204 protein-coding genes, 3 tRNA genes and 1 riboswitch (2 of these 208 running past the window's edge) are annotated in these 230,686 nt (G+C 73.7%); of the genes, 104 read left to right on the plus strand and 103 right to left on the minus strand.

Annotated features, from left to right (window positions below; all coding sequences use genetic code 11):
• Nucleotides 1–244: the 3' portion of a hypothetical protein gene (locus tag O2W15_RS05350; protein WP_269178664.1), read on the plus strand. The gene continues 92 nt to the left of window position 1, outside the view; only the last 244 of its 336 coding nucleotides appear in the window; its start codon lies off the left edge, out of view; the stop codon is at nucleotides 242–244.
• A 9-nt stretch (nucleotides 245–253) separates the two neighbouring features.
• Here O2W15_RS05350 and O2W15_RS05355 read toward each other — a convergent pair whose 3' ends face one another.
• The 3 genes from O2W15_RS05355 to O2W15_RS05365 all read right to left on the minus strand — a co-directional run bounded on the left by O2W15_RS05355 (nucleotide 254) and on the right by O2W15_RS05365 (nucleotide 5,164).
• The gene (locus O2W15_RS05355; protein ID WP_269178665.1) at nucleotides 254–2,080 is read right to left on the minus strand and encodes a SpoIIE family protein phosphatase; all 1,827 of its coding nucleotides are present in this window, start codon (nucleotides 2,078–2,080) and stop codon (nucleotides 254–256) included.
• Between the two features lie 98 nt (nucleotides 2,081–2,178).
• Entirely contained in the window at nucleotides 2,179–3,912 is a 1,734-nt protein-coding gene (locus O2W15_RS05360) for a protein kinase domain-containing protein (RefSeq protein ID WP_269178666.1), read from the minus strand.
• 148 nt (nucleotides 3,913–4,060) lie between these two features.
• The gene (locus O2W15_RS05365; RefSeq protein WP_269164063.1) at nucleotides 4,061–5,164 is read right to left on the minus strand and encodes a glycerate kinase family protein; all 1,104 of its coding nucleotides are present in this window, start codon (nucleotides 5,162–5,164) and stop codon (nucleotides 4,061–4,063) included.
• A 189-nt stretch (nucleotides 5,165–5,353) separates the two neighbouring features.
• Between O2W15_RS05365 and O2W15_RS05370 the strand changes: the two genes are divergently transcribed.
• The 3 genes from O2W15_RS05370 to O2W15_RS05380 all read left to right on the plus strand — a co-directional run bounded on the left by O2W15_RS05370 (nucleotide 5,354) and on the right by O2W15_RS05380 (nucleotide 7,847).
• Nucleotides 5,354–5,749: a hypothetical protein gene (locus tag O2W15_RS05370; protein ID WP_269164064.1), complete on the plus strand. Its 396-nt coding sequence runs from the start codon at nucleotides 5,354–5,356 to the stop codon at nucleotides 5,747–5,749.
• 357 nt (nucleotides 5,750–6,106) lie between these two features.
• Nucleotides 6,107–7,036, plus strand: a complete 930-nt coding sequence (locus O2W15_RS05375) for a 3-hydroxyacyl-CoA dehydrogenase family protein (RefSeq protein WP_269164065.1) — start codon at nucleotides 6,107–6,109, stop codon at nucleotides 7,034–7,036.
• Between the two features lie 10 nt (nucleotides 7,037–7,046).
• On the plus strand, nucleotides 7,047–7,847 hold the full coding sequence (locus O2W15_RS05380) for an enoyl-CoA hydratase-related protein (protein WP_269178667.1): 801 nt from the start codon (nucleotides 7,047–7,049) through the stop codon (nucleotides 7,845–7,847).
• 49 nt (nucleotides 7,848–7,896) lie between these two features.
• On the opposite strand, the gene O2W15_RS05385 is transcribed toward O2W15_RS05380, so the two are convergent.
• Entirely contained in the window at nucleotides 7,897–8,169 is a 273-nt protein-coding gene (locus O2W15_RS05385) for a hypothetical protein (protein WP_269178668.1), read from the minus strand.
• Between the two features lie 88 nt (nucleotides 8,170–8,257).
• On the opposite strand from O2W15_RS05385, the gene O2W15_RS05390 reads away from it, so the two are divergent.
• On the plus strand, nucleotides 8,258–8,896 hold the full coding sequence (locus O2W15_RS05390; protein WP_269164068.1) for an MBL fold metallo-hydrolase: 639 nt from the start codon (nucleotides 8,258–8,260) through the stop codon (nucleotides 8,894–8,896).
• Here O2W15_RS05390 and O2W15_RS05395 read toward each other — a convergent pair.
• Nucleotides 8,857–10,737 carry an EAL domain-containing protein gene (locus O2W15_RS05395; RefSeq protein WP_269178669.1) on the minus strand — a complete coding sequence of 627 codons (1,881 nt, stop codon included), beginning with the start codon at nucleotides 10,735–10,737 and terminating at the stop codon, nucleotides 8,857–8,859. The two genes, O2W15_RS05390 and O2W15_RS05395, sit on opposite strands and share 40 nt — an antisense overlap.
• A 92-nt stretch (nucleotides 10,738–10,829) precedes the next feature.
• Here O2W15_RS05395 and O2W15_RS05400 point away from each other — a divergent pair, with 92 nt between their 5' ends.
• Nucleotides 10,830–11,945, plus strand: a complete 1,116-nt coding sequence (locus O2W15_RS05400; RefSeq protein ID WP_269164070.1) for a GAF domain-containing protein — start codon at nucleotides 10,830–10,832, stop codon at nucleotides 11,943–11,945.
• A gap of 11 nt (nucleotides 11,946–11,956) precedes the next feature.
• On the opposite strand, the gene O2W15_RS05405 is transcribed toward O2W15_RS05400, so the two are convergent.
• Entirely contained in the window at nucleotides 11,957–12,697 is a 741-nt protein-coding gene (locus O2W15_RS05405) for a GntR family transcriptional regulator (RefSeq protein ID WP_269164071.1), read from the minus strand.
• 85 nt (nucleotides 12,698–12,782) lie between these two features.
• On the opposite strand from O2W15_RS05405, the gene O2W15_RS05410 reads away from it, so the two are divergent.
• Nucleotides 12,783–13,811 carry an ATP-dependent 6-phosphofructokinase gene (locus tag O2W15_RS05410; protein WP_269157651.1) on the plus strand — a complete coding sequence of 343 codons (1,029 nt, stop codon included), beginning with the start codon at nucleotides 12,783–12,785 and terminating at the stop codon, nucleotides 13,809–13,811.
• A gap of 5 nt (nucleotides 13,812–13,816) precedes the next feature.
• Here O2W15_RS05410 and O2W15_RS05415 read toward each other — a convergent pair whose 3' ends face one another.
• The 3 genes from O2W15_RS05415 to O2W15_RS05425 form a co-directional block, all read right to left on the minus strand.
• Nucleotides 13,817–14,725: a hypothetical protein gene (locus O2W15_RS05415; RefSeq protein WP_269178670.1), complete on the minus strand. Its 909-nt coding sequence runs from the start codon at nucleotides 14,723–14,725 to the stop codon at nucleotides 13,817–13,819.
• Between the two features lie 203 nt (nucleotides 14,726–14,928).
• On the minus strand, nucleotides 14,929–16,257 hold the full coding sequence (locus tag O2W15_RS05420) for a metallophosphoesterase (protein ID WP_269178671.1): 1,329 nt from the start codon (nucleotides 16,255–16,257) through the stop codon (nucleotides 14,929–14,931).
• A 37-nt stretch (nucleotides 16,258–16,294) separates the two neighbouring features.
• On the minus strand, nucleotides 16,295–17,869 hold the full coding sequence (locus O2W15_RS05425) for a CYTH and CHAD domain-containing protein (protein WP_269178672.1): 1,575 nt from the start codon (nucleotides 17,867–17,869) through the stop codon (nucleotides 16,295–16,297).
• A gap of 128 nt (nucleotides 17,870–17,997) precedes the next feature.
• On the opposite strand from O2W15_RS05425, the gene O2W15_RS05430 reads away from it, so the two are divergent.
• Entirely contained in the window at nucleotides 17,998–18,972 is a 975-nt protein-coding gene (locus tag O2W15_RS05430; RefSeq protein WP_269178673.1) for an endonuclease/exonuclease/phosphatase family protein, read from the plus strand.
• A 172-nt stretch (nucleotides 18,973–19,144) separates the two neighbouring features.
• Here the strand turns inward: O2W15_RS05430 and O2W15_RS05435 are convergent, their stop codons facing one another.
• Entirely contained in the window at nucleotides 19,145–19,360 is a 216-nt protein-coding gene (locus tag O2W15_RS05435; RefSeq protein ID WP_269178674.1) for an RNA-binding S4 domain-containing protein, read from the minus strand.
• 60 nt (nucleotides 19,361–19,420) lie between these two features.
• A complete protein-coding gene (locus O2W15_RS05440) occupies nucleotides 19,421–20,356 on the minus strand; it encodes an aldose epimerase family protein (protein WP_269178675.1) in 936 nt (311 codons plus the stop codon).
• Nucleotides 20,357–20,528: 172 nt separating this feature from the next.
• Here O2W15_RS05440 and O2W15_RS05445 point away from each other — a divergent pair, with 172 nt between their 5' ends.
• From O2W15_RS05445 to O2W15_RS05460, 4 genes are all read left to right on the plus strand, one after another.
• Nucleotides 20,529–21,050: a DUF1707 SHOCT-like domain-containing protein gene (locus tag O2W15_RS05445; RefSeq protein ID WP_269178676.1), complete on the plus strand. Its 522-nt coding sequence runs from the start codon at nucleotides 20,529–20,531 to the stop codon at nucleotides 21,048–21,050.
• A gap of 86 nt (nucleotides 21,051–21,136) precedes the next feature.
• On the plus strand, nucleotides 21,137–21,514 hold the full coding sequence (locus O2W15_RS05450; RefSeq protein WP_269164210.1) for a nuclear transport factor 2 family protein: 378 nt from the start codon (nucleotides 21,137–21,139) through the stop codon (nucleotides 21,512–21,514).
• A 145-nt stretch (nucleotides 21,515–21,659) separates the two neighbouring features.
• Nucleotides 21,660–22,310: an RNA polymerase sigma factor gene (locus O2W15_RS05455; protein ID WP_269178677.1), complete on the plus strand. Its 651-nt coding sequence runs from the start codon at nucleotides 21,660–21,662 to the stop codon at nucleotides 22,308–22,310.
• A complete protein-coding gene (locus tag O2W15_RS05460) occupies nucleotides 22,307–23,335 on the plus strand; it encodes a hypothetical protein (protein WP_269178678.1) in 1,029 nt (342 codons plus the stop codon). Before O2W15_RS05455 ends, O2W15_RS05460 begins: the two co-directional genes overlap by 4 nt.
• A gap of 47 nt (nucleotides 23,336–23,382) precedes the next feature.
• Here the strand turns inward: O2W15_RS05460 and O2W15_RS05465 are convergent.
• A tRNA-Leu gene (locus tag O2W15_RS05465) sits at nucleotides 23,383–23,465 on the minus strand.
• Between the two features lie 223 nt (nucleotides 23,466–23,688).
• Here O2W15_RS05465 and O2W15_RS05470 point away from each other — a divergent pair.
• From O2W15_RS05470 to pknB, 7 genes are all read left to right on the plus strand, one after another.
• Nucleotides 23,689–24,486 carry an FhaA domain-containing protein gene (locus O2W15_RS05470; protein ID WP_269178679.1) on the plus strand — a complete coding sequence of 266 codons (798 nt, stop codon included), beginning with the start codon at nucleotides 23,689–23,691 and terminating at the stop codon, nucleotides 24,484–24,486.
• A gap of 21 nt (nucleotides 24,487–24,507) precedes the next feature.
• Complete coding sequence (locus O2W15_RS05475; RefSeq protein WP_036332510.1) at nucleotides 24,508–24,969, plus strand: FHA domain-containing protein FhaB/FipA; 462 nt, start codon at nucleotides 24,508–24,510, stop codon at nucleotides 24,967–24,969.
• Nucleotides 24,966–26,387, plus strand: coding sequence for a PP2C family protein-serine/threonine phosphatase (locus tag O2W15_RS05480; protein ID WP_269178680.1), 1,422 nt, complete (start codon nucleotides 24,966–24,968; stop codon nucleotides 26,385–26,387). Before O2W15_RS05475 ends, O2W15_RS05480 begins: the two co-directional genes overlap by 4 nt.
• Nucleotides 26,387–27,814, plus strand: coding sequence for an FtsW/RodA/SpoVE family cell cycle protein (locus O2W15_RS05485; protein ID WP_269178681.1), 1,428 nt, complete (start codon nucleotides 26,387–26,389; stop codon nucleotides 27,812–27,814). The genes O2W15_RS05480 and O2W15_RS05485 overlap by 1 nt, the downstream gene beginning before the upstream one ends.
• A complete protein-coding gene (locus O2W15_RS05490) occupies nucleotides 27,811–29,250 on the plus strand; it encodes a peptidoglycan D,D-transpeptidase FtsI family protein (RefSeq protein ID WP_269178682.1) in 1,440 nt (479 codons plus the stop codon). The genes O2W15_RS05485 and O2W15_RS05490 overlap by 4 nt, the downstream gene beginning before the upstream one ends.
• Nucleotides 29,250–30,962 (plus strand): serine/threonine-protein kinase, encoded by a 1,713-nt coding sequence (locus tag O2W15_RS05495; RefSeq protein WP_269178683.1) that lies wholly within the window; start codon nucleotides 29,250–29,252, stop codon nucleotides 30,960–30,962. The genes O2W15_RS05490 and O2W15_RS05495 overlap by 1 nt, the downstream gene beginning before the upstream one ends.
• A 136-nt stretch (nucleotides 30,963–31,098) precedes the next feature.
• On the plus strand, nucleotides 31,099–32,886 hold the full coding sequence (gene pknB, locus O2W15_RS05500) for a Stk1 family PASTA domain-containing Ser/Thr kinase (protein ID WP_269178684.1): 1,788 nt from the start codon (nucleotides 31,099–31,101) through the stop codon (nucleotides 32,884–32,886).
• Between the two features lie 27 nt (nucleotides 32,887–32,913).
• Here pknB and O2W15_RS05505 read toward each other — a convergent pair whose 3' ends face one another.
• Together O2W15_RS05505 and O2W15_RS05510 are read right to left on the minus strand one after the other, a co-directional pair.
• Entirely contained in the window at nucleotides 32,914–33,576 is a 663-nt protein-coding gene (locus O2W15_RS05505) for an aminodeoxychorismate/anthranilate synthase component II (RefSeq protein WP_269164088.1), read from the minus strand.
• Between the two features lie 145 nt (nucleotides 33,577–33,721).
• Nucleotides 33,722–34,468: a DUF881 domain-containing protein gene (locus O2W15_RS05510; RefSeq protein WP_269178685.1), complete on the minus strand. Its 747-nt coding sequence runs from the start codon at nucleotides 34,466–34,468 to the stop codon at nucleotides 33,722–33,724.
• Nucleotides 34,469–34,619: 151 nt separating this feature from the next.
• Between O2W15_RS05510 and crgA the strand changes: the two genes are divergently transcribed.
• Complete coding sequence (crgA, locus tag O2W15_RS05515; protein WP_036332496.1) at nucleotides 34,620–34,892, plus strand: cell division protein CrgA; 273 nt, start codon at nucleotides 34,620–34,622, stop codon at nucleotides 34,890–34,892.
• Nucleotides 34,893–35,484: 592 nt separating this feature from the next.
• On the opposite strand, the gene O2W15_RS05520 is transcribed toward crgA, so the two are convergent.
• Nucleotides 35,485–36,645 carry a thiolase family protein gene (locus O2W15_RS05520; protein ID WP_269178686.1) on the minus strand — a complete coding sequence of 387 codons (1,161 nt, stop codon included), beginning with the start codon at nucleotides 36,643–36,645 and terminating at the stop codon, nucleotides 35,485–35,487.
• A gap of 99 nt (nucleotides 36,646–36,744) precedes the next feature.
• Here O2W15_RS05520 and O2W15_RS05525 point away from each other — a divergent pair, with 99 nt between their 5' ends.
• A complete protein-coding gene (locus O2W15_RS05525) occupies nucleotides 36,745–37,146 on the plus strand; it encodes a PH domain-containing protein (RefSeq protein ID WP_269178687.1) in 402 nt (133 codons plus the stop codon).
• Here the strand turns inward: O2W15_RS05525 and O2W15_RS05530 are convergent.
• The 15 genes from O2W15_RS05530 to dnaA form a co-directional block, all read right to left on the minus strand.
• Nucleotides 37,143–37,886, minus strand: coding sequence for a rhomboid family intramembrane serine protease (locus tag O2W15_RS05530; protein WP_269164093.1), 744 nt, complete (start codon nucleotides 37,884–37,886; stop codon nucleotides 37,143–37,145). The two genes, O2W15_RS05525 and O2W15_RS05530, sit on opposite strands and share 4 nt — an antisense overlap.
• Nucleotides 37,887–38,017: 131 nt before the next feature.
• Nucleotides 38,018–38,554 (minus strand): peptidylprolyl isomerase, encoded by a 537-nt coding sequence (locus tag O2W15_RS05535; RefSeq protein ID WP_269178688.1) that lies wholly within the window; start codon nucleotides 38,552–38,554, stop codon nucleotides 38,018–38,020.
• 96 nt (nucleotides 38,555–38,650) lie between these two features.
• A tRNA-Ala gene (locus O2W15_RS05540) sits at nucleotides 38,651–38,723 on the minus strand.
• Between the two features lie 85 nt (nucleotides 38,724–38,808).
• Nucleotides 38,809–38,949, minus strand: a complete 141-nt coding sequence (locus O2W15_RS05545; protein WP_166754335.1) for a DLW-39 family protein — start codon at nucleotides 38,947–38,949, stop codon at nucleotides 38,809–38,811.
• Between the two features lie 116 nt (nucleotides 38,950–39,065).
• Nucleotides 39,066–39,139: transfer RNA gene (locus O2W15_RS05550), tRNA-Ile, on the minus strand.
• Between the two features lie 72 nt (nucleotides 39,140–39,211).
• Entirely contained in the window at nucleotides 39,212–40,219 is a 1,008-nt protein-coding gene (locus O2W15_RS05555) for a DUF3566 domain-containing protein (RefSeq protein WP_269178689.1), read from the minus strand.
• 156 nt (nucleotides 40,220–40,375) lie between these two features.
• Nucleotides 40,376–42,844 (minus strand): DNA gyrase subunit A, encoded by a 2,469-nt coding sequence (gene gyrA / locus O2W15_RS05560; RefSeq protein ID WP_269178690.1) that lies wholly within the window; start codon nucleotides 42,842–42,844, stop codon nucleotides 40,376–40,378.
• 147 nt (nucleotides 42,845–42,991) lie between these two features.
• Nucleotides 42,992–45,028 (minus strand): DNA topoisomerase (ATP-hydrolyzing) subunit B, encoded by a 2,037-nt coding sequence (gyrB, locus tag O2W15_RS05565; RefSeq protein WP_269178691.1) that lies wholly within the window; start codon nucleotides 45,026–45,028, stop codon nucleotides 42,992–42,994.
• Nucleotides 45,029–45,285: 257 nt separating this feature from the next.
• The gene (locus O2W15_RS05570; RefSeq protein ID WP_269178692.1) at nucleotides 45,286–47,076 is read right to left on the minus strand and encodes an ABC transporter ATP-binding protein; all 1,791 of its coding nucleotides are present in this window, start codon (nucleotides 47,074–47,076) and stop codon (nucleotides 45,286–45,288) included.
• Nucleotides 47,077–47,090: 14 nt separating this feature from the next.
• A complete protein-coding gene (locus O2W15_RS05575; protein WP_269178693.1) occupies nucleotides 47,091–48,116 on the minus strand; it encodes a hypothetical protein in 1,026 nt (341 codons plus the stop codon).
• Between the two features lie 22 nt (nucleotides 48,117–48,138).
• Nucleotides 48,139–48,639: a DUF721 domain-containing protein gene (locus O2W15_RS05580; RefSeq protein ID WP_269164100.1), complete on the minus strand. Its 501-nt coding sequence runs from the start codon at nucleotides 48,637–48,639 to the stop codon at nucleotides 48,139–48,141.
• Nucleotides 48,632–49,831: a DNA replication/repair protein RecF gene (gene recF, locus O2W15_RS05585; protein ID WP_269164101.1), complete on the minus strand. Its 1,200-nt coding sequence runs from the start codon at nucleotides 49,829–49,831 to the stop codon at nucleotides 48,632–48,634. The genes O2W15_RS05580 and recF overlap by 8 nt, the downstream gene beginning before the upstream one ends.
• Nucleotides 49,832–49,920: 89 nt before the next feature.
• Complete coding sequence (gnd, locus tag O2W15_RS05590; RefSeq protein ID WP_269164102.1) at nucleotides 49,921–50,862, minus strand: phosphogluconate dehydrogenase (NAD(+)-dependent, decarboxylating); 942 nt, start codon at nucleotides 50,860–50,862, stop codon at nucleotides 49,921–49,923.
• 172 nt (nucleotides 50,863–51,034) lie between these two features.
• Nucleotides 51,035–52,207, minus strand: a complete 1,173-nt coding sequence (gene dnaN / locus O2W15_RS05595) for a DNA polymerase III subunit beta (protein WP_269164103.1) — start codon at nucleotides 52,205–52,207, stop codon at nucleotides 51,035–51,037.
• A 731-nt stretch (nucleotides 52,208–52,938) separates the two neighbouring features.
• Nucleotides 52,939–54,717, minus strand: a complete 1,779-nt coding sequence (gene dnaA, locus O2W15_RS05600; protein ID WP_269178694.1) for a chromosomal replication initiator protein DnaA — start codon at nucleotides 54,715–54,717, stop codon at nucleotides 52,939–52,941.
• 718 nt (nucleotides 54,718–55,435) lie between these two features.
• On the opposite strand from dnaA, the gene rpmH reads away from it, so the two are divergent.
• From rpmH to O2W15_RS05640, 8 genes are all read left to right on the plus strand, one after another.
• Nucleotides 55,436–55,573: a 50S ribosomal protein L34 gene (rpmH, locus tag O2W15_RS05605; RefSeq protein WP_036333061.1), complete on the plus strand. Its 138-nt coding sequence runs from the start codon at nucleotides 55,436–55,438 to the stop codon at nucleotides 55,571–55,573.
• Nucleotide 55,574: 1 nt separating this feature from the next.
• Nucleotides 55,575–55,967 carry a ribonuclease P protein component gene (gene rnpA / locus O2W15_RS05610; RefSeq protein ID WP_269164105.1) on the plus strand — a complete coding sequence of 131 codons (393 nt, stop codon included), beginning with the start codon at nucleotides 55,575–55,577 and terminating at the stop codon, nucleotides 55,965–55,967.
• On the plus strand, nucleotides 55,964–56,389 hold the full coding sequence (gene yidD, locus O2W15_RS23960; RefSeq protein ID WP_269164106.1) for a membrane protein insertion efficiency factor YidD: 426 nt from the start codon (nucleotides 55,964–55,966) through the stop codon (nucleotides 56,387–56,389). The genes rnpA and yidD overlap by 4 nt, the downstream gene beginning before the upstream one ends.
• Nucleotides 56,382–57,485, plus strand: coding sequence for a membrane protein insertase YidC (gene yidC, locus O2W15_RS05620; protein WP_269164107.1), 1,104 nt, complete (start codon nucleotides 56,382–56,384; stop codon nucleotides 57,483–57,485). Before yidD ends, yidC begins: the two co-directional genes overlap by 8 nt.
• Nucleotides 57,486–57,575: 90 nt before the next feature.
• The gene (locus O2W15_RS05625) at nucleotides 57,576–58,211 is read left to right on the plus strand and encodes a Jag family protein (RefSeq protein ID WP_269178695.1); all 636 of its coding nucleotides are present in this window, start codon (nucleotides 57,576–57,578) and stop codon (nucleotides 58,209–58,211) included.
• Between the two features lie 101 nt (nucleotides 58,212–58,312).
• Nucleotides 58,313–58,924, plus strand: coding sequence for a 16S rRNA (guanine(527)-N(7))-methyltransferase RsmG (gene rsmG, locus O2W15_RS05630; protein ID WP_269178696.1), 612 nt, complete (start codon nucleotides 58,313–58,315; stop codon nucleotides 58,922–58,924).
• A gap of 76 nt (nucleotides 58,925–59,000) precedes the next feature.
• Nucleotides 59,001–60,116, plus strand: a complete 1,116-nt coding sequence (locus O2W15_RS05635) for a ParA family protein (RefSeq protein WP_331253862.1) — start codon at nucleotides 59,001–59,003, stop codon at nucleotides 60,114–60,116.
• Nucleotides 60,117–60,183: 67 nt separating this feature from the next.
• Nucleotides 60,184–61,215, plus strand: a complete 1,032-nt coding sequence (locus O2W15_RS05640) for a ParB/RepB/Spo0J family partition protein (RefSeq protein ID WP_269164110.1) — start codon at nucleotides 60,184–60,186, stop codon at nucleotides 61,213–61,215.
• Nucleotides 61,216–61,277: 62 nt separating this feature from the next.
• Here the strand turns inward: O2W15_RS05640 and O2W15_RS05645 are convergent, their stop codons facing one another.
• From O2W15_RS05645 to O2W15_RS05685, 9 genes are all read right to left on the minus strand, one after another.
• Nucleotides 61,278–62,282, minus strand: coding sequence for a D-alanine--D-alanine ligase family protein (locus O2W15_RS05645; RefSeq protein WP_269178697.1), 1,005 nt, complete (start codon nucleotides 62,280–62,282; stop codon nucleotides 61,278–61,280).
• Complete coding sequence (locus tag O2W15_RS05650; RefSeq protein WP_269178698.1) at nucleotides 62,279–63,721, minus strand: aminotransferase-like domain-containing protein; 1,443 nt, start codon at nucleotides 63,719–63,721, stop codon at nucleotides 62,279–62,281. The genes O2W15_RS05645 and O2W15_RS05650 overlap by 4 nt, the downstream gene beginning before the upstream one ends.
• Nucleotides 63,722–63,756: 35 nt before the next feature.
• Nucleotides 63,757–64,887 (minus strand): N-acetylmuramoyl-L-alanine amidase, encoded by a 1,131-nt coding sequence (locus O2W15_RS05655; RefSeq protein ID WP_269178699.1) that lies wholly within the window; start codon nucleotides 64,885–64,887, stop codon nucleotides 63,757–63,759.
• Nucleotides 64,888–65,123: 236 nt separating this feature from the next.
• The gene (gene trxA, locus O2W15_RS05660) at nucleotides 65,124–65,453 is read right to left on the minus strand and encodes a thioredoxin (protein ID WP_036333052.1); all 330 of its coding nucleotides are present in this window, start codon (nucleotides 65,451–65,453) and stop codon (nucleotides 65,124–65,126) included.
• Nucleotides 65,454–65,512: 59 nt separating this feature from the next.
• The gene (gene trxB, locus O2W15_RS05665) at nucleotides 65,513–66,529 is read right to left on the minus strand and encodes a thioredoxin-disulfide reductase (RefSeq protein WP_269178700.1); all 1,017 of its coding nucleotides are present in this window, start codon (nucleotides 66,527–66,529) and stop codon (nucleotides 65,513–65,515) included.
• A 48-nt stretch (nucleotides 66,530–66,577) separates the two neighbouring features.
• Complete coding sequence (locus O2W15_RS05670) at nucleotides 66,578–68,212, minus strand: protein kinase family protein (protein WP_269178701.1); 1,635 nt, start codon at nucleotides 68,210–68,212, stop codon at nucleotides 66,578–66,580.
• Between the two features lie 70 nt (nucleotides 68,213–68,282).
• Nucleotides 68,283–70,166: a murein biosynthesis integral membrane protein MurJ gene (gene murJ, locus O2W15_RS05675; protein ID WP_269178702.1), complete on the minus strand. Its 1,884-nt coding sequence runs from the start codon at nucleotides 70,164–70,166 to the stop codon at nucleotides 68,283–68,285.
• A gap of 146 nt (nucleotides 70,167–70,312) precedes the next feature.
• Nucleotides 70,313–72,592 (minus strand): DUF6049 family protein, encoded by a 2,280-nt coding sequence (locus O2W15_RS05680; protein ID WP_269178703.1) that lies wholly within the window; start codon nucleotides 72,590–72,592, stop codon nucleotides 70,313–70,315.
• A complete protein-coding gene (locus O2W15_RS05685) occupies nucleotides 72,589–73,065 on the minus strand; it encodes an NUDIX hydrolase (RefSeq protein ID WP_036333049.1) in 477 nt (158 codons plus the stop codon). The genes O2W15_RS05680 and O2W15_RS05685 overlap by 4 nt, the downstream gene beginning before the upstream one ends.
• Before the next feature lie 42 nt (nucleotides 73,066–73,107).
• On the opposite strand from O2W15_RS05685, the gene O2W15_RS05690 reads away from it, so the two are divergent.
• Entirely contained in the window at nucleotides 73,108–74,619 is a 1,512-nt protein-coding gene (locus tag O2W15_RS05690; RefSeq protein WP_269178704.1) for a CCA tRNA nucleotidyltransferase, read from the plus strand.
• Here O2W15_RS05690 and O2W15_RS05695 read toward each other — a convergent pair whose 3' ends face one another.
• A complete protein-coding gene (locus tag O2W15_RS05695) occupies nucleotides 74,620–75,945 on the minus strand; it encodes an MFS transporter (RefSeq protein WP_269178705.1) in 1,326 nt (441 codons plus the stop codon). It abuts the gene before it with no gap.
• 109 nt (nucleotides 75,946–76,054) lie between these two features.
• On the opposite strand from O2W15_RS05695, the gene O2W15_RS05700 reads away from it, so the two are divergent.
• Nucleotides 76,055–76,726, plus strand: a complete 672-nt coding sequence (locus tag O2W15_RS05700; RefSeq protein WP_269178706.1) for a YqgE/AlgH family protein — start codon at nucleotides 76,055–76,057, stop codon at nucleotides 76,724–76,726.
• Between the two features lie 132 nt (nucleotides 76,727–76,858).
• Here O2W15_RS05700 and O2W15_RS05705 read toward each other — a convergent pair whose 3' ends face one another.
• From O2W15_RS05705 to O2W15_RS05715, 3 genes are all read right to left on the minus strand, one after another.
• On the minus strand, nucleotides 76,859–77,623 hold the full coding sequence (locus O2W15_RS05705; RefSeq protein WP_269178707.1) for a hypothetical protein: 765 nt from the start codon (nucleotides 77,621–77,623) through the stop codon (nucleotides 76,859–76,861).
• Nucleotides 77,624–77,708: 85 nt separating this feature from the next.
• On the minus strand, nucleotides 77,709–78,788 hold the full coding sequence (locus O2W15_RS05710) for an inositol-3-phosphate synthase (RefSeq protein ID WP_269178708.1): 1,080 nt from the start codon (nucleotides 78,786–78,788) through the stop codon (nucleotides 77,709–77,711).
• A gap of 80 nt (nucleotides 78,789–78,868) precedes the next feature.
• On the minus strand, nucleotides 78,869–79,516 hold the full coding sequence (locus tag O2W15_RS05715; RefSeq protein ID WP_269178709.1) for a PadR family transcriptional regulator: 648 nt from the start codon (nucleotides 79,514–79,516) through the stop codon (nucleotides 78,869–78,871).
• Between the two features lie 374 nt (nucleotides 79,517–79,890).
• Here O2W15_RS05715 and O2W15_RS05720 point away from each other — a divergent pair, with 374 nt between their 5' ends.
• A complete protein-coding gene (locus O2W15_RS05720) occupies nucleotides 79,891–82,356 on the plus strand; it encodes a transglycosylase domain-containing protein (RefSeq protein ID WP_269178710.1) in 2,466 nt (821 codons plus the stop codon).
• A 25-nt stretch (nucleotides 82,357–82,381) separates the two neighbouring features.
• Nucleotides 82,382–83,899, plus strand: coding sequence for a glycosyltransferase family 87 protein (locus O2W15_RS05725; protein WP_269178711.1), 1,518 nt, complete (start codon nucleotides 82,382–82,384; stop codon nucleotides 83,897–83,899).
• Here the strand turns inward: O2W15_RS05725 and O2W15_RS05730 are convergent.
• Nucleotides 83,854–84,669 carry a deoxyribonuclease IV gene (locus tag O2W15_RS05730; protein WP_269178712.1) on the minus strand — a complete coding sequence of 272 codons (816 nt, stop codon included), beginning with the start codon at nucleotides 84,667–84,669 and terminating at the stop codon, nucleotides 83,854–83,856. The genes O2W15_RS05725 and O2W15_RS05730 overlap by 46 nt on opposite strands.
• Nucleotides 84,670–84,840: 171 nt before the next feature.
• Here O2W15_RS05730 and rpsF point away from each other — a divergent pair, with 171 nt between their 5' ends.
• The 8 genes from rpsF to O2W15_RS05770 all read left to right on the plus strand — a co-directional run bounded on the left by rpsF (nucleotide 84,841) and on the right by O2W15_RS05770 (nucleotide 90,597).
• On the plus strand, nucleotides 84,841–85,128 hold the full coding sequence (gene rpsF / locus O2W15_RS05735; RefSeq protein WP_036333081.1) for a 30S ribosomal protein S6: 288 nt from the start codon (nucleotides 84,841–84,843) through the stop codon (nucleotides 85,126–85,128).
• A 2-nt stretch (nucleotides 85,129–85,130) separates the two neighbouring features.
• Complete coding sequence (locus O2W15_RS05740) at nucleotides 85,131–85,637, plus strand: single-stranded DNA-binding protein (protein ID WP_269157708.1); 507 nt, start codon at nucleotides 85,131–85,133, stop codon at nucleotides 85,635–85,637.
• A gap of 99 nt (nucleotides 85,638–85,736) precedes the next feature.
• Entirely contained in the window at nucleotides 85,737–85,973 is a 237-nt protein-coding gene (gene rpsR, locus O2W15_RS05745; RefSeq protein ID WP_036333041.1) for a 30S ribosomal protein S18, read from the plus strand.
• 11 nt (nucleotides 85,974–85,984) lie between these two features.
• The gene (gene rplI, locus O2W15_RS05750; RefSeq protein WP_269164127.1) at nucleotides 85,985–86,431 is read left to right on the plus strand and encodes a 50S ribosomal protein L9; all 447 of its coding nucleotides are present in this window, start codon (nucleotides 85,985–85,987) and stop codon (nucleotides 86,429–86,431) included.
• A gap of 554 nt (nucleotides 86,432–86,985) precedes the next feature.
• A complete protein-coding gene (gene dnaB, locus O2W15_RS05755) occupies nucleotides 86,986–88,356 on the plus strand; it encodes a replicative DNA helicase (protein ID WP_269178713.1) in 1,371 nt (456 codons plus the stop codon).
• Between the two features lie 5 nt (nucleotides 88,357–88,361).
• Nucleotides 88,362–88,892, plus strand: a complete 531-nt coding sequence (locus tag O2W15_RS05760; RefSeq protein ID WP_269178714.1) for a GNAT family N-acetyltransferase — start codon at nucleotides 88,362–88,364, stop codon at nucleotides 88,890–88,892.
• Nucleotides 88,893–88,996: 104 nt separating this feature from the next.
• Entirely contained in the window at nucleotides 88,997–89,614 is a 618-nt protein-coding gene (locus O2W15_RS05765) for a hypothetical protein (protein WP_269178715.1), read from the plus strand.
• Between the two features lie 107 nt (nucleotides 89,615–89,721).
• On the plus strand, nucleotides 89,722–90,597 hold the full coding sequence (locus O2W15_RS05770; RefSeq protein WP_269178716.1) for a GmrSD restriction endonuclease domain-containing protein: 876 nt from the start codon (nucleotides 89,722–89,724) through the stop codon (nucleotides 90,595–90,597).
• Between the two features lie 27 nt (nucleotides 90,598–90,624).
• Here the strand turns inward: O2W15_RS05770 and O2W15_RS05775 are convergent, their stop codons facing one another.
• Together O2W15_RS05775 and O2W15_RS05780 are read right to left on the minus strand one after the other, a co-directional pair.
• Nucleotides 90,625–91,083, minus strand: a complete 459-nt coding sequence (locus O2W15_RS05775) for a cupin domain-containing protein (RefSeq protein ID WP_269164132.1) — start codon at nucleotides 91,081–91,083, stop codon at nucleotides 90,625–90,627.
• Nucleotides 91,080–91,670, minus strand: coding sequence for a class I SAM-dependent methyltransferase (locus O2W15_RS05780; protein WP_269178717.1), 591 nt, complete (start codon nucleotides 91,668–91,670; stop codon nucleotides 91,080–91,082). Before O2W15_RS05780 ends, O2W15_RS05775 begins: the two co-directional genes overlap by 4 nt.
• A 31-nt stretch (nucleotides 91,671–91,701) precedes the next feature.
• Here O2W15_RS05780 and O2W15_RS05785 point away from each other — a divergent pair, with 31 nt between their 5' ends.
• Together O2W15_RS05785 and O2W15_RS05790 are read left to right on the plus strand one after the other, a co-directional pair.
• Nucleotides 91,702–93,036 carry a DNA polymerase IV gene (locus tag O2W15_RS05785; protein WP_269164134.1) on the plus strand — a complete coding sequence of 445 codons (1,335 nt, stop codon included), beginning with the start codon at nucleotides 91,702–91,704 and terminating at the stop codon, nucleotides 93,034–93,036.
• A gap of 61 nt (nucleotides 93,037–93,097) precedes the next feature.
• A complete protein-coding gene (locus O2W15_RS05790) occupies nucleotides 93,098–94,036 on the plus strand; it encodes a tetratricopeptide repeat protein (RefSeq protein WP_269178718.1) in 939 nt (312 codons plus the stop codon).
• Between the two features lie 15 nt (nucleotides 94,037–94,051).
• On the opposite strand, the gene thiD is transcribed toward O2W15_RS05790, so the two are convergent.
• The 3 genes from thiD to thiM form a co-directional block, all read right to left on the minus strand.
• Nucleotides 94,052–94,870: a bifunctional hydroxymethylpyrimidine kinase/phosphomethylpyrimidine kinase gene (gene thiD, locus O2W15_RS05795; RefSeq protein WP_269178719.1), complete on the minus strand. Its 819-nt coding sequence runs from the start codon at nucleotides 94,868–94,870 to the stop codon at nucleotides 94,052–94,054.
• Nucleotides 94,867–95,532, minus strand: a complete 666-nt coding sequence (gene thiE, locus O2W15_RS05800; RefSeq protein ID WP_269178720.1) for a thiamine phosphate synthase — start codon at nucleotides 95,530–95,532, stop codon at nucleotides 94,867–94,869. The genes thiD and thiE overlap by 4 nt, the downstream gene beginning before the upstream one ends.
• Nucleotides 95,529–96,323: a hydroxyethylthiazole kinase gene (thiM, locus tag O2W15_RS05805; protein WP_269178721.1), complete on the minus strand. Its 795-nt coding sequence runs from the start codon at nucleotides 96,321–96,323 to the stop codon at nucleotides 95,529–95,531. The genes thiE and thiM overlap by 4 nt, the downstream gene beginning before the upstream one ends.
• Nucleotides 96,317–96,410: riboswitch (TPP riboswitch) on the minus strand. It overlaps the preceding gene by 7 nt.
• A 103-nt stretch (nucleotides 96,411–96,513) precedes the next feature.
• Here thiM and O2W15_RS05810 point away from each other — a divergent pair.
• The 5 genes from O2W15_RS05810 (at nucleotide 96,514) to O2W15_RS05830 (ending at nucleotide 100,370) form a co-directional block, all read left to right on the plus strand.
• Nucleotides 96,514–97,074, plus strand: a complete 561-nt coding sequence (locus O2W15_RS05810) for a hypothetical protein (RefSeq protein ID WP_269178722.1) — start codon at nucleotides 96,514–96,516, stop codon at nucleotides 97,072–97,074.
• A gap of 42 nt (nucleotides 97,075–97,116) precedes the next feature.
• The gene (locus O2W15_RS05815; protein ID WP_269178723.1) at nucleotides 97,117–97,884 is read left to right on the plus strand and encodes a hypothetical protein; all 768 of its coding nucleotides are present in this window, start codon (nucleotides 97,117–97,119) and stop codon (nucleotides 97,882–97,884) included.
• Entirely contained in the window at nucleotides 97,881–98,450 is a 570-nt protein-coding gene (locus O2W15_RS05820; RefSeq protein WP_269178724.1) for a LamG domain-containing protein, read from the plus strand. The genes O2W15_RS05815 and O2W15_RS05820 overlap by 4 nt, the downstream gene beginning before the upstream one ends.
• Before the next feature lie 88 nt (nucleotides 98,451–98,538).
• Nucleotides 98,539–99,903: an HNH endonuclease signature motif containing protein gene (locus tag O2W15_RS05825; RefSeq protein WP_269178725.1), complete on the plus strand. Its 1,365-nt coding sequence runs from the start codon at nucleotides 98,539–98,541 to the stop codon at nucleotides 99,901–99,903.
• 20 nt (nucleotides 99,904–99,923) lie between these two features.
• A complete protein-coding gene (locus O2W15_RS05830; RefSeq protein WP_269178726.1) occupies nucleotides 99,924–100,370 on the plus strand; it encodes a GNAT family N-acetyltransferase in 447 nt (148 codons plus the stop codon).
• Here O2W15_RS05830 and O2W15_RS05835 read toward each other — a convergent pair.
• Complete coding sequence (locus O2W15_RS05835) at nucleotides 100,367–102,151, minus strand: helicase (protein WP_269178727.1); 1,785 nt, start codon at nucleotides 102,149–102,151, stop codon at nucleotides 100,367–100,369. The two genes, O2W15_RS05830 and O2W15_RS05835, sit on opposite strands and share 4 nt — an antisense overlap.
• A gap of 91 nt (nucleotides 102,152–102,242) precedes the next feature.
• On the opposite strand from O2W15_RS05835, the gene O2W15_RS05840 reads away from it, so the two are divergent.
• Together O2W15_RS05840 and bluB are read left to right on the plus strand one after the other, a co-directional pair.
• Nucleotides 102,243–103,085: an alpha/beta fold hydrolase gene (locus O2W15_RS05840; RefSeq protein WP_269164144.1), complete on the plus strand. Its 843-nt coding sequence runs from the start codon at nucleotides 102,243–102,245 to the stop codon at nucleotides 103,083–103,085.
• On the plus strand, nucleotides 103,082–104,809 hold the full coding sequence (gene bluB / locus O2W15_RS05845) for a 5,6-dimethylbenzimidazole synthase (protein ID WP_269178728.1): 1,728 nt from the start codon (nucleotides 103,082–103,084) through the stop codon (nucleotides 104,807–104,809). The genes O2W15_RS05840 and bluB overlap by 4 nt, the downstream gene beginning before the upstream one ends.
• Here the strand turns inward: bluB and O2W15_RS05850 are convergent.
• The gene (locus O2W15_RS05850) at nucleotides 104,806–106,632 is read right to left on the minus strand and encodes a SpoIIE family protein phosphatase (RefSeq protein ID WP_269178729.1); all 1,827 of its coding nucleotides are present in this window, start codon (nucleotides 106,630–106,632) and stop codon (nucleotides 104,806–104,808) included. The genes bluB and O2W15_RS05850 overlap by 4 nt on opposite strands.
• Nucleotides 106,633–106,748: 116 nt before the next feature.
• Here O2W15_RS05850 and O2W15_RS05855 point away from each other — a divergent pair, with 116 nt between their 5' ends.
• The 3 genes from O2W15_RS05855 to O2W15_RS05865 all read left to right on the plus strand — a co-directional run bounded on the left by O2W15_RS05855 (nucleotide 106,749) and on the right by O2W15_RS05865 (nucleotide 108,498).
• Nucleotides 106,749–107,594, plus strand: a complete 846-nt coding sequence (locus tag O2W15_RS05855) for a helix-turn-helix domain-containing protein (protein WP_269164147.1) — start codon at nucleotides 106,749–106,751, stop codon at nucleotides 107,592–107,594.
• A 4-nt stretch (nucleotides 107,595–107,598) separates the two neighbouring features.
• Nucleotides 107,599–108,024, plus strand: a complete 426-nt coding sequence (locus O2W15_RS05860; protein WP_269178730.1) for a VOC family protein — start codon at nucleotides 107,599–107,601, stop codon at nucleotides 108,022–108,024.
• Nucleotides 108,025–108,090: 66 nt separating this feature from the next.
• On the plus strand, nucleotides 108,091–108,498 hold the full coding sequence (locus tag O2W15_RS05865; RefSeq protein ID WP_269178731.1) for a DUF4190 domain-containing protein: 408 nt from the start codon (nucleotides 108,091–108,093) through the stop codon (nucleotides 108,496–108,498).
• Nucleotides 108,499–108,516: 18 nt separating this feature from the next.
• On the opposite strand, the gene O2W15_RS05870 is transcribed toward O2W15_RS05865, so the two are convergent.
• Nucleotides 108,517–111,777 (minus strand): DEAD/DEAH box helicase, encoded by a 3,261-nt coding sequence (locus O2W15_RS05870; protein ID WP_269178732.1) that lies wholly within the window; start codon nucleotides 111,775–111,777, stop codon nucleotides 108,517–108,519.
• Between the two features lie 76 nt (nucleotides 111,778–111,853).
• Between O2W15_RS05870 and pgm the strand changes: the two genes are divergently transcribed.
• Both pgm and O2W15_RS05880 read left to right on the plus strand, forming a co-directional pair.
• Nucleotides 111,854–113,488, plus strand: coding sequence for a phosphoglucomutase (alpha-D-glucose-1,6-bisphosphate-dependent) (gene pgm, locus O2W15_RS05875; protein ID WP_269178733.1), 1,635 nt, complete (start codon nucleotides 111,854–111,856; stop codon nucleotides 113,486–113,488).
• Between the two features lie 85 nt (nucleotides 113,489–113,573).
• Nucleotides 113,574–114,437, plus strand: coding sequence for a DUF559 domain-containing protein (locus tag O2W15_RS05880; protein WP_269178734.1), 864 nt, complete (start codon nucleotides 113,574–113,576; stop codon nucleotides 114,435–114,437).
• A gap of 106 nt (nucleotides 114,438–114,543) precedes the next feature.
• Here O2W15_RS05880 and glpK (O2W15_RS05885) read toward each other — a convergent pair whose 3' ends face one another.
• From glpK (O2W15_RS05885) to O2W15_RS05900, 4 genes are all read right to left on the minus strand, one after another.
• On the minus strand, nucleotides 114,544–116,061 hold the full coding sequence (glpK, locus tag O2W15_RS05885) for a glycerol kinase GlpK (protein WP_269164153.1): 1,518 nt from the start codon (nucleotides 116,059–116,061) through the stop codon (nucleotides 114,544–114,546).
• A gap of 59 nt (nucleotides 116,062–116,120) precedes the next feature.
• A complete protein-coding gene (locus tag O2W15_RS05890; RefSeq protein ID WP_269178735.1) occupies nucleotides 116,121–116,858 on the minus strand; it encodes an MIP/aquaporin family protein in 738 nt (245 codons plus the stop codon).
• Nucleotides 116,859–117,016: 158 nt separating this feature from the next.
• The gene (glpK, locus tag O2W15_RS05895; protein ID WP_269178736.1) at nucleotides 117,017–118,519 is read right to left on the minus strand and encodes a glycerol kinase GlpK; all 1,503 of its coding nucleotides are present in this window, start codon (nucleotides 118,517–118,519) and stop codon (nucleotides 117,017–117,019) included.
• The gene (locus O2W15_RS05900; RefSeq protein ID WP_269164156.1) at nucleotides 118,512–119,207 is read right to left on the minus strand and encodes an IclR family transcriptional regulator; all 696 of its coding nucleotides are present in this window, start codon (nucleotides 119,205–119,207) and stop codon (nucleotides 118,512–118,514) included. Before O2W15_RS05900 ends, glpK (O2W15_RS05895) begins: the two co-directional genes overlap by 8 nt.
• 160 nt (nucleotides 119,208–119,367) lie before the next feature.
• On the opposite strand from O2W15_RS05900, the gene O2W15_RS05905 reads away from it, so the two are divergent.
• From O2W15_RS05905 to O2W15_RS05920, 4 genes are all read left to right on the plus strand, one after another.
• Nucleotides 119,368–121,098, plus strand: a complete 1,731-nt coding sequence (locus O2W15_RS05905) for a glycerol-3-phosphate dehydrogenase/oxidase (protein ID WP_269178737.1) — start codon at nucleotides 119,368–119,370, stop codon at nucleotides 121,096–121,098.
• A 119-nt stretch (nucleotides 121,099–121,217) separates the two neighbouring features.
• Nucleotides 121,218–121,844 carry a TetR/AcrR family transcriptional regulator gene (locus O2W15_RS05910; protein WP_269178738.1) on the plus strand — a complete coding sequence of 209 codons (627 nt, stop codon included), beginning with the start codon at nucleotides 121,218–121,220 and terminating at the stop codon, nucleotides 121,842–121,844.
• A gap of 23 nt (nucleotides 121,845–121,867) precedes the next feature.
• Nucleotides 121,868–124,108: an MMPL family transporter gene (locus O2W15_RS05915; RefSeq protein WP_269178739.1), complete on the plus strand. Its 2,241-nt coding sequence runs from the start codon at nucleotides 121,868–121,870 to the stop codon at nucleotides 124,106–124,108.
• 33 nt (nucleotides 124,109–124,141) lie between these two features.
• On the plus strand, nucleotides 124,142–125,230 hold the full coding sequence (locus O2W15_RS05920) for a M20 family metallopeptidase (RefSeq protein ID WP_269178740.1): 1,089 nt from the start codon (nucleotides 124,142–124,144) through the stop codon (nucleotides 125,228–125,230).
• Between the two features lie 20 nt (nucleotides 125,231–125,250).
• Here the strand turns inward: O2W15_RS05920 and O2W15_RS05925 are convergent, their stop codons facing one another.
• Entirely contained in the window at nucleotides 125,251–126,255 is a 1,005-nt protein-coding gene (locus O2W15_RS05925) for a LacI family DNA-binding transcriptional regulator (protein ID WP_269164161.1), read from the minus strand.
• 201 nt (nucleotides 126,256–126,456) lie between these two features.
• On the opposite strand from O2W15_RS05925, the gene O2W15_RS05930 reads away from it, so the two are divergent.
• The 10 genes from O2W15_RS05930 to O2W15_RS05975 all read left to right on the plus strand — a co-directional run bounded on the left by O2W15_RS05930 (nucleotide 126,457) and on the right by O2W15_RS05975 (nucleotide 135,082).
• Nucleotides 126,457–127,296: a BtpA/SgcQ family protein gene (locus tag O2W15_RS05930; protein ID WP_269164162.1), complete on the plus strand. Its 840-nt coding sequence runs from the start codon at nucleotides 126,457–126,459 to the stop codon at nucleotides 127,294–127,296.
• A complete protein-coding gene (locus O2W15_RS05935) occupies nucleotides 127,293–128,183 on the plus strand; it encodes a carbohydrate kinase family protein (protein ID WP_269178741.1) in 891 nt (296 codons plus the stop codon). The genes O2W15_RS05930 and O2W15_RS05935 overlap by 4 nt, the downstream gene beginning before the upstream one ends.
• An 86-nt stretch (nucleotides 128,184–128,269) precedes the next feature.
• A complete protein-coding gene (locus O2W15_RS05940; RefSeq protein ID WP_269164164.1) occupies nucleotides 128,270–129,286 on the plus strand; it encodes a substrate-binding domain-containing protein in 1,017 nt (338 codons plus the stop codon).
• Between the two features lie 3 nt (nucleotides 129,287–129,289).
• Nucleotides 129,290–130,051 carry an ATP-binding cassette domain-containing protein gene (locus O2W15_RS05945; RefSeq protein ID WP_269178742.1) on the plus strand — a complete coding sequence of 254 codons (762 nt, stop codon included), beginning with the start codon at nucleotides 129,290–129,292 and terminating at the stop codon, nucleotides 130,049–130,051.
• The gene (locus tag O2W15_RS05950) at nucleotides 130,048–131,079 is read left to right on the plus strand and encodes an ABC transporter permease (RefSeq protein ID WP_269164166.1); all 1,032 of its coding nucleotides are present in this window, start codon (nucleotides 130,048–130,050) and stop codon (nucleotides 131,077–131,079) included. Before O2W15_RS05945 ends, O2W15_RS05950 begins: the two co-directional genes overlap by 4 nt.
• Entirely contained in the window at nucleotides 131,076–132,113 is a 1,038-nt protein-coding gene (locus tag O2W15_RS05955; protein WP_269164167.1) for a phosphotriesterase family protein, read from the plus strand. Before O2W15_RS05950 ends, O2W15_RS05955 begins: the two co-directional genes overlap by 4 nt.
• A 3-nt stretch (nucleotides 132,114–132,116) precedes the next feature.
• Nucleotides 132,117–132,866 carry a glutamine amidotransferase gene (locus O2W15_RS05960; RefSeq protein WP_269164168.1) on the plus strand — a complete coding sequence of 250 codons (750 nt, stop codon included), beginning with the start codon at nucleotides 132,117–132,119 and terminating at the stop codon, nucleotides 132,864–132,866.
• Nucleotides 132,863–133,498, plus strand: coding sequence for a TenA family protein (locus O2W15_RS05965; RefSeq protein ID WP_269178743.1), 636 nt, complete (start codon nucleotides 132,863–132,865; stop codon nucleotides 133,496–133,498). Before O2W15_RS05960 ends, O2W15_RS05965 begins: the two co-directional genes overlap by 4 nt.
• 70 nt (nucleotides 133,499–133,568) lie before the next feature.
• Nucleotides 133,569–134,510 carry a hydroxymethylglutaryl-CoA lyase gene (locus O2W15_RS05970; RefSeq protein WP_269178744.1) on the plus strand — a complete coding sequence of 314 codons (942 nt, stop codon included), beginning with the start codon at nucleotides 133,569–133,571 and terminating at the stop codon, nucleotides 134,508–134,510.
• Between the two features lie 47 nt (nucleotides 134,511–134,557).
• Nucleotides 134,558–135,082: a flavin reductase family protein gene (locus tag O2W15_RS05975; RefSeq protein ID WP_269178745.1), complete on the plus strand. Its 525-nt coding sequence runs from the start codon at nucleotides 134,558–134,560 to the stop codon at nucleotides 135,080–135,082.
• Between the two features lie 62 nt (nucleotides 135,083–135,144).
• On the opposite strand, the gene O2W15_RS05980 is transcribed toward O2W15_RS05975, so the two are convergent.
• The 4 genes from O2W15_RS05980 to O2W15_RS05995 all read right to left on the minus strand — a co-directional run bounded on the left by O2W15_RS05980 (nucleotide 135,145) and on the right by O2W15_RS05995 (nucleotide 139,458).
• The gene (locus tag O2W15_RS05980; protein ID WP_269178746.1) at nucleotides 135,145–137,478 is read right to left on the minus strand and encodes a SpoIIE family protein phosphatase; all 2,334 of its coding nucleotides are present in this window, start codon (nucleotides 137,476–137,478) and stop codon (nucleotides 135,145–135,147) included.
• Nucleotides 137,479–137,555: 77 nt separating this feature from the next.
• Entirely contained in the window at nucleotides 137,556–138,053 is a 498-nt protein-coding gene (locus tag O2W15_RS05985) for a hypothetical protein (RefSeq protein WP_269178747.1), read from the minus strand.
• A complete protein-coding gene (locus O2W15_RS05990; RefSeq protein WP_269178748.1) occupies nucleotides 138,046–138,411 on the minus strand; it encodes a hypothetical protein in 366 nt (121 codons plus the stop codon). Before O2W15_RS05990 ends, O2W15_RS05985 begins: the two co-directional genes overlap by 8 nt.
• Nucleotides 138,412–138,465: 54 nt before the next feature.
• Entirely contained in the window at nucleotides 138,466–139,458 is a 993-nt protein-coding gene (locus tag O2W15_RS05995; protein ID WP_269178749.1) for an aldo/keto reductase, read from the minus strand.
• Nucleotides 139,459–139,680: 222 nt separating this feature from the next.
• Between O2W15_RS05995 and O2W15_RS06000 the strand changes: the two genes are divergently transcribed.
• From O2W15_RS06000 to O2W15_RS06105, 22 genes are all read left to right on the plus strand, one after another.
• A complete protein-coding gene (locus tag O2W15_RS06000) occupies nucleotides 139,681–140,694 on the plus strand; it encodes a siderophore ABC transporter substrate-binding protein (RefSeq protein WP_269178750.1) in 1,014 nt (337 codons plus the stop codon).
• A 37-nt stretch (nucleotides 140,695–140,731) separates the two neighbouring features.
• The gene (locus O2W15_RS06005) at nucleotides 140,732–141,751 is read left to right on the plus strand and encodes an ABC transporter permease (RefSeq protein ID WP_269178751.1); all 1,020 of its coding nucleotides are present in this window, start codon (nucleotides 140,732–140,734) and stop codon (nucleotides 141,749–141,751) included.
• Entirely contained in the window at nucleotides 141,741–142,769 is a 1,029-nt protein-coding gene (locus tag O2W15_RS06010; protein ID WP_269178752.1) for an iron chelate uptake ABC transporter family permease subunit, read from the plus strand. Before O2W15_RS06005 ends, O2W15_RS06010 begins: the two co-directional genes overlap by 11 nt.
• Entirely contained in the window at nucleotides 142,766–143,524 is a 759-nt protein-coding gene (locus O2W15_RS06015; RefSeq protein ID WP_269178753.1) for an iron ABC transporter ATP-binding protein, read from the plus strand. Before O2W15_RS06010 ends, O2W15_RS06015 begins: the two co-directional genes overlap by 4 nt.
• Nucleotides 143,525–143,610: 86 nt before the next feature.
• A complete protein-coding gene (gene ngg / locus O2W15_RS06020) occupies nucleotides 143,611–145,377 on the plus strand; it encodes an N-acetylglutaminylglutamine synthetase (RefSeq protein ID WP_269178754.1) in 1,767 nt (588 codons plus the stop codon).
• Entirely contained in the window at nucleotides 145,374–145,757 is a 384-nt protein-coding gene (gene crcB / locus O2W15_RS06025) for a fluoride efflux transporter CrcB (protein WP_269179135.1), read from the plus strand. Before ngg ends, crcB begins: the two co-directional genes overlap by 4 nt.
• Nucleotides 145,754–146,107 (plus strand): fluoride efflux transporter FluC, encoded by a 354-nt coding sequence (locus O2W15_RS06030; RefSeq protein WP_269178755.1) that lies wholly within the window; start codon nucleotides 145,754–145,756, stop codon nucleotides 146,105–146,107. The genes crcB and O2W15_RS06030 overlap by 4 nt, the downstream gene beginning before the upstream one ends.
• Before the next feature lie 80 nt (nucleotides 146,108–146,187).
• On the plus strand, nucleotides 146,188–147,579 hold the full coding sequence (locus tag O2W15_RS06035; RefSeq protein ID WP_269164182.1) for an alpha,alpha-trehalose-phosphate synthase (UDP-forming): 1,392 nt from the start codon (nucleotides 146,188–146,190) through the stop codon (nucleotides 147,577–147,579).
• On the plus strand, nucleotides 147,576–148,319 hold the full coding sequence (otsB, locus tag O2W15_RS06040) for a trehalose-phosphatase (RefSeq protein ID WP_269164183.1): 744 nt from the start codon (nucleotides 147,576–147,578) through the stop codon (nucleotides 148,317–148,319). Before O2W15_RS06035 ends, otsB begins: the two co-directional genes overlap by 4 nt.
• A 326-nt stretch (nucleotides 148,320–148,645) precedes the next feature.
• Nucleotides 148,646–151,153 (plus strand): chemotaxis protein CheA, encoded by a 2,508-nt coding sequence (locus O2W15_RS06045; RefSeq protein ID WP_269178756.1) that lies wholly within the window; start codon nucleotides 148,646–148,648, stop codon nucleotides 151,151–151,153.
• Between the two features lies 1 nt (nucleotide 151,154).
• The gene (locus tag O2W15_RS06050; RefSeq protein WP_269164185.1) at nucleotides 151,155–151,607 is read left to right on the plus strand and encodes a chemotaxis protein CheW; all 453 of its coding nucleotides are present in this window, start codon (nucleotides 151,155–151,157) and stop codon (nucleotides 151,605–151,607) included.
• An 88-nt stretch (nucleotides 151,608–151,695) separates the two neighbouring features.
• On the plus strand, nucleotides 151,696–153,303 hold the full coding sequence (locus O2W15_RS06055; RefSeq protein WP_269164186.1) for a methyl-accepting chemotaxis protein: 1,608 nt from the start codon (nucleotides 151,696–151,698) through the stop codon (nucleotides 153,301–153,303).
• A 349-nt stretch (nucleotides 153,304–153,652) separates the two neighbouring features.
• Nucleotides 153,653–155,248: a methyl-accepting chemotaxis protein gene (locus tag O2W15_RS06060; protein WP_269164187.1), complete on the plus strand. Its 1,596-nt coding sequence runs from the start codon at nucleotides 153,653–153,655 to the stop codon at nucleotides 155,246–155,248.
• A gap of 380 nt (nucleotides 155,249–155,628) precedes the next feature.
• Complete coding sequence (locus tag O2W15_RS06065) at nucleotides 155,629–157,245, plus strand: methyl-accepting chemotaxis protein (RefSeq protein WP_269178757.1); 1,617 nt, start codon at nucleotides 155,629–155,631, stop codon at nucleotides 157,243–157,245.
• 153 nt (nucleotides 157,246–157,398) lie between these two features.
• Nucleotides 157,399–158,307 (plus strand): hypothetical protein, encoded by a 909-nt coding sequence (locus O2W15_RS06070; RefSeq protein WP_269178758.1) that lies wholly within the window; start codon nucleotides 157,399–157,401, stop codon nucleotides 158,305–158,307.
• Nucleotides 158,308–158,542: 235 nt separating this feature from the next.
• Nucleotides 158,543–161,098, plus strand: coding sequence for a glycoside hydrolase family 3 N-terminal domain-containing protein (locus O2W15_RS06075; RefSeq protein WP_269178759.1), 2,556 nt, complete (start codon nucleotides 158,543–158,545; stop codon nucleotides 161,096–161,098).
• 152 nt (nucleotides 161,099–161,250) lie between these two features.
• Nucleotides 161,251–162,390, plus strand: a complete 1,140-nt coding sequence (locus O2W15_RS06080; protein WP_269164191.1) for a protein-glutamate methylesterase/protein-glutamine glutaminase — start codon at nucleotides 161,251–161,253, stop codon at nucleotides 162,388–162,390.
• Nucleotides 162,387–163,211: a CheR family methyltransferase gene (locus tag O2W15_RS06085; protein WP_269164192.1), complete on the plus strand. Its 825-nt coding sequence runs from the start codon at nucleotides 162,387–162,389 to the stop codon at nucleotides 163,209–163,211. Before O2W15_RS06080 ends, O2W15_RS06085 begins: the two co-directional genes overlap by 4 nt.
• A 1-nt stretch (nucleotide 163,212) precedes the next feature.
• On the plus strand, nucleotides 163,213–163,608 hold the full coding sequence (locus O2W15_RS06090) for a response regulator (protein WP_269178760.1): 396 nt from the start codon (nucleotides 163,213–163,215) through the stop codon (nucleotides 163,606–163,608).
• Nucleotides 163,605–164,105 carry a chemotaxis protein CheX gene (locus tag O2W15_RS06095; protein WP_269164194.1) on the plus strand — a complete coding sequence of 167 codons (501 nt, stop codon included), beginning with the start codon at nucleotides 163,605–163,607 and terminating at the stop codon, nucleotides 164,103–164,105. Before O2W15_RS06090 ends, O2W15_RS06095 begins: the two co-directional genes overlap by 4 nt.
• Nucleotides 164,102–164,464, plus strand: a complete 363-nt coding sequence (locus O2W15_RS06100) for a response regulator (RefSeq protein WP_269164195.1) — start codon at nucleotides 164,102–164,104, stop codon at nucleotides 164,462–164,464. Before O2W15_RS06095 ends, O2W15_RS06100 begins: the two co-directional genes overlap by 4 nt.
• Nucleotides 164,461–164,946 (plus strand): hypothetical protein, encoded by a 486-nt coding sequence (locus O2W15_RS06105; protein WP_269164196.1) that lies wholly within the window; start codon nucleotides 164,461–164,463, stop codon nucleotides 164,944–164,946. The genes O2W15_RS06100 and O2W15_RS06105 overlap by 4 nt, the downstream gene beginning before the upstream one ends.
• A gap of 91 nt (nucleotides 164,947–165,037) precedes the next feature.
• Here the strand turns inward: O2W15_RS06105 and O2W15_RS06110 are convergent, their stop codons facing one another.
• From O2W15_RS06110 to O2W15_RS06120, 3 genes are all read right to left on the minus strand, one after another.
• A complete protein-coding gene (locus O2W15_RS06110) occupies nucleotides 165,038–165,973 on the minus strand; it encodes an alpha/beta fold hydrolase (protein WP_269178761.1) in 936 nt (311 codons plus the stop codon).
• Nucleotides 165,974–166,037: 64 nt separating this feature from the next.
• Nucleotides 166,038–167,228 carry an ATP-binding protein gene (locus O2W15_RS06115; protein WP_269164198.1) on the minus strand — a complete coding sequence of 397 codons (1,191 nt, stop codon included), beginning with the start codon at nucleotides 167,226–167,228 and terminating at the stop codon, nucleotides 166,038–166,040.
• A 204-nt stretch (nucleotides 167,229–167,432) separates the two neighbouring features.
• Complete coding sequence (locus O2W15_RS06120; protein WP_269178762.1) at nucleotides 167,433–168,167, minus strand: TVP38/TMEM64 family protein; 735 nt, start codon at nucleotides 168,165–168,167, stop codon at nucleotides 167,433–167,435.
• Nucleotides 168,168–168,420: 253 nt separating this feature from the next.
• On the opposite strand from O2W15_RS06120, the gene O2W15_RS06125 reads away from it, so the two are divergent.
• Nucleotides 168,421–168,810 carry a phage holin family protein gene (locus O2W15_RS06125; protein WP_269178763.1) on the plus strand — a complete coding sequence of 130 codons (390 nt, stop codon included), beginning with the start codon at nucleotides 168,421–168,423 and terminating at the stop codon, nucleotides 168,808–168,810.
• A gap of 17 nt (nucleotides 168,811–168,827) precedes the next feature.
• On the opposite strand, the gene O2W15_RS06130 is transcribed toward O2W15_RS06125, so the two are convergent.
• Together O2W15_RS06130 and O2W15_RS06135 are read right to left on the minus strand one after the other, a co-directional pair.
• Nucleotides 168,828–169,970 carry a tetratricopeptide repeat protein gene (locus O2W15_RS06130; protein ID WP_269178764.1) on the minus strand — a complete coding sequence of 381 codons (1,143 nt, stop codon included), beginning with the start codon at nucleotides 169,968–169,970 and terminating at the stop codon, nucleotides 168,828–168,830.
• A 789-nt stretch (nucleotides 169,971–170,759) separates the two neighbouring features.
• Entirely contained in the window at nucleotides 170,760–171,065 is a 306-nt protein-coding gene (locus O2W15_RS06135) for a hypothetical protein (protein ID WP_269178765.1), read from the minus strand.
• Between the two features lie 393 nt (nucleotides 171,066–171,458).
• Here O2W15_RS06135 and O2W15_RS06140 point away from each other — a divergent pair, with 393 nt between their 5' ends.
• Together O2W15_RS06140 and O2W15_RS06145 are read left to right on the plus strand one after the other, a co-directional pair.
• On the plus strand, nucleotides 171,459–176,342 hold the full coding sequence (locus O2W15_RS06140) for an NAD-glutamate dehydrogenase (protein WP_269178766.1): 4,884 nt from the start codon (nucleotides 171,459–171,461) through the stop codon (nucleotides 176,340–176,342).
• A gap of 70 nt (nucleotides 176,343–176,412) precedes the next feature.
• The gene (locus tag O2W15_RS06145) at nucleotides 176,413–176,865 is read left to right on the plus strand and encodes a PGPGW domain-containing protein (protein WP_269164202.1); all 453 of its coding nucleotides are present in this window, start codon (nucleotides 176,413–176,415) and stop codon (nucleotides 176,863–176,865) included.
• Between the two features lie 9 nt (nucleotides 176,866–176,874).
• Here the strand turns inward: O2W15_RS06145 and O2W15_RS06150 are convergent, their stop codons facing one another.
• Both O2W15_RS06150 and yaaA read right to left on the minus strand, forming a co-directional pair.
• Nucleotides 176,875–178,296: an amidase gene (locus O2W15_RS06150; protein ID WP_269178767.1), complete on the minus strand. Its 1,422-nt coding sequence runs from the start codon at nucleotides 178,294–178,296 to the stop codon at nucleotides 176,875–176,877.
• Between the two features lie 42 nt (nucleotides 178,297–178,338).
• Nucleotides 178,339–179,097, minus strand: coding sequence for a peroxide stress protein YaaA (yaaA, locus tag O2W15_RS06155; protein WP_269178768.1), 759 nt, complete (start codon nucleotides 179,095–179,097; stop codon nucleotides 178,339–178,341).
• A 129-nt stretch (nucleotides 179,098–179,226) separates the two neighbouring features.
• On the opposite strand from yaaA, the gene O2W15_RS06160 reads away from it, so the two are divergent.
• A complete protein-coding gene (locus O2W15_RS06160; RefSeq protein WP_269164205.1) occupies nucleotides 179,227–180,078 on the plus strand; it encodes a PP2C family protein-serine/threonine phosphatase in 852 nt (283 codons plus the stop codon).
• A gap of 1 nt (nucleotide 180,079) precedes the next feature.
• Here O2W15_RS06160 and O2W15_RS06165 read toward each other — a convergent pair whose 3' ends face one another.
• From O2W15_RS06165 to O2W15_RS06180, 4 genes are all read right to left on the minus strand, one after another.
• Nucleotides 180,080–181,147 (minus strand): SPL family radical SAM protein, encoded by a 1,068-nt coding sequence (locus O2W15_RS06165; protein ID WP_269178769.1) that lies wholly within the window; start codon nucleotides 181,145–181,147, stop codon nucleotides 180,080–180,082.
• 104 nt (nucleotides 181,148–181,251) lie between these two features.
• Entirely contained in the window at nucleotides 181,252–182,754 is a 1,503-nt protein-coding gene (locus O2W15_RS06170) for an HNH endonuclease signature motif containing protein (RefSeq protein ID WP_269178770.1), read from the minus strand.
• 136 nt (nucleotides 182,755–182,890) lie between these two features.
• On the minus strand, nucleotides 182,891–183,694 hold the full coding sequence (locus O2W15_RS06175; RefSeq protein WP_269162387.1) for an exodeoxyribonuclease III: 804 nt from the start codon (nucleotides 183,692–183,694) through the stop codon (nucleotides 182,891–182,893).
• 32 nt (nucleotides 183,695–183,726) lie between these two features.
• The gene (locus O2W15_RS06180) at nucleotides 183,727–184,689 is read right to left on the minus strand and encodes an acyl-ACP desaturase (protein ID WP_269162388.1); all 963 of its coding nucleotides are present in this window, start codon (nucleotides 184,687–184,689) and stop codon (nucleotides 183,727–183,729) included.
• 244 nt (nucleotides 184,690–184,933) lie between these two features.
• Between O2W15_RS06180 and O2W15_RS06185 the strand changes: the two genes are divergently transcribed.
• Entirely contained in the window at nucleotides 184,934–186,523 is a 1,590-nt protein-coding gene (locus tag O2W15_RS06185; RefSeq protein ID WP_269178771.1) for an LCP family protein, read from the plus strand.
• A 5-nt stretch (nucleotides 186,524–186,528) separates the two neighbouring features.
• On the opposite strand, the gene O2W15_RS06190 is transcribed toward O2W15_RS06185, so the two are convergent.
• Genes O2W15_RS06190 through O2W15_RS06205 form a run of 4 tightly spaced genes read right to left on the minus strand, consistent with a single transcriptional unit; the run spans nucleotide 186,529 to nucleotide 190,527 of the window.
• Nucleotides 186,529–187,161: a LutC/YkgG family protein gene (locus tag O2W15_RS06190; RefSeq protein WP_269178772.1), complete on the minus strand. Its 633-nt coding sequence runs from the start codon at nucleotides 187,159–187,161 to the stop codon at nucleotides 186,529–186,531.
• A gap of 40 nt (nucleotides 187,162–187,201) precedes the next feature.
• Nucleotides 187,202–188,683: a LutB/LldF family L-lactate oxidation iron-sulfur protein gene (locus O2W15_RS06195; RefSeq protein WP_269162391.1), complete on the minus strand. Its 1,482-nt coding sequence runs from the start codon at nucleotides 188,681–188,683 to the stop codon at nucleotides 187,202–187,204.
• Nucleotides 188,680–189,477 carry a (Fe-S)-binding protein gene (locus O2W15_RS06200; protein ID WP_269178773.1) on the minus strand — a complete coding sequence of 266 codons (798 nt, stop codon included), beginning with the start codon at nucleotides 189,475–189,477 and terminating at the stop codon, nucleotides 188,680–188,682. Before O2W15_RS06200 ends, O2W15_RS06195 begins: the two co-directional genes overlap by 4 nt.
• Before the next feature lie 15 nt (nucleotides 189,478–189,492).
• Nucleotides 189,493–190,527 (minus strand): LacI family DNA-binding transcriptional regulator, encoded by a 1,035-nt coding sequence (locus O2W15_RS06205; protein ID WP_269179136.1) that lies wholly within the window; start codon nucleotides 190,525–190,527, stop codon nucleotides 189,493–189,495.
• Between the two features lie 99 nt (nucleotides 190,528–190,626).
• On the opposite strand from O2W15_RS06205, the gene O2W15_RS06210 reads away from it, so the two are divergent.
• From O2W15_RS06210 to O2W15_RS06225, 4 genes are all read left to right on the plus strand, one after another.
• The gene (locus O2W15_RS06210; RefSeq protein ID WP_269178774.1) at nucleotides 190,627–190,986 is read left to right on the plus strand and encodes an L-rhamnose mutarotase; all 360 of its coding nucleotides are present in this window, start codon (nucleotides 190,627–190,629) and stop codon (nucleotides 190,984–190,986) included.
• Nucleotides 190,983–192,155 (plus strand): L-rhamnose isomerase, encoded by a 1,173-nt coding sequence (gene rhaI / locus O2W15_RS06215; RefSeq protein ID WP_269178775.1) that lies wholly within the window; start codon nucleotides 190,983–190,985, stop codon nucleotides 192,153–192,155. The genes O2W15_RS06210 and rhaI overlap by 4 nt, the downstream gene beginning before the upstream one ends.
• A gap of 19 nt (nucleotides 192,156–192,174) precedes the next feature.
• The gene (locus O2W15_RS06220) at nucleotides 192,175–194,211 is read left to right on the plus strand and encodes a bifunctional aldolase/short-chain dehydrogenase (RefSeq protein ID WP_269178776.1); all 2,037 of its coding nucleotides are present in this window, start codon (nucleotides 192,175–192,177) and stop codon (nucleotides 194,209–194,211) included.
• Nucleotides 194,212–194,309: 98 nt separating this feature from the next.
• Entirely contained in the window at nucleotides 194,310–195,731 is a 1,422-nt protein-coding gene (locus O2W15_RS06225; protein ID WP_269178777.1) for a rhamnulokinase, read from the plus strand.
• 61 nt (nucleotides 195,732–195,792) lie between these two features.
• Here O2W15_RS06225 and O2W15_RS06230 read toward each other — a convergent pair whose 3' ends face one another.
• From O2W15_RS06230 to O2W15_RS06315, 18 genes are all read right to left on the minus strand, one after another.
• On the minus strand, nucleotides 195,793–196,680 hold the full coding sequence (locus O2W15_RS06230; RefSeq protein ID WP_269162397.1) for a sugar phosphate isomerase/epimerase family protein: 888 nt from the start codon (nucleotides 196,678–196,680) through the stop codon (nucleotides 195,793–195,795).
• A 103-nt stretch (nucleotides 196,681–196,783) separates the two neighbouring features.
• Nucleotides 196,784–198,829 (minus strand): bifunctional rhamnulose-1-phosphate aldolase/short-chain dehydrogenase, encoded by a 2,046-nt coding sequence (gene rhaD, locus O2W15_RS06235; RefSeq protein WP_269178778.1) that lies wholly within the window; start codon nucleotides 198,827–198,829, stop codon nucleotides 196,784–196,786.
• Between the two features lie 55 nt (nucleotides 198,830–198,884).
• Nucleotides 198,885–200,360 (minus strand): FGGY-family carbohydrate kinase, encoded by a 1,476-nt coding sequence (locus tag O2W15_RS06240; protein WP_269178779.1) that lies wholly within the window; start codon nucleotides 200,358–200,360, stop codon nucleotides 198,885–198,887.
• Nucleotides 200,361–200,362: 2 nt separating this feature from the next.
• Entirely contained in the window at nucleotides 200,363–201,058 is a 696-nt protein-coding gene (locus O2W15_RS06245; protein ID WP_269178780.1) for an HAD family hydrolase, read from the minus strand.
• Nucleotides 201,055–201,831, minus strand: a complete 777-nt coding sequence (locus O2W15_RS06250) for a class II aldolase/adducin family protein (RefSeq protein ID WP_269178781.1) — start codon at nucleotides 201,829–201,831, stop codon at nucleotides 201,055–201,057. Before O2W15_RS06250 ends, O2W15_RS06245 begins: the two co-directional genes overlap by 4 nt.
• A complete protein-coding gene (locus O2W15_RS06255) occupies nucleotides 201,828–202,943 on the minus strand; it encodes an ABC transporter permease (protein ID WP_269162402.1) in 1,116 nt (371 codons plus the stop codon). Before O2W15_RS06255 ends, O2W15_RS06250 begins: the two co-directional genes overlap by 4 nt.
• Nucleotides 202,940–203,983 (minus strand): ABC transporter permease, encoded by a 1,044-nt coding sequence (locus tag O2W15_RS06260; protein ID WP_269162403.1) that lies wholly within the window; start codon nucleotides 203,981–203,983, stop codon nucleotides 202,940–202,942. The genes O2W15_RS06255 and O2W15_RS06260 overlap by 4 nt, the downstream gene beginning before the upstream one ends.
• On the minus strand, nucleotides 203,980–205,530 hold the full coding sequence (locus O2W15_RS06265) for a sugar ABC transporter ATP-binding protein (RefSeq protein WP_269162404.1): 1,551 nt from the start codon (nucleotides 205,528–205,530) through the stop codon (nucleotides 203,980–203,982). Before O2W15_RS06265 ends, O2W15_RS06260 begins: the two co-directional genes overlap by 4 nt.
• Nucleotides 205,531–205,617: 87 nt before the next feature.
• The gene (locus tag O2W15_RS06270; protein ID WP_269178782.1) at nucleotides 205,618–206,655 is read right to left on the minus strand and encodes an autoinducer 2 ABC transporter substrate-binding protein; all 1,038 of its coding nucleotides are present in this window, start codon (nucleotides 206,653–206,655) and stop codon (nucleotides 205,618–205,620) included.
• A gap of 91 nt (nucleotides 206,656–206,746) precedes the next feature.
• Nucleotides 206,747–208,258 carry a rhamnulokinase gene (locus O2W15_RS06275; protein WP_269178783.1) on the minus strand — a complete coding sequence of 504 codons (1,512 nt, stop codon included), beginning with the start codon at nucleotides 208,256–208,258 and terminating at the stop codon, nucleotides 206,747–206,749.
• Nucleotides 208,255–209,040 carry a DeoR/GlpR family DNA-binding transcription regulator gene (locus O2W15_RS06280; protein WP_269178784.1) on the minus strand — a complete coding sequence of 262 codons (786 nt, stop codon included), beginning with the start codon at nucleotides 209,038–209,040 and terminating at the stop codon, nucleotides 208,255–208,257. The genes O2W15_RS06275 and O2W15_RS06280 overlap by 4 nt, the downstream gene beginning before the upstream one ends.
• Nucleotides 209,041–209,240: 200 nt before the next feature.
• Nucleotides 209,241–210,233 carry a tripartite tricarboxylate transporter substrate binding protein gene (locus O2W15_RS06285; protein WP_269162408.1) on the minus strand — a complete coding sequence of 331 codons (993 nt, stop codon included), beginning with the start codon at nucleotides 210,231–210,233 and terminating at the stop codon, nucleotides 209,241–209,243.
• A 29-nt stretch (nucleotides 210,234–210,262) separates the two neighbouring features.
• The gene (locus O2W15_RS06290) at nucleotides 210,263–210,931 is read right to left on the minus strand and encodes a 3-oxoacid CoA-transferase subunit B (RefSeq protein ID WP_269178785.1); all 669 of its coding nucleotides are present in this window, start codon (nucleotides 210,929–210,931) and stop codon (nucleotides 210,263–210,265) included.
• Nucleotides 210,928–211,596: a 3-oxoacid CoA-transferase subunit A gene (locus O2W15_RS06295; RefSeq protein WP_269162410.1), complete on the minus strand. Its 669-nt coding sequence runs from the start codon at nucleotides 211,594–211,596 to the stop codon at nucleotides 210,928–210,930. The genes O2W15_RS06290 and O2W15_RS06295 overlap by 4 nt, the downstream gene beginning before the upstream one ends.
• The gene (locus O2W15_RS06300; RefSeq protein ID WP_269178786.1) at nucleotides 211,593–213,275 is read right to left on the minus strand and encodes a thiamine pyrophosphate-binding protein; all 1,683 of its coding nucleotides are present in this window, start codon (nucleotides 213,273–213,275) and stop codon (nucleotides 211,593–211,595) included. Before O2W15_RS06300 ends, O2W15_RS06295 begins: the two co-directional genes overlap by 4 nt.
• The gene (locus tag O2W15_RS06305; protein ID WP_269162412.1) at nucleotides 213,259–214,239 is read right to left on the minus strand and encodes a tripartite tricarboxylate transporter substrate binding protein; all 981 of its coding nucleotides are present in this window, start codon (nucleotides 214,237–214,239) and stop codon (nucleotides 213,259–213,261) included. The genes O2W15_RS06300 and O2W15_RS06305 overlap by 17 nt, the downstream gene beginning before the upstream one ends.
• Nucleotides 214,236–215,891: a tripartite tricarboxylate transporter permease gene (locus O2W15_RS06310; protein WP_269178787.1), complete on the minus strand. Its 1,656-nt coding sequence runs from the start codon at nucleotides 215,889–215,891 to the stop codon at nucleotides 214,236–214,238. The genes O2W15_RS06305 and O2W15_RS06310 overlap by 4 nt, the downstream gene beginning before the upstream one ends.
• Before the next feature lies 1 nt (nucleotide 215,892).
• A complete protein-coding gene (locus O2W15_RS06315; RefSeq protein ID WP_269162414.1) occupies nucleotides 215,893–216,405 on the minus strand; it encodes a tripartite tricarboxylate transporter TctB family protein in 513 nt (170 codons plus the stop codon).
• Between the two features lie 124 nt (nucleotides 216,406–216,529).
• Between O2W15_RS06315 and O2W15_RS06320 the strand changes: the two genes are divergently transcribed.
• The gene (locus tag O2W15_RS06320; RefSeq protein ID WP_269162415.1) at nucleotides 216,530–217,438 is read left to right on the plus strand and encodes a LysR substrate-binding domain-containing protein; all 909 of its coding nucleotides are present in this window, start codon (nucleotides 216,530–216,532) and stop codon (nucleotides 217,436–217,438) included.
• A 41-nt stretch (nucleotides 217,439–217,479) separates the two neighbouring features.
• Here the strand turns inward: O2W15_RS06320 and O2W15_RS06325 are convergent, their stop codons facing one another.
• Entirely contained in the window at nucleotides 217,480–218,487 is a 1,008-nt protein-coding gene (locus tag O2W15_RS06325; RefSeq protein ID WP_269162417.1) for a tripartite tricarboxylate transporter substrate binding protein, read from the minus strand.
• A gap of 172 nt (nucleotides 218,488–218,659) precedes the next feature.
• Here O2W15_RS06325 and O2W15_RS06330 point away from each other — a divergent pair, with 172 nt between their 5' ends.
• Nucleotides 218,660–220,225, plus strand: a complete 1,566-nt coding sequence (locus O2W15_RS06330) for an aldehyde dehydrogenase family protein (protein WP_269178788.1) — start codon at nucleotides 218,660–218,662, stop codon at nucleotides 220,223–220,225.
• Between the two features lie 9 nt (nucleotides 220,226–220,234).
• On the opposite strand, the gene O2W15_RS06335 is transcribed toward O2W15_RS06330, so the two are convergent.
• The gene (locus tag O2W15_RS06335; protein WP_269178789.1) at nucleotides 220,235–221,227 is read right to left on the minus strand and encodes a LacI family DNA-binding transcriptional regulator; all 993 of its coding nucleotides are present in this window, start codon (nucleotides 221,225–221,227) and stop codon (nucleotides 220,235–220,237) included.
• A gap of 86 nt (nucleotides 221,228–221,313) precedes the next feature.
• Between O2W15_RS06335 and O2W15_RS06340 the strand changes: the two genes are divergently transcribed.
• Nucleotides 221,314–221,511 (plus strand): hypothetical protein, encoded by a 198-nt coding sequence (locus O2W15_RS06340; protein ID WP_269162420.1) that lies wholly within the window; start codon nucleotides 221,314–221,316, stop codon nucleotides 221,509–221,511.
• A gap of 65 nt (nucleotides 221,512–221,576) precedes the next feature.
• On the opposite strand, the gene O2W15_RS06345 is transcribed toward O2W15_RS06340, so the two are convergent.
• Both O2W15_RS06345 and O2W15_RS06350 read right to left on the minus strand, forming a co-directional pair.
• Nucleotides 221,577–222,923, minus strand: a complete 1,347-nt coding sequence (locus O2W15_RS06345; RefSeq protein ID WP_269178790.1) for a hypothetical protein — start codon at nucleotides 222,921–222,923, stop codon at nucleotides 221,577–221,579.
• A 1-nt stretch (nucleotide 222,924) separates the two neighbouring features.
• The gene (locus tag O2W15_RS06350) at nucleotides 222,925–223,437 is read right to left on the minus strand and encodes a SigE family RNA polymerase sigma factor (RefSeq protein WP_269162422.1); all 513 of its coding nucleotides are present in this window, start codon (nucleotides 223,435–223,437) and stop codon (nucleotides 222,925–222,927) included.
• A 140-nt stretch (nucleotides 223,438–223,577) separates the two neighbouring features.
• Here O2W15_RS06350 and O2W15_RS06355 point away from each other — a divergent pair, with 140 nt between their 5' ends.
• Nucleotides 223,578–223,778: a hypothetical protein gene (locus O2W15_RS06355; protein WP_166754461.1), complete on the plus strand. Its 201-nt coding sequence runs from the start codon at nucleotides 223,578–223,580 to the stop codon at nucleotides 223,776–223,778.
• 37 nt (nucleotides 223,779–223,815) lie between these two features.
• Here the strand turns inward: O2W15_RS06355 and O2W15_RS06360 are convergent, their stop codons facing one another.
• The 5 genes from O2W15_RS06360 to O2W15_RS06380 all read right to left on the minus strand — a co-directional run.
• Nucleotides 223,816–225,027: an acyl-CoA dehydrogenase family protein gene (locus tag O2W15_RS06360; protein WP_269178791.1), complete on the minus strand. Its 1,212-nt coding sequence runs from the start codon at nucleotides 225,025–225,027 to the stop codon at nucleotides 223,816–223,818.
• A 141-nt stretch (nucleotides 225,028–225,168) separates the two neighbouring features.
• Entirely contained in the window at nucleotides 225,169–225,630 is a 462-nt protein-coding gene (locus O2W15_RS06365; RefSeq protein ID WP_269162424.1) for a DUF4383 domain-containing protein, read from the minus strand.
• A gap of 122 nt (nucleotides 225,631–225,752) precedes the next feature.
• A complete protein-coding gene (locus O2W15_RS06370) occupies nucleotides 225,753–227,402 on the minus strand; it encodes a carbamoyltransferase family protein (protein ID WP_269162426.1) in 1,650 nt (549 codons plus the stop codon).
• Nucleotides 227,403–227,568: 166 nt separating this feature from the next.
• Nucleotides 227,569–229,287: a RecQ family ATP-dependent DNA helicase gene (locus O2W15_RS06375; protein ID WP_269178792.1), complete on the minus strand. Its 1,719-nt coding sequence runs from the start codon at nucleotides 229,285–229,287 to the stop codon at nucleotides 227,569–227,571.
• Between the two features lie 58 nt (nucleotides 229,288–229,345).
• Nucleotides 229,346–230,686, minus strand: the 3' portion of a protein-coding gene (locus O2W15_RS06380; protein ID WP_269178793.1) for a phospholipid carrier-dependent glycosyltransferase. The gene runs 9 nt beyond the window's last position; 1,341 of the gene's 1,350 nt are visible here — the last part of the coding sequence; the start codon falls outside the window, past its right edge; the stop codon is at nucleotides 229,346–229,348.

A 230,686-nucleotide genomic window follows, 5' to 3' on the forward strand; every position in this document is an offset into this window, starting at 1 on the left:
GCACCCGGCGCGGGTCGCCGTCCTCGCCGCCCTGGCCCTGGCGGTGGTGGGGCTGCGCCGCCGGCAGGACCAGTGGCTCACCGCCGCGCTCGCCGCCGCCGGCGTCGGGCTGCTGCTCGGCGGGATCGACGCGTCGTCCGGCCGGGTGGCGCTGGCCGCCGCGGCGACCTGCCTGGTCCTCGGCTGCCGGGCCGCCGGGCACCGCATCGTCCCGTCCCGGTGGGCCGGGGGCACGGCGGGCTGAGCACGGGCACTACCCGCGCACCCGCACCGCCAGCACCGCGACGTCGTCGTCCACGGACCCGTCGAGCCCGGCGAGCAGCCGGTCGCACAGCTCCTCCAGCGGGAGGTGCGCCCACCGGGCGAGCGCCCCGGCCAGCCAGGCCGTGCCGTCGTCCAGCACCGCACCCCGGCGCTCCACCAGCCCGTCGGTGTAGAGCACGACCGTCGAACCGGGCACGAGCAGCTGGGTGTGGTCGCTGCGCAGCACGGACGGGTCGACGCCCAGCAGCAGGTCCGGCTCACGCTCCAGCACGGTGACCGTGCCGTCGGGGTCGAGCAGCAGCGGCGGCGGGTGCCCCGCGTTGCTCCACCGCAGCAACCGGTCGCCGGTGCCCACCTCCTCGACCGTGGCCAGGACGCCGGTGGCGAGGGTGGCCACCTGCAGGTCCCGCAGCGCCCGGTCCAGCGCGCTGAGCACCGCCCCGGGGGTCCCACGCCGGCTGTGGGCGACCCCCCGGAGCACGTTGCGGACCTGCGCCATCGCCGCCGCCGCGTGCCGGTCGTGCCCGGTGACGTCACCGATCACCAGGGCGAGCCGGCCGTCGCCCAGCAGGAAGGCGTCGTACCAGTCCCCGCCCACCTGGGCCAGCGACGCCGCCGGCAGGTACCGGACGGCGACCTGCAGGTCGTCGGCCTCGGGCGGCTCGGTGAGCAGGCTGCGCTGCAGCGCCTCCGCCATGCCCTCGACCACGGCGTGCTGCGCTCGCTCGTCCGCCCGGGCCCGGATCCGCTCCAGCGCCAGCGCGGACTGGCCGGCCAGTGCGTGCAGCAGCTCGAGGTCGCTCTCGGCCAGTGCCGGGGAGTGCATCCAGCCCACGCTCAGCGACCCGATCCGCCGGGAGCCGCTCTCCAGCGGCACCGCGGCCCAGGCCTGGACCCCGGTCACCGCGGCCACCCTGGCCAACTGGGGCGAGAACGCCTCGGTGGCCGCGCGGTCGGGCAGGACGACGCGCTGCCCGGTGCGGGCCGCGACGCAGCCGGGGTAGGGCGCGTCCAACGGCAGCACCGTCTCCGGGCCGACGCCGACCGGGGCGATCCCGTCGGTGCGCACCAGCCGCAGCCGGTCGGCACCGTCGCACACCCCGATCACGCCGCCGTGGGCGCCCAGCACCACCAGACCGCGCTCGTTGACCACCCGGGCGAGGTCGTCGAGGGTCTCCGCGCGCCCCAGGGCCAGGGCGACGCCGGAGAGGGCGGCGAGCCGGCGTGCGGTGTCCGCCTCGGCCTGGCGGGCGACGCGGAGCTCGGCGCTGCGGGCGAAGAGGTCGCTCTCCACCTCCAGCACCCGGCGGTGCCAGCGCTGCCCCCGGCCGCTGGGGTGGTCGGACATGGCCTGCTGGCGCACGTAGTCGGTGATGTCCTCGACCCGCTGGAGCAGGTGCCGGCAACGCCCCTCGTCGTCCAGCACCGGGACGCTGATCAGGCTCCAGAACCGCTTGGTGAAGCCGCCGGAGCCGTCGGGGATGTCGAACTCCTGCACGGGCAGGGTCTGTGGGCGGCAGCTGTCCCGGGCACGCTCGAGGGAGGCCCGGATGCGGCTGCCACTGGCGTCGGGGGCGGTCGAGTCGGGGTTGCCGGGGAACGCCTCGAAGACCAGCTGCCCGACCAGCTCGGCCCGGGTCCGACCGGTGTTGGCCAGGTAGGCCGGGTTGGCGTCGACGATGACCAGCTCGGGCGTCAACACCAGGTAGGGGGTGGGCATCGCGGCGAAGAGCGCCGCGTGATCAGGGGACGACGCCGCCAGGTCCGCGACAGGACCCGCGATGCCGGTCGGGTGGTCCGACCCGTTCGCCGCCACGCTCACGACCCTGGATGCCCCCCATGGCCACTGCCTCGTCGGACCGGGCCTGTGGCGGGCAACATACCGGCGCTGGGCACCGCCGGGGGCCGCTCGGCTCAGTCCTTGTCGGGCTTGCCGTTCCCGCCGCCGTTGCCGCTGCCGTTCCCGTTGCCGCCGCCGTTGCCGTTCCCGGAACCGCCGCCCGCCCCGTTGCCGTTGGACGTCCCCGGGTCGGGAAGGGTCTCGCCGTCGTCGGTCTCGCCGTCGTCCGTCTCGCCCTCGTCGGTCTCGCCCTCGTCGGTCTCGTCCTCGGTCGCCTCGTCCTCGGCGCCGTCATCACCCTCGGCCGACTCACCCGCGTCGGCCGGGGCCTCCTCGACCGGCGCCCCCGTCGGGCGACCGCCGGTCGTCGCGGTGGGCGTCGGGGTGGTGACCCGGGTCGGCTTCGGTGCAGGGGTGGTCGCCGGGGCAGGAGCCGGCTGCTGGACCACGGTGTCGACCGTCCGCTCCCGGCTCGGCCGGACCGGGGCCGGGGTGTCGCTGGGCGCCACGGCGTAGCTGATCAGGACCGTCTCCCCCGCGCGCAGCTCGGTCGCCAGCGGCGCGACGTCGACGACCGTGCCGGGGTCGGCGGAGTCGGTCTCCGCGGGCTGGTCCTCGACGACCAGGTCGAGGGCCTCCAGCTGGGCACGGACGGCGTCGACCGGGCGGCCCAGGTAGTCAGCGGCGTCCAGGACGACGGTGGCCGGGGAGGCCACCACCTCCCCGGGGACCTCCACGGCGGCCGCGATCGGCGTCGTCCCGGTCGGGGCGAACGCCTGCAGCACGACGGCCGCCAGACCGGCCCCGACCAGCAGCGCGACGAGCGGGACCAGCAGCCGGCCCAGGCCGCCCTGCGGGGCGGGACGGCGGGTGGAGCGCTCGGTGGCCGACGACGCGCCGGCCAGCGCGGCCGCGTCCGGCAGCAGCCAGAAGCTCTGGGTGTCGGTGCGCTGCACCGCCGGCAGCTCCCGCCCGGCGAGCACCTCGTCGATCGCCGCGACGACGGCCTCGCCGTCGGGGTAGCGCTGGGCAGGGTCCTTGACGATGGCGCGCTCGACCAGCCGCCGCACGCCCTCGGGCAGCTCCGCGGGGAGCGGGGCGGGCTGGTCGCGCAGGTGGCGCAGCGCGATGGTCACCGAGTTGTCACCGTCGAAGGCGCGCCCACCGGTCAGGCACTCGTAGCCGACCATGCCCAGGGCGTAGACGTCGCTGGCCGCAGTGGCGTGTGCACCCGAGGCCTGCTCCGGGGAGAGGTAGGACGCGGTGCCGACCACCTGGCCGGTCTGGGTGAGCGGGACGCTCCCGGCCGACCAGGCGATCCCGAAGTCGGTGATCTTGACGGTGCCGTCCCACCGGACCAGCACGTTCCCCGGCTTGACGTCCCGGTGCACCACGCCGGCAGCGTGGGCGACGGCCAAGGCGGAGGCGGTCTGCCGGAGGACGTCGAGCGTCCGGTCCGGCGACAGGCGCTCCTCGCGGGCCAGCACGGTCGACAGCGACTGGCCCTCGACCAGCTCCATGACCAGGTAGGCCAGGTGCTCACCCGAGCCGTCGGCCGCCTGCTCCTCGCCGTAGTCGTAGACGGCGGCGATGTTCGGGTGGCTCAGCGCAGCCGCGTGGTGTGCCTCGGCGCGGAAGCGGGCCAGGAACAGCTCGTCACCGGTGTACTCGCTGCGCAGCACCTTGACCGCGACGGCCCGGTCGAGCAACTGGTCGTGCCCGCGCCACACCTGGCCCATGCCGCCGGAGGCCAGCAGGGTCGCCAACTCGTAGCGGTTCCCGAGGCTCCTCCTCGTGGGCTCCACCACCGTGCGCCGTCCCCTCGTCCTGCCTCGTCATCACGTACGAACCCCAGCCGGCCGGCGCTGGCGGGCTGGACGCACCGAGGGGGTTGATGCCCCGCCAGAGCGTTCGTACACATGCCGACGACCGGCTCGTCGGCCGACGAGACCAACGTCAGGTCGAGACGGACTGTTCCCGCGCGAGGCGCTCCCCCGCCGCCGCCAGCCAGTGAGCCGGGTCGGCCATCGCGCCCTCGACCGAACCGGCCAGCTCGGTGAGCGAGAGCGCGCGGGCCACCGGCAGCTCCTCGGCCGCCACGACCCGGCCGGCGACCACCGCCACCGGCACCGCCGCACCGCGCGCCCGCTCGACCAGGTCGCCCACCACCTTGCCCCGCAGCGACTGGGCGTCGAACTGCCCCTCGCCGGTCACCACGAGAGCCGCGCCCCGCAGTGCCTCGTCCAGACCTGCGGCAGCGGCCACCGCCTGCGCGCCACTGACGAACTCCGCCCCCCAGCAGGCCGCGAAGCCGTAGGCGGTCCCGCCGGCCGCCCCGGCCCCCGGCGCCTCCCGGTCGCCCCCGAGCAGGTCGGCCAGCCGGGCCAGCGCCGCGTCGAGCTCGGACACCTGCGCCGGGTCCGCGCCCTTCTGGGGCCCGAACTGGCCGGCGGCGCCCAGCGGCCCGAGCAGCGGTGCGGTGACGTCGACCAGGCACTGGACGCCTCCGGCCGGCGGCGGGACCAGCCCGGCCAGGTCGACCCGGGCCAGCCGGGACAGGGCGCCGCCGCCGGGGGGCAGCGGGGCCCCGTCGGCGTCCAGGAAGCGGGCGCCCAGCGCAGCCAGCGCACCGGTGCCGCCGTCGGTGGTGGCGGAGCCGCCCAGGGTGAGCATCACCCGGTTGACGGCCGGATCGGCGAGCACGGCAGCCAGCAGTTGCCCCAGCCCCCGGGTGGTGGCGCCCAGCGGGTCGGGCTGCTCGAGCAGCGGCAGCCCGGCCGCCCGGGCCATCTCCACCACCGCCGTCCCGTCGGGGAGCAGCAGCCAGGCGGCGTCCACCGGGCGCCCGTCCGGCCCGGTCACCGGCGCACTGCGCCAGCAGGCGGCCGGCAGGTCGTGCCCGAGCGCCTCGAGCGTGCCCTCACCGCCGTCGGCCAGGGGGACGGCGATCAGTTCGTCGCCCGGCCGCACCCGGCGCCAGCCGGCGGCCAGCGCCTCGGCGGCCGCCGCCGCACCGAGCGTGCCCTTGAACGAGTCGGGGGCGATCACCACCCGGGTCACCCTCGGTCACCGTCGCCGTCGTCGCCGCAGCACATGACCGGCAGCCTCGCCGGTGCCGGGGGCGGGCGGCAAGCCGGGGGGTCGGGCCGGCGAGGAACGTGCCGCCAACAGGTACCGATCGGCCCGGGACCTGCCGAGGAGGACCGCGACGGCCGCTCGCGCAAGCCCACGACCAGGAGTGCAGGTCCGATGATCGGTGCCACGTCCACCTCCGCCGCCCCCGCCCGGGCACTGCGACCCGTCACCGTGGGCGCCACACCGGCGCGCTGGCGGCGGAACACACTCGCCGCCCTCACCGCCGAGGACCGCGCACTGCTCGCCGAGGCGACCGGCGTGCAGCTGACCGCGGACGGCGAGCGGGCCGACGGACGCGTGCTGGTGCCAGCCGTCGCCTCCGCCGTCGCCCGGGACCGGCTGACCGGGCTGCTGCCCACCGGCCGACCGGTCAGCCGGGTCTACCTCGAGCAGATGTGGGCCGCCCTGCCCCTGGGGCCGGGCTCGGCCGGGACGATCAGCGACATCACCGCGCTGCTGGACGTGCTGGCCCGCCGGGACGCGCACCAGGCCCTGGCCCGCCCCGCCTGAGCAGACCGCACCGACCTCGCGTGGGCGTCGGCGTGGGCGTCGGTATCGGCGTCGGCGTCGGCGTGTCGTCGAGCGCGTGGCCGGCCGCACCGTCCGGGCGAGTCGACCTGCGGGCGCTTGTGCTCTGGTGCATCAGTGCAGCCAGAGCACAAGCGGACCGGAGGGGCACCACCCGGTCAGCCGCGCACGGTGGCCGGACGCGCCCGTACCGCTGAACAGTGCCCGGCCCCACCGGTCGCCGGGTCGACGGGGTCGGACTCGCCCTGCTGCCCTCGCGGCGCCCCGGCTCGCGGCGCGGGAACGGCGGTACCAGCAGAATGGGCCGCGCCCGGAACGCCGTCAGCAGAGGAGCTGTCGATGCACCCCCAGGACGCGCCGCCGACCAGCGACGGGACCGGCACCGACCGGACCAGCAGCGAACGGACCAGCACCGCACTGCCGGAGCAGGTCGGGGTGATCGGCGGCGGTCGGATGGGCGCCGGGATCGCCCAGGCGTTCCTGGTCGCCGGCGCACGGGTCGAGGTGGTCGAGGCCGGTGACGAGGCAGCCGAGGCCGCCCGTGGCCGGGTGTCGGCCGGCCTCGAGGAGGCCGCCCGACGCGGGAAGCTCCGCGGTGAGGTCGCCGAGGTCCTCGACCGACTGACCCTGGTCGACTCGCCCACCGACCTGACCGCGGACGCCGGCCTGGTGGTGGAGGCGGTGCCCGAGCGGGCCGACCTCAAGGTCGCCGTGCTCACCGCCGCGGAGGCGGTGCTGGGGCCGGACGCGGTCCTGGCGACCAACACCTCCTCGCTCTCGGTCACCGAGCTGGCCGCGGCGCTGCAGCGGCCGACCCGCTTCTTGGGCCTGCACTTCTTCAACCCGGTGCCGGCCTCGAAGCTGGTCGAGGTGGTCGTCGCGCCGGAGACCGCCGAGGACGTCGTCGCGGCCTCCCGCGACTGGGTGCGGGCGCTGGGCAAGACCGACGTGGTCGTCCGCGACTCCCCCGGCTTCGCGTCGTCCCGGCTCGGCGTGCTGCTCGGGCTGGAGGCGATCCGGATGCTGGAGGAGGGCGTCGCCGACGCCGAGGCCATCGACGCGGCGATGGAGCTGGGCTACCGGCACCCGATGGGCCCGCTGCGCTCGACCGACCTCGTCGGTCTGGACGTGCGCCTCGCGATCGCCGAGTACCTCGCCGGCACCCTGGGCGAGCGCTTCACCCCACCCCAGTTGCTGCGTGACAAGGTGGCCGCCGGAGAGCTGGGCCGCAAGACCGGCCGCGGCTTCCACGACTACGCAGAGGACTGAGAGGACGACGATGTCCGCACCCGGCTCCGAGCCCACCGTCACCCGCGCCGACGCCGACGGCGTCGCCACGCTGACCCTGCAGCGACCGGCGCTGTCCCACCGGCTGCGCACCGAGCTGCTGGCCCACGTGCGGGACGTGGCCGCGGACGAGTCGGTGCGCGCCGTGCTGCTCACCGGCAGCGGCCGGGCCTTCTGCGTCGGCCAGGACCTCGCCGAGCACGTCGAGGAGCTCCGCTCCGAGCGTCCGGACGCCGGGCCGTCGCTGTCGGTGGTCGAGGCCGAGTACAACCCGCTGATGCTGGCCCTGGCCGCACTGCGGGTCCCCCTCGTGGTGGGGGTCAACGGCGCCTGCGCCGGCGCCGGCCTGGGCATCGCGCTCGCCGGCGACCTGCGGGTCGCGGCCGCCGGCGCGAAGTTCACCACCGCGTTCACCGGCATCGGGCTGTCCAGCGACTCCGCGCTGGCCTCGCGGCTGGTGCACTGCGTCGGCGGGTCCCGCGCCACGGAGCTGCTGCTGCTCCCCGAGCCGTTCCTCGCCGAGACCGCCGCCGAGTGGGGCCTGGTGCACCGCGTCGTCCCGGCCGCGGACGTGCTCGCCGAGGCGACCGCGCTCGCCACCCGGCTCGCTGCCGGGCCGACCCGGGCCTACCGGGCGGTCAAGACGGTGCTGGCGACGGCGGCCACCGACAGCCTCGAGGACACCCTGGCGCTGGAGGCGAGCCTGCAGACCGACCTGGGGGCGACCGCCGACCACCGCGAGGCCGTCGAGGCGTTCCTGGGCAAGCGACCGGCGGTCTTCACCGGCCGCTGATGGATCGAGGCCCTCTCCCTGGAGGAGGCCCGCATTCCACGTGGAACCGCTAGCTGGCGGCGGTGCAGGCGGAGCAGACGTCGACGCCGGACACCGGCCAGTGCGCCTCGGTGGTCACCCGGGCCAGGGTCCCGCAGACGGTGAGCTCGCAGGCGCCGTCCAGGTCGGCGGGGGCCCGGTGCACCTCCACGGCGTGCCAGAGCGCGGTGGTCGGCCCGTGCGCACGGCTGCGGGCGGCGGCGAACGTCAGCGTCTGCGTGATCACCCCGGGGTCGTCGGCAGCACCGGCCCGCCGGTGCAGGTGCCACGCCGCCCGGCTCACCCCATCGGATGACCCGGCCCGGTGCCCAGGTGTGGACCCGGCGTGGCAGCGTGCACGGCGACGTCCCACCGCCTGCGAGGAGACCCTGGTGCAGCTCACCAAGCACGGACACGCCTGTGTGGTCCTGTCCGACGGCGACCGACGGCTGGTGATCGACCCGGGTGCGTTCACCGCCGACGACGCCTGGCACGGCGCCTCGGCCCTGTTGGTCACCCACCAGCACCCCGACCACTTCCTGCCCGACCGGGTCCGCGCCGCGCTGGACGCCGACCCGGCGCTGGAGGTGTGGACCAACTCGGCGGTGGCCGAGCAGCTGGCCGGCGCGGGCCCGCGGGTGCACGTGGTCGGTGCCGGCGACGCGTTCACCGCCGCGGGGTTCGGGGTCACCGTGCACGGGGAGTGGCACGCGGTGATCCACCCGGACGTCCCGCGGGTGCGCAACGTCGGGTTCCTCGTCGAGGAGCGGGTCTTCCACCCCGGCGACGCGCTCACCGTGCCCCAGGCCGCCGTCCCCACCCTGCTGCTGCCGGCGCACGCCCCGTGGTCCAAGACCGGCGAGCTGATCGACTACCTGCGCGAGGTGCGCGCCGAGCGGGCGCTGGCCGTGCACGACGGCCTGCTCAACGACACCGGCCTCGGTCTCGTGGCCGGGTTGCTCGGTGAGCGTGGCCCCGGCCAGCCGGTGCCCTACGCGCGCCTGGCCCCCGGGGAGTCCGTCGAGGCCTGAGGTCCGTCGGCCGGCGGCGCGAGGGACAGCGGCACCGTGACCCGCGGGTCCAGCTCGGCGATCCGGGCCGCGTAGCGCCGCACCCGGTCTCGCTCGGTGAGCAGCGCGCGCTCGGTCTCCACCTGGTCGGTGACGTCGGCCTGGATCCCGATGTACTGGACGACGGCGCCGGTCTCGTCGGTCACCGGGGTGAGCGTGCACTCGTTCCACCAGGTGCTGCCGTCGGCCCGCCGGTTGAGCAGCACCTCCCGGCACTCGGCACCGGCCGCGATCGCCGCGCGGATGCGGCCCACGGCGGCCGGGTCGGTGTCGGTGTCCTGCAGGAAGCGGCAGTTGCGGCCCAGCAGCTCGGCAGCGGGCTGCCCGGCCAGCCGCTCGAACGCGGGGTTGACGTAGACCAGCGGCTGGTCGGGCAGCCGCAGGTCCACGATGGTGACGCCGGTGCCGACCGCGGCCAGCGCCCGGTGCAGGAGCGCCTCCCCCGGATCCCCGGCGGACCGCCCGGTGAGCAGCGAGACCACGCCGGCCGGGACCGCCGACACCTCGCCGTCCTCCGTGGCCGCACGCCGCACCGTGTTCGGCGCCACCCGGGAGAGCAGCGCCCGGGCGGCCCGCACCACCGTGTCGCGCTCGTAGGTGAGGGCGAAGGCGAACCGGCGCGCCATGTCCGGCCCGTCGTCCCCGAGGTCGCGGGCCAGCAGCGCGGCACTGAAGTGCGGGCTGAGCACCACGACGTCCCACTCGCCGCGCACCGGGTCGCCGGGCGCCAGGTCCGCTCCGCGGAGGCCGGGCATCGGCTCCACCGGCAGGTCCTCGCCCAGGGCGGCGACGAACCCGACCCGCTCGACCAGGTCCCGGTAGCGGAGCCGGGTCGCCGGCGTCACGTGCCGTGCCTCCTGGAACGTCGAGGCGACCACGCAGGTCTCCCCCAGTCGCAGCGCCTGCCGTTCCAGTTGCTTGCTGAGTTCGATCAGCAGCGCCTTGGGCGCCTCCCGGACCGGCACGCGCGCCGGCAGGCAGGCGAACGGGGACACCAGCTCGCCCCGGGGGTCGACGGGCTGGACGGCGGGCAGCCGGAGCGTGCCCGGTCGCGCACCCGAGGCGGCACCGGGCCCCGGGCGCCCGAACAGCCAGCCCTGCCCCAGCGTCGCCCCCAGCGCCCGCGCCATGGTCAGGTGCGTGCCGTTCTCGATGCCCTCGGCGAGCACGAAGGCCCCGGTGGACTCGGCGTAGGCGTTGACCGCGTTCATGATCTCCGCGATCGCCGGGCCCGGACGTTCCTGCACCAGGCGCAGGTCGAGCTTGACGACGTCGGGCCGCAGCAACGGCATGAAGGCCAGCGAGAGGGACTCGGCACCGACGTCGTCCAGGGCGATCGCCCAGCCGAACTCCCGCACCCGTTCGACGGTCCGCAGCAGTTCCGCGGGGCGGGCGGCCAGCGCGCGCTCGGTGATCTCCAGGACCACCCGCAGGTCCCCGGGCACGGGGAGCTCCGGGTCGAACAGCGCCTCCACGGGTGCGTCGTCGAGGACCTCGGGCTCGACGTTGACGAAGACGGTCGAGGGAGCCAGCAACCCCTGCGCCACCGCGCCGCGCAGTGCGGCGGCCCGGCACGCCTGGTCCAGCTCGGTGAGGCAGCCCGCGTCGCGCGCGGCGGCGAACAGCGCGTCCGGCGCCTCGAACGGGCCCTCCGGGCCGCGGGCGAGCGCCTCGTAGGCGACCACCCGTCCGCTGTCCAGCTCGACGATCGGCTGGAACACGCTCCGGACCGCACGGTCCGCGATCACCGCACGGATGTCGGTGGTCGACTGCTCCTCGTACTGCGCCACGTCGTCCCCCATCGGAGCCGGGCATCGACCCCTGGAGTCTGACAGCATCGTCGTGCTCCCGATCGGTGAGCACACCGGTGGGGATCGGCGGACAGGGGGGCACGGTGACCGTTGCGTACGCGCTGCCCACCTGGGCCGTCCTGCCGGCTCTGGCCGATGCGGCCCTCGACCGGGTCGCCCGGTCGGTGGCCGAGGAGCTGGCCGCTCCCCGTGCGCTGGTCGTCCTGGTCTCCAAGGCGGGGCAGGTCTTCCCCGGCGCCTTCGGCCTGCCCGAGCCGTGGGCCAGCCGCCGCTCGATGCCGCTGAGCCACTCGATGAGCAGGTGGGTGGCCACCAGCGGCAGTCACCTCGCACTGCGCGACGCCCGGGAGCACCCCGAGTTCGCCACCGGCCCCTCCGTCCGGGAGCTGAGCGCCGTCGCCTACGCCGGGATGCCGCTGTGGGACGTGCACGACCAGCCCATCGGCGTGCTGTGCGTCATCGACACCCGCCCCCGGGACTGGACCGAGCAGGAGCTCGACACGCTGCGCCGGATGGCCGACGAGACCTCGCGACAGCTGCGCTTCCGGGCGATCGAGCTGGCCGAGCAGGAGGCACGCGCGGTCGCCCTCCGCGACGACAGCGCCGCCCAGAGCGCCGCGGAGGCGGCGCGCGCAGCGTTCGTGCTGGCGGAGGCCGACGCCGACCGGGCCCGGGTGGTCGCCCGGCTCAGCACCGCGCTGCTGTCGGCGGAGACGCTCCCCGACCTGCTGCACACGGTGGACCGGCTGGTCCGGTCGCCGCTGGGGGCCACCACCGTGCTGCTCGGCGTCGCCGAGGTGGGTGGCCCGGAACTGCGGGTCTGGTCGGCGACGGCCGGGGTGCCGAGCGGTCCGGACCCCGTCGCGTGCCTCCGGGTGGACGACGCCCACCCGCTGGCGGCGGCGATGCGCGAGCGGCACCTGGTGGCGGTCGCCAGCCCCGAGGAGTCCAGTGCCTTCCCTGGGCTGACCGAGCTGCCCGGGGCGGGACCGGTCCTCGCCATCCACCTCGCGCTCGGTCAACACCACTCGGACGCGGCGCTGCTGGTCGGCTGGACGCAGCCCCGGCAGCTGGACGCACCGGTGCGTGCCGTCGTCACCGACCTGGCCCGGCCGGTCGGCCACGCGCTGGACCGGGTGCTGCTGCGCGAGCAGCGCCTGCGGCTCACCGAGCTGCCGCCGGGGCCGGCCCAGGCCTGACCCGGCCCGGCTCAGCGACCGCCGACGGACACCTCGAACTCGACCTGGCTCACGTCGGGCCGCAGCCGGCTGAACGAGTGCACCAGCGGGTGCCCCGACGTGTCCCGGACGGTGGTGCGCACGACGAGCAGCGGTGAGCCCGCGGTCACCTGCAGCACGTCGGCCTCGTCCGCGGCCGCCGTCCCGACGTCGACGAAGAGCCGGGCGTGCGCCAGGTCGGCGGAGTACTCCCGGCGCAGGAACTCGTAGAGCGAGCCGTGGCTGAAGTCCTCGGTGGCCGCCTTCGGGTAGCGGGTGGCCGGCAGGAAGCTGCGGACGACGTGGTTGGGCAGCCCGTCCACGCTGCGCAGCCGGACCAGCTCCACGACGTCGTCGGCGGTGCCGACCGCCAGCTCGGCGGCGATCGCCGGAGCGGCCGGGACGACGCGCTGGGTGAGGACCGTGGTGCCCACCTGGGCGCCCTGCTCGGTCATCACCGAGTGGAAGCCGGCGATCCGGTGCACGAAGCTCTCGCGGTACTCGTGCCGGATGCCCGGCCGGCTGACGAAGGTGCCCCGCCCCTGCTCGCGGACCAGGTGCCCGTCGGCGACCAGCCCGTCGACCGCGCGGCGCAGGGTGATCCGGCTGACGCCGTACTCGGCGCACAACACCGGCTCGGGAGGGAGGAGGGTGTGTTCAGGCAGCGCGGAGGCGCGTCGCCGCAACGCCTCGCGCACGGCGAGGTACTTGGGCCCCGCCTCCGAACTCGCCACGCCCAGAAAGGTACTGCACCATGAGACGTCTAGACGTCATGACGTACGGTTCATCCGCCCGACCCCCTCGTCCGGAGGAGAGCACGTGCGCATCGGAGTCCTGACCGGCGGCGGAGACTGCCCCGGCCTCAACGCCGTCCTCCGGGCGGTGGTCCGCACCGCGGAGAAGCAGTACGGCAGCGACGTCGTGGGGTTCCGCAACGGCTGGCGCGGCCTGCTCGACGACGACGCGATGCCGCTGGACCGGCCCATGGTCCACAACCTGCTGACCCGCGGCGGCACGATCCTCGGCTCGGCCCGGGTGGCGCCGGAGAAGCTGCACGCCGGGCTGGGCCGGATGCGCGAGGTGCTCGACGCCCACGGGGTCGACGTGCTGGTGCCCATCGGCGGCGAGGGCACCCTCACCGCCGCGGCCTGGCTGTCCTCCGAGGGCGTGCCGGTGGTCGGCGTCCCGAAGACGATCGACAACGACATCGACGGCACCGACCTCACCTTCGGCTTCGACACCGCGGTCAGCATCGCGACCGAGATGATCGACCGGCTGCACACGACCGCCGAGTCCCACCAGCGCGTGCTCCTGGTCGAGGTGATGGGCCGACACGCCGGCTGGATCGCGCTGAACTCCGGGATGGCCGCGGGCGCGCACCTGGTGATCACCCCCGAGCAGCCCTTCGACATCGAGGAGGTCTGCGAGATGGTCACCGCCCGGTTCGAGCGGGGCCACCGGCACGTCATCGGGGTGATCAGCGAGGGGGCCACGCCCAAGCCGGGCACGATGCCGCTGCGCGACGGCGGGCTCGACGAGTTCGGCCACCGGCGGTTCACCGGGGTCGCCCAGCAGCTGGGCGAGGAGCTGGAACGGCGCACCGGCAAGGAGGTGCGGACGACGGTGCTCGGCCACGTGCAGCGCGGCGGCACCCCGACCTCGTTCGACCGGGTGCTGGCCACCCGCTTCGGGCTGCACGCCACGATCGCCGCCCACGAGGGGCACGTCGGGCAGATGGTCGCGTTGCAGGGCACCGAGATCGGGCTGGTCCCGCTGGCCGACGCCGTGGCGCGGCTGAAGACCGTGCCCCCGTCGCGGCTGGGCGAGACCACCGCCTTCACCGGGTAGCGGCCTCACCACTCCCAGCGGTAGCCGAGCACGCACCGGCCGGGCGGCACCAGCTCGAACGACGCCTGACCGTCGACCAGCGCGACCGGCTCGGCCTCCTCGGCCGTCTCGGACTCCACCGAGGCCCAGCGGCCGCGCAGCAGCTCCCGCGGCCGGGCCGCCGGATCGAAGTGCACGGTGATCGCCAGGTGGCGGACCGAGGCGGAGACCCCGCGCCGGAACTCCGGCGCCGGGGGCTCGGGGTAGGCGAACACCGTCTGGTACTCCAGGTGCGTCGTCTGCCCGGGCAGCAGCGGCCGGGACAGCAGCACCTCGACCACGTGGATCGGGGTGCCCCGCACCCGGAACGCCCGGACCGGGTCGCCGCCCTGCAGGACCGACACAGCGGCGTGCGCGGTGTCGAAGGCGTACGTGTACCGATCGGTCGGCTCGACGGCCTCCAGCAGCTGCCGGGTGTGGTGCAGCCGGGGGCTCCGGTCGGGCCCCACGTGGTGCTCCTCGGCCAGCTGCAGGGTGCGCCACGGCCGCGGCGGCATCGGGCCCTCGGCACCGAGTGCGCTGGCGACGACCAGCTGCCGGGCGGTGCTCCGTCCGCTGCGCAGGCTCCGCAGCTCGTCGGCGTGCTCGTCGGTCAGCTCGAAGGCCCGGATGAAGAGCTCGAGGGTCGCGTCGGAGATCCGGTCTCCGTTCAGTGCGCGGCCGACGCGGTTCTCCAGACTCCGTGACCGGTGGCCGTCGTCGACCTCACCGGCGTCGAACAGGTGCTCGGCCAGGACCGCGGCCACCGCGGCCCGGGACAGCTCACCGCGCCGCACCACGCTGTGCACCTGCCAGCGCCGCCGGTACCGCGGCTCACCCAGCAGCTCGGTCAGCCGCCGGGCCGCCAGCCGCAGGCCCCACGCAGGGTCCACCACCGCCCCACCCCCGTCGCGCCCCCCGGTCGCCCGCGCGGGCGGCAGCCCGCGGCGGACACGTCACGGCCACGTCCGTTGTGTACCAACGCGGAGCGGCGGCCGCGAGGCGCGGGGGGACTCACGGCCGCCGCCGACCGGCTCGTCAGCACGCGCCGGTCGGGTCCACACACCGCCCTGTCCCCGCGGGTGGGGACCGGCGGAGGTCACCGCGGCGGCGCGGTGGGAGTGCCCGGCTGCAGCTCGATCACGGTCACCTCCGGGCGGGCGCCCACCCGCATGGGCGGCCCCCAGTAGCCGGCTCCGGAGGAGACGTACAGCTGGGTGTCCCCCTGCTGCGACCAGCCCTCGACCACTGGCTGGTCCAGCAGGACGGCGTAGTCGAAGGGCCAGAGCTGGCCGCCGTGGGTGTGTCCGGACAGCTGCAGGTCGACCCCGGCGGCGCGCGCCTGCTCCACCTGCACCGGCTGGTGCGCCAGCAGGACCACGGGGACGGAGTCGTCCCGGCCGTCCAGCGCGGCGTCCAGGTCGGCGCCGTGGCCGGGCAGCCCGGAGGCGGCCGCCGTCCGGTCGTCGATGCCGGCCAGGTCCACCGTCGAGGCCCCGCGGCCGATGGACACCCGCTCGTTGCGCAGCACGTCGACCCCGAGGGTGGACAGGTGCCGCAGCCACTGCCCGGTGTCGACGAAGTACTCGTGGTTGCCGGTCACGAAGTAGACGCCCTGGTCGCTGACCAGGTCGGCCAACGGGGCGACGTCCTCCCGCAGCTCGCTGACCTCGCCGTCGACCAGGTCACCGACGATCGCCACCACGTCGGGGCGCTGGGCGTTGACCGTCTCCACGAGCCGCTCGAAGCGCCGCCCGCCGTAGGTCGAGGACAGGTGCCCGTCGGAGAAGGTGACGATGCGCAGCCCGGCCAGCGCAGGGTCCAGCCGCGGGATCCGGATCGGCACGCGGCGGACGACCGGGGCCGAGTTGGCCAGGACGACGCCGGTGCCCGCCGTCCCGACCGCGACCGCACCGGCTCCGACGGCCAGGGTGCGGGCCAGGAACAGCCGGCGGGAGGGGTCCGGAACGGGGCGGTCCGCCCGGACCGCACCGCTGCCCGGCTCCGTTGACACCGTCTCGTCGGGCCTGTCCGGGACCGTCCCGGCCCCGCTCGGCTCGCTCACCGTGCCCGCTGCCACTGTGCCCGCTGCCACAGCCACGTGCTCCGGCCGGCGCCCGCGCTGCACCAGCCGGGCGACCACCCGGACCGGCTCGGTCGCCAGCGTGGCGAGGAACAGGTAGAACGCCAGGCCCAGCCAGGTGTACCCGACCCAGTCCAGCACCCCGTCACCGACCGACAGCCGGCCGCGCAGCAGGACGACGAGCACCGGCAGCACGGCCAGGACGACGAGCAGCACCGTCAGCCGGCGCCGGACACGGCCGGGCCGGGTGGTGCTGCGCACCAACCGCCACCAGAGGTAACCGTGCAGCAGGACCATGACGAGCAGCACGGTCAGGCCGAAGCCGAGCAGGCCGATCAGGGACACCGGCGCGCTCCTGGGGGTCGGGGTGGTGCGCCCGACGCTACTTCGACCGGGTCTTCAGCACCGAGCGCAGCTCCGGCCAGCGCAGCCAGAACTCCCGCTCCGCCTGCTGGCACCGCGCCTCCTCCAGGGCGTGCAGCCGGCCCCAGGTGAAGGCGTTCTCCCCGGCTGCGAACGCCGCCCGGCCGAGCTGCGCGCAGAGCGGCCGGGTGACGAAGGTGTCCTGCCGGTCGCCGAGCACCTCCTGCACGCCCTTCAACGTCGAGACCAGCTCGGCCACCGGTGCGCCCAGCACCGACACCGCCGCCTCCGAGGTGTACCGCAGCCGCTTGGCGGCCTTGCGCACGTCGTGCAGCGCCTCGGCCTCGTCGGTGTCCTGGGCCGCCTCGACGCTGCGCCGCAACCGGCGGCCGGCGCGGGCGACGACCTCGCGGAGCACCTCCTCCGCGGGCCGGCTGGCGGCCTCGGTCAGCGGCGGCTCCTCGACCAGGGCGTCGAGGTCGTCGCGGAGCTGGAGGTACGCGGCTGCGTTCAGCGCCTTGCGCGCCCGGACGTCGCCGGCCTGCTCGTCCCGGGTCGTCGCCTGCTGCAGCCGGGCGGCGACCGGACCGAGCACCAGCTCCGCGGGCTCGGCGGCGACCAGGTCGCGCAGGTGTGCCAGCGCCACCTCGGCGTCCCGGCTGGAGGACAGCGCCGACCCGACCTGGGCCAGCTCCTCCCGCAACGGGTCGGTCCGGGTGCGGTCGAGCACCGGACGGAAGGCGGCGAGCGTGCTGCGCAGCCGTCGGCAGGCCACCCGGACCTGGTGGACGCCGTCGGGCTGCCCGGTGCGGACCATCAGGTCGGCGTCCTGCAGCGCCCGGACCTGCGCGGCCAGCGCGGAACGGACGACGTCGCCGGCCGGCGTGCCCGGTGCATGCCGGTGCTTCTTCTTCTTGCCCTTCTTTCCGGCCCGCTCCGGGGCCGCGGCCGGCGACTCGACCGCTCCGTCGGCGTCCGCCAGCCGGTGGGCGAGCACGCGGGTCAGCTTGGCCGGCGACGACGCCGGCCGGGCGCCTGCCGTGACGAGCAGCCCGGCGACGTCGGCGAGCAACTGCTCGTCGCCGTCGACCAGCTCCACCTCCACCTCACGCCAGGTGGTGACCACGGCGGCCTCCCCGGGCGCGGCCGGCAGCGCGGTGCCCGTGACGAGGTCGTCGGCGACCTCGACCAGCACCCGGCCGTCGGCGTCGACGAGCTCGATGACCACCCGGCGGGTGCGCAGCGAAGCCACCTGGGCCGCCGGGGCGCGGCGGACGATGCCCAGCACCGGCTCCAGCACGGCCTTGGGCGGGGTCTTGGTGGCCCTGCCGAGGGGGGAGTGCAGCTCCCGGCGCGCGCCGGCGACGGCCGGCAGCTTCACGTGCCAGCCGGCGTCCGGGCCGCCGGTGCGGCGCCGCATCGTGACCCGGGCCCGGGCCAGCCGCAGGTCGGTGGTGTCGAAGTAGGCGGCCTCCAGGGCGTGCTCGACCGGCTCGCGGACCTCGACCACGCCCGGTGCACCGCCGAGGTCGGGCAGTTCGAACGCCTCGTCGACGTCGAACTTCCGCTCGATCTCCACATGCTCGACAGCCACCAGCGTCACTCCTCCTGCACCGGGCCACCCTCTGCTGGGCGCCCCGCTGTGAGCCCTCCGTCCTACCGCACGCGGGTGAACGGCGCACCCGGCGGTGATCACCGTCTCGCGCTGGGCACCATGGACCCGTGCCCCGCCGACCTGCCGCGCGCCGCCGCTGGACCCCCACCGTCTTCGCGGTCCCGTGGGCCGTGGCGGCGGCGCTCCGGCTGACCGGCACCGAACGCGGCTTCCCCCTCGTGCCCGCACTGGCCTTCACGCCGTACGTCGCGGCCACCAGCGTGCTGCCGCTGACCGCCGCGCTGGTGTCCCGTTCGCGCGGTGCCACTGCCTTGTCGGCCGCCGCAGCCGCGGGGCTGGCGGCCGCGGTGCTCCGGCCCACGGCCCACGCCGCGCCGGCGCGGCAACCACAGGGGCCACGGCTGCGGGTCGTGTCGGCCAACATGCTGCACGGCCGGGCCGACCCGGCAGCGCTGCTGGCCCTCGCGGCCGACCAGCACGCCGACGTGCTGGCCCTGATGGAGGTCACCCCCGAGGCGGTGTCCGGCCTGCTCGCCGCCGGGGTGGCCGACCTGCTGCCCGCCGGTCACGTGGTGCCCGCCGGGGAGGGTCAGCCCGCCGGCGCCGGCGGGGCGCTCTGGACCCGGCTGGAGATCCGGGCGCGCACGGTGGCGCCGGGGCGCTTCGGGCAGCCTGCGGCCCGGCTGGTCGTGCCCGGTGCACCCGACGTCGAGCTGACCGCGGTGCACACGCACCCGCCGACCAGCTCCCCCGCCCAGGTCGCCAGCTGGGCAGCGGACCTGCGGCTGCTGCCCGACCCGGAGCCGGGGGTGCTGCGCGTGCTGGCCGGCGACTTCAACGCCACCCCCGACCACGCCGCCTTCCGACAGCTGCTGCGCCGGGGCTGGGTGGACGCCGCGGCGGCGGTCGGCGCGGCCCGGCGGGCCACCTGGTGGCCGATGCGGGTGTCGCACCCGCGGCTCACGCTGGACCACGTCCTGGTCGACCCTCGGATCGCGGTGGACGGCCTGCAGGTGGTGCACGTGCCCGGCACCGACCACCGGGCCCTCGTCGCCGACCTGCGGTTGCCGGCGGTCAGCTGATCATCGGGAGGGAGTGTCCCGGGCGGCGGGTTCGCGGCACCGCCGCCCGGGCACTGCATCTCATGCCCGCATCCCGACCGGGTGCACGCGAGTTGTGTGACATCTGCGTTAACTCACCCGATCGCCCGCGCGGGGTGACCGCATGCGCACGGGCGCACACCCGATCGGCAGGTCAAGCGATGCGGACGTCGTCCTGCCCGGCCACCGAGACGACGTCGCCGCGGTGCAACTGGCGGCCGCGACGCTCCTCCGGCTCACCGTTCACCTGGACGTCCCCGGCGACCAGCACGTCCTTGACCTGGGCCCCGGTGGGGACGGCGTCGACCAGCTTGAGCAGCTGACCCAGCCGGATGGTGTCCTCGCCGGAGCGGAGTTCGATGGTGCGCACGGCACTGATCCTCCCCGCCGCACGCCGGGGTCAGCACATCGCCCACCGTGAGGTCGCTGCTCAGGCCGGGGTCCACCCCACGGTCCAGGTCCCCGACCAGGTCTCCCCCGGCGCGAGCACCAGCACGTCCACGTCGTCGGCCAGCGCGTTCGGCGGGCAGGTCATCGGCTCCACGGCCACGCTGCGCCGCCGCTGGTCCGCCGGCAGGGTGTCGCCGGTGTAGACCTGGAGCCAGGGCCAGGTCGGGTCCACGGCCACCTCGAGTGCACCGGCCGGCCCGCTGAGCCGGGTGCGCGCCCAGCCGTCGTCGTCCCGGACCAGGTCGGTCACGGCGGTGTCGATCGACCGGTCCCCGATCCGGCCGACCGCGCCGTCGTACGGGCGTCGCTCACCGGTGGGCAGGCCGCCGTCGAGCACGAGGGCGGTGCGGGCAGGCACGGTCAGCTCGGCCGCGGCCACGTCGCCCGGGGCCGGCGCGCCGACCGAGAAGTAGGGGTGCATCCCCGCCCCGAACGGCGCGTCCTCGTCCCCGGCGTTGCGCACCCGCACGGTCACGGTGAGCTGGTCGGCCGTCAGCGTGTGGTCGACGGCGACGGCCAGCCGGAACGGCCAGCCGGTGCGCGGCTCGATCGTCGTCCCGACCGTGACGGCGTCGGCGCGCTGGGCCAGCACCTGCCAGGGCTGAGCGGTGACCAGCCCGTGCACCGCGTTCGGGGAGGACTCGCTGACCACGTCCAGCTGGAGCTCCCGGCCACGCCAGGACCAGCGCCCGCCGCGGAGCCGGTTGGGCCAGGGCAGCAGGACGCCGCCGCGCCGCCCGGCCGGGACGGTGCCCGACGCGTACCCGTCCAGCACGTGCCAGTCGCCGACGACGAGCTCGCGCAGGGCTCCGCCGCGCAGGTCCACGGCCAGCCGGGCGGGGCCGGCGGTCACCTCGACGTCGCGCGGTTCGGTGGCCGGCCAGCGGAGGTCGGTGGACGAGGGCTCGAGCGGCATGCGGTCCTCCCGGGGAGACGGTTCGCGGACAGCTCACCACAGCGCAGGCGCCGCCGTTCCACGTGGAACCTGCCGCCTGACCCAGGTCACCGACGGGTCGTGACAGACGTCAGTGGCCTCGGCGGGCCGTGCAGCGACAGACTGGACGGGCACCGACGACGAGGAGCAACCGATGCCCGAGCCCCACCTGCGCGCCGCCGATGCCGACCGGGCGGCGGTCGCCGACGTCCTCGGCCGGCACATGTCCGCCGGCCGGCTCACCGTCGCCGAGTACGACGACCGGCTGGCCCGGGCCTACGCGGCGCGCACCTACGGCGAGCTCGCCGAGCTGACCACCGACCTCCCCGCCACCGAGCCGGCCGGGAGCCACACCCCCGAGGCCCCCGCCGTCGCCGGCCCGCCGGCCGGCCCGGCCGGGGGTGGCCCCTGGGCAGCCCACGGCTGGCACGGCAGCTCCGTCCCCTGGGCCGGCGGCGCGAGCATGCGCGCGGCCTGGGCGAGCTGGCTGAGCACCGCGGTGATCGTGGTGAGCATCTGGCTGATCACCTCGCTGGCCACCGACGGGTGGCTCTACCCGTGGCCGATCTGGGTGATCGGGCCGTGGGGGCTGGTCCTGCTCGCCCAGACCGTCGGCGGGCAGCGCGGGACCAGCTCCGACGACCAGGGCCGGCTGCCACACGGCGACCGGCGCTGAACCCGGGCGTGTCCCGGGTCAGCCGGGGACGGTGGGGGTAGCGGACGGGTCCGAGCCCAGGACCTCCGGAGGACCCCGTGCACACCATGACCGACCGCTTCGCCGATGCTCTGCACCGGCTGGACGCCGACCGCGACCCCGGCCCCCTCGTCGAGCTCGCGGGGGAGGACACCCAGCTGGTCAAGCTCGACGAGCACCACGAGACCCGGGGCCGGGAGGGCGCGCAGACGTTCTGGACCGACTACCGCGACGTCTTCGACGAGATCGAGACGACGTTCACGCACACCGTGGTCGGTGAGTCGAGTGCGGCGCTGGAGTGGACCTCCACCGGCACCCTGCGCGACGGGAAGCCGTTCACCTACCGCGGGGTCACCCTGATCGAGGGCGACGAGGACGAGCTGTCCGGCGTCCGCACGTACTACGACTCGGCCGCCTTCATCCAGGGCCGCAGCGGCACCGCCTGACCTCAGCACCACAGCAGCGCCCCGGTGACCACCTGGCCACCGGGGCGCTGCTGTACCGACGTCGGTCGGCCGTGAACCGGATCGCCGGGTCCGGCCATGAAGGGGTGTGACGAGCCCACCCTCCGCTGCCGGAGAATCACCACCCGTGGTCGGACTCCGCTCCGTGCGCCGGTCGATCGACCCTCCGCCGGGTCCGGTGCCGCTGCGGGCCCTGCCCTCGGCCCTGCCCACCGACGCCGAGCTGATCGCCCGCTCGACCGCCGAGCCGGAGCAGTTCACCGCACTGTTCGACCGGCACGCCGCCGCCGTGCACCGCTACCTCGGCCGACGGGTGGGCGACCTCGCCGACGACCTGCTCAGCGAGACGTTCCTCATCGCGTTCCGCCGGCGCGCGGCCTACCGCCCGCAGCACGTGGAGGTCCGCCCCTGGCTGCTGGGCATCGCCACCCACGTCGTACACGGGCACCAGCGCACTGAGCGACGCCGCTACCGGACGCTGGCCAAGGCCGCCGGGCAGCCGGAGGAGCACGCCGCCGACCCCGCGGACACCGTCGACCGGCTGGACGCCCAGGCGCTGCGCGGCCCGCTGGCCGGCGCGCTGGCGGCGCTGGCGCCCCGGGACCGGGACGCGCTGCTCCTGCTCGCCTGGGGCGACCTGACCTACGAGGAGATCGCCGCCGTCCTCGACGTCCCGGTCGGGACGGTCCGCTCCCGGCTGCACCGTGCCCGCCGGCAGACCCGCACCGCGCTCGGGGACGTCTCCCCGTTCGCCGACACCCCGGAGGAGACCCGATGAACGAGCTCACCGCACTCCGCGAGGCCGGCCCCGAGGCGCCGGCCCTCTCCCCCGCCGCACGCTCCGCCGCCCGGGCCGCCCTGCTGGCGGAGATCGACGGTCCCGTCCGCCGCCGGCGGCCCAGCCGGCGGACGACGTGGCGGCTGGGTGCCGCGGGGGTCGCCGTCGCCGCGGCCTGGACGGCGGCCGTCGTCATCGCCGCGCCGGACGGTCCGGGGACGCCGGCCGACAGCGTCAGGCTCGTCGACTTCCAGATGCCCACGTTCCCGCTCTCGCTCGAACCGGTCCCCGACGGGCTCCGCCCGGCCTTCGACGGCGACGCCGACGGCGCCTCGATCGCCGCCTACGACGACCCCACCGGTGAGCACGGCTTCACCCTGTACGTGGGCGACGACGAACCGGAGCTGGGAGACCGGGACGTCACCGCCACCGAGGAGGTCACCGTCGACGGCGAGGACGCCGAGCTGGTCCGCTACTCCTCCACCTGGTGCACCGGCGACGACCCCGTCGAGGACTGCCCCCGTCGCTCGTCCACCTGGCTGAGCTGGGAACGGTCGGACGACCAGTGGGTGACGCTCGACGCGTACGGGCGCTATGGCACCAGCACCCGGATGCTGCAGATCGCCGGTTCCCTGGTCGACCGACCGCAGCCCGCGACCCTGGACATCGGGCTGGCACCGGCCGGCTGGTCGGTGCAGTTCTTCAAGATGGGCCGGGTGCTGACGCTGGTCAACGACGCGTACGAGCAGCAGGAGATCACCGTCCACGTCCCGCTGCCGGAGGACGTGGCCCCGGCCGACCAGGTGCGCGACAGCATCATGGGCCCGATCGGCCCGCAGCTGGACGTGGTCGTGCACGACCGGCCGGCCCAGCTGGTGCTGGTCGACACCGGGTACCTGGACCAGCGCGGCTGGTTCCTGCAGGCGCAGTTCGCCGACGGGACGACGTTCACCCTGCAGGTGCCCGACGCGTTCACCCAGGAGCAGGTGCTCGAGTTCGCCGAGCAGGTGACCCACCGCCCCTGAGCACGACGAAGGCCCCCTCTCGGATCGGGAGGGGGCCAACGTGCGGGTGGGCAAGGGGGGAGTTGAACCCCCACGTCCTCTCGGACACACGGACCTGAACCGTGCGCGTCTGCCATTCCGCCACTTGCCCTGGCGAGGAAGGACAGTAGCAGCCCCCGGCGCAGCCCCTCGCAGCCCCCCGCTCGGCACGGCACCGACCATCGCCGGCGGCGCGCTGGTAGAACGGTGTGTCGACACGGCACGGACGAGATCGTCCGGGGCGTCCTGTGCTTCCCGACCGTTCCGGCGACTCTCCCCCGGTTACGATCGGCACTCAGGGCAGTGGGAGGTCGACCGAGCGCAAGGGAGCGACTGTGGGTGCGCTGCAGCGCTTCGAACGACGCCTCGAGGGCATGGTCGGGCTGGCCTTCGCCCGGGTGTTCAAGGGGAAGGTGCACCCCGCCGAGATCGCCCATGCCCTCCAGCGCGAGGCCGATGAGCAGCGCTCGGTGCTCAGTGGTGACCGGGTGCTCGCCCCGAACGTCTTCGTCGTGACCCTCGGCCCCACCGACCACGAGAACCTGGTCGAGTGGTCCGAGCAGCTGGCCGCTGAGCTCGCCGACATGGTCGCCGAGCACATCGAGCGCGAGGGCTACCAGACCTTCGGCGACATCGAGGTCCGGCTGGAGCTCGACGAGGAGCTGCGCACCGGGGTCTTCGAGGTCGGCTCGCACGTCACCGGCGGGGCCTCGCAGCGCTCGCCGGCCGCGCCACCGCCCCCGCCGCCCGGCCTGCCGCCGCTGCCGCGGCTGCCCGGCGCCGCCATGGGGGCCACCGACACCGGCGCCCAGGACCCCTCGGTCGTGGGCCGCCCCGGCCAGCGGGTCAGCCACGTCCTGGTCGTCGACGGCCCGGGCACCAAGCACGTGCTCGAGCAGGGCAGCAACGTGCTGGGCCGCGGCACCGAGGCCGACGTCCGGCTGCCCGACACCGGGGTGAGCCGCAAGCACGCCGACGTCCAGCTCGTCGGCAGCGCGGTCGTCGTCGAGGACCTCGGCTCGACCAACGGCACGCTGGTGAACGGTCGCCGGGTGGGGCGGCAGGAGCTGGCCGACGGCGACGTCCTCCGCATCGGTCACTCGGTGCTGGTGTACCGACAGGACGGCGCGTGAGCGCGGTCCCCGGGGGTCGCTGTGCCGGCTGAGATCGTGCTGCAGGCCTTCCGCTTCGGGTTCCTGATCCTGCTCTGGCTGTTCGTCTTCGCCGCCTTCCGGGTGGTCCGCGCCGACCTGTTCGGCGGCCGGGCCGGCCGGGTGGCCTCGGTGCCGCCCCGCGCCGCCGCCGCCCGCAAGCGCGGTGGCCGCGGGCCCCGCCACCTCGTCGTGACCGCCGGCCCGCTGTCGGGCACCCGCATCACCTTGGGGGAACAGGCCATCCTGATCGGCCGCGCCGACGACTCGACCCTGGTGCTCACCGACGACTTCGCCTCCTCCCGGCACGCGCGGCTGACCAACCGCGGCGGCCAGTGGTATGTGGAGGACCTCGGGTCCACCAACGGCACCTACCTCGACCAGCAGCGGGTACAGGGCCCGCTGCTGGTGGCCCCCGGTCAGCCGATCCGGATCGGGCAGACCGTCCTGGAGCTGCGTTCATGAGCTTGGTCCTCCGCTATGCGGCGCGTTCCGACCGCGGTCTGATCCGCGGCACCAACCAGGACTCGGTGTACGCCGGGCCGCGGTTGCTGGCCGTCGCGGACGGCATGGGCGGGCACGCGGCGGGCGACGTCGCCAGCAAGGTCGTCATCGCGGCGCTGGAGCACCTCGACGAGGACGCCCCCTCCGGTGACCTCCTCCAGGCGCTGCGGCACGCGGTCTTCGAGGGCAGCGAGCACCTGCGCGAGGTGATCCGGGAGTCCCCGCAGCTGGAGGGCATGGGGACGACGCTGACCGCCGTCCTCTTCGCCGGTGGCCGGCTGGGGCTGTGCCACGTCGGTGACTCCCGCGCCTACCTGATGCGCGACGGCGAGCTGCACCAGATCACCCACGACGACACCTTCGTCCAGACGCTGATCGACGACGGCCGGATCACCGAGGAGGAGGCCAACAGCCACCCGCAGCGCTCGTTGCTGCTGCGCGCCCTCAACGGCCAGGACGTCGAGCCGGACCTGTCGATGCGCGACGCCCGCGCCGGCGACCGCTACATGCTGTGCTCCGACGGCCTCTCCGGCGTGGTCAGCCACGAGACGCTCGCCGGCGCGCTGCGCGAGCCGGACGCCCAGGCGACCGCCGACCGGCTGATCGAGCTCGCGTTGCGCAGCGGCGGCCCGGACAACATCACCTGCATCGTGGCCGACGTCGTCGAGGACGACGGCCGTGGCGTGCTCGTCGAGCCGGTCGTCGACGGCGCCGCCGGCGACCACATCGGCCAGCGTGAGGTCGACCCCCGGTCGGCCGCCGGTCGCGCCGCGCTCGCCGACCCGCAGGCCACCGGGCCGTCCACCGCGCTGACCACCAACTCCCCACCGCCGCGCCGTCGCCGGCCGCTGCGCACCGCGCTGTTCGCGCTGGCCGCCGTCGTGGTCCTGGGCGCCGCGACGATCGGCGCCTACCTGTTCGTGATGGGCCACTGGTTCGTCGGGGTCGCCGAGACCGCCGACGGCGACCGGGTCGGGGTCTTCCGCGGGCTCAACGCCTCCGTCGTCGGGCTGGACCTCTACCGCCTGGACGAGGCGACGGCGCTGGCCACCACCGACCTCACCCAGGCCGCCCGCAACCGGGTCAACGACGGGATCCCGGCCGACGACCCGGACGACGCCGCACGGATACTGTCCAACCTCCGCGGCCAGCAGCTGCCGCTGTGCCGGACGACGTCGGCGCTGGCCACCGCCACCCCGTCACCCACCCCGGCCCCGCCGGCGGAGCCCGCCCCCGCCCCCGTCCCGGGGCAACCGGACGCCGCCGCGGCCACGACGACCGTCACCACGACCGTGCCCGGCACGGACGCCACCGAGCCGACGACCTCAGCGCTGTCCCGTTCCGGTGAGCCGGGAGTGGACTGCCGGGAGGCCGACTAGTGGCTGCGCCGGTCAACGGCCCCGGCACCGACCCGCGCGCTGCCATCGCCCCCGGCACGGCCATCCCCACCCGACGGGGCACCGAACTGCTCCTGCTCGGCTTCGCGGTGCTCATCACGATGGCCGCGCACCTGATCATCGACATCACCGTCACCGGTTCCCCGGGCACGGAGCTGGCCACCTTCGGCCTCTGGTTCTCCGCGCTGTGGGTCGTCGCGCACGTCGTCGTCCGGCGGTTCGCGCCCTACGCCGACCCCCTGCTGCTGCCCTGCGTCGCGGTGCTGTCCGGGCTGGGCCTGTCGATGATCCACCGGCTGGACATCGCCGGTACCCAGCTCGGCGGCAGCAGCTCCGCGAGCGTGGACGCCCCGGTCCAGTTGGTGTGGGCCACGGTCGGGCTGGTGCTGTTCGTCGCCGTCCTGGTGATCGTGCGCGACCACCGGGCGCTCGCCCGCTTCGCCTACACCCTCGCCCTCATCGGGCTGGTGCTGCTGGCGCTCCCCGCGGTGCTGCCGAACTCGGAGATCAACGGCGCCAAGCTGTGGATCCGGTTCGGTGGCTTCTCCATCCAGCCCGGTGAGTTCGCCAAGATCTGCCTGATCGTCTTCTTCGCCGCCTACCTGGTCGACAAGCGCGACGTGCTGGCGCTGGCCAGCCGCCGGGTGCTCCGCCTGGAGCTGCCGCGTGGCCGCGACCTCGGCCCGGTGCTGCTGGCCTGGGTCGCCTCGATCCTGGTGCTGGTCTTCGAGCGCGACCTGGGCAGCTCGCTGCTGCTGTTCGGCATCTTCGTGGTGATGCTCTACGTGGCCACCGAGCGCGCGAGCTGGCTGGTCATCGGCCTGCTGCTGTTCGCCGGCGGTGCGTTCGTCGCCTACCAGCTCTTCAGTCACGTCCGGGTGCGGGTGGACACCTGGCTGGACCCCTTCGCCTACGCCGACACCGGCGGCTACCAGGTGGTCCAGTCGCTGTTCAGCCTCGGCACCGGCGGTCTGTTCGGTGCCGGCCTCGGCGGCGGGCGGCCGGACCAGGTGCCGGTCGCCAAGAGCGACTTCATCGCCGCCGCGATCGGTGAGGAGCTGGGCCTCTTCGGCCTGGTCGCCATGATCGTGATCTACCTGGTGCTGGTCGAGCGGGGGCTGCGCACCTCCCTGGTGGTCCGCGACGGCTTCGGCAAGCTGCTGGCCGCCGGGCTGGCCTTCTCCCTCGCCTGGCAGGTCTTCGTCGTCCTGGGCGGGGTCACCGGCCTGCTCCCGCTCACCGGGCTGACCACGCCCTTCCTCGCCTACGGCGGATCGTCCCTGGTCGCGAACTTCGGACTGGTGGCGCTGCTGGTGCGGATCAGCGACGCCGCCCGCCGGCCGGCCGCCACGGCCGCGGCCACACCGCCGAGGCTCACCGATGCCCCGACCGAGGTGGTCCAGCCGTGAACGCCCCGCTGCGCAAGGTGGCGATCAGCGTGCTGGTGCTGTTCACCCTGCTGATCGTCAACGTCAACGTGATCCAGGTGCTCCGCGCCGACGACCTGCGCGCGGACGCCCGCAACACCCGCGTGCTCACCGAGGAGTACGGCCGGGAGCGCGGGGCGATCGTCGTCGGCGGCAACGAGATCGCCTCCTCCGTCGAGACCGACAGCACCCTGCGGTACCAGCGCACCTACGCCAACGGACCGCTGTACGCAGCGGCCACCGGGTACTACTCGGTGCTGTTCGGCAACCGCGGGATCGAGCGGGTCGAGAACGAGGTCCTGCGCGGCACCGACGACCGGCTCTTCGGCCGGCGGCTGGCCGACCTGTTCACCGGCCGGGATCCCTCCGGCGGCAACGTCGAGCTCACCCTGGACCCGGCCGTGCAGGAGGCGGCGATGGCCGGCCTGGCCGGTCACGTCGGCGCCGTCGTCGCCCTCGACCCGTCCACCGGGGCGGTCCTCGGCCTGGCCAGCACGCCCACGTACGACCCGGGCCAGCTGGCCGGCAGCGACACCGCCGCGGTCCGCGCCTACGCCGAGCAGCTGGACGCGATGGAGACCGACCCGCGGACCAACCAGGCCATCTCCGAGCGCTACCCGGCCGGGTCGATCTTCAAGGTCGTCGTCGCCGCCGCAGCGCTGGCCAGCGGCGACTACACGCCGGAGACGGTCATCCCGGCCCCGCAGGACTACATCCTGCCGGGCACCTCCACCGACCTGCAGAACTTCGGCAACGAGCCCTGCAGCCCGACCGGCGAGCAGCCGCTGATCGACGCGCTCACCATCTCCTGCAACACCGCCTTCGCCCAGCTCGGCATCGAGCTGGGCGAGGACGCGCTCCGGGAGATGGCCGAGGCGTTCGGCATCGACGGAGAGCGCATCGAGATCCCCCTGACCGTGCAGGGCAGCACGATCGGCGACATCGAGAGCGACGCCGCCCTGGGGCAGACCTCGATCGGACAGCGGGACGTCGCCCTGACCCCCATGCAGGGCGCGATGATCGCCGCCGCGGTCGCCAACGACGGCGACCTGATGAAGCCGTACCTGGTCGAGTCGATCCAGGCCCCGGACCTCTCGGTGCTGGACCAGACCGAGCCCGAGCAGCTGTCGGAGCCCTTCTCGGAGGAGGTCGCCGACCAGCTCACCGCGATGATGACCAACGTCGTCGACGAGGGCACCGGCCGCCGCGCCCAGATCAGCGGCATCGAGGTGGCCGGCAAGACCGGCACCGCGGAGAACGCCGGCCCCGACCACAACTGGTTCATCGGCTTCGCGCCCGCGGACGACCCGAGCATCGCCGTGGCGGTCTTCATCCGCAACGGCGGCGGCACCGGCGGGGACGTCTCCGCCCCGATCGCGCGCGCGGTCATCGAGGCCCACCTGCAGGGCGGCGGCTGATGGCCGTCCACGTGGGCAGCCAGCTGGCCGGCCGCTACGAGATCACCGCCCCCATCGCCACCGGCGGGATGGGGGAGGTCTGGCAGGCCCGTGACCGCACCCTCGGCCGGATCATCGCGGTCAAGGTGCTGCGCAGCGAGTACACCGGCGACTCGAGCTTCCTCATCCGGTTCCGGAACGAGGCCCGGCACACCGCCGCCCTGTCGCACCCGAACATCGCCTCGGTCTACGACTACGGCGAGACCACCCAGGACGGCCAGCGCCTGGCCTACCTGATCATGGAGTTCGTCGAGGGCAAGCCGCTGGTCACCATCCTGGCCGAGCGCGGGCGGCTCACCGCCGAGCAGACCCTCGACGTCCTCGGGCAGGCCGGTGACGGCCTCTCCGCCGCGCACGACGCCGGCATGGTGCACCGGGACATCAAGCCCGGGAACCTGCTCGTGCGGCCGGACGGCGTGGTCAAGCTGACCGACTTCGGCATCGCCTACGCCCGCGACGCCGCCCCGCTCACCCGCACCGGGATGGTGGTCGGCACCGCGCAGTACCTCTCCCCCGAGCAGGCCCAGGGGCACGTGGTGACCGCCGCCTCCGACGTCTACTCGCTCGGCGTGCTCGGGTACGAGTGCATCGCGGGAGTGCGTCCCTTCGACGGCGAGTCGCAGGTGGCGATCGCGCTGGCGCAGATCAACCGGCCCCCACCCCCGATGCCCGCGGACGTGCCGTGGCAGGTGCGGGCGCTGATCGAGCGCGCCCTGGCCAAGGACCCCGCGGCCCGCTTCCCCGACGGCGCGGCCTTCGCCGCCGCGGTGCGGCAGGTGGCGGCCGGTGGCCCCGTGCCGGCCGCCACCGCCATGACCCAGGTGGTCGGGGACGACGGCACGGCGACCACGATGTTGCCGGCGACCGGCCCGGGCACCACCGTGAACCCCTCGACCGCGCCCCGCACCATGCCCCCGCTGCACGGCCCCCCGGTCGACGGCGACGGGGCGAGCAGCTGGACCGGCGACGAGGCCGACCCGCAGGACCAGCGGCGCACCCGGCTGCTGTGGGCCGCTGCGGCCCTGGCCCTCGTCGGGCTGGTTGCCGCCGGGGTGTTCCTCGTCATGTCCGGGAACGGCGAGCAGGACGACTCGGCGGCGCCGGGTGGCGCCGGCTCGCCCTCGGCATCCGCATCGGCGTCCACCAGTGCCTCCGGCGCCATCGCGTTCGACGTGGCCGACTACGTCGGGGACGACGCCGACCTCGTCAGGGCCCAACTCGTGGGCCAGGGCTTCACGGTGCAGCAGGAGGACGCCACCGCGGAGGAGCTGGAGGAGGCCCAGATCGCGCTGGCCGAGAACGCCGTCGTGACCGCCGACCCCGCGCGCGGTCCCCTGGCGGAGGGGGCGACGATCACGCTGGCCGTGGCCGCCCAGGCCTACGCCCCCGAGGACGACGAGGACGTCGAGCAGAGCAGTGCCCCGACGCCGGCGGCACCCGCACCCGACGACGGGGACGAGGGCGAGGACGGCGGCAGGCCCACCCCCCCGACGACCGCCACGGTGACCGCGACGGTCACGCGGAGCAGCCCGACGAACACGAACCCGCCCACGTCGTCGGCCCCACCCCCCGCAGCCCCCACCACCTCGACAACGCCGCCGGCGGAGGCCCCGACCACCACGGCCGTCCAGGAGGACGCGTTGGGGTCGGCCAGCACCGTAGGCAACCAGTGACACACGCGTCCCCCGGCGCTCGCGTCGTGCCTGCCGCGAGCCCGCCAGCGATTAGGCTCCGCGACGGCGTACCGCTCCCCGGTCCAGCCACCCCGGAGCCGCGACCGCCGCACCGCACCACCCGAGAGGACCACCGATGACCACCCCCCAGGTGCTCGGCGAGCGCTACGAGATCGGCGGGGTGCTCGGCCGCGGTGGCATGGCGGAGGTGCACCGGGGACGCGACCTCCGGCTGGGCCGGGAGGTCGCGGTCAAGGTGCTGCGCCAGGACCTCGCCCGCGACCCGTCGTCCCAGGTCCGGTTCCGCCGCGAGGCTCAGGCCAGCGCGTCGCTGAACCACCCGGCGATCGTCGCGGTCTACGACACGGGGGAGGACCGCACCGCCACCGGCGCGACCCCCTACATCGTCATGGAGTACGTCGAGGGCGACACCTTGCGCGACGTCCTGCGCCGCGAGCGGCGCCTCCCCCCCGAGCGGGCCATGTCGCTCACCGCCGACATCTGCGCGGCGCTGGACTTCAGCCACCGGAACGGCATCGTGCACCGGGACGTGAAGCCCGGCAACGTCATGATCACGCCGCAGGGCACCGTGAAGGTGATGGACTTCGGCATCGCCCGGGCGGTCTCCGACTCCGCCGCGACGATGACGTCGACGGCCGCCGTGATCGGCACCGCCCAGTACCTCTCCCCGGAGCAGGCCCGCGGCGAGGGCGTCGACGCCCGCTCCGACGTCTACTCCGCCGGCTGCCTGCTCTACGAGCTGGTCACCGGCACCCCGCCCTTCACCGGCGACTCCCCCGTCGCCGTCGCCTACCAGCACGTGCGGGAAGACCCCCGGACGCCGTCGTCGATCAACCCGGAGATCACCCCGGAGCTCGACGCCATCCTGCTCAAGGCGATGAGCAAGAACCCGGCGAACCGCTACCAGTCCGCCGCCGACATGCGCGCGGACCTGCTGCGCGCCGTCGCCGGCCAACGGGTCGAGGCGACGCCGGTGATGAGCGACGCCGAGAAGACCACGATCATCGGCGTGACCCCCGGCGGGTACGGCAACGACGAGTGGGACGACGGGCAGACCGACGACAAGCGCCGGCGCAACCGGATCATCGCCATCGTCGTCGCCGTCCTCGTCCTGATCGCCGCCGGCATCGGCCTGGCGGTGGCCCTGACCTCGAATCCCGACGAGCCCGAGGCCCCCGTGGTCGAGCAGGTCGCCGTGCCGGACCTGGTCGGTGACCCGCAGGCCGACGCCGAGGCCGAGATCCTGGCCGCGGGCCTGCAGGTCGGCACGGTCAGCCGCGAGCCCAGCACCCAGGCCCAAGAGGACACCGTGATCAGCTCGAACCCGGCCGCGGGCACCCCGCTGGACCCGGAGGAGCCGGTGGACCTGGTCGTCGGCGGCGGCCCCAACACCATCGCCGTGCCCGACGTGCTGGGCGACGACCAGGACGAGGCGATCGACCGGCTGGAGGGCGCCGGCTTCACCGGGAGCACCAGCACCGACCAGGTCCCCAGCCTGCAGCCCGCCGGCACCGTCGTGGCCCTCGACCCTGCGCCGGGCAGCCAGGCCGCCCCGGACGTGTCCTTCCGGCTGAGCATCTCGACCGGCTCGATCACCCTGCCGGACGTGCGCGGGCTCACCGAGCCCGCCGCCCGTGAGGCCCTCGTGGACGCGGGGCTCGACAACGGCGTCATCGTGCCGAACAACGTCGAGCGGGACGACGCCACGCCGGGCACCGTCGTCGACACCGACCCGGGGCCGCGGGCCTCCGTGTCGGCCGGCGAGACGGTGACGCTGCTGATCGCCGTCCCGACGCCTGCGGAGCCGACCCCGACCCCGACCCCCACGCCGACGCCCACCCCGACCACCCCGGCGGCTCCGCCGACGACGGAGCCCACCCCACCGGCGCAGCCCAACGGCTGAGCACGGGCCACCCGCGGGGTGGCCAGCTCAGATCGTGACGGTGGTGAGCCGGCGGGCAGTGGCTGCCGCCGCCTCGACGCGGGCGGGGTCCGGTGCCAGCCCACAGCTGGACAACCAGTTCGCCAGCAGCCGGTGCCCGCCCTCGGTGAGCACCGACTCGGGGTGGAACTGCACCCCCTCGATGGGCAGCTCCCGGTGCCGCAGCGCCATCACGATGCCCGACGGCGTGCGGCCGGTGACCTCCAGCTCGGCCGGGACGCTGTCGGACTCCACCGCGAGCGAGTGGTACCGGGTGGCGGTGAACGGGCTGTCCAGCCCGGCCAGCACGCCCACACCCTCGTGCACGACCTGGCTGGTCTTGCCGTGCAGCAGCTCGGGCGCCCGGCCCACCACGCCACCGAAGGCCTCGGCGATCGCCTGGTGCCCCAGGCAGACCCCGAGGACCGGCAGCCCGGCATCGGCGGCGGCCCGCACCATCGGCACGGTCACGCCGGCATCGACCGGCGTGCCGGGGCCGGGGGAGAGCAGCACCCCGGCGAGGTCCAGGTCGGCGAGCTCGTCGACGGTCACCGCGTCGTTGCGGCGCACCAGGCTGGGCACCCCGAGCTGGCCCAGGTACTGGACGAGGTTGTAGACGAAGCTGTCGAAGTTGTCGACGACGAGCACCGGCCGGACGGCGGGCAGGCTCATCGCTGGACACTCACGTCGGTGCGGGACACGAGGGGCTCGATCTCCAGAGGGCGGTGTCGGGCGGCCCGGATGGGCCCCCACGGGCTCAGGTGTACACGGAGGAGTGCGCCGTCACCATGTTCGGGACGGCCGGGCGCAGGACGGCTCAGCCGACCCTGGCGTACTGCATGTCCAGGGCGCCGTCATAGGCCGACAGGGTCAGGTGGTCCTGCTCCTCGACGTCGAAGGTCAGCCCGTAGTCGTCGGCCGCCTCCTGGAAGACCTGCACCCCCGGGGAGGCGGCGAGCTCGTCCCGCATCTCGTCGGCGTCCCCGACGGCGGTGATCACGTACGGCGGTGAGTACGTACGGCCGTGCAGCAGCAGGGTGGGCCCGACGCAGATGACGGCGCTGGTGGAGATCAGCCGCTGACCCATGATGGCCACGCCGTCGGCACCGGCGGCCCACAGCGCGTTCACCACCCCCTGGACATCGGACTGGTGGATCACCAGGTTGTCCGGGTTGCCCTCGGTCGGCGTGGTGCCGGCGGACGGGCGCGGGGCGTCGTCCAGCTCGATGGCCAGGCCCGGCCCGGTGATCTCCGCGAGCCCGGCGGAGCTGACCCCGGGGGCGGCCCCCTGCTGCACGGCGGCGACCTCCCCGTTCCGCGAGGCCGCCAGGTCGGTGAGCGCCTGCACCTGCTCCTGCAGGGCGGCCAGCTCGGCCTGCTGACCGGCGACGGTGGAGTCACGCTCCTCGATCAGCGCGGACAGCTCGGTGACCTCCCCGCCCCGCAGGTCGGTGCCCTGTGCGGTCGTGCTGGAGGTGGCGAACAGCAGACCGGCGGCCAGGGCGACGACGGGCACGAGCCCGACCCACGGGTCGAACCGGCGGGGGCGCCCGATGCGGGTCATGCACACCTCCTGGTGTCGCCGCCCACCCCCGGAGGGGCGAACAGGGGTGACGCCGCCGCGCGACGGGGCGGGACTGCTGGCCCTCTCAGCTTAGGCTGGTGGGCGTTCACGCCGGGGCGTCAGGCCACCGGCCCGGGAGGGAGTCCGCCAGGTGCCGAAGTCGAAGGTGCGCAAGAAGTCGGTCTACACGCCGCCGGAGGGCGTGCTGCCCGCGAGCGCGGCCCGGGCCCAGGCCGCCCAGCCGAGCCCGCGGTGGTACGCCCCGGTGATGGTCGCGCTGATGCTGCTCGGCCTGCTGTGGATCGTCGTCTACTACGTGGCAGGCGACCGGATCCCGCTCATGACGACGTTGGGCCCGTGGAACTTCGCCATCGGCTTCGGCGCCATGGTCGCCGGGTTAATCATGTCGATGCGCTGGCGCTGACGCCCGCGCACGGCTCGACCGACAGGCCCTCGTCCCTCCGGGACGGGGGCCTTCGTCGTGTGCGCCCTGTCCGCCCGGGCGACGCTGACCGGTCGGTACTCCGCTCGGTGACCAGTGCACAGCGAGCCGTGACCGGCTCGCTGGGTCGACAAACGGTCAACGTGCAGGTCAGGGGCTCGCCGGAAGATCGTCTGTGCACAGCGGGTCGCGCCGTCCACAGGCGGGGTGCTCCGCCATCCACCGGGTTGTCCACGATCTGTGGGTTCTCCGGACCGCAGCTCCCCCGGCTGACCTGCGGGAATGCCTGCGATGTGACCACTGGGACGAAAACGGCACAGGGGTAACTACACCCGTGGAACTCCGTCCCCAGCTGTGTACACACCTGTGGGAAAACTGCTCGCTCGAGTCGCTCGCCCGGAGGCGGTCGGGCGCTTACTACCCGGCTCACCGAAGCGCAAACCAGCAGCGTGACGGGCCGTTCCCGCGCGTGTCCGGACGAGTTGTCGACATCCCCACCCCGGCGGACTGTCCCGGAACGCCCACAGCCCCCGTCCGCGTGGACGGGGGCTGTGGACGGCGGGCACCGGGTCGGTCAGCGGTCGAGGAGCTCCAGGATCGTGGCGTTGGCCATGCCACCGCCCTCGCACATCGTCTGCAGCCCGTACCGGGTGCCGGTGGCCTGCATGTGGTGGACCAGCGTGGTCATGATGCGTGCGCCCGAGGCGCCCAGGGGGTGCCCGAGCGCGATCGCGCCACCCAGGGGGTTGACCGCCTCGGCGGCGGCGCCGATCTCCCGGCGCCAGGCGAGCGGCACCGGGGCGAACGCCTCGTTCACCTCGAAGACCCCGATGTCGGCCAGCGCCAGCCCGGAGCGGTCGAGCACCTTGCGGGTGGCCGGGATGGGTGCGGTCAGCATGATCACCGGGTCGTCACCGGCGACGACCGTCGTGTGCACCCGGACCACGGGGGTGAGCCCCAGCTCGCGGGCTCGTTCGGAGGTGGTGACCAGGAGCGCGGCCGACCCGTCGGAGATCTGGCTGGCGTTGCCGGCGCTGATCACGCCGTCGGCCTGGAAGGGGGTCGTGAGCGCTCCGAGCGCCTCGAGCGTGCCGCCGGTGCGGATCCCCTCGTCGGCGGTCACCACCGCGCCCTCGGGGGTGTGGACCGGGACGAGCTGCGCCTCGAAGGCCCCGTCGGCCTGGGCCTTGGCGGCCCGCTCGTGCGAGGCCAGCGCGAACTCGTCGAGCTCGGCCCGGGACAGGCCCCACCGCGCCGCGATCATCTCCGCGCCGACCCCTTGGTTGGGCGCGACCCCGCCGTAGCGGGCCAGGTACTGCGGCCCCAGCGGCCGGCCGGCCGACCCGTCACCGGCCGAGGAGCCCATCGGCACCCGGCTCATCGACTCCACCCCACCAGCGACCACGACGTCCGCCTGACCGCTGATGACGGTGGCGGCGGCGAAGGCGACCGCCTGCTGCGAGGAGCCGCACTGCCGGTCGATGGTCGTGCCGGGCACCGTCTCCGGCCAGCCGGCCGCCAGTGCCGCGACCCGGCCGATGTTGCTGGTCTGCTCGCCGACCTGGCTCACGCAGCCCCAGAAGACGTCGTCGACGACGGCGGGGTCGAGGCCGGTGCGCTCCACCAGGGCCTGCAGAACGGTGGCGGACAGGTCGGCGGCGTGCACGCCGGACAGCCCGCCGCGCCGCTTCCCCACCGGTGTGCGGACGGCGGCACAGATGACGGCATCGCGCATGGACCACTCCTCATCGCAGACGGTGACGTCTCAGACGTCCGGTTGCTCGATGCTAGGCGCCGCGCACCGGCCCGCGGGCGGTGCTGACAAGCTGGCCCCGTGCACTGGTCGCCACGGATCGGCGAGGCGGTGGCGATGGCCGCCGCCGGCGTGGCCCTCGCGCTGGCCACCCTGCTGGTCGACCCGGTCGGGCGGTTCCTCGTCGGTGGCGGCGCCGTCCTGCTGCTGGGCCTGGCCGCCCGCGACCTGCTGCTGCGCCCCCGGCTGCGTGCCGACGAGCACGGGGTGACCGTGCGGGCGCTCAGCGGCGGGACGACGATCGCCTGGCCCGCGCTGCGCGCCCGGGTGCGGACGTCACGACGGTGGGGGTTGCGCGCCCGCACGCTGGAGCTGGAGGACGGTACGGACGAGGCCGTCCTGGTCGTGCTGGGCCGCCGGGAGCTGGGGCAGGACCCGGAGGCGGTCGCCCGGGCCCTGCACGCCGCCGGCGCAGGGCGCTAGCGCAGCCCGCCGAACACCAGCACCAGCAGCACGACCACGAGGGCGGCGACCCCGCCGACGACGACCGGCCGCCGGCGGCCGCCCAGGACGAGGATGCCGGCCGTCAGTGCCCCGACGACGAGCCCGCCGAGGTGCCCGAGCAGGGACACCCCGGGCAGGAAGCTGATCGCCAGGTTGATCACCAGCAGGGTGAGGAGCCCGCGGACGTCCTGCTTCTGCTTCAGCAGGACCACGCCGAAGGCGCCCAGCAGGCCGTAGATCGCCGCCGAGGCGCCGACCACCGCACCGAGGTAGTCGCCGAACAGCTGCAGGGCGGCCACGCCGCCCAGCGCGGAGACCAGGTAGACGGTCAGGAAGCGGCCCCGGCCCAGCATCCGTTCGAGCTCGGAGCCGAACAGCAGCAGGGCGAGCATGTTCAGCGCCAGGTGCACCGGCCCGACGTGGGTGAAGGCGCTCGTGACCACCCGCCACCACTCACCGACGTCGACCAGGTAGGGGACGATCGCGAAGTCGTCCTGCAGTGGTGAGCGGAAGCTGCGCAGCGGGTTGACGCCGACGCTGATCGCCGAGCCGGCGGTCGCGAGGGCGACCAGCAGGTTCAGCGTGATGAGGGAGAGGGTGACCGGCCCCCACCGCCGGACTTGGCTGCGCAGCCCGGTGGTGCGCTTGGGACGACGGACGGTGGCGTTGCCGGCCCGCACGTCGTCCGGGCACTGGAAGCCGACCGCGGCCGGGTTCATGCACTCCGGGCAGATGGGCCGGCTGCAGCGGACGCAGCGGACCCCGGTGGGCCGGTCCGGGTGCCGGTAGCAGGTGGCAGGGGGCGCCGGCTGCGGCTCCGCGCCGGCGCCCCCGCTGCCCTCAGGGGTGCTCAGCTGCGCTGCACCTCGACGGAGGTGATCACGATGTCCTCGACCGGGCGGTCGCCGCGGGCGGTCGGGGCGGTGGCGATCGCGTCGACGACCTGGCGGCTGGCGTCGTCGACCACCTCACCGAAGATCGTGTGCTTGTTGTTCAGGTGCGGGGTGTTGGTGACGGTGATGAAGAACTGGGAGCCGTTCGTGCCGGGGCCCGCGTTGGCCATGGCCAGCAGGTAGGGGCGGTTGAACGACAGGTCGGGGTGGAACTCGTCGCCGAAGCGGTAGCCGGGGCCACCGGTGCCCTGACCCAGCGGGTCGCCACCCTGGATCATGAAGCCCTGGATGACGCGGTGGAACACCGTGCCGTCGTAGAGCTTGTCGGTGGTCTTCTCGCGGGTACGCGGGTCGATCCACTCGCGGCTGCCCTCGGCGAGCTCGGTGAAGTTCGCGACCGTCTTGGGGGCGTGGTCGGGGAACAGGTCGACGGTGATGTCGCCGTGGTTGGTGTGCAGGACGGCGCGCCGTGCGGCGGAGGTCTGTTCAGTCACGACGACCACTCTCCCACTGCTGACCGGGAGGCTGCTGGGCGCCCGGTGCGTCCGGGCTGTGCCCGGCGGTCGGCGAGGGCCCTCGAGGGGCCGGAGTGGAGACGAGGGGAATCGAACCCCTAACCCCCGCCTTGCAAAGGCGGTGCTCTGCCAATTGAGCTACGTCCCCGGAGGGCATTTCTACGCTGTCCCCGAAGGGCATTTCCACGCTGTCCCCGGGGGACTGCGGTGGTCGGTCGACCGCAGTCCCGGGATCAGGCGCCGGGCGTGCTGACCGAGCCCGGACCGCGGGTCGCCTCCGCCCACAGGTCGGCCTCGCCCTTGCCGGAGCTGCGCTTGCGCACGGCCGCCAGGGCACTGGCCGCGAGCGCTGCCATCGCCAGCTTCTTCAGCACGCGGGACCTCCTCGAACGGTGTGGGCCACCGCGGTGCCGGTGACCGCTGCCGGGACCCAACGACGGGCGACCGTGATCCCCGTGGAGATCGCCGTCGCCCGCCGTCGGTGCACGGGTGGGCCTGGGAGGACTTGAACCTCCGGCCTCATCCTTATCAGGGATGCGCTCTAACCGTCTGAGCTACAGGCCCGTGGACCGGTGAACAGCTTACCTGCCCGGCTGAGGCCCCCCGACGCGGGGGGCCTCAGCGGGTGCGGCTCGCTCAGTCGCGCTCGGCGAGGGTGACCTCGAGGCCGCCGACCAGGTCGGAGCAGAGGTTGTAGACGAACGTCCCGACGGTGCACAGCGCCGTGAGCAGCACGATGTTGATCGCCCCGATCACCGCGGCGCCACCGAAGACGACGCCGGCGGTGATCACCTCACCGCCCCCGTCCGTGGCGTCGGTGGTGGTGGCCAGCTGCCCGATCAGGTCGTTGACCGTGTCGAAGACGCCCAGGCTGCTGAGCACCCCGTACAGGATGCCGACCGCGACCATCCACACGAAGAACAGCGCGATCGAGAGGACGAGCGAGATCTTCAGCGCCGACCAGGTGTCGATGTGGCGCAGCTGCAGCCGCGCCCGGCGCGGGCCTCGGTTGACGGCGCCGCGCGCCTTGCCGGAGGGGGCCCGACCGGCGCCCTGGCCGGCCGGCCGGGCCGCCGGCCTGGCCGAGGGGCGCGCGGGGTCGGGTCGGGCCGCCGGGTCGATCGGGCGCGCAGCCGCCGGGGGCAGGCCGACCGCCTGGGTCGAGTCGACCGGGACCGAGCCGGCCGCCGGCACTCCGCTGCGCGGTGCGGCGCCCGCCGGCCGGTTCGCCGGAGCGGACGGCGTGCCGGCACCGGCAGCACCGCCCCGACCCGGGCCACTGGCCGGGGAGGACGCTTCCACCGGCGGGGTGCCGGCCACCGAGGGCTTGCTCGCCGGGGACGCACCGGCCGAGCGACCGGTCGTCGCAGCCCTGGCTGCGCCGCCGGCCGAGGACGCACCACCACCCGCCGGACCGCCGTCAGCGGCCTTCGCGGGGGCAGCCGCCTTCGCCGGGCCAGCTGCAGCCGGCGCGGCCGGCGAGCCGGACGACGGCTGGCCGCCGTCCTCCGTCGAGGGCGCGGTGGCCGCACCGGCCGACTGGGGCCGGTCGGCGACCGGGGGGGCGCCCTCCGGTACCGCGTCGGCGGTGCCGTCCCCCTCACGGGAGTCGGTACGCACCGAACTGCGTGCCCGGTCGCTCATCCCAGTCTCCTGTCGCCCTGCGGCCCTCGCCGCGTCGGTGCACCCACCGGGTCCGCCATGGTGCAGAGGGCGGTGGGCCGGTCACTGCGGTGGTCGTCGCACAGCCCGGGGCGCGGACGTCGTCGTCCGCAACACCGGTCTGGCATCCGCCCCACCCTAGGCGTCGGGTTCGTCGTTGTCCGTCGTACGCGCGATAGCCACGATGGAGACATCCTCCGGCAAGTTCATGAGCTTGACACCCATGGTCGCCCGGTCCCGGGTGTGCCGGACCCCGTTCACCGGCGTACGGATGACCCCGCCGCCGGAGGTGATGGCGTACAGCTCGTCGCCGAGCACCACGGCCAGCGCACCCACCAGGGCGCCCTTGCGGGCCTTGGGGTCGGCGGTGAGCACGCCCTTGCCGCCCCGGCCCTGCTCCGGGTAGTGCTCGATCCCGGTGCGCTTGGCGTAGCCGCCCTCGGTGGCCACGAGGACGTCGACGCCCTCCTGGACGACGATCATCGACAGCAGCGTGTCGTCCGGCGCCAGCGAGATGCCGCGCACACCCTCGGTGGCCCGGCCCATGGGGCGCAGCTGCTCGTCGTTGGCCTTGAAGCAGATCGACATCGCCTTGCGGGTGACCAGCAGCAGGTTCTGGTCCGGGCTGATCATCGCCGCACCGACCAGCTCGTCGTTGTCGCGCAGGTTGATCGCGATGACGCCGCCGGAGCGGGGGGAGTCGAAGTCGGTCAGCCGGGTCTTCTTCACCTGACCACGGGCGGTGGCCAGCACCAGGTACGGGGCGACCGTGTAGTCCTTGATCTGGATGACCTGGGCGATCTTCTCGTCCGGCTGGAAGGCCAGGATGTTGGCCACGTGCGCGCCACGGGCGGTACGGGCCGCCTCGGGCAGCTCGTAGGCCTTGGCCCGGTAGACCCGGCCCTTGTTCGTGAAGAACAGGATCCAGTCGTGGGTCGACCCCACGAAGAACTGCTGGACCAGGTCGTCCTGCTTGAGCTGGGCGCCCATGACGCCCTTGCCGCCGCGCCGCTGCGAGCGGTACAGGTCGGCCTTGGTGCGCTTGGCGTAGCCGGTGCGGGTGATCGTGACGACCACCTGCTCCTCGGCGATGAGGTCTTCCATGGAGACGTCACCGTCGTTGGCCACGAACTGGGTGCGCCGGTCGTCGCCGTACTTCTCCACGATCTCGGCGAGCTCGTCGTGGACGATCTGCCGCTGCCGCTCGGGGGAGTCCAGGATCGCCTGCAGCTCGGCGATGCGGGCCTCGATCTCGGCCAGCTCGTCCAGGATCCGCTGCCGCTCCAGGGCGGCGAGCCGGCGCAGCTGCAGGTCCAGGATCGCGACGGCCTGGATCTCGTCGACGTCCAGCAGCTCCATCAGCCCGCTGCGGGCGGCCTCGGCCGACTCGCTGCGGCGGATGAGGGCGATGACCTCGTCCAGGTGGTCCAGCGCCTTGGCGTAGCCGCGCAGGATGTGTGCCCGCTCCTCGGCCTTGCGCAGCCGGTACCGGGTCCGCCGGACGATGACCTCGATCTGGTGGGTCACCCACAGCCGGATGAGCTCGTCCAGCCGCAGGGTGCGGGGCACGCCGTCGACGATGGAGAGCATGTTGCAGCCGAAGGTGGTCTGCAGCTGGGTGTGCTTGTAGAGGTTGTTCAGCACGACCTTGGCGACGGCGTCGCGGCGCAGCGTGATGACCAGCCGGCGACCGACCCGGTCGCTGGACTCGTCGGCGATCTCGGAGATGCCCTGCAGCCGGCCGTCGCGGACGCCCTCGGCGATCGACTCGGCCAGGTTGTCCGGGTTCACCTGGTAGGGCAGCTCGGTGACCACGAGCTGCACCCGGCCCCGGCTGTCCTCCTCGACGGTGACGACGGCGCGCATCCGCACCGAGCCGCGGCCGGTGCGGTAGGCGTCCTCGATGCCCTCGCGGCCGACGATCAGACCGTGGGTCGGGAAGTCCGGGCCCTTGACCCGCTCCATGCACGCGGTCAGCGCCTCCTCCGCCTCGGCCTCGGGGTGCTCGAGCACCCAGAAGACCGCGGCAGCGACCTCGCGCAGGTTGTGCGGCGGCATGTTGGTGGCCATGCCGACGGCGATGCCGGCCGAGCCGTTGACCAGCAGGTTGGGGATCCGCCCGGGCAGGACCAGGGGCTCCAGGTTCTTGCCGTCGTAGTTGGGCTGGAAGTCGACGGTCTCCTCGTCGATGTCCCGGAGCATCTCCATGGCCAGCGGGGTGAGCCGGGCCTCGGTGTACCGCATGGCCGCGGCCGGGTCGTTGCCCGGCGAGCCGAAGTTCCCCTGGCCGTCGATCAGCGGGTAGCGCATCGACCAGGGCTGGGCCAGCCGCACGAGGGCGTCGTAGATCGACGAGTCACCGTGCGGGTGGTAGTTGCCCATCACCTCGCCGACCACGCGGGCGCACTTGACGGTCGCCCGGTCGGGCCGGAACCCCTGGTCGAACATCGCGTACAGCACGCGGCGGTGCACCGGCTTGAGGCCGTCCCGCACGTCGGGCAGTGCGCGGCCGACGATGACCGACATCGCGTAGTCGATGTAGCTGCGCTGCATCTCCTGCTGGAGGTCGACCGGCTCGACGCGGTCGCGGCTGGGTGTCTCTGTCACGTCTGGTTCTCCACAAGTCGATACACAGCGGTGGATGAATGCGCATTACAGGCCGCAGCCCGATGGCCCCCTCGCAGGGACCCAGCGTCGGCCCCGTCCAGAGGCTCGCCCCGAGCTTGCGAGGGGTGAGGAGGACGGGGTCCTTCGTCAGACGTCGAGGAAGCGGACGTCCTTGGCGTTGCGGGTGATGAAGCTGCGGCGGGCGACGACGTCCTCGCCCATCAGCACGCTGAACAGCTCGTCCGCGGCGGCGGCGTCATCGAGGGTGACCTGGCGCAGGATCCGGCTCTCCGGGTTCATCGTGGTCTCCCACAGCTCCTTGGCGTCCATCTCACCGAGGCCCTTGAACCGCTGGATCGCGTCGTCCTTGGGGAGCTTGCGGCCCTCGGCAGCGCGGCTCTTGAGCAGCTCGTCCCGCTCCCGATCGGTGTAGACGTAGTCGTCGGCGTGCTTGTTGCCCCACTTGATCTTGTACAGCGGCGGCTGCGCCAGGTAGACGTGGCCGGCCTCGACCAGCGGCCGCATGAAGCGGAACAGCAGGGTAAGCAGCAGCGTGGTGATGTGCTGGCCGTCAACGTCGGCGTCGGCCATCAGGATGATCTTGTGATAGCGCAGCTTCGACAGGTCGAACTCGTCGTGGATGCCGGTGCCGAAGGCGGTGATCATCGACTGGACCTCGGTGTTCTTCAGCACCCGGTCGATGCGCGCCTTCTCGACGTTGATGATCTTGCCGCGGATGGGCAGGATCGCCTGGTACATCGAGTCGCGGCCGGACTTCGCCGACCCACCGGCCGAGTCGCCCTCGACGATGTAGACCTCGGAGTTCCGCGGGTCGGTCGAGCGGCAGTCCGCCAGCTTGCCCGGCAGGCCACTGACCGTGAGCAGGCTCTTGCGGGCGAGCTTGCGGGCGTCCTGCGCCGCGCGGCGGGCCCGGGCCGCCGAGGTGGCCTTGGTGATGATCGTCTTCGCCTCGGCCGGATTGGCCTCGAACCAGTGCCCGATCTGGTCGTTGCAGACCTTCTGCACGAAGCCCTTGACCTCGGTGTTGCCGAGCTTGGTCTTGGTCTGGCCCTCGAACTGCGGGTCGCCGAGCTTCACCGAGACGATCGCGGCCAGGCCCTCCCGGATGTCGTCACCGGTGAGCTTGTCGTCCTTCTCCTTGAGCAGCTTCTTCTCGATCGCGTACTTGTTCACGATCGAGGTCAGCGCCGCTCGGAAGCCCTCCTCGTGGGTGCCGCCCTCGTGGGTGTTGATGATGTTCGCGAAGGTGTGCACCGACTCGGAGTAGGCGTCGGACCACTGCATGGCGACGTCCACCGACATCGCGGTGTCGTTCTTGCCCACGCCGTCGGCGGAGAAGCCGATGACCGAGCGGTGGATCGCGGTCTTGCGGCGGTTGATGTAGGTCACGTAGTCGACCAGGCCGCCGTCGTAGCGGTAGGTGACCTCGGTGGGCTCGAAGGCCTTGTCCTCCGCACCGACCGTCGGCGCGGCCTCGGCCAGCGAGGCCTCGTCGCCGGCGCCGGTCTCGGCCTTGCTGTGCCCGGGGCGCTCGTCGCGCAGCACCATGGTCAGGCCCTTGTTGAGGAAGGCCATCTCCTGGAGCCGGCGGTTGATCGTGTCGAAGGAGTAGACCGTCGTCTCGAAGATCGTCGGGTCGGCCCAGAACGTGATGGCCGTGCCCCGCTTGTCCGTCGGGCCGACCTCGGTCAGCGCGCCGGGCTTGGCCACGTCGTAGTGCTGGGTCCACTCGGTCCCGTTGCGCCAGATGCGCACGTCCAGCGCGTGGGACAGCGCGTTGACCACGGTCACGCCGACGCCGTGCAGGCCGCCGGAGACGCCGTAGCTCTTGCCGTCGAACTTGCCGCCCGCGTGCAGGATGGTCATGACGACCTCGACCGTGGGCCGCTTCTCCACCGGGTGCATGTCGACCGGGATGCCACGGCCGTTGTCCTCGACCTTGACGCCACCGTCGGCGAGCAGGGTCACCCGGACGGTGTCGCAGTAGCCGGCCAGCGCCTCGTCGACGGCGTTGTCCACCACCTCCCACACCATGTGGTGCAGGCCCCGCTCACCGGTCGAGCCGATGTACATGCCGGGGCGCTTGCGGACCGCGTCCAGCCCCTCCAGGACGGTGATGGAGCTGCCGGAGTAGGCGTTCTCGGTCTGCGGCTGAGCGACCACGTGGGGCCCTTCTCTTGCGCAACCTCGCGGCCGCGGCGCCACGTCGACGACGATGTCGAGGCGCGCAGGACGGCTCTCAGCGGGCTGCTGGGGGTGTGTCCTCTCCAGAGTACCGGGTGGGTACACCCCAGACCGGCCGTCCACGGCCTGACGTGGCGCCAGAGCCTCTCCCGACTCACCAGCCACCACCTGTGTTGCCCCCCAGGTCGACACGCCGTCCTGCGGCGACTGGTGCCGACGTTCCACGTGGAACGCGGCTACTGGACCAACAACTGGGCGGTGGCCAGCTCGCGGTAGAGCGGGCTGGTGTCGACCAGCTCGGCGTGCGTGCCGACCGCCACCACCCGGCCGGCGTCCAGGACGACGATCTGGTCGCTGTCGATCACCGTCGACAGCCGGTGGGCCACGACCAGCAGCGCCCGGTCGGCCGCCGCGGCGGCGAGGGTGTCGCGCAGCAGGCCCTCGTTGCGGGCGTCGAGGCTGGCCGTCGGCTCGTCGAGCAGCAGCAGTGCCGGCCGGGCCAGCAGGGACCGGGCGATCGCCAGCCGCTGGCGCTCACCACCGGACAGCAGCACCCCGTCGTCCCCGACGGAGACGTCCAGTCCCCGGGCGGAGCGCTGCACGACGCCGGTGAGGCCCACGTCGGCCAGCGCCTGCCACAGCTGCTCCTCCCCGGCGTCCGGCGCGGCGAGCAGCAGGTTCTCCCGCACCGTCCCGGCCAGCACCGGCGCCTCCTGCTCGACGTAGCCCATCCGGGCCCGGAGCGCGGCGCGGGGCAGCTCGCGCACGTCGGTGCCGGCCCACCGGACCGTCCCGGCCGACAGCGGGTAGAAGCCCTCGACCAGCGCCAGCACCGTGGACTTGCCCGCGCCCGACGGCCCGACGAGGGCCACCCGGCTGCCGGCCGGCACGGTGAAGGAGACGTCGTCCAGCACCGCCGTGCCGTCCGGGTAGCCGAAGCCCACGCCGTCCAGCTGGAGCAGCGGCACGGGGTCCGCGCCGGTCGGGGTGTGGAGCAACACCGGCGACCGGCCGGCTGCCGGTCGCTCCGGCTCCTCGTCGTGCTCGGGTTCCAGCGCGAGCACCTCCTGCACCCGGGCGAGCGCGCCCAGACCGGTCTGCAGCTGGGTGTAGGAGCCGATCAGCTGTCCCAGCGGCATGACCAGGAGGAACAGGTAGAGGATGAAGGCGACCAGGTCGGCGACGGCGATCGAGCCGGTCGCCACCCGGTAGCCGCCCAGCCCCAGCACCGCCAGGAACGCGCCCTGGACGGCGATCGAGCCGGCCGGTGAGACCAGCGCCTCCAGCCGGGCGACCTGCACCCCGGCGGTGAACGCCCGCTCGGCGCTGGTGCCCACCGTGGCCACCTCCCGGGCGGTGGCCCCGCTCGCCCGGATGGTGCGCACCGCCGACAGCGCGCGCTCCACCGCTGCGCTCATCGCGCCGACCTGCTCCTGCGCCTGCCGGGACAGCTCCCGGACCCGGCGGGAGGCCAGCACGGCGGTGGTCACCCCGACGCTGACCGCCAGGACGGTGACCAGCAGCAGCCAGACGTCGACCAGGGCCATCGCCACCAGCGCGCCGACGCCGACGACCACCGACCCGACGATCTCCACCACACCGCTGGTGACCGCGGCGCGCAGCAGCGTGGTGTCCGAGCCCACGCGCGACATGAGGTCGCCGGTCCGGCGCCGGTCGTACTCGGCGATCGGCAGCCGGAGCAGCCGGTCGACGAGCAGCCGCCGGGTGCTGAGGACGACGCCCTCGGCGGTGCGCTGCAGCAGGTACTGCTGCCCGGCCCCGAGCACGGCGGCCAGCACGAGGACGACGACCAGCGCGACCACCCCGGGCAGCACCGCACCGCCGGAGCCGACCGCGCCGATCACCTGCCCCACCAGCGCCGGCTGGGCCAGCGCGGCCGCGGCCGAGAACAGCGAGAGCACCGCGGCCGCCCCCAGCGCTCGGCGGTGCGGGCGCAGCAGCGGCAGCAGCTGGCGCAGCCCGGCGGACGGCGCGGGCTCCTCCGTCGCCGGCCCGCCCGAGGTCATCGCGGTGGTGCCGCTCAGGCCGCGGCGGCGAGGGCGCCGACCACGGCGGCCAGCAGCCGGGCGTGGTGCTCGATCAGCTGCGGCCGGTTGGCGTCGGGCCGGATGGCGGCGACGAAGCCGGCCGCCGACCAGACCTCGTCGCCGTCGTCGGTGCCCAGCAGCGACTGCCGGACGACGGGGTCCTCGGCGATCCGGCGGACCTGCGGGCCGTCCTCGGCGGCGAGCAGCACCCAGCGGCGGTCGAACTCGGGGTCCGGGCTGGGGATCTGCAGCATCCCGCCGGTGCCGTGCCGCCACATGCGGGCCGGGGACAGCCGGAAGGCGGGCACCGAGCCCAGCACCGGCGCCGCGGTGATCGCGTGGGTGCTCACGAAGCCGCGCCCGACCGGGGAGACGATGTCGAAGGCGACCAGGTCCAGGCCGTTGCCCCGGCCGCGCACGACCCGGCTCGCCTGGTCCTCCTTCCCGGGGCGGACCGGCGCCGACCGCACCAGCGCGGTGAGCGGCTCGTCCTCCGGGGCGGTGCCGTCGGAGAGCACCCAGCCGAACTGCTGCGCCCACAGCTCCGTGCCGTAGGGGTCCGCGGCGACGGCCGGGTCCGGCTGGACGTCGCGGTACCCGGCGCCGGCGTCGTCCCCGGACCGGGAGCGCCCGCCACCGAACAGGCCACCCAGCCCCCGGCGGGGACGGTCGGTCTGCTCGGGCGGTGGTGCATCGGACCGCTGCTGGTCGGCACCCGGCGGCTGCCAGGCGGCCTCGTCCCGGGTCGTGGCCGGCGGGACGGACGCCTGCGGGGTGGACGGAGGTGGGGACGTGGCCGGGGGCGGGGAGGTGGCCGGGCGGTCCGGCTCCACCGCCGGCAGGTCCCAGCCCGGCGGCTGCCAGGCCTGGGACCCGGTCCGCTCGTCGTCGGGGCGGGGAGCGGCGGGGTCGGGCTCACCGCCGCCGGGCGTGTCCCCGCCGAGGTGCGCGGGCTCCTGCCACTGGCCGCCGGCGCCGTCGTCGAACCCGTCCCGGTCGCGGTCGCGCGGGCTGCTCATCGCTGACTCCTCGTCTCGCTGGTCATCCGTACGTGTCCCGCGGCCCACGGCCACGGACGGTGCGCGGGCCCTTCTTCCAGCTCGGCGCCGTCGGACCGACAACGCGCAGCTTGGTCACGACGTCCCCGCCGACCCCGGCACGCAGCTTGCCCAGGATGCTCGGTGCCAGCAGGCGCAGCTGCGTCGCCCAAGCCGTGGACTCCGCGACCACCAGCAGCTCGCCCTCGTTCAGCGACTCCGGCCGGCAGTGCGCGGCGATCTCCGGCCCGACCAGGGCGTCCCAGCGCCCGAACACCGCACCGACCTTGGTGCGGGCGGTCCAGTCCTGCTGGGTGACCAGCGAGTCGACCAGTGAACCGAGCAGCTGGGGGTCGTCGGCGCCGGGTCCGGGGCCGGTCCAGCGGCGCCGCGGGCCGGCCACCCGGCGACGGGTCGGCTGCGGCCGGGACGCCGAGGCCGCACGGGCGGCCTCCAGCGCCGCGCGGGCGATGTCGGAAGGTCGTGCCGGCCGTTCCTCAGCCACCGTCCACCCCTGCCTCCCCCGTTGCCGCGCTCTCCTCGGTCGGCTCCCCGGGCAGGATCCGCGCCTGCCCGTCGGCGATCTGCACCCGGGTGCCCAGGAGCACCGCCGGGACGTCCTCGGCGACCGCCGCGGTGATCAGGGTCTGCTCGGCACTGCGGGCGACCTCGGCCAGCGCAGCGCGGCGGCCGGAGTCCAGCTCGGCGAAGACGTCGTCCAGCACCAGGATCGGGTCGTCGCCGTCGGCGCGCAGCAGCGCGAAGCAGGCCAGCTTCACCGCGAGGGCGAAGGACCACGACTCACCGTGGCTGGCGTAGCCCTTGGCCGGCGCCGGGCCCAGGTGCAGCACCAGGTCGTCCCGGTGCGGACCGACCAGGGTCACCCCCCGGTCGACCTCGTCCTTGCGCCGCTCGGCGACCCGCTCGCGCAGTGCCGCGGCGAGCTCCTCGGCGCCGGGCAGCACCCGCGCCGGGTCGACCGGCGCCCCGTCCCCGGCCAGCGGCACCGAGCTGCTGTAGCCCAGCGCCGCCCGGTCGGCGCCGGGACCGGCCACGCCGGCGTAGGACTCGGCGACGTAGGGGGCGAGGTCGGCGACGAGCTGCAGGCGGGCAGCCAGCAGCTGACCGCCGAGCTCGGTCAGGTGGCCGTCCCAGACGTCCAGGGTGGCCAGCGCGTTGCCGCGGGCGAGCTTCGCCGTCTTCAGCAGGGCGTTGCGCTGCTTGAGCACCCGGTCGTAGTCGCTGCGCACCCCGGCCAGCCGCGGGGTGCGGCTGACCAGCAGGTCGTCGAGGAAGCGCCGGCGTTCGGCCGGGTCGCCGCGCACCAGGGCGAGGTCCTCGGGGGCGAACAGGACCGTCCGGACCAGCCCGAGCAGCTCCCGTGGCCGGGGCAGCGGGGCCCGGTTGACCCGCACCCGGTTGGCCCGGCCGGGGTTGATCTCCACCTCGACCAGCAGCTCGCGGTCGTCCCGGCGCAGCGCCGCCCGCACCACCGCCTGGGTCGCGCCGTGCCGCACCAGCGGGGCGTCGGCGGAGACCCGGTGGCTGCCCAGCGTGGCCAGGTAGCCGACCGCCTCGACCAGGTTGGTCTTGCCCTGGCCGTTGCGCCCCACCAGCACGGTCGGGCCCGGCGTCAGCGCCAGGTCCGCGGACTCCCAGCTGCGGAAGTGCCCGACCTGCAGGTGCCGGAGGTACACGGGTCAACCTCCCCGTGACGTGATGGAACGGCCCCCTTGCAGGGTCCCGCCACGAGCTTGCGAGTGGTGGGGGGCAAGGGGGTCCTTCATCACGCGGGGTCCTCGGCCTCCGCCGGCTCGGCCGCCTCGACGGCCTGGACGGCGTGTCCACCGAACTGGTTGCGCAGCGCGGCCACCGCCTTCATCGTCGGGGAGTCGCTCTGCCGGGAGGCGAAGCGGGCGAACAGCGAGGCCGAGATCGCCGGCATCGGGACGGCGTGCTCGATCGCCTGCTCGACGGTCCAGCGGCCCTCGCCGGAGTCCTCGGCGTAGCCGGAGATCTTCTCCAGCTCCGGGTCGTCCTGCAGCGCGCGGACCAGCAGGTCCAGCAGCCAGGAGCGGATGACGGTGCCCTGGGTCCAGGAGGCGACGACGCCGGGGACGTCCTCGATCAGGTCGACCGCGGCCAGCAGCTCGTAGCCCTCGCCGTAGGCCTGCATCATCGCGTACTCGATGCCGTTGTGGACCATCTTGGCGAAGTGGCCGGCGCCGCACGGGCCGGCGTGCACGAAGCCCGCGCCCTCGATCGGCTGACCGGCCTCGTCCTTGGGTGCCGGCGGCTTCAGCGCGTCGAAGACCGGCTGCGCCTTGGCGACGTCCTCCTTCGAGCCACCGACCATCAGCGCGTAGCCGTTCTCCAGCCCCCACACGCCACCGGAGACCCCGGCGTCGATGTAGCCCAGGCCCTTGGCGCCCAGCTCCGTGGCGTGCTCCTGGTCGTCGGTGAACTTGGAGTTGCCCCCGTCGATGACCACGTCACCGGGGCTGAGCAGCTCGCCCAGCTCGCGCACCGTCGCCCGGGTGGGCTCACCGCTGGGGACCATCACCCAGACGATCCGGGGCGCCTCCAGCGCCTCGACGAGCGCCTCGAGGCTCTCCACGTCCCGCTTCTCGGAGAACGAGTCGTACCCGACCACGTCGTGACCGGCGCGACGCAGCCGCTCGGCCATGTTGCCGCCCATCTTGCCCAGTCCGACCATCCCCAGCTGCACGTCTTCTCCTCCGTCGTCGATGTCTCGCTCGTGGGCCGCGGTCCTCCCGCAGCAGGTCTCGGTGGGCAGCCGCACCGTCGCGGCGCACCCGTCGCGCCAGGGCGCGGCCCGGGGCACGCGCCGTCGCCCATCGTGCTCGCCCTCCCCGGCGCTCGCGCGCCGGGAACCGCGCCTAGCCGGGCAGCCGCACCGGCATGATCAGGTACCGGTACGAGCCGGCCCGCTCGGCGGGCCTGCCGTTGTCCTCGTCGTCGGCAGAGGGCTCGTCGACCCCGGACAGCACGGCCGGCTTCAGCGCCGTCGTGAAGTCCATCCGGGCGCGGTCGGTGTGCACCGCGGCCAGGCCGTCGAGCAGGAACGTCGGGTTGAAGCCGATCGTCAGCGGCTCCCCGTCGAACTCGACGTCGCAGCGCTCCTCGGCCTGGCCCTCGTCGTCGGTGCCGCCGGCGCGCAGCGTGACCTGGCCGGGTGTGAACTCGCAGCGCAACGGCGTGCCGCGCTCGGCGACCAGGGCCACGCGCTTGGCGGCGTCGGTGAACAACCCGACCGGCAGGGTGGCGAAGGACGACGACTCGCTGGGCATGATCGCGCGGTACTTCACGAACTCCGCGTCCAGCAGCCGGGTCGTGGTCCGACGGTCCTTGCCCGACATGCCGAGGATGCCCTCCCCGGAGCCACCCGACGCCAGCGAGAGCACCACCTCGGGGCCGCTGGTCAGCGTCTTCGCCGCGTCGGCGAGGGTGCGGGCCGGCACCAGGACGGCGGCGGACAGCCCCGGGGTCTCCGGACGCCAGGCGAACTCCCGGACGGCGAGCCGGTAGCGGTCGGTCGCGGCGAGGGTGACCAGGTCGTCCTCGATCTCCAGCCGGACGCCGGTCAGCATCGGCAGGGTGTCGTCCCGGCCGGCGGCGACGGCGACCTGGCCGACGGCCTCGGCGAACGCGTCGCTGTCCACGACCCCCGCGGTCGACGGCATCGACGGCAGGGACGGGTAGTCCTCGACCGGGAGCGTGGGCAGGCTGAACTTCGCGTTGCCGCAGGAGATGGCCAGCCGGGCCCCCTCGGCGACCACGTCGACCGGGTGCGGCGGCAGGGCCCGGGTGATCTCGGCGAGCAGCCGGCCGGGGACCAGCGCACGGCCTGCCTCGGTGGACTGCACGTCGACCTCGGACCGGGCCGAGACCTCGTAGTCGAAGCCGGAGACCGCCAGCTGGCCGCCCTCCACCTCCAGCAGGATCCCGGCGAGCACCGGCACCGACGGCCGCGGCGGCAGGCTGCGCGCCGTCCACGCCACGGCCTCGGCGAGCACCTCACGTGCCACCCGGAACTTCATCTCGTCATCCACCCCAAGCTCGTCTGCGCCGGCTGCTCCCGCGCGGTCTGCGGCGCCCATCCTCTCCTGCCGGCCCCCCGCTGTGACCAGTCCCCTGGTCACAGCTGCGCTGGAGGGTCACCGGACCCGTTCTGCAGGTGCTCCTCGGGGCGGAGGGCGCAGCCCCCGCACCGGCCCGTCCCCACCGAGAGTGTGGTTCGAGAACACCTGGGAGATATAGCTCATCTTCGTCATCACAGGTGTGGATCCTGGGGACGGGACCCCTTCGTGCAGTTCACCCCCGGAATGGGCCTGTTGGCTCGCTGTGGGCCGGTGGGCGTCCGCCTGTGTCGACACGTGGACAACTCGACCGCCGTGCACTGTCGCCGTGCCCTCTCCACCCCGCATCCCCCCTCCACCCGCAGGTCCGTCCCCACCCGGTGTGGGTCCCGTGGGCTGTCCACCGGCACCGGTGGGCGACTTGTGGACACCTGGGGGACGGCGCCGTGCCGGGTGCACCCGCTGGACCTGCGCAGATGCGGCTGGTCGCGGGACGAGGGCGGCCGTGGGCAGTGGGTCCCGGCTCTCCCCAGGCTGTGTACAGATCTGGGGACAAGGAGACACGGAGGCCGACTCGACGCCGGCGGAGCCACTCCGGTCGGGCACCGCGAGGGCGCGCCGGAGCCACCGGACCGGCGGGCGGTCGGTGTCCGGACGTGCGACGGCCGAGCCCCAGCCGGTGGGACCGGGACTCGGCCGGAGGATCAGGAGCGGGCGCGGCTCTTGATCCGGGCGGTGAGCTCGGTGACCTGGGTGTAGGTCGCCCGGCGCTCGCTCATCAGGCCGGTGATCTTCTTGACCGCGTGCATGACCGTGGTGTGGTCCTTGCCGCCGAACGAGGCCCCGATCCGCGGCAGGGAGAGCTCGGTGAGCTCCCGGCACAGGTACATGGCGATCTGCCGGGCGTTGACCAGGGTGCGGCTGCGGTTGGCGCCCTGCAGCTCCTCCATCGTCACGGAGAAGTACTCGGCGGTGGCGGCCATGATGATCGCCGCGGTGATCTGCGGGCCCTGCTCGTCGCTGATCAGGTCCTTGAGCACCATCTCGGCCAGCGCGAGGTCGACCGGCTGCTTGTTCAGGCTGGCGAAGGCGGTGACCCGGATCAGCGCGCCCTCGAGCTCGCGGATGTTGGTCTGCACCTTGCTGGCGATGAACTCGAGCACCGCGTCGGGCGCCTGCAGCCGCTCCCCGTAGGCCTTCTTGCGCAGGATCGCGATCCGGGTCTCCAGGTCGGGTGCCTGGACGTCGGTGATCAGGCCCCACTCGAAGCGGGTGCGGAGTCGGTCCTCCAGCGTCGTCAGCTTCTTCGGCGCGCGGTCGGAGGTGATGACGATCTGCTTGCTGGCGTTGTGCAGCGTGTTGAAGGTGTGGAAGAACTCCTCCTGGGTGCGCTCGGCGCGCTCCAGGAACTGGATGTCGTCGATCAGCAGGAAGTCGATGTCCCGGTAGCGACGCCGGAAGTCCTCGGCCCGGCCGGAGTGCACCAGGTTGATGAACTCGTTGGTGAACTCCTCGGTGCTGACGTACCGCACCCGCACGTTGGGGAACATCCGCGCCGCGTAGTGGCCGATCGCGTGCAGCAGGTGCGTCTTGCCCAGCCCGGAGTCGCCGTAGATGAACAGCGGGTTGTAGGCGCGGGCCGGGGCCTCGGCGACGGCGACGGCGGCCGCGTGCGCGAACCGGTTGCTGTTGCCGATGACGAAGCTGTCGAAGACGTACTTGCCGTTGAGCCCCGGGTCCAGGCCGCCGGGGCGCCGGTCGGCGAACAGGGGGACGGCGCCGCCGCCGCGGCCCGAGCGCTCGGCGGGGCGGTCAGCGGTGCTCTCGTTCCCCGGCGCCTGGTCGCGGCCGGCGTCCCCCGGGTCCCGGTCCCACGGGGCGAGCCGGCGGGGGCCGCCGTCGGACTGGTCGTCGGAGGCCGATCCCCGCGACCAGTCGCGACCGTCCCCGGACTCGGGCAGCCAGGCCTCGGCCCGGGCGGCATCGGTCCGCACTCCGAAGGCGCTCCGCCCGTCGTCGACCCGGTCCCGGTCGGCGCGGTCCTCGGCGGCCCGGTCGTGCGCCGCACGCTCGCGGGCAGCCAGCTCCTCCGAGGCGCGGTCGTGGGCCAGCCGGTCCTGGGTGAGACGGTCCTGGTCCAGCCGGTCCTGCTCCGCTGTGGGCCAGCGACGGACCTCCGGCTCGGCGCCGAGCCGAGGTGCCTCGGGGGCCGGTGGCGGCACCGGCATGTCCTCCAGTTGCACCGCCACCCGGATGTCCCGGCCGATCTCCGCGGACAGCGCCTCGGCCAGCACCATGCGCATGCGGGACTCGAGCACCGTCTGGGTGAACTCGTTGGGCGCGGCGAGCACGGCGGTGTCCTCGAACAGGCCGAGCGGGCGGGTGAGGTTGAGCACCGCCTTCTGCTGCGGGGTCAGGCTGCTGGCGAGTCTCTCGCGGGCCTGGTCCCAGACCGTCGCCAGGTCGACCGGATCGTCGGCCATCGACTGTGTCCCTTCCCGTGCCTTCGGTGCTCTGCCTCTGGTGTGACGCCTCTGGTGTGACCCTGGAGCCGCGGTGCGGCCCCGGAGCCGTCGTCCACAGGTGGGACGGAGGTCGGGGACCCGCTGGATCCCCCGTCGGTTCCCCAGCTGTGGACGTCCGGCGGTGCTGCGTCCACATGAGTGTCCACAGTCTGTGCACGCTCGGCGACACGTGGTCCGATGACCGGCGTCCGCGCTGCCGGGCACGACGTCATGGCTGGTGAGCGCCCCGGCAGGGGCGATCGGAGGGGGGTCCGGCGAGCGATCGGCCGACGGGGTCGGCAGGAGAACCGGCGCCCGGTCGTCCGACCCGGAGCGACGGCGACGCTAACAGCCCCGTCCACAGGCGCACAACGACGACGGCGCCCGGCACGCTGATCGGCTGCGGCGTGTCCGGCGCCGGGTGGCCCGATCAGCGGTGCACCATGAGCGGTCCGGCCAGCAGACCGGGACCCGTCGGGTCTCGGCTATGCTGGTCGGAGTCTGTGCACGGGAGTCGGCGCATGCCCTGAGGTCGTGGGGTGTGACCACCGGGTCCGTCGCACAGCAGACCAGCCTCGGGAGACCGGGACGGTCGCAGGTCCCGGGAGCACCGGGGCCGATGACCTGCCCGGCCCCGCGCGTGCGCTGCCCGACCGGGTGCGCGCCGCATCGACGTCGTCAGCAGTGGGAGTCCCTCGTGAGCAAGCGCACGTTCCAGCCGAACACCCGTCGTCGGGCCAAGACCCACGGCTTCCGGCTGCGGATGCGCACCCGGGCCGGGCGCGCGATCCTCGCCGCTCGCCGTGGCAAGGGTCGCAACAAGCTCTCCGCCTGAGGTGCTGCCTGCGCAGGCACGCCTGCGCCGGCGGCCGGAGTTCACCGCGGTCATGCGGTCCGGCCGGCGTGCCGGGCGGCCGACCCTGGTGGTGCACTACCTCTCCGAACGGCCCGTCGCCCGGGTCGGGGGTCCGCTGGACCCTTCGACCGGGCCGCGGGCCGGTTTCGTGGTCGGCAAGGCCGTCGGCAACTCCGTCTGCCGGCACCGGGTCACCCGGCAGCTCCGCCACCTGGTCGGCGACCGCCTGGACCGGCTCCCCGCGACCGCGGACCTCGTCATCCGGGCCCGCCCGGAGGCGGCCGACGCCGGTTCCGCCGTGCTGAGCCGCGACCTGGACGCCGGTCTCGACCGGGTGCTCGGCGGACACGGCCCCCGGGCACGGCGGCCGTGACGATCGCGCCCGCCCGCGGGTTGCTGGCCGCCGTCCGCTTCTACCAGCGGGCGATCAGCCCCGCGTTCCCGCCACGGTGCCGCTTCGAGCCCACCTGCAGCGCCTACGCGGCCGAGGCCATCGAGGTCCACGGCGCCGGCCGGGGCAGCTGGCTGGCCGTGCGCCGGCTGGCGAAGTGCGCGCCCTGGCACCCCGGTGGCGTCGACTTCGTCCCGCCGCGGCGCGGGGGCGCTGCGGCCGGCGACGGACCGCCCGACCCGGGCTCAGGAACCGCTGGGCCCACCCACTCGTCGTGCACAGCGGCGCACCCGCCCGAACCGTCCGCGGCGACCGCGTCGACGGCTGACGGCACACGTCGTCCCGACCGTGCCACCCCGCCGGCTCCGCGCCGGTCTGCGCAGCAGGAGGCTGGCGTTGCTTGACTGGCTGTACACCGCGATCGCGTGGGTGATGAAGCAGTGGCACTCACTGTTCTCCACGTTCCTGGACCCGGCGAGCGGGATCACCTGGGCGCTGTCGATCGTCTTCCTGGTCGTCACCATCCGCATCCTGCTGTTCCGCCTGTTCGTCAAGCAGGTGAAGAGCCAGCGGGCGATGCAGGAGATCCAGCCGGAGATCCAGAAGCTCCGCAAGCAGTACGGCAGCGACAAGCAGGGCTTCAGCCAGGCGATGATGGCGCTGAACAAGGAGCGCGGGGTCAACCCGCTGGCCGGCTGCCTGCCGATCCTGCCGCAGATCCCGATCTTCCTGTCGCTCTTCCACGTGCTGCGCCGGATCGCCCCCGGCAAGGACGGCCTCTACAGCTGGTCCGACACCCTCACGAACCAGGCCGCCTCGGCCCAGCTGTTCGGTGCGCCGATCTCCGCCTCGTTCAACATGACCGGGGCGAAGGAGCAGGCGATCCTCGGTCTGCCGGACGTCGGTTACACCAACATCCGGATCGTCGCGTTCCTGCTGATCGTGATCATGTGCGGGACGACCTTCTTCACCCAGAAGCAGATCATGCGGCGCTCGGGCCCGGTCGAGGGTCAGGCCGCCATGGTGCAGAAGCTGCTGCTCTACGGCATGCCGCTGAGCCTCTTCGTGTCCGGCTTCTTCTTCCCGATCGGCGTGCTCCTCTACTGGTTCACCAACAACCTGTGGACCCTGGGCCAGCAGTTCTACATCCTGAAGAAGCTGCCCCCGCCCGGGTCGCCGGCCGCGCTGGCCAAGGCCGCCGCCGACAAGCCGCAAATCGACCCGAAGTCCCTCGCCCCCAAGCCGGGCGCGAAGCCGGTGCGCCCCAAGTCGGGCACTCGCGGGGCGACCGCGGCCCCCTCCCCCACGGTGGACGGCGACGGCGCCACCCCCGACGCGCCGCCGGCCGGTGCGACCCCCGCCGAGGGGACCGGACCCGCGGAGGGCGGCTCGGCCAACGGCCGGCCCCCGGGTGGCGGAGGTCCCCGCCCCCGCACGGGCTCCTCGGGCAGCCGGTCGTCGGCCGGGCCCGCCAACCGAGGCAAACGCAAGCGCCGCTGACCGGCTGCGGCACCCGGGTGCGAGCCCGCGGCGTGCCCGCCCCCTGACCACCGGGCTCGCCCGGCCGCCTGCACGACCCTGGAGGACTCCGTGAGTGCATCCGACAACGACACCGTGGCCACGTCCGAGGCGACCTCGGACGCCCTGCTGACCCCGGCCGGCGGGAGCGGTGACCCCGCGCTCCCCGACGCCGACCCGGCGTCCTCCGACGCCGTCGTCGAGCCGGTCGACGTCGAGGACGAGTCCGACGACGAGGACGGCGGGGACGGCCTGCTCGTCCGCGAGGGGGACGTCGCCGGCGACTACCTCGAGCGGTTGCTCGACATCCTGGACGTGGACGGCGACATCGACCTGGACGTCGAGGGTGACCGGGCCTCGGTCGCGGTCGTCGGCGGCCAGCTGAAGACCCTCATCGGGCCCGACGGCGCCACGCTGGAGGCGCTCCAGGAGCTGACCCGGCTGGCGGTGGCCCAGTCCACCGGTGTCCGCAGCCGGCTGATGCTCGACATCGGGGGCTTCCGGGCCAAGCGGCGCGCAGACCTCACCAGCCTGGCGTCCGCAGCGGCCGAGCGGGTCGCCGAGAGCGGAGCACCCGAGCGCCTCTCGCCGATGAACCCGTTCGAGCGGAAGGTCGTGCACGACGTCATCGCCGCAGCCGCCGGTGTGCGCAGTGAGTCGGAGGGCGAGGAGCCGAACCGGCGCGTCGTGGTCCTGCCGGACCGGTGACCGAGGAGGAGGGCCAGGCCGAGTGCCCGCCGTCCGCAGCTGATCCGTCCGGTCCCGTTCCGGAACCATCGGCGGCGGCCATCGCTCTGTTCGGTCCGGCTGTGGAGCAGGCGGCCCGCTACGTCGGGATGCTCGCTGGTGACGGTGTGGTCCGAGGGCTGATCGGGCCGCGTGAGGTGCCCCGGCTGTGGGACCGCCACGTGCTGAACAGCGCTGCGCTGGCCGAGGTGGTGCCGCAGGGCAGCCGGGTGGTCGACGTGGGCAGTGGCGCCGGGCTCCCCGGCGTGCCGCTGGGGCTGGCCCGGCCTGACCTCACGCTGACGCTGGTCGAGCCGATGGCCCGTCGGGTGGAGTTCCTCCAGGACGTCGTGACGGAACTGGGCGCTCCCTGGCGGGTGGTGCGCGGGCGTGCCGAGGAGCGGTCGGTCGTCCGGGCGGTCGGGCCGGTGGACGTGGTCACGGCGCGGGCGGTGGCGCCGCTGCCGCGACTGGTGGGCTGGTGCCGTGGGCTGCTGGCCCCGGGGGCCCAGCTGATCGCCCTGGTCGGCGCCCGGGCAGCAGCCGAGGTGCCGGATCTGGTGCCGGAGTTGGAGGCTGCGGGCATGCGGGACGTGCACACGCGGGCAGTCGGTGTCGAGCTCGGTGCCGCAGCCACTACCGTGGTGCTCATGACGCGCGCTGGCATCTCCCGGTCCGGGCGCTCGGCAGGGTGAGCCGGTTTCACGTGGAACTCGCCGTAGCGACCGCGCCCTGTTCCACGTGGAACACGGTGGTGAGGAGGACGCACCGATGACGGACCCGGGCGAGCGCCTGCGCAACAGCCTCGCCGCCGATCTCCCGGTCGGTCCCGACTTCGACAGCCCGATCGCCATGGAGGCGATGCGGGCCACGCGCGTGCTGCACGCCGCTGACCAGGAACCCTTCCCGGCGCCGGGGCGGATCCGGGTGGTCACGGTGGCGAACCAGAAGGGTGGCGTCGGGAAGACGACGTCGACGGTCAACCTGGGCGTCGCCCTGGCCATGTACGGGCTGCGGACGCTGGTCATCGACCTCGACCCCCAGGGGAACGCCAGCACCGCCCTCGGTGTGGAGCACACCGTGGGCACCCCCTCGATCTACGACGCGCTCGTCGGCGACAACACGCTCGCCGAGGTCACCCACCCGACGACAGCGAGCCCGAACCTCTTCTGCGTCCCGGCGACGATCGACCTCGCCGGCGCGGAGATCGAGCTCGTCTCCGTGGTCGCGCGGGAGCACCGGCTGCGGCGCTCGATCGAGACCTATCTGCACGAGCTCCCCGCCGAGGAGCGCCCGCACTACGTCCTGATCGACTGCCCGCCGTCCCTGGGGCTGCTCACGCTGAACGCGCTGGTGGCCGGGGACGAGGTGCTGATCCCCATCCAGTGCGAGTACTACGCCCTGGAGGGCCTCGGGCAGCTGCTGTCGAACATCGACCTGGTGCGCGCCCACCTGAACCCGGGCATCTCGGTGAGCACGATCCTGCTCACCATGTACGACGGTCGTACCAAGCTCGCCGACCAGGTGGCCGACGAGGTGCGCAACCACTTCGGTGACCTGGTGCTCGCGGCGGTCATCCCGCGGAACGTCCGGGTGAGCGAGGCGCCGGGCTACGGGCAGTCGGTGCTCACCTACGACCCTGGCTCCCGTGGCTCGACCAGCTACGTGGAGGCCGCGCGGGAGCTCGCCCGCCGGGGAGCGGCCCTGCCGGCGTCGACGCCTCAGCCGATCAGCCAGCCTCCTCCCCCACCACCGGTCGCCGCACCGGTCTACCCGCCGCCGGTGGGCGGGCCACCGCCACCGGTCGCCGGTCCGCCGTCGGTAGCAGCGCTGGTGCTCGGTGAGCCGGCGACGGCTCCGGCCCAGCGCGGACGGCACGCGACGTGACCCCGGTGCGCTCCATTCCCACCCCCGAGCCGCGTCTGCGGACACCGGGCATCTGCGAGGAGGACCAGTGACCAAGCGCGGCGGTCTGGGGCGGGGCCTGGCGGCTCTGATCCCCACCAGTGCACCGGCTCCCACGGCGACCCCGGCGGCTCGTGCGGCGGAGGCAGCCGAGGTCGCCGCCACGGCGGTCGACCAGGCCGGGGCCACCCCTCCGGAGGCCACTCGGACGGCGTCGGTGCACGAGCTCCCGAGCCGGGCGCTCGAGGAGGTCGCCGGCGTCCCCGGCGCGCAGTTGCGCGAGCTGCCGGTCGACGACATCGTCCCGAACCCCAAGCAGCCGCGACAGGTCTTCGACGACGAGGCGCTGGAGGAGCTCACCCACTCGGTGCGCGAGTTCGGTCTGCTCCAGCCGATCGTGGTGCGGGAGGCCGGTGACGGCCGCTACGAGCTCATCATGGGCGAGCGCCGGCTGCGTGCGTCGCGGGCGGCCGGCCTGGAGACCGTGCCCGCGATCGTCCGGGACACCACCGACGACGCCATGCTGCGCGACGCCCTGCTGGAGAACATCCACCGGGTCCAGCTCAACCCGCTGGAGGAGGCAGCCGCCTACCAGCAGCTGCTCGAGGAGTTCGGCGCCACCCACGAGGAGCTGGCCAGCAAGATCGGGCGCAGCCGCTCCCAGGTCACCAACACCATCCGGCTGATGAAGCTGCCGGTGAAGGTGCAGACCCGGGTGGCCGCCGGCGTCATCTCGGCCGGTCACGCCCGGGCTCTGCTCGGTCTGCCGGAGGCGGAGGCGCAGGACGCCCTGGCCACTCGCATCGTCGCCGAGGGCATGTCGGTCCGGGCGACCGAGGAGGCCGTCGCGATGGCGGTCGCCGACTCCCCCACCGCGGCCCGCCGTTCCGCCCGGAAGATCAGTGCCCCCGGGGTCGAAGATCTCGCCGGCCGGCTGTCGGACGTGTTCGAGACCAAGGTGAAGGTGCAGATCGGCCGGGCCAAGGGCCGGATCGTCGTGGAGTTCGGCTCGGTCGACGACCTGCAGCGGATCGTCGGGATGATGGCGCCCGACATCACCGGGCGCAGCCAGCAGGAGTGAGCGCCGCAGTTACGTCACAGACGTAACTCGGTGGGAGGTGGTCATCCGTCCGGACGACCACCTCACCCGGTGATCGGCCCTTCGGCCGCCGCGCGCGCGAGCAACCGGCCGAGGACGTCGCCGAGCCCGTACCCGGCCGCCTCGACCGCCATCGGGAACATCGACGTCTCCGTCAGCCCCGGGGAGACGTTCACCTCGAGGAACTGCACCGCGCCGTCGGGGGTGACGATCGCGTCGGTGCGGGACAGGCCGGCCAGCCCCAGCACCTCGTGCACCCGCAGGGCCACCTCCGACGCACGAGCAGCGACCTCGTCGGAGACCCGCGCCGGGGAGTGGTACTCGGTCATCCCGGGGGTGTAACGGGAGGTGTAGTCGAAGACCCCGGACTCGGGGGCGATCTCGACCGCAGGAAGGGCTTCCGGACCGTTCCCGAGGTCGATCACCGAGAGGGCCAACTCGACCCCGTCGACGAACCGCTCCACCATCACCGTGTCGCCGTAGGCGAAGCAGCTGACCATCGCGGCCGGCAGGTCCTCGACCCGGCTCACCCGCTGCACGCCGAGCGACGAGCCACCCGAGGCCGGCTTCACCATGAGCGGGAGTCCGAGCCGGGCCACGATGAGGTCCAGGACGGCGCCGGCGCCCAGCTCCCGGAAGGTGCTGTGCGGCAGGGCGACCCAGTCCGGGGTCGTGACCCCGGCGGTGCGCACGACCGACTTGGCGGCCGGCTTGTCCCAGGCCAGCCGGCAGGCAGCGGCCGGGGAGCCGACGTAGGGCACGCCGGCCAGGTCCAGCACGGCCCGGAGCGCGCCGTCCTCGCCGGTGGCGCCGTGCAGCGCGATGAACACCGCGTCGGACGGCGAGGCCGCCAGACCGGGCAGCAGCCCGGCGTCGGCGTCCCGCATCTCCGCGTCCACCCCGGCCCGGGTCAGCGCCTCGACCACCTGCCCGCCGGAGTTGATGCTGACCTCGCGCTCGAAGGTGAGCCCACCGGCGAGCACCAGGGCCCGCAGCGGGGTCGTCGGAGCGTCGGGTGCCGCCTCCGCTGTGGCCGCCTGGTCGGTCATGGCTGACGGTCCTCGCTCTGGTCGCTGTTCGCCGGCCCGATGACCGGCGGCGGGGTCGTTCGGCTGCTCTCCGGCCGGGTCGTGGCCGGGCCCACCGCGCGGAACGTCCCGGTGTCGACGGCGTCGAAGGTGGAGTGCAGGTCCAGCTCGGCCTCGATCACCCGAGCCAGCCGGCGCACCCCCTCGCGGATCTGGTGCGGCTCGGGATAGCAGTAGGACAGCCGCATGTGCTCCCGGCCACCACCGTCGGCGTAGAAGCCGATCCCGGGCACGTAGGCGACGTGGGCGGCGACCGCACGGGGCTGCATGAGCTTGGCGTCCAGGCCGTTCGGCAGCTTCAGCCAGACGTAGAACCCGCCGTCCGGCTTGGTCCAGGTGGTGCCCGGCGGCATGAGCGCGGTGAGCGACTCCAGCGTGGCGTCCCGCCGCTCGCGGTACAGCTCGGTGAAGACCTTGATCTGCTCGCGCCAGGGCTGGGTGTCCAGGTAGCGGGCGACCGCGTACTGGGTGAGCGAGGGCGGGCAGAGGACCTGCGCCTCGGTGGCGAGCACCAGCTTCTCCCGCACGGCCAGCGGGGCCAGCACCCAGCCCACGCGCAGGCCCGGGGAGAAGGTCTTCGAGAACGACCCCAGGTAGATGACCCGGTGCTCGTTGCGGGCGCGCAGGGCGCGCATCGGCTCCTTGTCGAAACCGAGCAGCCCGTACGGGTTGTCCTCGATGACCAGCAGGTCGTACTGCTCGGCGATCGCCATGATCGCCTCGCGGCGGACCTCGGTCAGCGTGACGCCGGCGGGGTTGTGGAAGTTCGGCACCGTGTACAGGAACTTCACCCGGTCACCGCGGGCCCGGCACTCCAGCAGGGCCTCCTCCAGCGCCTCGGGGATCAGCCCGTCGTCGTCCATGGCGACGTGCCGGACCTGGGCCTGGGCGGCCTGGAAGACCCCGAGGGCCCCGACGTAGGAGGGCGCCTCGGCGAGGATGACGTCACCGGGGTCGACGAAGACGCGGGTGACGAGGTCGAGCCCCTGCTGGGAGCCGACGGTGACGACCACCTCGCTGGGCGAGGCGTCGGTGATGCCCTCCAGGGCCATGACGTCGCAGATCCGCTCCCGCAGCCGGGGGTCACCCTGGCCGGAGCCGTACTGCAGGGTCTGGGCGCCCATGCCGGACACCAGCTCGCCGATCATCGACCCGACGGCGTCCAGCGGCAGCGCGGTGACCGCGGGCATGCCCCCGGCGAGCGAGACGACCTCGGGCCGACTGACCACGGAGAACAGTGCCCGGATCTCCGAGCTCTTCATGCCGTGGGTGCGTGCTGCGTACCGGTCGGCCAAGGGGTCCAGCCGCGGGTGCCGCGGGGAGACGTGCGGGGACGCACCGCTGGAGTGCGCCCCGGCCTGACCGGTTCCGACCGACGGGCCGGGCACAGGAGGGGTCACCTCTCGGAGTCTATGCCCGCCTCACTGCCGGCCGTTCAGCCGCGGGCGGGCAGCAGGAAGGTGCCGGTGGCCGGGTCGGCGTCGGCGGGCAGGAAGAGCCGCTGGACGGCGGCCACGACGGCCTGGGCGACGGTGCTGCGCAGCCGGGCGTCCAGCAGCAGCAACCGGTCGACCGGGTGGGAGAGGTAGCCGCAGTCGATCCGGACCGCGGGCATCCTCGTCATCCGCAGGATGTCCCAGGTCTTGGGGTGGGAACCACAGTCGAGCATGCCGGTGCGGGCGATGACCTCGCGGCGCACCAGGTTGGCGAACTCCTCGCCGACCGTGGAGCTCGCCCCGGACCCGGTGCCGTAGTAGTAGCTGGCGACGCCGCGGGCGTGTGCCGACCCGTGCGCCTCCATGTGCAGGGAGAGGAAGAGGTCGGCACGAGCCTGGTTGGCGAAGGCGGTGCGGTCCTCCGCGCTCTGGTCCACGGTGCGGCCGCGGGTGAGGTACACCGTGGCACCCGCGGCGGCCAGCCGGCCCTCGATCCGGGAGGCGAGGTCGAAGACCAGGTCGGCCTCGGTGGTCTCCCCGGCCGTGTACCCGCTGTCCGTACCGCCGTGGCCGGGGTCGATGACGATGACCCGGCCGATGAGGTGTGGCCCGGAGTCGACCAGCGAGGCGCTCTGCCGCAGCAGCTGCGGCCGGCCACCGGTGACCCGGCGACCCAGCTGCTTGAGCGCGCGCAGCGTGGCCGGACCGCACGTGCCGTCGGCGGTCAACCCGTAGTCGCGCTGGAACGCCCGCAGGCCCAGCTCCGTGTCGGCGCCCAGCATGCCGTCGGCCCGGCCGGCGTCGTAGCCGAGCTCCAGGAGCAGCTCCTGCAGCCGCCGGACGTCGTCCCCCCGGGTCGGCCGCTCGGGGTCGAACCGCAGCAGCCGGTCGCCCAGGGACCAGCGTGCCTCGTGCAGTGCCCGGTAGGTCTCGTCACCCACCCGGCCGTCGACGGAGAGCCCGCGCACCTGCTGGAAGTGTCGGACGGCGAGCTCGGTGGCTGCGTCGTAGCCCGCGTCGTCCGGACGCTCTGGTCGCTCCGGCTCATCGGTCAGCAGGCCGAGGGAACGGAGCATGGTCTGCACCTCCGCCACGGCGGGACCGGTGCTGCCAGGTCGCAGGACGTCCATGCGCAGGTCGTCGCTCCTCGCTCGGGTCAGGACGGCCGGTCGAGGCCGCTGGAGACGATTGTGGCGGGTGTGCACGACCGGACGGTGCACCGGGTGACCCGGTGCCCCCTCCGGGTGACCGTCGCCCGGAACGGGCGAGGCCCGCCGGTCCGGGGGGACGGGCGGGCCTCACCATGCGATCCGCACCGCAGCGGAGGGGCTGCGGTGCCGCGTCGGCCGGTGGCCGGCCCGACGGATCAGAGGTAGTCGGACAGGTCCGACAGGATGGCGCCCTTGGGCTTGGCGCCGATGATGCTCTTGACCGGCTTGCCACCCTGGAAGACCGTCATGGTCGGGATCGACATGACCTGGTAGTCGCGGGCGATCTGCGGGTTCTCGTCGATGTTGAGCTTGGCGATCGTCAGCTTGTCGGCGTGCTCGGCCGCGATCTCCTCCAGCACGGGGGCGACCATCTTGCACGGCCCGCACCACTCGGCCCAGAAGTCGACCAGCACGGGCTTGTCGCTGCCCAGGACGTCAGTGGCGAAGCTCGAGTCGGTGACGGTCACGGTGTTCTTGCCTGCCATGGTGCTGCTCCTTGCTCAGAGGGGACGGTGCAGTCTGTGGTTTCAGCGCAGTCTGTGGTTCAGCGCTCGTCGAAGGTCTCGGCGAGCCAGCGCTCGGCGTCGATCGCCGCGGCGGCGCCGGTGCCGGCCGAGGTGATCGCCTGCCGGTAGATGTGGTCGACCACGTCGCCGCAGGCGAAGACGCCGTCGACGTTGGTGTCGGTCGTCGGGTGGGAGACCACCACGTACCCCTCGTCGTCCAGCTTCAACTGCCCGACGAAGAGCTCAGTGCGGGGGTCGTGGCCGATGGCGACGAACATGCCGGAGACCGGGAGCTGCTCCGTCGCGCCGGTGGCCACGTCGGTCAGCTCCACCGCCTCGACGGTGGTGTCGCCGTGCACCTCGGTGACCTGCTTGCCCAGCGCCCAGCGGATCTTCTCGTTGTCCTGCGCGCGCTTGACCATGATCTTCGACGCGCGCAGCTCTTCGCGGCGGTGCACCACGGTGACCGACTTGGCGAAGCGGGTGAGGAAGGTGGCCTCCTCCATCGCCGAGTCGCCGCCGCCGACGACCGCGATGTCCTGGTCGCGGAAGAAGAAGCCGTCGCAGGTGGCGCAGGCGGAGACACCGCGGCCGAGCAGTCGCTGCTCGTTGTCCAGCCCGAGGTACCGGTACTTGGAGCCGGTGGCGACGATGACGGCGTGCGCGCGGTGCACCTCGTCGCCGACCTTGATGATCTTCGGGTCGACGGTGAGGTCGACCTCGGTGACGTCCCGGGCGACCAGCTCGGCGCCGAAGCGCTCGGCCTGGGTGCGCATGTCGTCCATCAGCTGCGGGCCCTGGACGCCCTCGGGGAAGCCGGGGAAGTTCTCGACCTCGGTGGTGGTCATCAGTGCACCGCCGAACTGGGACCCCTCGAACACGAGGGGGTGCAGGTTCGCGCGGGCGGCGTACGTGGCAGCGGTGTACCCGGCGGGACCGGACCCGATGATGATCAGGTCGCGGATCCCGTCGTGCTCGGCCGGAGGGATCTCCGGGGCGGCAGCGGTCGGGACCGTCAGGCCGGGAGTGGGGTCGTTGCTCGTCACAGGCGGCACAACGGACAGCCTAGGGCGGTCATTCCCTGGGGGCGGCCGGGTCCTTCGTCAGCCGGCTGCGGTGACGCTGACCTCGGCCAGATCGGCGCTGAAGCCCTCGTCGACGGGGACGAGGCCGGTCACCCACACCAGCACGTACCGGGTGGTCGCCGGCTCGGCGAACTCCAGCACGTCCTCGCCGGTCAGCTCCGCGGAGGCGGCGACGTCGAACGCCTCCAGCCCAGCCTCCGGTGAACCGCCGGTGCGCACCTCCACGGTCGCCCCGGGCCGGGTCGTCTGCAGCGCGACGCTGCTCACCGGCTGCGCGCTGCCCAGGTCGTACAGGACGCCGACGCCGGGCTTCAGGTTGCCGAAGTCGGCCGAGCCCCGGTAGTTCAGCGTCGACCACGCGGTGCTCGGGTCGCCGTCGAAGGACAGCGGGACCTCGTCGTCGTTCTCCGGCTCGCCGTCACCGAACGGGTCGAAGACCGTGGCGCCGGTGAGGAGCACCGGGGCGCCGGCGGCCGGCGGGGCCGGTGCCGGCTCCTCACCGGGTGCCGGGGCGGCCGCGGCGGTCGTGCTGGACTCCGGCGTCGACCCGGTCGGACCGCCCTCGACGCTGCCGGCCACGGAGAGCACGTTGGTGCCGAACCACCAGCCGATGGCCACGACGAGGGCCAGCGCCAGCACCGGCAGCCCGATCACGGCCAGTCGCCGCCGGGCGGACGACGACGCCTCGCGCTCGGCGACGCCGTCGTCCTCGGCCACGAAGGTCCCGTCGAGGACGAGGTCGCCCTCGGCGCCGTACCCCGCCGGCCCGGCGGACAGCGGGCGGGACAGCGACGCCCCGGGGACGGGCGGCAGGTGGTTGCGGACCAGCCGGACCGGCTGGTCCTCGTCGCCGTCGTCCTCGGCGGCCTCGTCAGCATCGGCCAGGTCGCGCCGGTCGCGCAGGCGGCGCACCCAGCCGCTGTCGGTGAGGCCGTCGGGCCGGGCGGCCTCCTGCGGGCCGGTACGCGGACGCTCGACCAGCAGCGAGACCATCGTGGTCACGCTCGACAACCCGGTGGCCGGGTCGGTCGACCGGGCCCGGCGCACCAGGGCGGCGAGGTCGGGCGAGGAGATCTCGGCGGGCCGGGCGCCGGGCAGGCCGGTCAGGCACAGCTCCAGCAGGGCCCCCAGGGCGGTGATGTCGCCCTTCTCGGTGCCGCTGGCCGCCGGCACCGACAGCAGGCCGACCAGGCCGCCGGGACGCAGCACGACGTGCTCGGGCGTGAGACCGCCGACGGCCAGGCCCACCCGATGGGCCTCCGCGACCCCCTCGGCCAGCCGGCGGACCACCGCGCGCGCCTCGCGCTCGGACAGCGGGCCCTCGGTGGCGAGCCGATCGGAGAGCCGGATGCCCTCGATCCACTCGTTGACGACGTAGGCGGCGCCGCCGGGCTCGGTGCGGCCGGTGCCCTCGGCGGCGTCGTAGACCATCGCCAGCGCGGGGGTGGCCAGCCCACCGGCGGTCAGCGCGCGGTTGATCCACTCCCGCGCGGCCGGGCCGCCGGGGGTGTGCACCCGCAACGCCACGTCACGGTTGAGCACCCGGTCACGGGCGCGCCAGGTGCGGATGACGCCGGTGGGCGTCTCCTCGTCGGGGGCCACCTGGTCCAGCGGGCGGTAGCGGTCGGGCAGGCCGGTTGTCGTCGACGTCACGGACGCTGCCGACCCCCTGCTCGTTCACGGCCGGGAACGGCGCCCCCGGTTCTGGCCCGAGACCGCCTGGTCACCGTGAGCGCCCGAGTCGAGCCCGGATCCCGGCCAGTAGCCCCCGGAGCTCCGGGACACCGGCCATCACGGCACCCGCGACGACCGCGCTGCCGATGACCACGGTACCGAGGACGACCGTCCCGAGCGAGCCCGGCACCGAGGTGCCCAGTGACCTGCCCGCGAGCGACACGGCCGCCCAGCCGAGGGCCCCGGCGACGGCCGAGACCGCAGCCATCCGCAGCACCGTGGTGCCTGCCTCGGCGCTGGCCCGCACTCCGAGCTTGCGCTCCAGGGCGATCGCGCCCACCACCCAGCCGGCCACGTAGGTGGCGCTCGTGGCGATCATCAGCCCGGCCACGACGTGCTCCGGGTCGACCAGCACCGGCACGAGCAGCAGCAGCGGCACCCGGACGGCGACCATCGCCACCTGGATGAGCGTCGGGGTCCGGGCGTCCTTCATGGCGTAGAACACCCGCAGCTGCAGCAGGGTGACCGCCATCGGCAGCAGCCCGAACGCGCCCACCGCGAGGGCGACGCCCACCCCCCGGGCGTCGTCGACGTCGGCGTTGCCGCGGGCGAAGGCCACGATGCCCACCGCGGGTCCCAGGACCACCAGCAGGGCGGTCACCGGCAGCAGCCCGGTCGCCGACAGGCGGGTGCCCAGCGAGAGGTCGGCGACGACGCCGTCCATGTCGTGCCGGGCGGCCGCCCGGCTCATCCGGGGCAGGAGGGCGGTCAGCAGCGCGACGCCGATGATCCCGTAGGGCATCTGGAACAGCAGGCTGGCGTTGCTGAACGCCAGCGGGCCGAGGCCGCCGGCGTCGGCGGCCTCGTTGGCCACGATGCTGGCGACGACGACACCGACCTGGCTGACCAGCACGTAGCCGATCACCCAGAGCCCGAGCGTGCCGGCCTCGCCCAGCCCGGTGCCCCGCAGCCCCCACCGCGGCCGCAGCGGCACCCCGTGCCGGCCCAGCAGCGGCAGCAACACGAACGCCTGCACGGCGATGCCCAGCGTGGTGCCGATGCCCAGCAGCCAGACCTGGAAGGCGGTGATGGTGACCGGCGTCAGGTCGCCCGGCCCGGCCGCCAGGAGGAACACCGCCCCGGTGGCGATCACCACGACGTTGTTCAGCACCGGCGCCCAGGCCGGCGGCCCGAACACCTGCCGGGCGTTGAGCACTGCTGTCGCCAGCGCGCCGATCCCGTAGAAGACGATCTCCACCAGCAGGATCCGGGCCAGCCAGTTGGCCAGCTCCACCTGCCCCGGGTCCTCCCGGATGCCCATCAGCCAGGTCAGCGCGGGTGCCGCGAGCACGGCCACGACGGTGAGCGCAGCCAGGCCGACGGTGGCCAGGGTGAGCAGCCGCTGGGTGTACCGCACGCCCCCGTCGGCGTCCCGCTCCTGCGCGCTGACCAGCAACGGGACGACGACCGAGGTCAGCACCCCGCCGAGCAGCAGCTCGTAGACGATGTTGGGCAGCGTGTTGGCCACGGTGTAGGCGTTGCCGACCAGCCCGAAGCCCAGCGCGGCGGTGAGCACCACGGTGCGCAGGAAGCCGGTCAGCCGGGAGACCAGGCTCGCCACGGCCATCGTCCCGGCCGCGCGCAGGATGCCGCCGCTGCCACCGGAGCGACCCTGGCGGACCTCGGGGTCCTCCGGCTCGTCCTCGAGGTAGCGCGGCACCGCCGGGATGACCGGGATGAGCTGGGTGTCGTCCGGGCCGGGCACGAAGCGTCGGGGCCGCGCCGGTGGCGGCACCGGGGGCAGCACGGCACGCCGGCGGGCGGCGTCGGCCGGACGGTTCCCCGTCGGCCGCGCCGCCGGGTAGCCGGCGGGCGGTGGCAACGGTCGCGGGGAGAGCGACGGGGCCAGGCTCTCGGGCTGGTTGCCGACCACCGGCGCCGGGACGGCGGTGGGCGGAGTGGGCGGCGGACCGGGCTGTGCCCCGCGGTACGGAGGCGGGGGCAGCGGTGCGGGCGTCCGGGGCCGCGCACCGGATGAGCCGGTGCGCTGGTCCTCCGACCCGGCCGGTGGGCCGCCGCTCACACCGGGCTCCGGGTGGGCGGCAGGCCGACCGCCTCGTCCGCGGTGGGGGCCGGCTCGCCGCGCCGGCGGCGCAGCACGAAGCGCACCGCCCGGCGGAGGAAGAGCAGGGCCAGCAGCGCGGCGGCGCCGAGGGTGATCGCCAGGGTGACCGGGCCGTACGCGGTGCTCCGCACCTGCAGCTGCACCGGCTCGCCCAGCGGGACCTCGGTGGGCGTGGTCAGCCGTGCGGTGACGGTGAACCCGCCGGACTGCTGGACGTCGGCGGGCACCTCGATCTGGGTGAGCGACTCCGGCCCCAGCGTCTGCACGCCGATGTCCTCGGTGGTGAGCTGGACGTTGCTGCGGGCCTGGAGGTCCAGCCGGACCTCGACGGCGAAGGGCAGGTCGTTGCGCACGGTGAGCACGAGCGGGGCGTCACTGGAGGCGAGGGTGTAGGTCCCGTCCGCAGGGGTGACCAGCGTGACCTGCTCCCGCAGACGGGCGACCGTGTCCCGCAGGTCGGTGACCGCGGCCTGGGACGCCGCCGGCTGGCCGCGCCACTGCGCGGACGCCGCCCGGGCGATCGCCGCGTCGTACCCGGCGAGCGCCGCGTCGGCGTCGCCGACCACGGCGGCGGCGAAGTCGTCCCGCACCCGCGAGGTCTCCACGATCCCGGCCATCGTCGCGGCCGGCAGCCGGACGTCCGGGTCGGTGCCGGTCAGCTCCCCGACGTCGGCGGCCGGGCCGTCGGCCGCTGCGGTCACCGAGAACGGGACCAGCCACGGTTGGGTGTACGTGTCGGTCATCATCGCGGCCACGGTGCCCGGGTCCGGGTCCACCCAGCGGGGTGGGGCGACGAGCACGGTGGAGCCGACGCCGTCGGCCTGCTGGGCGTGCAGCGCCGCGAGCTCGGCCAGGTGGCGCTGTTCGACCAGTCGCCCCGCCCCCGGCTGGAGGGTCGCGGCCTCGACGGCCTCGGCCAGTTCCCCGTCGGCGACCAGCGTGGTGACCGGCCCGCCGTCGGTCGTCAGGTCGCCGCGGGCGGCGGCCGGGTCGCCGTCGTCCCCCACCGCCCGGCTGCCGCCGGTCAGCCCGTCCTCGGCCAGCACCACGGTGCCGACCCCGCCGTCGGCCAGGGTGGCCAGGGTGGCCTCGTCGACGGTGCCACCGGCCGGCCAGGCCAGGTCGGTGCGCGGCTCCACGCCGAGCACCTCCTCCACGATCGCGGCCCCGGCGCCGGTCTCCCCCGACGGGCCGGCCGCGGGCGCCGGGACCAGGGCCCCGTCTGCGGTGCCGGGCTGGCGGGCGGTGCCCGCACCGGGCAACGTGCGGAGGAGCGCATCGGGCCGGCCGGCCGCGACCAGGGCGTCGGCGTCGGCGTCGGCGTACGGCAGGGCCACCACGTCGTGGTCGGCGGCCAGTCGGCGCAGTCGCTCGAGGAGTGCGGCCGCGTCGGCGGTGCCGGTGCCCTCCTCGCCGTCCACCAGGTAGGGGCCGGCGGCCATGGCCGACAGCTCCTCGAGCAGCGCCGGGTCGACGGCGAGGGTCACCGGCACGACGGGCTCGGTCTCCGCCGGCGTCGGAGCCGTGGTGCGCGGCAGCTGCTCCACGGTCTCCAGGACCCGGTCCAGCCGGCCGCCCTCGGCCACCTGGGCGGCGAGCGCGTCGTCGGTGAAGGCGCCGGTGGCGTCCCGGTGCGGGCGGTCGGTGATCGGCCAGAGCCACGCCACCCCCGTCCGGGTGGCCGGCTCCGCCGGCTGGACGACGAGGTGGGTGGACAGCTCGGCCACCCGCTCGGTGACCCCGTCGGCACGGGTGCCGTTGACGTTGACCAGGAACGGGTACACCCCGTCGGCGGTGAGCTGCAGCCCGTCGGCGGTGCTGGGGTAGGTGAACGTGACCTCCTCCCCTGGCTCGAGCTCGTCCGAGGACACCTCGAGGAAGGGCGTGGTCGCCGCGGTGTGGTCACCGGGCCGGGCGAGGTCGGCGGCGAGCCGGCTGCGCGAGGTCAGCACCTCGCCCCGCTGCAGCCGCACCTCCAGGTCCTCGTAGGTCTCGGTGCTGTCGTTGCGCAGGGTGGCGGTGACCTCGACGGCGGCGCCCGGCGTGACGGTCCGCGGCTCCAGCCGGTCCAGGGTCAGCTCCAGGGGCCGGTCGGCCGACGAGCCGGTCGCGCGGCCGGCGTCGCCGGGCGCTGCGGACGCGGCCGGGACGCCCAGCATCCCGCCGACCACGGTCACGAGGGCGCCGAGCAGCACCTGCCGGCCGCCGGCGCGGCCGGCGGCCCGCCGGGTCACGCGCTGTCGGCCAGGAGGCCGGGCGCGCGCTCGACCAGCGCACGCTCGTCGGCGTAGGCCAGACGCCCGCCGAGCTCGGTCAGCGGCACCCAGGCGACCTCGGTGACCTCGACGTCGGCGTCGGACAGGGCGCCGCCGGTGGCCCGGAGCAGGAAGTGGTGGACCGTCTTGTGCACGCGGCGGCCGTCGGCGACGAACCAGAAGTCGATGATGCCCAGCGGGGCGACGACCTGGCCGATGATGCCGGTCTCCTCCGCGACCTCACGGACGGCGGTGTCCTCCGGGGTCTCGCCCTGCTCGATGTGCCCCTTGGGCAGCGACCAGAGCAGGCGACCGCGGCGGTCGGTCCGGCCGATCAGCGCGGCGCGCGGCCCGGTGACCTCGTCATCTGCGACCACCAGCCCTCCCGCCGAGGTCTCGTCGACCCGACGCAGCCGGCGGCCGGGGCGCTGCCGCCCGCCCGTCCCAGCCATGTCAGCAGGGTAGCGCGCGACACGGCACTACCCTCGACCGTCGTGTCAACCGAGCCGTCGCGTCGCGCCCCCTCCGGCCCGACCCCACCACCCCCGCCCGTCCCCGCGGCGGTGCAGCAGACGGTGCGCGAGCTCGTCGAGGTCTCCCCCGTGCTGGTCGCCCTCGGCGAACGGTTCTCCGCAGCCGGCCACGAGGTGCACCTCGTGGGCGGTTCGGTGCGCGATGCCCTGCTGGCGTCCGGGACGGGACGGCCGCTGCCCACCGGCGACCTGGACCTGACCACCGACGCCCGGCCGGAGCAGACCCTCGAGGTGCTCCGGGGCTGGGCCAGTTCCACGTGGAACACCGGCATCGCCTTCGGCACCGTCGGCGCCGAGGTGCGCGGTGAGCGGGTGGAGATCACCACCTTCCGCGCCGACCGCTACGACCGGGAGTCCCGCAACCCGGAGGTCGCCTGGGGCACCTCGCTCACCGACGACCTGGCCCGGCGCGACTTCACCGTCAACGCGATGGCGGTCTCGCTGGGCCCCGACCGCACGGTCACCGACCCCTTCGGCGGGCTGGGCGACCTGCTGGCCCGGCGGCTGCGCACCCCGGGCCGGGCGGTCGACTCCTTCGCCGACGACCCGCTCCGGATGCTGCGGGCGGTCCGGTTCGTCGCCCAGTTGGGCCTGACCCCGGACGACGAGGTGGTCGAGGCGATGACCGCCCTCGCCCCCGAGCTCGGCCGGATCACCGCCGAGCGGGTGCAGCACGAGTTCTCCCGCACGCTGCTCAACGACGCCCCCGGCCCGGCGCTGGACCTCTTCGTCTCCACCGGGCTGGCCGACGTCGTCCTGCCCGAGCTGTCCGCGCTGCGGATGGAGATCGACGAGCACCACCAGCACAAGGACGTCTACGTCCACTCGCTGACCGTGCTGGACCAGGCGATCGCGCTGGAGAAGGCCGACCCCGGAGCGCAGTCCCCCGACCTGGTGCTGCGGCTGGCGGCGCTGCTGCACGACATCGGCAAGCCGGCCACCCGGCGGCACGAGGACCGCGGCCGGGTCTCCTTCCACCACCACGAGGTCGTCGGCGCCAAGCTGGTGCGCAAGCGGCTGCTCGCGCTGAAGTACCCGAAGGACGTCGTCGAGGCGGTCTCCCGGCTGACCTTCCTGCACCTGCGCTTCCACGGGTACGGCCGCGGTGAGTGGACCGACTCCGCCGTCCGCCGGTACGTCACCGACGCCGGTGACCTGCTGCCGCAGCTGCACAAGCTGGTCCGCTCCGACTGCACCACCCGCAACCGGCGGCGGGCGGCAGCGCTGTCGGCGACCTACGACTCGCTCGAGGAGCGGATCCAGGTGCTCTCGGAGGAGGAGAACCTCTCCCGGATCCGGCCGGACCTGGACGGCAACCGGATCATGGAGCTGCTGGAGATCCCGCCGGGCCGCGAGGTCGGCGAGGCCTGGCGCTTCCTCAAGGACCTGCGCCTGGAGCGAGGGCCGCTGGAGCCCGAGGAGGCCGAGGCCGAGCTGCTCGCCTGGTGGCGGGCCCGCGACCAGGGCAGCTGACTACGGGGTGAGCGACACCCGCAGGGCGAGCGGGGCGTCGTCGGTGCGCCGGGCCTCGGCGCGGGCCCAGCGGCTGAACGCCACGGCGGTGAGCAGGTAGCCGGCGGCGATGCCGACCAGCAGCACCCAGCTGACGCCGGACGCCGGCATCAGGAACGCCCCGGCCAGCAGCGCCGCCACGAAGGTGGCGTTGAACAGGGTGTCGTAGACGGAGAAGACCCGGCCGCGGAAGTCGTCGTCCACCGCCTCCTGGAGCGTGGTGTCGACACAGATCTTGATGCCCTGGGCGACGAACCCCAGGACGAGGACGGCGGCCACGATGGCCGCCGGCCGGAACAGCCCGCCCAGCACCAGCTGGCCGGTGCCGCCGAGCACCAGCAGCCCGACCACCCAGGCGGCCTTGCCCCACCGGCGCACCGCCCACGGCGTCACCGCGGCCGCCAGCAGGGTGCCGGCGGCGCCGGCCGCGAGCACCTGGCCCAGCCCGGCCAGCCCGCCCGGGAAGAGCCCGGTGTCGCCGGCGAAGGAGTTGCGGTAGAGCAGCAGCGTCATGAGGGTCAGCAGCCCGTACATCAGCCGGTGCACCGCCATCACCGACAGGATGGCCGTCGCCGGTGGGTGCGCCAGCATGTGCCGCGCGCCGGCCACCATCCCGTGCAGCACGTCGCGAGCGCTGACCGTGGCGGCCAGGCTGAGGTGGTCGGGGCCGAGGTGGCCGCGCGGGAAGCGGGAGACGACGGCGGAGGCCACCAGGTAGGGCACCGCCGAGGCCAGGGCCAGGCCGGCGTAGCCGCCGCTGCCGGAGCCGATGATCGCGGTCGCGCCGATGGCGACCCCGCCGCCCAGCACGCCGGCCACCGCCCCGGACGTCGTCGACAGCGCGTTCGCCGAGACCAGCGAGGGTGCGTCGGTGGTGTGCGGCAGCCCGGCGGAGAGCGCAGAGAGCACGAAACGGTTGACCGAGAACACCAGCAGCCCGGCGACGTAGAACCCGATCCCCTGGATCCCGGCCAGGATGAGCGCAGCGACCGCGACCACGAGGACCGCGCGGACCACGTTGGCGACCAGCAGCACCTGCCGACGGCTCCAGCGGTCCAGCCACACCCCGGCGAACGGACCGACCAGCGAGTACGGCAGCAGCAGCACGGCGAACCCGGCCGCGACGTCGATGGGGTTGGTGGCCTGCTGGGGGTTGAACAGCACCGTGCCGGCCAGCGCGGCCTGGAAGACGCCGTCGCCGAACTGCGAGGACAGCCGGGTGGCCAGCAGGCGGCGGAAGTCGGCGCGCAGCAACAGATGACGCACGGTGGTGGGCGCCTGCTGCATCCCAGCCACACTACGTCGCCGGTGGCCGGGCGGCAGCCGAGGTCGGGCGGTCAGGAGGCAGGCCGATGGGCCACCCCTCCGGCTCGTCCCTGATGCACACTGGGAGGCGATGAACCCGGTGCCCTCGTCACCCGACCCCGAACGTCGTCCCGCCGCCGGCCAGGCTGCGGGGCGGGGCCGGCGTACCGGCGTACCGGCCCTGTCGGTCGGCTCGCTGGACGACGTCCGGCCGGGATCCCTGCTGGTCGCGATGCCGGCCCTGACCGACCCCACCTTCGCCGGGGCGGTCGTCTACGTCCTGGACCACGCCGACACCGGCACCATCGGCGTCGTGCTCGGCCGGCCCAGCGAGGTCCGGATCGGCGACGTGCTGCCGGGGTGGTCGGAGCTGGCCGTGGAGCCGGGCGTCTTCCACGTCGGCGGGCCCTGCGAGGCCGACACCGCCCTGTGCCTGGCCACCCGCCGGGGCAGCACGCCGCTGCCGGACGACAGCGGGCTCCGTGAGGTCGCCGGCGCGGTGCACCTGGTCGACCTGGACAGCGACCCGGCGGAGCTGGACGGCGAGATCGGCGGTCTGCGGGTGTTCGCCGGGTACGCCGGGTGGTCGGCCGGGCAGCTGGCCGGCGAGCTGGCCGAGGGCGCCTGGGCCTGCGTCACCGGGATCCCCGCCGACGTGCTGACCGGCGCGTCCGGGCCGGAGCTGTGGCGGTCGGTGCTGCGCCGCCAGTCGGGCCGGCTGGCCGTGCTCTCCACCGCCCCGGCGGACCCCTCCGCCAACTGAACCGGCTCCTGGGCCGCTATGACCGCGTGTCGACTCCCGGATCCGGTCGCGGCCTGGTAGGAAGGGGACCGCAGGAGGGGGCGACCTGGGGAAGAGGCCGCCCCCTCCTGCTCTGTCTTCAGCCCGGCGCGGCTACAGGCCTAGCGCCGCCGCGAGGTCCGGGTGCTCGGCGAGGCTCACCGTGTCGCTGTCGGCCGGGAGCGTGATCTCCCGCTCGCCGTGGTCGGCCAGGGTGATGGTGACGGGGACGTCCTGCAGCGTGGTGGAGTACTGCACCAGCAGCTCGCTCTCGGCGGCCACGGCGATCGTCGTCCCCGTCGGGTTCTGGAAGACCGAGGCCAGCTCCCCGTTGATCGACTGGCTGCCCGCCCAGGTGTAGCCCGCGAAGGACCGCGGGTCGTCGGCCGTCGGGGCGGCGAGCTTGGGCACCATCTGGACCAGCACGTCCAGCAGCGAGGCGGTTCCGCCGGCCTGCGTGGTGGTGATCGGGCGGCGCACGTAGGTGGCGGGCGGGAGGCCGGCCTCCTCCAGCGCCTCGGCCAGCCCGGGGACGTCGCCCTGCCAGAGGTCCTCACCGGTGAAGAAGAGGGTGCGGGTGTCCTCGGGGCGCCCGTCGGCGTAGCTGGTGACGGCCTGCGCCCGCCCGATCCCCTCGGCGAAGTCGATCTCGCCGGTGAGCGTGAGGACGGCGCCCTCGGCGTAGGGGGCGGTCACCTCGAAGTCGGCGCCGCCCTCCTCGAGGTCGGCGGCGAGCACCTGACCGAGGACCTCGGCCTCCTGGGTGGTCACCGGGTCGCCGGGGACGCGCTGGACAGTCTCGTCGTCCCCGCACCCGGCCAGCAGGGCCAGTGCCACCAGCAGGGAGGGCACGACCAGGGGCGGGCGACGCAGCTGCATGCCCCAACACTAGGAGCCGGGCCGGGCCCGGACGCGGAACGGCCCGCACCCGGTGAGGGGTGCGGGCCGTTCGGTGCTCCTGCTGTCAGCGCTCGATGTCGCCGCGGATGAAGGCCTCGACGGCGTCCCGGGCCTCGCTGTCGCTGTACTGCTCCGGCGGGCTCTTCATGAAGTAGGACGACGCGGACAGGATCGGCCCGCCGATGCCGCGGTCCAGGGCGATCTTCGCGGCCCGGACGGCGTCGATGATGATGCCGGCCGAGTTCGGGGAGTCCCAGACCTCGAGCTTGTACTCCAGGTTCAGCGGGACGTCGCCGAACGCGCGGCCCTCCAGGCGGACGTAGGCCCACTTGCGGTCCGAGAGCCACGGCACGTGGTCCGACGGGCCGATGTGCACGTTGCCCTTGCCCATGTCCCGGTCGACCTGGCTGGTGACCGACTGGGTCTTGGAGATCTTCTTGGACTCCAGGCGCTCCCGCTCGAGCATGTTCTTGAAGTCCATGTTGCCGCCGACGTTGAGCTGCATCGTGCGGTCCAGCTGCACGCCGCGGTCCTCGAACAGCTTGGCCAGCACCCGGTGGGTGATGGTGGCGCCGACCTGGCTCTTGATGTCGTCGCCGACGATCGGCACCCCGGCGGCGGTGAACTTGTCCGCCCACTCCTTGGTGCCGGCCAGGAAGACCGGCAGCGCGTTGACGAAGGCGACGCCGGCGTCGATCGCGGCCTGGGCGTAGTGCTCCGCGGCCTGCTGGGAGCCGACCGGGAGGTAGCACACGACGACGTCGGCGCCGGACTCCCGGAGCGCGGCGGCCATGTCGACCGGCTGTTCGTCGGACTCCTCGACGATCTCGCGGTAGTACTTGCCCAGCCCGTCGAGGGTGGTGCCGCGCTGCACGGTGACGCCCAGCGGCGGCACGTCAGCGATCTTGATGGTGTTGTTCTCGCTGGCGACGATCGCCTCGGAGAGGTCGCGGCCGACCTTCTTGGCGTCGACGTCGAACGCGGCGACGAACTCGACGTCGGAGACGTGGTAGTCGCCGAACCGGACGTGCATGAGGCCGGGGACCGACGCGGTCTCGTCGGCGTCCCGGTAGTACTCGACGCCCTGGACGAGCGACGCGGCGCAGTTGCCGACGCCGACGATGGCGACCTTGACCGATGCCATGGACTGACTCCCTCCGACGGACCCGAGCCGGGTCCGGACTGTGTGCGATGGGTGCGGTGCAGTGGTTCAGGTGGTGCAGCTCAGGTGGTGACGTCGTTCGGTGGTGAGGGCGGGGTGGGCGTCTGCGCTGGGGGGGTACGGGTGGGCGACTGCTCAGCCCGGGCCGCTTCGGCGCGTGCGTCGTCGCGTTCGCTGTCGATGAGCTCGGTGAGCCAGCGGACCTCGCGGTCGACCGAGTCCAGGCCGTGCCGCTGCAGCTCGAGGGTGTAGCGGTCGAGCTTCTCCTGGGTGCGGCGCAGCGAGTCCATGAGCCGGTCGCGCTGGCGCTCAACGGTGCGCCGGCGGCCCTCCAGGATGCGCAGCCGCACGTCGGCGGCGGTGTGCCGGAAGAAGGCGAGGTGGACGCCGAACCGGCCCTCGTCGTCGTAGGCCTCTGGACCGGTCTGGCTGACCAGGTCGGCGAAGCGCTCCTTGCCCTCGGCGGTGATCGCGTAGACGACCTTCCCGCGCCGGCCGGTGAGCGCCGGGGCGTCGGCGGGCAGCAGGGACCGCGGGGTCGGGTCGTCGCTGGCGATCAGGCCGGCCGCCTGCAGGCGCTTGAGCGCCGGGTAGAGCGAGCCGTAGGAGATCGACCGGAGCCCACCGAGGACGGCGGCCAGTTCCTTGCGGAGCTCGTAACCGTGCATCGGCGACTGCTGCAGCAGGCCCAGGATGGCGAACTCGAGCACGGCGCCACCTCCTGGTCTGCCGGCGTTCACCGGATCGATGTATCGGCACGATACATCTGAGCGCTGCACTGCGCGCAAGTCGGACAGCCAGTTGACGGGTGTCCCATCCGTCCCATGTCGACCTGTGGAGGAGGTCGTGAACCGCTGGTCAGTGCGTACATTGGCGGCCGTGCCCGGACGTCGTTCGGTGGTGGACCACGCACTGGGTCGCCGGGACGCGCACCACGCGAGGACCGCCGCCAGGCGTCGTCCCGCCCGGCTGAGCTGACGCGCTCCCAGCCGACACACAGCTGAAGACGCCACCCTGGGCGCGCAGGCACCGCGAGCAGTCCGGCGCCTGAGCACCCCACGACCTGCAGGAAGGGGCCCACCGCGTGCCTCCCCACGACGAGACCGCCCGCGTCACCCCCGGTGGCGGCGCGGTCCGCCGTCCCCCGCCGGCCCGGGCCCGCGCCGGCTCCGGCGGCAGTGGTGCCGGCGGCGTCCGCCGCCCACCGGCCGCCCGGGCCCGGACGACGGCGGCCCGTGACGGTGGGGGGCGTCCGGCGGCCCGGTCCGGTGGCGGCAGCGGTGGTGGCCGTCCCCCGGCGAAGCCGCCGACGGGCGGTCGGCGGCCCGGGGGCAGCAGCCGGCCGCCCGGTGGTGGCAAGAAGAAGGGTGCGAAGCCGAAGCGCCGGCGCTGGCTGAAGGTGCTCGCCGGGCTGTTCCTGAGCATGCTGGTGCTGCTCGGCGTCTTCGTCGGTGTCGTCTACGCCACGACCGAGGTGCCCACGCCGGAGTCGGTGCAGAACGACCAGACGACGGTCGTGTACTACGCCGACGGCGTCACCGAGATGGCCCGGCTGGGCAACGAGAACCGGACGAACGTCACCCTGGCGCAGATCTCCGAGCCGGCCCAGAACGCCATCCTGGCCGCGGAGAACCGGGCCTTCTACACCGACCCGGGCATCTCCTTCACCGGGATCGTGCGGGCGGCGTGGAACAACCTGACCGGTGGCTCGACCCAGGGTGGCTCCACCATCACCCAGCAGTACGTGAAGAACGCCTTCCTGACCTCCGACCAGACGTTCAGCCGGAAGTTCAAGGAGCTCTTCCTCGCCGTCAAGCTGGACAACGAGTACTCAAAGGAGCAGATCCTCGAGAACTACCTCAACACCATCTACTTCGGGCGCGGGGCGTACGGCATCGAGGCGGCGGCCAACACCTACTTCGGGGTGCCCGCCGCGCAGCTCACCCCCGAGCAGGGCGCGGTGCTCGCCGTGCTCATCCGGAACCCCAGCGCCAACGACCCGGAGACCAACCCGGAGGGCGCCAAGCAGCGCTGGGGCCCGGTCCTGGACGCGATGGTCGAGCAGGGCTGGCTGGACGCCGCGGCACGCGAGGCCGCGGCCTACCCGGCGGTGCTGCCCAACACCGGCAGCAGCTCCGGCATCCCGGAGGGCCCGCTGGGGCTGATCGTGCGCCAGGTCCTCGACGAGCTGGAGCGGCAGCCGTTCAGCTACTCGCGCGACGACATCTACTCCGCCGGTCTGCGGATCACCACGACCGTGGACAAGGCCAAGCAGGACGCCGCGGTCGCCGCGGTGAACGAGGTGATGGCCGGTGAGCCGCAGAACCTGCAGGAGGCACTGGTCGCGGTCGACCCGGCGACCGGCGGCGTGCTGGCCTACTACGGCAACGCGTTGAGCAGCAGCGAGGACCCGGCTGTCGACACCACCGACTACGCGCAGGCGCTCAAGCCGCCGGGCTCGTCGTTCAAGCCGTACACCCTCGCGGCCGCACTGGAGAACGGCTTCAGCGTCGGCACCCGTCGCGACGGCAGCTCGCCGCAGGAGTTCGAGGACCGGCCCGGGCTGCCGGTGGTCAACTCCGGCAACGCGCAGTGCGGCAACTGCACGCTCAAGGAGGCGATGACCAGGTCGCTGAACACCACGTACTACGGGCTCGCCTACGAGGTCGGCCCCGAGGTGGTCGCCGAGACGGCCCGGGAGATCGCCGGTCTCCCGGCGACGTGGGACCCGAACCAGGACGACCCCACGGTGCCCGAGGATTTGACCGGGTTCGAGACGCTCAGCATCCCGACGACCAACACCACCGGTGGCTCGATCGGCATCGGGGAGTACGCGGTCCGGCCGATCCAGCAGGCCGCCGGCTTCGCCACCTTCGCCGCCGGTGGGGTGCACCACGCGACGCACTTCGTCGCCTCGGTCGCCGACAGCGCCGGGACGGTGCTGGGCACGGGGACGACCGCCTCCACGCAGGCGATCTCGCCCGAGGTGGCGAACGACGTCACCTTCGCGTTGACCGATGTGGCCGAGAGCTCGGAGCTCGGGCTGGACGGCAACCGGCCGGTCGCGGCGAAGACCGGAACCCAGGGCCTGGACCGCACCGACAACTCCGACGCCTGGATGGTGGGGTACACGCCGTCGATCTCCACCGCGGTGTGGATCGGGGCGAAGGGCACCGAGGCCATCACGAACGCCCGGGGCAACATCATCTACGGGTCGGGGCTGCCGGGGGAGATCTGGCAGCAGTTCATGAACACCGTGCTCGAGGGCACGCCGGAGCAGCCACTGCCGTCGAAGGCGCTGATCGAGGGCAACCCCGGCAGGGGGATCCCGGAGCCGACGACGGAGGCCCCGGCCCCGACCACGAGCGAGGCGCCGGCGCCGGAGCCGGCACCGGTCACCAGGCAGGCTCCGGCCCCCAGCAGGGCGCCGAGCAGCAGTTCGGCTCCGGTCACCAGTGAGGCGCCCGTGGTGGAGGAGCCGGTCGCACCGACACCGGTCACCCCGGCCCCGTCGACGACGGCACCGTCCACCACGGCCCCGAACGGCTGATCGGGGCAGCAGGCAGACTGACCCGGTGAGTGCGACACCGACGGGCCCGTCCGTCCCGGCCGACCAGCCGGGGGGCGGGCCCGAGGTGTCTGCACCGCCGGGACCCGACCGCATCGTGCCGTCCTGGACCGACCCGGTGGCGATCCAGGCCAGCGAGGCGGTGGGCGGCCCCTGGGGTCGGCACGCCGTCACCGGGCGCGCCCGCTTCTGGACGCCGCTGCGGGTGAGCCTGCTGTTCACCGTGGTCGTGCTCGGGCTGGCTTGGGCCAAGCAGGCGCCGTGCGCCACCGGCAACTGGACGGGCAGCAAGCAGTACACCCACTTCTGCTACAACGACGCCGTCCCGCTGTTCTTCACCCACGGGATCGGCGACGGGCAGGTGCCCTACCTGGACTCCGCCGTCGAGTACCCGGTGCTCACCGGTGCGCTGATGCAGCTCGCCGCGGTGGTCGCGCGGGGCTGGGACGGGCTCGCGGCGGGCATCTCCACCGTGCCGGTGGCCAGCTTCTACGTCGTCACCTGTCTGCTGCTGTCGGCACTGGCGCTCCTGGTCACCCGTGGCGTCCTGGGTCTGGCCGGCCGCCGGCCCTGGGACGCCGCGATGGTCGCGCTGTCGCCGCTGCTGCTGGTGCACGCCTTCACCAACTGGGACCTGCTGGCCATCGCCCTGACCACCCTCGGCATGTGGGCCTGGGCGCGCCGGCACCCGGTGATCGCCGGCGTGCTGATCGGGCTGGGGGTCGCGGCGAAGCTGTACCCGGTGATCGTCCTCGGCGTGCTCTTCGTGCTGTGCCTGCGCGCCGGCCGGCTGCGGGCGTGGCTGTCGGCGATCGTGGCCGCCGGGTCGGCCTGGCTGGCGGTGAACCTGCCCGTCGCCCTCGTCGCGCCGGAGAACTGGGCCCGGTTCTTCACCTTCAGCGACGTCCGGCCGGCGAACCCGGAGAGCATCTGGGCGATCGCCCTGGACCTGACCGGCGACCGGATCCTGGACGGTCCGCTGGCCGAGGGGCAGACGCCGTCGGTGCTCAACACGACCGTCGCGGTGGTGTTGCTGCTGTCGGCCGCGGCCGTGGCCTGGCTGGCCCTGGCGGCCCCGCTGCGCCCGCGGCTGCCGCAGCTGGCGTTCCTGCTGGTCGCGGCCTTCCTGCTGCTGAACAAGGTGTGGAGCCCGCAGTTCTCGCTGTGGCTGCTGCCGCTGGCCGTGCTGGCCCGTCCGCGGTGGCGCTCGCTGCTGCTCTGGCAGGCGACCGAGGTGCTGGTCTGGATGACGACCATGCTCTACTACCTCGGGGCGGACGAGAACGGCCTGGACGTGGAGTGGTTCTACCTCGCCGTGGTGGTGCGCGACGTCGCCGTCCTCGTCCTGATGGCGCTGGTCGTGCGGGAGGTGTGGTCCCCGGACCGGGACCTGGTGCGGCGCAGCTGGCCGGGCACCGACGACCCCGCCGGCGGCGTCCTGGACCAGGCTCCCGACCGGTTCACGCTGCGGCGCAGGCCTCAGCCGGCGAGCGCTCCGCGCAGCAGGGTGATCTCCTCGGCGTGACCCGCGGTGTCCCCGGGGGTCTCCAGCACGACGGGAGCGCCGGCGGCGCGGGCCACGCCCACCAGCAGCTCCAGCGGGATCTCCCCGGCGGTCAGCGGCGCGTGCCGGTCGCGACCGGAGCCGGCGGGGTCACGGCTGTTGTTCAGGTGCACCAGGTCGATCCGCCCGGTGATCGCCCGGACGTCGTCCACCACCCGGGCGAGGTCCCAGCCCGCGGCCCAGGCGTGGCAGGTGTCCAGCACGAACCCCGCGCCGAACTCCCCCACGGCCTCCCACAACCGGGCGACGGCGTCGAGCTCGCGGGCCATCGCGTTGTCCCCGCCGGCGGTGTTCTCGATGAGCACCGGGACGCCGAAGCCGCCCTCGTCGGCCTGCCGGGCGAAGGTCTTGCGCCAGTTGTCGACGCCGGCCGCCGGGTCGTCCTTCGCCAGCACGTGCCCGCCGTGCACGACCATGCCCCGAGCGCCGACCGCGGCCGACGCCTGGGCGTGCTGGCCGAGCAGCTTGCGGCTGGGGATCCGGATCCGGTTGTTCGTCGAGGCGACGTTGAGCACGTAGGGGGCGTGCACGAACACGGCGACGTCGGAGCCGAGCAGCGCCTCGGCGTCCGGGCGCGGCTTCGGCGCCTTCCAGCCCTGGGGATCGGCGAGGAACACCTGCACCGCGTCGGCGTCCAGCTCGGCGGCGCGGGCCAGCGGGCCGCCGTCCAGCAGCTCGTTCTCCTCGGTCAGGCCCGGTCCGACGTGCACGCCGATCAGCTGCTCAGCCACCCGCAGGAGACTAGGCCTCCCGCTGCCCGGGCACAGCGGGTGGAACCCACTGGTAGCCTGGCCGGTGCGCGTCCTCTCCTGCTCCGTGCAGGTCCGGGCGCGCGACGCATGTACGACCCTCCTGCTGCAGACACCCTGCGGCCGCTGAGACCAGAGGAGGTGGGGTTCTCCGTGCGTAACTACGAACTGATGATCATCCTCGACCCTGAGCTCGAGGAGCGGACCATCGCTCCCAGCCTGGATCGTTTCCTGACCGTCGTCACCAACTCCGGTGGCACCGTCAAGACCGAGATCTGGGGCCGCCGCCGGCTGGCCTACGAGATCGACAAGAAGGCCGAGGGCATCTACGCCATCGTCGACATCCAGGCCGAGCCGGCCGCCGTCGCCGAGCTGGACCGTCAGCTGAACCTCAACGAGTCCATCCTGCGCACCAAGCTGATGCGCCCCGAGGCTCACTGACCATGGCCGGCGAGACCGTCATCACCGTCATCGGGAACCTGACGGCCGACCCGGAGCTGCGGTTCACCCCGTCCGGCGCCGCCGTCGCCAACTTCACCGTCGCCTCGACGCCCCGCACCTTCGACCGTCAGTCGCAGGAGTGGAAGGACGGCGAAGCGCTGTTCCTCCGCTGCAACGTCTGGCGTCAGGCGGCGGAGAACGTCGCCGAGTCGCTCACCCGCGGTTCGCGGGTCATCGTGTCGGGCCGGCTGAAGCAGCGGTCCTTCGACACGAAGGAAGGCGAGAAGCGCACCGTCATCGAGCTGGAGGTCGACGAGATCGGCCCCTCCCTGCGGTACGCCACCGCCAAGGTCACCCGCGCTGCGCGCAGCGAGGGTGGCGGCGGCGGGTTCGGCGGCGGCGGCGGCAACAGCGGTGGCAGCGGTGGCGGTGGTGGTGGCTTCTCCGGTGGCGGAGCGAGCGACCCCTGGTCCACCCCGCCGGCGTCGTCCGACGAACCGCCCTTCTGATGAAGGACCCCGTCGCCCCCCACACCACGCTCCGCGCGGCGTGGGGCCCTGTGACGGGGCCGACAAACTCCCTGTACTGATCTCTCAGGAGAACCCCAAGTGCCCAAGCCTCCCCCCCGCAAGATCAAGAAGAAGGTCTGCCAGTTCTGCAAGGACAAGGCGACCTACATCGACTACAAGGACACGACCCTGCTGCGGAAGTTCATCTCCGACCGCGGCAAGATCCGTGCCCGCCGCGTCAGCGGCAACTGCAGCCAGCACCAGCGTGACGTCGCCGTGGCCGTGAAGAACAGCCGCGAGATGGCACTGCTGCCCTACACCTCCACGGCGCGCTGATCATGAGCACCATGAAGCTGATCCTGACGCAGGAGGTCACCGGTCTCGGTTCCTCCGGCGACACCGTCGAGGTCAAGGGCGGTTACGCCCGCAACTACCTCCTGCCCCGCGGGCTGGCCATGCTGGCCACCCGTGGTGCCGAGAAGCAGGTCAACAGCCTGCGCCGGGCGCGCGCTGCCCGGGACGTGCGTTCGCTCGAGGAGGCCCAGGCGGTCGCCGGTCAGCTCTCGAAGCTGACCGTCACGCTGCCGGCCCGGTCCGGTGACGGTGGTCGCCTCTTCGGCCGCATCACCACCGCCGACGTCGCCGCCGCGGTGACCTCGGCCGGTGGCCCGGAGCTCGATCGTCGCCGGATCGAGCTGCCCAGCAGCATCAAGAGCCTCGGCACCCACACCGTCACGGTGCGGGTCCACCCGGAGGTCTCCGTGCCGGTGACCGTGGACGTCGTCGCCGGCTGATCCACAGCACTGTCCCCACGAGGGGCGTCGGACTCCGGTCCGGCGCCCCTCGTGGCGTTCCCGGGGTCTGCTGGGCGTCCTCCCGTGTCGACACGGGCGCCGTCCCGCCGTGGACGGCAGGTGAACGGCGCCCCCGACCCGTGCGGCACCGCGCAGCGCCGCCGAGCCTCGACGACGGCGTCCCCACCGCCGACCCGTTACGCGTGTGACCTGCGGGGATCTGCCGACACGCCCGGGCGGCGAGTTCTGCGACGAGTTCCCGGATTTCTCCTGTCCACACCCCGGGAGAGGCTCCGGCGCAGGTGACGAGGGGGTGGCGGGGACGCGACGTCCGCGGGTCCACCACGGTCTCCACACGGTGACCGCCTCTGTCCACCGACTTGTCCACAAGTTGTGCAGATCGGCGTGCACAGCGGTGTTGGACGCGCCCCCTCCCGGGTTCCTAACGTCACCCCCAGCTACCGCCGGGCACGAACTGTCGGCGCCCGGTGGTAGCTGTTGTCCGAACGCACGTTCGAACGGCAGCAGGAGCAGGGGACGAGGAGAACATCAGCGTGGCGGTCGTCGACGACATCAGCAGGCCGAGGGCCACGGCTCCGGAGTACGACCGGCAGCCCCCTCAGGACGTCGCTGCCGAGCAGTCGGTCCTGGGCGGCATGCTGATGAGCAAGGACGCGATCGCCGACGTGGTCGAGGTCCTGGCGGGCCCGGACTTCTACCGCCCGGCCCACCAGGTCGTCTTCGACGTCGTCCTCGACCTGTACGGCCGGGGTGAGCCCGCCGACGCGATCACCGTCGCCGCGGAGCTGAACCGCACCGACCAGCTGTCGAAGATGGGCGGCGCGGTCTACCTGCACACGCTCATCGCCTCCACCCCGACCGCGGCGAACGCCGGGTACTACGCGGCGATCGTCGCGGAGCAGGCGGTGCTGCGGCGGCTGGTCGAGGCCGGCACCCGGGTCGTCCAGCTCGGTTACGGCGCGGCCGGCGGGAAGGGCGACGTCGACGACATCGTCGACCGCGCCCAGCAGGAGATCTACGACGTCACCGAGAAGCGGATGAGCGAGGACTACTCCCGCCTCGCCGACGTCCTGCAGCCGACGATGGACGAGCTGGACGCCATCGCCTCCCGCGGTGGCACCGCGCGCGGCGTCCCCACCGGCATCCGCGACCTCGACGAGCTCACCAACGGCCTGCAGGCCGGCCAGATGGTGGTCATCGCCGCGCGCCCCGGTGTCGGCAAGAGCACGCTGGGGCTGGACATCGCCCGCTCGGCCACGGTGAAGCACCACATGCCGGCGGCGATCTTCTCGCTCGAGATGAGCAAGCACGAGATCACCATGCGTCTGCTGTCGGCCGAGGCGAAGGTGCCGCTGCACCACATGCGCGCCGGCACGCTGTCGGACGAGGACTGGTCGAAGCTGGCCCGCCGGATGGGTGAGATCGCCGACGCCCCGCTCTACATCGACGACTCCCCCAACATGACGATGATGGAGATCCGGGCCAAGGCGCGGCGGCTCAAGCAGCGCAACGACCTCAAGCTCATCGTCATCGACTACCTGCAGCTGATGACGTCGGGCAAGAAGGTGGAGAGCCGCCAGCAGGAGGTCTCGGAGTTCTCCCGTGCGCTGAAGCTGCTGGCCAAGGAGCTCGAGCTGCCGGTGATCGCGATGAGCCAGCTGAACCGTGGCTCGGAGCAGCGGCAGGACAAGAAGCCGATGCTCTCCGACCTCCGCGAGTCCGGCTCGATCGAGCAGGACGCCGACATGGTGATGATGATCCACCGCGAGGACATGTACGAGAAGGAGTCCCCGCGGGCCGGCGAGGCCGACATCATGCTGGTCAAGCACCGCAACGGCCCCACCGCGAACGTCACCGTCGCCTTCCAGGGCCACTACAGCCGCTTCGTCGACATGGCCAACTGATCCCCGTGCCCGACCTGGTCGAGCCGACTCCGCGGTTGCACGTCGCCTGGCTCGCCGCGCACCGCGAGTGGGGCGCCGGGGTGCACGAGGACGGCGCCGGCCTGCGGCCCGAGGACGACGTCGAGACGCCCGAGGGCTTCGCCGCCTGGGTCGAACGGCTGCGCGAGGAGTCGGACCCGGGGCGGCCCATCGCCGAGGGGCTCGTGCACTGCACCTACTGGTGGATCGTCGAGGGCGACACCGTGCTGGGGGCCATCGCGCTGCGCCACCAGCTCAACGACTTCCTGCTCCGGGCAGGCGGTCACATCGGGTACGGCGTCCGCCCCTCGGCCCGCCGGCGCGGTGTGGCGACCTGGGCACTGGGCCAGGTGCTGAGCCGGGCCCGTGCTCTGCGGCTGGACCAGGTGCTCCTCACCTGCGAGGAGGGCAACCAGGCCTCGGCGCGGGTGATCGAGCGGGCAGGTGGGCTCCTGGAGGACGTCCGGGACACCGAGCTGGGCCGCGCCCGGCGGTACTGGATCCCGCTCCCCCGCTGACCGGCGTTCACTCGATCGGGGATACGAGACCCGGGCGACTCAACCATGGGCACCCGGCTGCCGATGCTCCAGGCAACGCTCGATCCACGACCTGGAGGTCACCTGTGCTCTCGCTCCTCTCCGGCCTGCTCACCAAGGCCGTCTCCGCCTCACTGGCCGCCAAGGTGGCCGCCGGCGCGACGGCCGTCGTCGTGGCCGGCGGTGGCGCTGCCGTGACCACCCAGGTGGTCACCGCCGCGGCCGAGCCGACGACGTCGGAGGTCAGCACCACGGAGGACACCGCCGTCACCGAGCCCACAGGCGCCGTTGACCCGACCGAGGCCCCGGAGACCTCGGAGCCGGCCGCCCCCGAGGCGCCGGAGACCGAGGAGCCCACGGCCGAGCCGACCACCGAGCCGACGCCCGAGCCGACCCCCGAGCCGGAGCCGGAGGAGACCGAGGAGCCCACGGCCCCCGAGGTGCCGGCCGAGCCGTCGGCCCCGGTGAACCACGGACAGGTCGTTTCGTCGGTCGCCAAGTCCAGCTTCGCGACGGGCCGGGAGCACGGCCAGGCCGTCTCCTCCGCCGCGCGCAACAAGGCGAGCAAGAACGAGCCCGCCCCTGCCCCCGCTCCCGCCCCCGAGGCCGACAGTGCCGAGGCCGTGGAGGTCGCCAGCACCGCTGACGCGACCAGCAACGGCAACGGCAACGGCAACGGCAACGGTCGGGGTGGCCGGGGCTGATCCCCCGCGCCGGGCGGCGACACGTCGCCCGGCGCGCCCGGCAGGTCCGCCGATCCGGGCCGCACGGAACCTACCGTCGGGGCTGGCCGACTCCCCGGGGGCTCCACGTGAAACACCGCATCACCGCGCTGGCCGCGCTCGCCGTCTTCGGCACCGCCGCCTGCGCACCGGCCGACACCCCGTCCGCCACAGGCGCGGACATCGTCTCCGAGGCCGCCCAGCAGTCGCCCTCCGCCGCCCCCACGTCTGGCCAGTCCGCCGCCGACGTGCTGGCCACGCTCCCGGTGAAGGGCCGCGCGGCGAAGACCGGCTACGACCGTGACGAGTTCGGTGCCACCTGGGCCGACGTCGACCGCAACGGCTGCGACACCCGCAACGACGTGCTGGCCCGCGACCTGACGCAGGAGCAGTTCCGGCCGGGCACCCAGGACTGCGTGGTGGTCAGCGGCACCCTGGTCGACCCGTACACCGCCCAGACCATCGCGTTCGAGAAGGGCGATGGCAGCAGCGTCGACATCGACCACGTCGTCGCGCTCAGCAACGGCTGGCAGACCGGCGCGTTCGGCTGGGACGAGGCCCGGCGCACCGCCTTCGCCAACGACCCGCTCAACCTGCTCGCCGTCGACTACGCGGCGAACCGGCAGAAGGGCGACGGCGATGCCGCCACCTGGCTGCCGGGCCACCGCGGCTACCGCTGCGCCTACGTCGCCCGCCAGGTCGCGGTGAAGGCCACCTACGGCCTGTGGGTCACCCAGGCCGAGCACGACGCCATCGCCCGGGTGCTGGACACCTGCCGAGGTGAGCCGGTCCCGACAGCGGCCGCGCCGGTTCCAGTCGACGTTCCCGCGGGAACGTCCACCGCGGTCGAGCCCTTCGCGAACTGCGACGCCGCCCGGGCAGCCGGCGCGGCACCCCTGCACCGCGCCGACCCCGGGTGGTCCGACCGGATGGACGGCGACGGGGACGGCACCGCCTGCGAGTGACTCACCCCGGCCGGTGCACGGTCGGGCTCAGTCCCGCAGGTTCAGCTGGTCGTGCCGGAGCGCGAACTCGTCGATCTCCGCAGGTGTCGGGGTCCGGCCACCGGCGTGCAGCTCCAGCAGCCCCTCGAAGTACTCCTCCCGCGGGATGCCGGGGGTGAAGAGGATCTGGAACCGGGCCCCGACGTCCGGGCCGACCGACCGGAACGCGTGCACCCCGGAGCGCGGCACGTAGACCAGGTCACCGGCGTGCGCCGTCGTCCACTCGCCGTTCGCCAGCACCGCCAGCGACCCCTCCAACACGTGGAACGACTCGCTGAACGTGCGGTGCAGGTGCGGCCCGGGACCGCTGCCGCCCGGGGCCATGGTCACCTCGAACAGCCCGAAGTCGCCGCGGGTCTGGGCGCCGGTGGCGACGAACCGGGTGCGGCCCGCCGAGCGCTGGTCGTCGCGCCGGGAGAAGGTCGCCGGGTCGGGCAGGAGGGTCATGCCGGACGCAGGACGGCGACCAGGAAGTCGGCGTCCGGGGACCAGGGTCGCAGGTCCCAGGTGGACAGCAGCACGTCGGGGGTCAGTCCGGCGCCGTCGGCGTCGGCGAGGAACTCCTCGAAGGCGTAGCCGCGCCCGGCGCCGAAGCCGATCGCCGCCCGCCCGTCCGGGCGCAGGTGGGTGCGCAGCCGACGGAGCACCTCGCTCCGGGTGCTCGGCGCGAGGAAGGCCATCACGTTGCCGGCGCAGACGATCCCGTCGAACCGGTCGGGCAGGTCCAGTTCGGCGAGGTCACCGACCAGCCAGCGGGGCCCGGGGTGGTCGGCCTCGGCGGCGGCGATCAGCACCGGGTCGGCGTCCACCCCGACCACCTCGTGCCCGGCGGCGAACAGGACGGCGCCGACCCGGCCGGGACCGCAACCGGCGTCCAGCACCCGGGCGCCGCGGGGCAGCAGCGCGTCGACCAGCCGCGCCTCCCCCGCCAGGTCCGCGCCCTCGGCGGCCAGCCGGCGGAACCTCTCGACGTAGGCGGCGGAGTGTGCCGGGTCCTCCTGGGACATCCGGCTCCAGCTGCTCTGTTCGACCATGCGGTCATCATGGCGCGGCATCATGGAGGGCGTGCGTCGGGAGCCCAGCATCCTGCACCTGGACCTCGATGCGTTCTTCGCCGCCGTCGAGCAGCGGGACAAGCCCTCCCTGCGCGGCCGGCCGGTGGTCGTCGGGGGCACGGGCGGCCGCGGCGTCGTCTCCACCGCCTCCTACGAGGCCCGGGCGTTCGGCGCCCGCAGCGCCATGCCCACCGCCGAGGCGCGCCGGCTCTGCCCGCCGGGCACCGCCTTCCTCGGTGGCCGCTTCGCCGCCTACCGGCGGACGTCGGAGGTGGTGATGGCGCTGCTGCGGGAGCTCTCCCCGCTGGTCGAGCCGGTCTCCATCGACGAGGCCTACGTCGACCTGGCCGCCGGTGGGCACGACCTGTCGGTCCCCGGGGTCACGGCGCTGGCCGCCGAGCTCAAGGCCCGGATCGCCGTCGCCACCGGCGGCGTGACCGGGTCGGTCGGGATCGGCACCTCCAAGGCGGTGGCGAAGATCGGCTCCGAGCTGGACAAGCCGGACGGGCTGACCGTCGTCCCGCCCGGGGAGGAGCTCGCCGTCCTGCACCCGCTGCCGGTGCGCGCCCTGGGCGGCGTCGGGCCGGCGACGGCCGAGCGGCTGGCCCAGATCGGGGTGAAGACCATCGGCGACCTGCACCGGCTCTCGCTGGTCGACCTGACCAGCCTGGTCGGCCAGGCGCACGGCGCCGGGCTGTACCGGCTTGCCCGCGCCGACGACGACCGGCCGGTGGTCACCGACCGGGAGGCCAAGTCGGTCAGCGCCGAGGAGACCTTCGCCCGCGACCTGACCGACCCGGCCCGGCTGGCCACCGAGATCGAGGCGCTGGCGACCCGGGTGGGCAGCCGGCTGCAGCGCTCGGGCACCTCCGGGCGCACCGTGACGCTGAAGGTCCGCCGCTACGACTTCAGCACCCTCACCCGGTCGCAGACCCTGGCCCACGCCGTGGACGACCCGCGACAGATCGCCGAGATCGCCCACCGGCTGCTCGGCGCCGTGGACCGCAGCGGTGGACTGCGGCTGCTCGGCGTCGGCGTCTCGGGGCTGTCGCCGTACGCGCAGGGCGACCTGTTCGCCGAGCCCACCGAGGTGGTGGAGCCCGTCGAGCTGGTCGAGCCCGCGGAGCTGCCGGCCGACCCGGATCCGGGCCCCGTCGTCGTCGCCTGGTACCCGGGGCAAGACGTCGTCCACCCCGACCTCGGCTCCGGCTGGGTGTGGGGCAGCGGGCTCAACCGGGTGACCGTCCGGTTCGAGGGCCCGCGCACGACGCCCGGTCCGGTGCGCACGCTGGCCGCCGACGACCCGGCCCTCCAGCCGGCCGACCCACCGGACTGGACCCCCTGAACGGGTGGACCCGCCCCTTCGGGGCATGCGCCGGACCCGGTGATCACGACAGACTGCCGACGTGCCCCTGGACCCGGAGAACGGCCCCGATGTCGACGCCCTCGTCGACCGCGGCTGCGCGCTCGCCGAGCTGGGTGACCACGAGCAGGCGGTCGAGCTCCTGGGGAGGGCGGCAGCGCACGGCGACCCGGTCGCCCTCCGCCACCTGGGCTCCTGCCTGGGCGTCCTCGGACGCTGGGCAGAGGCCGCCGTGGCGTACCGCCGGGCGGCCGACGCCGGACAGGACGACGCCTGGCTGGACCTGGCCCGGGCGCTGCTGCGGCTGGGGTGCTGGTCGGAGGCGGAGACCGCCGCCCGGACCGCGGTGGACCGGGGAGAGCCGGGAGGCTGGGCCGCGTTGAGCGTGGCGCTGCAGGGCCAGGACCGGGCGGCCGAGGTCGAGCGGACGTTCCGGGTCGCGGCCGAGCGCGGCGCGCACCCGGCGGCGCTGGAGCTGGCGTACCTGCTGCGGTCGTCCGGGCGGCAACTGGCGGCCTGGCACTGGGCGCAGGTCGCCGCGGACGCCGGCAACCCGGTGGCCCGCGCGACCCTGGCCTGCTGGCGCTGGCAGGAGAGCCACGACCGGGCTCTGGAGCCGGAGCTGCGGGCGGGCGCCGACCACCACCAGCACGCCCGTACCGGCCTGGCCGACCTGCTGCGCAGCACGGGGCGGGTCGAGGAGGCCCGGGCGGTGCTGGAGCGGGGCGCGGCCCGTGGTGAGGTCGCGACCTGGCTCCCGCTGGGCAACCTGTACCGCGACGAGCTGGACGACGCCGTCGCCGCCGAGGCCGCCTACCGGGCCGGGGTCGAGGGCGGTGACCTGCACGCCCACCACAACCTGGCCGTGCTGCTGCTGGAGACCGGCGACGTCGACACCGCCGTCGAGCACTTCTCCATCGCCGCCGCCGGCGGCGACGAGCTGGCCGCCCGGGTGTTGCGCGAGGTCCTCGGCGACAGCTGAGTCAGCGCGGCCGGCTCACCAGCGCCCGGCGAAGTGGTGCACCGGCCCGTGCCCGGAGCCGACGCCGAGGGACTCCCCCGCCTCGAGCGCGGCCTGCAGGTAGTCCCGGGCCCCGTCGACCAGCGGCGCCCAGTCCAGCTCGTCCCCCGCGAGCCGAGCGCGGGCGGCCAGCGCCGCGAGCGCCGAGGACAGCGTGCAGCCGGTGCCGTGGGTCGACGACGTCGCCACCCGCGGCCGCCGGGTCTCCAGCACCCCGGCCGCCGTCGCCAGCACGTCGACGCTCTCGTCCCCGCCCAGGTGCCCGCCCTTGAGCAGCACGGCCACCGGCCCGAGTTCCAGCAGCGCGCGGGCCTGCGGGGCCAGCTCCTCGACCGTCGTCGCCGGCGCCACGTCCAGCAGGGCCGCCGCCTCGGGCACGTTCGGGGTGAGCAGGTCGGTCACCGGCAGCAGATCGGTGCGGACGGCGTCCACCGCCTCCTCCGAGATCAGCCGGTCGCCGCTGGTCGCCACCATCACCGGGTCGCAGACCACGGGGCCGCCCGGGCGGTCGGCCAGCGCGGCGGCGACCGTCCGCACGACGTCCGCGGTGCCGAGCATGCCGAGCTTGGTGGCGTGCACGGTCACGTCGTCCAGCAGGGTGGCCAGCTGCGCGCCGACGAAGTCGGCCGGCACCTGGTGCACCCCGGTGACGCCGCGGGTGTTCTGTGCGGTGAGTGCGGTGAGCACCGCGGTGCCGTAGACGCCGAGCGCGCTGAAGGTCTTCAGGTCGGCCTGGATGCCGGCGCCGCCGCTGGGGTCGCTGCCCGCCACGGTCAGGGCCACTGCTGCGGTCATCGGGCCACCAGCTCCCCGGCCATCGCGGCGCGCAGCGTGCGGGCGGCGGCCGCCGGGTCGGTGGCGGCGCAGATGTCGGAGACGACGCAGATGCCGTCGACCCCGGTGCCGGCCACCGCAGCGGCCGTGGCGGCGGAGATGCCGCCGATGGCCACCGACAGCAGGCCCCCGGCGCGGGCCCGGGTGGCCAGCGCGCGGGTGCCCGGGAGCTCCAGGGCGGCGCCGGCGTCCGGCTTGGTCGGCGTCGACCAGACCGGGCTGAGCCCGACCAGGTCGGCGGTGCCGGGCGGGAGGGCGAGCACGTCGTCGAGCTCGGCCGCGCTGCCGACGGAGACGCCGATCAGGGCGTCGGGCCCCAGCAGCGTCCGGACGTCGGCGGCCGGCAGGTCGTCCTGGCCCAGGTGCACGCCGTCGGCCCCGGTGAGCAGGGCGACGTCGACGGCGTCGTTGACGAAGAGCCGGACGTCCGGGGTCGGCCGGAGCACCTCCTGCACCGCGCGGGTGAGGGCCAGCAGGTCGCGGCGGCCGGCGGCCTTGTCCCGCACCTGGACGGCGGTCACCCCACCGGAGACGGCGGCGGCGACCACCTCGGGCACCGACCGGGGCGCGCAGAGCAGCGTGTCGGTGACCAGGTAGAGCCGGGGGTCGAAGCCGGCCCTCATGCGCTGCGGACGTCGGCGCGGGCGAGCGCGTCGCCGTCGACCGCGTCCAGCGCGTCCAGCCACAGCGCGGCGAACGTGCCGGGCCCGGCGGCGAGCCCAGCGGCGGCCTCGGCGGCCAGCGCCACGTGCGCGTGGGCGGCGACCACGGCGATGAGCGGGTCACCGGTGGTGGCGGCGTAGGCGGCGACGATGCCGCCGAGCGCGCAGCCGGCGCCGGTGGTGCGGGTGAGCAGCGGGGAGCCGCCCCCCACCCGGACGACCCGGTCCCCGTCGGTGACGACGTCGACCGGACCGCTGACCGCGACGACGCCACCGGTCCGGCGGGCCAGCTCCTGCGCCGTCTCCAGCGCCGCCTCCGGGGAGTCGGTGCTCTCCACGCCACGGCCGCCCTTGCCCGCGCCGGCCAGGGCCAGCACCTCCGAGGCGTTGCCCCGGAAGACGGTCGGGCGCAGCTCGACCAGGTCGGCGGCGAGCTCGGTGCGGAAGGTGAGCCCGCCGACGGCCACCGGGTCCAGCACCCACGGGGTGCCCACCTCGCCGGCGGTTCGGGCGGCGAGCCGCATCGCCTCGGCGGTGCGCTGCTGCACCGTGCCCACGTTGACCAGCACCGCGGAGGCGACGGCGGCGAACTCACCGGCCTCGGCCGGGTCGTCGACCATGGCCGGTGCAGCGCCGATCGCCAGCAGCGCGTTGGCGGTGATCGTCTGCACGACCGTGTTGGTCAGGCAGTGCACCAGGGGTGCGGAGTCGCGCAGCGCCGTGCCGGCAGCGCGCAGATCGATGGCGTCCATCGCCGTGACATCCCTTCGCCAGTACCAACTGGAGCAGGTTCGACGGGTGTGCTCTCAGTCCCCGGTGGGACACCCCGTGTCAGCTCCCGACGCTAACACCGCCCTGCTCACCCGGGAGGGTGACGGGGGAGCTCAACGTCCGGTCCGGTCCCGCCGATGGAACGGGGTGAGGTCTCATCGTGCGCGCCGGGTGCGCCTCGGCACGGCTGTCTCGGCCGGCACCGCGCTGGTGCTGGCCGCAGCCCTCGTGTGGCACGGCGCCTACGCCGGGTTCAGCGACACCACCGTCAGCCGGCCGTTGCCCACCGTGAGCACCGGCACGCTCACCCTGACCGACGACGACTCCGCCGTCCGGATGTTCACCGCCACGGGGCTGCGGCCCGGGGCCACAGCCACCAGGTGCATCGCCGTCGCGGCCGCCGGGTCGCCGGCGACCGTCCGCTTGTACGGCACCGGCCGGAGCAGCACCAACGGGCTGGCCGGTCAGCTCGACCTCACCATCGCCGTGGGAACGGGAGGCGGCAGCGGCAGCTGCACCGGCTTCCAGCCCTCCGCCACGGCCTACACCGGCACCCTCGCCGCATTCCCCACCGACGGCTGGACCGTCGGCGTGGGCAGCTGGACCAGCTCCGGGGCAGCGCCGACCAGCCGGGTCTATCAGATCGGCTACACGCTGCGGGCGAGCGCACCCGCCAGCACTCAGAACGGCACCGCGACGCTCAGCCTCGTCTGGGAGGCACGCACCCGATGACCGCCACCCGCGTCGCCGCCTGGCGTCAGCACGTCCGCGCTGGTGGTCAGCAGCCTCGCCCGGGCGCTGCTCGGCACCGTGGCGCTGCTGCTGCTCGCCTCCGTCGCGCCGACCGTGGTCGGCTGGCAGACCACCGTCGTCCTGTCCGGGTCGATGGCACCCGGCGTCTCCTCCGGGGACGTCGCCGTCGTCCGGCCGGTGCCCGCCGCGGAGCTCGCCGTCGGTGACGTGCTCCTCGTCGACGACCCCGACTCCCCCGGCCTGCTGCGCCTGCACCGGCTGGTCGCCGTCGAGGACGGCGGCCTGCGCCTGCAGGGCGACGCCAACCCCACCCCTGACCCGCAGCTCGTCGACCCGTCCGCCGTGCACGGCGTCGGGGCGCTCCGGCTGCCCGGTCTGGGCCTACCGGTGCTGTGGGCCGCCGAGGGCCGGGCGCTCCCCCTCGCCGGCGGTGCGGCCCTGCTCGCACTCGTCGTCACGCTCGCGCTGGCCCACCGCACGCCCGAGGACGACGAGGAGCCGGCGACGGGGAACCCGTGGCGGGCCGCCCGGACCGCCGTCCCCGCGGTCGCCGTCGGCCTCACCGCCCTGCTCGGCACCCTGCCCGGGCTCTCGGTGGCGGGCGCCGTCTTCACCGCGACCACCGCGAACGACGCCAACTCCTGGGCCTCGGCCCGCTACTACACCTGCACTCCGCCGGCGCGAGCGCGCCCGGCTACCTGGCTCTGCAGGAGACCGCGGGGCCGGTCGCCGCGAACAGCGGGCTCTACGCGAGGTCGGTCAACGGCTGGTACAGCGGCAGCGGGGTGACCTACCGGGTCCCCGGCCCGGCCTGCGGCGGCGACGGCAAGGCGGTCAGGCTCGACGGTGGCTCCGGCTTCATCTACTCCACGACGGCGCTGGCCGATCCGCAGACGTTCACCGTCCAGGTCTGGTTCTCGACCACCACCAGGGAGGGCGGCAAGCTGATCGGGTTCGGCAACGGCACCAACGGGGCCGCCTCCAGCCAGTACGACCGGCACGTCTACATGACCCACTCCGGCAAGCTCACCTTCGGTGTCTACAGCGGGTCCCCTCAGACGGCGACGTCCCGCGACGGCTACAACGACGGCGCCTGGCACCAGATGACAGCCACCTTCTCCCCGGGCACCGGCCTGCGGCTCTACGTGGACGGCGCCCTGGTCGCCGCGCGCCCGGAGGCGACCTCGGCCGAGCCGTTCACCGGCTACTGGCGGGTCGGGTACGACTCGATCGGCCCGGCGTGGCCGGCGAACCCGCGGAGCGAGCACTTCGCCGGGTCGGTCGCGCACGTGAGCGTCTACGCGAACGTGCTGTCCGACGCGGACGTCGCCGCCCAGTACCGCGCCGCCGGCTGAGCCGCGGACCCGCTGAGGCGTTCCCGCGGGAACGTCGCCGGGTCGCTGAGCTGCGGTTCCTGTCGTACCTCGGCCCTAGCGTCGGGTCATGGGTGCAGTCGCGGCGGTGCGTGGGATGTCGGAGCAGCGGTCGGTCGAGGAGCTGGCCCGGGAGATCCGGTCGGGGGCGGTGCGGCTGGCGGCGGCGACCGCTGCCTGGCTGCGGCTGGTCGCGGAGTTCGACGCCCGCGAGGGCTGGGGTGAGGTCGGCGTGCAGAGCTGTGCGCACTGGTTGGCCTGGCAGTGCGGGATGAGCCCGGGTGCCGCGCGGGAGCACGTGCGGGTCGCCCGCGCGCTCGGCTCGCTGCCGGTGACGGCGGAGGCGTTCGCCGCGGGGCGGCTGTCCTACTCGAAGGTGCGGGCGATCACCCGGGTGGCCGATGCCGGCACCGAGGTCGAGCTGGTCGAGCTGGCGCGGCACGCCACGGCGTCCCAGGTGGAGCGGGTGGTGCGCGCCTGGCGCCGGTCGGACGCCGTCGACGAGGAGCTCGTCGCGGAGAAGCGGTCCTTCCAGTGGCACTGGGACGCCGACGGGATGCTCGTGCTGCAGGTCCGGATGGACGGCGAGGCCGGCGCGGCGCTGCTGGCGTCGGTCGAGTCGCTGGCCGAGCGCGACGCCCGCCGGGACCGCGCCGCCGCGACGCGGGCCGCCGCTGCCGCCGACTGCCCGGCAGACCCCGAGACGTTCCCGCGGGAACGGATGAGCGCGCGGCGCTGCCGGGCGCTGGCCCAGCTGGCCGAGGTCGCCGCCGACACCGGACGGCGGGCGGGCGACCCGCCGCGTCGGGAGGTGGTGGTGCACGTGGACGCCGACGTCCTGGCCGACGACGCCGCCGCGGGGCGGGCGCACCTGGAGGGCGGCCCGGCGCTCACCCCGGCCCAGGTGCGGCGGATGGCCTGCGAGGCGGCGCTGACGGTGATCGTCGAGCGGGACGGTCAGCCGCTGGCGCTCGGACGGCGCCGGCGGCTGGCCACCGTGACGCAGCGGCGGGCGCTGCTGGCCCGGGACGGCGGCTGTGCCCGGCCGGGCTGCACCGAGACCCGGATCGAGCGGCTGCACGCCCACCACCTCACCCCGTGGCGGCTGGGTGGCCGCACCGACGTGTCGGCGATGGTGCTGCTCTGCGACGTCGACCACGGCCTGGTGCACGACGAGGCTCTGGTGCTGGAGCGCCGGGGTCGGGAGCTGGTGGCCCTCGACCGGGCCGGGCAGCGGGTCTGGGGTCCGCCCGACCCGGCCTTCGCCGTCGGTCTGCCCGCGAGGGAGGCCACGTCGCCGCGGCCGCTGCTGACCCTGGTGCCGGACGCCGCACTGCCGGACGCCTGGCCGGCCGGTGGGGAGCGGATGGACCTCGGGCACGTCGTCTGGGCGCTGCTGGCCCACCGCGAGCACCTGCGGCGAGCGGCGTCCTGACCGCTTGCGACGATGCACCGGTGACCGATGCACCCGCCCTGCGCGAGGCGGCCTTCGCCGAGCTGACCCCGGCGGAGCTCTACGGGATCCTGCGGCTGCGGGTCGACGTCTTCGTCGTGGAGCAGGCCTGCCCGTACCCGGAGCTGGACGGCAGGGACGCCGAGCCGACCACCGTGCACCTCTGGCACGAGGCGGACGACGGCACGGTGCTGTCCACGATCCGGGTGCTGACCAACGGCGAGGACCGGGCGATCGGCCGGGTCGCCACGGCGGAGGGTGCCCGGGGTCGAGGGCTGTCTGCCCAGCTCGTCGCCCGCGGCATCGAGCTGTGCGAGGGCCGCACGATCGACATCGGCGCCCAGGCGTACCTGGAGTCCTGGTACGAGCGGTTCGGGTTCCGTCGCTCGGGGCCGGACTACGTCGAGGACGGCATCCCGCACCTGCCGATGCGGCTAGAGCCCCGCTAGTCGGCTCCGGTCAGCGAGGTCGTGGGCAGCCAGTCGGCGTCGAGCAGTTCGGCGATCTGCTGCAGCCCGGCAGTGTCGCCGCCGGCTGTCGAGCCGGTGACCGCCAGCCGCTCGACCATCACCCGGGCCACGTCCTCCTCCACGGTGTCCTGGGCGAAGGCCACCCGCCACGGTGAGACCTGGTGGTCGCGGTGCGTGCGGCCGGTGACCTGCCGGGCGGCGATCCCGGAGAACCGCGGCTGGTGGAACAGCCCGACCCGCGGCGTGGTCGACGCGGTGTGGCCGCCGGGCAGCACCTCCCCGGCGTGCAGGCTGATCGACGCGGTCACGGTGAACACGCACACCGGCGCCTCCCCCGTCTGGAAGCGCAGCCGCTCGGCCTCCACGTCGAAGCGGTCCCGGCCGTAGATCGAGGCGACGGCCACCCCGCCGTCCAGCAGGGACTCCCGGATCGGGTCGGCGGCGGTCTCGACGAACTCCACCGACACGGCCACCTGCCGGTCGGCCTCCACCTGGGCCTTGACCCAGTCGACCGTCGCCGCCGCCCGGATCAGCCCGGCCTTCTGCCGGAACCGCAGCAGCGCCGCCCGGCCGCGCGCGGTCTCCCGCTTCCGGCGGGCCAGCTGCATCTCCGCACGGAACTCCGACCACTCGGCCTCGTACTGCGCGCGCTCGGCCGGAGTCAGCTCGACCGGGGTGCCGGTGACCGACACCGGCCCCCACGGGGCGGGGCGGTGCAGCGTGGCCGGCGGGTCGGTGTCGGCCAGCCAGCTGCGCAGCCGGGTCAGGTCCGCCCGGCGCTCCTCGGCGTCCTCGGTCCAGCTCCAGCCGTACCGGGCACGTTCCACGTGGAACCCGTGCGCCGCGAGCCGGCTGGGCAGGTCGGCCCACTCCTTCAGCGGTTCCCCGTGGACGGCGGCGAAGTGCGGCGCGAGGTAGGGCAGCTCCAGCGGGGTGTGTGCCGGGGTCGCGGTGGCCAGCAGCACGTACGGGGCGTCCTTGACCCGGCCGGCGCCGGACACCGACCGCCAGTGCTTCCACCGCTGCGTGGTGGTGTGCCGGACCATGTGCGCCTCGTCGGCGACCACGACGTCGAACCGCTGCCCGGTGGCCTTGGTCAGCCCGGCGACCTTGCCCAGCCGGTCCCAGGTGGTCACGCACCAGCGCAGCCCGCTGTCGCCGAAGGCCGCGATCGAGCGGGCCCAGTGCGGCACCGTGATGGCCGCCGGCCGGTCGGCGACGACCAGCACCGTGCGGACCGGCCGCTGCTGGTCCGCCCGCCGGGCTGCGATCTGCGCGACGGCCAGGACCGCGGTGCCGGTCTTGCCCACACCCGGGTCGTCGCCGAGCAGGAACATCCGCCCGCCGGCGGCCTCGTGCGCGGCGATGACCGCCGCCCCGGTGACCTGCTCCGGCCGTGGGGACATCGGGCGGCCCGCCGGCACCGGTCGGGGCTCGGCGTTCAGCTCGTCCTCGAGGAACCGCTCCAGGCTGTACGGCGGCGGGTCGTAGGGCGCCAGCGCCGCGGGCAGGGTGGCGCCCACGTACACGTGCGCGGACAGGCCGGCGTGCCAGCTCGCCCCCGGTGCCGGCGCGCGGAACGGGACGGCGAGCACCCAGACCCGCTCCCCCGGCCCGGCGACCGGCAGCTCGGCGCCCGCCTTCGGCGCGGCCTTCCGGGGGGCCGCCTTCCGGGCGGCTGCCTTCCGCGGCGCCGCCGTCCGGGTGGTCGTCGTGGTGGTGCGGGACGAGCTGGTGGGGCGCCGTCGGCGTCCGGGCACGGGGGAACTCCTGGGGGTCGACGACCGGTCCGCCCGACGTTACGGGCGCCCACCGACACCCAGGCGCAACGACATGTGCTGCGATCAGCGCATGACCGAGGACATCCGCCTGTCGGCCCGCACGCTCGGCGACACCGGGCCCCACGTGGTCTTCGTGCACGGCCTGTTCGGCCAGGGCCGCAACTGGACGACGATCGCCAAGGCGCTGGCCGCCGACGGGCACCGGGTCACCCTGCTCGACCTGCCCAACCACGGGCACTCCCCGTGGACCGACCGGGTCGACTACGTCGACATGGCCGAGTTCGTCGCCGCCGAGCTGGCCCAGCTGGGCGAGCCGGTGACGCTGGTCGGGCACTCGATGGGCGGCAAGGTGGCGATGCAGCTGGCGCTGCGCCGTCCCGAGCTGCTGCGCGCCCTCGTCGTCGTCGACATCGCCCCGACCGACTACCCCGAGTCCGGTGGCCGGACCGAGGACCCCGACGAGGAGGCCTCCCCGTTCGCCGCGTTCATCACCGCGATGCAGGGCATGGACCTCGACCGGCTGGAGACCCGCGAGGACGCCGACCAGGCGCTGCGCGCCGCCGTCCCCAGCACGATGGTGCGGTCGTTCCTGCTGCAGAGCCTGGTCCGGGACGGCGTCGGGGAGGGTGACGGCTGGCGCTGGCGGCTGAACCTGGAGACCCTGGCCCGCGACCTGGGCGAGCTGCGCCGGTTCCCCGATCCGCCGCCGGGGGCCACCTACGAGGAGCCGGTGCTCTGGATCGCCGGGGCCAACTCCACCTACGTGCTCGACGACGACCGGCCGCGGATGGACGAGCTGTTCCCGACGACCCGGCTGGTGCGGGTGAAGAACGCCGGGCACTGGGTGCACTCCGAGCAGCCCGAGGTCTTCCTGGAGACGGTCCGCCGGTTCCTGCGGCAGGTGGAGGGATGACGTACCCGCGGCCGGTGCCACTGATCGGCGACGGCACCGCGGCCACCGAGCGCGCCGCCGACCCCGCCGGCTGGGCGCTGCCGGAGGCCGACCGGGCCGGGCTGTACCGCACGGTCGAGGCCCGCCGCGACGTCCGGCGCTACCGCCCGGACCCGGTGCCCGACGAGGTGCTCACCCGGGTGCTCACCGCCGCGCACCAGGCGCCGTCGGTGGGACACAGCCAGCCGTGGCGGTTCGTCGTCGTCCGGGACGCCGGCATCCGGGACACCGCCGCCGTCCTCACCGACCGGGAGCGGCTGCGCCAGGCCGCCCGGCTCGACCCGGACGCCGCCGCCCGGCTGCTGGACCTGCAGCTGGCCGGCGTCCGGGAGGCGCCACTGGGCGTCGTCGTCTGCTGCGACCGGCGGGCGCCGGCGGCCGGCGTGCTGGGCCGGGCGACCTTCCCCGACGCCGACCTGTGGAGCTGCGCCACCGCCGTCCAGAACCTGTGGCTGGCCGCGCGGGCGGAGGGCCTGGGCGTCGGCTGGGTGACGCTGTTCCGCCCCGACGAGCTCGCCGGCCTGCTCGGCCTGCCCGACGGGGTGGTCACGCTCGGCTGGCTGTGCCTGGGCTGGCCCGACGAGCGCCCGCCGGTGCCGGGTCTGGAGCGGGCCGCCTGGTCGCGTCGGCAGCCGCTGTCCGACGTCGTGCTGGCCGACCGGTGGCCGGCCGAGGAGGCCGCGCCTGCACCGCCGCCGTCCCGGCTGCGCAGCCCGGCGCCCGAGCAGGTCGTCGGGGCTCGGGACGACGCCGACCGGCTGCTCACCCCGCCGGGGTCGCTGGGCGTGCTGGACGGCGCGGTCGCCCGGGCGGTGGCGCTGGGCCGGGGCGGTCTGACCGGTGGTGTGCTGCTGCTCGCCGCCGCCGACCACCCGGTCACCGCGCACCGCGTCTCGGCCTACCCGGCGTCGGCGACCCGGGACGTCGTCACCGCCGCGGTCGCCGGGGTGGCGATGGGGGCGACCGCCGCCCGGTCGGCGGGGCTGGACCTGGTCGTGGTGGACGCCGGGGTAGCCGGGCCGGCGGTGCCCGGTGCGGTCGTGGCCCGGCCGTCGGGAGCCCGCGGCGACCTGGTGACCGGGCCGGCGATGACCGCGGCGGACGCCGCTGCGCTGCTGGCGGCCGGCCGGGCACTGGGCGTCGAGCACGGCCGAGCAGGGCTGGTGGCCGTCGGTGAGGTGGGCGTCGGCAACACCACGGTCGCCGCCGCCCTGGCCGCCGCGCTGATGCACGTGGAACCAGCCGTGGTGGCCGGGCTCGGGTCCGGCGCGGACGCGGCCATGGTCGAGCGCAAGCGGGACGTCGTCGCGGCGGCGCTGGCCCGGGCCGGCCCCGACCTGGACCCGCTGACCGCGCTGGCCGAGCTGGGCGGACCCGAGCTCGCCGTGCTCGCCGGGGTGGTGCTGGGGGCGGCGGAGGCAGGGGCGGTCGTCGTCCTCGACGGGTTCGCCACCGCGGTCGCGGCGCTGGTCGCCGTGCTGCTGGAGCCCGCGGCGCAGTCGGCGCTGGTGGCCGGGCAGCGCAGCCGGGAGCGGGGCAGCGACGCCGTCCTGCAGGCGCTCGGCTGCGAGCCGCTGCTGGACCTGCGGCTGCGCGCCGGCGAGGGGGTCGGGGCGGTGCTCGCCGCCGGCCTGCTCCTGCACGGGCTGCGGATGCGCCGGGAGACCGCCCGGGTCGAGGCCTAGGTCCCAGCGGTGGGTGGTGCGACCCGGACGGCGATGAGGGCCACGTCGTCGTCGGCGCCGGCGGCGGGCAGCAGCGTGTCGACCACCCGGTCGCACAGCTCGTCCAGGCCCAGCGCGGCGGCGCCGGTGAGCACCCCGACCAGGCGCTCCAGGCCCTGGTCGAGGTCCCGGGCGCCGGCCGGGCCGGCGCCGTGCTCGATCAGCCCGTCGGTGTAGAGCAGCAGCGTGGACCCGGCGGGCAGGGAGCACAGGTGGTCCGGGCGCAGCTGGTCGGGCAGCACGCCCAGCGGCATCCCGACCGGGTCGGTGAGCACGTCGACGCGGCCGTCGGCGTGCAGCAGCAGCGGAGGCGGGTGCCCCGCCGAGGACCAGCGGATGCTCCGCTCTCCACCGGGGGAGGTCGCCGGGTCGCCGTCGATCTGGGCGACCAGGACGGTGGCGAACACCCCGTGCGCCAGGGTGTCGCAGGCGGCGTCCACGGCGGCCAGCACGCTGCCGGCGGTCGCGGTGCCGTCGTGCCCGGCCATCCGCAGCATCGTGCGCAGCTGGCCCATCGTGGCCGCCGCCTCGATGTCGTGGCCGGCGACGTCGCCGATGACCAGGCTGGTGGTGCCCCGGGCGTCCAGGTAGGCGTCGTACCAGTCCCCGCCGACCAGCTGGGCATCGCCGGCCGGCTGGTACCGGGCGGCCAGCTGCAGGTGCTCGGGGCGGGGCAGCACCGGGGGCAGCAGCGCACGCTGCATCGTCTCCGACATCGAGCGCTGCCAGGCGTAGGCCAAGGCGTTCTCCACCACCAGTGCGGCTCGGTCGGCCATCGCGGTGACCAGTTCCTGCTCGACCCCGCTGTACGGCGGTGCCGCCCCGGTCCGGGCCACCACCAGGACCGCGACCACGCCACCGCGGCTGCTCAACGGCGCGACGAGCGCGCTGCTGACCCCCAGCCGGGCGGCCGCGTCCCGCTGGGCGGGGGTCAGCGCGGCGTCCGCCGGGACGTCGATCAGCTGGACCCGGCCGGTCACGGCGACGTGGCCGGGACCGGAGGCCTCGCCGATCCGGCGGCCCACGCCGTGCACCCACTCCTCCAGGACCGCGAGCTGGTCGTTGTCGGCGTGCCGGACGGCCACGGGGGCCAGGCTGCCGTCGCGCTCCACGGTGCAGACGTAGGCGAGGTCGCCCAGTGCCGGGACGGCCAGCCGGGCGATCGCCTCCCAGACGCCGGCGGGCTCCAGGCCGGCGGTGAGCAGGTCGCCGATGCGTGCCAGCAGGGCAGCGCGGTCCGCCTCCGCCCGCGCCTCGGCCCGGGCCTGCTCGGCCCGGAGCATGGTCACCCGCAACGCGACCTCACGGGACGCGATGGCCGCCAGGTCCTCCAGCAGCTCGATGTCGTCCGTGGTCCACTCGTGGGCGACGGTGTCGACCACGCAGAAGCTGCCGAGCACCTCCCCGTCGGGGGTGTGCACCGGGAAGCCGGCCCAGGCGCGGACGCCCAACTCCTCGACGTGCGGGTTCCGCTTCGTCCGCTCGTCGGCGGTCACGTCGTCCAGGACCAGGGGATCCCCACCCAGCACGTACTGGCAGAAGGACTCCTCGACGGTGCTCTGCACCGGGCCACCCGGCTCCGTGCCCTGGCGGCTCAGCCAGTAGGACCGCTGGTCGTCGACGACGGTGAGCAGGGCCACCGGTGCCCCGGTCAACCGCCGGGCGAGGGCGGTCAGCCGGTCGAAGGACTCCTCGGCGGCCGCGTCGAGCAGCTCGGTGGCACGTACCGCGGCGAGCCTCGCCCGGGCACCGGCGCTCTCCGCAGCGGTCACCGGGTGGGGCACGGACGAGCCGTCGGGTCTCCGGGGTGCACGGCACCATTGAACACAGCAGGGACGACGACCGGTGGCCGGTGCCGCGAGAGGGTGACGTGCCGGACCGGGACGGCCATCCTGGTGCGGTGTCCGACGAGTGGGTGCACGTCCGCCCGCACCCGGCGCTGCGCCCGTTCGTCCCGAGTGCGGTGGGCTACCGGTACGGCGGGTCCGCCTCGGGGGTGCACCGGGGGCTGCCGTCCCCCTTCCTCACCTTCGTCGTCACCGTCGACGAGCCGCTCGTGCTCGCCGCGCACCCCGACCCCCAGCAGGCGCCGGGCCGGTACGACGCGCTGCTCGGTGGGCTGCACACCCGCCCGGCGCTGATCACCCAGACCGGGCGGCAGACCGGCCTCCAGCTGGCGCTCACCCCGCTGGGCGCCCGGGCGCTCCTCGGCCTGCCGGCCGGAGAGCTGGCCTCCCTCGACTGCCCGGTCGCCGACGTGCTCGGGGCCGACGGCGCGGAGCTGACCGAGCGGGTGCGGTCCGCGCCGGACTGGGCGGGACGGTTCGCCGCCGTGGAGGACGTGCTGCTGCGTCGGGTGCGGGCCGGGGCCGGACCCGCGCCCGAGGTCACCGAGGCCTGGCGGCTGACCCTCGCCTCCGGTGGGCGGCTCCGGGTCGCCGACATCGCCGGGCGGGTGGGCTGGTCGGAGCGGCACCTGCTCGCCCGGTTCCGTGCCGAGACCGGGCTGACCCCGAAGGAGGCGGCCCGCGTCGTCCGGTTCGACCGGGCCCGCCGGGCGTTGACCGCCCGGGTGACCGGCGGCGGCCCACCCGACCTGGCCGCCCTCGCCGCGGCCACCGGCTTCGCCGACCAGGCGCACCTGACCCGCGAGTGGCGGGCCTTCAGCGGCCTCCCGCCGACCCGGTGGCTGGCCGCGGAACTCGGATTCGTCCAAGACGGCCGGACGCCCGGGTCGACATCCTGATCCCATGACCGAGACCACAGACACCCGATCGACCACCGCTCCCCCGCCCACCGTCTGGCCCGCCTTCCGGGCCCGGGACGCCCGCGCCCTGATCCGGTTCCTCGTCGACGCCCTCGGCTTCGAGGAGACCGCCGTGTACGGCGAGGGCGACGTGGTGCAGCACGCCCAGCTGTCCTGGCCTCCCGGCGGCGGGGTGATGCTCGGCTCGGTGCGCGACGACGAGGGCTGGACGGTCGCCCCGGGCGGCACCGGCTGCTACCTGGTCAGCGACGACGTCGACGCGCTGTTCGATCGCGCGGTCGCGGCCCGCGCCGAGGTCTTCCGGCCGCTGCAGGACACCGACTACGGCGGGCGCGAGTTCGCCGTCCGCGACCCGGAGGGCAACCTGTGGAGCGTGGGCAGCTACCGGGGCGAGCCGCGGCGCAGCTGAGCCGGACTCACCCGTCGGGTGGGTGGGTGCTGGTCGTCGCCCCGATCGGCTCCTAGGGTCGGGCAGATGAGCCAGGACGACGGCGACCAGTACCCGCAGCCGCAGCCGCAGGGGAACGTCCCTCCGCCTCATGGCAGCTCGGTGCCGTACGGGCAGCAGTACGGCCAGCCCTTCGGGCAGCAGCCCTACGGTCAGCCCCCGTACGGCCCGCCGCCGTACGGGTACGGCTACGCGCCGCCGCGGAGCACGAACGGGCTCGCCATCGCCTCCATGGTGCTCGGGATCGTCTGGCTGTACTGGCTCGGCAGCATCCTCGCCCTGGTGTTCGGCTACGTCGCGAAGAAGCAGATCCGCGAGCGCGGCGAGAACGGTGGCGGCATGGCCACGGCCGGCATCGTCCTCGGCTGGGTCGGCGTCGGGCTGTTCGTGATCGTCGTGTTGTTCGGCGTCGCTGCCAGCACCGGCTACAGCTGACCATCCCCCCGTCGCCGGTCAGCTGAAGAGACCACGCACGTCGTCGGCGGTGAGGGCGCCTGAGGCGAGCGCGCCGTCGTCGACGACGCGGGAGAACAGGGCCTGCTTGCGGGCCTTGAGCTCCATCACCTTCTCCTCGATGGTGCCGACGGCGACCAGCCGGTAGACCATCACCGTCTTGTCCTGGCCGATCCGGTGCGCCCGGTCGACGGCCTGGGCCTCGCTCGCCGGGTTCCACCACGGGTCGAGGACGAAGACGTAGTCGGCCTCGGTGAGGGTGAGCCCGAAGCCGCCGGCCTTGAGGCTGATCAGGAACACCGGGGCGCTGCCGGTGCGGAACGCCTCGATCCGGGCGTCCCGGTCCCGGGTCCGCCCGTCCAGGTAGACCCAGTCGATGCCCTCGGCGGTCAGCCGGTCACGGATGCTGCCCAGGAACCGGGTGAACTGGCTGAAGACCAGCACCCGGTGCCCCTCGGCGACCACCTCGCGCAGGTGGTCGAGGAACGCGTCGGCCTTGCTGGCGCGCACGTCGGCGTACGCGGGGTCGATCAGTGCCGGGTCCAGGCTGAGCTGCCGCAGCAGGGTGAGCGACCGGAAGATCGTCATTCGGTTCTTCGACATGTCCTCGACCAGCCCGAGGACCTTGCTCCGCTCCCGCTGCAGGTGGGTCTGGTACAGCTTCTCGTGCCGTGGGTTCAGCACCACCTCGAGCACCTGCTCCTGCTTGGGCGGCAGCTCCGCGGCGACCAGTTCCTTGGTCCGCCGGCGTACCAGCGGGCGGATCCGGCGGCGCAGCAGGGCCAGCTTCTCCGCGTCGCCGTCCCGCTCGATCGGGATCCGGTAGAACTCGGTGAACCGCTCCGGGTCGGGGAAGAGGCCGGGCGCGACGATCGACATCAGCGCCCAGAGGTCCATGACGCTGTTCTCCAGCGGCGTCCCGGTGAGCGCCAGTTTCACCGGCGCCGGCAGCATCCGGGCGACCTGGTAGGTGCGGGCCTGGTGGTTCTTCACGAACTGCGCCTCGTCGAGCACCAGCCCGCGCCAGGACAGCGACGCCCAGGAGTCGGCGTCGATCCGGAACAGCGCGTAGGACGTGACGACGACGTGCGCGCCGGCCACCCGGTCGTGCAGCGCGGTGCCCGCCTTGCGTTCGGTCTCGTCGACGGCGACCACCCGCAGCCCCGGGGCGAACTTGGCCGCCTCCCGGGTCCAGGTGGAGACGACGCTGGTCGGCGCCACCACCAGCACCGGTGCGGCGTCCAGCTCGCCGGCCTCGTGGGCCCGGCAGAGCAGGGCGAGGGTCTGCAGCGTCTTGCCCAGCCCCATGTCGTCGGCGAGCACCCCGCCCAGCCGGTGGTCCCAGAGGAACGCCAGCCAGCCGTAGCCCTCCCGCTGGTAGGGCCGCAGCTCCGCGTCCAGCCCGGCCGGTGGCGGGGGTGGCTCAGCCGTCTCGACGTCGATCAGGCCCCGCACCTCGCGGGTCCAGCGGTCGCTCTGCTCGGTGACCACCCCCAGCCCCAGCAGCTGCTCCCACAGACCGGCGGAGAAGCGGCTGACCTGCACCTCGTCGCCGGGCAGGTCCCGCAGCTCGCGGGCCTCCTCGATCAGCAGCCGCAGCTGCTCGAACTCCGGGCGCTGCAGGGAGAACCAGGTGCCGCTGATCAGCGCCAGCCGGGTGCGGCCGGCGGCCAGCGCGGAGAACAGCGTCGCGAACGGCACGTGCTGGCCGTCCATGGTCACCGAGATGCCGAGGTCGAACCAGTCGGACTCCCGGCTGTCCCGCGCGGTGAAGCTGATCTGCGGCGCCGAGGTGGTCTGCCGGTAGGACGTCGGGGTGCCCACCACGGTCACGTCGACGTCGGGGTCGGCGCGCAGGGCCGGGAGCACCTCGGTGGTGAACTCCAGCGCCTCCATGCCGGCCAGCTCCACCCGCTCGGCCAGCCGGCGCTCCGGCGTCCACAGCTCCGGCAGCCCACCGACCGGGCCGGGCAGCGCCTCGACCAGCAGCTGCTCGGCGGCCGGGTCGCGGCCATCGGCCGGGCCGGCCGTCGCCGACGGGGCGAACGACCGGTCGCCGTACCGAACCGACCAGGCCACCGTGACCGTCGCGTCACCGGGGTAGGTCACCTCGGCGGCCAGCCTCGGGGGTGCGACGTCGGGCAGGTCCACCGAGCCGTCGGCCGAGATCACCGGGACGGCACGTCGCAGCCCCGGGTAGAAGTCGCGCTGGAAGCGGTCGACGTCGCCGGCCGGGATGCCGATCACCCCGCCCCGGGCCACCAGGCCGGCCAGCACCGGGGGCACCGGGGAGTCCAGCCGCGCGAGCACCAGCCCCGGCGCGCCCTCGGGCGCCTCGTCGCGGGCCGGACCGTCGACGGTGACCCCGTGCGGGGGCATGCCGAGGAAGGAGAGCGCCGCCGGGTCGACCGCCCGCCCCGCCACCCGCAGCACGGCCGACAGCTCGGTGCGGTCGCCACCGTCGCGCAGGTCGACGGCCACGTCCGCCTCGCCCTCGGCGAGCACCACCGGACGGGGCTGGCGGTCGGCGGTCACCAGGGGGACGCCGTCGGCCACCGCCTCGGCCAGCAGCCGCCAGAGCCCGGGGCCGAACTCGTGCAGGTACACGTCGACCGGGGCGTACGAGTAGAACTGGTTGCGCGCCGCCTGGTGGGTGGCGTGCAGCGCGCGCATCGCCGCCACGTGCGCCGGGTCCCAGCCGGACCGGCTGTTGTCGTACTGCAGCTGACGCCAGGAGATCCCGCTGCGCACCCACTGCCCCCGCTTGCCCGGGACCACCGGCCGCAGCCGCACCAGCCGCTGCAGGGTGCCCGGCGCGCCGACCGAGCTCCGGCCCCGCCCGGGCGCCTGCTCGACCAGCTCGAACTGCAGCCCGATCGGCACTGCCGTGCGCGGTCGGCGGTCGGCCGCCGCGGCCACCAGCTCCTCGAGCTCGGCCTCCCAGCCGGCCGCCACCGGGGACGCCTTCAGGTTCGAGCGCAGGGACAGCAGGACGGCGACCGCGTGCTTGCAGTCGTCGCCCACCGGGCAGGTGCACGCACCGGCCCAGCCCACCCGGCCGCCGTCGGTGCGCACCACCGTCGTCCGGTAGGGCTCGGGCGCGCCGCCCTGGACCAGACCGGTCAGCCGACGTGCGTCGTCGGCCAGCCGGAGGTCGAGGACGCCGCGGGCGACGTAGCGGCGGGCGCGGTCGAGCACGTCGGCGCCGACGGCGTCGACCAACGCCGCGTCGGTGACCATCTCCCGCCAGTCACCGAGCACCCGGCCAGGTTACGGCGGGGCACCGACAGGGTGGCCCAGGTCGCGGTGACCGGGCGTGCGGCGCGAAGATCAACGCATGAGCTCCGACCGCGCCGGCCAGCCCGCCCAGCCCTCCGACCTGGTCGACGTCCCCCACCTGCTGACCGCGTACTACACGGTCGAGCCGGATCCGGACGACGTCGCCCAGCAGGTCACCTTCGGCACCTCCGGGCACCGGGGCTCCTCGCTGGACGGCGCGTTCAACGAGCCGCACATCCTGGCCACCACCCAGGCGATCTGCGAGTACCGCGCGCAGCAGGGGTACGACGGGCCGCTGTTCGTCGGCCGGGACACCCACGGGCTGAGTGAGCCGGCCTGGGCGAGCGCCCTGGAGGTGCTGGCCGCCAACGACGTCACCGTGCTGGTCGACGCCGCCGACCGGTACACGCCCACCCCGGCGGTCAGCCACGCGATCCTGCGGGCCAACCGGGGGAAGACCACCGGGCTGGCCGACGGCATCGTCGTCACCCCGTCGCACAACCCGCCCCGGGACGGTGGCTTCAAGTACAACCCGCCCTCGGGCGGCCCGGCCGACACCGACGCCACCGGCTGGATCGCCAAGCGGGCCAACGAGCTGCTGGCCGCCGGCCTGGACGGGGTGCGGCGGGTGCCCTTCGCGCGGGCCCGTGCCGCAGCGCAGTCCTACGACTTCCTGGGCACCTACGTCGACGACCTGCCGAACGTGCTCGACCTGGACGCCGTCCGGGCCGCCGGGGTCCGGATCGGTGCCGACCCGCTCGGCGGTGCCGCCGTCGACTACTGGGGGGCGATCGCGGAACGGCACCGCCTGGACCTCACCGTGGTCAACCCGTTGGTCGACCCCACGTGGCGGTTCATGACGCTGGACTGGGACGGCAAGATCCGGATGGACTGCTCCTCCCCCTCGGCGATGGCCTCGCTGATCGGTGCGAAGGACGAGTTCCAGATCGCCACCGGCAACGACGCCGACGCCGACCGGCACGGCATCGTCACCCCCGACGGCGGGCTGATGAACCCCAACCACTTCCTCGCTGTGGCGATCTCCTACCTGTTCAGCCACCGCGACGGCTGGGGTGCCGAGACGGCGGTGGGCAAGACGCTGGTGTCGTCGTCCCTGATCGACCGCGTGGTCGCCGACCTCGGCCGGCGGCTGGTCGAGGTGCCGGTCGGGTTCAAGTGGTTCGTGCCCGGGCTGCTCGACGGGTCGGTCGGGTTCGGCGGCGAGGAGTCGGCCGGGGCGTCGTTCCTCCGCCGCGACGGCGGCGTGTGGACGACGGACAAGGACGGCATCCTGCTCGCCCTGTTGGCCTCGGAGATCCAGGCCGCGACCGGGAGCTCGCCCTCGGAGCTGCATGCGTCACTGACGCAACGGTTCGGCGAGTCGGCCTACGCCCGGGTCGACGCCGCGGCGACCCGGGAGGAGAAGGCCGCGCTCGGCAAGCTCTCCCCCGACGCCGTCACCGCCACCGAACTGGCCGGCGAGCCGATCACCGCCAAGCTCACGAAGGCGCCCGGCAACGGTGCCGCGATCGGCGGCCTGAAGGTCACCACCGAGAACGCCTGGTTCGCCGCCCGCCCGTCCGGCACCGAGGACGTCTACAAGGTCTACGCCGAGTCCTTCAAGGGCCCCGACCACCTCGCCCAGGTCCAGGAGGAGGCCAAGGCCGTCGTCTCCGCCGCTCTCACCCCCTGACCCCCACCGGGGCAGAAATGGCCATTTTTGCCCCGGTTGTGGACGACGCCAGCGGCGCTTGCCCCTGATTCGGCACGCTGCCGGGATGTCCAGTCGTCTCAGCCGCCTGACCGGGGTCTTCGTCGGGAGCCACGCGATCGCCCAGGGCGCGGTGACGGCGAAGGAGCTGCGCTCGCTCGGGTACCGACGGCTCGTTCAGGGGGTCTACGCAGATCCGGCACTCGACGTCGACCACCGGCTCCGCTGTCGCGCGGTCGCGCTGCTCCTGCCGGCAGGTGCGGCCATCGGCGGCCACTCCGCGGCGGCCTGGCACGGAGCTCCGTTCGCCGGGCTGTCGGAGCCCGTGACGGTCATCCGGCCGCCGGACGTCGACTGGCGAGGGCCGCAGCAGGTTCGTGTCCATCGGTCGCCGCTGGCCGCGGGTGACGTCCTGGTGGAGGGCGAGGTGCCGGTCACCTCCCCCCTCCGGACGGCCTGGGACGTCGCCGCCCTGGAGCCGGTGGGCACGGCCGTGGCTGCGCTCGACGCCATGGTCCGGGTCGGTGCTGTGCAGACGGCAGCCATGTCGGCGATGGTCGAGGCCGGCGCCGGGCGCTGGGGAGTGAGCAGGGTGCGGCGGGCATTCGCGCTCGTGGACCCGCGGGCGGAGTCTGCGCCGGAGTCCAAGGTGCGGGTGGCCCTGCTGCTCGCCGGACTGACCCCGGTCCCCCAGCTCGTGGTGACTCACGCTGGTCACTTCCTCGCGCGGGTCGACCTGGGCTGGCCGGAGCAGAAGCTGGCCGTCGAGTACGAGGGTGCACACCACTTCGAGGGCGAGCAGATCGTCCGCGATGACCACCGCTACGCCGCCCTCCTCGCCGCAGGATGGCGCGTCATCCGGCTCAGCGCCGCCGACCTGCGGGACCTGGACGGCGTCGTCCGTCGGGTCGAGGCCGCTCTCGGTGCCTGACGAGAGGGCAGAAATGGCCATTTCTGCCCCTGGGGTACGGGGGCGGACGCACCGCAGGCCCGGCGGAGCGGACTCCGGCGGGCCTGCGGTGGTCAGTGGTCCGGCGTCAGCTGACGTCCTCGTCCACCCAGTCCAGCGACTTCGTGACCGCCTTCTGCCAGTTGCGGTAGTAGCGCTCCCGCTCGTCGGTGGGCATCTGCGGGTCCCAGCGCTTGTCCTCGGCCCACTTGGCGGTGAGCTCGTCGAGGTCGGACCAGAAGCCGACGGCGAGCCCGGCGGCGTAGGCCGCACCGAGTGCGGTCGTCTCGGCGATCTTCGGTCGGATCACCGGGACGCCGAGCAGGTCGGCCTGGAACTGCATGAGCAGCTCGTTGCCGACCATCCCGCCGTCCACCCGGAGCTCGGTCAGGTCGACCCCGGAGTCGGCGTTCATCGCGTCCAGCACCTCGCGGGTCTGGTAGGCGGTCGCCTCCAGGACGGCGCGGGCCAGGTGCCCCTTGTTGACGAACCGGGTGAGCCCGACGACGGCGCCGCGGGCGTCGGAGCGCCAGTGCGGGGCGAACAGGCCGGAGAACGCCGGCACGAAGTAGGAGCCGCCGTTGTCGTCGACCGAGCGGGCCAGGTCCTCGATCTCCGGGGCGCTCTTGATCATCCCCAGGTTGTCCCGGACCCACTGCACGAGCGAGCCGGTGACCGCGATCGAGCCCTCCAGTGCGTACACCGGCTTGGCGTCCCCCAGCTGGTAGCACAGCGTGGTGAGCAGCCCGTTCTGCGACGGGACGGCCTCCTCGCCGGTGTTGAGCAGCATGAAGTTGCCGGTGCCGTAGGTGTTCTTGGCCATGCCCTTGGTGAAGCAGACCTGGCCGAACGTCGCCGCCTGCTGGTCGCCCAGCGAACCGGCGATCGGCACCCCGGCCAGGAAGCCGGCCTTGCGGCCCTTGCCGTACTCCTCGGAGTTGGAGCGGATCTCCGGGAGCATGGACATCGGGATGCCCATCTCCTGGGCGATGTCGGCGTCCCAGGCGAGCGTCCGGTAGTCCATGAGCATGGTGCGGGAGGCGTTGGAGACGTCGGTGAGGTGCAGTCCGCCGTCCGCGCCGCCGGTCATGTTCCAGATCAGCCAGGAGTCGATGGTGCCCATGAGCAGCTCGCCGCGCTCGGCGCGCTCCCGGGCGCCCTCGACGTTGTCCAGGATCCAGCGGACCTTGGGGCCGGCGAAGTAGGTGGCCAGCGGCAGGCCGACCTTGTCCTTGTAGCGGTCGGCGCCGCCACCGAGGGCGCCGAGCTCCTCGATGATCTTCGTCGTGCGGGTGTCCTGCCAGACGATCGCGTTGTAGACCGGCTCACCGGTGCTCCGGTCCCAGACCACCGCGGTCTCCCGCTGGTTGGTGATCCCGACGGCGACGATGTCGGAGGTGCCGGCGTCGCTGCGGGCCAGCGCCTGGCCGACCACCTCGCGGGTGTTGCGCCAGATCTCCATCGCGTCGTGCTCGACCCACCCGGCGCGCGGGAAGATCTGCTCGTGCTCCTTCTGGCCGACGGACACGACGGCGCCGTCGTGGTCGAAGATCATGCACCGGGTGCTCGTGGTGCCCTGGTCGATCGCGGCTACGTACTGGGCCATGGGGTTCCTCCTGCAGTCGGAGGGGCTGGAGTCGCGACTCCGGCCCCGGCGGGTGGGGGTCAGACGTTGACGTGGGAGAGCAGGCCGGCCAGGACGGCGCCGATGACCGGGCCGACGATCGGCACCCAGGCGTAGCCCCAGTTGCTGTCGCCCTTGCCCCGGATGGGCAGGACGGCGTGGGCGAGGCGCGGACCGAGGTCGCGGGCCGGGTTGATGGCGTAGCCGGTCGGCCCACCGAGCGAGGCGCCGATGCCGACGACGAGCAGGGCGACGGCCAGCGGGCCGAGCTGGCTGGGGGTGTCCCCGAACCGCAGGATGATGTAGACGAGCACGAACGTGCCGACGACCTCGGTGATCACGTTGTCCTTGACCGTGCCGATGGCCGGGCCGGTGGCGAAGGTGCCCAGCTGGGTGCCCGCAGCCTCCGGGTCGTTGTAGTGCCCGTAGTAGGCCAGGTAGGCCACGACCGCACCGATGAAGGCGCCGACCAGTTGCCCGGCGAAGTACACCAGCGTGCTGGCCACGCTGACCTCGACGCCCGGGGCGTACTCCTCGGTCCCGCTGACCAGCAGGCCGACGGTGACGGCCGGGTTGATGTGCGCCCCGGAGGTCGCCCCGGCGAAGACGCCGGCGAAGACGGCGAGCCCCCAGCCGAAGATGATGACGATCCAGCCGCTGTTGTTGCCGTTCGTCTTCGGCAGCACGACGTTGGCGACCACGCCGACGCCGAGCAGCAGCAGGATCCCGGTGCCGAGTACTTCACTGCCGAAGACGGTCCACAGACCGACGGTGTCCACGAGTAGGCGCTCCTCACGACGGGCCCGCGTCGTCGCGGGCCGTGCTGATCCAGGACGGGCCTGTGGCGGTGGTCACCACGCGTCCCGTCGTGCGAGGACCGTAGGAGCAGGCTGTGAGCTGGACAACAGTCGGGGTGCGACATCGTCGGACGACGACGTCAGGGAGCTCCCCAGGCGATGCTCAGCTCGACCGCCCGCTCCCAGCGGGGGTACTCCGCGGTCAGCGCCCGCGCCCGCTCCGGCGTGGGCGTCCACTGCGCCGACCGGTGCCAGTTCCGGCGCAGCGTCTCGACGTCCGACCACACCCCGACGGCCAGGCCGGCGGCGTAGGCGGCCCCGAGCGAGACCGTCTCCCCCACCATCGGTCGCACCACCGGGGTGTCCAGAGCGTCGGCGACGAACTGCATGAGCAGGTTGTTGGTGGTCATGCCGCCGTCCACCCGCAGGGCCGGCAACGACAGGCCGGAGTCGGCGGCCATGGCCTGCACCACGTCGCGGGTCTGCCAGCCGGTGGCCTCGAGCACGGCCCGGGCCAGGTGCCCCTTGGTGACGTAGGAGGTGAGCCCGGCGACCAGGCCGCGGGCCTCCCCCCGCCAGTGCGGGGCCAGCAGCCCGGAGAACGCCGGGACGACGTAGCAGCCGCCGTTGTCGCCGACCGTGCGGGCGAGGGTCTCCACCTCCGCGGCCGAGCTGATGAGGCCCAGCCCGTCCCGCAGCCACTGCACCAGTGCACCGGCGACGGCGACCGACCCCTCCAGCGCGTACCGGACCGGCTCCCCGGCCAGCTGGTAGGCCACCGTGCTGATCGACCCGGAGCGGGTGCGCACCAGCTCGGTGCCGGTGTTCTGCAGCAGGAAGCTGCCCGTGCCGTAGGTGCACTTGGCCTCGCCGGGGGCGAAACAGGCCTGGCCGAACAGCGCCGCCTGCTGGTCGCCCAGCGCCCCGGCGATCGGCAGGGCCCGGTTCAGCGCGGTGGCCGTGCCCAGGACGCCGACCGAGGGGCGGATCTCCGGCAGCATCTCCGCCGGGATGTCGAAGAAGGCGAGCAGGTCGGGGTCCCACCGGCAGCTGCGCACGTCCATCAGCAGGGTGCGGCTCGCGTTGGTCACGTCGGTGACGTGGACGCCACCGTCCGGCCCGCCGGTGAGGTTCCAGATCAGCCAGGTCTCCATGGTGCCGAACAGCAGCTCACCGCGTTCGGCGCGCTCCCGGGCGCGGGGCACGTGGTCGAGGATCCAGCGCAGCCGCGGGCCGGAGAAGTAGCCGGCGATCGCCATCCCGCTGCGCTCGGCGACCAGGGCGGCGTCGGGGCGGGCGGCCAGCTCCGTCACCAGGTCGGCGGTGCGGGTGTCCTGCCAGACCAGCGCCCGGGTCACCGGCCGGCCGGTGACCCGGTCCCAGACGACGGTGGTCTCCCGCTGGTTGGCGATGCCCAGCGCCACGACGTCCCCGGCGTCGGGCACGTCGCCGAGCACCTGCGCGGCGGTCCGCTGGGTGTTCGCCCAGATCTCCATCGGGTCGTGCTCGACCCAGCCGGGGCGGGGGAAGTACTGGTGGTGCTCGCGCTGGCGGACGGCGACCATCCGGCCGCCCCGGTCGAACACCAGTGACCGCGTCGACGTCGTCCCCTGGTCGACGGCCAGCACGTAGCGGTCAGCCACCGCCGTGCCCCAGCTCGCGGGACACCGCGTGGGCGGCGTCGACGACCATGGCCAGCAGCAGGCTGCGGGGTACTCCGCGGGCGTCGAACAGCGAGGTCAGCGCCCCGCTGACGCCCAGGGCGGCGACCACCAGGCCACCCGCGTCGCGGACGGGGGCGGCGATCGCGCCCAGGCCCGGCTCCTGCTCGCCCCGCTCCGCCGCCCAGCCGTGGGCGCGCACCTCGGCCAGCTCGGGCGGGTGGGTGGCCCCGTACGCCAGCAGCACCTTGCCCAGCGCGGTGCTGCGCGCAGGGAGGGCGGTGCCGACCTCGAGCACCTGCGCGGAGTCGTCGGGGCGGAAGACGTGGTGGACGACGACGACCTCCGTGCCGGCGAGGGTGGCCAGCCGCACCGCCTGCCCGCTGCGGGAGGCCAGGGCGTCGGCCCAGTTCGAGGAGCGGGCCCGCAGCTCGTTGACGTCCAGGGGCGTGCCCAGCCGGAGCAGCCCGGGGCCCAGGGCGTAGCGGCCGGTGGCCGGGTCCTGCGCCACGAAGCCGACGTGCAGCAGGGTGCGGAGCAGGCTGTGCGCGGTCGTCTTGGCCAGCCCGACCGCCGCGGCGATGTCGGTGACGCCCAGCGTGCCGCCGGAGCCGGCCACCACGCGCAGGATCGCCGCTGCCCGCTCGATGGACTGCACGGTGCCCGGCACGGCGCCCGACGCTAGGCCATCGCGGGCCCCGATGGTGACCCAGCGCACGTGAGTTGTCCGACCATGTCAGACAGCCGCCGTCGACGGTCCGTCGCGCACCGACCTACCGTGGGTGCATCGTGCGCCGTCGTCGGCGATGGCCCGTACCGAGGAGTTCGCAATGACGGCAGTCCGCCCACTCGGCCCCGAGCAGCGCGCCCAGGCCTGGGCCGACCTCGCGGCCGGTGACTTCGAGGTCCTGGTGATCGGCGGCGGGGTGACCGGCGCCGGGGTCGCCCTGGACGCGGCCACCCGCGGCCTCAAGACGGCGCTGGTCGAGGCCCGTGACTTCGCCAGCGGCACCTCCTCGCGCTCCTCCAAGCTGTTCCACGGCGGGCTGCGCTACCTCGAGCAGTTCGACTTCGGACTGGTCCGGGAGGCGCTGCACGAGCGCGACCTCTCGGTCAACCGGATCGCCCCGCACCTGGTCAAGCCGGTGCCCTTCCTCTACCCGCTCACCCACCGCGGCTGGGAGCGGCCCTACGTCACCGCCGGGCTCGCGCTCTACGACGGGCTCGCCCGGCTCGGCTCGCTGGCCGACCCGATGCCCGCGCAGAAGCACCTGACCCGCACCGGTGCCCGCCGGATGTTCCCGGCGCTCAAGCCCGATGCGTTCGTCGGCGCCGTCCGGTACTACGACGCCCAGGCCGACGACGCGCGGCACACCCTGACCGTGGCCCGCACCGCCGCGGCCTACGGGGCCACCGTGCTCAACTCCGCCGAGGTCGTCTCCTTCGAGCACGCCGGCGGCCGGGTGGTCGGGGCGAAGGTGCGCGACGTCGAGACCGGGAACGAGGTCGACGTCTGCAGTGAGGTGGTCGTGAACGCCACCGGGGTGTGGACCGACGACGTCCAGACCATGGTCGGCGGCCGCGGCCGGTTCCACGTGCGCGCCAGCAAGGGCGTGCACATCGTCGTCCCGCGCGACCGGATCAACGGCGAGGCCGGCCTCATCCTGCGCACCGAGAAGTCGGTGCTGTTCGTGATCCCGTGGGGCAGCCACTGGATCATCGGGACGACCGACACCGACTGGGAGCTGGACAAGGCCCATCCGGCCGCCAGCAAGGCCGACATCGACTACATCCTCGAGCACGTCAACGAGGTGCTGTCGGTCCCGATCACGCACGACGACATCACCGGGGTCTACGCCGGGCTGCGCCCGCTGCTGTCCGGTGAGCAGGAGTCGACCAGCCAGCTCTCCCGGGAGCACGCGGTGGCCCGGCCGATGCCCGGCGTCATCGCCGTCGCCGGCGGCAAGTACACGACCTACCGGCCGATGGCCGCCGACGCGGTGGACGCCGTGGCCGAGGACGTCACCCGCCGGGTCCCGCCGAGCGTCACCGAGAACATCCCGCTGGTCGGCGCCGAGGGCTACGCGGCGATGGTCAACTCCCTCGATGGGCTCTCCGACCGGTGGGGCATCCCGCGCTTCCGCGCCGAGCACCTCCTCAACCGGTTCGGGTCGCTCACCCCCGAGGTGCTCGACCTGGCCACCGACGCCCCCGAGCTGCTCGAGCCGGTGCCCGGCGCCGAGGAGTACCTGATGGTGGAGATGGTGTGGTCGGCCGCGCACGAGGCTGCGCTGCACCTGGACGACCTACTGGCCCGGCGCACCCGCATCTCCATCGAGACCCCGCACCGCGGGGTCGACTCCGCCGCGCCGGTCGCCCGCGCCGTGGCCGGGGTGCTGGGCTGGGACGACGAGCGGATCGCCAGCGAGGTGGAGAGCTACACCGCCCGGGTGGAGGCCGAGCGTCGCTCGCAGGAGGCCGCTGACGACCAGGAGGCCGACGCCGCCCGGGTCGCCGCACCGGACACCCGCGCCGTCGCCGTCGGCCGCGCCCTGGGCTGAGCTCGTCGCGCACACCGCGTGACGCCGGTGCCCGGCGCTCCCCCGATGGGGGGACCGGGCACCGGGCGTGACGCAGTTCGCATGTCGATGCACGGCTGTATCCAATACAGTCCTGCATCGTGACCGACGTCGACCTGCAGCGGCCCAAGCGCCGTCGTGAGGCGACCGTCGAGCGGCTGCTGGACGCCGCCCTGCAGACCTTCGCCGAGCAGGGCTTCGCCTCCGCCAGCGTCGAGGACATCTGCAGCCGCGGTGGGTTCACCCGCGGTGCCTTCTACTCCAGCTTCAAGACCAAGGACGAGCTGTTCGAGGCGTTGATGACCCGCGAGGTCGAGCGCGACCTCGCCCGGGTGGCCGAGCTCCTCACCGGCCTCGCCGACGAGCCGGACCCCCTCGCCGCCGCGGTCGACCGGGTGCTGGGTGCCTTCCGCTGCGACCGCACCTGGGCCCTGGTGGTCACCGAGTACACGCTGCACGCCGCCCGGAACCCCGAGGCCGCCGAGGTGCTGCGCCGGCACGACGACCAGCTCGGCAGCCGGCTCGCCGAGCTGGTCGACCGGATGGCCGCCGAGGCGGGGCTGACCTTCACCCTGCCCGCGGCCGACCTCATCGGGGCGGCCACCGCGCTGCTCAGCGGGCTCACCGTCATGTCCCTCACCGCGCAGGGCGACCTCGAGCCCCTGCGCCGCACCGCCCTGCTCTCCCTCGTCCGCGGTGCCGTGTCGAGCACCCCGACCACCCCCTGACCCGGCTGAACCCAGGAGAACCGATGTCCACCCTGCTCTACCGGATCGGCCGCGCGGCCTACCGCCGCCGCGGGCTGTTCTCCGTGGCCTGGCTCGCGGTCCTCGGCCTCGTCGTGACGCTCTTCCTCACCATCGGCGGGGAGTTCGACGACGAGTTCACCATCCCCGGCTCGGAGTCCCAGGCGGCGCTGGACCGGCTCGACGAGGTCTCCCCCGCAGCCGCCGGCGTCGGCGCGCAGCTGGTGTTCATCGCCCCCGAGGGCGCCACGGTGGCCGACCCGCAGTACGCCGCCGCGATCGCGGAGACCGTGGCCGCGGCCGGCCAGGTCGACCAGGTGGCCGGGGTGCAGGACCCCTTCGCCGCCCAGTCGATCAGCCCGGACGGGCGCGCGGCCCGGGCGCCGGTGCAGTACTCGGTGCAGGGCCCCGAGCTCGGCGAGACCGCCCTGGAGGACCTGCAGGCGGCCACCACCGCGGCCACCGACGCAGGCCTGGAGGTCGAGGTCGGCGGGGCCGCCTTCAACACCGGGGCGGTCACCGTCGGCCCGCTGGAGCTCATCGGCGTCGTGGTCGCCGTCCTGGTCCTCGTCATCACCTTCGGCTCGCTGCTCGCCGCCGGCATGAACCTGCTGACCGCGCTGGTCGGCGTGGGCATCGGGCTCACCGGGCTGCTGGCGACGTCCGGGCTGATCACGCTCTCCTCGACCGCCCCGACGCTGGCGCTGATGATCGGCCTGGCGGTCGGCATCGACTACACGCTGTTCATCCTGTCCCGGCACCGCGCGCAGCTGGCCGCCGGCATGGACCCCGAGGAGTCCGCGGGGCGGGCCGCCGGCACCGCCGGGTCCGCCGTCGTCTTCGCCGGCCTGACCGTGATCATCGCGCTCTCCGGGCTCGCCGTCGTCGGCATCCCCTTCCTCACCGTGATGGGCCTGGGCGCCGCCGGGACCGTGCTGGTCGCCGTCCTGGTCGCGCTCACCCTGCTGCCCGCACTGCTGGGCTTCGCCGGCTCCCGGCTGGTGCCCAAGCCGGGGTCCCGCGCCGACCGTCGCGAGCGCGCGCTCGCCGAGCACGACGGTGTACCGGCGCGCACCGGTGGCGCCCGCTGGGGCGCCTTCGTCACCCGCCGGCCGCTGCTCACCGTGCTGGTCACGGTCGTCGGCCTGCTGGTGATCTCGATCCCGGCGCTGCAGCTGCGGCTGGCCCTGCCCGACGCCAGCACGGCCCCCGAGGAGAGCACCACCCGGCAGGCCTACGACGCGGTCAGCGAGTTCTTCGGCCCCGGGGCCAACGGCCCGCTCATCGTCTTCCTCGACGGTCTGGAGCCGGCGACCGCCGAGCAGACGGCCGGCCAGGCCGCCGCCGCGATCGGCGGCACGCCGACCGGGCAGCCCGGGGAGTTCACCGGCGGGCTGGACGACGTCGCCTTCGCCGCGCCCCAGGTGCTGGCCGACGGCACCGCCGCGATCGTCCAGGTGGTGCCGGAGAGCGGTCCGCAGGACGAGGCGACCACCGCCCTCGTCGCCGAGCTGCGCGACCTCGCGGACGACCTGGGTGCCGACACCGGCGCCGACGTGACGGTGACCGGGCAGACCGCCGTCGCCATCGACGTCTCCGACCGGCTGGGCAACGCGCTGCTGCCGTTCACCCTGGTCGTCGTGGGCCTGGCGTTGGTCCTGCTGCTGCTGGTCTTCCGCTCGGTCCTGGTGCCGGTCAAGGCCGCGCTGGGCTTCCTGCTGTCGGTCGGCGCCTCGTTCGGCGCCGTCGTCGCGGTCTTCCAGTGGGGCTGGCTGATGGACGTCTTCGGCGTGCCGGCCACCGGGCCGGTCATCAGCTTCATGCCGATCCTGCTGATGGCGGTCCTCTTCGGCCTGGCCATGGACTACGAGGTCTTCCTCGTGTCCCGGATGCGCGAGGAGTTCGTGCACGGGGCCGCCCCGCAGGTCGCGGTGGTCGCCGGCATGCGGCACGCGTCCCGGGTGGTGGTCGCGGCGGCGCTGATCATGTTCTCGGTGTTCGGCAGCTTCGTGACCATCGAGGACGTGACCGTCAAGGCGATCGCCTTCGGGCTCGCGGTCGGCGTCCTGGTCGACGCCTTCGTCGTCCGGATGACGCTGGTGCCCGCCGTGCTGGCGCTGCTGGGCCGCTCGGCCTGGTGGCTGCCGCGCTGGCTGGACCGGCTGCTGCCCGACCTGGACGTCGAGGGCGCCAAGCTCGGCCGGACCGTCGAGGCCGAGCGCACCCCGGAGCCGGTGGGCAGCTGAGCGGCGGGCAGGGGCGCGGGCCATGATCGGTCCATGAGCGCCCCTGCCCTGGACGTCGCCGAGCTGATCCGCGAGCTGGTGCGGACCCCGACCATCTCCGGCGACGCGGCCGGTCAACGGGGCCTGCTCGGCCTGGTCACCGACGTGGCGACGGAGGCGGCCCCGCACCTGCAGCGCACCGAGGGCCCCGACCGCGAGCAGCCCTGGACCCTGCTCACCTCCGCCACCGACCCGGCGAGGCCACGGCTGGTCATCGCCTGCCACGTCGACACGGTCCCGGCCAGCGACCCCGACGGGTGGCAGCGGGACCCGTTCGGCGCCGACCTGGACGACGGCCGGATCTGGGGTCGTGGCGCCTCGGACATGAAGGCGGGGGTGGTCGCTGCGGTCGCGGCGCTGGCCGCGGCGGACCCGGAGACGCCGCTCGCCCTGCTGCTCACCAGTGACGAGGAGATCGGCTCGCGGGGTGCCGCTGCCGCGGCAGGGGCCGTGGCGGACCTGTCGGTGGGCGCCGTCGTCGTCCCGGAGGCGACGGGCAACCGGGTGGTCCTGGGCCACCGGGGCGCACTGTGGCTCGCCGTCCGGACCCGGGGGGGCGCCGCCCACGGGAGCACGCCCGAACGCGGCCACAACGCGCTGCTGGACCTGGTCGCGGTGCTCGGCCGGGCGGGCCGGGAGCTGCCGCTGACCAGTGCGCCGTTCCTGGGCGCCGAGACCTGGAACCCCGGCGTGCTGCACAGCGGCACGGTGCCCAACGTCGTCCCGGACCGGGCGGAGGTGCTGATCGACCAGCGCACCGTGGGCACCGGTGAGCGGCTGACCGCCTGGTGGCGCTCCCAGGCCGAGGTGGCGGAGGTCGACGTCCTGGTCGACCTCCCGGCGGTGCGGACTCCCGCCGACGACCCGTGGGTGGCCACCCTGCCCGTCGAGGTGCAGGACGCGCCGGCCACCTACTTCACCGACGCCTCCGTGCTCACCGCGGTCACCGGCGGGGCGCCGATCGTGGTGTGGGGGCCGGGAACCCCCGCGGTGATGCACGCCGTCGACGAGCACGTCGAGGTGGCTGAGGCCGAGCAGGCCGCCGCCGCGTTCGCCGACGTCCTCGCCCGCTGGCCGCGCTGACCGGTTCCACGTGGAACCGGTCAGCGGCTGGTGCTCGACCGGATGGTGAGCGAGGGCCGTAGCGCCACCCGCGAGGGCGGGGCCTCCTGCGCGCCCAGCACCCGAGACAGCAGGCGCACCGCCTCGGCCGCGATCTCCGCCTGCGGCTGCCGGACGGTGGTCAAGGACGGATGGCTCAGTGCGGCGAACGGGATGTCGTCGAACCCGGTGACCAGCAGGTCACGGGGGACGTCGACGCCTGCCGCCGCGCACGACTGCAGCATCCCCAGGGCGATCAGGTCGTCGGCGCAGACGACGGCGTCCGGTCGGGGGCCGTCGGCCAGCAGTGTGCGGGCGGCTTGTCGGCCCCACTCGATCGAGTACTCGCCCAGCAGGACGTCCCTCTCGCGCACGGCGATGCCCAGGCGTTCGGCGTGCCGGCGGAACCCCGCGACCCGCAGTTCCGTCGAGGAATTGGTGAGCTGCGAGCTGACGAACGCGGCGGAGCGGACACCGCGGTCGGCCAGGTGCTCCATGACCAGTTCCAGTGCGGCGTCGTCGTCGACCCCGACCCAGTCGCTGTCGACCCCGGTGACGTAGCGGTCGACCTGAACCAGGGGCAGCTCGTCCGCGGCCCGCCGCACCGCCGTCGTGCTCAGGCTGCCGTGCACCGGGCTGATGATGATGCCGTCGACCTGGCGGGCGACGAGGCTGCGCAGTCGCTGCGCCTCCAGCTCCGGGTCCGAGCGGGAGGAGCACAGGAAGAGCTGTCGGCCGGCGTCCTGCAGGGCGTGCTCGACGTGCTCGACGAGGCCGGTGAAGAAGGGGTTGGCGATGCTGGGGACCACCATGCCGACGGTGTCGGTCCGGCTGCGACGCAGTGCGCTGGCGATGCCGTTCCCGGCGTAGCCGAGTTCGTCGGCGGCGCGACGGACCTGGTCGACGACGGCCGGGGAGACCGGCTTGGCCCCGGACAGTGCGCGGGAGACGGTCGCCGTCGACACCTGCGCCAGCTCGGCGACGTCGCGGATGGTCACCCGCCCCACGCGCCCTCCTCTGTCGGCCCACTGACCACGTCATCATCGCCGACCGCGCGTGCGGGAGCGTGCCGCACGTCCGTGTCCAACGGATGACGCACGGCTGACCAGCGGAAACATGAATGTAAACGATTGCCTATTGACGGGACAGTGGGGTTCGCCACTACCGTCGACCTCGTTGTGCAATCGATTACCTGGATGGGCGTGGACATGGCAGCGCAGCTCGGTGTGTACCCCCGCAAGCCCTCGGCGATGGCCGAGCTCTTCGGCACGGAGAAGACGCTCGTGGGTGCTGTGCACCTGCCTCCGCTGCCCGGCAGCCCCTCCTACCGCGGTCAGTCGGTGGCCGAGCTGTGCCGGTTCGCCGTCGAGGAGACGCAGGCCTACGTCGGCAACGGCTTCGACACCGTGATCGTGGAGAACCACTGGGACCTGCCGTTCCTCAAGCCGGGGGAACACGGGTACGAGGTGGCCGCGACGATGGGCGTGATCACCGCCGCCGTCGTCGCCGAGCTCGGCACGAAGGTGGGGGTCAGCGTGCTCTCCAACGCCGGCCAGTGCTCGGTCGCCGCTGCCTGGGCCGCCGGGGCAGGCTGGATCCGGGTCAACCAGTGGGCCAACGCCTACGTGGCCAACGAGGGGATCATCGAGGGCCAGGCGGCCAGTACCACCCGGTACCGGCACGCGATCGGGGCCGACCCGGTGAAGGTCTTCGCCGACGTGCACGTCAAGCACGGCGCACACGCCATCGTCGCCGACCGCACGCTGGCCGAGCAGACCGAGGACGCCGAGTTCTTCGACGCCGACGTTCTGATCGCCACCGGCTCCCGCACCGGTCACCCGACGTCCGTGGCCGAGGTCGTCGGCATCCGCGACCACACTCAGCTCCCCGTGATCATCGGCAGCGGCATCGACCCGACCAACGTCGGTCCACTGCTCGCCGAGTGCGACGGCGCGATCGTCGCCTCCGCCGCCAAGGAGAACAGTCGGTGGTGGGGACGGGTCGACCCCGAGAAGGTGCGCGCCGTCGCGCGGGCAGCCGGCCGGTGATCGTCTTCTGCGGGTACGCCAACCTCGACGTGGTCGGCCGGGTGCCCCACGTCCCGCGTCCCGACGAGCGGGTGCACGCCGTCACCGTGGAGCACCTGCCGGGCGGGATGGCCGCCAACGCGGCGGTCGCCGCTGCCCGCGCCGGTGCGCAGGTCGCCTTCGCCGGCGTGGTCGGCGACGATCCGCTGTCCGCCCGGTTCCTCGCCGAGCTCACGGCTGAGGGCATCGACACCGGGTGGACCGACCGCACCGGTTTCCTGTCCACCGCGATCGTGCTGGTGGACGCCGACGGCCGGCGCTCGGTGGTGAGCGAGGACGACGCCCTGGGGCCGGCCCACGTGACAGCGGTCGCCGACCGGCTGGCTGCCGACGGTGGGCTGCTCTACCTCGACGGCTACCGCGCGGCAGAGCTCGAGCAGGCTGTCCGGGCGGGGGTCCGCCTGGCCGTCGACCTCGACGGCTGCGACGACCGCGACGTCGCCGTCGCCGCGATGCAGGCCGCCGACCACGTCGTCGTCGGGCGCCGGCGGCTCACCGAGCTCCTGGCGGTGCCGGCTGCCGAGTGGGCCGCGCTGGCACGAGCCGCCGGGGTGACGCTCGTCGTCACCGACGGGGCTCGGGGATGGTCACTGCACCAGCCCGACGGTCCGGTGGCGGCCCGGCCCGCGCTCGAGGTCGAGGTCGTCGACGACACCGGGGCCGGCGACTGCTTCACCGGCACCTACCTGGCCGCGCTGGCCGCCGGCTCCTCCCCGCCCACTGCGGCGACCCGTGCCGGCGTCGCCGCCAGCCTGTCCTGCACCGTCCCGGGCGCGCGCGCCGCGCCCGCCCCGGCACTCGTCGACGCAGCTCTGGCCGGGGCTCCGGTCGGCTCGTCTGCCACCTGACGCACCACCTGCACCGCCGCTCCCCAGCACCGCCGTTCCCGCGCACCGCGATCCCGCAGCATCCGGCACCGCACCCTGGAGGACCCATGAAGCGCCCCCTCGCCCTAGCCGCAGGCGCGTGCCTGCTCGCCCTGGCCGCCTGCGACAGCGCCCCTGCGCCGTCGGCCGACGGCGAAGCCGAAGCCAGCGGCAGCTCGTCGGCCGGCTCGCTGCCGGAGCCCAGCGTCCAGCCGGTCGGCTGCGAGACCGACGAGCCCCTGGAGATCGGCCTGGTGACGATCAACCTGCAGGCGCTGTTCTTCAACCAGATCAACGACGCCGCGCAGGCGATGGCCGACGAGTACGACGTCGACCTGCAGATCATCAGCGGCAACGACGACTCGGTGACCCAGGCGAACGCGATCAACACGCTGGTCGCCGACGGGGTGGACGCGGTGATCGTGGCCGCGGTCGACACCGAGGGCATCAAGCCCGCGATCCGGGCGGCGGACGCCGCGGGCATCCCCGTGGTGGCGGTGGACGCCATCGTCGACGACCCGGCAGTGGACGCCCAGGTCGGCACGGCGAACGCCGAGGGCGGGGCGCTGATCGGTGCGGAGCTGCTGGAGATCTCCGGTGGCGAGGGCGAGGTCGGCATCGTCAGTGCCCTGAACAGCACCATCCAGCTGGAGCGCCAGCAGGGCTTCGAGGAGGCCGTCACCGCCGGCGGGATGACCATCGGCACCGTGGTCGACGGCCGCAACGTCCAGGAGAACGCTCAGGCGGCCGCGGAGAACCTGCTCACCGGCAACCCGGACCTGGAGTACGTGTACGCCACCGGTGAGCCGGCGCTCATCGGCCTGGCCGCCGCGGTGCGCAGCCAGGGCGCGCAGGACCGGGTGACCGCCGTCGGCTGGGACCTCTCCGATCCTGCTGTCGAGGGCCTGGAGGAGGGCTGGATCGCCGGCGTCGTCCAGCAGAACACGTTCGAGTTCGGCTACCAGGCGATGGCCGCGGCGATCGACCTGGCGTGCGGCAACCCGGTGGAGAAGGAGAACCCCGTCGACATCCAGATCGTGACGCCGGAGAACGTCTCCGACTACCTCTACTACCTGGAGGGCTGAGGCATGGCTGACGAGACCGGGGACCTCCTCGTCGAGCTCGAGGGCATCACCAAGTCCTACGGGCCGGTGAAGTCACTGCGCGGGGTCGACCTCACCCTGCGTCGCGGGGAGGTCCTCGGCCTCGTCGGCGACAACGGTGCCGGCAAGTCCACGCTGATGAAGGTGCTGGCCGGGGCCGTGCAGCACGACGCCGGGGAGATCCGGGTGCACGGCCGGCCGGTGCGCTTCAGCAACCCCTCGGCCGCACAGGACGAGAAGATCGGCATCGTCTACCAGGACCTGGCGCTCTGCGACACCCTCGACGTCGCCAGCAACCTGTTCCTCGGCCGGGAACCCCGCAAGGGCCCGTTCCTCGACCGGAAGGCGATGCACGAGCGGGCCGCGCAGATCCTGGCCGACCTGCACGTCAAGGTCACCAGCACCCACCAGGAGATCGGCACCCTCTCCGGCGGTCAGCGGCAGACGGTGGCCATCGCCCGCGCGGTGTCCTTTGCCCCCGACGTGCTCATCCTCGACGAGCCGACCGCCGCGCTCGCCGTCGCCGAGGTCGAGTCGGTCCTGCGGCTGATCACCGACGTCGCGCGCCGCGGGGTCGGGGTCATCCTGATCACCCACCGCCTGCAGGACCTCTTCCGGGTCTGCGACCGGATCACCGTGATGTACGAGGGGCAGAGCGTCGACGACGCGCTCATCAAGGACCTCGACATCGAGAAGCTCGTCGGTCTCATCACCCGTTCCGCCCCCGGGCAGGAGGAAGCAGCGTGACCACCACGACCACCACCGCACCGCCCGGGGAGTCGGCCACCCGGCTGGCCCAGCAGCAGTCCTGGTGGGAGCGGGTGAACAAGGCCACCTTGGTCATGGCCGGGGTCACCCTGGCCGTCTGCGTCTTCTTCGCCGTCGCCTCCGACGCCTTCCTGACCTTCGCGAACATCTCCAACGTGGCCACCCAGGTGGCGCCGGTGGTGATCATCGGGGTGGCGATGACGTTCGTGATCACCTCCGGCCAGATCGACCTGTCGGTCGGCTCGATCGTCGCCTTCGTGTCCGCGGTCTCCGCCCAGCTGCTGCAGACCGGTTGGGACTCCTCCCTCGTGCTGATCGCCGGGGTGCTCCTGGGCGCCGGGTGGGGCCTGGTGAACGGGTGGTTCACCGCCTACGCCGGGATCCCGGCGTTCATCGTGACGCTGGCGACCCTGTCGGTGATCCGGGGCATCGCGCTGCTGACCACCGAGGGCTTCTCGGTGCCGATCGAGCGCTCGACGTTCGTCGCGCAGCTGGGGACGGCGCGGTGGCTCGGCTTCTCCAGCAGCGCCTGGATCGCCCTGGTGTGCGTCGTCCTGGGGATCGTGGTGCTGCACCGGACCCGCTTCGGTCAGTACGTCATCGGCATCGGCTCGGCCGAGGAGTCCGTCCGCCGGGCCGGCGTGAACGTGCGGCGGATCAAGATGCTGGCGCTCTGCCTGAGCGGGCTCGCCGCCGGGGTCGCGGGCCTCCTCATCGCCGCCCGGCTCGGCTCCGGCTCGGCGAACGCCGCCCAGGGCTTCGAGCTCACGGTCATCGCCGCGGTCGTCATCGGCGGGACCAGCCTCTTCGGCGGACGGGGGACGGTGGTGGGCACGCTGATCGGGGCGATCCTGACCGGCGTCATCGCCAACGGGCTCACCCTGATGGGGGTCAGCCCGTTCCTGACGCCGATCATCACCGGGACGGTGCTGCTCGCCGTGATCTGGGTGAACCTCCGCGGCAAGGACATCGGCGGGGCACTGCGTGGCCTGGTGGGCGGCCGGTGAGCACGGTCCGCACGGTCCTCGGCGACGTCGACTCGGCCGACCTGGGCGTGGTGCTCCCCCACGAGCACCTGGTCAACGACAACACGGTGGCCTTCCGCCCGGCGGCCGACCCCCGCCTGCGCCGGCTGCTGGACGCCCCGGTGTCGGCGGGCCTGGCCTGGCTCCTGGCCGACCACCCCTACGAGAACGCCGACAACTGCCGGCTGGACGACCTCGACGCCATCGCCGCGGACCTGCAGGTGTTCGCCTCCGTCGGAGGACGGACCGTTGTCGACCTGACCCCACCGGGGATCGGCCGCGACCCGGAACGGCTGCGGGCGCTGTCCGAGCGCACCGGCGTGCAGGTGGTCATGGGCTCGGGCTGGTACCTCCAGGCCAGCCACCCGGCCCACCTGGCCACGTCCACGCCCGATGAGCTGGCCGCCGAGCTGGTGGCCGAGTTCGACGCAGCGCACGACCTCCGGCCCGGCGTCATCGGCGAGATCGGGGTCTCCCCCGCCTTCACCGACGACGAGCGGACCGCGCTGCGGGCTGCCTGCCGGGCGCAGCGTGATGTCGGGGTGCCGCTGTTCGTGCACCTCCCCGGCTGGCTGCGGCGCGCCCACGAGGTGCTCGACGTCGTGCTCGACCAGGAGGGGGTCGACCCGGCCGCCGTCGTCCTGTGCCACATGGACCCCTCCGGAGGGGACCCCGACCACCAGCGGTCGGTCGCCGCCCGCGGGACGTTCCTCGAGTTCGACATGGTCGGCATGCCCTTCGACTTCCCCGGGGAGGGCCGGTCGCCGTCACCGGCGGAGACCACCGCTGCCGTCGTGACGCTGGTCCAGGCCGGGCACGGCTCCCGCGTCCTGCTCTCGCACGACCTGTTCCTCAAGGCGATGCTCAGCCGCTTCGGCGGCAACGGGCTGGCCTACGTCCCCGTCGTCTTCGCCGACCGGCTGCGCACTGCTGGCCTCGCCGATGACGTGGTGGCCGCACTCATGACCGACAACCCGCGGACGTTGTTCGACGGCGCCGCACGGAAGGAACGCTGACCGATGGCCCGGATCCTGATCGCCGGTGAGAGCTGGATGACCACCTCGACGCACGTCAAGGGGGTGGACGAGTTCTCCGTGCACTCCTACGTGGAGGGCGTCGGACCGTTGCGTGACGCGCTCACCGGTCGCGGTCACGTGGTGGAGCACCTGCCGGCGCACCTCGTGCCGACCCACTTCCCGGGGGACGCCGCAGCACTGTCCGCCTACGACCTCGTGGTGCTCTCCGACATCGGCGCGAACTCCATCCAGCTGGCCCCCCAAGTCTTCGAGCGGTTCCAGCCCGGTGAGGACCGCCTCGGGGCGCTGCGCGACTGGGTGGGCGACGGCGGTGCGCTGCTGATGATCGGCGGCTACCTGTCCTTCAGCGGTTTCCAGGCTCGGGCGGCGTTCCGGCAGACGGCGATCGCCGAGGTGCTCCCGGTGACGATGCTCCCCGAGGACGACCGGGTCGAGAGCCCGGCCGGCATCGCACCCACCGTCGTCGACCCCGGGCACGCCGCGCTGGGCGGCGCTGGCGCCGACTGGCCTGGACTGCTCGGGTACAACCGGACGGTCGCCAAGGACGGCGCCGAGGTGCCCGCCCTGGTGGGCGAGGACCCGCTGGTCGCACTCGGCCCTTTCGGCGCCGGCCGGGCCGGGGTCTTCACCTCCGACTGCTCGCCGCACTGGGCGCCGCCGGCCTTCTGCGAGGAGTGGCCGGGCTACGCGGACCTCTTCGACGGCCTGGTGCGCTGGCTGGTCCGCGGGTGACCGGCGGCCGCTCGGCGCGGCTGGTCGAGCGGCACGCCGCCCTGCTGGACCGGGCCTGCGACATCCGGTTCGTCCGGGAGGCGACGGCGGGCACGCTCCCGGCCGGGGACTTCGCCCGGTACCTGCTGGTCGAGGAGGCCTTCGTGCTGACCGCGGCCCGGGTCCTCGGCCGGGTCGTGTGGGAGTCGGAGGGCTGGGCGGAGCTGCTGCCGTCCGCTCGGTCGCTCACCAACCTCGTCACCGAGCAGCGCGACTACTTCGCGGGCCTGCGCCACCGCTGGCCGGTCGAGGACGCAACGGCGACGCTGGCGCGCGCCGCGGTGCTGTCGGAGCTGGTGCTGCGACAGGTGACCGAGGCCGGCCGCCCCGCCGCGCTGACCGGGATGCTCGCCGCCGAGACGATGTACGCCCGCTGGTGCGCCGCGGCCGCCGCGCAGCCTGCCGACCGGCACCCCGACCTGCAGGCCTGGATCGACCTGCACGCCGAGCCTGCCTTCCTGGGACAGGTGGCGGCGTTGCGCGCCGACGTCGATGCGCTCCCGCCGGAGCTGGCCGACGACACCGCGCTGGACCGCTGGTTCGCCGCGGTGTTGGAAGCGGAGATCGTCTTTCACGACGCGGTCCACGGCTGACCCGGGTCCCGGTTCCACGTGGAACCGGGACCCGGGGGCAGGATGGGGGTCGAAGGCGAGGAGGCCTGGCGTGAACGAGTTCGACCTGGTGCTGCCGACGGCGGTCGACGTCCGTGAGGTCGGGATGCGGGACGGGCTCCAGCTGGAGGACCCGGTCCCCCTGGCCGGCAAGCTGGCCATGCTCGAGTCGCTGGTGGCCACCGGCGTCCGGCGGATCGAGGTGACCTCCTTCGTCTCGCCGAAGGCGGTGCCCGCCCTGGCCGACGCCGACCAGGTCGCCGCCGAGCTGCACCGCTTCGACGGCGTGCACTTCTCCGCCCTGGTGGCGAACCCGCGGGGCGCGGTCCGGGCGGTCGACGCGGGGATCGCGCACCTGGAGTACGTGGTCTCCGCCGCCGACTCGCACAGCCGCGCCAACGCCGGCCGCTCGACCGCCGAGGCCATCGCCGCGGTGGGGCAGATCGCCGAGCTCGCCCACGGCGCCGGCGGCTCCCTGGAGGTCATCGTGGCCACCGCCTGGGACTGCCCGTTCGACGGGCGGACGCCGGTGGCCCGCACCGTCGACGTCACCCGGGCCGCGGTCACCGCCGGCGCCGACCAGCTGTGTCTGGGCGACACCATCGGCACGACCACCCCGGCGCGCGTCGTGCGGCTGCTGGACGAGGTCCGCCGGGCCTGCCCGGGCGTGCCGCTGGGCGTGCACTTCCACGACACCCGCGGCACCGGCCAGGCCAACGCGCTGGCGGCCCTGCAGGCCGGCGTCACCCAGCTCGACGCCTCGGTCGGCGGTCTGGGCGGGTGCCCGTTCGCGCCGGGCGCCAGCGGCAACATCGCCACCGAGGAGCTCGTCTACTGGCTGGCCGACGCCGACGTGGCGACCGGCATCGACCTGGACGCCGTCCTGGCCGCGGCCGCGGTCACCGAGCGGGCCGTCGGTCGTCAGCTGCCCAGCTCCCTGTACCGGGCCGGTGGGCGCAACGAGCCCCGCGGCGCGGTGGTCAGCGGTGGGTGACCGGTCGCACGGTGCCCCACCGGGTCGCGCGTGATGGGATCGACGGCGTGAACCCAGGAGCGGACGTCCCCCCGGCAGTGGTCGACCCCTCGGTGATGCGGAACGTGCTCGGGCACTTCGTCTCCGGCGTCACCGTGGTGACGGCGATGGCCGCCGACGGCCCGGTGGGCTTCACCTGCCAGTCGTTCAGCTCGCTGTCCCTGGACCCGCCGCTGGTCGCCTTCGCCCCGGCCCGCACGTCCCGCACCTGGCCGTTGCTGCGCGGGGCCGGCCGGTTCTGCGTCAACGTGCTCGCCGACGAGCAGAGCGGCCTGTCCCGGCAGTTCGCCCGCTCCGGCGCCGACAAGTACGCCGGCGTGCAGTGGTCGCCCAGCCCGCACGGCTCCCCCGTGCTCGCCGACGTCGTCGCCTGGATCGACAGCGAGCTGTGGGCCGAGTACGACGGCGGCGACCACATGATCGTCGTCGCGCGGGTGCTCGACCTCGGCGCCGACGCCTCCCGCACGCCACTGCTGTTCCACCGCGGCGCCTACGGCCTCCAGCAGGCGCGACTGGCCCCCGAGGAGCGGTGACGTGCTGGAGCGGCCCCGCCCAGAGGCGCGCCCCGGGCCCGCGAGGGGTGAGGGGGGCTTCCTCAGCTGAAGCGGAGGGCCATGACCGCGACGTCGTCGCGGCGGTCGGGGTCGTCGCCGACGGCGTGCACGCACAGCGCAGCGGGGTCGTCGTCGACCGGGGCGTCCTGGAGCCGCTGCACCAGCGCGGCGATCCCGTGGTCCATGTCCTCGCCAGGCCGCTCGATCAGCCCGTCGGTGTAGGCCACGAGCGTCGCCCCGGACGGGATCTCCACCGACCGGGACGCCCGCCGGTGCGTGACGTCGACGCCGATCAGCATCCCGGTGACCCCGTCGAGCATCTCGACCGTGCCGTCGACGTGCCGCAGCAGCAGGGGCGGGTGCCCGGCGTTGGCCAGCTGCAGACGCCAGGGCTCCCCCTCGGCGCTGGGTCGCTCGACCCGGCCGTAGGTCATCGTCGCCATCGGGGCCACGTCCAGGCCCTGCACCAGCCGGTCGACCCGGCCGAGGATCTCCCCCGGGTCGCCGTCGCCGGCGTCCCACGCGCAGGCCCGGAGCAGGCCGCGCAGGTGTCCCATCGCGGCGGCCGCCGCGACGTCGTGCCCGACGACGTCGCCGATGGCCAGCCCCACACTGCCGTCGGGCAGGTGCAGCAGGTCGTAGAAGTCGCCGCCGATGTCGGCGGCGCTCGACGCGCTGAGGTAGTGGGCCGCGGCGGTGATGCCCGGGATCTCCGGCAGCTCGGGCAGCAGTGACCGCTGCAGCGTCTCCGCGACGGTGTGCTCCTGCTGGTAGAGCCGCACGTTGTCCATCGCCATCGCCGCCCGGCGGGAGAGGTCCCGGGCCAGGTCGACGTCCTCGCTGGAGAACGCCCGGCCCTCCTCGGCCATCACCAGGGCCATCGCCCCCAGCATCCGGCGGCGGGCCACCAGCGGGACCGTCACCGCAGAGACGCCGCCCAAGGTGCGGAAGAGCTCCGCGGTGGCCGGCAGCGGGAACACCTGCTCGATCCACTCCGGGGTGACCTGCTCGACGAGCACCGGCTCGTTGGTGACCAGCGACCGCCGGGTGGGCGAGGCCTCCGGCAGGTTGGACGCGTGCAGCAGCGCCATCTCGGCGAGCTCGGCGTCCCGCCCGTCGCGGTGTCGGTGGGCGGTGGCCCGGACGACGCCGTGCTCGTCGACCAGGGTCAGGAAGACCCAGTCGGCGAGCAGCGGGACGCACAACGAGGCCAGCCGGCCGAGCAGGTCGGACATGTCCAGGGTGGCGCTCATCGTGCTGGTGGCCTCGGCCATCAGGGCCAGCCGGCTCTGCGCCCGCTCGGCCTCCACCCGGGCGGCGTCGGCGGCGGCGTGCGCCTCCTCGGCGTCCCGGCGGGCGGCCCGCTCGGCGGCGAACGCGGCCTTGCGGTCGTCCTCGACCCGCACCCGTTCGGTCACGTCGGTCTGCACGCCCACGAAGCTGACCAGGGTGCCCTCGCCGTCGAACACCGGGGTGATCGACAGCTGGTTCCAGAAGGCGGTGCCGTCCTTGCGGTAGTTCAGCAGCGTGGTGGTGACCGGCTGCTCGTCCTGCAGCGCCTGGCGCAGGTCGGCGACGGCCTTCTGCTCGGTCGCCGGCCCCTGCAGGAAGCGGCAGTTGCGCCCGACGCTCTCCTCGTAGCTGTAGCCGCTGATCCGGCTGAAGGACGGGTTGACCCACACCAGGGGGTCGTCCTCCTGCCGCGGGTCGGTGATGCTGAAGGCGATGTCGGTGGCGACGACGGCGCGTTCCCGCAGCGCCTGCAGCTGTGCCTCGGGGTCGGACCCGCCAGCGGGCCCGTCGAGCTTGAGGAAGACCACCAGCGACATCCGCTGCCCGCTGTCGTCCCGGGACAGCGGGAAGCCGCTCACCCACAGCACCTGGTCGCCGGCCAGGTCGGTGTCGGCGGCGCGCTGCTCGTCCGAGCTGCGCCGGGGGTTGAGCCGGACCGCCTCGCCGGTGACCAGCCGGCCGGCGGCGACGTCGGACAGCGGCCCGGCGGACCGCGCCAGTGGTGCGCCGGACAGGTCGGTGAGCCCGGCCGAGGCGCCCCAGGTGTCGACGGCGATCGGCAGGCGCACGTTGCCGGCCAGCTCGATCGCCGCGGTGTTGGCATAGGTCACCGTGCCGGCGGCCTGGTCGATCACCAGGACGGCGACCGGGACGTCGGCGAGCACCCCGGGGAGCGCCGCCTGGGCACTGCGCTGGGTGTCGGTACCCGAGAGGACCGCCTCGGCAGCTCCGACGACCGATGCCTGCTGGCGGCTCTGCTCGTCCTGGTCAGGGTGGGGCGGGAGCACCTCGGCCAACGCCACGGCTGCCTCGGTCGGCACCCGGCTGGTGCCCGGGCCCCCGGGACGTCTGTCTGACGGCACCGGCTGATGTTATGAGACGGGCTTCCGTTGCGCACCACAGACCAAAGTCCCGACCCGGCCCGTGTCCCCCGCGCAGGTCACCCGGTGCGGGCGGGCCCGTCGTCCGGGGAGCCGACGGCGACCTCGGACTGGTGGCGCAGCCACCACAGGCCGAGCACCGGGAGCAGCAGCGGGACGAACCCGTAGCCCTGCCCGTAGCCGGACCACACGGTGGCGTCCGGGAAGGCCGCTGGGTCCAGCAGCGACAGTGTGCCCACCACCAGCACACCGGCCAGCTCGACCGAGCAGGCGACCACGGCGGTGCGCCGGCCGCTGCGGCCACCGCGGGCCAGCCCGACCGTGGCGATCACGTAGACCACCGCGGCGACGGCGGACAACAGGTAGGCCAGCGGCGCCTCGTCGAACTGCGTCGACAGCTGCACCGCCGCCCGCGCGCCCGCGGCGAGGGCGAACACCCCGTACAGCGCCACCAGCACCCGGCCGGGGCCGCGGATCGTCCCCGGGTCGGCGCCGGTCGCCTCCCGGGCGGGCCGGCCCAGCGCGCCGCGGTCGGCTGCCCGGTCGTCGTCAACCACGGGTGACCTCCCACAGGTCCAGCAGCCGCCAGAGCATGACGGCGACGGCCAGCGCGGCGACCCCGAGCACCGTGCCCGCCCAGCGGGTGGGCTCCGTGCGCGCCCACAGCACGCCGGCCACCGGCAGCAGCACGACGCTGAACAGGTACGCGAGGAAGGTGGCCAGCTCCTCGGGGCGGTCACCGCCGGCCAGCGCGGCGACCGCGACGCCGAGCTGGACCAGCAGCAGCAGTTCGAGCAGCCCGGTACCGGCCAGGTGGGCAGCGCCGATCCGGCGGCGCAGCACCGTGCTCAGCCCACCCAGGACGGCCAGCACGACGGCGACGACGGTCGCGGCGACGACGAGCGGGGTGCTCACCGGTGGCGGCCGGTCAGGGTGGGGAGCACGTCCCCATCCTGCCCGGCGGCCGGATCAGCGGTGCACGGTGGACATGTCCGGGTACCGGTCGCCGGCCGTGGCCCCGGCGGGCGCGGCCTCGTCCAGCGCCCGCAGGTCGTCCTCGGTGAGGACGACGTCGGCCGCGGCGGCGTTCTCCTCCAGGTACCGGACCCGCTTGGTGCCGGGGATCGGCACGATCGCCGGGGCGCCGTCCCGGCCGGACCGGGCCATCACCCACGCCAGTGCGAGCTGGGTGGCGGTGACGCCCTTGGCCTCGGCGAGCTCGCGGACCCGGTCGACGAGCTCCAGGTTGCGGGCGAAGGCCTCCCCCTGGAACCGGGGGTTGCGCCGGCGGAAGTCGTCGGGCTCCAGGTCGTCGACGCTGCGGATCTGCCCGGACAGGAAGCCCCGGCCGATCGGCGAGTAGGCGACGAACCCGATGCCCAGCTCCGCGCAGGTGGCCAGGACGCCGTCCTCCTCCGGGTCGCGGGTCCACAGGGAGTACTCGGTCTGCAGCGCCGTGACCGGCAGGACGGCGTGCGCCCGGCGGATGGTGTCGGGCGCGGCCTCGGAGATGCCGGCGTGCCGGATCTTCCCGGCCTCCACCAGCTCGGCGAGCGCGCCCCACGTCTCCTCGATCGGCACGGCCGTGTCGACCCGGTGCTGGTAGTAGAGGTCGATGACGTCGACCCCCAGCCGCTGCAGGGAGGCGTCGCAGGCGCGGTGCACGTACTCGGAGCGACCGTTGATCCGGATGAAGGAGCCGTCCTCGCCGCGCTCGTTGCCGAACTTGGTCGCCAGCACGACCTCGTCGCGCCGGCCGCTGATGGCCTGGCCGACGAGGCGCTCGTTGGTGAACGGGCCGTACATGTCGGCGGTGTCCAGGAAGGTGACGCCGAGGTCGAGCGCCCGCCGGACCGTGCGCTCGGCCTCTGCCTGGTCGCCGGTGCCGTAGAACTCGCTCATCCCCATGCAGCCCAGTCCCTGGGCGGAGACGGTGAGATCACGGAGCTGTCGGGTCTGCATGACCCCCTCCTGCCCGTGGCTCGCGGGTCGCAACCGGAGGGGCGGGCGCCCCTTTCCACGGAGTGGGAGATCAGATCGACTTTCCACGGAGTGGACGATCCGATCGACTTGGTCACAAAAGGGTCACGGCGAGGTGACAGCGGGCCATCCGCCTGATTGGTTAGGCGTGCCTAAGTGAGGGCAGCCTCTCCTTCCTGATCTCCCCCGAACCTGGAGTCCCGCATGCGCACAACCTCCCGGCCGCTCGCCGGCGCCGCCCTCTCCCTCTCGGTGCTCCTCGCCCTGGCCGCATGTGGGGACGACGCCGCGACCGATGCCGCCGCCGCCGACGAGTCCGCCGCCGTCTCCTTCACCTGGGACCGCAACACCGCCGCGGAGGATCAGGACCCGCAGTACGAGGAGACGACGGTCGAGGTCCCCAAGGACCCCGAGGACATCGTCGTCTTCGACATGGCCAGCCTGGACACCATCGGCGCGCTGGGCGGTGAGGTCTCCGGCGCCCCGTTGGACGACGTGCCCGACTATCTGCAGGACAGCCTGACCGAGGACGCCTACGACGTGGGCACCCTCTTCGAGGCCGACCTCGTCGGGATCGAGGCGCAGCAGCCCGACCTCATTGTCGTCGCCGGCCGCTCCGCGGCGCTGTACGAGGACCTCAGCGAGATCGCGCCGACCGTCGACCTGAGCATGCGCGGCTCGTTCACCGAGACCCTGGAACGCAACACCACCTTCCTGGGCGAGGTCCTCGGCGCCGAGGACGAGGCGGCCGCAGCGGTCGAGGAGATCGAGGCGGGCATCGAGGAGGCCCGCCAGGCCACGGCCGACGCGGGCACCGGCCTGGGTCTGATGGTGTCCGGCGGCAAGCTCAGCGCGCTGGCCCCGGCGGGCGAGGACTCCGGCGGGCGCGGCGCCCGGGGTGGCCTGATCTACGACACCTTCGGCGTGCAGCCCGTGGTGCAGGACGTCGAGGCGGCCACGCACGGCGAGCCGGTCTCCTTCGAGTTCCTGCTGGAGACCAACCCGGACCACCTGTGGGTGATCGACCGGGACGCCGCCATCGGTGAGCAGGGCGGCCAGGCGGCTGCCGCAGTGCTGGACAACGGGATCGTCGCGCAGACGACGGCTGCCCAGCAGGACCAGATCCACTACCTGGACCCGCAGGCCTGGTACATCGTGTACGGCGGCATCGAGACCACGCGGATCATGATCGACGACGTCCTGCAGATCGCCGACTGACCATGACGGCCCTGACCGAGCGCCCCGCCGGCTCCCGTTGACGGCGCTCGCCACCACCCCGACGAGCACCTCCACCCCGGTGCGGCCACGCCGCACCTGGGTGGGGGTGCTCATCGCGGTCCTCCTGGTCACGCTGGCGGTCACCGGCCTGTTCGTCGGGGTCTCCGACGTGTCCCCGAGCTCGGTCGCCAACGGCGGCGCGGACGGGGACGCCGCCTTCCTGCTGGTGGCCAGCCGGATCCCGCGCACGGTCGCCGCGATCCTGGTCGGCGCCTCGCTGGGCATCGCCGGCCTGATCATGCAGATGCTGGTGCGCAACAAGTTCGTGGAGCCGGGCACCACCGGCGTCAGCGAGTTCGCGACGCTGGGGATGCTCGTCACGATGGTCTTCCTCCCCGGCCTGGCCGTCGTCGGGAAGATGGGCGTGGCCGCGGTCTTCGGCCTCTTCGGCACCTGGGTGTTCCTGCGGGTGGTCCGGGTCGTGCCGGTGCGCCAGCTGGTGCTCGTCCCGCTGGTCGGCATCATGCTCGGCGGTGTCGTCGGCGCCGTCACCACGTTCTTCGCCTACCGCCTGGACCTCCTGCAGCCCCTCGGGCAGTGGTCCCAGGGCAGCTTCGCCACGGTGATGCAGGGCCGCTACGAGTTCCTCTGGATCGCCGGGCTCATGGTCGGGATCGCCTGGTTCGCGGCCGACCGGTTCAGCGTGATCGGCCTCGGCGAGGAGTTCGCCACCAACCTCGGGCTGGACTACCGGCGGGTCGTCGCGGTCGGCATGGTGATCATCGCGGTGATCACGGCCGCGGTCCTCGTCACGGCGGGCATGGTCCCGTTCCTGGGACTCGTCGTCCCCAACATCATCAGCCTCATCATCGGCGACAACGTGCGCCGGGCGATCCCGTGGGTCGCCGGCCTCGGGGCCGTGTTCGTCCTCGCCTGCGACCTGGTCGCCCGCGTCGTGCGCTTCCCCTACGAGATCCCGCTGTCGGTCATCGTCGGCATCGTCGGTGCGGCGCTGTTCCTCTGGCTGCTGCTGCGGAGGCGGAGCCGTGCTCACTGACCCCACGCGCACGGAGTCCGGCGTCCTCCCCGCCGTCGGGCTGCACCGCACCCGGCTCGCCGCCTCCTGGGCGAGCCCCGCGTTCCGGCTCGCCGTGCTCGGCGCGGTGGTCCTGGCCCTGACCGCCGGCTACCTGTTCACCGGCATCCCCGGGTCGCTGGCCTTCGCGCTGCGGATCCGCGGCCTCACCGTGCTCGCGATGGTCGTCGTCGCGACGGCGGTCGGCGTCTCCACGGTCGTGTTCCACACGATCACCCAGAACCGCATCCTCACCCCCTCGATCATGGGGTTCGACGCGTTCTACGCGCTGATCTCCACCCTGATCGTGTTCTTCTCCGGGTCGGCGGCGTTCCTGGCGTTCGACCAGGTCACGCTGTGGCTCGTCCAGGTCGTGGTGATGGTCGCGTTCAGCGTGCTGCTGTTCACCTGGCTGTTCGGGGGCAAGCGGCGTTCCATCCACCTGATGTTGCTGGTCGGCATCGTGCTGGGCACGTTCTTCCGCAGCTTCACCGAGTGGATGCAGCGGATGCTCGACCCGCTGGACTTCCAGGTGCTCACCGATGCGATGTTCGCCTCTCTCACCCGGCCGGACGAGACGTTGCTGGCGCTCACCGCAGGCCTCGTGGTCCTCGGCTGCGCCGTCGTCGTGCCGCTGCTGCGCACCCTCGACGTCCTGACGCTGGGTGAGCCGGCCGCCGTCGGCCTGGGGGTGGACCACAAGCGTGTGGTGATGGTCCTGTTCGTCGGCGTCTCGGTGATGATCGCCGCCTCGACGGCGCTGGTGGGGCCGATCCTGTTCTTCGGCCTCATCGTCGCCAACCTCGCCTACTCCTACGCCGGTTCCTTCCGTCACGTGTGGACGCTGCCCGCCGCCGTGCTCATCGGCATGGTCTGCCTGCTGGGCGGCCAGCTGGTCCTGGAGAGGCTCTTCGGCTTCGGCGGCACCCTGTCCACGGTCATCGACTTCGCCGGTGGCCTCTTCTTCCTGTACCTCGTGCTGCGGAAGGGGGCGCGGTGATCGCGCTCGAGAAGGTCACCAAGCGCTACGGCGGACAGCCGGTCGTCGACGACGTCTCGATCGCGTTCGGCCGCGAGGGCGTGACGGCGCTGATCGGGCCCAACGGGGCGGGCAAGTCGACGCTGTTCGGCCTGGTCGGCCGCCTGATCTCCCCCGATGCGGGCCGGATCACCGTGGACGGGCTCGACGTCACGTCCACGCCGTCCAGCGAGCTCGCCAGGAGGCTCGCGGTGCTGCGCCAGGACAACCACGTCGCGGCCCGGCTGACCGTGCATGACCTCGTGGAGTTCGGCCGCTTCCCGCACTCGCGGGGGCGCCTCACGGGGCACGATCGCGAGCACATCGAGAACGCGATCGGGTACCTCGAACTCGGCCCCTACCGGGACCGGTTCCTCGACGAGCTCTCCGGCGGGCAGCGCCAGCGGGCCTTCGTCGCGATGGTGCTCGCGCAGGACACCGAGTACGTCCTGCTCGACGAGCCACTGAACAACCTCGACCTGCGGCACATGACCGAGATCATGCGGCTCATCCGGAGGATGGCCGACGAGCTCGGCAAGCGGGTGGTCATCGTGCTGCACGACATCAACTTCGCGGCCACCTACGCCGATCGCATCGTCGCCATGCGCGAAGGCCTCGTCGTGGCCGACGCCGCCGCGCGCGAGGTCATGCGCCCGGACGTGCTCGCCGCCGTCTACGACACCCCGGTCGACGTCCGCGAGATCGACGGGAAACCGGTCGCCCTCTACTACGGCTGAGGCGACCCGACTGGCGCGCCGTGGGTGACCGAGCGCCGGTTCCACGTGGAACCACCCCGGAAACACCGGTCGCCTACGGTGGACCGGTGACCAGCGCACCCCGTCGGTTGGCCGGCCACCGCACCCGCCGTGATGTCGGCGCGTCGTCCACCAGCCGCTCCTGGCAGCGGCCCGCGGCGCACGAGCGGGCGGGCATGGAGACCGACGTCGTCCTGGACATGGGCTGGGGTCGGCTGGTGTTCGGCCAGACCTTCGCCGACCTCTCCGGCGTGCTGGCCGCGCTGCGGGCCGAGGAGTCCGGGCGGCGGGACATCTGCGTCTACCCGTGGGACCCGCAGGTCCTCGTCGGGATGGCCCCCGACGAGCTGTTCATCGACCCCTCCTTCGTCTACCGGCTGCCGCTGCACCGCTACCGGCCGCGTGAGGAGGTCATCCGCGGCGTCTTCGTCCGGACCGTGACCTCGGCCGCGGAGATGGACCGGATCAACGAGCTCTACGCCCGTGCGGGCATGGTCACCGGCGACGCCGCGACCATGTGGCGCAACCACCGCACCCGCACCTTCACCTACCTGGTGGCCGAGGACCGGCGCACCGGGCAGGTGATCGGCACGGTCACCGGCGTCGACCACCAGCTGGCCTTCGGCGACCCCGACGGCGGCGCCAGCCTGTGGTGCCTGGCCGTCGACGCGCAGGACGCGCCCGCCGGAGCCGGCGAGGCGCTGGTGCGGGTGCTCGCCGAGCGGTACGCGGCCCGTGGCCGCGCCCACCTGGACCTCTCGGTCATGCACGACAACCGCGCGGCGATCGCGCTCTACCGCAAGCTGGGCTTCTCCCGGATCTCCGCGGTCTGCGTCAAGCGGAAGAACCCGATCAACACCCCGCTGTTCGCCGCTCCCCCGCCCGGCCTGGGCCAGCTCAACCCCTACGCGCGGATCATCGCCGACGAGGCGCTGCGCCGCGGGATCCGGGTGGAGGTCACCGACGCCGAGTTCGGCGAGCTGCGGCTGGCGCTGGGCGGGCGCACGGTGCTGACCCGGGAGTCGCTCTCGGAGTTCACCTCCGCGGTGGCGATGAGCCGGTGCGACGACAAGCGGGTGACCCGCCGGATCATGGACCGCGCCGGCGTCCGGGTGCCCCGCGGCGCCGTGGTGGCCGACGGCGCGGACGCGGCCGCCCGGCAGCTGCTGGCCGACTGCGGCGCCGTGGTGGTCAAGCCCGCGCGCGGGGAGCAGGGCAAGGGCATCACCGTGGGCGTCCGCGACGAGCCGGCCCTCGAGCGGGCCCTCGCGCTGGCCGTGCAGTACTGCCCCGACGTCCTGGTCGAGGAGCTGGTCGCGGGCGACGACCTGCGGGTCGTGGTGATCGACCACCGGGTGGTCGCCGCCGCGCTCCGCCGGCCGGCCGAGGTGGTCGGCGACGGCCGGCAGGACGTCGCCGCCCTGGTCCGGGAGACCAGCCGCCGCCGGCAGCGGGCCACCGGCGGGGAGTCGAGCATCCCGCTGGACGACGCCACGGCCGAGGTGGTCGCCGACGCCGGGCACACGCTGGACGACGTCCTGCCCCGGGGCGAGCGGCTGCGGGTGCGGCGGACGGCGAACCTGCACACCGGCGGCACCATCGACGACGTCACCGACCGGCTGCACCCCGACATCGCGGCGGCGGCCGTGCGGGCCAGCCGGGCCATCGGCATCCCGGTGACCGGGCTGGACTTCATGGTCCCGGACGTCGAGGGCCCCCAGCACGTGTTCATCGAGGCCAACGAGCGGCCCGGGCTGGCCAACCACGAGCCGCAGCCGACCGTGGCCCGCTTCGTCGACCTGCTGTTCCCCGAGACGCGCGGGGCGAGCCGCTGACCGGCTACGTCGCCGCCGCCCTCGGCGGGGTGCTCGGTGCGCTGGCCCGCTGGGGCGTGGCCGAGGCCCTCCCCTCCCCCGCCGGGAGCTGGCCGTGGGCCACGCTGCTGGTCAACCTCACCGGGTGTGCGCTGATCGGCGCCCTGCTGGCCCTCTTGCTGGCCCGGCACCCGGACTCCCCGTGGCTCCGGCCGTTCCTGGCCACCGGCGTGCTCGGTGGGTACACGACGTTCTCCACCTTCGCGGTCGAGACCGTGCAGCTGGCCGAGGACGGCGCCGTCGCCCTCGCCGTCGGCTACGTGCTGGTCTCGGTCGTCGGGGGCGTGCTGGCGGTGGTCGCCGGGCTGACCGCCGGCCGCGCGGTGGTGAGCCGGCCGTGACGGCGCTGTGGGTGGCGCTGGGAGCGCTGGCCGGTGCACCGCTGCGACTGCTCGCCGACCGGGTGGCCACCGCCCGCCGGGGCCCGGGCAGCGTGCTGGGGACGCTCACGGTCAACGTGCTGGGCAGCGCCCTCCTCGGCGTGCTGCTGGGCCGGTCCGACGTCTCCCCCGCCGTCCTGGCGCTGGTGGGCACCGGCTTCTGCGGCACGCTCACCACCTTCTCCACCTTCGGCTGGGACGTCGTCCGGCTGGTGGAGGAGCGCGCCGTCCTGCGGGCGCTGGGCTGTGTCACGGCGTCCCTGCTGCTCGGGCTGGGCGCCGCGGCGACCGGTTTCCTGCTCTCCCGCTGAGCCGCGACGCGCACGTGGTGGGCCCCGTCACCTAGGGTCGGGGCGGGATGAGTGGATCAACGCGCACCGGAGGAGACCAGGTGGAGGCCGACAGCCCGGTGGTGGTGGTGGCGAACCGCCTGCCCGTCGACCAGGTGACCGACCCCGACGGGACGACGCGCTACCAGCGCAGCCCCGGCGGCCTGGTCACCGCACTCGAGCCGTTCGTCGCCGGTCGCGGCGGCGCCTGGGTCGGCTGGTCGGGCGCGGCGGGTGACGCCCCCGAGCCCTTCGAGTCCGGCGGCATGTCGCTGGTGCCGGTGGCGCTGACCGAGGAGGAGGTGGACCGCTACTACGAGGGGTTCTCCAACGCCTCGCTGTGGCCGCTCTACCACGACGTCGTCGAGAAGCCGGAGTACCACCGCAAGTGGTGGGACGCCTACGTCCAGGTCAACAAGCGGTTCGCCGACCGGGCCGCCGAGGTGGCTGCCGAGGGCGCGATCGTCTGGGTGCACGACTACCAGCTGCAGCTGGTGCCGGCCATGCTGCGGCAGCAGCGCCCCGACCTGACCATCGGCTTCTTCCTGCACATCCCGTTCCCGCCCTACGAGCTGTTCACCCAGCTGCCGTGGCGCTCGGCGATCATCGAGGGGCTGCTCGGTGCCGACCTGATCGGCTTCCAGCAGCCGTCGGCGGCCAGCAACTTCGTCAACCTCGCCCGGCGGCTGCACGACCTGCAGTGCAAGGGCAACGCCATCTCGTACGAGGGCCGCACGGTCACCGCCAAGGCGTTCCCCATCTCCATCGACGTGGCCGCCTTCGACGAGCTCGCCCGCACCCCGGAGGTGCTGGCCCGGGCCGCGGAGATCCGCGAGGAGCTCGGCCAGCCGGACAAGATCGTGCTCGGCGTCGACCGGCTCGACTACACCAAGGGCATCGGGGTGCGCCTGGAGGCGTTCGAGGAGCTGCTCGAGGACGGCGCCCTGGAGGCCCCCTCGACGGTCCTCGTGCAGGTGGCCACCCCCAGCCGCGAGCGGGTCGAGCACTACGTGACGATGCGCGAGACCATCGAGCAGCAGGTCGGGCACATCAACGGCGTCTACGGCTCGATGGCCGGGCCGGCCGTGCACTACTTCAACCAGTCGATGCCCCGCGAGGAGCTGGCCGCGATGTACCGCGCGGCCGACGTCATGCTCGTGACGCCCTATCGCGACGGGATGAACCTGGTCGCCAAGGAGTACGTCGCCGCCCGCGGTGACGACGGCGGCGTGCTGGTGCTCAGCGAGTTCGCCGGTGCCGCCGCCGAGCTCAAGCAGGCGCTGCTGGTCAACCCGCACGACATCGCCGGGGTGAAGGCGCAGCTGCTGCGCGCGCTGCGGATGGAGCCGGCCGAGAGCGCCAAGCGGATGAAGGCGATGCGCCGGTACGTCACCAAGCACGACCTCGACCACTGGGCGAACTCGTTCTTCGAGTCCCTGCAGGCGCAGGCATGACGACCGCCCTCGACCAGGCGCTGGACGAGCTGGCCGGACGCCGTCCGCTGCTGCTGGCCAGCGACTACGACGGCGTGCTGGCCCGGCTGCGGGACGACCCGGCCGCGGCGGTGCCCGAGCCCGGCGTCGGCGAGCTGCTCGCCCGGCTGGCGGCCGTCGACGGGGTGACCGTCGCGCTGGTGAGCGGCCGCGGGGTGGCCGACCTGCAGGCGACCAGCGGGCTGACCGGCCCGTTCCGCTGGGTGGGCAGTCACGGCGCGGAGTTCGACGGGCCGCTCACCGGTGACCTCGCCGTCCGGCGTGACCAGCTCGCCGCGGCGCTCGCCCCGCTGGTCGAGGCCGTCCCCGGTGCCCGGCTGGAGCACAAGCCGGCCGGTGCCGCGGTGCACGTGCGCACCGTCGCCGACCGTGCGGCGGCCGCCCGGCTGCTCGCCGACGTCGCCGCCGGCCCGGGAGCCGACCCTGCGCTCACCGCGAAGCCGGGCAAGGACGTGCTGGAGCTGGCGGTGACCGACGCCGACAAGGGGTCGGCCCTGCTCCGGCTGCGCACGGAGCTGGGCGCCCAGGGGGCGCTGTACCTCGGCGACGACGTCACCGACGAGGACGGCTTCCGCGCCCTGGCGCCGGACGGCGTGACGGTCAAGGTCGGGGACGGCGACACCGCCGCCGCCCACCGAGTGCCCGACCTGGACGGTGTGCGCGCCGTCCTCGAGCGGTTGGCTGCGGCCCTGCGCGCCTGAACCGGACGCCCCCACCGGCCTCACCAGGCCCTTCCCGTTCCCTGCTCCCCCACTGTGACCGTCGGCCCCCCGGGTCGGCGGTCACGGTCGTCTCCGGGGCTGCCGATTCGTCACATCACGCCGCGGTCTCACGTCCTGACCAGGTCGGACGCTGATCCGCGGCCATTGTCGACATGGGCATGAAACACCAATTCAGACCCATGGAATGGCAATTGTGAAAAGGCGAGCGCTCGCCTGGAATTCACCTTCAGGTGGTCCGGCGGGCGCCGATGAAGCCATCGCTGTGTGGGGCAGGCCCCACGGCGCACCAAGGGGAAGAGGCAGGCGTGGAAGGTCTGGACGACATCGTCGAGGAGTTCCTCGTGGAGAGCCACGAGAACCTCGACCAGCTGGACCAGGATCTGGTCGCCCTGGAGCAGGACCCCCGTTCACGGGACCGGCTCTCGAGCATCTTCCGGACCATCCACACGATCAAGGGCACCAGCGGCTTCCTGGCCTTCAACCGGCTGGAGGAGATCGCGCACGTCGGGGAGAACCTGCTGTCCCGGCTGCGGGACGGCGCCCTGGAGCTGACCCCGGTCCGCACCGACGCACTGCTGCAGATGGTGGACACCATCCGCGCCCTGCTCGCCGCGATCGAGGCCACCGGCGGGGAGGGCTCCGTCGTGGTCGCCGACACCGTCGCCACGCTCAGCGCCGTCCTCGAGGACGCCCCCGCCCCGGTCGCCGTGCCCGAGCCGGAGGCCGCGCCGGCCGTGGCTGAGGTGCCGGCCGAGGAGCCGGTCGAGGCCCTGGCGGCCCCGGCCGAGCCGGCCCCCGCCAAGCGCGCCGCTGCCAAGAAGGCGCCGGCCAAGAAGGCCGCGCCGAAGACCCCCCGTGTCACCAAGGCCGCCGTGCCGGTCGTCCCGTCGCCGGCCCCGGTGCCGGCCGCCGAGATGCTCCCGGCCGCACCGCCCGCGCCGGCTCCGGCCGTCGACGTCCCGAAGGAGGTCCCCATGGAGGTCCCGGTGGCCCAAGCCCCCGTCGAAGCCCCCGCCTTCCCCCCGGCCGCGGCCGAGCCCGCCCCGGAGCCCGGTGAGGAGCGCGCCGGTGCACAGCCGGGCCGCCGGGCCGTGGCCGACAGCACCATCCGGGTCGACGTCGACCTGCTCGACGCCCTGATGCTGCTCGTCGGCGAGCTCGTGCTCACCCGCAACCAGATCGTCCAGTACGTCGGCCGGCAGACCGACCAGGACCTGGTCCGGGCCTCCCAGCGGCTGAACCTGATCGCCAGTGAGCTGCAGGAGGGCGTCATGAAGACGCGCATGCAGCCGATCGACCACATCTGGAGCAAGCTCCCCCGCGTCGTCCGCGACCTCGGTCTGCAGTGCGGCAAGTCGGTCCGCCTGGAGATGGAGGGCCGGGAGACCGAGCTGGACAAGACCCTGCTCGAGGCGGTCAAGGACCCGCTGACCCACCTGGTCCGCAACTCCGTCGACCACGGCGTCGAGCCGGCCGGGGTCCGCACGGCCGCCGGGAAGCCGGCCGAGGGCGTGCTGACCCTGCGGGCCCGGCACGAGAGCGGCCAGGTCGTGGTCGAGGTCGCCGACGACGGCGCCGGGATCGACCCGGTGAAGATCGGCGCCAAGGCCGTCGAGCGCGGGCTGCTCACCCCGGACGCGCTGTCCCGGATGAGCCCCGCCGACATCCTGCAGCTGGTCTTCCTGCCCGGTTTCTCCACTGCCGCCGCGGTCACCAACGTCTCCGGCCGCGGCGTCGGGATGGACGTGGTCAAGACCAACATCGAGTCCATCGGCGGCACCATCGAGGTCGAGTCGGTGCCCGGGCGCGGCACCTGCACCCGGCTCCGGATCCCGCTGACCCTGGCGATCGTCCCGGCACTGACCATCGAGTGCGCCGGCGACCGCTACGCCATCCCGCAGATCAGCCTGCAGGAGCTCGTCGCCCTGGACGCCGAGAAGGCCGCAGCCGCCGTCGAGGAGGTCGGTGGGGCGTCGGTCTACCGGCTCCGTGGCGAGCTGCTCCCCCTGGTGCACCTGGCCGACGTCCTGGGCCTGCCCTCGGACCGGCACGACGGCCACGTCGTCATCGCGGTGCTCCGCTCGGAGGGACGCCGGTTCGGGCTGGTCGTCGACCGGGTCATCAACACCGAGGAGATCGTCGTCAAGGCGGTCGGCGGCCAGATGAAGGCCATCGGGCTGTACTCCGGGGCCACCGTGCTCGGGGACGGCGCCGTCGCGCTCATCCTCGACGTCCAGGCGCTCGCCCGCCGGGCGCTGCGCGCCGAGACCGCCGAGCGCCAGGAGGCCCGCGTGGCCGCCAGCGTCACCATCGCCGTCCAGGAACGCCAGCGGATGCTGCTCGCGGCCATCGGCGGCGGCCGGCGGGTCGCCATCCCGCTGGACACCGTCACCCGGCTGGAGCAGGTGCGCAGCGAGACCGTCGAGCGGGTGGGCTCCCGTGAGGTGGTCCAGTACCGCGGCGCGATCCTGCCGATCGTCCGGCTCGACCGGCACCTGGGCGCGTTCGGCGACACCGAGCGGGAGACGCTGGAGGTCATCGTCTACGCCGACCACGGGCGCAGCGTGGCGATCGTGGTCGAGGAGATCCTCGACATCGTCGACGGCGAGGCCTCGGTGCACAGCGACATCGACGACCTCGGCCTGCTCGGTTCGGCCGTCATCGGCGACCGCGTCACCGAGCTGCTCGACGTCCGGGCGGCCATCCTCGCCGCCGACCCGGCGTTCTACACCACGGCCCCGGCCGCCTTCCCCTCCCCCGATGCGTTCGACGTCGACGGCGCCGGGTTCCCCGCCCCCCTGATGGAGGTCTGACATGAGCACCGCGACCGAAGCCTGGACCGTGCCGGCGACCAGTCAGCTCGCCACCTTCTGGCTGGACGGCGACCTCTACGGCGTCGAGGTCGAGCACGTCCAGGAGGTGCTGCGCAGCCAGAGCATCACCCGGGTGCCGCTGGCACCGCCGGCCGTCGCCGGCCTGATCAACCTCCGCGGCCAGGTCGTCACCGCGATCGAGCTGCGCGAGCGGCTGAGCCGCCCGGCCCGGCCGGAGGGTGAGCAACCCGTCGTGATCGTGGTCCGGTTGCACGGCGAGGCGGTCAGCCTGCTGGTCGACAGCATCGCCGACGTCGTGGACGTCGACGTCCGCGACTTCGAGGCCCCGCCGGACACGCTCGACGGTGCGGCCCGCGACCTGATCCGGGGCGCCTACAAGCTGTCCGGCCAGCTGCTCCTCGCCCTCGACGTGAACCGCGCCGTCGGTACCTGAGCACGGGGCCCCGTCCTCCCCCGGACGGGGCCCCACCCCTCGCACCACTCCCCCCACCCGATCCGCCCCCTCTCCCTGGAGAAAGACCATGAGCACCACAGCACTCCCCTCTCGGCGGCTCGGGTGGTTTGCCGACCGACCGATCGGCGTCAAGATCGGGGCGGTCGTCGCCCTGCTCGCCCTCGTCGTCCTCGGCACCAACGCACTGGCGATCAGCCGGATCACCGAGATGCGGGACGGCCAGCAGGCCATCTACACCGAGAACCTCAAGCCGCTGAACGCCCTGTCGGCGGTGCAGCGGGCCACCGCGGCGCACCGCGCCCGTGTCCTCGAGTACGCCTTCTCCGACGTGGCCCGGCAGCAGGAGCTGATCGGGCAGATGGAGGAGAAGCAGGCCGACGTGGACGCCGCCCTGGCCGAGTACCAGCCGCACATCGTCGACCAGGCCGCGATGGACAAGTACCTGGACGCTCGGGCGTCGCTGCTCCAGCTGTTGACCTCCACCGCCTTCCCGACGGGCGCCACGGGCAACATCGTCGGCTACGCCCAACTGGTGCGCGAGACGATGCAGCCGCTCTTCGACGACATCGCCGACGGACTGGAGGAGGAGGGCATCGCCCAGTCCGAGCAGGCGGCGGCGCGCAACGCCACGGCCGCCGACGAGGCGAGCAGCTCCATCACGCTCCTGCTGACCGTCTCGATCGTCTCGATCGTCGTCGCAGCCGGGCTGGCCTTCCTGGTCATCCGCCGGATCCTCGCGACGGTCGGCTCCGTGCAGCGTTCCGTGCAGGCGATGGCCGACGGTGACCTGACCGTGCTGCCCGAGGCGCGCGACCGGGACGAGGTCGGCCAGATGGCCGAGTCGCTCGCCGCCGCGCAGATCAACCTCCGCTCGGTGATGGCCTCCGTCGTCGCCTCGTCCGATGCGGTCGCGGCCGCATCGGAGGAGCTGTCCGCCTCCTCGGCCCAGATCTCCGCCTCGGCGGAGGAGACCTCCGCGCAGTCCGGCGTCGTCTCCGCCGCTGCGGAGGAGGTCAGCCGCAACGTCGCCACCGTCGCGGCCGGTGCCGAGCAGATGGGTGCCTCGATCCGGGAGATCAGCCAGAACGCGAACGAGGCCGCCCGGGTCGCGGCCCAGGCGGTGGCCGAGGCGGAGACCACCAACGCCACGGTGATGAAGCTGGGTGACTCCTCGCGGGAGATCGGCAACGTGATCAAGGTGATCACCTCGATCGCGGAGCAGACGAACCTGCTGGCGCTGAACGCCACGATCGAGGCGGCGCGTGCTGGTGAGGCGGGCAAGGGCTTCGCGGTGGTGGCGAACGAGGTGAAGGAGCTGGCGCAGGAGACGGCGCGGGCGACGGAGGACATCGCGCGGCGGGTGGAGGCCATCCAGGGCGACACGACGGGTGCGGTGTCGGCGATCGGTCGGATCAGCGAGATCATCGGGTCGATCAACGACTTCCAGCTGACCATCGCCAGTGCGGTGGAGGAGCAGACCGCCACCACCAACGAGATGTCCCGGTCGGTGCAGGAAGCCGCCGGCGGGTCCACCGAGATCGCCACGAACATCACCGGTGTCTCCACGGCAGCGTCGTCCACCACCCAGGCACTGGGCCAGACCCGGCAGGCCGTGGACGAGCTCTCCCGGATGGCCAGCGACCTGCGCACCACGGTGGCCCGCTTCTCCTACTGAGAGGAACCGCAAGACTCCCGCGGCCGCTGTCTCGCCCCCTTCCCCGGGCGAGGCGGCGGCCGCGGTGCTTTTCCCCTTCTCACTCCCGAGTCGACAAAGAGCCGGCCGCGTGCGTTCGTCGACCATTCTCGGCGCCGTTCCACGACACGTGCGTCACAGCGGTACCAACCATTACCGGATCCACCACGATTGCTCGAGCAGCACCCTCGGGAGAAGCCAGGACGACGATGTGCGGGCTGATCCGAGAATGCGGTCCACCGTCGACCCGGAGAACGCAGCGCACCTCTGCCGGACCGGTGCAATCGTTCTCATCCGCGCTCCACCGCCGTTCCCGACCAGGAGACCCGCCATGCACTCCCCCGCCCCGACCGGCCCGCTGAGCTGGTTCGCCGACCGCCGGCTCGCCGTGAAGTTCGGCATCATGATCGGCGTCGTCGTCCTGGCCTTCGGTGCCCTGCTGACCGCGACGCTGACCTCGAACGCCACCGTCCGCAGTGCCAGTGAGCACCTCGACCGGCTCGACCAGGCCGCGGAGCTGGTGCTCCAGCTCGACACCCGGGCCAGCGAGCTGAAGGTGGACGGCCTCAAGGCCCTGGTGAGCCCGTCGCCGTCCGACCAGCTGGCGGACGTGGCCGACGACATCGCGACGGCGGAGGCACTGCTGGCCGAGCTGCAGGACGTCCCGCTCGGCGGCGCCAGCGCTGCCGCCGCGGCCGGGGTGCAGTCGACCTTCGGCGACTACCAGGAGGCGCTGGCGGCCTTCGTGGAGGCGGCCGTGGCCGACCAGGTCGGCATGCGGGCGCGGTTCGAGGAGATCCAGGCCGCCAACGACCTCACCGACGGGGCGGTCGGCGCCGCGAAGGACGCCCTGGCGGCGGAGTCCGACGCAGCCCACGCCGAACTGGAGGCGGCCATCGCCCAGGCGGCCCGCAGCAGTGAGATCGCCGCGGCCCTGGGGTTGGTGGCCATCCTGGTCATCTGCCTGCTCACCCAGCGCTCGCTCAGCCGGCCGCTGCGACGGGTCCAGACCTCGCTGGAGGCCATGGCCACCGGTGACCTGACCGTGGACGCCGACGTCTCGTCCCGGGACGAGGTGGGCCAGATGGCGGTCGCGCTGGGGACGGCGCAGGAGCACCTCCGGTCGGTGATCGCCTCGGTGGCAGCGTCCTCGGATGCGGTCGCGGCGGCGTCGGAGGAGCTGTCGGCGTCCTCCGCGCAGATCTCCGCCTCGGCGGAGGAGACCTCCGCGCAGTCCGGTGTCGTCTCGGCGGCGGCCGAGGAGGTGTCCCGCAGCGTGGCGACGGTGGCGGCGGGTGCCGACGAGATGAGCTCGGCGATCCGGGAGATCAGTCAGAGCGTGAACGAGGCCACCCGGGTCGCCGCCCAGGCCGTGGGCGAGGCGGAGACCACCACGCAGACCATCACCAAGCTCGGCACGTCGTCGCAGGAGATCGGCGCGGTCGTGAAGGCGATCACCAGCATCGCGGAGCAGACGAACCTGCTGGCGCTCAACGCCACGATCGAGGCGGCGCGTGCCGGTGAGGCGGGCAAGGGGTTCGCGGTGGTGGCGAACGAGGTGAAGGAGCTGGCGCAGGAGACGGCGCGGGCGACGGAGGACATCGCGCGGCGGGTGGAGGCGATCCAGGGCGACACGACGGGTGCGGTGTCGGCGATCGGTCGGATCTCGGAGATCATCGGGTCGATCAACGACTTCCAGCTGACCATCGCCAGTGCGGTGGAGGAGCAGACCGCGACGACGAACGAGATGTCCCGGTCGGTGCAGGAGGCCGCCGGCGGGTCGACGGAGATCGCCACGAACATCACCGGGGTGTCGGCGGCGGCCAGCTCGACGACGCAGGCGCTGGGTCAGACCCGGCAGGCGGTGGACGAGCTGTCCCGGATGGCGAGTGACCTGCGAGGGAGCGTGGCCCGCTTCACCTACTGACGCCACTCGGTCCCACGGCCGGCACCCCTCCCGTTCGGAGAGGTGCCGGCCGTCGTCGTCGGTGCGTCGCGAGGACCCGCGACGACCATTCCAGGATGTCGACACGAACACCCCGATCATCCGTGAGCGCATCTCCTGGCGGCCCGAGCGGCGCTTTCTTCTCGCCGCCCAGCCTGTCCGGGAATGTCGACAAAGGCGCACCGGTGATCGGTTGGTGCACTTTGTGTTGCACGCCATGCGACACGCCAAGAAAACGGCACTTCGCATTACCGCATCGATCACGATGGTCCTCATCCACCGAGCGCAGACGAATGCGATCGATGGAGCGAACGGCCAGGTCGCCCCCTCCCCCGCACAGTGAACGAACCCAGGAGCAGAACATGTCCGTCAGCCAGCTGGCCCGTACCACCTCGTGGTGGGGCGACCGAGGAGTGAAGACCAAGATCCTCACGGCCGTGGCCGTTCCCGTGGTCGCCGCAGGCGCGATCGGGGTCCTCGGCATGCAGTCCATGTCCGAGGCCACCTCGAGGGCCGAGGTGCTCTACGAGAACAACCTGAAGAGCATCGCGGCCGCGGGGGACATGAACCGCAGGATCAGCGACATGCGGGTGCTCGCTCGGGACGCGATCCTCTCCACGGACCCCGCGGACGCCCAGGTCAACCTGGACGAGCTGGACCCCTTGCTCGCGGATTTCGACTCGTTCGCCGAGGCGTACGCCGCCGGCGGGCTGGGGGAGGGGCGAGCGAAGGCCTACGACCACCTGGTCGCGACCGTGGACGAGTACGTCACCTTCCAGAAGACCGTGCTGGCGCCGCTGGCCCTGACCGGGGACGTCCAGGGGTGGATCGTCGCGAACGACACGGGCGGTAGGCCGATGGTCGAGGCGATGACCGAGGACATCCGTGACCTCCGGGAACGGGAGGACGCGGCCGCCGCGGAGCGGTTCGAGGAGATCAGCGCCTCCGCCAGCTCCCAGGCGACGACGTCGATGGTCATCCTGGCGGTCGCAGTGCTGGTCGCGCTGGCGGTGGGGTTGTTCGTGGCGGTCGGGATCGCCCGGGCCACCCGCAGGGTCCAGCTGGTCACCGAGGCGCTGGCCGGTGGTGACCTGACCGTCACGAGTGGCTTGACGACGCAGGACGAGCTCGGCCAGATGGGGGCCTCGCTGGACGCGGCCGTGAGCGAGCTGCGCGGGGTGATGGCGGCGGTCGTGGCCAACGCCGACGCGGTGGCAGCGTCCTCGGAGGAGCTGTCGGCGTCCTCGGCGCAGATCTCGTCCTCGGCGGAGGAGACCGCAGCGCAGTCCGGGGTCGTCTCGGCCGCCGCGGACGAGGTCAGCCGGAACGTGGCCACGGTGGCGGCGGGTGCGGAGGAGATGGGCGCGTCGATCCGGGAGATCTCGCAGAACGCGAACGAGGCGGCGCGGGTGGCGGCGCAGGCGGTGGCGGAGGCGGAGGCGACGACGGTGACGATCACCAAGCTGGGCACCTCCTCCAAGGAGATCGGTGCGGTGGTGAAGGCGATCACCTCGATCGCGGAGCAGACGAACCTGCTGGCGCTCAACGCCACGATCGAGGCCGCGCGTGCTGGTGAGGCGGGCAAGGGGTTCGCGGTGGTGGCGAATGAGGTGAAGGAGCTGGCGCAGGAGACGGCGCGGGCGACGGAGGACATCGCTCGTCGGGTGGAGGCGATCCAGGGCGACACCTCGGGTGCGGTGTCGGCGATCGGGCGGATCAGCGAGATCATCGGGTCGATCAACGACTTCCAGCTGACCATCGCCAGTGCGGTGGAGGAGCAGACGGCCACGACGAACGAGATGTCCCGGTCGGTGCAGGAGGCGGCCAGCGGCTCCACGGAGATCGCCAACAACATCACCGGCGTCTCGACCGCCGCCGACTCGACCACCGAGGCGCTGTCGCAGACCCGCCAGGCCGTGGACGAGCTGTCCCGGATGGCCAGCGACATGCGGGGGAGCGTGGCCCGCTTCACCTATTGAGCGAACAGTTTGAACAGTCTGTGACGGGGCACTGACCGTCCGGCTGCAACGCGCGGAGGTCATCCGCTCGCCGTCCCGCGAGCGGGTGACCTCCGCATGGCGTTGTGGCCCGGGCCCCCAGCACGATGGCCTGACCACTTCCTTGGAGGCGACGTGCCCTACTCCCTGGTCAGCGCTGCGACGCTCGGCTTCGACCTCGTCCGACTGCCCGCCGGTGGCCAGGTCGCCGACGTCCTGGTGACCGGCATCGGTGCCGACGCCGCCACCCTGCACCGGATCGCGGCGGCCCACCCCGCCGCCGGCCGCCCCGACGACGAGCGCGCGGCCCTCGCCGTCCGCGCCCGCCGGGCCCACGAACTCGCCGCCGGCGGCGTCCCCCAGCTGCGCGACCTGACCGACCCGGGTGGCGGCGAGGACCGGCCCGCCCGGCTGGTGGCCCTGCTCGAGCGGGGCACGATCGGCAACACCCCGGCCCTGGAGCGGCTGGTGCGCGACGACGTCCTCGGCCCGGAGCACCCCGTCGTGGCCGACCTCGACCCGGCCGTGGCCGCCCAGGCCGCCGACGTGCTGGCCGACGCCGCCACCGGCTGGTGGGCCTCGGACGCACTCGACGCCCCCACGCGGCAGGAACTGACCGGCCCGTTCGCCACCGCGACCGCCTGGGAGCCCGGCCCGCGGCCCGACCTGGGCCCTGCTGCCCCTGGTGTCGCCGCGTTCTTCGCCGAGCTGCGCGACATGGACGAGGCCGGCCGCCGGCGCTGGCGGATGGCCGTCGACGCCGGGCGCGCGCAGCGCCGTCCCTGGGCCGCGGCGATGCACGGCGCCGCGTGGGCCGCGCACGTCTCCGGCCGGACGCGCACCCTCGCCGCGGTCCAGCTGATGACCGTCGGGGTCTTCGCCGAGGCCGGCTTCTCCCCGCGGGACGGCGCCGAGGGCGTGTGGAACGCGCTGGCCGGCTGCGTGCAGGGCCTGGCCATGGCCGACCTGCTCGACGAGGAGTCCCTCGCCGTGCTGGGTGGCCCGTGGAGCGCGGTGACCGGGCGCGACCTGCCCATCGGCTGATCGTCCACGGGCTCCAGCGCCGTCCGGCGTGTCGCCCCTGCGTGTCACCGGAACCTGTGCATGGGCTTTGACGCCGCGCGGTGAGCGGTCCACGATCCGTGGGCGCAACCGTCCGACGGCCGAGACCGAGCCGATCCGTGCACCGCAGCACACGAGGACCGCAATGACGCACTCCTCCTTGCCCCGTCGCCGCACCCGCACCCGCAGGGCCGCAGCCGCGCTCTCCGTCGCAGCCGTGACCATCACGGTCGTCCCGGCGCTGGCCACCGCGGCCTCTGCCGCCACCGGCGACGCCACGCTCGCCGCCACCAGTCCCATCGTGACCACCCCGGACGGCGGGACGGCGACCGTCGTCGTCCAGCTCGACGTCGAGGGTGGCGGCACGTTGCCCGCCGACGTGACGGCGCAGTGGGCGACGGGAGCCGGCAGCGCCACGGCCGGGGAGGACTACGCGCCGGTCAGCGGCACGATCACCTTCCCGGCGGGTACGGCGTCCGGCGCCACTCAGCAGCTCACGGTGCCCACGGCCCCGTCGGCCGAGGGCGAGACGGCCGAGACGATCTCGATCGACCTCGCAGCCGACGACGCCTCCATCGGCACCAGGCCCACCGTGGTCATCGACGCCCACGGGCTGCCCTACCTGGACGCGTCCCTGCCAGTGCCCGCGCGGGTCGACGACCTGCTCGGGCGCATGTCGCTGGCGGCCAAGGTCGGCCAGATGACGCAGGCCGAGCGGGCCGAGGTCGACGACAGCCAGGCCCAGATCGCCGACCTGATGCTCGGCTCGCTGCTGTCCGGCGGAGGATCCGGTCCGGAGGAGAACGACCCCGAGGCGTGGGCGGACATGGTCGACGGCTACCAGCTGTGGACCCGGCTGACCCCGCTGCAGATCCCGCTCATCTACGGCGTGGACTCCGTCCACGGCCACAACAACGTCGTCGGCGCCACCGTCTTCCCGCACAACATCGGCCTGGGCGCCACCCGCGACCCCGCGCTGGTCCAGGAGACGGCGCACGTCACCGCGGAGGAGACCCGGGCCACCGGCATCCCGTGGACCTTCGCACCGTGCCTGTGCGTCGCCCGCGACACCCGCTGGGGCCGCACTTACGAGGCCTTCGGCGAGGACCCGTCGCTGGTCGTCGAGATGGAGACGTCGATCGACGGCTTCCAGGGCGGCGACGTCAGCGCGCTGGACGACCCCGACCGGGTGCTGGCCACGGCGAAGCACATCGGTGGCGACGGCGACACCGAGTACGGCACCGGGGACGACCTGGGTTCGGGCCCCAGCACCTACCCGATCGACCAGGGCATCACGGTGACCAGCCGCGAGGACTTCGAGCGGATCGACCTGGCGCCGTTCATCCCCGCCGTGCAGCAGCACCACGTCGGTTCGATCATGCCGTCCTACTCCAGCACCGACTACACCGAGGACGGCCTCGGCAACCCGATCAAGGCGCATGCGGACGCGAGCGTCCTGACGGAGTTCCTCAAGGACGAGGTCGGCTTCGACGGCTTCGTCATCAGCGACTACCACGGGATCGACCAGATCCCGGGCGACCGGGCCAGCGACGTCCGCACCTGGGTCAACGCCGGCGGCGACATGGCCATGGAGCCCGACGACTACGCCTCCTTCGAGATCACGCTGATCAACGAGGTGCTGGAGGGGCGGGTGCCGCAGGAGCGGATCGACGACGCCGTCCGCCGCATCCTCACCAAGAAGTTCCAGCTGGGCCTGTTCGAGCAGCCCTTCGCCGACCGCACCAACCTCGACCAGGTCGGGTCGGCCGAGCACCGCGCGGTCGCCCGGCAGGCGGCCGCCGAGTCGCAGGTGCTGCTGAAGAACTCCGACGACGCGCTGCCGCTGGCCGACGACGCCCCGCTGTACGTGGCCGGGCGCAACGCCGACGACCTGGGCAACCAGATCGGCGGCTGGAGCATCACCTGGCAGGGGCAGTCGGGCCGGCACACCGAGGGCACGACGATCCTGGAGGGCATCGAGCAGGTCGCACCGGACGCCGACGTGACCTTCAGCGTCGACGCGTCCGCCCCCATCGACCCGGACGCCACCGGCGTCGTCGTCGTGGGGGAGACCCCGTACTCCGAGGGGTACGGGGACGTCGGCGGGCCGCTGTGGGCCTACGACCCGGCCGACGAGGGCATGCCCCGGGAGCCCAAGACCATGGACCTCAGGGCTGAGGACCGGGCCGTCATCGAGACGGTGTGCGCGCAGACGGCGACGTGCGTCGTCCTCGTCGTCTCCGGCCGGCCGCTGGTGCTCAGCGACCAGCTCGGGGACATCGATGCGCTCGTCGCCTCCTGGCTGCCGGGCAGTGAGGGCACCGGCGTCGCCGACGTGCTGTTCGGCCGCACCCCGTTCACCGGGCAGCTGCCGCAGAGCTGGCCGCGCACGGTCGAGCAGGGCGAGCTCAACGTCGGGGACAGCACGTACGAGCCGCTGTACCCGTTCGGCTGGGGGCTGAGCACGTCAGCGGACCTCCCGCTGTCCGACGCCCAGGTGAGCCGGCTCGCCGAGACACTCGCCGGCGGGGACGCGGGTCGGTTGACCGGGCCGCTGGCGGCGCTGCAGAACGCCCAGGGGCTCGATGCTGAGGACCCGCGGGTCCGGGAACTGGTCGGGGCGCTACGCCAGGTGGTCCAGCAGCTCGTCGCGGACCCGGTGACCGGTGTGGCGGCCCCGGCGGCAGACCGGATCGCGCGTGCCGACGTGGCCCTGCTCGAGGAGGACGTCGCGACGACCGTGCGCTTGCTGGTGGAGGCCGCCACGGTCTGACCCGTTCCGCCGAGGGCGCCCCCGCACCACCGTGTGCGGGGGCGCCCTGTGCGTGTCCGCCCTTCTCCGGATTACCGCTCAAGGCCCGGCCCCCGATGCCGATACAGCTCTAGAGCGGCCCACCGGCCGGCACATCGGCTGCGGGGGAACGCGTGGAACAGATCAGGGTGATGGTCGTCGACGACTCCGTCGTCGTCCGCAAGATCGTGACGGACGTGCTGTCCGAGGACCCGATGATCACCGTCGTCGGCACAGCGCCGAACGGTCGGCTGGCCGTGGCCAAGCTCGAGCAGCTCAAGCCCGACCTGGTCACGATGGACATCGAGATGCCGGAGATGAACGGCATCGAGGCGGTGCGCGCCATCCGCAGTCGTGCGGGCGGCCAGACGTACAGCCGGGTGCCGATCATCATGTTCAGCACGCTGACCGAGCGCGGTGCCTCCGCGACCCTGGACGCGCTGTCCGCCGGCGCCAACGAGTACGTGACCAAGCCGGCGAACGTCGGCAGCGTCGCGCAGTCGATGGAGAGCGTGCGTCAGCAGCTCATCCCCAAGATCAAGGCCCTCACCGGCCGGCCGCAGACCAGTGGCCCCGCGGCCGCCCCGGTCGCGGCGCCGGTCGCCGTCCGCCCGCCGGCGGCGCGCACCCGCGCCCCGAAGGAGCCGGCCGTGCTCGTGATCGGCTCCTCCACCGGTGGCCCCGAGGCGCTGACCAAGGTGCTGCCGCTGCTGCCGGCCTCGCTGCCGGTGCCGGTGCTGCTGGTGCAGCACATGCCCCCCGTCTTCACCCGCCAGTTCGCCCAGCGGCTGGACCGGCTCTGCCCGCTCACCGTGGTCGAGGCCGCTGACGGCACCCCGCTGGTGCCCGGCACCGTGCACATCGCCCCCGGTGACTTCCACCTGACCGTGGGCACCAGCGGTGCCAACAAGCGGACGGCGCTGAACCAGGCGCCGCCGGAGAACTTCTGCCGTCCGGCCGTCGACGTCCTCTTCCGGTCGGCCGTGGCCGCCTACGACGGCGCCGTGCTCGGCGTCGTGCTGACCGGCATGGGCTCCGACGGGCGCATCGGCGCCGGGCAGATCCGGGACGCCGGCGGCACCGTCGTCGCCCAGGACCAGGCCACCTCCGTGGTCTGGGGCATGCCCGGTGCGGTCACCCAGGCCGGCTTCGCCGACGAGGTGCTGCCGCTGGCCCGGATCGCCGAGGCGATCGTCCGACTGCTCCCGACCCCACGCCCGGCCGCCAGCTTCGCCGCTGCCCGGGCCGCTGCCCCGATGGGAGGCCGGCGATGACCCTCACCGCCACCAGCTTCGACTGGGTGCGCCAGCTGGTGCACCGCGAGAGCGCGATCGTCCTGCAGCCCGGCAAGGAGTACCTGGTCGAGGCCCGGCTGCTGCCGATGGCCCAGCAGCGCGGCCTCTCCGGGGTCAGCGAGCTCGTCGAGTCCGTCCGCAGCCGGCCGGACCCGGCGACCACCCGGCGGATCGTCGAGGCGCTCACCACGAACGAGACGTCCTGGTTCCGCGACGGCGACCCGTTCACCGCGCTGACCAGCACCGTGCTGCCGCAGCTGCTGGCCGCCCGCCGGCCCGACGAGCGGCTGCAGATCTGGTCGGCGGCCTGCTCCAGCGGGCAGGAGGCGTACACGATCGCCATGCTGCTGTCCGACGCGATGCCCAACGCCGCCACCCGGGTGTCGATCACCGCGACCGACCTGTCCCGGCAGATGGTGGAGCGCACCCGCGCCGGCCGGTTCAGCCAGCTGGAGGTCAACCGGGGGCTGCCCGCCACCATGCTGGTGCGGCACTTCACCCGCAGCGGGAACGAGTGGGAGATCGCCCCGGCGCTGCGCCGGATGATCACCGCGACCGAGTGCAACCTGGCCGCGCCGCTGCCCCGGATGGGCCCCTTCGACGTGGTCTACCTGCGCAACGTCCTCATCTACTTCGACCTGCCCACCAAGCAGGCGATCCTCACCCGAGTCCGCCAGCTCATGCGCCCCGACGGGTGGCTGTTCCTCGGAGCTGCGGAGACCACGCTCGGGGTCGACGAGAACTGGGAGCGGGTCGTCCTCGGCCGCGGCTCCGCCTACCGCCCGCGAAAGGGAGCCTGACGTGCGAGCTCTGGTGATCGACGATTCCCGCGCCATGCGGCGCATCGTCGGCAGCATCCTCAAGGACTTCGGATACGAGGTGCGTGAGGCCGGAGACGGCCAGCAGGCCCTCGACGCGCTGCAGGGGGGCAAGGCCGAGGGCTGGGTCCCCGACCTGTGCTGCATCGACTGGAACATGCCGGTGATGGACGGGCTGCAGTTCGTCATGGCCGTCCGCGCCAACCCCGACTTCCGCCAGGTGACGCTGATGATGGTCACCACGGAGAGCGAGACCGGCCAGATCGTCAAGGCGCTGGCCGCCGGTGCCCACGAGTACCTGATCAAGCCGTTCACCGCCGACGCGCTCCGCGACAAGCTCGCGCTGCTCGGCCTGCTCCCCGAGGGGGTGTCCGCGTGACCCTGCAGGAAGCCCAGCCGATCAGCGCGCTGCTGGACCAGGCGACGGTGCAGAGCATCGCCGACGAGATCTGGCCGGCGCTGGTCGGTGACGGCGAGGCGTTCGTGCCCGTCCCGGTCGCACCGCCGGCCGAGGTGGTCAGCGCCTGGGTGACGATCAGCGGCCCGTGGGACGGCGCCGTCGTCCTCACGTGCGCGCCGGCCACCGCCGAGGCGCTCGCCGAGAGCGTCCTGATGACCCGGCCGCCCACGGTCGTGGACGACGAGGACGTCGCCGACGCGCTCGGCGAACTCGCCAACGTGCTCGGCGGCAACATCAAGTCCGTCCTGCCGGGGCCCTCCAGCCTCGGCCTCCCCCAGATCGGTTCCGCGCCCACCACCGGGCGGCTGGACGACGTCTGCCGCGTCAACGGTCAGTGGCGCGGACAGAGCCTGACCATCACCGTGCAGGGCGCCACCGAGGCGCTGCACCCGAGCGGAACTGAGGTGCCGCAGTGAAGATCCTGGTGACCGACGACAGCCGTGTCATGCGGCAGATCGTGATCCGCACCCTCCGTCAGGCGGGTTACGACGACCACGACATCGTCGAGGCCGTCGACGGACGCGACGCGTTCGACAAGGTCGGGTCGGAGAAGCCCGACCTGGTCCTCTCCGACTGGAACATGCCCGAGATGACCGGCATCGAGTGCCTGGAGGCGCTGCGCGCCTCCGGCTCGCAGGTGCCCTTCGGCTTCGTGACCTCGGAGGGCTCGCCGGAGATGCGCGAGAAGGCGGCCAACGCAGGCGCCCTCTTCCTCATCGCCAAGCCGTTCAACGAGGACACGTTCAAGGAAGCCCTGGACGGGGTGATCGCATGACCGCCCCCGCACCGGCGCTCCTGCCCAACCCCAAGGACGTCCGCGACCTGCTGGAGGGGCTGTTCGGCAAGGACGTCACCGTCGCCCCGGGCGACCCGGTGTCGCTCAACGACAAGCCGGCCGTCGCCGTCTACGTCGACCCGACGATGGCGACCACGGCCCTCTGCCTGGTCGACATCCGGCTCGCCGCCTGGCTCGCCGGGGCGCTGGCCCTGCTGCCCAAGGGCGGGCTCGAGGACGCCATCGACGAGGGCGAGCTCTCCGAGATGCACCTGGAGGTCGTCTACGAGGTGGTGAACGTGGCCGCCGCGCTGTTCAACGGCGGGGGCGTCAACCACTCGAAGCTGTACAAGCTGCACGCACCGGGGGAGTCGATCCCGGGGGACATCGCCGGCCTGGCCGCGGCGTTCAACCGGATCGACCTCAAGGTCGACGTGGCCGGCTACGGCTCGGGCAACCTGTCCATCGTGATGGCGCACTGAGCTCCACGTACGGCCAGCAGGACCCGGACGACCAGGGGAGCGGGACCGGTGCGCGAGCACCGGACCCGCTCCCCTGGTCGTTCGTCCGTGGTCAGCGACCGCGGGCGGCCGCCTCCCGCACCGCGTCGGTGATCGCCCGGATGCCCTCCGCCGTCCAGAGCAGGGAGTCGTGGTCGGTGCCGGGGACCTCGCGGGCGGTCACGTGGGTCTCGCCGAGCTGCATCGGCTCCAGCCGCACCTCGTCGTAGAGGCCGGGCACCTCACCCTGCATGCCGCGGGTGGCCCAGAGCAGGGTCGCCGGCACCGGGAGGTCGGTGGTGGCCTCGAGCACCACCTGGTTGCGGAGCATGTCCGCGCCGTCGACCCGGACCGCCTCGTGCACCACCGCGCTGCGCAGCTCCGGGGGCGTGCCGGTGAGGTCGCGGACGAAGAACGCGGACACCGGCGGGTCGTCGACCCACCGGCCCACCGTCGGGTGCCCGGACCAGAAGTCCCGGACGGCGGGGAGGTCGGGGAACGTGCGGTCCAGCCGGTCCAGGGTCGGCCCGAGGAAGGCGCCCAGCATCGCGTCGGTGTCCGCGGCCGGCGGGACGGCGAAGGGCAGGCCGCCGTCGACCAGCACCAGCCCGTGCACCATGTCCCGGGCCACCCCGGCGGTGGCCAGCGCGGCGACGAACCCGCCCATCGAGTGGCCGACGAGCACGGTCGCGTCGGCCCCGGCCTGGGCGTCGGCGCCGAACCGGTCGAGCAGCGCGGCGAGGTCCGCGGCGTGCACGGACAAGCCGTAGGGGCCGGGGAGGCCGGCGCTGCCGGCCCGCCCTCGCAGGTCGGGGGCGACCACCTCGCACTCACCGGCCAGGGCCGTTGCGACCGGGCCCCAGACCGCGGCGTTCCCGGTGATGCCGTGCACCAGCACGACCAGTGGGGCCCCCGGGGCGTCGGCCGCCCAGTACAGGGCGGCGAGCTCACCGCCCTCGACCGGGACGGTGATCTCCTCGGGGGAGCGGACGTCGGCAGGGGTGCTCACCCCGGCCACCCTGCCGTCCCGGCGTCGAGGTTGCACGTGGAACACGACTCGATCGGGTGCGGGACTACTCCGGGGCGTGCCGGAGCAGGTAGCGGCCGAAGTGCGGGACGGTGAAGGCGATCTGGCCGCGCTCGGCGGAGTAGACCAGGCCCTTCTTGATCAGTGAGTCGCGGGCGGGGGAGAGGGAGGCCGGTTTGCGGCCGAGGGTGACCGCGACGTCGGAGGTGCCCACCGCGGCGCCGGTCGGGCCGCCGAGCTCGGCCATCGCGTGCATGTACTCCCGTTCGGCGGGGGTGGCCCGGTCGTAGCGGGAGCCGAAGAAGCCCACCGCGAGCTCGGCCTCGGCGGCCGGTGCGGCCATCGCCACGTCGTCGGCGGTGATCGGCGAGGCGGCGGCGACGTCCCAGGTGACCTTGCCGTAGGCCTGCACGAAGTAGGGGTAGCCGTCGGCGGCGGCGTAGAGGGCATCCAGGGCGGCGGTGTCGAACTCGACGTCCTCCCGCTCGGCCGGGGCCAGCAGCGCCCGGTCGGCGGCGGACCGGTCCAGCCGGTCGATCCGCAGGTAGCGGAAGAGCCGTTCGGAGTAGCTCTTGGAGGCGCTCAGCACGGCGGGCAGGTGGGGGAGCCCGGCGCCGACGACGATCAGCGGCGAGCCCTGCTGGGAGAGCTCGTGGCAGGCGGCGCAGATCGCCGAGACGTCGTCGGTCTGCACGTCCTGCATCTCGTCGATGAACAGCGCGACGCCCTTGCCCACGTCGGCGGCGAGGCCGGCCACGTCGCTGAGCAGCTCGACCAGGTCGATCTCCATGTCGCCGGAGTCGGCACGGCCGGTGGTGGCCGGCACGTCGATGCCGGGCTGCCAGCGGTCGCGCACCTTCGCATCAGCAGGTGCCTGGCGCTGGGCGAAGGCCTTGAGCGTCCCCAGGACGGCCTCGGTGGACTCCTGGTCGGGGTGGCGCAGCTCGCGCAGCGCCATGTGCAGCGCGGCCGACAGCGGCCGGCGCAGCGACTGGTCCGGGCGGGCCTCGATCTTCCCGGTGCCCCAGCCGCGGGTGATCGCCGCGGAGCGCAGCTGGTTGAGCAGCACGGTCTTGCCCACCCCGCGCAGCCCGGTGAGCACCAGTGAGCGCTCCGGCCGCCCGCGTGCGATCCGTTCCAGGACGACGTCGAAGGCCGACAGCTCGGTGTCCCGGCCGGCCAGCTCGGGCGGGCGCTGGCCGGCGCCGGGGGCGTACGGGTTCCGGACGGGGTCCATGTCGAGCACCCTATGCCGGTGTCTTGCTGTCGGGTTAGAGACCGTTAGACGACGGCATCGACCGCCGTCTCGACCTCCGTCTGACCGTGTCTAGCAGCCACGCTAGACAGGCCGATACGGCGTCAGACGGACCTCGAGGAGTCGCGGCGACGGCGATGACGCTACCACGGTGTTCGAACACGCGTTCGAACGCGCCTGTCCTCGTCAGGCTCCCGGCCGACCGGCGCCGGCCGTCCGCCGACGACGGTGGGTGGCCACGCCCAGGACCACGAGGGCCACGGTCAGCGGGACCAGGCTCGCCAGCAATGGGACCCCGCCGCGCCCGGCCGCGCCCACCGTCGCCCCGATCGACACGTGCAGCACGGTGCCCGGCACCAGGCCCAGCGCGCTGCCGGCGAGATGGTCGCGCCACCGCATGCCGGACAGCCCGGCGGCGTAGCTGACCACGGTGAACGGCACGATCGGCGTCAGTCGGCCGATCAGCACGGCGAGGAACCCGCGCTCGGACAGCAGCGCGTCGGCCCGGGCCAGTCGCGGCCCGGCCAGTCGGGTGACCACCTCCCGGCCGAGCCCGCGGGCGAGCAGGAACCCGGCGGCGGCGCCGAGGACGCCGCTGGTCAGCGCCAGGGCGAGGCCGCCCCAGAACCCGGCGAGGACGCCGGCGAGCAGGGAGAGCGCGGTGCGGGGCACCGGCGCGAGCGTGGCCAGCGCCAGGCCGGCGACGAGGGTCGCCCAGCCGAGGGGGCCGACGTCGGCGAGCCAGTCGCGCAGGGTGGCGACGTCGGGGAGGTCGGCCGTGAGCGCGATGGCGCCACCGGCCACGACCAGGGCGACCAGCAGCAGGGCGCGTCGCAGCGTCCGGGCGGGCAGTCGGCGCAGCCTGGCGGTCAGCCGACGGGGGAGCGGCGCCGCGGCTGGGTCCTGCGGCGGCGCGCTCACCGGCCCAGTCTCCCAGCGCAGCGCCCCGCCGGGGGGCGACTCCCGGCGGGGCGCGCGATGACCGGTCCGGGCGGGCGCCTCGCGGCGACCGGGCCGGCAACCGGGTCAACGAGCGGCGGGCTCGGTTGTTCCCCACCGGATCGTGTGACATGCGGCTCTGTCGGGCCGTCTGTCGATGTCTAGCGACGACGCGAGAGTCGATTAGACGGGGGGAGTCCCGCCCATCGTGATCAGTGCGCGTTACCGTGCCGCCGTGGCCACGATCGGCAAGTTCGCCGTCCGCGTCGTCGTGCTCGCGGCGATCATCTTCGCCGTGACCCGGCTCGTCGAGGGGATCGAGGTGATCGGCAACCCGACCGGCTTCTTCGGCGAGACCGGCACCTACCTCTGGGTCGCGCTGCTGTTCGCGCTGGTCAACTCCATCGTCGGGCCGATCGTCCGGCTGCTGGCCCTGCCGTTCGTGATCCTCACCCTCGGCCTGTTCCTGCTGGTGATCAACGCGGCGATGCTCGGCCTCACCGCGGCGCTGTCCGACCGGTTCACCGTCGACGGCTTCCTGGCCGCCCTGTTCGGCGGGTTCCTCATCGCCCTCTTCAGCTGGATCGCCGAGCTGGTGCTGCCGTTGAAGGTGCGCGCCCGCTGAGTTGGCCCGCTCTGGGCCTAGCAGTCGCGGCGTTCGATGTGGCTTCGAAGCTCCTGAATGTACTCGAACGGGTTCATCGCTTCCTTTAGAGACATCGCTTCTCCCATTTTTCCGTGAGCCCATAGGAATGCGGGACGCTGAGATTCCGGCATCTCAGTCACTTGCGATGCCAGGCGTAGCGCATCCCCGTCACGGCTCAGTAGGTGCAGGGCGAGCATTCGATTGGCAACGTTAACCAACGGGTTGGTTCGCTCGTATAGGGAGGCGCGCTGCAACTGCTCGAGAGCCGCGTGGGGGTCGCTTGCAAGGAGGCAGAAGCCTAGATTGTTTAATGCATCCCCGTCGGCTGGTCTAAGATCCACGAGGCCAGCAAATACGTCGGCCGCCTTCTCCCAGTCGCCTCGGGTTAAGTGGTCAGCGGCCACCTTAGCGAAGGTTGCTGCGTCCAGTCCCCTCGCGGGTGCGGCTTGTCCTCGCCTCTGCGCAAGTCTCTCGAGGGCCAACTCGGTTATGCCTTCTGTTGGCACTCGACGTTCGGCCACAACGCGACCAGGAACATTTGAGAATTGCTCACCACGCATTGATCGCCACTCAAGCAAGAGTGACGACGTGGACCATTGCTGTAAATGCGTTTGAGTGAACCTATCCCAGACCCACAGGCCGATCTCATCCCGGGTCTGCCTGGGGATGGGTAGCGCCATCAGGACAGAAGGTGGCGGCACTGCACCGCTTAGAAATTCGACGAGGCCCTCTTGGAGAAGTCGCGAGAGCCACTCCTCCACGCGGCCGGCGAAGGGCGTTGAGAAGGCGAATAGTGTGCGGGCACTGGCGGCAACTTTTGCAACGACAGACGCATCGGGCCGGCCAGAATCGAACGGAAGTGATGCTAGAGCCTGTTCGCGACCGTTTAGGACGGCGGCATAAGTGTCATAGCTGCCTGCCTTCTTCAACTCTTCTTCGCTTCCGTACGCTTCGGCTACTTCGCGGAGCACGGAGCACCAGCCGCGATCCTCCATCTGAAGAATGGACTCACGCAGGTCGCGACTCATGTCGGCCGAGACCGCTTCTTGGCGGACCATCTCCGGGAGTGTTGCCTTGACGGCAACAGAGAGGGCAAGCTCTGGCAGTAAGGCGCCTCGGACGACGCCTTCAACGATCATTCCCCGCCGCTCTAGCTCAGCCCAAATATGCAAGGCGCGGTCGACGTCGACTGCCCGATCGTCCGTAAGCGGCTGCCGCAAAGAAGCGCGGAGGCCGAGTAGAAGCGATGCGGTGCTTTGCATCCTGGCATCCAGGGCGCGCTCTGCCACATATCGTTCGCCAGCGTCGTATGGCGTCGTCCCTGATACGACTCGCGTAGGGAACTGGCGGCCCGTCATCACTAGACCGCCCACGTTATGCTCTCGCACGGGTCGCGATTCCCCGCCGTGCACCGTAGCAATGACGCGGCATTGTTCGCCACAGCTAGGGCCCTGGTCGGTAACGACGTAGTAGGGACAACTAGGCGTCAGGTTGGGAAGGGTGCACGCGTCGGCGTAGGAGACGATGGCATCAACGATAAACCGACGCTCGTCTTCATCATACTGTTCAAGTACCACGCATGCCCCATGGTTGCCGTCCGCCTTGGCGTATCAGCCTACGCGTCGAGGCTCACGGGTGTGGGGTGATGAGCAGGATTGTAATCGTGTCCGCCCCTGGGCCGTAGTGCCAGAAGATCCTCCAGGCGGACGGCGTGTTGTTCTCAACGTACGAGTCCCAGACCTCCTCCCCCTGTTGTCCTCGCAGGGACGAGTACTTGTGCGACTGTAGGCCGGGGTAGCGAGGATCCGTCTGCAGCCTTCCCAGAGCCCGTCGCACCTTTTTGAGCTTGGCGGCGTACTGAACGGCAGACTCGAGCGAGTCCAAGGTTGAACTCGCCTCCGACGTGAAAAGTAGCGTGAAAGGCACGCTCAGGCGTCGCCTTCTTCAGGCTCGTCGCCCTGTGCGTACTGGCTGAAGTCGCCCCGGTCCACGGTGTCCCCTGCTGCGCTCTCGGCTAGGGCCCGCCCCAGCGATGCCCGGACCATCTCGTTCTCCCAGACCAGCAGCTCGCGCTTGGGGATGCTCACCAAGGGAGTTAGCAGTATCTGGCCCTCCTCGTTCGTCGCAACGGCGTACCGGTCGTCGCGGCGTACCCCCGCCTTGCCGAAGGCGATCCGGGCGCGCTCGTCCGCGCTGACCTCGCCGATCATCTTGAAGTTCTCGCTGCGCGTCACTCTTCCCCTCCCCTAGCTAGTCGCGACACTACCCCGACTCGCCAGCGGGGCAAGTGGGTGTTGCCCCGAAGCATCGGTCGCCGACGGGAGGAACTCAAGTCGTCCGACGCCTCTTGTTGAAGTTCACCCGACGGAGCTACGGATAGATCACGCTTCGTCTCGTCCAGATCACTCTGCGTATTGCGCGCCGTGCCGGGACACGCTGCTGTACGTCCGGGCGACGGCTGGCCACTAGCGTCGGTGAGCATGGCTCGTCTGGGTTCGGAGTCCGAACGGTCCACGCCCATCCCGGCCGGTCCGGGGGGCGACCCCGCCCAGGTGCCCCCGGGTGGGGGGACCGGTGACGCTCCCGTCGACGGCCTCGTCGAGAGCCCTGTCGACAGCCCTGTGGACATGGCCTCGCTGGAGGCGGCGCAGGAGGAGAAGCGCCGGCTGCTGGACCGGGCGGCCACCGCGGCACGCGGGCTGCTGACCGACCAGGTCGCCCTCCCGGCCGGCGTCCACTCGGCCGACACCCCGGTCCTGCTGCACCGCTTCTACGCCGGTGAGCCGGCCGCGGAGGTGGTCGGCCACGACCCCGCGGACCTGGCCGCCCTCGCGCTGGGGCACCTCCGGCTGGCGGCCTCCCGCCGGCCGGGCACCCCGGTCGTCGACGTCCACCGCACCGACGGCGGACGGGCCGTGCTCCGCGTCGTCGTCGACGACATGCCGTTCCTCGTCGACTCGGTGACCGCCGAGGTGACCCGGCAGGGCATCGCCCCGGACCACGTCGTGCACCCGGTCGTGGTCGTCCGGCGGGGCGCCGACGGCACGCTGGTCGACTTCTGCGACAGCGCCGACGCCGCCACCTGCGGTGCCGACGCGATCGCCGAGTCCTGGATGTCCGTCGTCCTCTCCGGGCAGGTCGACGAGGAGGCCGCCACCGACCTGCTGGCCGGCATCGGGACGGTGCTCGACGACGTCCGCCGCGCGCACACGGACGCCGCCGCGCTGGCCGGGCGGGCCGGGGAGATCGCCGACGCACTGGACCGCCTGCCGGCCCCCGAGGACGCCGGCCACCCCGCCGACGACCCGGCCGAGGCCGCGGCGCTGCTCCGCTGGCTGGCCCGGGGCAACTTCCTCTTCCTCGGCGCCCGCGCCGTCGAGCTGGTCGGGGACTCCGCCGAGCCGGCGGTCGACGTGGTCGCCGGCTCCGAGCTCGGCGTGCTGCGCAGCTCCCCCGAGCGCGCCACCTCGGTGGCGCCGGCCGCGCTGGCCGCGCCGGGTGCGGGGGCCGTCCGCCGGGTCCGGGTCACCAAGGGCGACGCCCGCTCCACGGTCCAGCGCCCGGCCTGGCTCGACCTCGTCGTCGTCGACCTGCCCAGCGACTCGCCGGGCAGCCGTGGCCGCCTGCACCTGCTGGTGGGCCTGTTCCCGAACGAGGCGTACACCAGCAGCGTCCGGGACGTGCCGCTGGTCCGGCGGACCGCCGAGGCCGTCCTGGCGCGCTCGGGGGTGCCCGCCGACAGCCACTCGGGCAAGCAGCTGCTCGACGTCCTGGAGACCTACCCGCGCGACGAGCTGCTGCAGGTCGACGTGGACGAGCTGCTGCCGGTGGCGCTGGCCGTGCTGCACCTGCGCGAGCGCCGGCAGACCCGGTTGTTCCTGCGCCGCGACCCGTTCGGCCGGTTCTTCTCCGCCCTGGTCTACCTCCCCCGCGACCGGTACACGACGCAGGTCCGGCTGACCATGCAGCGGCTGCTCCTGGAGCAGCTGGGCGGCACCCACGTGGAGTTCACGGTCCGGTCCAGCGAGTCGGTGCTCACCCGCCTGCACTTCATCGTCCGGGTGCCGGTGAGCCGGCGGGGTGGCCCGTCGCTGCCCGACGTCGACGTCCCGGCGCTGGAGGAGGCGCTGGCGGCGGCCGCCCGCAGCTGGACCGACGACCTGGCCGACGCCCTGGTCGCCCGGCACGGGAGCGACGCACCCCGGCTGCTGGCCCGGGTCGCCGACGCCTTCCCCGCGGCCTACCAGGAGGACTTCCCGGCGGAGGTCGCCGTGGAGGACCTCGCGCGGCTGGACCGGCTGGCCCCCGGTGGGCTGGACCTGCGGTTGCGGGCGCCGGCCGGCCCGGAGGGGGAGCGCCGGCTGACCGTGTACCGGGTGGGGGAGCGGCTGCTGCTGTCCGACGTGCTGCCGGTGCTGCAGCACATGGGCGTCGACGTGCTCGACGAGCGGCCCTACGAGGTCGACCGGATCGGCGCCCCGATGGCCTGGGTGTACGACTTCGGCCTGGCGTCGCCGACCGTCGAGGTGCCCTTCGCCGGCACGCTGCCCGAGCGCTTCACCGACACGATCACCTCGGTCTGGGCCGGCCGCGCGGAGGACGACGCCCTGAACTCCCTGGTGCTGCTGGCCGGGCTGACCTGGCGGCAGGTGGCCGTGCTGCGTGCCTACGTGCAGTGGCTGCGCCAGGGTGGGCTGCCCTTCGGCCAGTCCTACGTGCAGGAGACGCTCGCCGCGCACCCGGGGATCGTGGCCCGGCTGGTCGCGCTGTTCGAGACCCGGTTCCACCCCGACCGGTCGGCGGGCCGCGAGGCGCGCACCACCGCCCTGGTCGAGTCGCTCACCACGGCGATCGGCGAGGTGGCCTCGCTGGACGCCGACCGGGTCCTGTCCTCGCTCCTGGCCGCCGTCCGGGCGACCCTGCGGACGACGGCGTACACGGCCGGCGTCTTCACCGAAGGCGCCCCGCTGGCGCTCAAGCTGGACCCCTCCGCTGTCCCCGACCTGCCCGAGCCCCGCCCGGCGCGGGAGGTGTGGGTCAGCTCGCCGCAGGTGCTCGGGGTGCACCTGCGCTTCGGCGCGGTGGCCCGCGGCGGGCTGCGCTGGAGCGACCGGCGGGAGGACCTGCGCACCGAGGTGCTCGGCCTGGTCAAGGCGCAGACCGTGAAGAACACCGTGATCGTGCCGACCGGGGCCAAGGGCGGCTTCGTGGTGCTGCGCGGACCGGGGGAGGGCGCGTCCCGCGACGAGGTGCTCGCCGAGGGCAAGGCCTGCTACACCCAGTTCATCGGCGCGCTGCTGGCCCTCACCGACAACCTGGTCGACGGAGAGGTCGTCCCGCCGGAGCGGGTCGTCCGGCACGACGGCGACGACACCTACCTGGTGGTCGCCGCCGACAAGGGGACGGCGACCTTCTCCGACCTGGCCAACTCGGTGGCGATCGAGCGCGGGTTCTGGCTGGGCGACGCGTTCGCCTCCGGCGGCTCGGTCGGCTACGACCACAAGGCGATGGGCATCACCGCCCGCGGCGCCTGGGAGTCGGTCACCCGGCACTTCCGCGAGCTCGGCGTCGACGTGCAGGCCCAGGAGGTCACCGTCGTCGGCGTCGGCGACATGTCCGGCGACGTGTTCGGCAACGGCATGCTGCTGTCCGAGCAGCTGCGGCTGGTGGCTGCCTTCGACCACCGGCACGTCTTCGTCGACCCGACCCCGGACGCCGCCGTCTCCTTCGCCGAGCGCCGGCGGCTGTTCGAGCTTCCGCGTTCCTCCTGGGCCGACTACGACCGCTCGCTGATCAGCGCCGGCGGCGGGGTGTGGCCCCGGACGGCGAAGTCGGTGCCGGTGTCCGCGCCGATGCGCGCGGCGCTGGGGCTGGCCGACGACGTGGCGGCCCTGAGCCCGCCCGAGCTGGTGCGCGCGGTGCTGCTGGCCCCGGTCGACCTGCTGTTCAACGGCGGGATCGGCACCTACGTGAAGGGCGCCGGGGAGAGCGCGCTGGACGTGGGGGACAAGGCCAACGACGCGGTGCGGGTCGACGGCGGCCAGCTGCGGGTCCGGGTGGTGGGCGAGGGCGGCAACCTGGGCCTGACCCAGCGGGGGCGGATCGAGTACGCGCTGGCCGGGGGGCGGGTGAACACCGACGCGATCGACAACTCCGCGGGCGTCGACACCTCCGACCACGAGGTCAACATCAAGATCGCGCTGAACCGGGTGGTCGACGAGGGGCGCCTGGAGCCGGACGACCGGGCTCGGCTGCTGGAGGAGATGACCGACGAGGTGGCCGCGGCCGTGCTCGGGGACAACTACGCGCAGAACGCGACGCTGGCCACCGAGTGCGCCGCAGCGCGAGGGCTGCTCGACGCCCACCAGCGCTACCTGCGGGCCCTGGAGCGGGCCGGCCGGCTCGACCGTGCGGTGGAGGCACTCCCCGACGACCGGGCGTTGGCCGAGCGCCGCCGCGACGGTCAGGCCCTGACCGGGCCCGAGCTGTCCGTGCTGCTGGCCTACTCCAAGATCGAGGCCGGCGACGCGGTGCTGGACTCGGGGTTGCCCGACGACCCGGCGCTGGCCGAGCTGCTCCAGGACTACTTCCCGACCGCACTGCGTGCCCGGTTCCCCGCCGCGCTGTCCAGCCACCCGCTGAGCCGGGAGATCGTGGCCACGGTGCTGAGCAACCGGGCGGTGAACACCGCCGGGGTGACCGGGCTGTTCCGGCTGGGTGAGGAGACCGGTGCCCCGGTCGCCGCAGTGGTGCGGGCGCACACCGTCGCCCGGGCGGTGTTCGACGTCGACCGGCTCTGGGACTCCCCCCGGGACCTGGACAACCGGGTGCCGGCCGCCACCCAGGTGCACCTGCGCACCGAGGCCACCCGGCTGGCCGAGCGGACCACCCGCTGGCTGTTGCGGATCCCCGAGCTCACCGCGGAGCCGGCGGCCACGCTGGCACCGGTGATCGAGCGGTTCGCCGGTCCGGTCGCCGAGGTGCGGGCCGGGCTGCCCGGCTGGCTGCTCGGGGCCGACGCCGAGGCCTACGCCGAGCGGGCCGCGGAGCTGCGGGCCGCCGGCGTCTCGCCGGAGCTGGCCGCCGAGGTCGCCGCAGCGCCGCTGCTGCCGACAGCGCTGGACCTGACGGTGGTGGCCGAGGACACCGGTGCGCCCATCGCGCTGGCCGCGCAGGTGTCGCAGTGCCTGGCCGAGCGGCTGGCCCTGGTGCCGCTGCGGGAGCTGGTCATCGAGCTGCCCCGGGACCGGCGCTGGCCGTCGATGGCCCGGGCGAGCCTCCGGGACGACCTGGCCACCGAGCAGGCGACGCTCACCGCCGACGTGCTCGGCCTGCGGAGCTCCGACGGCGAGGAAGCGGCCGAGCTGGTCGAGCGGTGGGTCGACGCCTGGGACGTCGCCCAGCAGCGGGCCGCGGCGCAGCTGGCCGACCTGGCCTCCGGTGACCGGCACGAGCTGGCCGAGCTGCTGGTCGCCGTCCGCACGCTGCGGGGGCTGCGCCGACGCCGCTGAACCCAGCGAAATGGTGCGACACGCCGAAGGGACTGAGTGTGCAGCGGATAGATGGGGCACAACCGGCCTCGTGAAGACCGCTGTGATCGCCACCCTCGGTGGCCTGCTGACCCTCGCCGGCATCGGGCTGCTGGTGCTGCCCGGCCCCGGGTTCGTCCTCGTCGCTGCCGGGCTGGCCGTGCTGGCCACCCGGTTCGCCTGGGCGAAGAAGCCGCTGGACTACGCCCAGGACAAGGCCGTGGCGGGCGTCGAGGAGGTCGGCCGCAGCCCCTGGCGGGCCGCCCTCGCCGTCCTCGCCGCCCTCGCCCTGGTCGCCGTCGGGGCGCTGGTGCTCGCCGGGGTGGAACTGCCGTTCACCAACGCCTTCACCGCCCTCGTCCTGGTGATCTCCGGGCTGTTCCTCGTCGGCACGGTGGTCTTCGCCCGCCGGCACGAGAAGGTCATGGTGGCCCGGGCCCACCGCCCGGCCGGGGTGGCGGGCACCGACGGCGCCTACCGCGTCGCCCCGTCCAGCCAGGACTGACGCCCGGGCTCAGCCCAGGTCGGGACGGCGCCGGCCGAAGCCGGTGGCCTGCTCGAACGCGTGCCCGACCTCCAGCACCCGGCGGTCGGCGCGCGGTGCACCGATGACCTGCAGGCCCACCGGGAGCCCGTCGGGGGTGAACCCGCCGGGAACCGACAGTGCGGGGCACCCGGTCGCCGAGATCAGCGTGCAGGAGCGCATCCAGCCCAGGTAGTCGTCCTGGGGCACGCCGGCGACCTCGGTCGGGTACTCCTGCTCGACCGGGAACGGCAGCACCTGGGTGGTCGGCGCCAACAGCACGTCGTAGCGCTCGAAGAAGGCCACGACCCGCTCGAAGAGCGCCGTGTGCGCCACCTCCGCGCGGCCGACGTCGGCGCCGGTCAGCGCGGCCCCGCGGGCGGCGTTCCAGCGGATCGTCTCCTTCACCTGGTCCGGGTGCTCGCGCACCAGGTCACCGAAGCTCGCCTCGAACAGCCAGGCGCGCAGCACGCCGAACGCCTCGTCGGCGCCGGCCAGGTCGGGGCAGTCCTCCTCGACGGTGGCGCCCAGGTCGCGGAACACCCCGAGCTGCTCCATCAGCACGCCGGTGATCGCCGGGTCGACCGGCACCTGACCGCCCAGGTCGGGGGCCCACGCCACGCGCAGGCCGGTCAGCTCGGTCGGCAGCGGCGCGGCGAACGGGGCGCCGGGGTCGCTCAGCGAGATCGGCACCCGCGGGTCCGGACCGGCCAGCGCCGACAGCCCCAGGGCGACGTCGGCGACGGTGCGGCCCATCGGCCCCTGCACCGACAGCTGCGACCAGCCGATCGCGGCCGGGTGGGTGGGCACCCGGCCGGGGGTGGGGCGCAGGCCGACGACGTTGCAGAACGCCGCCGGGTTGCGCAGCGAGCCGCCCATGTCGCTGCCCTCGGCGATCGGCACCAGGCCGGCGGCCAGCGCTGCGGCCGCACCGCCGGAGGAGCCGCCGGCGGTCAGCCCGTGCCGGTAGGGGTTGTGCGTGGCGCCGAAGAGGGTGTTGAAGGTGTGCGAGCCGGCTGCGAACTCCGGCACGTTCGTCTTGCCGACCCGGATCGCCCCGGCAGCCCGCAACCGGGCGACCACCAGCTCGTCGCGGGCCGGGACCGTCTCGGCGTGCAGCGGGGAGCCCCAGGTGGTGCGCATGCCGCCGGTGGCGTGGGTGTCCTTGTGCGCGACCGGCAGGCCGTGCAGCGGACCGATCGGCCCACCCGCGGCGAGCCGGGCGTCGGCGGCGTCGGCCGCGGCCCGGGCGCCCTCGGCGTCCAGGGTGACGATCGCGTTGAGCTCCGGGTTCAGCCGCTCGATCCGGTCGAGGTGGGCGTCCATCAGCTCCCGGGCGGAGACCTCCCGGTCGCGGACCAGCGCGACCAGCTCGGTCGCCGGACGGGTACACAGCTCATCGAGGTCGCTCACCCCGGCGACCGTACTGGGTCTCTCACCGTTGAGGAACCTCGGTCAGCGGGTCACGGAAGCCGCCGGGACGACGAGGGTGAGCTCGGTGCCGCCGTCGTGTTCCACGTGCAACCCCGCGCGGCGCAGCAGTGCCCGCAGCCGGACGACGGAGTCCGGCTCGGCCGTGGTGGTGGCCAGCAGCCGGGCCAGCCGGCCCTTGTGCGCCTTGTTGAAGTGGCTGACCACCGCCCGGGTGCCGTCGGGGCGTTCGCTGAGCACCTGCACGGTGACCGCGCCCGGGACGGGGGCCAGCTCGGCGTAGGCCCCGGACCGCAGGTCGACCACCAGGTCGTCGACGCCGGCCAGCACGTCGGTGAGCACGGGCTTCCAGAGCGACCGCAGCGTCGGCAGTCCGGGCAGGGAGCTGCCGGCGGAGAGCCGGTAGGCGGGGACGGCGTCGTCGGCGCGGAGCAGGCCGAACAGCGCCGACCCCACCGCCAGCCGCCCGGCGGCCCGGCGGCGCTGCGCCCGGGTGAGCGACCGGACGTCCAGGGCGTCGTAGAGCACGCCGGTGTAGCGCTCGATCGCCGGCACGGTCGGACTGGTGCGCAGCGCGGCGTTGCGGGCGATCTCGCCGTCCTGGGCGGGGGAGAGCCCGAGCGCGGCCCGGGCGGCCGGGACGTCGGCAGCGAGGCCCACCACCGCCGCCACCAACTGCTCCCGCAGGGGGTTCAGCTCCGGGGTGCCGAGGGCACTCAGGTCCAGCGGGGCGCCGCCCCCACCCGGGTGCTTGGTCTCCGACGGCGGCAGCAGGACGAGCACGAGGAGGAACGGTAGGTGACCGCGCCCGTCGTGTTCGTGGGCGGCCCCGGGGTGCGTGATCTACCGTTCGGCGACCGCTGCGTTCGCAGTGCAGGTCGGTGGGCCGGTGAGGACAGGGGGTGACGGCAGGTGCTCGTGCTCGACAGTGCTGCCGTCTCCACCCGTGGCCCCCGCCCGGACAACCAGGACTCCGCGGTCGCCGGCCCTCAGCTGATCGCCATCGCCGACGGGGTGGGCGGCAACGTCGGTGGAGCGGTCGCCTCCTCGCTGGTGGTGAACTGGCTGGCACCGCTGGCCACCGGCAGCACCGGCGAGGGCGCCGACGACCCGGTGCGGATCGTGGCGAGTGCGAACGAGCGGATCCGGGCGGCCTACACCGAGCGTCCCCGGCTGCGGACGATGGCCACCACGATGACCGCGCTGCACGTCGACGCCCAGGGGCTGGCCCTGCTGCACATCGGCGACTCCCGCGGCTACCTGCTGCAGGACGGCGAGCTCCAGCAGGTCAGCACCGACCACACGCTGGTCCAGGCGCTGATCGACGCCGGCTCGCTCACCCCGGCCGAGGCGAAGGTGCACCCGCAGCGGTCAGCGGTCTACGCCGCACTGCACGGCGCGGACGACGACGTCGCCGCGGTCGACGTGCTCCGGCTGGACGCCCGCCCCGGCGACCGGGTGATGGTCTGCTCCGACGGGCTGTCCGACGTCGTCCCGCCTGCCGTGCTGTGCGACCTGCTGGCCTCCGACGGCACGCCCGCCCAGGCCGCCGCGCGGCTGCGGGACGCCGCGCTGGCCGGGCCGCCGACCGACAACATCACCGTCGTCGTCGCCGACGTCCTGGAGGCCGGGCCCGACGGCGGTCCGGTCCGGGTGTGCACGTTCGGCGCCGCCACCGAGCTGCGTGAGGAGACCGCGGAGGCGCTGGAGGCCGTCTGGCCCGGCCCGGTGCCGGTCGGCCTGGTCCAGCACCGCCCCCGCTGACCTAGGTCCAGTAGAGCAACTGGGCGGCGGGCAGCCGGTCGGCGATCGCGCCGGTGAACCAGCTGCGCAGCTCGCCCATGGTGTCGCGCGGGTAGACGTGCTTCACGGCCCCGTACTTGCCGCGCTTGGTGGTCCGCGCGGCCTCGTCCATCTCCAGCTTGGTCCGCGGGTACCAGTCGGTCAGCGTCGCCTTGCTGCCCGGCGTGAACCGGTGGGTGATGCACTCGACGGTGAGGTCGGTGCCGGTGGGGAGCGCCGCGGCGACGTCGGCCAGCAGCTGGCCGTACTCCTCGCGCCAGCCGTCGGTGGGCATGATCGGCGCGATGGTCAGCCCGACCGGGTACCCGGCGGCGGCCACCGCGCCCAGGGCGGCGATGCGGCCGGCGACGGGCGAGGTCGCACCCTCGAAGCGGCGGGCCACCGATCCGGCGTTCACCGAGAAGCGCAGCCGGGTCCGGCCGCCGTGCGGCAGGTCGAGCAGGCCGGCGACGTCGTCGAACTTGGTGGTGGCCCGCAGCTGCACCGGCCCGGCCCAGTCGCGGGTGCCGAAGTGCCTGATCGCCGTGGCCAGCCCGCTGGTCAGGTGCTCCAGCGCGAGCGGGTCGGTGTAGCAGGAGGCCTCGAACGTCGTCCCCTCGCTGGCGCGGGCGGCGGACCCGGAGGTGACGGTGCCGTGCCCGACGTAGCCGTCCAGGCTCGCCAGTGCCTCGTCGAGATCGGCGTACACCCGGGTGATCGGCGGCCCGGACAGCGAGCCAGCGAGGTAGCAGTACTGGCAGTGCGCCGGGCAGCCCTGCGCGAGGTCGAAGCGCCAGTCGGCCGAGGGGGCGATCGGCTGCAGCCGGCGCAGCGAGGGTGGCGGCACCACCAACGCCAACGTCTGCTTGGCCGCCATGAACGCCGCCCGGTCGCCGTCGCCGCGCAGGGCGGGCAGCCGGTCGCCGCGCAGCAGTTCGATGTCGCTGACCCCGGCGGCCTCCAGCTGGGCCAGCACCCGCAGCCCGTACGGGCGCTGGGCCGCGGAACGGGTGACGAGGACCCGGGACGGCGTCCAGAGCCGGGTCGGCATGGGAGCCGTGACGGGTCGAACGGCCGGGAGCGGGGGGCTGACGGGAGCGGTGCGCGCGGTGGGCATCGCCTGGTGCAACGGCTCCCGGACGGCCGTCCTTCCGGTCAGGCGGCGCGTCGCCGGACGAGGTCGCGATGTGCCATCAGCGCCCAGACGACGTGCTGCAGGTCCATCCGTTCGCCGTCGGAGGGGAGGGCCGCGGGCAGCAGGTGCGGGGACGGGAGCAGCGGTGTCAGCCCGTCGGCGGCGGTCCCGCGGAACCGCTCCCCGGCGTCGGACCACGGCCGCCCGCCGTCCGGGGCCACGGCGATCAGTCGGCCGCCGCGCCGGCTGAGCACCAGGTCGTGGTCGTGGACCAGCCCGTGGTCGACGTCGCAGAGCAGGACGAGGTTGGAGACGTCGGTGCGGCCGCCGTGCAGCCAGTGCCGCAGGTGGTGGGCGTGCAGACGTTCCGGCCTCGTCTCCTCGCAGCCGGGTCGCGCACAGCCGCCGTCGCGGAGCAGCAGTGCCCGGCGCTGGGCGCGGGTGGCGTATCGCCGCGACCGGCCCTGGGCCAGCACCTCGGGGCCGTCGGTGACGATCGCGGTGACGGCCGCGTCGCAGGCCAGCCGCCGGGCCTGCGCCGGCGTGAGGGCCGGGCCGCCCTCCAACGCGGCCCGCCCGGCGGCCTCGTCGTCGGCGAGCACCGCGGCGTCCACGACGACGACCACCTCGCGACGGGGCGGGTCCCCAGCGCGGCGGTCGGCGTCGGCAGCCGCCGCGGCCAGCTGGGTCATCGCCCGGCAGCGGCGCTCGGTGGTCACCGCCAGCGGCTCCACCTCGTCCTCGACCGGGGGATCGCCGGCACGTCCTCCCACGGCAGGGACGTCGGTGGGCGTGGTCTCCCCGTCCCCGGCCCGTTGTGGAGCCCCTGCGAGGGCAGCCTGATCGCGGCGACGGGCGGCCCGTTCCCGGCGGGCGTCCCGTTCGGCGAGCGACTCGATCGCGGCGAGGAACTCGGCGCCCTGCTCGGCTTCCATCCGCACCTGCAGCGAGACCATCCCGTCGTCCTCGATCCACCAGGAGAACCGTCGCCGGTCGGCGACCCGGCCCGCGTCGACGTCGTCGGCCCGGCGCCAGGCCCGCACGGTGCGCTCGACCTGGGATGCGGTGGCGTGCCGGGCGAACTCGACGAGCTCCGCCTCGGTGCCCGGCTCGGCGACCCGGGTCAGCGCGCGCACCTTCGAGTAGGAGAGCTCACCTGCGGAGAAGGCGGCGCTGGTGAGGGGCAGTCCCCGTAGTGCCCGCGCCACCCGGACGTGCTGCCGGGCCGTCCCCGGCGTCAACGAGCACTTCCAGGCCAGCCAGTGCGCGCACGAGGTGATGCCGACGCCTCCCCAGCCCTCCCGCTCGTCGAACTCGGCGACCAGTCGCAGCCAGGACGCCGTCGCGGCCGCCAGCTGCACCGCACCGGCGCAGATCCGGTCACCGAGCGCGTCGATCGGCTCCACCGACTCGACGGACCCGACGGACCCGAACGGCTCGACCGGCTGGGCCGGCTGGACCGACCCGGTGGCGGCGGGGGCGACGACGGACAGCGGCAGGGCAGAGACCAACGCATCGATCATGTGTTCGAACGTATCGGGGACCACTGACGGGAACGCCGGGTCGGTCGCGCGGGACGGTTCCGCGGAACCGTCCCGGCGACGTCGGCGGGGCTGCACCACGTCGGACCCGTGCCGCCGGCACCGCGAGTGGGGTGGGTCAGTCGGCCAGGTCGACGACGACCGGGGCGTGGTCGCTGGCGCCCTTGCCCTTGCGCTCCTCGCGGTCGATCCGGGCGCCGGTCACCCGCTGGGCCAGCGCCGGTGAGCCGAGTACGAAGTCGATCCGCATGCCCTCGCGGCGGGGGAAGCGCAGCTGGGTGTAGTCCCAGTAGGTGTAGACGCCCGGCCCCGGGGTGTACGGCCGGACGACGTCGGTGAACCCGGCCTCGACCACACCCCGGAAGGCGGTCCGCTCGGGCTCGGAGACGTGCGTGGAGTGGCTGAACACCGAGATGTCCCAGACGTCGTCGTCCTGCGGGGCGATGTTCCAGTCGCCGACCAGCGCGACCTGCGCCTCGGCGTCCTCGGTGAGCCACCCGCCGGCGTGCACCCGCAGCGCCTCCAGCCACTCGAGCTTGTACTGCAGGTGCGGGTCGGTGAGCGTGCGGCCGTTCGGCACGTACAGACTCCACACCCGCACGCCGCCGCACGTGGCGCCGAGCGCCCGGGCCTCCTGGGCGGGCTCGACGCCCTCCTTCGACGACCACGAGGGCATCCCCGGGAAGCCGACCTCGACGTCGCTGAGCCCGACCCGGGACAGCAGGGCGACACCGTTCCACTGCGAGTGGCCGACGTGCGCGACGTCGTAGCCCAGCGCCCGGAACCGGTCCTCCGGGAACTGCTCGTCCTTGCACTTGGTCTCCTGCAGCGCCAGGACGTCGACGTCACTGCGCTGCAGCCAGGCCTCCACCCGGTCGACTCGGCTGCGGATGGAGTTGACGTTCCAGGTGGCCAGGCGCACGGACGCCGAGCCTAGGCGAGCGTGCTCCTCCCTCAGGCCTGGGGCAGGGGGGTGAGCGCGGTGTCCTGGCGGGCCTGCATGCGGGTGCGCATCCGGTCCCGGCTCTCCACGAACTTGGTGGCCTGGGCGTCCAGTCCGGCCAGGAACTGGGCCAGCTCCTCGCGGGCCTGCTCGCCCTCGGGGCCCAGGTTGGTGCGCTCGAACACCTTCCACGCGCGCAGCACGGGCTGGATGACCTCGTCGTGGTGCAGCCGCAGGTCGTAGATGCCGGCCTTGGCGATGAGCACGGAGTTCTTCCGGAAGCCGGCCATCGTGGCGCCGGGCATCTCGAAGCGCATGACCTCGTCGGCGACCGCCCGCATGGTCTTGTCCGGCTCGATCTCGAACGCCGCGGAGACGATGTTCCGGTAGAAGACCATGTGCAGGTTCTCGTCCTTGGCGATCCGGGCGAGCAGCTTGTCGGCGATCGGGTCGCCGGTGGCCTTGCCGGTGTTGCGGTGGCTCACCCGGGTGGCCAGCTCCTGGAAGGAGACGTAGGCGACCGCCTCCAGTGGGGTCTTGTCCCCGGAGTCGTAGCCGGAGGTCATGTAGTCCATCCGGGCCCGCTCGAGCTCGACGGGGTCGACCCCGCGGGTGACGACGAGGTAGTCGCGCAGCGCGATGCCGTGCCGGTTCTCCTCCGCCGTCCAGCGGCCGACCCAGGTGCCCCAGGCGCCGTCCCGGCCGAAGCGGGTGGCGATCTCCCGGTGGTAGCTGGGGAGGTTGTCCTCGGTGAGCAGGTTGGTGAACATGGCCGCCTTGGCGGTCTCGTCCAGCCGGGACTGCTCCGGCGACCAGTCCTCGCCGCCGAGGAAGGCGAAGTCCCGACCCTCCGACCACGGGACGTAGTCGTGCGGGTGCCATTCCTGGGCCAGTCCGATGTGCCGGTTCAGGTTCTCCTCGACCACCGGCTCGAGCTCGGTGAGCAGTGCTGCCTCGCGCGACGTGTGGGACACGATCGACCTCCTCGGTCTGGTACCTGCGGTGGGGTGACCTGCGGGACGGTGACGGCGGCGCAGCCGATCGCGATCACACCTGACCCTCCCGTACCCGAGGACGCCCAGGCCAGACATCCGGGTGTGACCGGCCTCACGACCTCGCTCTCCCGGGGGGTGAGACCGTCCCGCAGCCCCGTGATGGGTGGCCGAAACGGTGCGATCATGGCCAGATGACCGGATCCGGGACGCGTGGGGCTGCCGCGTGAGCGACGACTCAGCGACCCAGCAGGGCCGACGGCGCGGCCGGCACACCGTCCGCGGCTTCGGGCCGGCCCTGCTGCTCACCGTGGTCGGTGCCCTGGTGCCCGGTTCCGCCTTCCTGGCCACCGGACGGCGACGCCTCGGTGCGGTGGTCGTCGTCGTCTTCATGGTGCTGCTCGGCGCAGTGGCCTACCTGGCCACCACGGGCCTGCGCGACGTGATCCAGGTGGCCGTCGACTCCGCGGCCCTGCGGTGGGTGGTCGGCGGCATCATCGCCCTCGCGGTGGCGTGGCTGCTCGTCCTCCTGATCGGTTACGCCCTGTTGTTGCCGCGCCGCACCCGGGGCTGGCAGCACGTGGTCGGTGCGGTCGTCGTGCTGGCCCTCTGTGCGGCGGTGGTCGTCCCCGCCGTGTGGGCGGTCCGCATCGCCAACGCCCAGGCCGAGCTGCTCGACAGCGTGTTCGCCGACCGGGACAGCGCCACCGTCACCGACTCGCCCGACGGGGCCGACCCGTTCGGCGACCGGGAGGAGGTCAACTTCCTGCTGCTGGGCGGGGACGGCGGCGAGGGTCGCGACGGGGTCCGCACCGACACGGTGATCGTCGCCAACGTGCAGACCGACACCGGCGAGACCACGCTGTTCAGCCTGCCCCGCAACCTGCAGGAACTGCCCTTCCCCGAGGACAGCCCGCTGGGCGAGGTGTACCCCGACGGGTTCGACGCCGGCAGCGAGAGCGAGAGCCTGCTCAACGCCGTCTACCGCAACGGCCCGGCCTGGTACCCCGACGTCCTGGGCCCCACCGACGACCCGGGCGCCGACTTCCTGAAGCTCGGCGTGGGCGAGGCGCTCGGCCTGCAGATCGACTACTACGTGCTGGTCAACCTGGACGGCTTCAGCCGGCTGGTCGACGCGCTCGGCGGCATCGACGTGAACGTGAACTACTACGTGCCGATCGGGGGCGAGCCCACGCTCGAGATCCTGCCCGACGACTACATCGAGCCGGGCCCGGACCAGCACATGGACGGCGAGCGCGCACTCGACTTCGCCCGTGGCCGGTTCGGTCTCACCGACTACCAGCGGATGGACCGCCAGCGGTGCGTGATCAGCGAGATCGTCGAGGCCGCCGACCCGATGACCCTGCTCAGCCGGTTCCAGCAGCTGGCCGCGACCACGCAGGACATCGTGTCCACCGACGTGCCGCAGTCCCGGTTGGACGACCTCGTCGACCTGGCGTTCAAGGTGAAGGACGCCGAGATCCGCAGCGTCGTCTTCGACGACACGGTGATCGACCCGGCCTACCCGGACTACGACCGGATCCGCGCGCTGGTGCAGCAGGCGCTGGGCAACTCGTCGGACACCCCGGCCGCGGACACCTCGCCGGCCCCGAGCACCCCGGCCGAGAGCACCCCGGCCGAGGAGGACGCGACGGAGGACGGGGCTGCGCCGTCCCCCACGTCGTCGGCCGGTGCGACCAGTGCCGCGCCGGCGGAGCCGGATCCGGCCGCCGAGGTCGGCGACGCCTGCGCCTACGACCCGGCGCAGGCGCGGGCCGCCCGCGCGGAGGGGGAGCCCCCGACCCGCAACGGCTGACGCCGTCAGCCGGCCAGCACGACCAGCAGGGTGCGCGGGCCGTGCACGCCCTCGACCCGCTGCAGCTCGATGTCGCTGGTGGCCGAGGGGCCGCTGACCATGGTGAGCGGGCGCAGCGGGTCCAGCCGGGCCAGCCCCTCGGGCACGCTGCCCACCACCTGGTCGGCGGTCACCACGCAGACCAGGCAGTCCGGCAGCAGCGACAGCGCCCGCCGCCCGCAGGCCGGTGAGCCGTCGAGCACCAGGGTGCCGGTCTCGGCGATCGCCACCGCCACCGCGGTGACCGAGGCGGCCCGGTCGGCGAGCTGCACCGCGGGGCGGTCGTCGTCGACGTCGCAGCCAGCCGGCCGCCAGTCCTCGGCCAGCCCGGGGGCGACGACGACGTCGCCGGCCGCCCACCCGGTGCCCAGCCCCTGGTCCAGGGCGGCCCGCACGGTGGCGCCCACCTCGGCGGGGGAACAGCGCAGCACCGTGGCCCGGTAGTCCTCCACCCGGTCGACCAGCAGCTCCAGCAGTTCCGGGTCGCCGGCCGGGCGGCCGTCGGCCTGCCGGTAGTCGCGGACCACCTCGTCGGGCGTCGTCCGGTCCGCGCCCAGGGCCTGGCGCACCCGGGACAGCACCTCGTCGCGGGCGCTCACCGTCGTCCTCCCGTCGTGTTGCACGTGGAACGTCGCCCGGTCACGACCCGTGCTCCCGGACCCAGGACTCCACGAACGTCTCCTTCGGCGGGGTGGGCAGGTCGCGGCTGCGGGTCCAGCCGGAGACCGGCGGGGGCAGCGCGTTGGGCAGCGTGGGCTTCCCGCGGGCGATCAGCCGGCCCAGCCGGGACGCCCGCTGGGCCAGGTGCCACAGCCGGGGGTGCGACATGACCTTCGCCAGACCGCGGAAGGCCACCGCCTCCGCCGTCGGCCGTTCCTGGGCCTCGACGTGCTCGGCGCGCAGGTGCACCAGGATCGAGGGGATGTCGATCGCCACCGGGCAGACGTCGTAGCAGGCGCCGCAGAGCGAGGAGGCGAACGGCAGGGAGGCGTTGTCCTCCACCCCGGTCAGCATCGGCGAGAGCACCGCGCCGATCGGCCCGGGGTAGACCGAGCCGTAGGAGTGCCCGCCGGCCCGCTCGTACACCGGGCAGACGTTCAGGCAGGCCGAGCAGCGGATGCAGTGCAGCGCCTCCCGGCCCACCTCGTCGGCGAGCACCGCGGTGCGGCCGTTGTCCAGCAGCACCAGGTGGAACTCCTGCGGCCCGTCGCCGGGGGTCACGCCGGCCCAGGTCGAGGTGTAGGGGTTCATCCGCTCGCCGGTGGAGGAGCGCGGCAGCAGCTGCAGGAAGACCTCGAGGTCGCGCCAGGTGGGCACCACCTTCTCGATGCCCATGACGGTGATCAGCGTCTCCGGCAGGGTCAGGCACATCCGCCCGTTGCCCTCGCTCTCCACCACGGTGAGCGTGCCGGTCTCGGCGACGGCGAAGTTCGCGCCGCTGACGGCCACCCGGGCGCGCAGGAACCGCTCGCGCAGGTGGGTGCGGGCGGCCATCGCCAGCTGACGGGGGTCGTCGGTGAGGTCGGGGTCGACGCCGGGGATGGTGCGGGCGAAGATCTCGCGGATCTCGGCGCGGTTCTTGTGGATCGCCGGCACCAGGATGTGCGAGGGCTTGTCCTCCCCCAGCTGCACGATCAGCTCGGCCAGGTCGGTCTCGAAGACGTCGAGCCCGGCGGCCTCCAGCGCCTCGTTCAGGCCGATCTCCTGGGTGGCCATCGACTTGACCTTGACCACCTCGGACGTCCCGGTGGCCTGCACCAGCCGGGTGACGATCTCGTTGGCCTCGTTCGCGTCCCGGGCCCAGTGGACGACGCCGCCGCGGGCGGTGACCTGGCGCTCCAGCTCCTCGAGGTGCTCGTCGAGCCGGGCCATGGTCGCGGCCTTCAGCGCCCGGCCGGCCTCACGCAGCTGCGCCCAGTCGGGCAGCTCGTCGACCACCTTGGCCCGCTTGCCGCGGATCGTGCTGGTGGCGTGGCCGAGGTTGGCCCGCAGCTGGCCGTCGCGCAGCGCGCCCCGGGCGGCGTCCGGGAAGGACTGGTCGCCGCGCAGGTGGCCCACGCCGCGGGGGGCGGTCGGGAGGCCGAGGAACGTGGGCGCCTTCGGGGGCACGGTGGCGGTCATGCCGACACCGTCGGGGTGGTGGGGCGGGCGACTGCTGGACGGGTCTGCTGGTCGGGGGTCACGGCTTCCTCCGTCGAGGCGAGGATCTCGGCCAGGTGCACCGTGCGGGTGCCGGCCCGGAGCCGGGAGAGGCCGCCGCCGATGTGCATCAGGCAGGAGGCGTCCCCCGCGGTGCAGACCTCGGCGTGCGTGCCGAGGACGTTGGCCATCTTGTCGGTGAGCATCGCGGTCGAGGTGTCGGCGTTCTTCACCGCGAACGTGCCGCCGAAGCCGCAGCACTGCTCGGCGCCGGGCAGCTCGACCAGGTCCAGCCCGCGCACCGCCCGCAGCAGCTGGTAGGGCCGGTCGCCCACCTTCAGCAGCCGCAACGAGTGGCAGGTCGGGTGGTAGGTGACCCGGTGCGGGTAGTAGGCGCCGACGTCGGTCACCCTCAGCACGTCGACCAGGAACTGCGACAGCTCGTAGGTGCGCCCGGCCAGCTCCTCCGCCTCGTCGGCCAGCCGGTGCTCGCCGGCCCGGCGGGCGACGGCGGCCTGCTGGTGATGGATCGAGGCCACGCAGGACCCCGACGGCGCCACGATCGCCTCGGCCCCGGCGAAGGCCCGCACGTGGTTGGCGACGATCGGGACCGCCTCCCGGCGGTACCCGGTGTTGACGTGCATCTGTCCGCAGCAGGACTGCCCCGGCGGGACCACGACCTCGTGTCCGAGCCGCTGCAGCAGCGTGGCGGTGGCCCGGGCCACCGAGGGGGTCAGGGTGTCCACCAGGCAGGTGGCGAAGAGCGCGACCTTCACGGGCGGCTCCTCCTCTCAGCTCGCGACGGTCGGGCGGAGTCGCCGGACCGCACTGGACTCGCGGACGACGAGCATCGGCTCGAAGACGGGTTGGTCGTGCTGGTGGCCCTCGGCTGCAGCCTCGTCCAGCAGCAGCTCCGCCGCGCGGCGACCGAGTTCCTGGCGGGGCTTGCGGACCGAGGTCAACGGGACGGCGGCGGCCGCGGCGTAGTCGATGTCGTCGTAGCCGACGATGGCGAAGTCGTCGGGCACCCGGACCTGGTGGCGCACCATCTCCTGGAGCACCCCCATCGCCAGCAGGTCGTTCGCGCAGACGGCGGCGGTGGGGCGCTGCCCGGCCGGCAGTCCGATGATGCGGGACGCGGCCTCGCGGCCACCGGCGACGGTGAGCGTCTCGGGGGTGATCACGGCGAGCGCGTCGTCGGACCCGGTGCCCTCGCGGACGGCGGCGACGACCCCCTGGTAGCGCTCCTGCAGCTGGGGCAGCCCCGTGGGGCCGCCGATGAAGGCGATCCGGCGGTGCCTGCGCTCGAGCAGGTGGTCGGCGGCCAGCCGGCCGCCGAGGACGTCGTCGACGGCCACGGCGCACTGGTCGGGGCCGGGTGCGCGGCGGTCGAGCAGCACGACCGGGACGCCTCGTTGCCGCAGCGTCTCGATCTGCGGGGAGAGCTCCGCGGTGGGGGTGAGGACGACGCCCCGCACCCGTTGCTCGGTGAGCACGTCCAGGTGGGCGGCCTCCTTGGCCGGCCGGCCGTCGGAGTTGCACAGGATGACCGACAGCCCCTGCGCGTTGGCCACCTCCTCGACCCCGCGGGCGACGTCGGTGAAGAACGGGTTGGCGATGTCCAGCACCACCAGCCCGATCGTGCGGCTCCGGCCGGCGCGGAGGTGCCGGGCCGACTCGTTGCGCACGAAGCCCAGCGCGGTGATGGCGGTGACCACCCGCTCGCGGGTCCCGGGGCTGACGGTGTCGGGCCGGTTGAGGACGTTGCTGACCGTGCCGACCGAGACCCCGGCGTGGACGGCGACGTCGCGGATGCTGGCGGTCAGCGCTGCCCCCTCGGTTCCCGGCCGGCCCGTTGACCGCTCGCACGCAGCATCCTACTGTGGCTCACAGCACCTTGTGAATCGTTTCAGCGAGGAGGGGTCGTGCCCCGCGTCTGCTTCACCCTGCAGGTCCGGCCCGACCGGCTCGACGAGTACCGCGAACGGCACGCCGCCGTCTGGCCGGAGATGCTCCGTGCGCTGCGCGACGCCGGCTGGCGTGATTACCAGCTCTTCCTGCGCGACGACGGACTGCTCGTCGGCACCGTGCTGACCGACGACCTCGACGCCGCGCAGGCCGCCGTGGACGCCGCCGCGGTCAGCGCCCGCTGGGAGACCGAGATGGCCCCCTTCTTCGAGACCGGGGACGGCCGCGGCAAGTCCTCGCTCGACCTCGTCTTCGACCTCGACGCCCAGCTGCGGGCCGCCGGGGAACACACCACGACGAACGGAGAGACCCCGTGACCACCGACTTGCGCGCCCAGGCGCTCGCCGCCCTCGCCGAGCAGACCATCGAGCTGCCCTCCTGGGCGTTCGGCAACGCCGGCACCCGGTTCAAGGTCTTCAGCACCCCCGGCGTCCCGCGTGACCCGTTCGAGAAGATCAGCGACGCCGCCCAGGTGCACCGGCACACCGGCGCCGCCCCCCGGGTCTCGCTGCACATCCCGTGGGACCTGGTCGACGACTTCGGGAAGCTCGCCCAGCACGCCACCGACGAGGGCGTCTCCATCGGCGCGATCAACTCGAACCTGTTCCAGGCCGACGAGTACAAGCTCGGGTCGCTCACCCACGCCGACCCGGCCGTGCGGGCCAAGGCCGTGGCCCACCACGTGCAGTGCATCGACGTCATGCGGGCCACCGGCTCCACCGACCTGAAGATCTGGCTGCCCGACGGCACCAACTACCCGGGCCAGGACGACATCACCGACCGCCAGGAGCGGCTCGCGGAGTCACTGCAGCAGATCTACGCCGAGCTGGACCCCGAGCACCGGCTGATCCTGGAGTACAAGTTCTACGAGCCGTACTTCTACACGATGGACATCCCCGACTGGGGCACCTCGCTGCTGCACTGCCTGGCCCTCGGCGAGCAGGCGAAGGTCGTGCTGGACACCGGCCACCACGCGCCGAACACCAACATCGAGTTCATCGTCGCCCAGCTGCTGCGGGTCGGCCGGCTCGGTGCCTTCGACTTCAACTCCCGCTTCTACGGGGACGACGACCTGATCGTGGGCGCGGCCGACCCGTTCCAGCTGTTCCGGATCATGAACGAGATCGTCCGGGCCGACGCGCTCCGCCCGGACTCCGGCGTCAACTTCATGCTCGACCAGTGCCACAACATCGAGCCGAAGATCCCCGGCCAGATCCGCTCGGTGATGAACGTCCAGGAGGCCACCGCCAAGGCGCTGCTGGTCGACCGCGAGGCGCTGCGGACGGCGCAGCGCAGCGGGGACGTGCTCGGCGCGAACGGCGCGCTGATGGACGCCTACAACACCGACGTCCGCCCACTGCTCGCCGAGCTGCGCGAGTCCCAGGGCCTGCCCGCCGACCCCTACCGGGCCTACACCGCCTCCGGGCACCAGGAGCGGATCGCCACCGAGCGCGTCGGAGGCCAGCAGGCCTCCTGGGGCGCCTGAAGAACTGGAGGACGACGAGATGACGAACCCCGTGGTCAGTGACCTGCTCGCCCGCTCCAACCGGCTGGGCGAGGACCCGCGCAACACCAACTACGCCGGCGGCAACACCTCCGCCGCCGGCACCGAGACCGACCCGGTGACCGGGCAGCCGGTCGAGCTGCTCTGGGTGAAGGGCTCCGGCGGCGACCTGGGCACGCTGAAGGAGCCCGGCCTGGCCGTGCTCCGGCTGGACCGGCTGCGCTCGCTGGTCGACGTCTACCCCGGCGTCGACCGCGAGGACGAGATGGTCGCCGCGTTCGACTACTGCCTGCACGGCCGCGGCGGAGCCGCGCCGAGCATCGACACCGCGATGCACGGGTTGGTCCGCGCGGCCCACGTCGATCACCTGCACCCCGACTCCGGCATCGCGCTGGCCACCGCCGCCGACGGCGAGGCGCTGACCCGGGAGTGCTTCGGCGACCGCGTGGCCTGGGTGCCGTGGCGCCGTCCCGGCTTCCAGCTCGGCCTGGACATCGCCGAGATCGCGGAGAAGAACCCGCAGGCCATCGGCGCCGTCCTGGGCGGCCACGGCATCACCGCCTGGGCCGACACCAGCGAGCAGTGCGAGGCCAACTCGCTGGAGATCATCCGGACGGCGGAGCGGTTCCTCGCCGAGCGCGGCCGCCCCCAGCCCTTCGGTGCGCCGCTGCCCGGGTACGAGGCGCTGCCGGAGGTCGAGCGCCGGGCGAAGGCGGCTGCCCTCTTCCCGGTGGTCCGCGGCCTGGCCTCGACCGACAAGCCACAGGTCGGGCACCTCACCGACTCCGACGTCGTGCTGGACTTCCTGGCGTCGGCCGAGCACCCGCGGTTGGCCGCGCTGGGCACCTCCTGCCCCGACCACTTCCTGCGCACCAAGGTGCGCCCGCTGGTGGTCGACCTGCCGGCGTCCGCCCCGGTCGAGGACGTCGTCGCCCGGCTCAAGGAGCTGCACGAGGCCTACCGCGCCGACTACGCGGCCTACTACTCCCGGCACGCGAGCCCGGACTCCCCCGCCATGCGCGGCGCGGACCCGGCGATCGTGCTGGTGCCCGGCGTCGGCATGTTCAGCTTCGGTGCGAACAAGCAGACCGCCCGGGTCGCCGGTGAGTTCTACGTCAACGCGATCAACGTGATGCGCGGCGCCGAGTCGGTCTCCACCTACGCGCCGATCGACGAGAGCGAGAAGTTCCGGATCGAGTACTGGGCGCTGGAGGAGGCCAAGCTCGCCCGGATGCCGAAGCCCAAGCCGCTGGCCACCCGGGTCGCGCTGGTCACCGGCGCGGCGAGCGGGATCGGCAAGGCGATCGCCCAGCGGCTGGCCGCCGAGGGTGCGTGCGTCGTCGTCGCCGACCTGGACCTGGCCAAGGCCACCGACGCCGCTGCGGAGATCGGCTCGGCCGACGTCGCGGTGGGCGTGGCGGCCGACGTCAGCGACGCCGAGGCGGTGGCCGCGGCGTTCCGGGCGGCCGTGCTGGCCTTCGGCGGGGTCGACCTGGTGGTCAACAACGCCGGGCTGTCGATCTCCAAGCCGCTGCTGGAGACCACGGAGCAGGACTGGGACCTGCAGCACGACGTGATGGCCAAGGGCTCGTTCCTGGTCTCCCGCGAGGCGGCCCGGATCATGATCGAGCAGGGCATGGGCGGCGACGTCGTCTACATCTCCAGCAAGAACGCGGTCTTCGCCGGCCCGAGCAACATCGCCTACTCCTCGACCAAGGCCGACCAGGCCCACCAGGTGCGGCTGCTGGCCGCCGAGCTCGGCGAGCACCAGATCCGGGTCAACGGCATCAACCCCGACGGCGTCGTCCGCGGGTCGGGGATCTTCGCCGGCGGCTGGGGCGCCAAGCGGGCCGCGGTCTACGGCGTCCCGGAGGAGGAGCTGGGCAAGTACTACGCCCAGCGCACCCTGCTCAAGCGCGAGGTGCTGCCCGACCACGTCGCCGACGCCGTCTTCGCGCTGACCGGTGGCGAGCTCACCCGGACGACCGGGCTGCACGTCCCGGTCGACTCCGGCGTCGCCGCCGCCTTCCTCCGCTGACGAAGTCGACAGAAATGGCCATTTCTGCCGCTGCGGGGGGTGGGGGTCGGGAGCTGACGCTTGCCGCTGTCGACCTGGGGGCCTCCAGTGGCCGGGTGATGACGGCGCGGGTCGGCCCGGGGCGGTTGGAGCTGCACGAGGTCAACCGGTTCGCCAACCGGCCGGTCCGGGTCGCCGGCACGCTGCACTGGGACGTGCTGGCGCTCTACGCCGGGGTGCTCGACGGCCTGCTGGACGCCGGCCGGGACGTCGGGCCGCTGGACGGCGTCGGCATCGACAGCTGGGCGGTCGACGTCGGGCTGCTCGACGGCGACGGCGCGCTGCTCGGCAACCCGGTGCACTACCGGGACGCCCGGCACGCCACCGCCGTGCCCGGGGTGCACGAACTGGTGTCCCCGGCCGAGCTCTACCGGGTCAACGGCCTGCAGCACCTGCCGTTCAACACGGTCTTCCAGCTCGCGGCGATGCGGCAGCTGGCCGGCTTCGGGCTGGCCCGGCACGCGCTGCTGATCCCCGACCTGCTGGCGTACTGGCTCACCGGCGCCGTCGGGGCCGAGCTCACCAACGCGTCCACCACCGGGCTGCTGGACGCCACCACCCGGCAGTGGTCGACCGACCTCATCGACCGGCTCCGCCTCCCGCACGAGCTGTTCCCGCCGTTGCGGCACCCCGGGGACCGGCTCGGTGAGCTCACCGGTGACGTGCTCGCCGAGACCGGGCTGACCGGGCCGGTGCCGGTGACGGCGGTGGGCTCGCACGACACCGCCTCCGCGGTGGTCGGGCTGCCGGCGGAGTCCGAGCGCTTCGCCTACGTCTCCTGCGGCACCTGGTCGCTGGTCGGCGTGGAGCTGACCGACCCGGTGCTCACCGAGGCCAGCCGGGAGGCCGGGTTCACCAACGAGCTCGGGGTGGACGGAACGGTCCGTTACCTGCGGAACGTGATGGGGCTGTGGCTGCTGCAGGAGTCGCTGCGCACCTGGCAGTCGGCCGGGCTGCCGGCCGACCTCACCGAACTGCTGCACGCCGCGGCCCGGGAGCCTGCCTTCGGCGCGGTCGTCGACTGCGACGACGACCGCTTCCTGCCGCCCGGTGACATGCCGGCCCGGATCGCGGAGCTCTGCCGGGAGACCGGGCAGACGCCGCCGCAGAGCCAGGCCGCCACCGTCCGCTGCATCCTGGACAGCCTGGCGCTGGCCTACCGGCGCACGGTCCGCCAGGCGGCCGAGCTGTCCGGGCGGTCGGTGGACGTCGTCCACCTGGTCGGCGGCGGCGCCCGCAACACGCTGCTCTGCCAGCTCACCGCCGACGCCTGCGGCCTGCCGGTGCTGGCCGGCCCGGTCGAGGCGGCGGCGCTGGGCAACGTGCTGGTCCAGGCCCGCGCCGGGGGCGCGCTCAGCGGGGGGCTCGCCGCGCTCCGGACGCTGCTGCGGGCCACCCAGCAGGTCGCCCGGCACGACCCCACCCCGTGCCAGGAGGCCGCGTGGCAGGCCGCGGAGGACCGGGTCCGGCGCACCCGCTGAACGCGGCCAGGAGCCCCGCCAGGAGACCGGCCCGGCTACCGGGCTCCTGGCGGCCAGCGCCTCACCCCGGTGCGCCCCGCCGCGCCGCCGCCCCGGCCAGCCCGGCCTTGGTGAACGCCAGGGCGTCCCGGGCCAGGGCGTGGTTGTCGGTCCACAGGTTGCGCCAGATCGCCAGGTCGTTGGAGAGCGTCCGGTGCACGACCTCGGAGGAGAACGACTCGAACGTCACGATGCCGTCGTAACCGACCTCGTCCAGGGCGCCGAAGAACTCCGCCCAGGGGATCGAGCCGGTGCCCAGGGCCCCGCGGTGGGACTCCCCGACGTGCACGTAGCCCAGTCGCCCCGCCGCTGCGGCCGCCCGCACCGCCTCGGTGAACGAGTGCTCCTCGATGTTCATGTGGTACGTGTCGAGGTGGGCCATGACGTTGGGCCGGTCCACGGCGGCGATGAACTCCAGCGTCTGCTGCGTGGTGTTGAGGACGTTCGTCTCGTACCGGTTGCAGAACTCCAGCGCGAGGGTGATCCCCGAAGCGGCGGCCTTGTCCGCCAGCCAGGCGATCGCCTCCTGGGAGTTCGCCCGGCCGCGCTCGGTCGCCGGCGCGTCGTACTTGCCCAGCTTGGAGTAGAGCACCCCGCACAACGTCGTCCCGCCGCTGTCCCGCAACACTCCGAGGGCGGTGGCCAGCCGCTCCCGGCCACGGGCCACCGTGTCGGGGTCCTCGCTGGACACGTCGGTGTCCGCGCCGAGCCCCAGCGAGGCGCTCACCTGCAGCCCGTGCTCCTGCAGCAGCCGCGCGGTCAGGTCGGCGTCGTACCCGGTCGGGTCGATCGGGGCGATCTCGATCAGGTCGTACCCGGCCTCGGCGCTGGCGGCGACGGCCCGGCGGGCCTCCTCCGGGGACCAGCCCCCGGTCCAGACCAGTGCGTGGACACCGTGGGTGACAGGCATGGGACTCCTTCCTCGTGCCCCGGGACCGGGGCGTGCGACAGGTGGTGCGTCAGCTCGTCCTCGCCAGGTCAGGAGCCCGGCCCGGAGGCCGGGCTCCTGACGGTCAGCGCAGGAACGCCGCGGCGACCCCGGAGTCGACCGGGACGATCAGCCCGGTCGTCACCGCGAGGGTGCCGTTGGTCAGCGCGAGGACGGCGCCGGCCACGTGCTCGGGGAGGACCTCCTCCTTGAGCACGGTGCGCTGGGCGTAGAACTTGCCCAGGTCCTCCTCCTCGACGCCGTAGGTCTTCGCCCGGGAGGCGCCCCAGCCGCCGGCGAAGATCCCCGAGCCGCGGACCACGCCGTCGGGGTTGATGCCGTTGACCCGGATGCCGTCCTCCCCCAGTTCGGTGGCCAGCAGCCGCACCATGTGGGCCTGCGCGGCCTTGGCCGAGGAGTACGCCAGGTTGTTCGGCCCGGCGAAGACCGCGTTCTTCGAGCAGATGTTGATCACGTCGCCGCCCAGCCCCTGGCCGCGGAGCACCCGGGCCGCGGCCTGGGTGACCACGAAGCTGCCGCGGGTCATCACCGCGAACTGGGCGTCCCAGTCGTCGAGGGTGGTGTCCTCCAGCGAGCCCGGCTTCACGAACCCGGCGTTGTTCACCACGATGTCGATGCCGCCCAGCCGCAGCACCGCCTCCTGCACCGCGGCGGCGACCGCAGCGGGGTCGGAGACGTCCATCCGCACCGCCACGGCCCGGTCCGGGCCACCGAGCTCGGTGGCCACCTCCTCGCTGCGGGCCAGGTCGAGGTCGGCGATGACGATGTCGGCGCCGTGCTCGTGCAGCAGCCGGGCGGTGGCCAGGCCGATGCCCGACGCGCCGCCGGTGACCAGGGCGACCCGGCCGGACAGTGCCTTCGGCTTCGGCCGGCGCTTGAGCTTGTCCTCCTCCAGCTGCCAGTACTCGACGGCGAACTTCTCCGCCTCGCTGATCGGTGCGTAGGAGGAGACGCCCTCGGCGCCGCGCATCACGTTGATCGCGTTGACGTAGTACTCCCCGGCCACCCGGGCGGTCTGGTGGTCGGCGCCGAAGGAGAACATGCCGACGCCGGGCACCAGCACGATCGCGGGGGCAGAACCGCGCATCGCGGGCGACTCCGGGCGTGCGTGCCGCTGGTAGTAGGCGCTGTACTCCGCCTGGTACTCCGCCAGCAGCTCGGCCAGCCGCGCGTCGACGTCGGCCAGCGGGGCGTCGACGGGGACGTCGAGCACCATCGGCCGGATCTTGGTGCGCAGGAAGTGGTCGGGGCAGGAGGTGCCCAGCGCGACCAGGTCGGCCAGCTTCTCCCGGGACAGGAAGTCCAGGACGACGTCGGAGTCGGTGAAGTGCCCGACCTGCCGGCTGCTCGCCGAGGCGATCCGGCGCAGCGACGGGAACAGCTCGGCCGCCCGGGCCCGCCGCTGCCCCTCCGGCAGTGCCACCCGGTCGGGCACCACGGCACCGAACGGCTCGGGTACCGACCGGCGGGCCAGGAACTCGGCCGCCTCGTCGATGATCCGCAGCGCCCGCTCCTGCGCCTCCGCCGAGGTGGCGCCCCAGCTGGTCAGCCCGTGCCCGCCGAGCACGGCGCCGATCACGGTCGGGTCCTGGGCGAGCTGCGACACCTGCCGGCCGAGCTCCCACCCGGGCCGCTTCCACGGCACCCAGGCCACGGCGCCGCCCCAGAGCTCCTGCACCAGGGCCGGACCGTCGGCCGCGCAGGCCAGCGCGGTCACCGAGTCCGGGTGCAGGTGGTCGACGTGCGGGCAGTCCACCAGGCCGTGCATGGGGGTGTCGATCGAGGGGGTCGCCCCGCCGGTGCCGAACGCGGCGTGCGGGAAGAGGCCGACCATCTCGTCCTCGTGCTCGACGCCGCGGTAGACGTCGTCCAGGGCCAGGAAGGGCTCCCGCCGCAGGACGGCGAGCCCTTCCGCGCGCAGGGTGCCCAGGTCGCCGCCGGAGCCCTTCACGTAGACCAGCTCGACGTCCTTGCCGGTGGCCGGGCTGGGGACCGTGACCTTGACCGACGTGTTGCCGCCGCCGTAGTTGGTCACGGTCGGGTCGCTGCCGTAGCGGTGCGACCGCTCGAGCAGCTCGCGGACGCCCTCGGGCAGGTCGGTGTCGCTCATGGGACGGGGTCTCCGTTCTGGCAGCCGGGCTGCCGCTGGTGCTGATCCGGGGTGGTCATGCCGCGCCGGCGGCGGGCAGGAGGGCGCGGCGGCGGAGCTCGGCCAGGAACCGCTGGTAGCCCTCCTCCAGCTGCGGCACCTCGGCCGGGTCGGGGTCGACGACGAGGTCGGGGTGGACGGCGCGGGCGACGACCTCGGCCAGCAGGTCGCCGAGGTCCTCGGTCCGCGTGGTCGCGGTCCAGCCGGTCGCGGCCAGCAGCGCGGCGCCGACGCCGCTGCTGGGGTCGCGGGGCCGGGCCACCGGGCGGGCCAGGGTGCTGGCGCGGACCTGCAGCCACGGGAGGGAGCGGCTACCGCCGCCGGCCACCCGGTGGTCGGTCGAGGGCACGCCCAGCGCGGCGAGCCGGTCCAGGCCCAGCCGCTCGACGAAGGCCACCCCGTCCAGCTCCGCGCGGTGGCGCTGCGCCGGCGACGGTGGAGGTCCCGGCGGCCGCCGGGGGTCGACGAGGAAGCCGGTCGTGTCGGGGTCGGCGAAGGGGAAGCGCTCGCCGGTGCGCGGCGGCGGGGGCAGCGGGTAGGCGACCAGCGGCGACGGGCCGTCGGCCAGGGCCGCGGCGTCCAGACCGGGCAGGTCGCCGGTGGCGGTCAGGACGCCGGCGCCGGAGTTGGAGGCGCCGCCGGGCCACCAGCGGCCGCCGGGGGCCAGGTGCGAGTAGACCGGGCCGGCGTCGATCCGGTGGTCGCTGACGCCCTTGAGCACCAGGGTGGTGCCGAGGACGCCCATCGTCTGGCCAGGGCGCACGGCGCCGGCGGCGACCTGCGCGGTGCAGCCGTCGGTCATCCCGGCCACCACGAGCACGCCGGGGGGCAGCCCCAGCCCGGCGGCGACGTCGGGCAGCACGGTGCCGATCACCGCGCCCGGGTGGACCAGGGGAGGCAGCGTGCCGGCCGGGACGCCGCCGTCCGCGAGCAGCTCCGGCCAGCGGGCGGCGGCGGGGTCGATGCCGGCCTTGAGGGCGTGGGAGGTGTCGCTGACCAGCTGCCCGGTCAGCGCGGCGACCACGACGTCGGCGCTGTGCAGGTAGTGCCGGCCCGGGGCGGGCGCCGTCTCCGGCTGGCCGGCGAGCCACAGCAGCCGGCCGACCGTACCGGCCGAGCCGAGACGGGCGCCGGTGCGCTCGGCCAGCGCAGCGGTGAGCGCGCGGCCGCGGTCGTCGGAGTAGAGCAGCGCCGGCCCGACCGGCCGTCCGGCGGCGTCGGCGGCCACCACCGTGCCGGAGGTGCCGGTGACCGACAGCGCGCACACGGCGGCGGCCCGGCGGCCCAGCGCAGACACCACGTCGGCCGTCGACCGCAGCGCGGCGGCGGCGTGCTCGGGACGCTGCTCCACCCAGCCGGGCCGGGGGGTGACCGGCGCGGGCAGCGCGGTGTCGGCGGTGGCCAGCACCTGGCCGGTGCCGGCGTCCACGGCGACCACCCGCACCGCTGCGGTGGCCAGGTCGATGCCGAGGACGGTCGGGTCGGTGCCCACGGTCAGACCGCCGTGCCCGCCAGCAGCCGGGCTGCCAGGCCGTCCAGGCTGCGGACCGCGAGGTCCGGCTCGGCCAGCTGCTCCGGGGTCGGCTCGTCGGGGGCCTCGCCGCGCAGCACCCAGACGGTGCCCAGGCCCAGGGCCGCGGCGGGGCGGACGTCGGTGTCCAGCCGGTTGCCGATGTGCACGGCCTGCTCCGGGCGGGCGCCGGCCTGCGTCAGGCACCAGGTGAACAGCTCGGGGCTGGGCTTCTCGTGTCCGACGATGGCCGAGACGCCCCAGACGTCCACGGAGTCGGCCACCCCGTCGCGGGTGAGCGCGTCGACGACGGCGCGCTCCTGGTTGGCCAGCACGCCGACGGTCACCCGGCCGCGCAGCTGGGCCAGGAACGGCAGCACGTCGGCGTACAGGGTGCCCGCGGGGTGGTGCCAGTGCGCCCGGGTCCGCTCGTGCAGGGCGTCGCGCAGCTCCGGGTCGCCCAGCAGCTCGGTGGCCAGCGCGCGGCGCAGGGAGCCGCCCTGCTCGGCCCGGATCCGGTCGTAGACGGCGCGGAACACGCTGCGGTCCACCGGTCCGCGGCCCTGGTCGGCCCGCAGCTCGTCGAGCGCCTGCAGCACGGCGACGACGAAGTTCTCGTCGTCGTAGACGGGCCCGCCCACGTCCAGGAAGACCGCCCGCAGGTCCTGCGGGAGGGTCATCGGGAGCCGCCGGCCAGGATCCGGCGCCGCTCCTCGATGTCGTCGCGGGCGAAGAACGTCTCCACCGACGCGGCCGGCAGCGGCACCACCCCGCCCATGGCGTAGGCCGCCGAGCGCACCTGGGCGCCCTTGACGGCCATCTGCGAGACGCCCTCCACGCCGGCGGCGCTGGGGGCGTTCACCACGATCCCGTGGTTGCCCAGCAGCACCAGCTGCGGCAGCTCGCCGTGGGTCTCCCAGTGCCGGGTGAGGCCCTCCAGGTAGACCCGGCCGAGCTCGACGCCCGGCTGGGCGTAGGGCACGAACAACGGCCGGCCGATCACGACCGCCTCGTCGGAGTAGACGTAGGTGTCGTACGCGGTGGCCGCGTGCACGCTGGCCAGCAGGGCCACCACCGCGGTCGGGTGGGTGTGGCCGACGAACGGCGTGGGGGTGAACGCCTGGGCGGCGACGTGCACCAGCGTCTCGATGGAGGCGCGCCGGCGCCGGCCCTCGTGCTCGCCGGCGTCCAGCGCCGCGGTGAGGTCGGCCTGGGTGCTCCGCGGGTCGCGGATCAGCGCGACCAGCGGGTCGACGTCGACGACGACGAAGTCCTCCGCGTCGACGTCCCGCATGCCCGACCCCGAGGCCTTGACGACCACCCGGCCGTCGTCCAGCAGCTGCGAGGTGTTGCCCTCGGCGAGGATGGCCAGGTCCCGGCCCGGCTCGCCCAGGGCCCGGGTGAGCTGGACGAGCTCGGTGCTGACCAGGGACGGGTCCCAGGTGGCGGTCATGAGGTTCCTCCGTAGCGTCGGTTCGAGAAGCCGTTGAGCAGGGCGGCGAAGATGAGCACGACGCCCAGGGCGAAGAGCTGGAGCTGGCTGCCGGCGTTGCCCGGGACGGCCAGCAGGATCCCGGCGTTCAGCCAGACGATCAGCAGCGTGGCCAGCACCACGCCGGCGACCCGGCCGATGCCGCCGGTGATGGCGACCCCGCCGAGGACGGCGATGGTGATGGCCGGCAGCGCCATGCCGTTGCCGGCCACCCCGGAGTCGGGGCGGGCGGAGGCGAACTGCGCGACGGTGACCACCGCGACCAGGCCGGAGATGGCCCCCGCGGCGACGTAGGCGGTGAACCGGGTGCGGGCGACGTTGATGCCGGTCCACTCGGCGGCGACGTCGTTGGTGCCGATCGCGTACAGCCGCCGGCCGTAGGTGGTGCGGGCCAGGACCAGCCACACCACGAGGGCGGTCGGGATCAGGAAGGTGAACACGCCCAGCGGGATGCGGGGGAACGCCTCGGGCAGGAAGGGCAGGGAGACCGCCGAGGCGGTGGAGTACAGGTCCTGGACCGGCTGGCTGTTGATCGGTCGCTGGTCGTTGACCACGAGGGCCAGCGAGCTGAAGCCGTAGTAGGTGGCCAGCGTGGTGATCAGGGCCGGGAAGCCGAGGTAGGCGATCAGGCCGCCGTTGACCGCTCCGCACAGCCCACCGAAGACGACGGCGAGCACCAGGGCCGCGGGCAGCGACCAGCCCCACTCGCCGTAGGCGAAGCCGAAGACCATGCCGGTCAGCGAGACGATCGCCCCGACCGAGAGGTCGATCCCGCCGCGGCCGGAGGTGATCACCAGCAGCTCGGCGAGCCCGAGCATCACCAGGGGCACGGCGTTGATCAGCGTCGCCGCCAGGTAGGAGGTGCTGTACGGCGCGCTCAGGTAGTTGTTGGCGCTGAGCTGGCTCATGGTGATCAGCACGGTGGCCAGCAGCAGCACCAGCAGGGCGATCCGCTGGGTGAGCAGGATGCGCAGCACCTTGGCCGGCAGGCTCTCCTTGCGGCCGGCGACCTCCGCGACGGTGCTGCCGGAGTCCGCGGCGGGCTCTGTTCCGGGCGTGGTCTGGGTGCTCACGAGGCCCTCCGGGTGCGCTGGCGGATCAGGTCGGCGCCGACGGCGATGAGGATGAAGAGCCCGACGAAGAGGTCGGACAGCTGAGAGCGCCAGCCCAGCTGGGTGACGCCGGTGGCCACCGTCTGCACCAGCAGCGCACCGAGCACGGTGCCCAGCACCGAGCCGCGGCCGCCGATGATCGACGTCCCGCCGATCACGACGGCGGCGATGACGGCGAGCTCCAGACCCGATCCGACGTTCGCCGCCAGGCTGGAGGTGCCCTGGGCGAGCACGAAGCAGGAGGCGAGTCCGGCGAGCAGCCCGGTGACGACGTAGGCCATCAGCACCCGGGTGCGCACCGAGATCCCGGCCAGCCGCGCGGCCTGGGAGTCCCCGCCGATCGCGTAGAAGTGCCGCCCGCCGGCGGTGTGCCGCAGGTACCACCAGGCCAGCGCGGCGATCACCAGCATGATCACGAAGCTGTGCGGGATCCCCAGGGTGCGCCCGGCCTCCCCACGGCCGAAGAAGTTCAGCGTGCGGGGGATGCCCTCGACGGTCGAGGAGCCGAACACCTGCAGCCCGATGAACCGGAAGAGGTTCAGCGTGCCGAAGGTGATGATGATCGCGTGCACCCGGCCGTAGGCGATCAGCACGCCGTTGACCAGGCCGAGGACGCCGCCGATGGCGACCGCGAGCAGCACGGCCAGCGGCAGCGGGAGTCCGCTGCCGACCATCGTCTGGGCGACGATCACCGAGCAGACCATCACGATGCTGCCCACCGACACGTCGATGCCGCCGGTGATGATCACGATCGTCATGCCCACGCCGATCAGCGCGATCGGCGTCATCCCGACCAGCAGCGGGACGATCGAACCGGAGGTGAAGAACGCCGGGGTGGCCAGGCTCAGGGCCAGCCACAGCAGGGCGATGACGACGATCAGCACCATCTCCTGCCCGGTGACCGGGGGCGGGAGGAGGCGCTGCCTGCCCCGGTCCGCCGGCGCTGCAGCGGCCGGTTCGCCGTCCGGCCGTCCGGCGGGGGTGAGGGTCGAGCTGCTCACGCCGTGACCTCCTGGTCTTCCTCGGCGCCGGCCGCGGCGGCCAGCACGTCGACCTGGGTGGCGCCCGGGCCGAACTCGGTCGTCGTGGTGCCGGCTCGGACGACCTGCAGGCGATCGGCGATCCGGATCGCCTCGGCGAGGTCGGAGGTGACGATCAGCACGGCGGTCCCCTCGTCGGCGAGCTGGGTGATGATGCGGTGGATCTCCTCCTTGGCGCCCACGTCCACGCCCTGGGTGGGCTCGGCGAGGACCAGGACGCGGGGTCGGTCGACCAGCTGACGGGCCAGCACGACCTTCTGGGCGTTGCCGCCGGAGAGGGCGGAGACGGGCTGCCGCTCGTGCGGGGTCTTCACCGACAACCGGCTGATCATCGACCGGGCGACCTCGCGTTCGCGGCGCCGGTCGACCCAGACCCGCAGCTTGGACAGCAGCGGCAGGTGGCCGGCGGAGATGTTGAACGAGATGGGCTGGAAGCTGAACAGCCCCTGCTGCTTGCGGTTGGCCGGGAGCAGGGCGATGCCGAGGTCCTTGGCCTCCCGTGGTGAGCGGGGCCGCACTTCCTCCCCGTCCACGAGGATCGTGCCGGCGGTCGCCTGGGCCATCCCGTAGACGGTGGCGCCGATCTCGGCCACCCCGGAGCCGATCAGGCCGTAGAGGGCGACGATCTCACCGGGCCGGATGCTGACGTCGACGTCGTGGAAGTGCCCGGTGAGCCCGAGGCCGCGCAGCTCCAGCCGCGGGTCTCCCGGGGGCACGGTGCGGTCGGGCCGGGCGTCGTCCAGGATGCCGCCGACCATCAGCTCGACGATCTGGCGGACGTCGAGGTCGGCGATCGGGTGGGTGCCGATGGTCTGCCCGTCCCGCATGACGGTGACCTCGTCGGCGATGACGAACAGCTCGTCGAGGCGGTGCGAGATGTAGATGATCGAGACGCCGGCGGCGGTCAGCCGGCGCACCACGCTGAACAGGACCTCGACCTCGCGGTCGGTCAGGATGGCGGACGGCTCGTCGAGGATCAGCACCTTGGCGTCGCCGGCCAGCGCCTTGGCGATGGAGACCTGCTGCTGCTCGGCGATGGAGAGCCCGCCGACGGTGGCGGTGGCGTACCGGGCAGGGAGGCCGAGCAGGTCGAGCAGCTCGACGACCTTGGCGTTCTGGGCGGCCCAGTCGACCCGGCCGCCGCGGGTGAGCTCGCGGCCGGTGAAGACGTTCTCGGACACGGTCAGCTCGGCGAACAGCTGTGGTTCCTGGTAGACGGTCGCGATCCCGAGGGCCATCGCGTCGTGGGTCGAGGTGATGGACACCGGTGCGCCGTCGAAGGTGATCGTCCCGGCGTCGGCGGTCTCGGCGCCCGAGAGGATCTTGATCAGGGTGGACTTGCCGGCGCCGTTCTCCCCGACCAGGGCGTGCACCGTGCCCGGCTGGACGGCCATGTCGGCGTGCCGGATGGCCCGGACCGCACCGAAGCGCTTCGAGACGCCGGACACCGAGAGGCGGGCGGGCGTGGCCCGGTCCCTGCTCGGGGTGCTGGGCTGAGGAGTGGTCATGACCTCACGGCTTCCACGGGTCGAGGGGGGTGGCGGAGGGGTGCTGCGGGCGGGCCGGCCGGCCCGCCCGCAGCGGGGCTCGGTGGCTCAGTAGTCGAACTCGCCGACGTTCTCGGTGGTCAGGACCAGCGGCGGGCCGAGGAGCAGGGTCTTGGTCTCCTCGTCGTACTCGACCGCGGACAGGTCGGAGTTGACGTCGTTGGTCGCCTCGAACTCGGCGCCCTCGGCCAGCTGCATGCCGGCCCAGACGGTGAGGTAGCCCAGCGCCTCGACGTCCCACAGCACGCTGGAGGAGGCCGAACCGTCCTCCAGGTACGGGGCGATCGAGTTGGGGGTGCCGAGGCCGACGGTGGAGACCTGGCCGATCCGGCCGGCGTCCCGCACGGCCTGGGCGACGCCCGGTGCCGAGGAGGTGCACTCGCCGACCAGCCCGGTCAGCGTCGGGTCGGAGTTCATCAGGTCGGTGGCCATCTGGGTGGCCGCGGCCTGGTCCTCACCGGCGTAGACGACCTCGGTGATCTCCACCTCGGGGTACTCCGACGCGGTGTACTCCCGCTGGACCTCGATCCAGCTGTTCAGGTTCTCCGCCGTCTCACCGCAGGACACGATGGCGTAGCGGCCGGCGCCGCCCATCGCCTCGACCATCTGGTCGGTCAGCGTCTGGCCGATGCCCTCGGTGGAGGCCTGGCTGACGAAGACCTCGCGGACCGAGTTCGGCGCGTCGGTGTCGGTGGTGCCCACCGCGATGCCGGCGTCGGCGGCCTCCTGCAGCAGGGGGGCCATCGAGTCGGGGTCGTTGGGCGCGACGAAGAGCACGTCGACGTCCTGCTGGATGAAGGAACGGACGATGTCGGCCTGAGCGGCAGCATCCGCCTCGACCGGGCCCTGGTACAGCCACTCGCAGCCCAGTTCCTCGCAGGCGGCCTCGCCGCCGGCGTTCATCGCCTCGAAGTAGGGGATGCCCTGCAACTTGGGGACGAAGGCGATCGTGGGCATGTCGTCCCCACCACCGGATCCGCCGCTGCCGCCGGCGGACCCGCCGCTGCCCTCGCCACACCCGGCAAGGGTGAGGGCCATCCCGACACCGACCACGGCGACCGTGGCCCTGTTACGCCTTGCGCTCATCTTCACTCCATCGTGATGCGGGGTGTTCCCCGCGGTGAGCCCGCCGCTCGGGAGAGAGGCGGGGACCGGGCACCTGCCCGGGAGTCGTGGATCAGCCGCCGCGGAGGCCGCGGGCCTGGTCGTCGGCGGTCATCAGCTGCCGCAGCCGGGCCGCGGCGTCGTCCCACGCGGAGGACGACCTCGGCTCGTACGTGCGCAGCCGGCCCGAGGCGGCGACGACCCGGCGGAGATCGGCCAGGTCGGCGAGCTCGCCCAGGGCGATCAGCTGGACGCCGGCGTTGCCCAGTGCGGTGGCCTCGACGGGCCCGCAGTGCACGGGCAGGCCGGTCGCGTCGGCCGTCGCCTGGGCCAGCAGGGCGTTCTGCGAGCCGCCTCCGGTGACGTTGATCGAGGTCGCCGGCTGCCCGGTCACCGCCACCAGGTCCTCCGCCGTGGCGCGGTAGGTCAGGGCCAGGCTGTCGATCACGCAGCGGACGACCGCGCCGACCGTCTCCGGCACCGGGTCACCGTGCCGCGCGCAGTAGGCGCGCAACCGGCTGGGCATGTCGCCCGGGGCCAGGAAGTCGGTGGCGTTGGGGTTCACGATGCTGCGCAGCGGCGGCTCGGCGGTGGCCAGCTCGACCAGGTCGGTGTAGCTGAGGTCGGCCCCCTCGCGTGCCCACTGCCGGCGGCACTCCTGCAGGATCCACAGCCCCATGACGTTGCGCAGCAGCCGGACGGTGCCGGCGTAGCCGCCCTCGTTGGTGAGGTTGGCGGCCGACGTCGCCGGCGTCACCAGGGCGTCGTCCCGCTCGACCCCCATCAGGGACCAGGTGCCCGAGGAGATGAAGAGCCCACCGGGGCCGCTGAACGGGGTGCCCACCACCGCCGCGGCCGTGTCGTGGCCGGTCGGGACGACGACCCGGGTGCCGGCCAGCGGCCCCTCGGCGAGCGGGCCGACCACCGGGCCGACGTCGGTGCCCGGCGCCACGACCGCCGGCAGCAGGTGGGTGGGGACCTGCAGGGCGTCGAGCAGCCCGGTCGCCCACCTGCCGGTCGCGGTGTCGTACATGCCGGAGGTGGAGGCGGCGGTGTGCTCGGTGGCGCGGAGGCCGGAGAGCCGGTGGTGGAAGAGGTCCGGGACCATCAGCAGCGTCGCCGCACCGGCCAGCCGGTCGGTGTGGTGGGCGTCGTCCAGCAGGGCGAAGACCCCGTTGATCTCCATGGTCTGGCAGCCGGTGGCGGCGTAGAGGGCCTCCTGCCCGACCATGCCGATGGCCTCGGCCATCGCCCGGACCTGCCGGGGGTCGCGGTAGCAGGTCGGCTCGTCCAGCAGCGTGCCGTCGGCGCGCAGCAGGCCGTAGTCCACGCCCCAGGTGTCCACGCCGACCGAGGCGATCGACCGGTCCTGCCCGAGTGCGGCCAGCTGGTCCTCGACGTGTCCCCACAGCCGCTCGAACTCCCAGCGGAGCACCCCGTCCACCGGGCGGGCCCCGTTGGGGAACCGGCCGACGACGTCGAGGTCCAGCCGCTGTCCGTCGAAGGTGGCCGCGACGACCCGACCGCTCTCGGCGCCCAGGTCGACGGCGGCGACGGTCTGGCCGGTGCCCGGCCGGCCGCTCATGACCGACGCTCCATCGCCACGGCGTGCACGGGGACGCCGGCGGCCGTGATCGCGGCGGCCTGGGCCGGGTCCACCCCGTCATCGGTGTAGACGGCGGTCAGCCGGCCGATCGGCACGCACGGGTGGATGGAGAAGCCCCCGAACTTGGCGGAGTCGACGAGCCCGTAGACCTCGGTGCAGGCGTCGGCCAGGTAGCTCTTGGCCTGGGCCTCCTCGTTCGCCAGGTCGAGCAGCCCGTGCTCGACGGAGATGCCGTGGCCGCCGAGGAAGCCGCGGTCGATCCGGCCGCGGCCGGCGAGGACGTCGCCGACCAGCCCGACCAGCGAGCGGGCGGAGCGGCGGACGACCCCGCCGGGGAGCAGCACGTTCGCGTCGGTGCGCTCGGAGAGCAGGGTGGCCGTGGGCAAGCTGTTGGTCACGACGACGAGCCCGCGACGGTCGAGCAGCTGCTGGGCCAGGTAGTGACAGGTGCTGGAGGAGTCGAGGGCGATCACGTCGCCGTCCCGGACCAGCGGGGCGACCGCGTCGGCGATCGCCTCCTTCTCGGCCCGCCGGTGCCGCAGCCGGCTCTCGAACGAGCCCTCGTCGGAGACCGCGGCCGGGACCGCCCCACCGCGGACCCGGCGCAGCACCGACCGCTGCTCCAGCGCCTCGAGGTCCTTGCGGATCGTGACCGTGGACACGCCCAGCTGGTCGGCCAGGCTGGCCACGAGCACACGGCCGTGGCTGTCGAGCTGCTCGAGGATCGCCCGGGAACGGGCGAACTCGTCGAGTGAGGTCACGGGTCGTTCCTTCCTCGGCGTCAGCGGCGAGTGGGTGGAGCGTTGTGATGCAGGCCGCAAAGCTAAGGAGAACGAAACTGAACGTCAACAAGTGAAGATGATCCGAAACCGTGATCGCGTCGAACGAAAGCAGGCGGGCGCGGCGGGCCACGATCGTGTCGCGCCCCGCCCATCGGATCGACCCCCGGAGGGGACGGCGGTCAGCCGCCGAGGATCGGCTCGTAGACCTCCTGGGTGCGGTCGAGCAGCTCTTGGAACTCCTCCGCGCCCTGGAACTCCTCCGGCACGTACTCCTCGCCGATCTGCTCGACGACCGCCGGGTCCTCGGACGCCGTCTGCAGCGCGTCCTCCAGCTGGGTGACGATCTCCTCGGGCAGCTCGCCGGGCCCGATGAGGCCGAACGTCGATCCGGCCAGCGTCAGCTCCGGGAAACCGGACTCGGCCAGCGTGGGGGTGTCCGGCAGCCAGGACAGCGGCTCCGCGGAGGAGACCGCCAGCGGGCGGAACTGGCCGGCGTCGATGTTCTCGGTCACGTCGGAGGAGGCGTTGATCAGCACCGCGTCGACGTTGCCGCCCAGCAGGGCGGTGGTCATCTCCGCGTTGCCGTTGAACGGCACGGCGGTGACCTCGACGTCGTACTCCTCGGCCAGCCGCTGCAGCTCGATCGCCTGCGGGGTGGAAGCGCCGGGGGTACCGACGTTCAGCGTGCCGGGCTGCTGGCGGGCGGCGGCGAAGAAGTCCTCGGCGGTGGCGTACGGCGAGTCCGCACCCACGGCGAGCACCGAGGGCACCTCGGTCATCACCCCGATCGGCGTCACGTCGTCCTTGGTGTAGCCGACCTCGTTGGCCAGCGGGGTCACCACCAGGGTCCCAGCGGTGGCCAGGGAGAGCGTGTGGCCGTCGGGATCTGCCCCGATCAGCTCCTGGGTCGCGAGTGCACCCGAGCCGCCGGGCAGGTTCTCCACCACGACCGTCTGCCCCAGCTGCTCCTCCAGGGAGGCGCCGTAGGCGCGGGCGGCCAGGTCCGTGGGCCCGCCGGCCCCGTAGGGCACCAGCAGCCGGATGTCCTCGGTCGGGTACTCCTCGGCCGAGTCGGCGGAGCCGGACGACGTCTCCTCCGCCCCACCGCAGGCGGTGAGCAGGCCGAGCGTGGTCACGGTGGCGAGTGCGCGGGCGGTGCGGGACAGGGGCATCGTTGCCTCCGGTGGTGGGGTGGGGCCGGTCAGTGCGGGTCGAGCTCGACGATGTCGTCGGCGAAGGTGAGCCGGGCGGCGGTGACCGACTGCAGCTCCGCGCGGGTCAGCCCGGGGGCCATCTCCCGGACGACGAACCCGTCGGGGCCGACGTCGAGGACCGCCAGGTCGGTGTAGACCCGGTCCACCACCCGCGCGGCGGTGAGCGGGTAGGTGCACCGGGGCAGCAGCTTGGGCCGGCCGTCCCGGGTGGTGTGCGTGGTCATCACCAGCACCCGTCGGGCGCCCACGGCCAGGTCCATCGCCCCGCCGACCGCGGGCGGCATGGTGGCGACGTCGGTGATCCAGTTGGCCAGGTCCCCGCCCTCGGAGACCTGGAAGGCGCCGAGCACGGAGATGTCGATGTGCCCGCCGCGCATCATCACGAAGGCGTCGGTGTGGTGGAAGTAGGAGCCCCCGGGCAGCAGGGTGACCGGCTGCTTGCCCGCGTTGATCAGCTCCCGGTCCTCCTCGCCGGGTGCCGGGGCCGGTCCCATCCCCAGGATCCCGTTCTCGCTGTGGTAGACGATCTCCTTGTCCGGGCCGACCACGTCGCCGACCAGGATCGGCATGCCGATCCCCAGGTTCACGTAGGCGCCGTCCGGGATGTCCTGGGCCACCCGGCGGGCCACCGCGACGTCGCTCAGCGGGTCGATCACGACGCCGCCACCTGCACGACCCGGTCCACGAAGATCCCGGGGGTGACCACCGTCTCCGGGTCCAGGTCGCCGAGTTCGACGAACTCCTCGACCTGCACCACCGTCAGCGTCGCTGCGGTGGCCATGGTGGGGCCGTAGTTGCGGGCCGCCTTGCGGTAGACCAGGTTGCCCCACCGGTCGGCCCGGTGTGCCTTGACCAGCGCGACGTCGCCGGGCAGCGGGTGCTCGAACACGTGCGGGCGCCCACCGATGGTGCGCACCTCCTTGCCCTCGGCCAGCAGGGTGTCCGCGCCGGTCGGGGTGAAGAAGCCGCCCAGCCCGGCGCCGGCGGCCCGCATCCGCTCGCTGAGCGTCCCCTGGGGCACCAGCTCCAGCCCGATCTCTCCGGCCCGCCACAGCTCCTCGAACCAGATCGAGCCCATCGACCGGGGGTAGGAGCACACGATCCGGCGGACCCGGCGCTCCCGGATCAGCGCCGCGACGTCGCTCTCCCCCGCCCCGGCGTTGTTGGTGACCACGGTCAGGTCCCGGGCGCCCTGGTCGAGCAGGGCGTGCACCAGCTCCACCGGGACGCCGGAGTCCCCGAAGCCCCCGACCAGCACCGTGGCGCCGTCGGAGATCCCGGCGACGGCGTCGGCGAGGGTCGCCACCCGCTTGTCGATCACTGCGGACCCTGACGCCGGTACCAGCGCGGGGACGTCGACGGCGGCGGGGTGAGGGCGGCCCGGACCACCAGCACGTTCGGGCCGGTCGCCGCCAGGGCCGCGGTCAGCTGCCGCTCGAACTCCGGCCCGAAGCCGTCGACGGACTCGGCGGGGACGCCGAAGGAGCGGGCCAGGGCGACGAAGTCCGGGGTGACCAGGTCGACGCCGCGGGTCGGTGTCCCGCTGTGCACCTGGTCGAAGCGGAGCATCCCGTAGCCGCCGTCGTCGACGATCACCACGGTCAGCTCCGGCTGCTCCTGGGCGACCGTCGCGAGCTCGCCGCAGGCGAAGAGGAAACCGCCGTCGCCCACCAGGGCCAGGGTGCGGCCCTGCCCGGCCAGCGCCGCACCCAGCGCCGCCGGGAAGGCGTAGCCGAGCGTCCCCCAGCCCATCGGGAAGGCCAGCCGGCGCGGACCGGGGATCCGCCCGAAGGCCGCGACCCAGTAGCCGGCGATGCACATGTCGGCCACCAGCACCCCGTCCGGCACGGCCACCCGGTCCAGGACGTCGAGCAGCTGGGCGGCCTGCGGCTCGTCGGCCGCCACCAGTTCGCGCACCCGGCTGCCCAGGCGGGCCAGCCGTGCCCGCAGCTCGGGCAGGCCCTCGCGCTGGGGGGCGCCGTCGAGGAGCTGGCCGACCACCGCGGTGGCGTCGCCGACCAGGGTGAGGTCGGCCGGGTAGTTCTTGCTCGCGTCGGCGGCGTCGACGTTCACCGCCAGCAGGGTGGCCGGCTGGGGCATCGCCCAGTTCTGCGTGGACAGACCGTCGAGGTCGCTGCCGACGGCGACCACCAGGTCGGCGTCGTCCCACAGCGCCCCGATGTCGGGCACGTGGGCCAGGCCCGGTGCCAGGCACGGGTGGTCGGGCGGGAGCACGCCGCGGGCGTTGTAGGTGGTGACCACCGGTGCGGCGAGCTGCTCGGCGAGCCGGCCCAGCACCTCACCGGCGCCGCTGCGGAGCGCACCGCCACCCACCCAGAGCAGCGGACGTCGGGCGGCGGCCAGCAGCTCCAGCGCGCGGGCGACGTCCGCCTCGGGAGCGGGAGCCGGTGGCGGGACGGTCGGGGCGGCCGGCCGGTCGCCGTCCACGGGGGCGCTGAGCAGGTCGGTCGGCACCCCCAGGTACACCGGGCCGGTGGCGGGGGTCAGCGCGATCGCGCCCGCCCGCACCGTCTCCGCCGCCAGCTGATCGGCTGCGTCGCAGGTGACCGTCGTCTTGGTGACCGGGGCGAACATCGCACCCTGGTCCCGGGTCTCGTGCAGCACGCCCCGGTGGACGCCGGGGCGGCGCAGCGTGCTGGGGATGTCGGTGGCGACCACCAGCACCGGCACGCCCGACGCCATCGCCTCACCGGTGGCGCCCAGGGTGTTGGCCGCCCCGGGGCCGGTCGTGACGACGGCGACGCCCAGCCGGCCGGTGGCGCGGGCGTACCCGTCGGCGGCGTAGACCGCGGTCTGCTCGTGCCGCACCCCGATCAGCCGCAGCCCTGCGGCGGCCGCCGCCTCCCAGATCGCCAGGTTGTGCACCCCGGGCAGGCCGAAGGCGATCTCCACGCCCAGTTCCTGCAGGGCGGCGACCAGGTCGTCGGCGCCGGTGCGCACGCCGGTCGCCCGCGGCACGACCTCAGTCGCCGAGGACATCGCCGAACGTCTCCTCGGTCTCGACGAACAGCTCGCCCAGCCCGTCCGCGCCGATGAACTCCTCCGGCACGTAGCGCTCGTCCAGCGCCTCGACGACCTGGGGGTCCTCCGTCGCGCTGCGCAGCGTGTCCTCCAGCGTCTGCACCACCTCCTCCGGCGTGCCGGCCGGGGCGATGACCCCGAAGGTCGTGGTGCTCTGCACCAGCTCGGGGTAGCCGAGCTCGACGAAGGTGGGGGCGTCCACGTAGGGCAGCGGCTCCGGGCTGCCGACGGCCAGCACCCGGAGATCGCCGGACTCGATCGCGGGCAGGATGTCCTGGGACAGGTTGGCGAAGCCTGCGGTGACGTTCTCGCCCAGCAGTGCGGTCTGCACCTCCGCGTTGCCGTTGAACGGCACCACGGTGAGCGGGACGTCGTAGAGCGCGGTGATCCGCTGGGTCTCCGCGGCGTGGGTGTTGGTGGCCCCCGGCGTGCCGACGGTGACCGCCTGGGGGTCCTCCCGGGCGGCGTCGAAGAGGTCTTCGAGCGACTGGTACGGCGAGTCGGCCGGGACGAGGATCCCCGAGGGCACCTGGGTGACCACGCCGACCGGCGCGAAGTCCTCCCGGGTGTAGCCGACCTCGTTGGACAGGTAGTTGAGCACCGCCGTGGGCAGCGCCGTCATCGACAGCGTGTAGCCGTCGGCCTCGGCGTTGATGAGCTGCTGGTAGGCGGTCGCCCCCGAGGCCCCGGGCGCGTTCTCCACGACGACGCTCTGGTCGAGTTCGCCCTCCATGTGCAGCGCCAGCGCCCTGGCGGCGATGTCGGTCGGGCCGCCGGCCGTGTAGGGCACCAGCAGCCGGATGTCGTCGGTCGGGTACCCGTCCGCGGACCCGCCGGCCTCGGTGGTCTCCTCCGCGCCGCCGCAGCCGGTCAGTGCGACGCCGGTGACGAGCAGGACAGCGAGGGTGCGGCGCGTGGTCATCGTTCTCCTGGGGTGGTGGAGGCGGACCCCGAGGGGCCGTCGGTGGGGGTGTCAGCGGCGGTGTCGGTGGTCGAGTCGGCGCCGGGGCTGCCCTCGGCGGCCACCTGTCGGTCGGCGTCCGGGGCCGACTCGTCGGTCTCGTCGACGTCGGCGGGGTCGACCCGGCCGAAGACCGCCTTGCGCCGCCGGCTCATGATCGCGCTGACGATGATGATCAACGCCATGAAGGCGAACATGCCGCCGGAGATCGGGCGGGTGACGAAGATGTCGAGATCGCCGCCGGAGAGCAGCATCGACTGCCGGAACGCCCGCTCGAGGATCGACCCGAGCACGAAGGCGAGCACCAGCGGGCCCGGCTCGAAGCCGGTCTTCTTCATCAGCCAGCCGATGATCCCGAAGCCGAGCACGACCCACATGTCGAACGCGTTGTTGTTGACCGAGAAGACGCCGACCATGGTGACCAGCAGCGCGAACGCGGCGAGGATGCCGGCCCGCACCCGGAGCATCTGGACGAAGATCCCGACCAGCGGGATGTTCAGCGCCAGCAGCATCAGGTTCCCGATCACCATCGAGGCGATGACGCCCCAGAAGATCTCCGGCTCCTGCTCGATCAGCTGCGGCCCCGGGGTGATGTTCTGCTGGATCAGGGCGCCGAAGATCAGCGCCAGCACCACGTTGGGCGGGATGCCCAGGGTGAGCAGCGGGATGAACGCCGAGGTGGAGGAGGCGTTGTTCGCCGTCTCCGGGCCGGCGACCCCCTCGATGGCGCCCTTGCCGAAACGGCTCGGGTCCTTGGCCCGGCGCTTCTCCATCGCGTAGGAGGCCAGCGAGGAGACAACCCCGCCGCCGCCGGGCAGCACCCCGATCACGAAACCGAGCAGCGAGCCGCGGCCGATCGCGCCGGAGGAGTCGCGGAAGTCCTTCCGGGTCGGCCAGATGCCCTTGATCTTGGAGGTGACCGCCTGGACCTTGTCGGTGCGTTCGAGGCTGTGCAGGATCTCCCCGACACCGAACAGGCCCATCGCCACCGCGACGAAGTCCAGGCCGTTGAACAGTGCCACCTCGCCGAAGGTGAAGCGCGCCGTACCGGTGATCGGGTCCAGGCCGACCGTGGCGAGCAGCAGCCCCAGGGCGGCCATGCACAGGCTCTTCAGCACCGAGCCGGTGCCCAGGTAGGTGACCAGCAGGATGCCCAGGATGGTCAGCGCGACGTACTCCGGTGGCCCGAAGGAGACCGCCAGGTCGGCCAGTGGGGGCGCCAGCAGGATCATCCCGATAACGGAGACCGTGCCGCCGATGTACGAGCCGATGGCGGCGATGCCCAGCGCCGGCCCGGCCCGGCCCTGCTTGGCCATCTGGTAGCCGTCGAAGGTGGTCACCACCGACGCCGCCTCACCGGGCAGCCGCAGCAGCACCGAGGTGATCGTGCCGCCGTACATCGAGCCGTAGTAGATGCCGGCCAGCAGGATGACCGCGGTCACCGGCTCGACCGTGTAGGTGATCGGCAGCAGCAGGGCGATCGACGCCGTGGGCCCGAGGCCGGGCAGCACCCCGATGACGGTGCCGATCAGCACGCCGAAGAACACGTACAGCAGGTTGGTCGGGGTCAGGGCAACGGAGAAGCCCTGGAGGATGCCGTCCCAGCTGTCCACGTCAGCCCCCGATCACGGTGTCGACGAGGCCGTCGGGGAAGGGCACGCCGAGCAGCTCGACGAACAGCAGGTACATCACGGCCGTGCCGCTGACGGCCAGCCCCAGCGTCCACCGCCAGGACTCGCCGCCGAAGACCCGCAGCCACAGCACGAGCATCAGGAACGCCGAGACGACGAAGCCGAAGGCCTGGAACAGCAGGATGAAGACCCCGAGGCTGACCAGCCCGGCGATGATCCGCACCGTGCCGCCGGTCCACCGCTCGTAGTCCTCGGCCGAGTCGATGAAGACCAGCACGGCTGCGGTGCCGGTCAGCAGCACCGAGACGATGAAGGGCCACAGCCCCGGCCCCGGGGCCGTGAGCTCCCCGAGGCCCAGCCGGCGGGAGCCGATGACCGCGGCCACCCCGAAGGCGAGGAGCAGCAGGGGCGCGATCCGGTGCAGCTGGCGCCATCGGTGCCCCCGGTCCGCCGTCCCCTCGGTGGGGGCGCGGGACGCAGATGTCGAGCCGTGCACGTGCTCACCTCGTCCTCGTTGACGCCGCGTGTGAGCCAGGACACTAGGGCCGGCTTTGAGAGTGGTCCAATACGGAATGACCCGCTGATCGAGAGCGGCTGTGCATGAGTGGCGGAGGGGTTCGATGGAGCTGCGACACCTGCGTGCGTTCGCCGCCGTGGCCGAGGAGCTGCACTTCGGGCGGGCGGCGCTCCGGCTGCACACTGCCCAGCCGGCGCTCAGCCAGCAGATCAAGCAGCTCGAGCAGGACGTCGGCACGCTGCTGTTGGAGCGGACCACCCGGCAGGTGCGACTGACCGCGGCGGGCGTGGTGTTCCTGGAGCACGTGCACCGGGTGCTGGCCGAGGTCGACCGGGCGCGGGAGTCGGTGCTGGCGGCGGAGCGGGGCGCGCGCGGTGAGATCCGGGTCGGGGTGACCGGTGCGATCACCTGGCGACTGCTCCCGCGGATGGCCCGCGCCTACCGGCTGCGCTACCCGCTGGTGCGGCTGGACCTGCACCCGGCGGTGTTCAGCGGCGCCCAGGTCAGCGCGCTGCTGGACGGGCGGATCGACGTCGGGTTCCTCCGGGCGCCGGTGCCCGACGGACCGCTGGCCAGCCGGGTCATCCTCAACGAGCCGCTGATGGCCGTGCTGCCGATGGACCACCCGCTCGCCGGTGCGGACGCCGTGGACCTGGCCGACCTGTCCGGCGAGGGCTTCGTCACCTACCCCTCGCGGCACGGCTCGGCGCTGCGCGACGCCGCGGTGCACGCCTGCTTCTCCGCCGGGTTCACCCCGCGGGTGGTCCAGGAGGCCCCGGACACGCACACGGTGGTCGCCCTGGTCGGAGCCGCGGTCGGCGTGACGCTGATGCCCGCCTCGGCCGAGCGGCTCCAGCTGGAAGGGGTGGTCTTCCGCCCGATCGCGGGAGGTGTCGACGTGCGGGTGCCGATCGCGCTGGCCTGGCGACGGGAGGACCCCTCCCCGGTGCTGGCCGGGTTCCTGGCCACCGCCGAGGAGGTGCTGCCCAGCCCGCCACCAGGCGAGCGGTGACCGGCGCCGTCCCCAGCTGCGGACGCGCCGGCCACCGGGGCTCACTCCTGCAGGATCGGCCCGTACGTCTCGACGATCTCGTCGATCCGGTCGGCGAAGGCGTCCGTGCCGATGAACTCGTCGGGCACGTACTGCTCGCCGAGCCGCTCCATCACCTCGGGCTGCTCCAGGCAGTCGTTGACCGTCTCCTCCAGCGTGGTGACGACGTCGTCGGGCGTGCCGGCCGGGGCCGCGAGACCGAACACCGACACGCTGTTGGTCAGCTCCGGGAAGCCCGACTCGGCCAGCGTGGGCACGCCCTCCAGGTAGTCGACCTGCTCGGGCGGGCTCACCGCCAGCGGCACGAACTCACCGGCCTCGATGTTCGCCAGCACGTCCTCCGAGGCGTTGATGAAGACGGCGTCCACGTTGCCGCCGAGCAGCGCCGTGGTCATCTCGGCGTTCCCGGTGAACGGCACCGCGGTCAGCTGGACGTCGTACTCCTCCGCCATCCGCTGCACCTCCATCGCCTGGGACGTCGTCGCCCCGGGGACGCCGATGTTGAGCTGGCCGGGGTTCTCCTCGGCGGCCTGGAAGAACGCCTCGGCGTCGGCGTACTCGGAGTCCGCGCCGACCGCGAGGACGGAGGGGATCTCGGTGACGGCGGCGACCGGGAGGTAGTCCTCGTTGGTGTAGCCGACGTCCTGCTGGAGCGGGTTCGTCGCGGTGGCCGGGACGGCGATCAGCGACAGGCTGTAGCCGTCGGCGCCGCCGGCGAGCATCGCCTGCATGCCGATGGCCCCGGAGGCGCCCTCGCGGTTCTCCACCACGACGGTCTGCCCGAACTCCGTGGACAGGCAGTCGCCGATCGTCCGTGCGGCCAGGTCGGTCGGGCCGCCCGCGGCGTAGGGCACGTACAGGGTGATGTCGTCGGTCGGGTAGTCCGCCGCGGCGGCGTCGTCCCCCCCACCACCCCCGGTCGTGGGCTCGTCCTCGGCGCCGCCGCAGCCGGCCAGGGTCAGTGCGGATGCGGCGAGGAGTGCGGGAAGGGTGAGCCGGCGTCGTTGCATCGGTTACCTCCGTCGTGTTCGAGGGCGCGTGTCCCAGGGCAGTGGCCTGGCTCACTGTGCCCTGACTCACCGGGGGTCGCCCGGCCGCTGGATCACGGTCGAGCAACGATCCCGGAGCCCGTGTGAGCCAGTTCACTCTCCAGACGTCCAAGACGACTGGCAGAGTGCCGCCATGGCTGCCTCGTCGTCGCCCCCCGCCCTGCACGTCAAGCCCGGCACCGAGTGGGCCGCGGTCCTCGGCCGTGCCGCAGACCTCGCGCCCGAGGCGTTCGGCACCGACCGGCTGCACAACCTCGTGGACGGCGCCTGGCGACCGATCGGCAGCCCCGAGCCGCTGGTCACCCCGGTCGACGGCACCAAGCTGATCGGCCTCCCCCGCCTGTCGGCCGGCGAGGCGCAGCACGCCGTCCTGGCCGCGGCCGCCGCCCACCGCGAGTGGGCGCAGACCCCGCTCGCCGAGCGCAAGGCCCGGGTCACCGCCGCCGTCGAGGCGATGGCCGCCGCCCGCGACGAGCTCGCGCTGCTGCTGGCCTGGGAGATCGGCAAGCCGTGGAAGCTGGCCTGCGCCGACGTCGACCGGGCGCTGGACGGCGTCCGCTGGTACGTCGAGGAGATCGACACCATGCTCGGCGACCGGGCTCCGCTGGCCGGACCGGTGTCCAACATCGCCAGCTGGAACTACCCGATGTCGGTGCTGGTGCACGCCGAGCTGGTGCAGCTGCTCGCCGGCAACGCGGTGCTGGCCAAGACGCCGTCGCAGGGCGGTGCGGCCTGCCTGACCCTGGCCCACGCGCTGATGGCCCGGGAGGGGCTTCCGGTCACCCTGCTCTCCGGCGGCGGGGCGGAGCTGTCCAGCGTGCTGGTGCGCTCCCCGGAGATCGGCGCACTGGCCTTCGTCGGCGGCCGCTCCAACGGCGGGAAGGTCGCCGCCGACCTGCTGGACACCGGCAAGCGGCACATGCTCGAGCAGGAGGGGCTCAACGCCTGGGGGATCTGGGAGTTCTCCGACTGGGCCGGGCTGGCCGCGCACCTCAAGAAGGGCTTCGAGTACGGCAAGCAGCGGTGCACCGCCTACCCGCGCTACGTCGTCCAGCGCGAGCTCGTCGACCAGTTCCTGGCCACCTACCTGCCGGTCGTGCAGTCGCTGCGCTTCGGGCACCCGCTGGCCGTCGAGGCCGACGGCGACGACCTCCCGACGCTGGACTTCGGGCCGGTGATCAGCGCGGCCAAGGCCCAGGAGCTCGGCCGCCAGGTCTCCGACGCGATGCACCGGGGCGCGGTGCCGCTGTACCGGGGCAGCGTCTCCGACGGCCGGTTCATCACCGGCCAGGACACCTCGGCCTACGTCGCGCCGGCCGCGCTGCTGTCCCCCGCCGGCGCCAGCTCCCTCATGCACGCCGAGCCGTTCGGGCCGATCGACACGATCGTCGTCGTCGACTCCGAGGCGGAGCTGCTGGCCCAGATGAACGCCTCCAACGGCGCGCTGGTCGCCAGCCTGGCCTGCGACGACGAGGACAAGGCCCGCCGGCTGGCCCGGGAGGTGCAGGCGTTCAAGGTCGGGATCAACAAGCCCCGCTCCCGTGGTGACCGGGCCGAGCCGTTCGGTGGCCGCGGCGCCTCCTGGCTGGGCTGCTTCGTCGGTGGCGAGCTGTTGGTGCAGGCGGTCACCCAGGGCGCGGAGAACGAGCTGCTGTACGGCAACTTCCCCGAGCACTCGCGGTACCCCGCCGCGAGCTGAACGCCCCGCTCAGGCGCTCTGCCGGACCACCAGCTCGGAGGGGAACAGGGTGACCGGGGTGCGGTCCCGGTCGATCAGGCTGCCCGCAGCCCGGGCGGCGATCTGCTCGACCGGGTGCGTCGCCGTGGTCAGCGTCGGCCCGCTGAAGGCCGCCAGCGGCAGGTCGTCGAAGCCGGTCACGGCGACGTCGTCCGGCACCCGGCGGCCCAGCGCGCGGACCGCCTGGATCGCGCCGAGCGCGGTCTCGTCGCAGATGGCGTACAGGGCGTCGGTGTCCGGCCAGCGGCGCAGTGCCTCGACGGCGCCCTGCCGACCGCTCTCGGTGGTGTAGTTCCCGGCCAGCACCCGATCGGGCAGGCCCGCGGCGCGGACGGCAGCCCGGTGCGCGGCGACCGGGCGCTCGGCGCAGGGCAGCCACGGCGGCCCGGCCAGCATCGCGATCCGCCGGCGACCCGAGCGGAGCAGGTGTGCGGTGAGCGCCGCTGCGGCGGCGCTGGTGTCGACGTCGACCAGGGGCACGGTGGGGGAGCCCGCGCCGATGGAGGCCACCCGCCCGGCCAGTCGGGGCGGCACGGCGGCGAGCACCCGGCGGGTGGTGTTCACCAGCACCACCCCGGCGACCGAGCGGTCCCGGGCGAGCGCTTCGAGGGTGGGCTCCGGTGCGCCCAGGGGCAGCCACTGCAGCGCCACCCCGAGCCCCTCGCCGGCGCACCGCTGCGCGGTGGAGCCGACCACCCGGGAGACGTAGGGGCAGTCGACGAGCTCGGTCGGGGATGCGCTGGTCACCGCCACCACCAGGCGCGTGCCCCGGCCGTGGACCAGCGCGCGGGCCACCGGGTCGGCGGTGTAGCCCAGCCGCTCGGCCGCGGCACGCACCCGTTGCCCGGCGTCGGCGGAGGACGGGCCGGAGCCGGTGAGCACCCGGGAGACGGTGGCCCGGGAGACCCCGGCAGCACGGGCCACGTGCTCGATGGTCACCGCAGGCCGGTGGTCCTCACGCATGCCGCCCACCCTGTCACCGGCCGGCTGGTGCTGGGGCGATCAGCGCACTGGAACCGTTCTCAGCCGGGTCTGAGAGGGTCGGCGGCATGACGTCACCGGAGCCGCGCGCCAATCGACAGCGGCTGATCGGCCTGTTCCTGCTGGGCGTCGCCCTCGTCCTGCTGGTCTCCAGCGTCACGTGGTTCGGCAGCGACCGCGGCGGGATCGGCATCGCCCAGGTGGCGGTCGCCCTGGTGGCGGCGGTGGTGGGCGCCGTCGTCGTACGCCGGGCGCCACCGCGCTGACCCCCGCCGTCCCCACGCCTCGGCGGCCAGCTGCCGCATCGCGGTGACCGACGCCGGCTCCCCGGTCACCGGCCGGTCTCGCTGACCGGCGTCTCGGCGAGCACGGTGTCGTCGGCGGCCAGGAACCGGACCGTCGCCGCTGCCGGCCCGTCGCCCGCGCTCCCGACCCCGGTGCCGTCGACCAGGGACAGGGTGGTCAGCGGCGTCCCGTCGGTGTCCAGCACCTCTGCCCGCACGGCGTCGCGCGGGCCGCTCAGTGCGAGCTCCCCGTCCAGCGGCACCGCCAGCAGCTGGTCGGTCAGCGGGGTGCCCGCCGGCTGCGGGTCGAGGGTGGACATCGAGCTGGTGGTGGAGCCGTTGGTGGCGCGCTGGGTGGAGCCGCTCACCAGGACGGTCGCACCGGAGCGGAACGTGAAGCCGGCCAGCACCACCTCCCCCGGGCCATCGGTCGGTCCGGCGGCGAGCAGCGTCGCGGTCGCGCCGTCCAGTCCGGTCCCGTAGGTGCTCACCGCCATGTGCAGCACCTGCTGCACCGCCTGCTCGGAGACCCGGGCGCGCAGCCCCCGCGGGTCGGTGAGCCCCTCGACCGGGGCCCGCGCGATCGCCGAGGCGCGGTCGCTGGCCACGTAGCTCATGGAGCTGAGCTCGCGCCCGTTCCTCGAGACGATGGCCCGCACGCTGTTCGCCAGCCCACGGGAACCGCTGATCTCGCCCGCTGCCACGCCGTCCTGCCCGGGCAGCGGCCGCCGGTCGACCAGCTCCTCGCCGGCCGCGCTGACGGTCGTGCCGTCCACGTACTCCACCGTGTCGCCGGGCAGGCCCACCACGACGAGGACGCCGGACGACGCCCTCTCCGGGACGTCGACGAACGCCAGCGGCTGGTTCCGGACCAGGTGCTGGACGCCGGTCGCCTGGGTCATCTCGCCGGGCTCGGCGCCGGCCGGTCCGGTGAACCAGACGCCGCTGAGCCGGCCACCCACCTCGGTCAGCACGAGGGCGATCCGGGTGCCGGCCGCGTCGCCGGCCCAGGCCACCCGGTGGGTCGCGGTCGGCGAGGGCGCGTCCGGGTCGAACGGCTCGACCCGCCACGGCAGCGCGGCCACCGCCTGCAGCCACGGCTCGTCGTCGGCGAGCGGCCCCCGGACCGGCACGTCGTACAGGCTCTGGGTCGTCACCCCGCGGGACGGGGCCGCGGTGTCGGAGGAGCCGACCTCGGGCAGCAGGCCGCGCAGCACCGGCACCGAGCCGAAGACCAGCACCACGGCCAGCCCGATGCCGACCACCGCCGCCTGCTGGCGGCGCTGCCGCCGGTGCCGTACCCGGGTGCGCTCGGCCAGGTCGTCGGGGGCGCGGAGGGCCGGGCGTGCGGCCAGGTGGGACCGCAGCTGGGTCTCGACGTCCATCAGGTCCATCTCAGCGCTCCTCGAAGGCGGGCATCGGCAGCTGGTCGGCCAGGACGGCGCGCAGCCGGGCGAGGCCGCGGGTGGTCTGGCTCTTCACGGTGTTCACGGAGCAGCCCAGTGCGGCCGCGGTGGCGGCCTCGCCGAGGTCCTCGCCGTAGCGGAGCACCAGGACCGCGCGCATCCGCGGCGGCAGGGCGGCCAGCGCCGTCGCCATGACGTCGCGCTCGGCGAACACGTCGGTCTGGTCGGGCTCAGGGGCGTCGTGTGCCGGGAGGGAGACGATCTCCTGGGTGGTGCGGCGGCGGCGCCAGCTCGCGGCGCTGGTGACCAGCACCTTGCGCACGTAGGGGTAGGCGTCCTCGCCGGAGATCCGGCCCCAGTGCCGGTAGGCCTTGAGCAGGGCGGTCTGCAGCAGGTCCTCGGCGTGGCCGCGGTCGGCGGTCAGCAGGAAGCCGACCCGCAGCAGGTCGTGGGAGCGCGCGGCGACGAACGCCTCGAACGCTGCCTCGTGCTCGGCTCTCACCGGTCTCCCCCCGTCGTCACCCCCTAGGACGCGATGAGCCGTCCGGGAGGGGTGCCTCCGTGACCTGATCGTGACCATCTGGCGTTCTCGGCGGCCAGACGGCACTGTGACCCACGACACGTCGAGCAGTGGAGGTGGCCGTGCAGATCAGCAGGGAGCAGTTGGTCCAGGTGCTGCGCACCGAGGGCGACAACGACACCGCGGACAAGGTGGAGGGAGACCTGCCGGAGCAGATCGACACCGACCGGGACGGCGACGCGCTGGCCGCAGCCGGGCTGGACCGCACCCAGCTGATGGCCAAGCTGGCCGGCGGTGCGTTCGGGGGCACGCTGGCCCCGTGACCGGTGGGCCCGCCGGTGTGCGGCGGGCCCACCGGCATCAGCCGGCGAAGGGGCGCTCGCGGGCCAGTTCCTCCTTGGCGACCCCGCGGATGTGCACCGCGTCCGGGCCGTCGACGATCCGCAGGGTTCGGGCGCTGGCGTAGAACCGGGCGAGCACGGTGTCGCCGCTGACCCCGGCGCCGCCGTGCAGCTGGATGGCCCGGTCGATGACGTCGAGGGCCACCCGCGGTACGGCCACCTTGATCGCGGAGATCTCGGTGCGGGCGCCCTTGGCACCGAACCGGTCGATCAGGTCGGCGGTCTGCAGCACGTACAGCCGGGCCTGGTCGATCTCGATCCGGGACAGCGCGATCGACTCCCGCACGGTGCCCTGCTCGGCCAGCGGCCGGCCGAAGGCGACCCGGGACTTCGCCCGCTCCACCATCAGCGCCAGCGCCCGCTCGGCCATGCCGATGGCGCGCATGCAGTGGTGGATCCGGCCGGGCCCGAGCCGGGCCTGGGCGATCATGAAGCCGTCGCCCTCGCCGGAGAGGATGTTGGACACCGGCACCCGGACGTCGGTGAACCGCAGCTCCGAGTGGCCGTGCTGGTCCTGGTACCCGAACACCGGCAGGTGCCGGACGATCTCCAGGCCCGGGGTGTCCCGCGGCACCAGCACCATCGACTGCTGCCGGTGCGGCGGGCCGTCCGGGTCGGTCTTGCCCATCAGGATGAAGATCTCGCAGCGCTCGTCGGCGGCGCCGCTGGTCCACCACTTGCGGCCGTTGATGACGTACTCGTCGCCGTCCCGGACGATCGAGGTCTGGATGTTGCGGGCGTCGGAGCTGGCGACGTCCGGCTCGGTCATCGCGAAGCCGGAGCGGATCTCCCCCTCCAGCAGCGGGGTGAGCCAGCGGGCCTTCTGCTCCTCGGTGCCGAAGAGCATCAGGGTCTCCATGTTCCCGGTGTCCGGGGCCCCGCAGTTGGTCGCCTCCGGCGCGAGCACCGGCGACCAGCCCATGATCTCGGCGATCGAGGCGTACTCGAGGTTGGTCATGCCGCCGAGCTCGTGGTGGAAGAGGTTCCACAGGCCGCGCTTGCGCGCCTCGGCCTTGAGGTCCTCCAGGATCGGGGGGTGGGCGTGGTCGTCGTGGCCGCGCGCGGCGCGCCAGTCCTCGTACACGGGCTCAGCGGGGAAGACCTGTTCCCGCATGAAGTCCCACATCCGGCCACTGACGTCCTCGGCCTTGGCGGAGAGGGTGAAGTCCATGGACGGACGTTAGCGCCGGACGTGACGCAGGACGCATCGGGGTCGGCACTGGGTGCCACACGCGCGACCGCCCGGACACCAGGTGGTGTCCGGGCGGTCGAGGTGGTGCTGGTGTACCGGGTCAGGCCCCGGCCGCTGGGCTCAGCGGCGCAGGGACTGGTCCGACCCGTGCGTGGTGTCCACGGTCTTCACCGGGCCGAGCGCGATCGCCAGGCCGGCGATGACGCTGGCCAGGTGCAGCCAGTTGTCGGCCCAGTTGATGCTCAGGAAGTTCAGCGGCTCGTCCTCGCCCGCGGCGAACAGGCCGTAGACGAAGGCCGCCCCGTAACCGACGGCCAGCAGCCACCCGTACGTGCGGGCGGTGCTCAGCGTCCGGGCCAGCGCGATGCCGGCCAGGCCGATCACGAGGTGCACGATGTTGTGCAGCGGGTTGATGCCGAACCCGAGGATCGTCTCGTCGGTGTGTGCGGCGAAGTCGTCGAAGCCGGTGATGAAGAAGCCGACGATGCCGACGAGCGTGTAGACGACACCGATCGCCATGGCGAGCATCTGCGGCCAGGTCATGCCTCGGCGGCCGGCGCCGGGCAGGTCTGCGTTGGACATGGGTGCCTCCGTGTGGTCGTGCGCCGCCAGGTGCTCAGCGAGCGCACACAGGGAGTTCCCAGGCCTCCGGCACGAAAACGGCCGTCACCCGAACGGGTGGCGGCCGTTGCCGAATCGTCACCTCAAGAAGGGCGGGGTGTCGCCTTCGGCCGCCGGACGACGAACGGGCCGATCGCGAGCAGGTCGACCGGCGCCGAGCCGAAGCACTCCAGCGCGTCCCGGGGGTCGTCGACCATCGGCCGACCGGCGGTGTTCAGGCTGGTGTTCACCACCACCGGCAGCCCGGTGCGCCGCTCGAACGCCGAGATCATCCGGTGCACCAGCGGGGACGTCTCCGGGTCGATGGTCTGGATCCGCGCCGTCCCGTCGACGTGGGTGACGGTGGGGATGCGCTCCCGCCACTCGGGCGCCACGTCGTGCACGAAGAGCATGTACGGCGAGGGGATCGGCCCGCGGCTGAAGATCTCCGGCGCCTTCTCCAGCAGCACCATCGGGGCCACCGGGCGGAACTGCTCCCGTCCCTTGACGTCGTTCATCCGCTCCAGGTTGGCCTCGAAGCCGGGGTGGGCGATGAGCGAGCGGTGCCCCAGCGCGCGCGGGCCGTACTCGCTGCGACCCTGGAACCAGGCGACGATGCCGTTGTCGGCCAGCACCTCGGCCACGGCCTCGGCCACGTCGTCCGGGCGCTCGTAGTCGATCGCCGCGGTGATCAGCACCTGCTCGATCTCGTCGTCGGACCAGCCCCGGCCGAGTGCGGCGCCCGGCATCGGCTGGGTGTCCTCGCCGAGCTCGCGGGCCACGTGCAGGGCGGCACCCAGCGCCGTCCCGGAGTCCCCGGCGGCCGGCTGCACCCAGACCTGCTCGAACGGGCTCTCGGCCAGGATCCGGGTGTTGGCCACGCAGTTCAGCGCGGTGCCGCCGGCCAGGGTGAGGGTCTTCTCGCCGGTCTGCTCGTGCACCCAGCGGGCCAGGTCGATCAGCACCTCCTCCAGCCGCTGCTGGACGCTGGCGGCCAGGTCGGCGTGGTCGGACGTCCACTGGTCGCCCTTGCCCAGGCGGGGGGCGAACTCGGTGTAGTCGATCTGCTCGGTGCGGAAGCCGCCGTCGTCCGTGGCCCGGATCAGCTCGCTCAGCTCGCCGACGAAGCGGGGCTTGCCGTAGCTGGCCATCGCCATGACCTTGAACTCGTCGGAGCTGCGCAGGAAGCCCAGGTGGTCGGTGAGGTCCTCGTACATCAGGCCCAGGGAGTGCGGCAGTGCCTGGCCGGCGAGCACCTCGAGCTGGCCGTCGACGTAGCGGCCGGCCAGGTGGCTGTGTGCCTCACCGCGGCCGTCGAGCACCAGCACCGCGTTGTCCCGCTGCGGGGCGCCCAGGCCGGCGGACGCCGCGTGCGCGACGTGGTGCTTGACGAACCGCACCTTCGCCGGGTCGAGGCCGGGCAGGGCGTGGGCCAGGAAGTCCGGGGCCATCTCCGCGTACTTCTTGCGCATGACGTCGCCGTCGTCGAACAGCCCGGACTCCTCCGGGGTGCCCATCAGCGCCGGGTCGAAGGAGTAGGCGACCGCGTCCAGCTCCTCGGGGCGGATGCCGGCCTCGCGCAGGCACCAGGCCGCGGACAGCTCGGGCAGTTCCCAGGCGCTCCAGGGCAGCGGGCGCTTGCCGTGCTTGCGCCGGCTGAACCGCTCCTCCTCCGCTGCGGCGACGACCTTCCCGTCGACGACCAGCGCCGCCGACGGGTCGTGGTAGATCGCGTTGATGCCCAGGACCTTCACGTGCACTCCTCCCGGCCGGGCTCCAGCGGCCCGGTCCCTGTTCATGATCACGCCGGAGGTCGGGCGTTGCACGGTGAGCGGCAGGGATCACCCGGTTGGTGGGAACGCCTGGTCTTCGCCGAGCTGCGCGAGCAGCGCCGTCGCGGCCGCCTCTGAGCCCGGGTCCTCAGGCGCGGGAGCGCTGCCGCAGCAGGTCGTTGTCCAGCACGGCCTGCAGGCCGAGGGTCTTGTACCCGACCTCCTCGAACAGGACGACGATGCGGTCCTCCTCGTGCCGCATGACGACGCCGGGGCCCCACTCGGTGTGCTCGACGGGCACGTCCACCGGGAACGGGTGGTCCGCGTCGGCGGCGTGCTCCTGGGAGAGCCCGGCGCTGCAGTTGTCGCAGTTCCCGCAGGGGGAGTCCAGCTGCTCGCCGAAGTAGCCGAGCAGGAACTGCCGCCGGCAGCCGGTGGTCTCGGCGTAGCCACGCATCATCTCGATCCGGCTCTCGTCGACCCGGACGTGGTGCTCGGCGAGCTCCCGCGCGGCAGCGGCGGCCTGGCCGGGACGCGGTGCGTCGGGGGCCGGTGACGCGGTCCCCTCCTCGTCCAGGACGACGGCGCCCGCCCGTTCCAGCAGGTTGAGGTCGCGGACCAGCGGGGTCGCGGGGCGGCCGGTCTCCTCGCGCAGGTCGCGGACGTCCACGCCGTCCATCCCGGCTGCCGCCCCGGCCTGCACCAGCCCGGCGACCTGCTGCAGCTCCTCCTCGGCCGGGGCGCCCGCCGCGAAGAACCTGCGCAGCCCGAGGTCCTCCTGGCGGTAGACCAGCACCGCCACCGCCGGCTCACCGTCGCGGCCGGCCCGGCCGATCTCCTGGTAGTAGCTGTCGACCGAGTCGGCCGGTTCGGCGTGCACGACGAACCGGGTCTCCGGCCGGTCGATCCCCATGCCGAAGGCGGTGGTGGCGACGACGACGTCCAGTTCGTCGGCCTTGAACTGCCCCTGCACCTCGTCGCGGTCGCTCTTCTTCAGCCCGGCGTGGTACGCCCGGGCACGCAGCCCGCGGTCGGCCAGCGCCTCGGCGAGCTCCTCGGTGCTGCGGCGGGTGGCGCTGTAGAGGATCCCGCTGCCCCGCTCGGTCAGCGCGGTGACCCGGTCCAGGACGGCGGTGTGCTTGGCGTGCGCATCGGCGTGCTGCTCGACCTCCAGCCGGATCTCCGGACGGTCGAACCCGGCCACGACGACCTCCGGGTCGGTCATCTCCAGCCGTTCCACGATCTCCGCCCGGACCGGGGGCGCGGCGGTCGCGGTCAGCGCCAGCACCGTCGGGTGGCCCAGCTGCTGGACGACCCCGCCCAGGCGGAGGTAGTCCGGGCGGAAGTCGTGCCCCCAAGCGGAGACGCAGTGCGCCTCGTCGACGACGAACAGCGCCGGTGACGCCGCCCGCAACGCCTGGACCACCTCCGGCTTGGCCAGCTGCTCGGGCGCCAGGAAGCAGTAGCGGACCGTTCCGTCACCCACGCCGTCCAGCACGGCCCGGTGCTCCTGCGCGGACAGCCCGGAGTTGAGCACCGCCGCCCGGCCGACCCGCTCCTGGCCCAGCTCCGCCAGGCGCTGCACCTGGTCGCGCTGCAGGGCGATGAGCGGGGAGACGATGACGACCGGACCGTCCAGCAGCAACCCCGTGACGGTGTAGACCGCGGACTTGCCGGCCCCGGAGGGCAGCACGGCCAGGGTGTCCCGGCCGGCCGCGACCGCCTTCATGGCGTCCTCCTGGCCGGGGCGGAACTCGTCGAACCCGAGCACCTCCCGCGCGGTCTCCCGGATCCGCCGGGTGCGCACGGAGGCCGACCCCCCGGCGGCGGTCGTGGAGGCGGCGGAGCGGTGGGCGGTCTGGGTCACCGGGCGCGACTTCCCGACCACCGAGATCGACAAACGACCCGCAGGCCGCACGGCACCGTCAGTCCCAGGAGTCGAGCCAGAACCGCAGCTCCAGGGCGTCGGACTCCAGCGGGAGCCCCAGCCAGACCGGGGCGAAGAAGGCGAACCCGGCCACGGACAGGGCGAGCGCCACGGCACCGACCAGCCGCGGCCGGCGGGTCGCCTGCACCGCACGGACCAGGGCCAGGGCGATGAACGGCACCACCGGGACCATGTAGAAGAAGTAGCCGGGCTTGTTCGCGGCCAGCCACGGAGCCCACAGCAGCACCAGGGGGACCAGGACGGTGGCCGCGACGCCGTCCCGGCGGGCGACCGCCCGCCAGAGCAGCACCGGGTAGGCCAGCAGGGCCGGCCACCACAGGCCCGGGTTGCCGAGCATGACGATGCGCGCCCGGGTGTCCGGCGGCACCTCGCACTCCCTGGCCTCCTGCTGCGCGGTGGTGCAGCTCTCGGCGTAGACCAGCACCGGCCGCTCCAGCCAGGGCCAGCCGAGCGGGCTGGAGCGGTAGGGATGGCTCGCCTCCAACCCCACGTGGTAGTCGACCAGGTCGACCTGGCTCTGCGCCCAGGTCTCCAGCCGGTCGCCCACCGAGGTGCCGCACTCCCCGGCCTCGCAGGCCCGCTGTGCGGCGTAGCTCTCCGAGTAGTTGGCGAACCAGCCCGTGAAGGTGGCCAGGTAGACGGCGGCGGGGACCATCAGCAGGCTCAGCACGGCGCCGCCGGTGACCGCCACAGCGCGGCGGGTGGCCTGGCGGAACGGCTCGCCCCGGCCGCTGAGCTCGGTGCCCAGCACCAGCAGCCCGACCAGGCCGACGGCGAGCAGGCCGGACCACTTGGTGGCCACCGCCAGCCCCAGGGTGACCCCGGCCAGCCAGCGGTAGCGGGAGCCGACGAAGGACCGGCGCAGCCCCTCCCCGGCCTTGCGGGTGCGGCGGCGGGCGTCCCGGTCGAGCAGCGCGAGCCAGAACGCGGCGACGACGAACAGGGCGAGGACCGCGTCGAGCATCGCCATCCGGCTGGCCGTCACCGCGAGACCGTCCAGGGCGACGAGCACGGCGGCCAGCGCGGCCGGCGCCGTGCGGCGGAACAGGCGGAGCCCGCTCAGGTAGGTCAGCAGCACGGTGACCGAGCCGGCGACGGCCACGCCGACCCGCCAGCCGAACGGGGTGGAGCCGAACAGCTCCAGGCCGGCGGCGATCACCCACTTGCCCATCGGCGGGTGGGCCGGGCGGCCCTCCTCGACCCCTTGGGCCAGGTAGTCGGAGGCGTCGACGGCGTAGTACTTCTCGTCGAAGTAGAGGCGGTCCGGGTCGCCGAGGTCCCACAGCCGGATGGCGGCGGCGAGGCCGAGCAGGGTCAG

The sequence above is a fragment of the Modestobacter sp. VKM Ac-2979 genome (genome assembly GCF_026967995.1).
GTDB lineage: Bacteria > Actinomycetota > Actinomycetes > Mycobacteriales > Geodermatophilaceae > Modestobacter.

What these genes read in the sequence shown, in the direction of transcription:
- O2W15_RS06335 (WP_269178789.1), bottom strand. Translation starts at nt 221,227, where the DNA reads ATGCGTGAGGACCACCGGCCTGCGGTGACCATCGAGCACGTGGCCCGT.
- O2W15_RS05450 (WP_269164210.1), top strand. Translation starts at nt 21,137, where the DNA reads ATGACCGACCGCTTCGCCGATGCTCTGCACCGGCTGGACGCCGACCGC.
- bluB (WP_269178728.1), top strand. Translation starts at nt 103,082, where the DNA reads ATGACGTACCCGCGGCCGGTGCCACTGATCGGCGACGGCACCGCGGCC.
- O2W15_RS05880 (WP_269178734.1), top strand. Translation starts at nt 113,574, where the DNA reads ATGTCCAGTCGTCTCAGCCGCCTGACCGGGGTCTTCGTCGGGAGCCAC.
- pknB (WP_269178684.1), top strand. Translation starts at nt 31,099, where the DNA reads ATGACCACCCCCCAGGTGCTCGGCGAGCGCTACGAGATCGGCGGGGTG.
- O2W15_RS05860 (WP_269178730.1), top strand. Translation starts at nt 107,599, where the DNA reads ATGACCGAGACCACAGACACCCGATCGACCACCGCTCCCCCGCCCACC.
- O2W15_RS05505 (WP_269164088.1), bottom strand. Translation starts at nt 33,576, where the DNA reads ATGAGCCTGCCCGCCGTCCGGCCGGTGCTCGTCGTCGACAACTTCGAC.
- O2W15_RS06265 (WP_269162404.1), bottom strand. Translation starts at nt 205,530, where the DNA reads ATGACCACTCCTCAGCCCAGCACCCCGAGCAGGGACCGGGCCACGCCC.
- O2W15_RS05370 (WP_269164064.1), top strand. Translation starts at nt 5,354, where the DNA reads ATGATCGGTGCCACGTCCACCTCCGCCGCCCCCGCCCGGGCACTGCGA.
- rhaD (WP_269178778.1), bottom strand. Translation starts at nt 198,829, where the DNA reads ATGAGCGACACCGACCTGCCCGAGGGCGTCCGCGAGCTGCTCGAGCGG.
- O2W15_RS05445 (WP_269178676.1), top strand. Translation starts at nt 20,529, where the DNA reads ATGCCCGAGCCCCACCTGCGCGCCGCCGATGCCGACCGGGCGGCGGTC.
- O2W15_RS05780 (WP_269178717.1), bottom strand. Translation starts at nt 91,670, where the DNA reads ATGGTCGAACAGAGCAGCTGGAGCCGGATGTCCCAGGAGGACCCGGCA.
- thiE (WP_269178720.1), bottom strand. Translation starts at nt 95,532, where the DNA reads ATGAGGGCCGGCTTCGACCCCCGGCTCTACCTGGTCACCGACACGCTG.
- O2W15_RS06115 (WP_269164198.1), bottom strand. Translation starts at nt 167,228, where the DNA reads ATGGACCCCGTCCGGAACCCGTACGCCCCCGGCGCCGGCCAGCGCCCG.
- O2W15_RS06050 (WP_269164185.1), top strand. Translation starts at nt 151,155, where the DNA reads ATGAGCACCGCGACCGAAGCCTGGACCGTGCCGGCGACCAGTCAGCTC.
- O2W15_RS05520 (WP_269178686.1), bottom strand. Translation starts at nt 36,645, where the DNA reads ATGCGCGATGCCGTCATCTGTGCCGCCGTCCGCACACCGGTGGGGAAG.
- O2W15_RS05905 (WP_269178737.1), top strand. Translation starts at nt 119,368, where the DNA reads ATGACGGCAGTCCGCCCACTCGGCCCCGAGCAGCGCGCCCAGGCCTGG.
- O2W15_RS06365 (WP_269162424.1), bottom strand. Translation starts at nt 225,630, where the DNA reads ATGTCCAACGCAGACCTGCCCGGCGCCGGCCGCCGAGGCATGACCTGG.
- O2W15_RS06330 (WP_269178788.1), top strand. Translation starts at nt 218,660, where the DNA reads ATGGCTGCCTCGTCGTCGCCCCCCGCCCTGCACGTCAAGCCCGGCACC.
- O2W15_RS06065 (WP_269178757.1), top strand. Translation starts at nt 155,629, where the DNA reads ATGTCCGTCAGCCAGCTGGCCCGTACCACCTCGTGGTGGGGCGACCGA.
- thiM (WP_269178721.1), bottom strand. Translation starts at nt 96,323, where the DNA reads ATGGACGCCATCGATCTGCGCGCTGCCGGCACGGCGCTGCGCGACTCC.
- O2W15_RS06170 (WP_269178770.1), bottom strand. Translation starts at nt 182,754, where the DNA reads ATGATCGATGCGTTGGTCTCTGCCCTGCCGCTGTCCGTCGTCGCCCCC.
- O2W15_RS06225 (WP_269178777.1), top strand. Translation starts at nt 194,310, where the DNA reads ATGACGGCGCGGGTCGGCCCGGGGCGGTTGGAGCTGCACGAGGTCAAC.
- O2W15_RS05740 (WP_269157708.1), top strand. Translation starts at nt 85,131, where the DNA reads ATGGCCGGCGAGACCGTCATCACCGTCATCGGGAACCTGACGGCCGAC.
- O2W15_RS06325 (WP_269162417.1), bottom strand. Translation starts at nt 218,487, where the DNA reads ATGCAACGACGCCGGCTCACCCTTCCCGCACTCCTCGCCGCATCCGCA.
- O2W15_RS06220 (WP_269178776.1), top strand. Translation starts at nt 192,175, where the DNA reads ATGACGAACCCCGTGGTCAGTGACCTGCTCGCCCGCTCCAACCGGCTG.
- O2W15_RS06340 (WP_269162420.1), top strand. Translation starts at nt 221,314, where the DNA reads ATGACGTCACCGGAGCCGCGCGCCAATCGACAGCGGCTGATCGGCCTG.
- O2W15_RS05495 (WP_269178683.1), top strand. Translation starts at nt 29,250, where the DNA reads ATGGCCGTCCACGTGGGCAGCCAGCTGGCCGGCCGCTACGAGATCACC.
- glpK (WP_269164153.1), bottom strand. Translation starts at nt 116,061, where the DNA reads ATGGCCCAGTACGTAGCCGCGATCGACCAGGGCACCACGAGCACCCGG.
- O2W15_RS05380 (WP_269178667.1), top strand. Translation starts at nt 7,047, where the DNA reads ATGTCCGCACCCGGCTCCGAGCCCACCGTCACCCGCGCCGACGCCGAC.
- O2W15_RS06130 (WP_269178764.1), bottom strand. Translation starts at nt 169,970, where the DNA reads ATGATCGTTGAAGGCGTCGTCCGAGGCGCCTTACTGCCAGAGCTTGCC.
- O2W15_RS05685 (WP_036333049.1), bottom strand. Translation starts at nt 73,065, where the DNA reads ATGGCTGGGACGGGCGGGCGGCAGCGCCCCGGCCGCCGGCTGCGTCGG.
- O2W15_RS05570 (WP_269178692.1), bottom strand. Translation starts at nt 47,076, where the DNA reads ATGACCTCGGGCGGGCCGGCGACGGAGGAGCCCGCGCCGTCCGCCGGG.
- O2W15_RS05645 (WP_269178697.1), bottom strand. Translation starts at nt 62,282, where the DNA reads ATGACCGACCAGGCGGCCACAGCGGAGGCGGCACCCGACGCTCCGACG.
- O2W15_RS06000 (WP_269178750.1), top strand. Translation starts at nt 139,681, where the DNA reads ATGCGCACAACCTCCCGGCCGCTCGCCGGCGCCGCCCTCTCCCTCTCG.
- O2W15_RS05840 (WP_269164144.1), top strand. Translation starts at nt 102,243, where the DNA reads ATGACCGAGGACATCCGCCTGTCGGCCCGCACGCTCGGCGACACCGGG.
- O2W15_RS05635 (WP_331253862.1), top strand. Translation starts at nt 59,001, where the DNA reads ATGACGGACCCGGGCGAGCGCCTGCGCAACAGCCTCGCCGCCGATCTC.
- O2W15_RS05480 (WP_269178680.1), top strand. Translation starts at nt 24,966, where the DNA reads ATGAGCTTGGTCCTCCGCTATGCGGCGCGTTCCGACCGCGGTCTGATC.
- O2W15_RS06250 (WP_269178781.1), bottom strand. Translation starts at nt 201,831, where the DNA reads ATGACCGCCACCTGGGACCCGTCCCTGGTCAGCACCGAGCTCGTCCAG.
- O2W15_RS05375 (WP_269164065.1), top strand. Translation starts at nt 6,107, where the DNA reads ATGCACCCCCAGGACGCGCCGCCGACCAGCGACGGGACCGGCACCGAC.
- O2W15_RS06230 (WP_269162397.1), bottom strand. Translation starts at nt 196,680, where the DNA reads ATGCCTGTCACCCACGGTGTCCACGCACTGGTCTGGACCGGGGGCTGG.
- O2W15_RS05920 (WP_269178740.1), top strand. Translation starts at nt 124,142, where the DNA reads ATGAGCGCCCCTGCCCTGGACGTCGCCGAGCTGATCCGCGAGCTGGTG.
- O2W15_RS05705 (WP_269178707.1), bottom strand. Translation starts at nt 77,623, where the DNA reads ATGCAGCTGCGTCGCCCGCCCCTGGTCGTGCCCTCCCTGCTGGTGGCA.
- O2W15_RS05695 (WP_269178705.1), bottom strand. Translation starts at nt 75,945, where the DNA reads ATGCAGCAGGCGCCCACCACCGTGCGTCATCTGTTGCTGCGCGCCGAC.
- O2W15_RS06140 (WP_269178766.1), top strand. Translation starts at nt 171,459, where the DNA reads ATGGCCTCGCTGGAGGCGGCGCAGGAGGAGAAGCGCCGGCTGCTGGAC.
- O2W15_RS05710 (WP_269178708.1), bottom strand. Translation starts at nt 78,788, where the DNA reads ATGGCATCGGTCAAGGTCGCCATCGTCGGCGTCGGCAACTGCGCCGCG.
- O2W15_RS06270 (WP_269178782.1), bottom strand. Translation starts at nt 206,655, where the DNA reads ATGAGCGCAAGGCGTAACAGGGCCACGGTCGCCGTGGTCGGTGTCGGG.
- O2W15_RS06165 (WP_269178769.1), bottom strand. Translation starts at nt 181,147, where the DNA reads ATGCCGACCCGGCTCTGGACGCCGTCCCGGGTCCTCGTCACCCGTTCC.
- O2W15_RS06305 (WP_269162412.1), bottom strand. Translation starts at nt 214,239, where the DNA reads ATGACCACGCGCCGCACCCTCGCTGTCCTGCTCGTCACCGGCGTCGCA.
- O2W15_RS06060 (WP_269164187.1), top strand. Translation starts at nt 153,653, where the DNA reads ATGCACTCCCCCGCCCCGACCGGCCCGCTGAGCTGGTTCGCCGACCGC.
- O2W15_RS05555 (WP_269178689.1), bottom strand. Translation starts at nt 40,219, where the DNA reads ATGAGCGACCGGGCACGCAGTTCGGTGCGTACCGACTCCCGTGAGGGG.
- dnaA (WP_269178694.1), bottom strand. Translation starts at nt 54,717, where the DNA reads ATGGCCGACGATCCGGTCGACCTGGCGACGGTCTGGGACCAGGCCCGC.
- O2W15_RS06245 (WP_269178780.1), bottom strand. Translation starts at nt 201,058, where the DNA reads ATGACCCTCCCGCAGGACCTGCGGGCGGTCTTCCTGGACGTGGGCGGG.
- O2W15_RS06085 (WP_269164192.1), top strand. Translation starts at nt 162,387, where the DNA reads ATGACCCTCACCGCCACCAGCTTCGACTGGGTGCGCCAGCTGGTGCAC.
- O2W15_RS06320 (WP_269162415.1), top strand. Translation starts at nt 216,530, where the DNA reads ATGGAGCTGCGACACCTGCGTGCGTTCGCCGCCGTGGCCGAGGAGCTG.
- O2W15_RS05825 (WP_269178725.1), top strand. Translation starts at nt 98,539, where the DNA reads ATGGGTGCAGTCGCGGCGGTGCGTGGGATGTCGGAGCAGCGGTCGGTC.
- O2W15_RS05440 (WP_269178675.1), bottom strand. Translation starts at nt 20,356, where the DNA reads ATGCCGCTCGAGCCCTCGTCCACCGACCTCCGCTGGCCGGCCACCGAA.
- O2W15_RS05930 (WP_269164162.1), top strand. Translation starts at nt 126,457, where the DNA reads ATGGCAGCGCAGCTCGGTGTGTACCCCCGCAAGCCCTCGGCGATGGCC.
- rplI (WP_269164127.1), top strand. Translation starts at nt 85,985, where the DNA reads ATGAAGCTGATCCTGACGCAGGAGGTCACCGGTCTCGGTTCCTCCGGC.
- O2W15_RS05865 (WP_269178731.1), top strand. Translation starts at nt 108,091, where the DNA reads ATGAGCCAGGACGACGGCGACCAGTACCCGCAGCCGCAGCCGCAGGGG.
- O2W15_RS05460 (WP_269178678.1), top strand. Translation starts at nt 22,307, where the DNA reads ATGAACGAGCTCACCGCACTCCGCGAGGCCGGCCCCGAGGCGCCGGCC.
- O2W15_RS05960 (WP_269164168.1), top strand. Translation starts at nt 132,117, where the DNA reads ATGGCCCGGATCCTGATCGCCGGTGAGAGCTGGATGACCACCTCGACG.
- pgm (WP_269178733.1), top strand. Translation starts at nt 111,854, where the DNA reads ATGAGCTCCGACCGCGCCGGCCAGCCCGCCCAGCCCTCCGACCTGGTC.
- O2W15_RS06055 (WP_269164186.1), top strand. Translation starts at nt 151,696, where the DNA reads ATGAGCACCACAGCACTCCCCTCTCGGCGGCTCGGGTGGTTTGCCGAC.
- O2W15_RS06285 (WP_269162408.1), bottom strand. Translation starts at nt 210,233, where the DNA reads ATGCCCCTGTCCCGCACCGCCCGCGCACTCGCCACCGTGACCACGCTC.
- O2W15_RS06275 (WP_269178783.1), bottom strand. Translation starts at nt 208,258, where the DNA reads ATGAGCGGCCGGCCGGGCACCGGCCAGACCGTCGCCGCCGTCGACCTG.
- O2W15_RS05655 (WP_269178699.1), bottom strand. Translation starts at nt 64,887, where the DNA reads ATGGACGTCCTGCGACCTGGCAGCACCGGTCCCGCCGTGGCGGAGGTG.
- trxA (WP_036333052.1), bottom strand. Translation starts at nt 65,453, where the DNA reads ATGGCAGGCAAGAACACCGTGACCGTCACCGACTCGAGCTTCGCCACT.
- O2W15_RS05575 (WP_269178693.1), bottom strand. Translation starts at nt 48,116, where the DNA reads ATGAGCAGCCCGCGCGACCGCGACCGGGACGGGTTCGACGACGGCGCC.
- O2W15_RS05945 (WP_269178742.1), top strand. Translation starts at nt 129,290, where the DNA reads ATGGCTGACGAGACCGGGGACCTCCTCGTCGAGCTCGAGGGCATCACC.
- O2W15_RS06360 (WP_269178791.1), bottom strand. Translation starts at nt 225,027, where the DNA reads ATGGACTTCACCCTCTCCGCCAAGGCCGAGGACGTCAGTGGCCGGATG.
- O2W15_RS05395 (WP_269178669.1), bottom strand. Translation starts at nt 10,737, where the DNA reads ATGGGGGACGACGTGGCGCAGTACGAGGAGCAGTCGACCACCGACATC.
- O2W15_RS06345 (WP_269178790.1), bottom strand. Translation starts at nt 222,923, where the DNA reads ATGGACCTGATGGACGTCGAGACCCAGCTGCGGTCCCACCTGGCCGCA.
- O2W15_RS06195 (WP_269162391.1), bottom strand. Translation starts at nt 188,683, where the DNA reads ATGACCGCCACCGTGCCCCCGAAGGCGCCCACGTTCCTCGGCCTCCCG.
- otsB (WP_269164183.1), top strand. Translation starts at nt 147,576, where the DNA reads ATGACGACCGCCCTCGACCAGGCGCTGGACGAGCTGGCCGGACGCCGT.
- O2W15_RS05940 (WP_269164164.1), top strand. Translation starts at nt 128,270, where the DNA reads ATGAAGCGCCCCCTCGCCCTAGCCGCAGGCGCGTGCCTGCTCGCCCTG.
- thiD (WP_269178719.1), bottom strand. Translation starts at nt 94,870, where the DNA reads ATGACCGCAGCAGTGGCCCTGACCGTGGCGGGCAGCGACCCCAGCGGC.
- O2W15_RS05530 (WP_269164093.1), bottom strand. Translation starts at nt 37,886, where the DNA reads ATGAACCCGGCCGCGGTCGGCTTCCAGTGCCCGGACGACGTGCGGGCC.
- O2W15_RS06300 (WP_269178786.1), bottom strand. Translation starts at nt 213,275, where the DNA reads ATGTCCTCGGCGACTGAGGTCGTGCCGCGGGCGACCGGCGTGCGCACC.
- O2W15_RS05510 (WP_269178685.1), bottom strand. Translation starts at nt 34,468, where the DNA reads ATGACCCGCATCGGGCGCCCCCGCCGGTTCGACCCGTGGGTCGGGCTC.
- O2W15_RS05775 (WP_269164132.1), bottom strand. Translation starts at nt 91,083, where the DNA reads ATGACCCTCCTGCCCGACCCGGCGACCTTCTCCCGGCGCGACGACCAG.
- O2W15_RS05700 (WP_269178706.1), top strand. Translation starts at nt 76,055, where the DNA reads ATGAACCCGGTGCCCTCGTCACCCGACCCCGAACGTCGTCCCGCCGCC.
- O2W15_RS06105 (WP_269164196.1), top strand. Translation starts at nt 164,461, where the DNA reads ATGACCGCCCCCGCACCGGCGCTCCTGCCCAACCCCAAGGACGTCCGC.
- O2W15_RS05915 (WP_269178739.1), top strand. Translation starts at nt 121,868, where the DNA reads ATGTCCACCCTGCTCTACCGGATCGGCCGCGCGGCCTACCGCCGCCGC.
- O2W15_RS05995 (WP_269178749.1), bottom strand. Translation starts at nt 139,458, where the DNA reads ATGCAGACCCGACAGCTCCGTGATCTCACCGTCTCCGCCCAGGGACTG.